General features: G+C 43.8%; 217 protein-coding genes, 1 tRNA gene, 1 pseudogene, 1 riboswitch and 1 other annotated feature (2 of these 221 running past the window's edge). Of the genes and pseudogenes, 159 read left to right on the top strand and 60 right to left on the bottom strand.

The window, feature by feature from the left end; genetic code table 11:
- The 4 genes from NST40_RS11820 to NST40_RS11835 form a co-directional block, all read left to right on the top strand.
- A protein-coding gene (locus NST40_RS11820; RefSeq protein ID WP_342410896.1) for a beta-L-arabinofuranosidase domain-containing protein crosses the window boundary here: on the top strand, positions 1-428 show its end. Its footprint begins 1,540 nt before the window's first position; only the last 428 of its 1,968 coding nucleotides appear in the window; its start codon lies off the left edge, out of view; the stop codon is at positions 426-428.
- A 91-nt stretch (positions 429-519) separates the two neighbouring features.
- Entirely contained in the window at positions 520-1,089 is a 570-nt protein-coding gene (locus NST40_RS11825; protein WP_342410704.1) for an HIT family protein, read from the top strand.
- Positions 1,090-1,107: 18 nt separating this feature from the next.
- A complete protein-coding gene (locus NST40_RS11830) occupies positions 1,108-1,743 on the top strand; it encodes a pyridoxamine 5'-phosphate oxidase family protein (RefSeq protein WP_342410705.1) in 636 nt (211 codons plus the stop codon).
- Between the two features lie 104 nt (positions 1,744-1,847).
- Positions 1,848-2,156 (top strand): hypothetical protein, encoded by a 309-nt coding sequence (locus NST40_RS11835; RefSeq protein WP_076130570.1) that lies wholly within the window; start codon positions 1,848-1,850, stop codon positions 2,154-2,156.
- A gap of 96 nt (positions 2,157-2,252) precedes the next feature.
- Here NST40_RS11835 and NST40_RS11840 read toward each other — a convergent pair whose 3' ends face one another.
- Together NST40_RS11840 and NST40_RS11845 are read right to left on the bottom strand one after the other, a co-directional pair.
- Entirely contained in the window at positions 2,253-4,688 is a 2,436-nt protein-coding gene (locus tag NST40_RS11840) for a glycosyl transferase (protein WP_036685988.1), read from the bottom strand.
- A 175-nt stretch (positions 4,689-4,863) separates the two neighbouring features.
- Positions 4,864-5,919 (bottom strand): LacI family DNA-binding transcriptional regulator, encoded by a 1,056-nt coding sequence (locus tag NST40_RS11845; protein WP_076220152.1) that lies wholly within the window; start codon positions 5,917-5,919, stop codon positions 4,864-4,866.
- Between the two features lie 288 nt (positions 5,920-6,207).
- On the opposite strand from NST40_RS11845, the gene NST40_RS11850 reads away from it, so the two are divergent.
- Positions 6,208-7,230 carry an ABC transporter substrate-binding protein gene (locus NST40_RS11850; protein ID WP_342410708.1) on the top strand — a complete coding sequence of 341 codons (1,023 nt, stop codon included), beginning with the start codon at positions 6,208-6,210 and terminating at the stop codon, positions 7,228-7,230.
- Between the two features lie 121 nt (positions 7,231-7,351).
- The gene (locus NST40_RS11855; RefSeq protein ID WP_076277986.1) at positions 7,352-8,947 is read left to right on the top strand and encodes a helix-turn-helix domain-containing protein; all 1,596 of its coding nucleotides are present in this window, start codon (positions 7,352-7,354) and stop codon (positions 8,945-8,947) included.
- Position 8,948: 1 nt separating this feature from the next.
- Here the strand turns inward: NST40_RS11855 and NST40_RS11860 are convergent, their stop codons facing one another.
- The gene (locus tag NST40_RS11860; protein WP_076130567.1) at positions 8,949-9,140 is read right to left on the bottom strand and encodes a DUF6199 family natural product biosynthesis protein; all 192 of its coding nucleotides are present in this window, start codon (positions 9,138-9,140) and stop codon (positions 8,949-8,951) included.
- A gap of 256 nt (positions 9,141-9,396) precedes the next feature.
- Here NST40_RS11860 and NST40_RS11865 point away from each other — a divergent pair, with 256 nt between their 5' ends.
- Together NST40_RS11865 and NST40_RS11870 are read left to right on the top strand one after the other, a co-directional pair.
- Complete coding sequence (locus tag NST40_RS11865) at positions 9,397-10,293, top strand: SDR family oxidoreductase (RefSeq protein ID WP_076277985.1); 897 nt, start codon at positions 9,397-9,399, stop codon at positions 10,291-10,293.
- 259 nt (positions 10,294-10,552) lie between these two features.
- On the top strand, positions 10,553-10,873 hold the full coding sequence (locus NST40_RS11870) for a hypothetical protein (RefSeq protein ID WP_342410711.1): 321 nt from the start codon (positions 10,553-10,555) through the stop codon (positions 10,871-10,873).
- On the opposite strand, the gene NST40_RS11875 is transcribed toward NST40_RS11870, so the two are convergent.
- The gene (locus tag NST40_RS11875) at positions 10,863-11,540 is read right to left on the bottom strand and encodes a DUF1796 family putative cysteine peptidase (RefSeq protein ID WP_342410712.1); all 678 of its coding nucleotides are present in this window, start codon (positions 11,538-11,540) and stop codon (positions 10,863-10,865) included. The genes NST40_RS11870 and NST40_RS11875 overlap by 11 nt on opposite strands.
- Before the next feature lie 132 nt (positions 11,541-11,672).
- Positions 11,673-11,921, bottom strand: a complete 249-nt coding sequence (locus NST40_RS11880; protein ID WP_076136059.1) for a hypothetical protein — start codon at positions 11,919-11,921, stop codon at positions 11,673-11,675.
- Between the two features lie 118 nt (positions 11,922-12,039).
- On the opposite strand from NST40_RS11880, the gene NST40_RS11885 reads away from it, so the two are divergent.
- Complete coding sequence (locus tag NST40_RS11885; protein WP_342410713.1) at positions 12,040-12,681, top strand: phosphoribulokinase; 642 nt, start codon at positions 12,040-12,042, stop codon at positions 12,679-12,681.
- Between the two features lie 12 nt (positions 12,682-12,693).
- Entirely contained in the window at positions 12,694-13,119 is a 426-nt protein-coding gene (locus NST40_RS11890) for a GNAT family N-acetyltransferase (protein WP_076219632.1), read from the top strand.
- 118 nt (positions 13,120-13,237) lie between these two features.
- On the opposite strand, the gene NST40_RS11895 is transcribed toward NST40_RS11890, so the two are convergent.
- Positions 13,238-15,874, bottom strand: coding sequence for an Ig-like domain-containing protein (locus NST40_RS11895; RefSeq protein WP_179087055.1), 2,637 nt, complete (start codon positions 15,872-15,874; stop codon positions 13,238-13,240).
- Positions 15,875-16,047: 173 nt separating this feature from the next.
- Between NST40_RS11895 and NST40_RS11900 the strand changes: the two genes are divergently transcribed.
- From NST40_RS11900 to NST40_RS11915, 4 genes are all read left to right on the top strand, one after another.
- A complete protein-coding gene (locus NST40_RS11900) occupies positions 16,048-16,839 on the top strand; it encodes an AraC family transcriptional regulator (RefSeq protein ID WP_342410715.1) in 792 nt (263 codons plus the stop codon).
- 5 nt (positions 16,840-16,844) lie between these two features.
- Positions 16,845-17,435, top strand: coding sequence for a DJ-1/PfpI family protein (locus NST40_RS11905; protein ID WP_076277995.1), 591 nt, complete (start codon positions 16,845-16,847; stop codon positions 17,433-17,435).
- Between the two features lie 79 nt (positions 17,436-17,514).
- Positions 17,515-17,790, top strand: coding sequence for a hypothetical protein (locus NST40_RS11910; RefSeq protein WP_076219631.1), 276 nt, complete (start codon positions 17,515-17,517; stop codon positions 17,788-17,790).
- A gap of 53 nt (positions 17,791-17,843) precedes the next feature.
- Positions 17,844-18,278 carry a hypothetical protein gene (locus NST40_RS11915; protein WP_081387675.1) on the top strand — a complete coding sequence of 145 codons (435 nt, stop codon included), beginning with the start codon at positions 17,844-17,846 and terminating at the stop codon, positions 18,276-18,278.
- Between the two features lie 33 nt (positions 18,279-18,311).
- On the opposite strand, the gene NST40_RS11920 is transcribed toward NST40_RS11915, so the two are convergent.
- The gene (locus NST40_RS11920; protein WP_081387674.1) at positions 18,312-19,271 is read right to left on the bottom strand and encodes a hypothetical protein; all 960 of its coding nucleotides are present in this window, start codon (positions 19,269-19,271) and stop codon (positions 18,312-18,314) included.
- Between the two features lie 134 nt (positions 19,272-19,405).
- Here NST40_RS11920 and NST40_RS11925 point away from each other — a divergent pair, with 134 nt between their 5' ends.
- The 4 genes from NST40_RS11925 to NST40_RS11940 all read left to right on the top strand — a co-directional run bounded on the left by NST40_RS11925 (position 19,406) and on the right by NST40_RS11940 (position 20,900).
- Positions 19,406-19,645, top strand: coding sequence for a hypothetical protein (locus NST40_RS11925; protein WP_076189823.1), 240 nt, complete (start codon positions 19,406-19,408; stop codon positions 19,643-19,645).
- Between the two features lie 417 nt (positions 19,646-20,062).
- Entirely contained in the window at positions 20,063-20,260 is a 198-nt protein-coding gene (locus tag NST40_RS11930; RefSeq protein ID WP_305953709.1) for a hypothetical protein, read from the top strand.
- Positions 20,223-20,561 carry a hypothetical protein gene (locus tag NST40_RS11935; RefSeq protein ID WP_179087054.1) on the top strand — a complete coding sequence of 113 codons (339 nt, stop codon included), beginning with the start codon at positions 20,223-20,225 and terminating at the stop codon, positions 20,559-20,561. The genes NST40_RS11930 and NST40_RS11935 overlap by 38 nt, the downstream gene beginning before the upstream one ends.
- 12 nt (positions 20,562-20,573) lie before the next feature.
- Positions 20,574-20,900 carry a YolD-like family protein gene (locus tag NST40_RS11940; RefSeq protein WP_076279830.1) on the top strand — a complete coding sequence of 109 codons (327 nt, stop codon included), beginning with the start codon at positions 20,574-20,576 and terminating at the stop codon, positions 20,898-20,900.
- A 162-nt stretch (positions 20,901-21,062) separates the two neighbouring features.
- Here NST40_RS11940 and NST40_RS11945 read toward each other — a convergent pair whose 3' ends face one another.
- The 6 genes from NST40_RS11945 to NST40_RS11970 all read right to left on the bottom strand — a co-directional run bounded on the left by NST40_RS11945 (position 21,063) and on the right by NST40_RS11970 (position 28,352).
- Positions 21,063-21,890 (bottom strand): hypothetical protein, encoded by an 828-nt coding sequence (locus tag NST40_RS11945; RefSeq protein WP_076189826.1) that lies wholly within the window; start codon positions 21,888-21,890, stop codon positions 21,063-21,065.
- Positions 21,891-23,717: 1,827 nt separating this feature from the next.
- On the bottom strand, positions 23,718-24,248 hold the full coding sequence (locus tag NST40_RS11950; RefSeq protein WP_076219398.1) for a GNAT family protein: 531 nt from the start codon (positions 24,246-24,248) through the stop codon (positions 23,718-23,720).
- Between the two features lie 192 nt (positions 24,249-24,440).
- Positions 24,441-24,692 (bottom strand): DUF3951 domain-containing protein, encoded by a 252-nt coding sequence (locus tag NST40_RS11955; RefSeq protein ID WP_076219399.1) that lies wholly within the window; start codon positions 24,690-24,692, stop codon positions 24,441-24,443.
- Between the two features lie 1,756 nt (positions 24,693-26,448).
- Positions 26,449-26,520: transfer RNA gene (locus NST40_RS11960), tRNA-Val, on the bottom strand.
- A 152-nt stretch (positions 26,521-26,672) separates the two neighbouring features.
- The gene (locus NST40_RS11965; RefSeq protein ID WP_036686108.1) at positions 26,673-26,975 is read right to left on the bottom strand and encodes a hypothetical protein; all 303 of its coding nucleotides are present in this window, start codon (positions 26,973-26,975) and stop codon (positions 26,673-26,675) included.
- A gap of 162 nt (positions 26,976-27,137) precedes the next feature.
- Positions 27,138-28,352, bottom strand: coding sequence for a copper amine oxidase N-terminal domain-containing protein (locus NST40_RS11970; RefSeq protein ID WP_342410718.1), 1,215 nt, complete (start codon positions 28,350-28,352; stop codon positions 27,138-27,140).
- Between the two features lie 202 nt (positions 28,353-28,554).
- Here NST40_RS11970 and NST40_RS11975 point away from each other — a divergent pair, with 202 nt between their 5' ends.
- From NST40_RS11975 to NST40_RS11990, 4 genes are all read left to right on the top strand, one after another.
- Complete coding sequence (locus NST40_RS11975; protein ID WP_342410897.1) at positions 28,555-29,628, top strand: site-2 protease family protein; 1,074 nt, start codon at positions 28,555-28,557, stop codon at positions 29,626-29,628.
- A gap of 99 nt (positions 29,629-29,727) precedes the next feature.
- On the top strand, positions 29,728-29,940 hold the full coding sequence (locus NST40_RS11980; protein ID WP_076129113.1) for a hypothetical protein: 213 nt from the start codon (positions 29,728-29,730) through the stop codon (positions 29,938-29,940).
- A 107-nt stretch (positions 29,941-30,047) separates the two neighbouring features.
- Positions 30,048-30,491, top strand: a complete 444-nt coding sequence (locus NST40_RS11985) for a GNAT family N-acetyltransferase (protein ID WP_076136093.1) — start codon at positions 30,048-30,050, stop codon at positions 30,489-30,491.
- A gap of 85 nt (positions 30,492-30,576) precedes the next feature.
- The gene (locus NST40_RS11990) at positions 30,577-30,816 is read left to right on the top strand and encodes a DUF3892 domain-containing protein (protein ID WP_036686113.1); all 240 of its coding nucleotides are present in this window, start codon (positions 30,577-30,579) and stop codon (positions 30,814-30,816) included.
- Between the two features lie 62 nt (positions 30,817-30,878).
- Here NST40_RS11990 and NST40_RS11995 read toward each other — a convergent pair whose 3' ends face one another.
- The gene (locus tag NST40_RS11995) at positions 30,879-31,616 is read right to left on the bottom strand and encodes an MBL fold metallo-hydrolase (RefSeq protein WP_341002208.1); all 738 of its coding nucleotides are present in this window, start codon (positions 31,614-31,616) and stop codon (positions 30,879-30,881) included.
- A gap of 164 nt (positions 31,617-31,780) precedes the next feature.
- On the opposite strand from NST40_RS11995, the gene NST40_RS12000 reads away from it, so the two are divergent.
- Positions 31,781-32,335: a copper amine oxidase gene (locus NST40_RS12000; protein WP_036686116.1), complete on the top strand. Its 555-nt coding sequence runs from the start codon at positions 31,781-31,783 to the stop codon at positions 32,333-32,335.
- Between the two features lie 80 nt (positions 32,336-32,415).
- Positions 32,416-32,727 carry a DUF1292 domain-containing protein gene (locus tag NST40_RS12005; protein WP_036686118.1) on the top strand — a complete coding sequence of 104 codons (312 nt, stop codon included), beginning with the start codon at positions 32,416-32,418 and terminating at the stop codon, positions 32,725-32,727.
- A 130-nt stretch (positions 32,728-32,857) separates the two neighbouring features.
- Here NST40_RS12005 and NST40_RS12010 read toward each other — a convergent pair whose 3' ends face one another.
- Positions 32,858-34,333: an aminotransferase class I/II-fold pyridoxal phosphate-dependent enzyme gene (locus tag NST40_RS12010; protein ID WP_036686120.1), complete on the bottom strand. Its 1,476-nt coding sequence runs from the start codon at positions 34,331-34,333 to the stop codon at positions 32,858-32,860.
- A gap of 97 nt (positions 34,334-34,430) precedes the next feature.
- On the opposite strand from NST40_RS12010, the gene NST40_RS12015 reads away from it, so the two are divergent.
- The 4 genes from NST40_RS12015 (at position 34,431) to NST40_RS12030 (ending at position 39,062) form a co-directional block, all read left to right on the top strand.
- Positions 34,431-35,720, top strand: coding sequence for an MFS transporter (locus NST40_RS12015; RefSeq protein WP_076129116.1), 1,290 nt, complete (start codon positions 34,431-34,433; stop codon positions 35,718-35,720).
- A 377-nt stretch (positions 35,721-36,097) separates the two neighbouring features.
- Complete coding sequence (locus tag NST40_RS12020; protein WP_036686566.1) at positions 36,098-36,694, top strand: hypothetical protein; 597 nt, start codon at positions 36,098-36,100, stop codon at positions 36,692-36,694.
- A gap of 259 nt (positions 36,695-36,953) precedes the next feature.
- Positions 36,954-38,369 (top strand): NADP-dependent phosphogluconate dehydrogenase, encoded by a 1,416-nt coding sequence (gndA, locus tag NST40_RS12025; RefSeq protein ID WP_038570246.1) that lies wholly within the window; start codon positions 36,954-36,956, stop codon positions 38,367-38,369.
- Between the two features lie 144 nt (positions 38,370-38,513).
- A complete protein-coding gene (locus NST40_RS12030) occupies positions 38,514-39,062 on the top strand; it encodes a shikimate kinase (RefSeq protein WP_235219530.1) in 549 nt (182 codons plus the stop codon).
- 4 nt (positions 39,063-39,066) lie between these two features.
- Here the strand turns inward: NST40_RS12030 and NST40_RS12035 are convergent, their stop codons facing one another.
- Positions 39,067-39,372 (bottom strand): rhodanese-like domain-containing protein, encoded by a 306-nt coding sequence (locus tag NST40_RS12035; protein ID WP_036686126.1) that lies wholly within the window; start codon positions 39,370-39,372, stop codon positions 39,067-39,069.
- 110 nt (positions 39,373-39,482) lie between these two features.
- Here NST40_RS12035 and aroA point away from each other — a divergent pair, with 110 nt between their 5' ends.
- The 7 genes from aroA (at position 39,483) to NST40_RS12070 (ending at position 49,087) form a co-directional block, all read left to right on the top strand.
- A complete protein-coding gene (gene aroA / locus NST40_RS12040; protein WP_342410719.1) occupies positions 39,483-40,775 on the top strand; it encodes a 3-phosphoshikimate 1-carboxyvinyltransferase in 1,293 nt (430 codons plus the stop codon).
- A gap of 75 nt (positions 40,776-40,850) precedes the next feature.
- On the top strand, positions 40,851-41,285 hold the full coding sequence (locus tag NST40_RS12045) for a CoA-binding protein (RefSeq protein WP_076104783.1): 435 nt from the start codon (positions 40,851-40,853) through the stop codon (positions 41,283-41,285).
- Between the two features lie 567 nt (positions 41,286-41,852).
- Positions 41,853-42,521: a hypothetical protein gene (locus NST40_RS12050; RefSeq protein WP_076277974.1), complete on the top strand. Its 669-nt coding sequence runs from the start codon at positions 41,853-41,855 to the stop codon at positions 42,519-42,521.
- A 782-nt stretch (positions 42,522-43,303) separates the two neighbouring features.
- Positions 43,304-45,190 (top strand): glucose PTS transporter subunit IIA, encoded by a 1,887-nt coding sequence (locus NST40_RS12055; RefSeq protein ID WP_036686132.1) that lies wholly within the window; start codon positions 43,304-43,306, stop codon positions 45,188-45,190.
- The gene (ptsP, locus tag NST40_RS12060) at positions 45,187-46,956 is read left to right on the top strand and encodes a phosphoenolpyruvate--protein phosphotransferase (RefSeq protein WP_342410720.1); all 1,770 of its coding nucleotides are present in this window, start codon (positions 45,187-45,189) and stop codon (positions 46,954-46,956) included. Before NST40_RS12055 ends, ptsP begins: the two co-directional genes overlap by 4 nt.
- 180 nt (positions 46,957-47,136) lie before the next feature.
- Positions 47,137-47,667 carry a sigma-70 family RNA polymerase sigma factor gene (locus tag NST40_RS12065; RefSeq protein WP_094902125.1) on the top strand — a complete coding sequence of 177 codons (531 nt, stop codon included), beginning with the start codon at positions 47,137-47,139 and terminating at the stop codon, positions 47,665-47,667.
- Positions 47,660-49,087 carry a DUF4179 domain-containing protein gene (locus tag NST40_RS12070; protein ID WP_076275868.1) on the top strand — a complete coding sequence of 476 codons (1,428 nt, stop codon included), beginning with the start codon at positions 47,660-47,662 and terminating at the stop codon, positions 49,085-49,087. The genes NST40_RS12065 and NST40_RS12070 overlap by 8 nt, the downstream gene beginning before the upstream one ends.
- A gap of 93 nt (positions 49,088-49,180) precedes the next feature.
- Here the strand turns inward: NST40_RS12070 and NST40_RS12075 are convergent, their stop codons facing one another.
- Positions 49,181-49,705: a type 1 glutamine amidotransferase domain-containing protein gene (locus tag NST40_RS12075; RefSeq protein ID WP_038570273.1), complete on the bottom strand. Its 525-nt coding sequence runs from the start codon at positions 49,703-49,705 to the stop codon at positions 49,181-49,183.
- Between the two features lie 209 nt (positions 49,706-49,914).
- On the opposite strand from NST40_RS12075, the gene NST40_RS12080 reads away from it, so the two are divergent.
- From NST40_RS12080 to NST40_RS12090, 3 genes are all read left to right on the top strand, one after another.
- A complete protein-coding gene (locus tag NST40_RS12080) occupies positions 49,915-50,379 on the top strand; it encodes a hypothetical protein (protein WP_076220597.1) in 465 nt (154 codons plus the stop codon).
- A 252-nt stretch (positions 50,380-50,631) separates the two neighbouring features.
- Positions 50,632-51,642 (top strand): catabolite control protein A, encoded by a 1,011-nt coding sequence (gene ccpA / locus NST40_RS12085; RefSeq protein WP_036686140.1) that lies wholly within the window; start codon positions 50,632-50,634, stop codon positions 51,640-51,642.
- 92 nt (positions 51,643-51,734) lie between these two features.
- A complete protein-coding gene (locus tag NST40_RS12090; RefSeq protein WP_076275866.1) occupies positions 51,735-52,430 on the top strand; it encodes a 5'-methylthioadenosine/adenosylhomocysteine nucleosidase in 696 nt (231 codons plus the stop codon).
- 3 nt (positions 52,431-52,433) lie between these two features.
- Here NST40_RS12090 and NST40_RS12095 read toward each other — a convergent pair whose 3' ends face one another.
- Positions 52,434-53,066, bottom strand: coding sequence for a GNAT family N-acetyltransferase (locus NST40_RS12095; protein WP_076189864.1), 633 nt, complete (start codon positions 53,064-53,066; stop codon positions 52,434-52,436).
- A gap of 159 nt (positions 53,067-53,225) precedes the next feature.
- On the opposite strand from NST40_RS12095, the gene acsA reads away from it, so the two are divergent.
- Complete coding sequence (gene acsA / locus NST40_RS12100) at positions 53,226-54,950, top strand: acetate--CoA ligase (protein WP_076129125.1); 1,725 nt, start codon at positions 53,226-53,228, stop codon at positions 54,948-54,950.
- Between the two features lie 83 nt (positions 54,951-55,033).
- Here the strand turns inward: acsA and NST40_RS12105 are convergent, their stop codons facing one another.
- Positions 55,034-57,949, bottom strand: a complete 2,916-nt coding sequence (locus tag NST40_RS12105; protein WP_076189866.1) for a transglycosylase domain-containing protein — start codon at positions 57,947-57,949, stop codon at positions 55,034-55,036.
- 244 nt (positions 57,950-58,193) lie between these two features.
- Positions 58,194-58,793 carry a 30S ribosomal protein S4 gene (gene rpsD, locus NST40_RS12110; protein ID WP_036686147.1) on the bottom strand — a complete coding sequence of 200 codons (600 nt, stop codon included), beginning with the start codon at positions 58,791-58,793 and terminating at the stop codon, positions 58,194-58,196.
- 401 nt (positions 58,794-59,194) lie between these two features.
- On the opposite strand from rpsD, the gene NST40_RS12115 reads away from it, so the two are divergent.
- The 6 genes from NST40_RS12115 (at position 59,195) to NST40_RS12140 (ending at position 64,948) form a co-directional block, all read left to right on the top strand.
- Positions 59,195-61,162 carry a sensor domain-containing diguanylate cyclase gene (locus tag NST40_RS12115; RefSeq protein ID WP_076275865.1) on the top strand — a complete coding sequence of 656 codons (1,968 nt, stop codon included), beginning with the start codon at positions 59,195-59,197 and terminating at the stop codon, positions 61,160-61,162.
- A gap of 639 nt (positions 61,163-61,801) precedes the next feature.
- Positions 61,802-61,954 carry a hypothetical protein gene (locus tag NST40_RS12120; protein WP_179086972.1) on the top strand — a complete coding sequence of 51 codons (153 nt, stop codon included), beginning with the start codon at positions 61,802-61,804 and terminating at the stop codon, positions 61,952-61,954.
- 104 nt (positions 61,955-62,058) lie between these two features.
- Positions 62,059-62,886, top strand: coding sequence for a hypothetical protein (locus NST40_RS12125; protein WP_076275864.1), 828 nt, complete (start codon positions 62,059-62,061; stop codon positions 62,884-62,886).
- Positions 62,887-62,981: 95 nt separating this feature from the next.
- Positions 62,982-64,097, top strand: coding sequence for an aminopeptidase (locus NST40_RS12130; RefSeq protein WP_036686152.1), 1,116 nt, complete (start codon positions 62,982-62,984; stop codon positions 64,095-64,097).
- Between the two features lie 106 nt (positions 64,098-64,203).
- Complete coding sequence (locus NST40_RS12135; protein WP_036686154.1) at positions 64,204-64,449, top strand: HPr family phosphocarrier protein; 246 nt, start codon at positions 64,204-64,206, stop codon at positions 64,447-64,449.
- 202 nt (positions 64,450-64,651) lie between these two features.
- A complete protein-coding gene (locus NST40_RS12140; RefSeq protein WP_036686156.1) occupies positions 64,652-64,948 on the top strand; it encodes a YlaN family protein in 297 nt (98 codons plus the stop codon).
- A gap of 87 nt (positions 64,949-65,035) precedes the next feature.
- Here the strand turns inward: NST40_RS12140 and cax are convergent, their stop codons facing one another.
- On the bottom strand, positions 65,036-66,106 hold the full coding sequence (gene cax, locus NST40_RS12145; protein WP_036686157.1) for a calcium/proton exchanger: 1,071 nt from the start codon (positions 66,104-66,106) through the stop codon (positions 65,036-65,038).
- 153 nt (positions 66,107-66,259) lie between these two features.
- Here cax and NST40_RS12150 point away from each other — a divergent pair, with 153 nt between their 5' ends.
- Positions 66,260-66,625, top strand: coding sequence for an Asp23/Gls24 family envelope stress response protein (locus NST40_RS12150; RefSeq protein WP_019911482.1), 366 nt, complete (start codon positions 66,260-66,262; stop codon positions 66,623-66,625).
- An 88-nt stretch (positions 66,626-66,713) separates the two neighbouring features.
- On the opposite strand, the gene ftsW is transcribed toward NST40_RS12150, so the two are convergent.
- A complete protein-coding gene (gene ftsW, locus NST40_RS12155; protein WP_081387374.1) occupies positions 66,714-67,955 on the bottom strand; it encodes a putative lipid II flippase FtsW in 1,242 nt (413 codons plus the stop codon).
- Positions 67,952-68,299 (bottom strand): YugN family protein, encoded by a 348-nt coding sequence (locus NST40_RS12160; protein WP_036686159.1) that lies wholly within the window; start codon positions 68,297-68,299, stop codon positions 67,952-67,954. Before NST40_RS12160 ends, ftsW begins: the two co-directional genes overlap by 4 nt.
- Before the next feature lie 239 nt (positions 68,300-68,538).
- On the opposite strand from NST40_RS12160, the gene NST40_RS12165 reads away from it, so the two are divergent.
- The 10 genes and pseudogenes from NST40_RS12165 to NST40_RS12210 all read left to right on the top strand — a co-directional run bounded on the left by NST40_RS12165 (position 68,539) and on the right by NST40_RS12210 (position 77,829).
- Positions 68,539-69,720, top strand: coding sequence for a M20 family metallopeptidase (locus NST40_RS12165; RefSeq protein WP_076275863.1), 1,182 nt, complete (start codon positions 68,539-68,541; stop codon positions 69,718-69,720).
- A gap of 63 nt (positions 69,721-69,783) precedes the next feature.
- Entirely contained in the window at positions 69,784-70,215 is a 432-nt protein-coding gene (locus NST40_RS12170; protein WP_076129131.1) for a CBS domain-containing protein, read from the top strand.
- 119 nt (positions 70,216-70,334) lie between these two features.
- Positions 70,335-72,047: a DNA repair helicase XPB gene (locus tag NST40_RS12175; RefSeq protein ID WP_076189871.1), complete on the top strand. Its 1,713-nt coding sequence runs from the start codon at positions 70,335-70,337 to the stop codon at positions 72,045-72,047.
- On the top strand, positions 72,044-73,969 hold the full coding sequence (locus NST40_RS12180) for a helicase-associated domain-containing protein (RefSeq protein ID WP_076275862.1): 1,926 nt from the start codon (positions 72,044-72,046) through the stop codon (positions 73,967-73,969). The genes NST40_RS12175 and NST40_RS12180 overlap by 4 nt, the downstream gene beginning before the upstream one ends.
- A 20-nt stretch (positions 73,970-73,989) precedes the next feature.
- Positions 73,990-74,427 carry a YlbF family regulator gene (locus tag NST40_RS12185; RefSeq protein WP_076129134.1) on the top strand — a complete coding sequence of 146 codons (438 nt, stop codon included), beginning with the start codon at positions 73,990-73,992 and terminating at the stop codon, positions 74,425-74,427.
- Between the two features lie 40 nt (positions 74,428-74,467).
- Positions 74,468-74,731 carry a YlbG family protein gene (locus NST40_RS12190; RefSeq protein ID WP_036686170.1) on the top strand — a complete coding sequence of 88 codons (264 nt, stop codon included), beginning with the start codon at positions 74,468-74,470 and terminating at the stop codon, positions 74,729-74,731.
- A 164-nt stretch (positions 74,732-74,895) separates the two neighbouring features.
- The gene (locus tag NST40_RS12195; RefSeq protein ID WP_076129159.1) at positions 74,896-75,333 is read left to right on the top strand and encodes a hypothetical protein; all 438 of its coding nucleotides are present in this window, start codon (positions 74,896-74,898) and stop codon (positions 75,331-75,333) included.
- A gap of 160 nt (positions 75,334-75,493) precedes the next feature.
- Positions 75,494-76,393 carry a selenium metabolism-associated LysR family transcriptional regulator gene (locus tag NST40_RS12200; protein WP_076129135.1) on the top strand — a complete coding sequence of 300 codons (900 nt, stop codon included), beginning with the start codon at positions 75,494-75,496 and terminating at the stop codon, positions 76,391-76,393.
- Positions 76,394-76,416: 23 nt separating this feature from the next.
- Positions 76,417-76,869: pseudogene (locus tag NST40_RS12205) on the top strand (GNAT family N-acetyltransferase); the annotation flags it as partial.
- Positions 76,870-76,941: 72 nt separating this feature from the next.
- A complete protein-coding gene (locus tag NST40_RS12210) occupies positions 76,942-77,829 on the top strand; it encodes a PHP domain-containing protein (RefSeq protein ID WP_341088786.1) in 888 nt (295 codons plus the stop codon).
- Between the two features lie 87 nt (positions 77,830-77,916).
- On the opposite strand, the gene NST40_RS12215 is transcribed toward NST40_RS12210, so the two are convergent.
- The gene (locus NST40_RS12215) at positions 77,917-79,806 is read right to left on the bottom strand and encodes an NFACT RNA binding domain-containing protein (RefSeq protein WP_076219511.1); all 1,890 of its coding nucleotides are present in this window, start codon (positions 79,804-79,806) and stop codon (positions 77,917-77,919) included.
- 291 nt (positions 79,807-80,097) lie between these two features.
- On the opposite strand from NST40_RS12215, the gene NST40_RS12220 reads away from it, so the two are divergent.
- The 5 genes from NST40_RS12220 (at position 80,098) to NST40_RS12240 (ending at position 88,023) form a co-directional block, all read left to right on the top strand.
- Complete coding sequence (locus NST40_RS12220; protein ID WP_076280363.1) at positions 80,098-82,914, top strand: calcium-translocating P-type ATPase, SERCA-type; 2,817 nt, start codon at positions 80,098-80,100, stop codon at positions 82,912-82,914.
- Between the two features lie 137 nt (positions 82,915-83,051).
- Entirely contained in the window at positions 83,052-83,888 is an 837-nt protein-coding gene (dapF, locus tag NST40_RS12225) for a diaminopimelate epimerase (RefSeq protein ID WP_076129138.1), read from the top strand.
- A 146-nt stretch (positions 83,889-84,034) separates the two neighbouring features.
- Complete coding sequence (locus NST40_RS12230; RefSeq protein ID WP_342410723.1) at positions 84,035-85,696, top strand: spore germination protein; 1,662 nt, start codon at positions 84,035-84,037, stop codon at positions 85,694-85,696.
- Positions 85,614-86,900, top strand: coding sequence for a Ger(x)C family spore germination protein (locus NST40_RS12235; protein WP_081387372.1), 1,287 nt, complete (start codon positions 85,614-85,616; stop codon positions 86,898-86,900). Before NST40_RS12230 ends, NST40_RS12235 begins: the two co-directional genes overlap by 83 nt.
- 22 nt (positions 86,901-86,922) lie before the next feature.
- Positions 86,923-88,023 carry a GerAB/ArcD/ProY family transporter gene (locus NST40_RS12240; protein WP_076129140.1) on the top strand — a complete coding sequence of 367 codons (1,101 nt, stop codon included), beginning with the start codon at positions 86,923-86,925 and terminating at the stop codon, positions 88,021-88,023.
- Here NST40_RS12240 and NST40_RS12245 read toward each other — a convergent pair.
- Complete coding sequence (locus NST40_RS12245; protein WP_076275858.1) at positions 87,996-88,253, bottom strand: hypothetical protein; 258 nt, start codon at positions 88,251-88,253, stop codon at positions 87,996-87,998. The genes NST40_RS12240 and NST40_RS12245 overlap by 28 nt on opposite strands.
- 185 nt (positions 88,254-88,438) lie before the next feature.
- Here NST40_RS12245 and NST40_RS12250 point away from each other — a divergent pair, with 185 nt between their 5' ends.
- From NST40_RS12250 to spoVM, 16 genes are all read left to right on the top strand, one after another.
- Entirely contained in the window at positions 88,439-90,307 is a 1,869-nt protein-coding gene (locus NST40_RS12250; RefSeq protein WP_076217707.1) for a bifunctional homocysteine S-methyltransferase/methylenetetrahydrofolate reductase, read from the top strand.
- 38 nt (positions 90,308-90,345) lie between these two features.
- On the top strand, positions 90,346-91,239 hold the full coding sequence (locus tag NST40_RS12255) for a YicC/YloC family endoribonuclease (protein ID WP_076217708.1): 894 nt from the start codon (positions 90,346-90,348) through the stop codon (positions 91,237-91,239).
- A 48-nt stretch (positions 91,240-91,287) separates the two neighbouring features.
- Positions 91,288-91,548 carry a DUF370 domain-containing protein gene (locus NST40_RS12260; protein ID WP_006209218.1) on the top strand — a complete coding sequence of 87 codons (261 nt, stop codon included), beginning with the start codon at positions 91,288-91,290 and terminating at the stop codon, positions 91,546-91,548.
- 19 nt (positions 91,549-91,567) lie between these two features.
- A complete protein-coding gene (gene gmk, locus NST40_RS12265) occupies positions 91,568-92,137 on the top strand; it encodes a guanylate kinase (RefSeq protein WP_076129144.1) in 570 nt (189 codons plus the stop codon).
- Positions 92,138-92,188: 51 nt separating this feature from the next.
- The gene (rpoZ, locus tag NST40_RS12270) at positions 92,189-92,389 is read left to right on the top strand and encodes a DNA-directed RNA polymerase subunit omega (protein WP_036686188.1); all 201 of its coding nucleotides are present in this window, start codon (positions 92,189-92,191) and stop codon (positions 92,387-92,389) included.
- Between the two features lie 216 nt (positions 92,390-92,605).
- Entirely contained in the window at positions 92,606-93,841 is a 1,236-nt protein-coding gene (gene coaBC, locus NST40_RS12275; RefSeq protein ID WP_076183392.1) for a bifunctional phosphopantothenoylcysteine decarboxylase/phosphopantothenate--cysteine ligase CoaBC, read from the top strand.
- Positions 93,841-96,372: a primosomal protein N' gene (gene priA / locus NST40_RS12280; protein ID WP_076275857.1), complete on the top strand. Its 2,532-nt coding sequence runs from the start codon at positions 93,841-93,843 to the stop codon at positions 96,370-96,372. The genes coaBC and priA overlap by 1 nt, the downstream gene beginning before the upstream one ends.
- A gap of 85 nt (positions 96,373-96,457) precedes the next feature.
- Positions 96,458-96,937, top strand: a complete 480-nt coding sequence (gene def, locus NST40_RS12285; RefSeq protein WP_036686193.1) for a peptide deformylase — start codon at positions 96,458-96,460, stop codon at positions 96,935-96,937.
- A 5-nt stretch (positions 96,938-96,942) separates the two neighbouring features.
- A complete protein-coding gene (gene fmt, locus NST40_RS12290) occupies positions 96,943-97,878 on the top strand; it encodes a methionyl-tRNA formyltransferase (RefSeq protein ID WP_076275856.1) in 936 nt (311 codons plus the stop codon).
- Positions 97,879-98,015: 137 nt separating this feature from the next.
- On the top strand, positions 98,016-99,347 hold the full coding sequence (rsmB, locus tag NST40_RS12295; RefSeq protein ID WP_256718911.1) for a 16S rRNA (cytosine(967)-C(5))-methyltransferase RsmB: 1,332 nt from the start codon (positions 98,016-98,018) through the stop codon (positions 99,345-99,347).
- Between the two features lie 151 nt (positions 99,348-99,498).
- A complete protein-coding gene (rlmN, locus tag NST40_RS12300) occupies positions 99,499-100,539 on the top strand; it encodes a 23S rRNA (adenine(2503)-C(2))-methyltransferase RlmN (RefSeq protein WP_036686196.1) in 1,041 nt (346 codons plus the stop codon).
- Between the two features lie 6 nt (positions 100,540-100,545).
- Positions 100,546-101,319 carry a Stp1/IreP family PP2C-type Ser/Thr phosphatase gene (locus NST40_RS12305; protein ID WP_076129149.1) on the top strand — a complete coding sequence of 258 codons (774 nt, stop codon included), beginning with the start codon at positions 100,546-100,548 and terminating at the stop codon, positions 101,317-101,319.
- Positions 101,319-103,565, top strand: coding sequence for a Stk1 family PASTA domain-containing Ser/Thr kinase (pknB, locus tag NST40_RS12310; RefSeq protein ID WP_076129150.1), 2,247 nt, complete (start codon positions 101,319-101,321; stop codon positions 103,563-103,565). The genes NST40_RS12305 and pknB overlap by 1 nt, the downstream gene beginning before the upstream one ends.
- 96 nt (positions 103,566-103,661) lie before the next feature.
- Positions 103,662-104,567, top strand: coding sequence for a ribosome small subunit-dependent GTPase A (gene rsgA / locus NST40_RS12315; RefSeq protein WP_076275854.1), 906 nt, complete (start codon positions 103,662-103,664; stop codon positions 104,565-104,567).
- A gap of 4 nt (positions 104,568-104,571) precedes the next feature.
- The gene (gene rpe / locus NST40_RS12320; RefSeq protein WP_076275853.1) at positions 104,572-105,237 is read left to right on the top strand and encodes a ribulose-phosphate 3-epimerase; all 666 of its coding nucleotides are present in this window, start codon (positions 104,572-104,574) and stop codon (positions 105,235-105,237) included.
- A 177-nt stretch (positions 105,238-105,414) separates the two neighbouring features.
- The gene (gene spoVM / locus NST40_RS12325) at positions 105,415-105,495 is read left to right on the top strand and encodes a stage V sporulation protein SpoVM (RefSeq protein WP_020431362.1); all 81 of its coding nucleotides are present in this window, start codon (positions 105,415-105,417) and stop codon (positions 105,493-105,495) included.
- 102 nt (positions 105,496-105,597) lie between these two features.
- Here the strand turns inward: spoVM and rpmB are convergent, their stop codons facing one another.
- Entirely contained in the window at positions 105,598-105,786 is a 189-nt protein-coding gene (gene rpmB / locus NST40_RS12330) for a 50S ribosomal protein L28 (protein ID WP_036686205.1), read from the bottom strand.
- Between the two features lie 190 nt (positions 105,787-105,976).
- Here rpmB and NST40_RS12335 point away from each other — a divergent pair, with 190 nt between their 5' ends.
- The 4 genes from NST40_RS12335 to NST40_RS12350 all read left to right on the top strand — a co-directional run bounded on the left by NST40_RS12335 (position 105,977) and on the right by NST40_RS12350 (position 111,123).
- The gene (locus tag NST40_RS12335; RefSeq protein ID WP_076179560.1) at positions 105,977-107,761 is read left to right on the top strand and encodes a DAK2 domain-containing protein; all 1,785 of its coding nucleotides are present in this window, start codon (positions 105,977-105,979) and stop codon (positions 107,759-107,761) included.
- An 83-nt stretch (positions 107,762-107,844) separates the two neighbouring features.
- Positions 107,845-108,708: a DegV family protein gene (locus tag NST40_RS12340; protein ID WP_076179559.1), complete on the top strand. Its 864-nt coding sequence runs from the start codon at positions 107,845-107,847 to the stop codon at positions 108,706-108,708.
- Positions 108,709-108,717: 9 nt separating this feature from the next.
- Positions 108,718-110,769, top strand: coding sequence for an ATP-dependent DNA helicase RecG (gene recG / locus NST40_RS12345; RefSeq protein WP_076179558.1), 2,052 nt, complete (start codon positions 108,718-108,720; stop codon positions 110,767-110,769).
- A gap of 66 nt (positions 110,770-110,835) precedes the next feature.
- A complete protein-coding gene (locus tag NST40_RS12350; protein WP_036686212.1) occupies positions 110,836-111,123 on the top strand; it encodes a stage VI sporulation protein F in 288 nt (95 codons plus the stop codon).
- 1,420 nt (positions 111,124-112,543) lie between these two features.
- On the opposite strand, the gene NST40_RS12355 is transcribed toward NST40_RS12350, so the two are convergent.
- Positions 112,544-113,404: a YitT family protein gene (locus NST40_RS12355; protein ID WP_076275851.1), complete on the bottom strand. Its 861-nt coding sequence runs from the start codon at positions 113,402-113,404 to the stop codon at positions 112,544-112,546.
- Between the two features lie 985 nt (positions 113,405-114,389).
- On the bottom strand, positions 114,390-114,752 hold the full coding sequence (locus NST40_RS12360) for a hypothetical protein (RefSeq protein ID WP_342410728.1): 363 nt from the start codon (positions 114,750-114,752) through the stop codon (positions 114,390-114,392).
- A gap of 185 nt (positions 114,753-114,937) precedes the next feature.
- Between NST40_RS12360 and NST40_RS12365 the strand changes: the two genes are divergently transcribed.
- Together NST40_RS12365 and NST40_RS12370 are read left to right on the top strand one after the other, a co-directional pair.
- On the top strand, positions 114,938-115,351 hold the full coding sequence (locus NST40_RS12365; RefSeq protein ID WP_235219531.1) for a DUF2500 domain-containing protein: 414 nt from the start codon (positions 114,938-114,940) through the stop codon (positions 115,349-115,351).
- Between the two features lie 126 nt (positions 115,352-115,477).
- The gene (locus NST40_RS12370) at positions 115,478-118,174 is read left to right on the top strand and encodes a calcium-translocating P-type ATPase, SERCA-type (protein ID WP_342410898.1); all 2,697 of its coding nucleotides are present in this window, start codon (positions 115,478-115,480) and stop codon (positions 118,172-118,174) included.
- Positions 118,175-118,264: 90 nt separating this feature from the next.
- Here the strand turns inward: NST40_RS12370 and NST40_RS12375 are convergent, their stop codons facing one another.
- On the bottom strand, positions 118,265-119,200 hold the full coding sequence (locus NST40_RS12375) for an NlpC/P60 family protein (RefSeq protein ID WP_076125886.1): 936 nt from the start codon (positions 119,198-119,200) through the stop codon (positions 118,265-118,267).
- 324 nt (positions 119,201-119,524) lie between these two features.
- On the opposite strand from NST40_RS12375, the gene NST40_RS12380 reads away from it, so the two are divergent.
- The 12 genes from NST40_RS12380 (at position 119,525) to NST40_RS12435 (ending at position 133,331) form a co-directional block, all read left to right on the top strand.
- Complete coding sequence (locus NST40_RS12380; RefSeq protein ID WP_342410729.1) at positions 119,525-120,595, top strand: ABC transporter substrate-binding protein; 1,071 nt, start codon at positions 119,525-119,527, stop codon at positions 120,593-120,595.
- Positions 120,596-120,657: 62 nt separating this feature from the next.
- Positions 120,658-121,581 (top strand): ABC transporter permease, encoded by a 924-nt coding sequence (locus tag NST40_RS12385; RefSeq protein WP_036686219.1) that lies wholly within the window; start codon positions 120,658-120,660, stop codon positions 121,579-121,581.
- Positions 121,574-122,368 (top strand): ABC transporter ATP-binding protein, encoded by a 795-nt coding sequence (locus NST40_RS12390; protein WP_076125889.1) that lies wholly within the window; start codon positions 121,574-121,576, stop codon positions 122,366-122,368. Before NST40_RS12385 ends, NST40_RS12390 begins: the two co-directional genes overlap by 8 nt.
- Before the next feature lie 223 nt (positions 122,369-122,591).
- Positions 122,592-124,358 carry a sensor histidine kinase gene (locus tag NST40_RS12395; protein ID WP_342410730.1) on the top strand — a complete coding sequence of 589 codons (1,767 nt, stop codon included), beginning with the start codon at positions 122,592-122,594 and terminating at the stop codon, positions 124,356-124,358.
- The gene (locus NST40_RS12400) at positions 124,351-125,919 is read left to right on the top strand and encodes a response regulator (RefSeq protein ID WP_341002227.1); all 1,569 of its coding nucleotides are present in this window, start codon (positions 124,351-124,353) and stop codon (positions 125,917-125,919) included. The genes NST40_RS12395 and NST40_RS12400 overlap by 8 nt, the downstream gene beginning before the upstream one ends.
- Before the next feature lie 121 nt (positions 125,920-126,040).
- The gene (locus NST40_RS12405) at positions 126,041-127,378 is read left to right on the top strand and encodes an extracellular solute-binding protein (RefSeq protein ID WP_036686225.1); all 1,338 of its coding nucleotides are present in this window, start codon (positions 126,041-126,043) and stop codon (positions 127,376-127,378) included.
- Between the two features lie 143 nt (positions 127,379-127,521).
- Positions 127,522-128,442 (top strand): sugar ABC transporter permease, encoded by a 921-nt coding sequence (locus NST40_RS12410; protein WP_076105030.1) that lies wholly within the window; start codon positions 127,522-127,524, stop codon positions 128,440-128,442.
- 3 nt (positions 128,443-128,445) lie between these two features.
- Positions 128,446-129,285, top strand: coding sequence for a carbohydrate ABC transporter permease (locus tag NST40_RS12415; RefSeq protein ID WP_038570347.1), 840 nt, complete (start codon positions 128,446-128,448; stop codon positions 129,283-129,285).
- A gap of 57 nt (positions 129,286-129,342) precedes the next feature.
- Positions 129,343-130,455: a rhamnogalacturonan acetylesterase gene (locus NST40_RS12420; RefSeq protein ID WP_076217717.1), complete on the top strand. Its 1,113-nt coding sequence runs from the start codon at positions 129,343-129,345 to the stop codon at positions 130,453-130,455.
- A gap of 112 nt (positions 130,456-130,567) precedes the next feature.
- Complete coding sequence (locus tag NST40_RS12425) at positions 130,568-131,359, top strand: SDR family NAD(P)-dependent oxidoreductase (RefSeq protein WP_076105002.1); 792 nt, start codon at positions 130,568-130,570, stop codon at positions 131,357-131,359.
- 181 nt (positions 131,360-131,540) lie between these two features.
- A complete protein-coding gene (locus NST40_RS12430; protein ID WP_036686231.1) occupies positions 131,541-132,257 on the top strand; it encodes an MgtC/SapB family protein in 717 nt (238 codons plus the stop codon).
- 84 nt (positions 132,258-132,341) lie between these two features.
- Positions 132,342-133,331, top strand: a complete 990-nt coding sequence (locus NST40_RS12435; protein WP_076275846.1) for an aldose 1-epimerase — start codon at positions 132,342-132,344, stop codon at positions 133,329-133,331.
- Positions 133,332-133,410: 79 nt separating this feature from the next.
- Here the strand turns inward: NST40_RS12435 and thrS are convergent, their stop codons facing one another.
- Positions 133,411-135,324, bottom strand: coding sequence for a threonine--tRNA ligase (gene thrS / locus NST40_RS12440; protein ID WP_076125897.1), 1,914 nt, complete (start codon positions 135,322-135,324; stop codon positions 133,411-133,413).
- A gap of 473 nt (positions 135,325-135,797) precedes the next feature.
- Here thrS and NST40_RS12445 point away from each other — a divergent pair, with 473 nt between their 5' ends.
- Both NST40_RS12445 and NST40_RS12450 read left to right on the top strand, forming a co-directional pair.
- Positions 135,798-136,466 carry a TraX family protein gene (locus NST40_RS12445; RefSeq protein WP_076275845.1) on the top strand — a complete coding sequence of 223 codons (669 nt, stop codon included), beginning with the start codon at positions 135,798-135,800 and terminating at the stop codon, positions 136,464-136,466.
- Positions 136,467-136,558: 92 nt separating this feature from the next.
- On the top strand, positions 136,559-138,076 hold the full coding sequence (locus NST40_RS12450) for a copper amine oxidase N-terminal domain-containing protein (protein ID WP_076125900.1): 1,518 nt from the start codon (positions 136,559-136,561) through the stop codon (positions 138,074-138,076).
- Positions 138,077-138,173: 97 nt separating this feature from the next.
- Here the strand turns inward: NST40_RS12450 and NST40_RS12455 are convergent, their stop codons facing one another.
- Positions 138,174-139,571 carry a metallophosphoesterase gene (locus NST40_RS12455; RefSeq protein ID WP_076189892.1) on the bottom strand — a complete coding sequence of 466 codons (1,398 nt, stop codon included), beginning with the start codon at positions 139,569-139,571 and terminating at the stop codon, positions 138,174-138,176.
- Positions 139,572-139,843: 272 nt separating this feature from the next.
- Here NST40_RS12455 and NST40_RS12460 point away from each other — a divergent pair, with 272 nt between their 5' ends.
- Together NST40_RS12460 and NST40_RS12465 are read left to right on the top strand one after the other, a co-directional pair.
- Complete coding sequence (locus NST40_RS12460) at positions 139,844-140,443, top strand: nitroreductase family protein (protein ID WP_076125903.1); 600 nt, start codon at positions 139,844-139,846, stop codon at positions 140,441-140,443.
- 71 nt (positions 140,444-140,514) lie between these two features.
- A complete protein-coding gene (locus NST40_RS12465; RefSeq protein ID WP_036686240.1) occupies positions 140,515-140,709 on the top strand; it encodes a hypothetical protein in 195 nt (64 codons plus the stop codon).
- 82 nt (positions 140,710-140,791) lie between these two features.
- Here NST40_RS12465 and NST40_RS12470 read toward each other — a convergent pair whose 3' ends face one another.
- Together NST40_RS12470 and NST40_RS12475 are read right to left on the bottom strand one after the other, a co-directional pair.
- A complete protein-coding gene (locus NST40_RS12470; protein WP_076217721.1) occupies positions 140,792-141,949 on the bottom strand; it encodes a peptidylprolyl isomerase in 1,158 nt (385 codons plus the stop codon).
- 185 nt (positions 141,950-142,134) lie between these two features.
- Positions 142,135-142,470 carry a hypothetical protein gene (locus NST40_RS12475; protein WP_036686243.1) on the bottom strand — a complete coding sequence of 112 codons (336 nt, stop codon included), beginning with the start codon at positions 142,468-142,470 and terminating at the stop codon, positions 142,135-142,137.
- A gap of 207 nt (positions 142,471-142,677) precedes the next feature.
- On the opposite strand from NST40_RS12475, the gene NST40_RS12480 reads away from it, so the two are divergent.
- Positions 142,678-143,784, top strand: coding sequence for a lactonase family protein (locus tag NST40_RS12480; RefSeq protein ID WP_076217722.1), 1,107 nt, complete (start codon positions 142,678-142,680; stop codon positions 143,782-143,784).
- Positions 143,785-143,921: 137 nt separating this feature from the next.
- Here the strand turns inward: NST40_RS12480 and hfq are convergent, their stop codons facing one another.
- Positions 143,922-144,143: an RNA chaperone Hfq gene (gene hfq / locus NST40_RS12485; protein ID WP_036686247.1), complete on the bottom strand. Its 222-nt coding sequence runs from the start codon at positions 144,141-144,143 to the stop codon at positions 143,922-143,924.
- Between the two features lie 111 nt (positions 144,144-144,254).
- Between hfq and NST40_RS12490 the strand changes: the two genes are divergently transcribed.
- Positions 144,255-144,896, top strand: a complete 642-nt coding sequence (locus NST40_RS12490) for a phosphatase PAP2 family protein (RefSeq protein WP_076125909.1) — start codon at positions 144,255-144,257, stop codon at positions 144,894-144,896.
- Between the two features lie 68 nt (positions 144,897-144,964).
- Here NST40_RS12490 and NST40_RS12495 read toward each other — a convergent pair whose 3' ends face one another.
- On the bottom strand, positions 144,965-145,468 hold the full coding sequence (locus NST40_RS12495) for a hypothetical protein (protein WP_076217723.1): 504 nt from the start codon (positions 145,466-145,468) through the stop codon (positions 144,965-144,967).
- A 184-nt stretch (positions 145,469-145,652) separates the two neighbouring features.
- Here NST40_RS12495 and NST40_RS12500 point away from each other — a divergent pair, with 184 nt between their 5' ends.
- From NST40_RS12500 to NST40_RS12510, 3 genes are all read left to right on the top strand, one after another.
- The gene (locus tag NST40_RS12500; RefSeq protein WP_076125912.1) at positions 145,653-146,696 is read left to right on the top strand and encodes an aromatic acid exporter family protein; all 1,044 of its coding nucleotides are present in this window, start codon (positions 145,653-145,655) and stop codon (positions 146,694-146,696) included.
- Positions 146,697-146,915: 219 nt separating this feature from the next.
- A complete protein-coding gene (gene helD / locus NST40_RS12505) occupies positions 146,916-149,267 on the top strand; it encodes an RNA polymerase recycling motor HelD (RefSeq protein WP_342410731.1) in 2,352 nt (783 codons plus the stop codon).
- A gap of 132 nt (positions 149,268-149,399) precedes the next feature.
- Positions 149,400-150,713, top strand: a complete 1,314-nt coding sequence (locus NST40_RS12510) for an MFS transporter (protein WP_081387369.1) — start codon at positions 149,400-149,402, stop codon at positions 150,711-150,713.
- A gap of 56 nt (positions 150,714-150,769) precedes the next feature.
- Here NST40_RS12510 and fsa read toward each other — a convergent pair whose 3' ends face one another.
- Positions 150,770-151,417, bottom strand: coding sequence for a fructose-6-phosphate aldolase (gene fsa / locus NST40_RS12515; RefSeq protein WP_036686257.1), 648 nt, complete (start codon positions 151,415-151,417; stop codon positions 150,770-150,772).
- A gap of 231 nt (positions 151,418-151,648) precedes the next feature.
- Between fsa and NST40_RS12520 the strand changes: the two genes are divergently transcribed.
- Positions 151,649-152,104, top strand: a complete 456-nt coding sequence (locus NST40_RS12520) for a hypothetical protein (RefSeq protein ID WP_076217724.1) — start codon at positions 151,649-151,651, stop codon at positions 152,102-152,104.
- Between the two features lie 149 nt (positions 152,105-152,253).
- On the opposite strand, the gene NST40_RS12525 is transcribed toward NST40_RS12520, so the two are convergent.
- Positions 152,254-152,451 carry a hypothetical protein gene (locus tag NST40_RS12525; RefSeq protein WP_076183447.1) on the bottom strand — a complete coding sequence of 66 codons (198 nt, stop codon included), beginning with the start codon at positions 152,449-152,451 and terminating at the stop codon, positions 152,254-152,256.
- 81 nt (positions 152,452-152,532) lie between these two features.
- Between NST40_RS12525 and rpiA the strand changes: the two genes are divergently transcribed.
- From rpiA to NST40_RS12550, 5 genes are all read left to right on the top strand, one after another.
- Positions 152,533-153,213 carry a ribose-5-phosphate isomerase RpiA gene (gene rpiA, locus NST40_RS12530; protein ID WP_342410899.1) on the top strand — a complete coding sequence of 227 codons (681 nt, stop codon included), beginning with the start codon at positions 152,533-152,535 and terminating at the stop codon, positions 153,211-153,213.
- The gene (locus NST40_RS12535) at positions 153,210-153,686 is read left to right on the top strand and encodes a VanZ family protein (RefSeq protein ID WP_081387368.1); all 477 of its coding nucleotides are present in this window, start codon (positions 153,210-153,212) and stop codon (positions 153,684-153,686) included. Before rpiA ends, NST40_RS12535 begins: the two co-directional genes overlap by 4 nt.
- A 3-nt stretch (positions 153,687-153,689) precedes the next feature.
- A complete protein-coding gene (locus tag NST40_RS12540) occupies positions 153,690-154,130 on the top strand; it encodes a GNAT family N-acetyltransferase (RefSeq protein WP_076125920.1) in 441 nt (146 codons plus the stop codon).
- 171 nt (positions 154,131-154,301) lie between these two features.
- Positions 154,302-154,757 (top strand): MarR family transcriptional regulator, encoded by a 456-nt coding sequence (locus NST40_RS12545; RefSeq protein WP_038570382.1) that lies wholly within the window; start codon positions 154,302-154,304, stop codon positions 154,755-154,757.
- Positions 154,754-157,915 (top strand): MMPL family transporter, encoded by a 3,162-nt coding sequence (locus tag NST40_RS12550; RefSeq protein ID WP_342410732.1) that lies wholly within the window; start codon positions 154,754-154,756, stop codon positions 157,913-157,915. Before NST40_RS12545 ends, NST40_RS12550 begins: the two co-directional genes overlap by 4 nt.
- Before the next feature lie 85 nt (positions 157,916-158,000).
- On the opposite strand, the gene NST40_RS12555 is transcribed toward NST40_RS12550, so the two are convergent.
- Positions 158,001-158,672 carry a tetratricopeptide repeat protein gene (locus NST40_RS12555; RefSeq protein ID WP_076183453.1) on the bottom strand — a complete coding sequence of 224 codons (672 nt, stop codon included), beginning with the start codon at positions 158,670-158,672 and terminating at the stop codon, positions 158,001-158,003.
- Positions 158,673-158,866: 194 nt separating this feature from the next.
- On the opposite strand from NST40_RS12555, the gene NST40_RS12560 reads away from it, so the two are divergent.
- The 4 genes from NST40_RS12560 (at position 158,867) to NST40_RS12575 (ending at position 162,453) form a co-directional block, all read left to right on the top strand.
- On the top strand, positions 158,867-160,426 hold the full coding sequence (locus tag NST40_RS12560) for a hypothetical protein (RefSeq protein WP_076275840.1): 1,560 nt from the start codon (positions 158,867-158,869) through the stop codon (positions 160,424-160,426).
- Positions 160,427-160,515: 89 nt separating this feature from the next.
- Positions 160,516-161,109 carry a TIGR00730 family Rossman fold protein gene (locus NST40_RS12565; RefSeq protein WP_076125930.1) on the top strand — a complete coding sequence of 198 codons (594 nt, stop codon included), beginning with the start codon at positions 160,516-160,518 and terminating at the stop codon, positions 161,107-161,109.
- 144 nt (positions 161,110-161,253) lie between these two features.
- Complete coding sequence (locus NST40_RS12570) at positions 161,254-162,147, top strand: polysaccharide deacetylase family protein (protein ID WP_341002238.1); 894 nt, start codon at positions 161,254-161,256, stop codon at positions 162,145-162,147.
- A 144-nt stretch (positions 162,148-162,291) separates the two neighbouring features.
- Positions 162,292-162,453, top strand: coding sequence for a hypothetical protein (locus NST40_RS12575; protein ID WP_172628809.1), 162 nt, complete (start codon positions 162,292-162,294; stop codon positions 162,451-162,453).
- A gap of 78 nt (positions 162,454-162,531) precedes the next feature.
- Here NST40_RS12575 and NST40_RS12580 read toward each other — a convergent pair whose 3' ends face one another.
- Positions 162,532-162,744, bottom strand: coding sequence for a hypothetical protein (locus NST40_RS12580; RefSeq protein WP_076125931.1), 213 nt, complete (start codon positions 162,742-162,744; stop codon positions 162,532-162,534).
- Between the two features lie 270 nt (positions 162,745-163,014).
- Between NST40_RS12580 and NST40_RS12585 the strand changes: the two genes are divergently transcribed.
- The 14 genes from NST40_RS12585 to NST40_RS12650 all read left to right on the top strand — a co-directional run bounded on the left by NST40_RS12585 (position 163,015) and on the right by NST40_RS12650 (position 178,702).
- Positions 163,015-164,373 carry an extracellular solute-binding protein gene (locus NST40_RS12585; protein ID WP_076125933.1) on the top strand — a complete coding sequence of 453 codons (1,359 nt, stop codon included), beginning with the start codon at positions 163,015-163,017 and terminating at the stop codon, positions 164,371-164,373.
- A gap of 103 nt (positions 164,374-164,476) precedes the next feature.
- Positions 164,477-165,430 (top strand): sugar ABC transporter permease, encoded by a 954-nt coding sequence (locus tag NST40_RS12590; protein ID WP_036686279.1) that lies wholly within the window; start codon positions 164,477-164,479, stop codon positions 165,428-165,430.
- Positions 165,427-166,290 carry a carbohydrate ABC transporter permease gene (locus NST40_RS12595; RefSeq protein ID WP_038570403.1) on the top strand — a complete coding sequence of 288 codons (864 nt, stop codon included), beginning with the start codon at positions 165,427-165,429 and terminating at the stop codon, positions 166,288-166,290. The genes NST40_RS12590 and NST40_RS12595 overlap by 4 nt, the downstream gene beginning before the upstream one ends.
- Positions 166,291-166,373: 83 nt before the next feature.
- Positions 166,374-168,098, top strand: a complete 1,725-nt coding sequence (locus NST40_RS12600) for a sensor histidine kinase (RefSeq protein WP_342410733.1) — start codon at positions 166,374-166,376, stop codon at positions 168,096-168,098.
- Positions 168,099-168,160: 62 nt separating this feature from the next.
- Positions 168,161-169,480, top strand: coding sequence for an extracellular solute-binding protein (locus NST40_RS12605; RefSeq protein WP_076218212.1), 1,320 nt, complete (start codon positions 168,161-168,163; stop codon positions 169,478-169,480).
- A gap of 17 nt (positions 169,481-169,497) precedes the next feature.
- Complete coding sequence (locus NST40_RS12610) at positions 169,498-171,096, top strand: response regulator (RefSeq protein ID WP_076306336.1); 1,599 nt, start codon at positions 169,498-169,500, stop codon at positions 171,094-171,096.
- A 14-nt stretch (positions 171,097-171,110) separates the two neighbouring features.
- Positions 171,111-172,307: a hypothetical protein gene (locus NST40_RS12615; RefSeq protein ID WP_342410734.1), complete on the top strand. Its 1,197-nt coding sequence runs from the start codon at positions 171,111-171,113 to the stop codon at positions 172,305-172,307.
- Between the two features lie 143 nt (positions 172,308-172,450).
- On the top strand, positions 172,451-173,515 hold the full coding sequence (locus tag NST40_RS12620) for a fatty acid desaturase (protein WP_076189903.1): 1,065 nt from the start codon (positions 172,451-172,453) through the stop codon (positions 173,513-173,515).
- A 158-nt stretch (positions 173,516-173,673) separates the two neighbouring features.
- Positions 173,674-174,810: a sensor histidine kinase gene (locus tag NST40_RS12625; RefSeq protein ID WP_076179017.1), complete on the top strand. Its 1,137-nt coding sequence runs from the start codon at positions 173,674-173,676 to the stop codon at positions 174,808-174,810.
- On the top strand, positions 174,810-175,412 hold the full coding sequence (locus NST40_RS12630) for a response regulator transcription factor (protein ID WP_036686291.1): 603 nt from the start codon (positions 174,810-174,812) through the stop codon (positions 175,410-175,412). The genes NST40_RS12625 and NST40_RS12630 overlap by 1 nt, the downstream gene beginning before the upstream one ends.
- Positions 175,413-175,990: 578 nt before the next feature.
- Positions 175,991-177,076: an aspartate-semialdehyde dehydrogenase gene (asd, locus tag NST40_RS12635; RefSeq protein ID WP_341002241.1), complete on the top strand. Its 1,086-nt coding sequence runs from the start codon at positions 175,991-175,993 to the stop codon at positions 177,074-177,076.
- 121 nt (positions 177,077-177,197) lie between these two features.
- Positions 177,198-177,596 carry a hypothetical protein gene (locus tag NST40_RS12640; RefSeq protein WP_342410735.1) on the top strand — a complete coding sequence of 133 codons (399 nt, stop codon included), beginning with the start codon at positions 177,198-177,200 and terminating at the stop codon, positions 177,594-177,596.
- 116 nt (positions 177,597-177,712) lie between these two features.
- Positions 177,713-177,895, top strand: coding sequence for a DUF3934 family protein (locus NST40_RS12645; RefSeq protein ID WP_342410900.1), 183 nt, complete (start codon positions 177,713-177,715; stop codon positions 177,893-177,895).
- A 114-nt stretch (positions 177,896-178,009) separates the two neighbouring features.
- Positions 178,010-178,702: a pseudouridine synthase gene (locus NST40_RS12650; RefSeq protein ID WP_076218199.1), complete on the top strand. Its 693-nt coding sequence runs from the start codon at positions 178,010-178,012 to the stop codon at positions 178,700-178,702.
- On the opposite strand, the gene thiE is transcribed toward NST40_RS12650, so the two are convergent.
- The 7 genes from thiE to NST40_RS12685 are packed head-to-tail and all read right to left on the bottom strand — an operon-like array spanning position 178,683 to position 183,505.
- Entirely contained in the window at positions 178,683-179,348 is a 666-nt protein-coding gene (gene thiE / locus NST40_RS12655; protein ID WP_341002244.1) for a thiamine phosphate synthase, read from the bottom strand. The genes NST40_RS12650 and thiE overlap by 20 nt on opposite strands.
- The gene (gene thiD / locus NST40_RS12660) at positions 179,329-180,159 is read right to left on the bottom strand and encodes a bifunctional hydroxymethylpyrimidine kinase/phosphomethylpyrimidine kinase (protein ID WP_341002245.1); all 831 of its coding nucleotides are present in this window, start codon (positions 180,157-180,159) and stop codon (positions 179,329-179,331) included. The genes thiE and thiD overlap by 20 nt, the downstream gene beginning before the upstream one ends.
- A 24-nt stretch (positions 180,160-180,183) precedes the next feature.
- Positions 180,184-180,978 carry a hydroxyethylthiazole kinase gene (gene thiM / locus NST40_RS12665; protein ID WP_076125949.1) on the bottom strand — a complete coding sequence of 265 codons (795 nt, stop codon included), beginning with the start codon at positions 180,976-180,978 and terminating at the stop codon, positions 180,184-180,186.
- 41 nt (positions 180,979-181,019) lie between these two features.
- Positions 181,020-182,057, bottom strand: a complete 1,038-nt coding sequence (locus NST40_RS12670) for an ABC transporter substrate-binding protein (protein ID WP_342410736.1) — start codon at positions 182,055-182,057, stop codon at positions 181,020-181,022.
- A complete protein-coding gene (locus NST40_RS12675; RefSeq protein ID WP_342410737.1) occupies positions 182,054-182,830 on the bottom strand; it encodes an ABC transporter permease in 777 nt (258 codons plus the stop codon). Before NST40_RS12675 ends, NST40_RS12670 begins: the two co-directional genes overlap by 4 nt.
- On the bottom strand, positions 182,811-183,050 hold the full coding sequence (locus NST40_RS12680; protein WP_342410738.1) for a hypothetical protein: 240 nt from the start codon (positions 183,048-183,050) through the stop codon (positions 182,811-182,813). Before NST40_RS12680 ends, NST40_RS12675 begins: the two co-directional genes overlap by 20 nt.
- Positions 183,023-183,505 (bottom strand): ATP-binding cassette domain-containing protein, encoded by a 483-nt coding sequence (locus NST40_RS12685; RefSeq protein WP_342410739.1) that lies wholly within the window; start codon positions 183,503-183,505, stop codon positions 183,023-183,025. The genes NST40_RS12680 and NST40_RS12685 overlap by 28 nt, the downstream gene beginning before the upstream one ends.
- 198 nt (positions 183,506-183,703) lie before the next feature.
- A riboswitch (TPP riboswitch) is annotated at positions 183,704-183,807 on the bottom strand.
- A gap of 222 nt (positions 183,808-184,029) precedes the next feature.
- Between NST40_RS12685 and NST40_RS12690 the strand changes: the two genes are divergently transcribed.
- The 3 genes from NST40_RS12690 to NST40_RS12700 are packed head-to-tail and all read left to right on the top strand — an operon-like array spanning position 184,030 to position 186,354.
- A complete protein-coding gene (locus NST40_RS12690; RefSeq protein ID WP_076183478.1) occupies positions 184,030-184,866 on the top strand; it encodes an amino acid ABC transporter substrate-binding protein in 837 nt (278 codons plus the stop codon).
- Positions 184,867-184,919: 53 nt separating this feature from the next.
- The gene (locus NST40_RS12695) at positions 184,920-185,588 is read left to right on the top strand and encodes an amino acid ABC transporter permease (protein WP_036686309.1); all 669 of its coding nucleotides are present in this window, start codon (positions 184,920-184,922) and stop codon (positions 185,586-185,588) included.
- 13 nt (positions 185,589-185,601) lie between these two features.
- A complete protein-coding gene (locus tag NST40_RS12700; protein ID WP_076189904.1) occupies positions 185,602-186,354 on the top strand; it encodes an amino acid ABC transporter ATP-binding protein in 753 nt (250 codons plus the stop codon).
- Positions 186,355-186,449: 95 nt separating this feature from the next.
- Here NST40_RS12700 and NST40_RS12705 read toward each other — a convergent pair whose 3' ends face one another.
- Positions 186,450-187,106, bottom strand: a complete 657-nt coding sequence (locus NST40_RS12705) for an S-layer homology domain-containing protein (RefSeq protein ID WP_076135539.1) — start codon at positions 187,104-187,106, stop codon at positions 186,450-186,452.
- A 318-nt stretch (positions 187,107-187,424) separates the two neighbouring features.
- Here NST40_RS12705 and NST40_RS12710 point away from each other — a divergent pair, with 318 nt between their 5' ends.
- Positions 187,425-187,904 carry a transcriptional repressor gene (locus NST40_RS12710; protein WP_036686314.1) on the top strand — a complete coding sequence of 160 codons (480 nt, stop codon included), beginning with the start codon at positions 187,425-187,427 and terminating at the stop codon, positions 187,902-187,904.
- Between the two features lie 73 nt (positions 187,905-187,977).
- Here NST40_RS12710 and NST40_RS12715 read toward each other — a convergent pair whose 3' ends face one another.
- Entirely contained in the window at positions 187,978-188,658 is a 681-nt protein-coding gene (locus NST40_RS12715; protein WP_036686316.1) for a TIGR00266 family protein, read from the bottom strand.
- A gap of 162 nt (positions 188,659-188,820) precedes the next feature.
- Here NST40_RS12715 and NST40_RS12720 point away from each other — a divergent pair, with 162 nt between their 5' ends.
- Together NST40_RS12720 and NST40_RS12725 are read left to right on the top strand one after the other, a co-directional pair.
- Positions 188,821-189,027: a hypothetical protein gene (locus NST40_RS12720; RefSeq protein ID WP_076125962.1), complete on the top strand. Its 207-nt coding sequence runs from the start codon at positions 188,821-188,823 to the stop codon at positions 189,025-189,027.
- A gap of 61 nt (positions 189,028-189,088) precedes the next feature.
- Positions 189,089-189,820 carry a class I SAM-dependent methyltransferase gene (locus NST40_RS12725; RefSeq protein WP_076218191.1) on the top strand — a complete coding sequence of 244 codons (732 nt, stop codon included), beginning with the start codon at positions 189,089-189,091 and terminating at the stop codon, positions 189,818-189,820.
- Between the two features lie 105 nt (positions 189,821-189,925).
- On the opposite strand, the gene NST40_RS12730 is transcribed toward NST40_RS12725, so the two are convergent.
- Positions 189,926-190,744: an AraC family transcriptional regulator gene (locus NST40_RS12730; protein WP_076135544.1), complete on the bottom strand. Its 819-nt coding sequence runs from the start codon at positions 190,742-190,744 to the stop codon at positions 189,926-189,928.
- A gap of 277 nt (positions 190,745-191,021) precedes the next feature.
- On the opposite strand from NST40_RS12730, the gene NST40_RS12735 reads away from it, so the two are divergent.
- From NST40_RS12735 to NST40_RS12760, 6 genes are all read left to right on the top strand, one after another.
- On the top strand, positions 191,022-191,789 hold the full coding sequence (locus NST40_RS12735; RefSeq protein ID WP_076202612.1) for a sugar phosphate isomerase/epimerase: 768 nt from the start codon (positions 191,022-191,024) through the stop codon (positions 191,787-191,789).
- Positions 191,782-192,879 (top strand): Gfo/Idh/MocA family oxidoreductase, encoded by a 1,098-nt coding sequence (locus NST40_RS12740; RefSeq protein WP_036686323.1) that lies wholly within the window; start codon positions 191,782-191,784, stop codon positions 192,877-192,879. Before NST40_RS12735 ends, NST40_RS12740 begins: the two co-directional genes overlap by 8 nt.
- 22 nt (positions 192,880-192,901) lie before the next feature.
- Complete coding sequence (locus tag NST40_RS12745) at positions 192,902-193,972, top strand: Gfo/Idh/MocA family oxidoreductase (protein WP_076125969.1); 1,071 nt, start codon at positions 192,902-192,904, stop codon at positions 193,970-193,972.
- Positions 193,973-194,006: 34 nt separating this feature from the next.
- Positions 194,007-194,975, top strand: coding sequence for a sugar phosphate isomerase/epimerase (locus tag NST40_RS12750; RefSeq protein WP_076101695.1), 969 nt, complete (start codon positions 194,007-194,009; stop codon positions 194,973-194,975).
- Positions 194,963-195,952 (top strand): aminoglycoside phosphotransferase family protein, encoded by a 990-nt coding sequence (locus NST40_RS12755; protein WP_341002252.1) that lies wholly within the window; start codon positions 194,963-194,965, stop codon positions 195,950-195,952. The genes NST40_RS12750 and NST40_RS12755 overlap by 13 nt, the downstream gene beginning before the upstream one ends.
- A gap of 72 nt (positions 195,953-196,024) precedes the next feature.
- On the top strand, positions 196,025-196,282 hold the full coding sequence (locus NST40_RS12760; protein WP_076125970.1) for a DUF2164 domain-containing protein: 258 nt from the start codon (positions 196,025-196,027) through the stop codon (positions 196,280-196,282).
- A gap of 18 nt (positions 196,283-196,300) precedes the next feature.
- Here NST40_RS12760 and fabV read toward each other — a convergent pair whose 3' ends face one another.
- Positions 196,301-197,491 (bottom strand): enoyl-ACP reductase FabV, encoded by a 1,191-nt coding sequence (fabV, locus tag NST40_RS12765; protein WP_342410740.1) that lies wholly within the window; start codon positions 197,489-197,491, stop codon positions 196,301-196,303.
- Positions 197,492-197,671: 180 nt separating this feature from the next.
- Here fabV and NST40_RS12770 point away from each other — a divergent pair, with 180 nt between their 5' ends.
- The 4 genes from NST40_RS12770 (at position 197,672) to NST40_RS12785 (ending at position 202,104) form a co-directional block, all read left to right on the top strand.
- Positions 197,672-198,634, top strand: a complete 963-nt coding sequence (locus NST40_RS12770) for an aminoglycoside phosphotransferase family protein (protein WP_342410741.1) — start codon at positions 197,672-197,674, stop codon at positions 198,632-198,634.
- A gap of 67 nt (positions 198,635-198,701) precedes the next feature.
- Positions 198,702-199,241, top strand: coding sequence for an HXXEE domain-containing protein (locus NST40_RS12775; RefSeq protein WP_342410742.1), 540 nt, complete (start codon positions 198,702-198,704; stop codon positions 199,239-199,241).
- A gap of 139 nt (positions 199,242-199,380) precedes the next feature.
- Positions 199,381-200,448, top strand: coding sequence for an ABC transporter ATP-binding protein (locus tag NST40_RS12780; RefSeq protein WP_076135552.1), 1,068 nt, complete (start codon positions 199,381-199,383; stop codon positions 200,446-200,448).
- A 189-nt stretch (positions 200,449-200,637) separates the two neighbouring features.
- Positions 200,638-202,104 (top strand): family 43 glycosylhydrolase, encoded by a 1,467-nt coding sequence (locus NST40_RS12785; protein WP_339248424.1) that lies wholly within the window; start codon positions 200,638-200,640, stop codon positions 202,102-202,104.
- A gap of 84 nt (positions 202,105-202,188) precedes the next feature.
- Here the strand turns inward: NST40_RS12785 and fabF are convergent, their stop codons facing one another.
- Positions 202,189-203,427, bottom strand: a complete 1,239-nt coding sequence (gene fabF, locus NST40_RS12790) for a beta-ketoacyl-ACP synthase II (RefSeq protein ID WP_339248426.1) — start codon at positions 203,425-203,427, stop codon at positions 202,189-202,191.
- A gap of 127 nt (positions 203,428-203,554) precedes the next feature.
- On the opposite strand from fabF, the gene NST40_RS12795 reads away from it, so the two are divergent.
- Complete coding sequence (locus NST40_RS12795; RefSeq protein ID WP_076125982.1) at positions 203,555-204,415, top strand: helix-turn-helix transcriptional regulator; 861 nt, start codon at positions 203,555-203,557, stop codon at positions 204,413-204,415.
- A gap of 60 nt (positions 204,416-204,475) precedes the next feature.
- Here NST40_RS12795 and NST40_RS12800 read toward each other — a convergent pair whose 3' ends face one another.
- A complete protein-coding gene (locus NST40_RS12800) occupies positions 204,476-204,763 on the bottom strand; it encodes a hypothetical protein (RefSeq protein WP_076125983.1) in 288 nt (95 codons plus the stop codon).
- Positions 204,764-204,925: 162 nt separating this feature from the next.
- Positions 204,926-206,071: an MFS transporter gene (locus NST40_RS12805; RefSeq protein ID WP_076219161.1), complete on the bottom strand. Its 1,146-nt coding sequence runs from the start codon at positions 206,069-206,071 to the stop codon at positions 204,926-204,928.
- A gap of 191 nt (positions 206,072-206,262) precedes the next feature.
- Between NST40_RS12805 and NST40_RS12810 the strand changes: the two genes are divergently transcribed.
- The gene (locus NST40_RS12810) at positions 206,263-207,027 is read left to right on the top strand and encodes an exodeoxyribonuclease III (RefSeq protein WP_076219164.1); all 765 of its coding nucleotides are present in this window, start codon (positions 206,263-206,265) and stop codon (positions 207,025-207,027) included.
- Positions 207,028-207,094: 67 nt separating this feature from the next.
- Here the strand turns inward: NST40_RS12810 and NST40_RS12815 are convergent, their stop codons facing one another.
- Positions 207,095-208,534: a serine hydrolase gene (locus tag NST40_RS12815; protein WP_339248430.1), complete on the bottom strand. Its 1,440-nt coding sequence runs from the start codon at positions 208,532-208,534 to the stop codon at positions 207,095-207,097.
- Between the two features lie 87 nt (positions 208,535-208,621).
- The gene (locus tag NST40_RS12820; protein ID WP_339248431.1) at positions 208,622-209,758 is read right to left on the bottom strand and encodes a VanZ family protein; all 1,137 of its coding nucleotides are present in this window, start codon (positions 209,756-209,758) and stop codon (positions 208,622-208,624) included.
- 152 nt (positions 209,759-209,910) lie between these two features.
- Here NST40_RS12820 and NST40_RS12825 point away from each other — a divergent pair, with 152 nt between their 5' ends.
- The 3 genes from NST40_RS12825 to NST40_RS12835 all read left to right on the top strand — a co-directional run bounded on the left by NST40_RS12825 (position 209,911) and on the right by NST40_RS12835 (position 212,157).
- Positions 209,911-210,258, top strand: coding sequence for a hypothetical protein (locus NST40_RS12825; protein WP_076125990.1), 348 nt, complete (start codon positions 209,911-209,913; stop codon positions 210,256-210,258).
- Between the two features lie 103 nt (positions 210,259-210,361).
- Positions 210,362-210,820, top strand: coding sequence for a hypothetical protein (locus NST40_RS12830; protein ID WP_340975817.1), 459 nt, complete (start codon positions 210,362-210,364; stop codon positions 210,818-210,820).
- Positions 210,821-210,924: 104 nt separating this feature from the next.
- Entirely contained in the window at positions 210,925-212,157 is a 1,233-nt protein-coding gene (locus NST40_RS12835; protein WP_076189916.1) for an aminopeptidase, read from the top strand.
- A 100-nt stretch (positions 212,158-212,257) separates the two neighbouring features.
- Here the strand turns inward: NST40_RS12835 and trpS are convergent, their stop codons facing one another.
- Positions 212,258-213,220 (bottom strand): tryptophan--tRNA ligase, encoded by a 963-nt coding sequence (gene trpS / locus NST40_RS12840; RefSeq protein WP_342410743.1) that lies wholly within the window; start codon positions 213,218-213,220, stop codon positions 212,258-212,260.
- A gap of 102 nt (positions 213,221-213,322) precedes the next feature.
- Positions 213,323-213,605 (bottom strand) — a binding site (T-box leader).
- Positions 213,606-213,802: 197 nt separating this feature from the next.
- Between trpS and NST40_RS12845 the strand changes: the two genes are divergently transcribed.
- Positions 213,803-214,228 (top strand): hypothetical protein, encoded by a 426-nt coding sequence (locus NST40_RS12845; protein ID WP_036686349.1) that lies wholly within the window; start codon positions 213,803-213,805, stop codon positions 214,226-214,228.
- A gap of 150 nt (positions 214,229-214,378) precedes the next feature.
- Here the strand turns inward: NST40_RS12845 and NST40_RS12850 are convergent, their stop codons facing one another.
- Positions 214,379-214,762 carry a winged helix-turn-helix transcriptional regulator gene (locus tag NST40_RS12850; RefSeq protein WP_076125996.1) on the bottom strand — a complete coding sequence of 128 codons (384 nt, stop codon included), beginning with the start codon at positions 214,760-214,762 and terminating at the stop codon, positions 214,379-214,381.
- A gap of 225 nt (positions 214,763-214,987) precedes the next feature.
- Between NST40_RS12850 and NST40_RS12855 the strand changes: the two genes are divergently transcribed.
- On the top strand, positions 214,988-215,524 hold the full coding sequence (locus NST40_RS12855) for a sigma-70 family RNA polymerase sigma factor (protein ID WP_076219154.1): 537 nt from the start codon (positions 214,988-214,990) through the stop codon (positions 215,522-215,524).
- Entirely contained in the window at positions 215,517-216,638 is a 1,122-nt protein-coding gene (locus NST40_RS12860) for a DUF4179 domain-containing protein (protein WP_076219153.1), read from the top strand. Before NST40_RS12855 ends, NST40_RS12860 begins: the two co-directional genes overlap by 8 nt.
- A gap of 1,265 nt (positions 216,639-217,903) precedes the next feature.
- Here NST40_RS12860 and NST40_RS12865 read toward each other — a convergent pair.
- Positions 217,904-220,072, bottom strand: a complete 2,169-nt coding sequence (locus NST40_RS12865) for a pectate lyase (RefSeq protein WP_342410744.1) — start codon at positions 220,070-220,072, stop codon at positions 217,904-217,906.
- A gap of 167 nt (positions 220,073-220,239) precedes the next feature.
- Between NST40_RS12865 and NST40_RS12870 the strand changes: the two genes are divergently transcribed.
- Positions 220,240-221,811, top strand: a complete 1,572-nt coding sequence (locus NST40_RS12870; RefSeq protein WP_342410745.1) for an ABC-F family ATP-binding cassette domain-containing protein — start codon at positions 220,240-220,242, stop codon at positions 221,809-221,811.
- A 2-nt stretch (positions 221,812-221,813) separates the two neighbouring features.
- Here NST40_RS12870 and NST40_RS12875 read toward each other — a convergent pair whose 3' ends face one another.
- Together NST40_RS12875 and NST40_RS12880 are read right to left on the bottom strand one after the other, a co-directional pair.
- Positions 221,814-223,619 carry a sensor histidine kinase gene (locus NST40_RS12875; RefSeq protein ID WP_076275825.1) on the bottom strand — a complete coding sequence of 602 codons (1,806 nt, stop codon included), beginning with the start codon at positions 223,617-223,619 and terminating at the stop codon, positions 221,814-221,816.
- A 5-nt stretch (positions 223,620-223,624) separates the two neighbouring features.
- Complete coding sequence (locus tag NST40_RS12880; protein WP_076275824.1) at positions 223,625-225,253, bottom strand: response regulator; 1,629 nt, start codon at positions 225,251-225,253, stop codon at positions 223,625-223,627.
- A gap of 262 nt (positions 225,254-225,515) precedes the next feature.
- On the opposite strand from NST40_RS12880, the gene NST40_RS12885 reads away from it, so the two are divergent.
- The 6 genes from NST40_RS12885 to NST40_RS12910 all read left to right on the top strand — a co-directional run.
- Positions 225,516-226,907 (top strand): extracellular solute-binding protein, encoded by a 1,392-nt coding sequence (locus tag NST40_RS12885; RefSeq protein ID WP_342410746.1) that lies wholly within the window; start codon positions 225,516-225,518, stop codon positions 226,905-226,907.
- Positions 226,908-227,036: 129 nt separating this feature from the next.
- Positions 227,037-227,885, top strand: a complete 849-nt coding sequence (locus NST40_RS12890) for a sugar ABC transporter permease (RefSeq protein ID WP_052097471.1) — start codon at positions 227,037-227,039, stop codon at positions 227,883-227,885.
- A 12-nt stretch (positions 227,886-227,897) separates the two neighbouring features.
- Positions 227,898-228,785 (top strand): carbohydrate ABC transporter permease, encoded by an 888-nt coding sequence (locus tag NST40_RS12895; RefSeq protein ID WP_051491452.1) that lies wholly within the window; start codon positions 227,898-227,900, stop codon positions 228,783-228,785.
- A gap of 58 nt (positions 228,786-228,843) precedes the next feature.
- On the top strand, positions 228,844-229,761 hold the full coding sequence (locus tag NST40_RS12900) for a dihydrodipicolinate synthase family protein (RefSeq protein ID WP_342410747.1): 918 nt from the start codon (positions 228,844-228,846) through the stop codon (positions 229,759-229,761).
- Between the two features lie 8 nt (positions 229,762-229,769).
- The gene (locus NST40_RS12905) at positions 229,770-230,456 is read left to right on the top strand and encodes an N-acetylmannosamine-6-phosphate 2-epimerase (protein ID WP_038570497.1); all 687 of its coding nucleotides are present in this window, start codon (positions 229,770-229,772) and stop codon (positions 230,454-230,456) included.
- A 16-nt stretch (positions 230,457-230,472) separates the two neighbouring features.
- Positions 230,473-230,686, top strand: partial view of an ROK family protein gene (locus NST40_RS12910; RefSeq protein ID WP_342410748.1) — the 5' portion only. 770 nt of this gene lie beyond the right edge of the window; only the first 214 of its 984 coding nucleotides appear in the window; it begins with the start codon at positions 230,473-230,475; the stop codon falls past the right edge of the window.

Raw genomic sequence — 230,686 nt, forward strand, 5'->3', positions numbered from 1 at the left:
TCGAGCAGGGATACCTCGTTATCCGGAGACTGTGGAGAGCAGGAGATGTAATCGAAGTGCATGACCCTATGGAGGCACATCGTATCTACGCACATCCAAGTTTGCGTGCTGATGCTCAAAAAGTAACGATTCAGCGTGGACCTCTTGTGTATTGTCTTGAAAGTATCGATAATGGTGAGCCGTTAAGCTCGATTTCCTTAAAAGAAGGCAGTGAACTTACTGCGGCTTTTGATGAGACATTGCTCGGCGGCGCTGTTGTTGTCGAGGCAGAGGGGCTACGTGTAGATAAAGAGGGCTGGAGTGGTGAGCTTTACAGCAGAGTCAAAGCACCAGTTCAAACCGTAAAGGTTAAGGCGGTTCCGTATTACTTATGGGGAAATCGTGGCAGTGGTGAAATGAAGGTATGGATTCCGGAAGCCAGCGTTTAAGTTATAGGTAGACATAGAGCTCGGGAATGGCTGTAGTTTATCAACATTTACCGATGAGGACAGCTGTAATTTACAGTCTGTCCTTTTCTTTTTGCAAAAAGGAGAACACACGCGAAATGGCGAAATTAGAAGAAACATAGAAATATTCTTAAATCCTATAACAATGGAGGCGGGCTATATTTATAATCATGCTCCAGAGGGTTATACTTGTCCCTTTTGTTTGTTGGTTTCGGGCATTGAAAATGAAGATGTGCGTTCTAAGCAAGCGGATATTATTTATCAAGATCATTACATAACGGCTTTTATTGCTTCTCATTGGTATCCGAATAATGAAGGGCATGTTCTAATCATCCCTAATCAGCATATCGAGAATATTTACACATTGAAGGTTGAGATCTCAAACCGGATACATGAGCTGGAAATTGAAATTGCTAAAGGTCTTAAAGAAGTTTATAAATGTGATGGCGTTTCTTCTAGACAACATAATGAGCCGGATGGCAGCCAAGATGTATGGCATTATCATTTACATGTGTTTCCAAGATATCATGGGGATAATCTGTATGGTACTTTTGGGAAGTTATCGGATGAATCAACAAGAAAAAATTTCGCCCAATTATTAAGCGGATATTTGAGCAAAAATAAGAACATTGGGGCTTATTAAGTTGAGAGAGGGAGAAGTATGAAGTCAAACTTTTTCGAAAAAGTTATAGAGTCAGAAGAAGAGCTAAGGTCTTTATTTGGGTACCCAAGCGAATTGGTTAACAACAAAACCATAACTGTTATAGATCATCATTGCCGTGATTATATCTCAAAATCCCCAATGCTTTTTATGGCTACAAGCGGTTCGTCCGGTGCTTGCGATGTCTCTCCGCGCGGGGACTCAGAAGGTTTTGTTCACGTGTTGGATGATAAACATTTAGTGATCCCTGAACGCCCTGGGAATAGACGGTTTGATTCTTTGCGGAATATACTTGAGAACCCAAAAGTCGGTTTGATATTCATCATCCCCGGACTTGAAGAAACATTAAGAATAAATGGGCACGCGAGTATAGTTAAGGATGAAGATATATTGAAACCTATGGAAGCGCATGGTAAAGTCCCGATCATTGGAATTGGCGTGGAAGTAGAAGAATGTTATATGCATTGTGCAAAAGCCTTTAAGCGGTCACATTTGTGGGATGACGAACATTGGCTTGCGAAAGAAATCTTGCCTAATCCATCAAAAATACTGGCGCAGCATGCCCGTAAACTTGGAGTTACTCCAGAGGATATCTCAAAATCACTAAAAGAAAGCTATGAAAAACGGCTATATTAACATTTTCGACTTAGAAATGGAATGGGATTTGCCCTTCATTGTATGCTATATTTGATCTGGATAAGGCAACTGATCATTTTACAGATAATAATGGAGGCATCACAATGAGTAAACGTTATCGGATGACAAGAGCAATGCAGAATGCTGGAGATTCAGCAACAACCCTATCTTTAGAAGAGTGTAAGCAATATTTCGCATCCAAACCTGATTTCACCTATACATCAGTTTTTACAGTAACAGGTGCCACTACCATGTCCATTGAGGGAGATTTCTTTATGTGGAGCTATGGTGATACAACAATCCCATTTAGACATTATCAGGGCGATATTTATGTTTCTGGCGCCAATGAAGCCGTGATTCCTAGAATGCTTGAGGTTGCGAGTGATTTAAGAGCAGATATTGTGGAAGGGTAAAAAAAAGATGCCCCCTGAATCCTTCAGGGGGCATCTACTGTTAATTTTAGATCCGCTCAACCGTTCGTTTGAACGATTGAGCGGATTTTTTTTGTATTAACCCAGTTCTACAACTACTTGGTGTACAGCGCCGTCTCCAACAGGAGTGATGATGTTACCTTCTACAGCTGCGCCATCCAAGGTAAGACTAGCTACACCTTTGGATACATGGTTCGGGTTCTTGATTTGAATCACATAAGTATCTCCACGGAAGACACGGGTGATTTCAAAGCTGTCCCACTCTGTAGGAATACAAGGATCGATCTTCAGACCATTGAAGTCCGCTTGAATACCAAGGATAGATTGTGTAATCGCTACATAGTTCCAAGCCGCAGTACCAGTTAACCAGGAGTTTTTAGCTTCCCCGTGGCGAACGGCATCTTTACCTGCGATCATTTGCGAGTATACATAAGGTTCAGTACGGTGAATTTCGCTGATGTCCTCCAAGTAGGCAGGAGCAATTTTAGCGTAAATTTCAAACGCTCTGTCACCATGTCCAAGTACAGTTTCAGCGATCATGATCCAAGGGTTATTGTGGCAGAAAATACCAGCATTTTCTTTGTAGCCCGGAGGGTACGTAGAAATTTCACCCAGGTTCAGATAGTACTTGGAATATGGTGGCTGTTGCAATACGATACCGTATTTAGTATCCAAATGCTCTTGCACGGAAGTCAGAGCTTTTTCAGCTTGACCATCTTCCACACCGATACCGGCCATAACACAGATACCTTGTGGTTCGATGAAGATTTTACCTTCTTCGTTTTCTTTGGAACCGATCTTGTCGCCATAGTGGTCATAAGCGCGCAGGAACCAGTCACCATCGAAACCGTGAGTCAGTGTGATTTCACGCATATTGTCAATCTTAGCTTCTGCATCCGTAGCTACATCATTAAGTCCGCGCATCCGGCAGATTTCTGCATAGTCCGGTCCAACGAAGACGAACAGACCCGCGATAAATACGGATTCCGCTACGCGGCCTTCGATGTTGGCAGTAGTCTGGAAAGATTCGCCCGGCTCTGTAGAGAAGCAGTTCAGGTTCAAGCAGTCATTCCAGTCTGCACGGCCGATCAGCGGCAAGCCGTGAGGTCCGAGATTGTTAGTTACATGCTCGAAGGAGCGTTTCAAGTGCTCAAACAGAGTAGCTGTGTTATCCGGATTGCTGTCAAAAGGAACCTGCTCATCAAGAATCGATGTGTCGCCTGTTTCTTTGATGTAAGCAGCTGTGCCAAGGATCAACCAAAGCGGGTCATCATTAAAGCCGGTACCGACTTCATTGTTACCTTTTTTGGTGAGCGGCTGGTATTGGTGATAGGCACTGCCGTCTTCAAATTGTGTAGCGGCGATATCGAGAATACGTTCTTTAGCACGTTCAGGAATTTGGTGTACAAATCCGAGCAAGTCTTGGTTTGAATCGCGGAAGCCCATACCACGGCCAATACCGGATTCAAAGTAAGAAGCGGAACGGGACATGTTGAAGGTAACCATACATTGATATGGATTCCAGATGTTAACCATACGGTTCAACTTGTCGTCGCCACTTTGGATTTGATATTTGGACAACAGGTTATCCCAGTGTGCAGCCAGTGCAGCCAAAGCGGCGTCCACTTGAGCGTCTGTAGCAAATTGCTCGATCATAGCCTCTGCTGGTTTTTTGTTGATAACGTTCAGAGATTCCCATTTGTCTTCTTCTGGGTTTTCAATGTAACCAAGGACAAAGATGAAGCTTTGCTCTTCGCCCGGCTCCAGAGTAATGTTCAGGGCGTGCGATCCGATAGGGGACCAGCCGCTGGCAACGGAGTTAGTTGGTTCACCTGCAGCAACAGCTTGCGGGCTTTCCAGACCATTGTACATCCCTACGAAAGCTTCGCGGTCAGTATCGAAACCGGCGATTTCTTTGTTAACAGAGTAGAAAGCGTAGTGGTTTCTGCGCTCACGGTATTCTGTTTTGTGATAGATAACGGAACCCTTCACTTCAACCTCACCAGTGCTGAGATTACGTTGGAAGTTAGTCATATCATCTTGTGCATTCCAAAGACAGAACTCTGCAAAAGAGAACAGCTTAACGGATTTCTTCGCGGAACCCGTGTTTTTCACTACAAGACGATGTACTTCAGCGTTATGACCCATAGGTACAAAAGCAAGCTGGTTTACAGAGATACCGTTGCGTTCACCAGTAATGGAGGTGTAGCCAAGACCGTGACGGCATTCGTAGAAGTCCAGATCACGTTTTACTGGCATCCAGCCTGGAGTCCAGAAATCACCATCATCATAAAGATAGTAGTAACGGCCGCCAGCATCCATTGGGATATTGTTGTAACGGTAACGGGTCAATCTTCTGAGACGAGCGTCTCTATAGAAGGTATAGCCACCAGCAGTATTAGAAATAAGTCCGAAAAATTGTTCATTACCAAGGTAGTTAATCCAAGGGTAAGGTGTTTTTGGTGTGTTAATTACATACTCTTTACGAGTGTCGTCAAAGGTACCGAATTTCATGTGAGAAAGTCTCCTTTCGATTGTGAACGCGCGTTTATAGGTTTCAGGAAAAATTCCCTCGAGGGAAGGGATTCTTTCCGTTGTTTCTAAAAGATAGTATTAGGCAGTGATTTCGAGAACCGATGATAGCAGCTTCACAGAAAATATGTATTCTTCAGTGAAGGATGAATCTGTGCTACTTCTTCGGCGGTTGACAGGAATCTCTCTCCACTAAACGAGCTGGAAAGCTGATCGTGCTGAAAGTCGGCTGCTGCGAATCACACAGCTCGATTACTTTTTCCACTGCAGCCTTGGACATTTCATAAATCGGCAAGCGTACAGAGGTCAGCTTAGGCTGAATACGGGATGCCAGCTGAATGTCATCGAAACCCGCAATGGAGATATCCTCAGGGACAATGATTCCATGTTCGGAGAACGCTTCCATCGCTGAAATAGCCATGTCATCGTTGGAAGAGAAAAAGGCAGTCGGCAAAGGTTCATCAGAAGCAAGCAGCTTCTTGACCTCTTCATAAGCCGTCTCTTTCAGAAAATCACCCTTTAGGATAAACTTCTCATTCATAGGCAGACCATGTTTTTTCAGCGTGTCCTCATAGGCCGTGTAACGTTCTCGACCAGAGTACGTATTCATTTGCCCACAGATAATGCCGATCTCTTGATGGCCTAAGGAGATTAAATGTTCAATCACTTCTGTGGTGCCCTCGTAATCTTTGGAATTCACAATGGCCAAATGATTGCGGTCAAGATGCTCCGACATAATCTCTGAGATATCATAATCAATCAGTACTAGCGGAGAATCGAGTCCCACCATTTCGCGGACGATATTAATATCCTTCTGAGTGCCGACAATTATACCACCGTCAATCCGTTTTTGCAGAAAAGCTTGTTTTACCTTCAGAAAATCGTCTGGAGAGTATACCGTATGAATCAGAACGTAACATCCGCGGGCATTCGACGTGTCGACTACGGCATCGACGAATGGTGCAAAGTAATTGTTCTGATAAATTCGGGTAGTGTTCTCTTTCTCGTTCATACTGATGGCGAACAATCCGATGGTATCGGTTTTCTTACCGGCCAGAGCCCGTGCAAAGCTGTTCGGTTCGTACTGATGTTGCTCAATCACCCGCAGCACTTTGGCCCGGGTTTCTTCAGGAACATTGGAATAGTTGTTGATCACGCGGGATACCGTACTTCGGGAAACCCCGGCCAACTTAGCAATATCTTCGCTGCGCATGTTTCCCCTCTTTTCATAAACGCGCGTTTATGAGTTTATTGTAAGCGAAAGCATCGTATAAATCAATCGTAAAAAAAGAAATTTTGCGATCAAATTAATAAAGGATGACATATTTTTAATAGAAGAAGAATCCTACCGAATAATGATAGAGCAGAACAACTAGAAATAGTTTGTATAAGTTTTTTGCGGAGAAAGTGCATTGAAAGCTATGAAAGTCATGCTACTATTGTGATAAAGGTTATTGAGAATGATAATCAATGACAATAAAGCATAGGAGTGAAGGGATCAATGGCAAGATGGGGTCAGAAGTTTTTATGGGCAGCGGTACTTATAATGGCAATAACTGCGCTGGCAGCATGCGGAGCGAATAACAATACTGCGAAAGAAAACGTTGCTAAGACAGAGAATGCAGAGGAATCTACCTCAGCGAGCACTAGCACACCAACTGAAGGAAATGGAAATGCGGCAGAAGAGGGTGAAACTCGGACGATTGCCGGGGAATTCGGGGATGTTGAAATTCCAGTTAAACCGCAACGGGTAGCCGGAATCTATGTTGAAGATTATTTGAAGGCATTGGGCATTACCCCGGTGGTGCAGTGGTATCATCCAAGCTGGGGTAAACAGGATTATTTAAATCTTGATGTACCAGAATTTGATATTACCGGTAGTATGGAAGTGTTGCTGGAAAAAGACCCTGACTTGATTATTGTGGATGGAGGTGCGGATGCGGCAAAATATGAACAATATTCCAAGATAGCACCAACCTATCGTTTACCTGAGGCGGTGTTGCAAGACTCAAGACAAGTGCTTACGGCTATTGCTGATGCACTCGGTATTCCGGAGAAGGCGGAATCTGTCCTTGCAGAGTATGATCAGAAAGTGGCAGAGGGGAAAGCTAAGCTGCAACAGGCTCTGGGTCAGGAAAAAGTAGCAGTGATCCGGCTTAACGTAGCGGATAAAACCTTTGCTCTATTCGGTGTTAAAAACCGTTTCACCGGTGTGATTTATTCTCAATTTGGCCTGACACCTGTGCCTATGGCGGCAGAAATGACCGAATATCAATCTATTATCTCCGAAGAGCTTATCCCTCAGCTCGAAGCGGATCATATCATTGTGTTCCCTGACAACGGGGGCTGGGATACTGAAGGGAATCAGGAAGCGACTCAAATCCTTGATGGCCCGTTGTGGAAGAGCCTGCCGGCGGTGAAGAACGGGAATGTTTATAGAATGGAACGTTCCCACTGGCAGACTGGTGCCATCACAGCCAATTCGATGAAGCTTGATGACTTGCTGAAAGCTATGGTGAAATAAAACGGCAGCCGTCGTAAGGAACAGCATAAAGAAGGTCTATCAGCATAGTTGATAGACCTTCTTTTTTATTCTAAACTATAGTAAAGTGAATGAAAATGGTTCTCAATTGGAGGGCGCTAGAATGGCAGAAGATTTACAAGACAGCAATAAAAAGAGGCTATTCTATAGCTTGATTAACATAGAAGCCCAATCCTTATCGGTGAACGGACAGACCTTAGTGTTTCAAAATCATACCCTGATCATTGTATCGGAAGGACAGGGATGGTTAGAAGCCGAGGAGAAGCGTTTTCCACTGGAAAAAGGTGTCGGGTTCTTGTTCGAACCGGGGTTAATAAGCAAAATCAATGCCGAGGAGCGAGGACTTAGCTTTTATAGGCTTACTTTTGAAGTCATCGAAACGGGGGGAAGCAGGCAGAGTGGAATGGAAAAGGGGACTAAAGAAGGAATTCTCCGGTCCGGTCCGCTAAGCTGCAGACCATTTTCGCAATGTGCATTACTGCTGGAGGCTATCTATCATAGTCGCAGAAGTACGGAAGAGATTGAATGGTTCGCAGGCCATACCCGCTTTCAAGAGTTACTGCTGCTGATCATGCGGGCAAATTCCTCTGTCATCCAGATGAAAGGAGCCCATGAGGCGGTACAGCGTTCCATCCGCTATATGCAGGAACACTATAATCACGCCATAACCGTCGATCAATTAGCTGAAGTGGCAGGCATTACACGTGCACGCTACACACAGATTTTTAAAGAAGTGACAGGGCGGATTCCCTTAGAGCATTTGAACGGACTTCGTATTGAAAGGGCGCAGCAGCAGTTGCTGCTTACGAATGACCGTATGCATGATATCGCGTTATCCGTAGGGTATAGCAATGAGTATTATTTTAACCGGCGTTTCAAAAGATCTGTGGGCGTTACGCCCGGCCAATACAGAAGCTTCCATCAGGAAGGGCTGCGGGTGTTCGCTCCTTTTCTGGAAGACTATCTGCTGGCTCTGGATATTACACCGGTGGCGCAATATTCTCACGCTCAGTGGGGGAAGCAAGAGTACCTGTCCCTCCTCGATGTGCCTGCGGTGGATATTTCGACTGGCGATTGGCAGGAGCTCTCCCAGTACATGCCCGAACTGATCCTGCTGGATGATGGCTTTCAGCGTTGGCACCTGGATGAGTGCAGCCAAATTGCTCCGTTGTTCAAGCTGCCTTTTCATCAAGAGGATTGGCGGGCCACGTTATTTTCCGCAGCAGCCGTCTTTGGCAGAACGGATCGTGTCCAGGAAGTGATCGGCAATTATGAGCATCGGGCGCAGCAAGCTAGACGAGTGCTAAACCGTTCAGTCCAAGGGCAGACTGTAGCATGCCTAAGAATATCTTCCTACGGAATCAATCTCTATGGATGCGGGCAATTGGGGTATACAGGTAGCGTACTCCATGAGGATTTAGGTTTGCAGCCCCATGAATTGGTTCCGAAGTTGACCCGTGGACAGAAGCGGGTGAGCCTAACAAGAGAAGAGCTTGCGAGCCTCACTGCAGATCATTTGTTCATTACCTTTGATCGACAGGAAGGAGAAGGACGGGAGCTGTTGGATACACCGCTTTGGCGCAATCTGCCCGCTGTTCGTAATCGCTGTGTATATGAGGTGGATTTTATGGCCTGGATGAATTATGGGGTATTGTCACATCAGCGCAAAATTGAAGATGTGTTAAGAGCGTTAGGGTAAGTCAGAAACTAGTCCAGATAAAAAAGAGGATAATAAGTGCCACTATACTGCTGATGCGAGTCATTAATAAATAGGCATCACTGGGTTCTACATCACCTTTCATCATCCAGCCATAGCGCATGTACCATCCCAAATGAGGAAAGAAGATATTAAGCAATGCTAACAGTACAAAGAGGAATATAAAAAAGCCCATGATTTATCACTCCTTTATCTAATGTATACGCCAGACTATACGGAGCGTTCCCTAACTAATAAGTGAGCTTCCATATATTTATTTTTAGGCGGGGGATACCCTAGCCACCTTGACAGGTGGTTGGGGTATTTTTGCGGCACTATTCAAGGCTGTGTTATTGAAGGTGAATGTTTAGAGGCGTGCTTGTTGTGTTTACATAACAAAGAGTTCGGAAAATATAAAAATGTATTTCTAAAAATAAAGGAGGAATTGATCGATGTCTAACCAATATACGATGCAAGATCCTACCACTCAGTACACTAAGGCTGGACCGGAATTTCAGCAGCAACAAGAGGAGCCGGGTCTGCAGAAGAAAATGAATCCAGTACCCGATACAGGAGAAGATACCTATAAAGGAACTGGGCGTCTGACCGGACGTAAAGCGTTAGTTACGGGAGCCGACAGCGGTATAGGCCGTGCTGTTGCTATTGCTTTTGCTCGCGAGGGGGCAGATATTGTTCTATCTTATATGCCCGAGGAAGAGGAAGATGCAAAGCAGGTGGTCAAGCTAGTGCAGGAAGCGGGTCGTACTGCAATCGCCATTCCAGGCGATCTGAAGGATGAGGCATACTGCGAACAACTCGTCGATACTGCGGTTAAAGAGCTAGGTGGAATTGATATTTTAGCCAATATCGCGGGCAAACAGCAATTCGTTCCAGACATCGCTGATCTCACTACGAAGCATTTTGACGACACATTTAAGACGAACGTGTATGCTATGTTCTGGCTGTGCAAAGCTGCGGTGAAGCATATGCAACCGGGCAGCACCATTATTAACACTTCTTCTATTCAAGCTTATAATCCCTCACCGATCCTTTTGGACTACGCGACCACCAAGGCTGCTATTAATACATTCAGTAAGTCTCTCGCTCAGCAAGTAGCTGATAAGGGGATTCGCGTCAATGTAGTAGCACCTGGTCCCGTATGGACACCTCTTCAAGTTGTGGGTGGGCAACCGGAGGAAGTGCTGAAGGAGTTCGGGTCGAGCACACCACTAGGTCGTCCGGGACAGCCTGCGGAGATGGCTCCGGCATATGTATTCCTGGCTAGCCAGGAATCTAGCTATATCAGTGGCGAAACACTGAATGCGAACGGCGGAACTCCAACTCCATAAACCGCTCAGCGGAATGTTGATATTATAAATACAGCGAAGCATCCAAAAGTACCCTGCTAATTTTAGCTGTGGGGTGCTTTTGTTTTTATATATAGAAAGGAGTATTATAGAATTCGAGACTTTTTCTCCCATTATTTTCATGGAAAACGATCTATTACTGATCAAGATTGTCGAATACATAGTTTTCCTGCGATTACCCAAGAAATAATTTGAACGGCTCTGAGTTTTAGGGGAGACCACAGAAAGAATTAGGAGATGTATGATGCGAAAAAAGAAACTAGCATTCCTCACCATTTGCTGTGTCTTATTCATGGTGTGTTTTCAATCGGGATCTGTCCTTGCGGATAAAGGAAACGGAACAGTAGTAGATAGTGGAACCAAGGAAAGGCTGATGGAGAAGTATGATCTTGTAGAGCCTGAACCCGCAAATCCAGCAGCGCATGGGAGTCAATACGATTTTGGAATTAGTAACCCTATTGCTTTATTGGTCAGCATCAGTAGGCTGTATTTGTATCCATATGTTTTTGCAGCAGAGGAAATAATTAATCATATGATCGATCAAAGCGAAATTAGTTATTAGTTACGTGTATGTCTTTCAAAATATAATCCCAGCTATCATAATCGTTCATATCCTCAGGAACTTCTAACACACAAATATCATTAATGTTCCAATTTAATTCTTGTACCGAGGTTGATTCACGAACGGGAATAAGAATAAGAATAATAAATTCGTTCGGTTTTAATAAATTAGACAAAATTGACTGTAGCTCTACAGCCTGTTCATATGAGGCGGACCATCTAATGAATAAAGTTTTTTTACTGTGGATTAACTTGTCCCAAAATCTATTAATTCGTAATTCCAGCTTCGCTTTATACGAAGGATAGGTTATAGACCAGTGTTTACCTTGGTGGATTGGAAAATCATGAACTGAGATAATGTTATATAAAGTATCCTGAATAAAATAGGATTTCACTAGTGCATTTTTATTCCCATTAGGATAGACTGGTAATCCATCCTCCAGAAAAAAATGTGTTTCATCAAGAATTTGCAGATTTATTAATTCCATGAAATTTTGAAATCTATTCTTATAAAGTCTATTTACATCAGCCAATGAATAAGAAACCATCCAGTCGAGCGGCATGGAGAATTTCCTCAAGCTATTTCTTTGCAGATTTATAGCAGGAGCACAAGACATCCCTAAGCTTACTATTAAATCATAGCTTTTTTTCACAGCTTGTAATTTCATGGACTCACCCATTTTCAATCAGATTCAGTTTCTAATAAATTATATACACCATTTTCTAGGGTTGATTGGACTTTAAGTGCAATGAGATACACAGGAAAAAGAGAGCAGCAATGTCACTGCCCCCTAAATCTATTAGTTACGTTGTAACAAAATATATCCACTAATGCTTGAAGTTTTTTTACGAAAGACCACTTTAAAACCAACATCGTTGTCTAATAAGCAAGCCAAAGCGGTGTTAAGCAATCCGTTGGGTCTCAAGCTAGGTCTGCACGGCACGGCATTTCCAATAACACGGGCGGCAATAATCCTACGTGCTGATCCAGCAACCAAAGGATTTCTGCTCCAACTGATCAATACTAAATCTGGCTGACGAGTAGCCATGGAAGATCTACCCCTTTCTATTAAGTTTCTTTATATAAAATGCACCATTGATTTTAATGTGCTAAACCATAGCGGAGTAAGGAATACATAGGATCGAGTAGGGAGAGGGGCGAATAATATGGACAAGGTGTTACATAAGATAGCTAATTTGATTAGCGGTGAGGCTAATAGAATCATCATTGGGATTTCGGGTCATGGTGCATCTGGAAAAACAACGTTTGCTAATAATCTTTTAAAGCTTTTGCAGCAGGATGATGTGAATTATATTAATACAGACCCCTATATTGTTGAATCTAGTCTTAGAAAATACACTTCTATCGACTATGAATATAAGAATGTACATTATCACGATAAAGTGACAGCTTGTCATCCTGCTGCTCATCATATATTTGCTTTAGAGAGAGACATTCATATGTTGAGGGATGGGTTGGATTTTTACACAATTGGCACGGACTATACAAAAAGTATGTTCATATCTTCACAAAAGAAGGTAAATATTGTAGAAGGCATGAGTGTTGCCTTTACTGATCCGAATTTGTATGATCTGAAAATCTACTTATACACGGATGGAGAAACCGAGTTGATGAGAAGGAGTATACGTGATGTTTCTGAAAGAGGAACAGATATTAATTATTTAAGAAAATCCCATGAACAGCGCAGGATGCAATATGAGTTGTTTATGCATTCTTATCATCATAAATTTGATATCGTTTTAAAAAATTCCAATGAAGAGTTTGTTCTTGAAAAGGGAACGTTGTAGAGGGGGAAGAGAATGCTTCCAAATGTTAGGCTAGCAACGATATGTGACGCGGATGTTTTGTCTAGATTAAATCATGAGTTCAATGGTGGAGTAAAACGTCCTGTGCCAGAGATCATCAAGTGTTTGAACAGCAATAATGAAGTGGTGGCCGTGGCTACTTTAAGGGATGAAGTAGTTGGTTTTGGCTGTGCTCAAAGTCTGAAATCATTTTGTTATAATGAAGCATATGGTGAAATTACTGAAATGTATGTAAAAGAGTCAGCTCGTAGAAATGGTGTCGCTACTGCACTAATTTCTTTTCTGGAAAGTCAGCTTTATTCTCGTGGAGTCAAAACAGTTAAGATTTTAACAGGAGAAGATAATCGTGTAGCCATTAAAGCGTATGAATTGAGCGGGTATGTTAAGGATGATGAAGTAATGTTAAAGAAAAAACTTTAAAGCCATAGTGAACAGTGAATCAGGCAATTTATTGTGCTGGTCCAATTGGATAGCAATAAAAGGACGGAAGCCGCTTTACTGGCTTCCGTCTTTTTGGAACTGTGGAGATGAACAGACGCTATTTATTTATCGCTGAGTCACCTATTGGAGTGAATGTATTCTCCACAGTAAGGTTAGAGAACTTAGCATAGTTCAGTTGCTCAATCTTATTGGCGACATCATTGCTGTCAACGGCGAATCCGACATATACCGAACCCTCCATAACAATAGTTCGCTCGCCAATTAGCTTCCAGTCTTTTTCGTCCGTTGATCCGTAAGCATAGAAAACATCTCCCTTACGGCCAAGCTTGAGCCAATACCCTTGCTCCACACCATTAATTTTAAATGGAATATCTGAAACAAGTTGAATGCCAGCTTTTTCAGCAGCAGATACGCTGTCTAAAGTTTCAGTTAATTCATCAAATCCTCCGCCCTTAATATTTCTGCCCGTCAGATAAGATGACCAGCTGGTCTCTTTGGACAACTTCACATAGGAGATACCAAGGGCCGCCGCGGCACTGTCTTTATTCAAGTCATCGCGGATCATTAGCCCGGTGAAGGCATGGTTGTCAACGGCCCCGATTTCTTCGAGCTTCGCGGTAAATTCCATATCTCCGTTCATTTCTTTATACACGAAGTGGAAGTCATCTTTGGCTGCATTGTTTGCTTCTGATCGTTCTGTGCCACCTTCACTTTTTCCAAGCTTTCCGTTGCCTTTAACGGTAAGCACATCATTTGTCATACTTCCGGAACCCTTAATGTTCGGATCACCGATATCTGCTGTAGTCCAACCCTTTCCAGCCAGGGAAGAGGTAGCAGCATTGATGTGGATGTTAGTGGCTGTGGTCTGCGTCTCATTTCCTTGGGTATCGGTCACTCTTGCAGAAATATAGTAGGAAGCATCCGTTAAATTCTTGAGGGTATATGTGTATGTGTTGCCTTTTTTGGCTGCTTCTCCAAGATATTTAGAACCATTATATACAGCAACTTTTTTTATTTTGTTTCCGGATTTAGGGGAAGCATTAATTTTAACTTCGACCTCTTTCCCGGTAACAAATTGTGCATTGTTTTCTGGCGCTAAAAGCTTAGCATCAGGGTTTTCGGCGACGTGTTTCATATCAACCAGGCCGTTAATATAAAGCTCAAGCCAGGTGTAACCATTTTTAGTAACCGTTTTGTATGCATCCTTGCTGCCCCAGATTTTATTTTTCTTTTCCCACTTGTCGTCTATTCCGTTTTTATTAGTGTCAAATTGCTTATCATATTGAGCCTCAATGACGCCAAAGTCTGAAATGTAACCCCCGACTTCATGTTCAGTGTTGATATATCTTCCCGAGTTCTGCTCGACTTCTGCCACAATTCTTGCATCGATAGCATCGCGACGTGGATAGGTAGCTCCCGCTTGTTGCAGAATGCTTTTTAATAGTGATTCATTCGCTAGCTTTACGCCGGACTTAACATAATTATCAAATGCTTTATTGGTAATACCATGGTTAACTCCAGTACTATCCGCGGACAGATATGGTGTGGCTGCAAGGGTCGTCTTTTGTTCACCACTCTGTACGCCAGAAAATTTCACATAATCTGAAGAATCATTCAGTAAGCCTGTGAGCTTACCGTTAATTCTGTTTCCAGTAATATAGAAACCGCCCAGCTTGGTAGCTTCACCGGCATCAATCACTCGGTTAGTTACATTATCTCTTGTACCTGGGCCGGCAATTTCGATATTGTTCATAAAGTTAGTAAAAGTAAAACCTCCGCCATAAGTGCCGTTAAAGCCCCAATTGTAAATTACATTGTTCGAGAACTGAACAACCGCCACATGATCAGCATCTGCAGCACCTGCGTAACCGCCGCCTAGTCTTGGATTTCGCGAGGTATGGTTCGCATACAGATTGTGATGGAATGTTGTTTTGTCTCCGCCTGAAATACCGCCGTAGCCATGTCTTCCTTTGGAATGCCCGGATAGAGTCAGACTTTCGGAAATAATGGACCACTGGATCGTGCCATTTTCGCCTCTATATAAAGATAGAGTTTCATCTGTGTTCCAACTGAAGGAACAATGGTCAATGAGGAAGTAGTTGTTGTCTCTCCCCCAAAGCGCATCCATTGAATCACTGCCATTATACACATTAGTGGCACCCGGACGGAAAGCGGTGTACCGAATAATGATATTCTCTGAATTGCTGATATTGGTATCCCAACCTGCAATGGTAATTCCGTTGCCTGGAGCGGTTTGCCCAGCGATGGTCAGGTTTTTAATATTATTGAGACTTAACGTGCTCTTCAGTTCAATCGTTCCGGAAACATGAAAAACAATGGTACGACCCTCTTTAGGCGTAGATAAAATCCCGTAGCGAAGGGACCCTGCAATCGGTTTGTCTTTTACAGCGTAATCTTCAAGGGTAGTTACGATGTATACATCGCCCCCTCGACCACCGCTTGTATAGGCGCCGCCACCTTCCGCGCCAGGAAAAGCAAGAATAGAGGCACCCGCAAAACTTTTGTCTCCGTCTGCCTGCCCTGAAGCTGCAAGTGTGTGACCTCCTAAAAATGAAAACGCTACCGAAAAACTCAATAAGACACCTATAACCTTACCTGATTTTTTACTCTTCCATTTCATCTTTTTGACGTATAACATGGATACAGTCTTATCGCTGAATGCTGTTCCTGTTATACTTCCTCCTCTCAGTGAAATGATACTGGTCTGCGACAAGCAGCTTACTGGTAATACTTTAAAACTTTTAGGGCGTATTTACCTGCCAAAAAAATCTTTTTTTGTGCCAACTATTGCTCTTTGGTTCTTGCGTAAACGAACAAATTCATATTATGTTCTTAGTATTACAGTAGCTATAGTGCTTGGCATTCCATGACGATAGGGAGAAAAACATGAATATTAAATATCAGCATCGTGACCAGGCGTTTCACTCCTTTATTTCTACCAATAACACTTATCCTCTTCATCTACACAAAAATGTAGAGATAACAATGGTTTTGTCCGGCAAAATCAATATCAACATCAATGGAAAAGAGTATGATTTGTCTGAAGGAGACATAGCGATTATTTTTTCCAATCAACCTCACAGCTACAAAACTCTACAGAAAAGCCAGATCCTGCTGTTCTTTTTTGACGCTACTTTTCCGGGGGATTTTGCAGGGGATTTGCTTAATCATGTTCCGGATAACCCTATAGTTTCGAAACAAAAGGTGCTTCAAGAGCTGTTGGCAACCTTGTATAAACTATATAAAGAACAATGTGACGTTCGTCTGCTCAAGGCTTATACCTCTGTAGTATTAGGGCATGCGCTGCCGTTACTGCTAATGAAAAAAGTAGACTACAAAAAAGAAATGGATCTCGTACCCAAAATCCTAGCATACATCGACATGCATTTTTTAGATCACATAAATCTGGATACGCTTTCAAGAGAGCTTGGCATTAGTAAATTTATCATTTCCCGAATCTTTTCTGAGCAGTTTCACATTTCATTTCGTGATTACATCAATGGCCAACGGGTAGCCTTTGCTCATATGCTGCTGTTATCCACTACCCATCCGGTCACGGATATCGCGTTTGATTCCGGATTCAACAGTTTGCGTTCTTTCTATCGTGTTTTTAAAAATGAATACGGGATCACCCCCAATGAATTTCGCCGAAAAGTATCGAAGGAGTGTGTAGAATGAAAATGATGAAGATGGCTTATATTCTATTTGATGGGATGACTACGTTAGATTTTGTTGGTTTTTACGATGCGGTTACCCGGATGGGAGTTCTAAAAGCTATAGAAAATGTATCGTGGGATTTTTGTTCCAACAAGGAAGAAGTCACGGATGATCGAGGATTGACGATGAAAATAAACCAGGTTTCCCCTGATCTTTCAGCCTATGATTTGATATTTATCCCTGGAGGGTTATCGACTCGACAACTTAGATTCGATACTAATTTTATAACATGGATTCAGACTGCCCGAGAGGTTGAATACAAGGTGTCAGTGTGTACAGGAGCTTTGATTTTGGGAGCTGCCGGTTTCTTAAATCAGAAGAAGGCGACTACCAATCCTTCTGCATATGAACTATTAGCACCTTATTGTTCCGAAGTAGTTAAGGAACGGTTCGTAAGGGATGGAAATGTTTTTACTGGGGGAGGAGTAGCAGCTTCGATTGATCTGGGTTTATATTTCATAGAATCGCTTACTAATGAAAATGTAGTTCAAGAAGTTCAAGAGAAGATGGATTACCCATATTACAAGACAATTAACCCTTCCAAAGGGAAATCATAACTATAATATATGGGAATTAATGATATAATATCCAAAGTGAAATAATTAAGGCGATAAATAGAGGTGTAAGGTAATAGATATGAACTATCGTAAAGTATTCTCACTACTTCCCATGATCATTTTTTTGTTTATTATATGGTACTTTTTGATGGCAGGGACTTCAGCTGTTGTTAATGTAGTGTCAGTAAATAAAAGAGAAATAGTAATACAAAATATGAGCGGTGATCAAAATACAGTCACAATCCCAAAAGGAATATATAAGTTAATAGATGTAAATGAGGAGTACTTTATTTCATATAATAGTAGAATAGGGCAAAAGCCATTCTTAACCTCAATAGAACCAAGTGCGAAATGATGATTTGAAAAATCGGCTGTAAGTATAAAAAGCATAAAGATGGTGGGATTGTTTTGCATGCAGTTAAGCCTATAATGTTATGGTTTATTTCGACGATTTTATTCACCCTGGCAGCCTTTGGATTGGAGCTTTGGGAAGGAACTAAAATAAGTACAACAGAATATTACGGTTTTCAAAACATTGGGTTTGCTTTTATTTTTCTGGTGTTCCTCTTTTCAGTTCTTCTTTACCCGGTTATACTGCTTCCTTTATCATGGGTTATTCGAAAGATAGTTAATCCTTTAGTAAACCGCATAATGATATTCTTATTGAGTGGTATTGCGGGATATGGTTTCTTTTACGAGGTGTACGATGAACGCTTTATACGGGAATACCATTTGAATAGTAGTACAGCTATTATTTTTTTCGGTATTGCTGGTTTCATCTATGCTCTGGTGGATTACTATTTTGAGTCGCAAGCCATTAAAGCCGAACAAAATCCCTGCTAACCGTGGCGGCCGGCAGGGACGTTATTTTTTAATCTAAGTATTAGGTAATTTGTTAACCTCGTCAGTAAAGGCTTCCAAGTACTGGGTGAATAATCCTGTATCTATTTTGGTGGTTGCATCATTTGCAATAGGAGGCGTATCTTGGATTTGTTTGTACATGCGATCCATCTCACCCGTGAGCTTAGCCCAGATGCTTTTAATTGAATCATATTTTGCATCAAGGTTGCTGATATAACTATCGTATTCCATTTTTTGAATCATAGCTTTTCCTAATTGCTCGATTGTAAAATCTATATCTATTGTTTCACCCGTAGAGCCAGTTCCTGAACCTGCATACCAGCTGATATCAACAAATCCATCATTCCAAATATCTGAAACGACAAAATTACTGATTTCTTTAAGCATCGCTTCAGGAAACTGTTCAGTTGTACCTGCATTACCTGAATCTGAAGTATTAATTACAGGTTCCTTGAAGAGTTTTCTCACTTCGTTAAATGCATCCTTATCTTTGTCATTAGACGAATACCCCCAACCAACTTTGTCATCTTTAATAAAAATGATAAGTTCGCTATTGGAGGAAGACTTCTCACCTTGGATAAGCACGAGTTTATCTTTTCCGCCATCTTTGTCCGTATAATCAGCTGTTTCAATTACTGTAGGGTTCTTAAGTTTATTATTCTCGGGTGTCTCAGTAGATTCAGCCATTTGGAAAATGGGTTGTACATCTGGAAGTATATTTTCGGATACGAATTTCTTTTTCGCTTCGATATCTGAACCATTGAGGAAAATCTCCACATAGTTGAGAGCCAGTTTCTCGGAAGCTGTAAGTTTCTTTTTTGGCTCAGGAGTGGGCTCTGAAGGGCTGGCTGTTGCTTCGGACGGTATAACTCCTGTAGACGTTGTATTTTTTTTCTCTGAATTTGTTGTGGAACTACCACATCCTGAAAGGATTACAATAGTTGCCACGATACATAAAAAAGCTTTTTTGTTCAATTTTATATCCCCCTAAATCTGCTAATAATTGCTAATTAATTCTACCAGATATAGGAATAGTAATCTATGAATTATAATTTATGGCGGAACCAATATATTAGATTAGCGTGTTTTATTTGTCGGAGGTGAGCATTTTGCTGAAAGTACTAAGAGTGTGCGGTATTTTATTCAGTGCAGCAACAATCATCCTGGGAATCACATTTTTCCGCGGCCAGGATCAAGTGATAGTGTCTTGGACTATGCTGGGGATGTGCGGAGCTTTAATATTTAATGGAGCGGCATTGTATTTGAAAACGAAAGATAAAATGGCTGTGCTATCCTCGATTGTTGGGATTGTATTGTTAATAGTCTCGCTTACTCAGTTTCCTTTTTGAAAATTAAAACAACCTCGTCAACCTTAATGGGTCGGCGGGGTGTTTTTACGTTTTCTACTTTATACTTATTTCTTTTTCTTCTTTGTGGGTCCGATCTGGCGTCTTACCTTATCGTTCTCATCTACCTCAATAATATAAATCTCCTTCACTGTACCGGAGAGTGTAAACCATTCACGCATAGCTTCAGCCTCAGTCATCGGTCCTAATATTCGTTTCCCCCTATAACATATAAAAAACACTCATACTCCTTAGTTTGTTTGCGGAAATGCAATAAATGCTTATAGAACAAATTATAAACTTGGGCGATGACTTTGTATGTAATAATTCATGCCTGGCGGGATATTTTTACATTGATTAACGAACGTACGTTTGGTTATAATACAAACAAACGTTCTTATCCTTGGAAGGTGAGTAATTATGCAAATAAGTATGGGTCAAACCATTGAAATAGTGTACCAAGATAAATCAGGTAAGATATCTCAACGTAAAATTGATGTGAAAGGGATTCGTGGGGGATATATTCGCGCAACTTGCTTATCAACCGGAGCACCGCGCGTATTTCTGGAGGCTAATATTCTTGCTTGGCAGCCTGTGCAAAAGAAGCGCTATGCTTAGTGACACCGCCCGAAAGCTACTAATGATCATGCGCCACTCTGCCGTGCATCATGCTCATATGCCAACTCTACAGGAGTTAGAGATCAAGAGTGGACGGACACCAGATAAGATCATTAGTGGGCTTAGGGAATTAGTTAACGAAAAATATATAGAATGGACCCCACACACTCCACCCGAGAGCGCCCGAATTATTGAAGGCTGGGAAAGGATTGACCCTAGGTTTAAAAAGAGAAAGTCAGAGCCACAAGAGCTCCAGTGGGGGATAGATGGTAGTAAAACGAATTACTGGACGGATTATTAGGAGGGAAGCTTCATGATGAAAAAATTAGAGAACGTATGGGAGTGTAGCAGAATGATATTGCCCGAACATAAAAACCGGATTATAGATGACAATAATGAGCAGGAACGTCGTGAAAAACCCACTCTAGATCTACAGGAGATAGAGCGCTTTGAAATATTGTTATATCGTTCGATGGAAGAGCACAGCCCGATTACACTCACTCTGTTTGATCCCATGGAGAATATATTAAAACGAGGTATTGTGATGAAACTGGATAAACAACAGGGAATTAAACTCCGCTGGTCGGAGGAGGAGTGGGATTGGTTCAAGATGGAGGATGTTATTGCAATAACTACATAATGCACTTCATAAAAAACAGGTTAGGAGCAATCTCCTAACCCGCGCTGTACTTCTGATATTAATGTTCTGCTCCGTGGAATAAGACCACTGGTGAGGTACTTGGCAGTGCTGGCGCAATGCTGACGATAGTGAGGACCAACAATAAAGAGACGGCAAACTTTTTCATAGAGACTCAACCCTTTCTTTGAAATTTATTATTTTCTCTTCAAAATCTTTAATCTGAGTAGCATCAGCACATGAACGTAATGATTCGAAGTATACTACTGCTTGTTTAAAGATTTTATCAGAGTTTGTGACCTCTGCAGAATCTAATAATTTCATGCTATATTTGATAGCTGTATTATAATCTTGAATTTTTGTTTTATATCTGATCATATTAATAAAAAAAGTTTCTTGGTAGGAATTTATTATAATTTCATCAGCAGCGGTATCCTCAAATTTTGAAATACTATTAGAGAAAAGTTCTAAATGAGATTCAATGTTTAAATTGAAATTAGTAGCTGTCTTTAACAAAGTTATCAGTCCCGGTAGAACTTCTTTAGTGTTGGATAAAAGGAAAGAAACATAACGATCTATGAATTGAATATTTCCGGAAAGCACTTCTACTTCTAAGAGATTTGGCTCTGATATGTACTTATAATAGGCTACCTCATTTAATCCTTCAGCATCTAATCCCTTGAACCAACTCAAATCACTGTAAGCTTTAATGTAAGTTCGAGCTTTATCATAATTTTCGATTTCTTTGTGGGCTAGTCCCAACATAAGTAAGCTGTATCCATAATAATAAATTAAAGGTCGTTGGTGTTTTAGCTCCAGTTCATTATTGTGTGTGTAATTATTATAAATTTGAGTTATTCGGTTGAAAAAGGTATCTGCTAGTTTTAGAAGATTGGGCCAGCTTTCAAAAGAATATATCATTTTAAGAACTTTTACGGCTGGATCAAGATCTAGAAGATTTATATCTAAATCTAAATCGATATTTCCATCCAACGGCCTCACCTGCCTTTATTTTACATAATATACCTGTATTATACAATGTAATCAATAGATGGTCAATTAAGTGCTCCATATAAAAAATAGATGATTAATAGGGACCAATAAAGTAAATCTATCCATTATTGCGTCATGATGTGTGCCTGGGTAAGCTTTGGCCTGATGGCACTGTATTAGCTGAAAGTCCTTACTTCACGATCTCAGATGAGCTTGATTCGACTGTATTGTAATAATCGCGTTTATCAAATACTACCATTTTAAGGATTGTGTTACATATGTTTTATTTCATAAGAGGAGTCGCAACCAGCATGAGCCAAAAAAGCAAAAACCTTGTACTCGTTGCGGATTCGACGATGAATTTATAACAGATTATCTGGAAGGAGGAACAAGGAACAAGGAAGGTTAATGATATATTTTGTGGAAACTGAACAGCCCCAAGTAATCCAGTGAATTGATGAACAATACGAAGATAAAACGTATTTGAAATATATGTTGAGGAGCTCTTGGACCTTCATGAAATTCGATTTCGTCAACAAAACCTGATTTTTTAGTAAAGGTTCAAAGAAGGTTTGTTTCTCTTGTAGACACAGAGGACAATTTTGTTAATATGGGGAAAACTATTTTTCGCAAAGTCAGGTAATAGCTTAAGCGGCATGATAAAGAAATAAAAATTATTCAAAAGGTGAGCCGCAGAAAAGCGACTCTTTTTGTTTTGCAGTCAGCCATTTGTAACGAAGGTTGTAATTAAACTATTCGAGGTGAACGGCTTCCAAACAGCAAACCTACCAGGAGCCATATAGAAGACGTACTTTACTTGCCCACATTGCAAGCATGAGTACGTGGCTTTTTATACAGATCGGAAGTAAGGGAGTTACAAGCAAAGATCAGACGAGTGCAGACTAAGCTTCAGAACCGAAGAGTTGATCAGGCTACAACGTTGAAGCAAGTCAAAGATATTCAAGCACAGATCAAGGCAGGCATGGATAGGCGAGATTGGAAATAGAGAAATGCATGAATTATTTCACCTATAACTCATCGGATCTAGCGAAGTTCATTTATTCAGGCGAGAAGTTTGAAGAATGAAAAAGACACTGGATTGTGAGGGTTAACCACCCTCTAAGTAGCAGAATAGCGAAACATATAGTTTAGCCCATAGAAATAAAGGATCAATAGAGCTACCGATCCAACAAACATCCAGATAATCACCTTTGTTCTACGATTCATTAAATCACCTCGATGTAATTTCCTGAATTATACCATAGGGGGTCATATCCAGTATGAGACAAAAAAGGGATACGGTGCGAATTTACCTTTTGGTGTCCACCGGAATCAATTAGCCACGTGGGACCCGAGTACCTGAAAGACAGGCTTCCTAATATTAAAATTGATCGTCATATCGCTTTTATCAAAAAAAACACTACGGTCTTGAAGTAGCACGGTGGGGAAGGCTGAGGAAGGGAGCGAAAAGGCATGACACAGACAAACATTTGCCCCCGAGAGGGGGCAGAGGCGGCTAAGCTCGATCCGGAATCGGCTGTGCCGAGATTTTTTGTGAATATCTTTTCGGTAAAGAGGTGTTAATTTACTGGTTTCAAAAAAAGAGGCTAGGAGAGTCTGTCTAGCCTTCTACGTTTGGAAGATGTGATAACAGTTGCTCTACTTAATACACAGTACGAAGATACAGATCATTAAATGAGTAGGAGTAACCCTCCTCTCCCAAAGGCTATGACGAAGTAGACGCAAACTATTCATTTAGTTGAGCAACGTGAAAATATAGTAAATAAAAAGCCTACACCATAAAAATGTAGGCCCACTCATTAAAAGTTACTCTGTTACTAATTTTGAGAAAATGCTTAAATCAATAAACTTTCCTTTGGACTTTTCGCACTTTCTCATTGTTCCTTCGAATGTATAGTTTAACTTTTGCAAAACTCTTATGGAATTATTGTTTTCGGGTTCGACTTTTGCTTCTATCCTGTTGAAATTTAAAGTATTGAACGCATAATCCATCAGAGATTGAATGGCCTCAGGAGCATATCCCTTGCCCCAATAATCTTTACCAATATCATATCCAATCTCTGCTTTAGCATTTGAAGAATCTATAGAATTATAACCGCAGGAACCAATTATGCGATTTGATTCTAACTCAATTACGGAATAACGAATAGCTTTGTTTTCCAAAGACAGGTTATTAAGAATTTTAATCATTTCTACTGCTTGGCTTTCCTCAGTGAAACTATTGATATTCATAAACTTTGTAACCTCTGGATCAGACCAAATGTTAAACAAACTAGCAGAGTCAGATAATTTCATTTTTCGTAATATTAGTCTTTCGGTTTGTATTTCTGTAATCAATATATTACCTCCATTATCTATTTATTTTGGGGTTAAGATATCGATATCTGCGCATAGTTCAGTCCCTTCAATATTTAATTCAACACTATTATAACGTAAGAGTTTTTTTATGTCACAGTACGAAGATACAGATCATTCAAGGAGTAGGAGTGTCCCTCCAAAGGTCATGACGAAGTAGCAGCCTATTGTGCATCAGGGAAGAGAAGGTCGTCGTTTTGATAATGAAATAATGTTTTTGTCCTTATCATCACCATGGTCTGCATTTTCTTCTATCTCTTTTTTCTCATCGTGAAACTCAACAGGAGATTGGGCCGTGATGTAGTCAAATGGAGTGTAATTATTATTTGGTAATTTTCTTGTAAGGATTACCTTTACAATGATGATTCCTAATGAAAGATAGAAAATCGCGCCTATTCCAGCCAACATGAACAGTACTAATCTCATTGTTAACACCGCCTTTGTTTGATTTTATAATCAAATGTTAATATTTACAAGATTCAGGCCGCTGCGTACTATTCATTCGACTGAGATTTGATGCACAGTAGGAATATACAGTGACAAAGAGGGTTAAAAGCTCTCCTCTCTTATAGAATCTGATGATCGGGGGTTTGCCCTAAAAGAACCGACAAGTACGATCGGTGGGAATATAGTAGCTACAGCATGGTGAGCGACGATAAGTGTCCTTGCTGCGGGGGAAGAGTGATTCATCGCATTTGGAACGAAGAATTGGATTGTGTAAAAACAGATGATAGATGTCTCTCCTCCGAATATCAACGTAACTGGTCATATGGGCACACCTTCACTTCTAGTTGGCAGATGGGACGGAGGATACCCGTATAGCACATCTAATTCAGAGGTCGAGGAGATAGAATAGGAATTCTCTCGGCAGGTCAGGTTAGTACGAACCCGCCGTAAGGATCAGAGACACGCAAGTATTTCCGCAGATTAGCATGGAGAGAACGCGCCAATAATCGGACATAGCCAATAAGGAGAGATAAACGAAATGGAAAAATAACCAAAGTTCAAGAAATCAGGACTGAAACCGGAAGACAAATTAATCATGCATACATGATACGAAGCTTGGAAGGAAGTAAACAAGGATAAGGTATGGACGGTGAAATCGGAACCGTGGGACTTGCATCAGAGGTAGTGTTGCTGGAAGGTTTTTAATGGCGGGTTTGCGACTGAATATCTGAAGAAGGCAGAGGGTTAACCACCCTCTCCTATATAAAGGAGAGGACAAATAACCAGTATGTATAGAAAGAACAATTACGCAAACAAGTTGCTCAGCGTCAGGGGTTGTACAAATGCAGATATTATAATCGGGGGATGCCGGGTGACCTCAAACGATTGATGACGAGATAAATTAAACCCAACCAAGGGAGGAAAATTGTCAGTATGACAGCAATAACAATCTTCCATATTTCGGATTTCTTTTTCCACATAACTCTAGCAACAAAAATTGGAACAAGTATACGTAGTGCATATATTCCAATACCAATGAGTATATATTCCATTTCAAATTCTCCTTATGTATTATTTATTCTCTTTTTACTATCGGTTGGAAAATAAATCATTATTAACATCGCTTCAATTTATTTGAAAATACAATGAAGAAATGAGGCAAAACCATGAAATCGATAACCATCATGCAACCGTGGGCAACACTTATAGCATTAGGGGAAAAGATATATGGAACGTGTAGCTAGTCCACAAAGCACCGCTATATATGTTGCTTCAATTATCGCACTAGCTGCAGTCGTTATTTTTTTATAAAATCCAAATTTGAGAGGAGCAATTATGAATAAAAATTCAAATAGCAGCACACTTCAATAAGCAAACTAAGGAATCTAAAAAGGAACTTGTATAGTTCCACGTTAAAGGCGATGACGAGATCAGTGGAAGTTAAGGTGGTTGAATAAACACATAAGACTACTTCTAATTATCCCTCTGTACTCACAGCGAAGGAAATCCAACAAATACTTGGTAAGGTGAACTTCAAACCTATGAACTATTAAACTCGGGTCAATTTCATATCGTGCGGGTCGGAAAGACGATAAAAGTATCCAAGGATGTATTTCTAAAACGGTTACAGGGGGTAAAAAAAGTGGTGCCGATAATGGCACCACTTTGCTTTTTCTTACAACCTATAAATCTCTGAACAAAAGAAAAAGCCTTATATAATAAGGCTTTTTCAGTATAGGACGGATGGGGTTCGAACCCATGACCCCTACCCTGTCAAGATAGTGCTCTCCCGCTGAGCTACCGTCCTGCGACGAAATTTATAATACCATACGATAGAGTAGGATGGCAATTCTTTTTTATAATCAATATAGATGTAGAGTTGTATTTACTTCTTAATTTTCTCCGATTAAGTAGTTAAATAGCTAGAAAGGGGATGACCGTTCATCCCCCTGCACCGAGTCAGATAAAAAACGGGAGTAGAAATAGACTGCTTATTCCGAAAAAAGGGATACGGCGTGGATAGAAGCGGCGTCTTGGGTAAAAGCCGGGCTGGAACCCGAATTGTCTATAGTTCGACTGCTCGGCAGGCATTCCGTTCATACGATCGACCATTTCATTGCTGGGAACCGCAAGGGTGATATAGTTCTGATCCACGTGAGCGATGAAGCCGTCAAAGGATTGACCATCAGTCGTTACTATACCTACATATTTATTCATGCAATTCCAAGCGACCTGTTGATGAAAATTTGTATTTGATTCCATGGATATCCTCCTCGAATGTTTCAATCCTGATAACAGTCTATGGTCCTTAGCCTACAACGTTCACGGCGTTTGCCTATATGTAGGAAGGTTAATTTTCAGGGATAATCACTGAGGAGGATTCGATTAGTTCTTTAATCAATACACATGCTTGTGCTGTACTTTCTAATCAACATTATTCTTGGAGTTATTGGAATGAGCTTCAATGGAGTAGATAACTTCTTTTTTGCCAGTAAGCGGAGAGTCATTTATAAAATACAATTTGTCACCGCTCCGTTTTACGAATTTCAAAGTATCTCCTTTAAAAGGAACATCGTTATTTTCCGCATATTCCTGATCCTTTGCTGTGAGTAGCTCCTTATACAAAAGGGTTCGCTCGCCTGTTTGGCGGTCGATTAAGGTTAGCAATCCATTCTGATTTCCACGAAGCAGTATGATTTCTTTATCAATGCTTTCTACATAGTAAGCATCTTCCTCGCCACCCAGCTTTACAAGATCAAGAGTATCTATTACATTGCCTGTGCCGTCTTGGATGAAACGTAAGGTATTACCATCATGCAAGATGAGGTTGCCATCATAAGGTTTGAAATCCGCATCTCCTCTGAACTGGTAAGCGAATGTGGCCTTGCGTAGTAATGCACCATTTTTGAATATGAGTGTGATTTCGCGTGTATTAATATGAGGCTCTCCATAGGAATCAATAATCTTAATGACTAGCAGACCCCCCGCCGTTTTCTCGATCTTCATTCCTGCCCAGTCAAAGTTTGTTTGGAGTGAAGTGAGTTTTATCACCGTATCCTTGCCTTGTGAGACATATAAATCACCATTAGCTTTGACCAGCATATAGGTACGCCCTCCAAAGGATTCTGTGAAAACATTGTAGGTCTTCAGATCATCTGCTAAAAGTGTGTTCGTTGTGGAGTCCAGACGGAGATGGCTGCCTTCGAAAGCCTTAACGATAAAACGGGCCGGCACATATATCCCATCTTCTTTGGATTTAAAAGGTATTCCTCCTAGATCTACCGCTTTCCCGTCAAGCACGCCAGTTTGACTCCCGATTCGAACAGCAAAACTTTTAGTCCAGCCTTTGAACAGAGCACGTTTGCCGGATTTATCCCATTCCATTTTTAAGCCAGCTTGTTCAGCGATCCCCCGAACATCTACGTAGATTACACCATTTTTGAGCAGCGCAGGTCCGCCTATGTTTCCACCAGGAATGCCAAATTGGTAGTATACTTGCGAAGTATTAGCAGAGGAAGCTTGGGCGAGCGCAGAGGACTCCGATACAGTTAATGAAGAGCTTGCTGACATGGTGGCAGGGAGTAAAAGTGTTGAGAGCATTAAGACGGATAACCAAGCTTTGGAGTGAAAAGAGAGCATATTAACCAACCCTTTCTTTATCTGGCAGTAAAATTTATCCATGATAGTTGGTTTGACGCTGAAACGTTTCTAAAAGTTGCGTCGTATACTTTCCGAAGGGCTCACTGTAGAAATATCCTTAATGCTTCTATGATAAGATAGATGGAACTGTACAGTAGTTTCTTAAAATTGAAAGATAAAGGAGCTTGTGATCTTGCCGCAAATGCAAAATGAGCAGAAAAAGAATACTTCTACTCCGCTGAAATGGTTGGGGGGCGGAGCCGCCATGCTCCTGTTAAAAGGAAAGGCGATTTTGTCTCTGCTGAAAATAGGTAAAATTGCCGGGCCGTTAATTTCCATGATGGTTTCGATAGGGGCATATGCTTTGATTTATCCGTGGGGGTTTGCTATAGGTATTGTCCTGCTTTTGCTTGTTCATGAATTGGGACATGTTATAGCCGCTAAGCGGATCGGGTTACCCGTCAGCGCTCCGTTATTTATTCCTTTTTTAGGCGCGTTAATTACTATGAAAAAACATCCGCTGGATGCGAAGACAGAAGCGTATGTTGCTTTTGGCGGACCGATTCTGGGTACTATTGGGGCTACTGCTGTGTTTGGAGCGGCATATTATATGGATAGTCCACTTCTTTATTCCCTGGCTTATATAGGCTTATTGCTTAATTTGATTAACCTGCTGCCAATCCATCCGCTAGACGGTGGACGTATTGCTACCGCAGTTACGCGCTGGCTGTGGCTTGTGGGTCTGGTGGGTGGCTTAGCTATAATCGTTTACTTGCGTTCGATTTTGTTCTTTATCATCTGGGCAATGTTTGCTTACGATCTGTATAATAAATATGTGAAAAAACGTAACAACAACCGGCCGCAGTCTGTGACTAAGGGGTTCTTAATTCCCGTGGAGCCCTTGCGAGAGGCGGGTTACATGATTCCAGGAGCTGAGCATCGCCGGGATTTACCTTTTACTACCTACAGTGATCTAGAGAGACAGCAGTATGTTGTGGTCAGATGGGACCAGCTGAATTATTATGGCAAAGCTACACTGCCACAGCAATGTATTATTGAAAAGGTAAGAATTTCGCAGCTGGAGCAAGTAACGTTAGAGAATGGTCTTCATTTAAAAATGCAATGTGACATCAGCTGTACCGTGTACGAAAATGATAAGTATTACGATGTGCCAGCCAGTACACGCTGGAAATATGGAATAGCTTATTTTGTTTTAGCAGGCTTTTTGGTTGGGATGATGTATTTAGTCCATTTGGTTGGAAACGTCAATCTCTAAGAGGGAAACTGGAATGAGCAGCTCCTATTGTTTATAAAGCTCCTGAATCGTCAAAGCTGTAGTGAGTATAAATGCAGCTGCGATGAAAGGAGCTTTTTTATGTCTAAAATTGTGAAATGGGAAGTCGGCGTTTGCCTATTGTTACTGCTGGGTGTAGTGGGGTGTTCTACGGCGAAACCCGCAAAAGTTATCGAAATCAATGAGATGACCAATCTGGATGGCAAATCTAAAAGTCAGTATCCTCCGTTGTCACCTGTGATGCAAGACGTATATAACCGTTCAATCCCTGAAGAAGTATATTCTGTGGATTAGTCTACTGAGAGGTTACGGATTCCATGTGTAGGCTTTTCTTTCTAGTCATTATTTTATATAATAGACAACTATCGTTGGCTACATAGAGAGAGGAGTTTGCAACTAACATGGCGGCAGAAATCTTACGGGTAACTACAGAGGAACAGCTTCAGATGGGGCTGGATATCCGTACTAAAGTATTTGTTGAGGAACAAAAGGTACCGGCCGAGGAAGAAATTGACGAATATGATGCCATCAGTCCGAATGCGCACCATATTCTGATTATAGATGAAGGGATACCTGTAGCAACGGGTAGATTGATCTATTACAAAGCAGGTACTGCTAAAATGCAGCGCATCGCCGTATTGAAAGACTATCGGGTCAAAGGATACGGACGTGTCTTGTTACTGGCGATGGAAGAGCTTGCTCGGGAGCTTGGACTGGAAGCTTCAATTCTAGATGCTCAGTGTCAGGCAGAGAATTTCTATAAGAAACTCGGCTATGAAGTTATTTCTACAGAACCATTTTATGATGCAGGTATATTACATGTACGGATGCAAAAAATGCTTTAAAGATGGCGCACATAATTATTGGACGCTCTACGCAAGCTAGGATGTGCCGAATGATGGCAAATCCAAGTGCAAGGGGCGAGCTAAAGTGCCAAATAACGAACGTGAATCTTTCGTAGCTGTTCAAAAAAATGGGGATGGCGATTTAACAAGCTTCCAGACCTCTACAGGACGTGTGCTGGCGTATGACCAAGCCCTGCAAGAAGTACAGGCCGGAAATATTGCCGGAGTGAACGCTTTTAAAGGTAAGGATGGAGAAACTTATATTCGCGGAGATGCGGATGGAGATCCAACTAACAATCTGGATAATTTGCCGACATTTTCATAGTTCTACATGAAAAGCCGTACATACGTCTACAGACGTTTATGTACGGCTTTTTTTTGTAAAGATCAGAGTTTATAGTTCACATGCTGCTCTAAAAATTCCATCTCTCCTGTAAGTCCGACGAAATCTGGTTGTTCATCGCTATAATGCATGAGCTTGATCCGCTCGCGAACATCTTTAGGCAGAGACATCAGCTCTTCCAGCGTGGTGTGAACAACGCCTGTTCCACTTAGTTGGCAGTCATGCAGGATGATCCGGATCCCGCGCTCCCGCACAAGGCTAATCAGTAGATCCGGCTGAAAGGTCATGTCCGCACTATAAAAAATCTCGTTGTTTATTAGAAGGGAATAACTGTTTTTCCCGGGAATATGCGGTGTTTGTATGATCTCTAATGAAAGAGTAGGAGAGAGCTTGTAGATATTTTCAGGCTGCATGGGCTTAACATCGAAGATATCAGATAAGGAAGACACAGCATCTTCTTGGTATAGACCTCCCTTTAACGTATTGTTCCATAAGGGCTCTATAAGTGTCTCGGGAAGAAGTAAGGTCATTTTTTTACCGTGCACATGCTTTAAGGTTAGTGCAAGCTCTTCCAGCCCTCCAACATGATCCGCATGAATATGTGTAATGAGCGTAGCATTTACGTCACTGAAGGATTTTTCAAGTCTATGCATGGCAAGCGGGGCTGTTATCCCGCAATCAATCAGCAGGGTGTAATTTTCATCTAGCAGCAAGCCATTGTTGTTAAAATATTTTTTCGCAAAAGCATTGCCTGTTCCTAGCATTTGTAGGCTTAGACTCATAAGAAAGAACCCTCCTGAAATCGGTTATAGCTAATGTTTCTACTTCGAATAAGACCATAATATCATTTTTCGCAAGATCAATGAAATATTTACCTGAAATCAGCGCAACTTGCTGAAACAAAGTAAGTATATATTAACAGCATGAATTATCTGGAGGGTCTCAAATGAATAGATGGAAAAAAATCACTTTGTGCGTGTTTGCTTTTTCCTTAATGGGTGGCTCATTATTATTCGCCGATTCCGTTAATCAGAAAATTAGAGTATGGAGCAACGGAAAAGAAATTGTAGACGGCGGTTATCTAATTGATGGAAAAACGTACATTCCTGCTAGAGAAACAGGCGGGGTTGTTACTTGGGACGGTTCTGGGAAAGTTACGATCCTTAAACCTAATGTCCATATTGTACTTTTTAAAGGGGATACGGTTTTTGGCAATGTCAATGTAGGCAAGCTGAAAATAAAGATATTAACTCAGGTAGATAGTCTGACCGAAGAGATTTCAGCAGTGAAAGTGGCCATGACAGATCCGTCTGGAAACGTTAAGGATATTCAGTCACAGGTGCTTGAAGGCTCGCAGAAGGATAATTTCTGGTTTCCAACCTCGGAGTTTACTTATGATTTTAAAGAAGCGGGCAAATACCGGGTAGGCTTCTATATTAAGCCCTCCAAAAATGCCGATTACGTACTTGTGTCGGAGAAGGTAATAACAGCGTTAAATTAGGTGTTCTAAATTGACCTGAACTAATCTAACGTGGTACGATACCAGATGTAGGATAATACAATTCAAAGTGAGGTATTACAATGAGCGATCACAAACATGAGCATGGTGAAGCATGCGGTTGCGGGCATGATCACGACCATGAGCACGAGGAGTTTGTGCTGACCTTGACGAACGAGCAGGGCGAAGATGTGGAAATGGTGCTTGTAGAAACGTTCGACATAGGCGAGAAATTATATGCTCTGTTGTTAGAGCGCGAGAATCCAGAAGCAGACGGCATTATTCTGCGTATGGAAGAAGAAGACGAAGAAATGGTATTGTATAATATCGAAGATGAAGAAGAATGGAAAGCTGTTGAAGAAGCTTACAACAATCTGCTTGCTCAGCAAGAATAGATTCTAGCGACTAAACTTAAGCTGTTCTATGTGAATGGAACAGTTGATGCTTATATACAGAAACCCGATACTCATTATGGTATCGGGTTTTTGTATAAATGATTTAAGTTTTTAAGGAAAAAGATAGATCTTAGGATATAGGATCGGCTTCAACAATCACCTTAACATTAGTGATGCTGCGGTCCTCAGGCCCTTTAACCGGCAGGCCGATTTCGACGTGGTCGATAATGTAGTCGATATTATCCTGAGTAATGACTTCGCCAGGGAGGAGAATCGGTATCCCCGGTGGATATACATAGATAAACTCTGCAATGATGTACCCAGCAGATTCGCGGAACGGAACTAACTGAGTGTCAGCATAAAAAGCATCTCTTGGAATTAAAGCAAGCTGCGGGATTTCTGGAACCTGAACCTTCAGTTCATAGATTTCACCCTTGCTATAATGGATAGCGGATAGCACCCGTAAAGCAGCTAATAATTTATCTACTGATTCTTGAGTATCACCTGGGGTAATAAGGCAAAGAATATTATACATGTCACTCAGTTCAACTTCGATGTTGTATTTCTCACGCAGCCAGTTTTCGGTTTCGTAACCAGTGATCCCTAAATGGCGAACGTGAATGTTAAGTTTGGTTGGATCTAGATCGAAAGTTGCTTCTGTTCCAAGTATTTCTTTACCAAAGCTGTACAAGCCTTCGATAGTGTTAATGGTCTCGCGTGCGTAGTTGGACAATTGGATGGTTCTTTCCGCCATTTCATGTCCGTTCAGCGCGAGATTGCGTCTAGATGTATCGAGAGACGCTAATAAAATATATGAGGTTGATGTTGTAGTCAGCATGCTCATAATGGTCTGCACCCGTTGTGGGTTAATCAGCCCAGTCTTCGCATTTAGATTCAGTACCGAGCTTTGCGTCATGGAACCACCAAGCTTATGCACACTAGTGGCAGCTATGTCCGCACCGGCCTGCATGGCCGATACCGGCAGATCCTCATGAAAATGAATCAGTACTCCATGTGCCTCGTCCACCAGAACGGGTACCCCGTAACGGTGAGCCAGGTCGACAATCGAACGCAGGTCGGCACATACGCCGAAGTACGTTGGATTGATAACTAGAACTCCTTTAGCGTCTGGATGACGCTTTAACGCTCGTTCCAGCGCACTGGTGGTTATGCCGTGATCTATCCCGAGATTCTCATCCTGTACAGGCGAGACGAACACAGGCTTGGCTCCGGAGAAGATAATGGCCGACATTACGGATTTATGAATGTTACGCGGCACAATTATTTTTTCACCCGGTGAGCAGACAGAGAGGATCATCGTCATGATGGCATTGCTCGTGCCCTGTACGCTAAAATACGTATAGTCGGCGCCGAAAGCCTTCGCAGCCAGCTTTTGAGCCTCCTGGATTACGCCAGTTGGCTGATGTAGATCATCAAGCGGTGCGATGTTGATTAGATCTATGGATAGAGCGTTATCGCCGATAAACTCACGGAATTCGGCATCGGTTCCTAGCCCCTTCTTATGCCCGGGAATATGAAATTGAACTGGATTGCCGGCGGCATGCTTTTTTAGAGCTGTGAAGAGGGGAGTACGGTGTTGATTCATTTAATGCTGTCACAACCTTTCGCGAATAGTTAATTTTTAAGGCAAGCATCAGTATAACAAAACAATCTTCAGAATACTAGGATTTGGATGTGATAGAATGTCCACGAAAGCTGAACAACGGATGAATATTAGTTTAGCATCACCATTTATTATTGAGATGTGGGTAATTATTTTTTTAGTTGAATTTGTTAAAGGTTCGCTGCTTGTTGCTTTATTGCCAGTGTATATGGAGAATATACTGGGGCTGTCGGTGACAGTAGTGGGATTCGCTTTTGCCCTACAGTATTTGGGGGACAACGTCTTCCGCAGCCCTTCAGGCTGGGTTATGGAGCGCATAGGGTTCCGCTGGACGATGACAAGTGCATTGCTGCTGATTCTAGTAGCCATTGGTTTGATCATCTATGCCAAAACGGCCGTTGCGTTATCCATCGCCTGTCTCATTCTTGGGATCGGGACCTCACCGCTTTGGCCATGTGTGATGACCGGGATTACCGAGCTGGCCGGATCAACCAAAAGCGGCAGCAGTGGTGCGGCCATGGGCGCTGTTGAGATGGCTTCTCTCGCAGGAACAGGAATCGGTCCAATTGTTGTGAATTTTTTAATGGATCAGGGTGGACAAAGCTATCACGTAGCTTTTCTAGTCTTGTTAGGTTGTGCTGCCGCTGTAGTTGTAGTAGCCCTTTTCTTACCTAAACGAATCTCTTCTAGCGGGTCTCATGCTGTCGTGAGGGACATGCATGGACTTGGTGGAGCAATGGAGCGTAAAAAGCTTAGTCCGTTAGAAAGTATAAAAAGAACGCTGCATCAGGTGAGAACTACGCTGAAAGTCAGCAGATGGCTGTACCCGGCGTTGTTCCTACAGGCCTTCGCCATTGGCTTGATGACACCTGTAGTTACCTTGTTCGCACGTACAGAGCTGCATGTTAGTCCCAATCAATTCAGTTTGCTCCTCATTGCAGGGGGAGGGATTACAGTTCTTGCACTTATTCCCGCAGGTAAGCTGGTGGACCGTATAGGGACAACGGTGTTTCTGAATATAGGTTTTTTGTTAGCTGCCTTTTCGCTGGCCTTTTTCTCTCAGGTTCGCTGGCTGCCACTTGCCTTTATCGCGGTGGCACTGGTCGGTATAAGCTACGCGCTTATCCTCCCGGCATGGAATGCCTTTCTGGCTAAGCAAGTACCTAAGGGAGAACGAGGGACGGTCTGGGGGCTGTTCCTGACACTCCAAGGCTCAGGAATGGTAGCGGGGCCAGTATTATCAGGTAGATTATGGGATCATGTAGGACATGGTGTCCCATTCCTGGCAAGTGCTATTGTAATGCTGATGCTCTTCGGGCTGCATCTGCTTATCGTGCATAGAACGAAACAGAAATTTAAGACTAGCTGAGGAAAAAAAGCCGCTGATAACCGGAGAATGATCCGGTATATCAGCGGCTTTTTAGAAAATTAGAAGGACATACGATATAACAGAAGTAAGTTTCGAAGGTCTTCTGTATGACACTGTGCAGCTGAAGGACTAGAACGTTTATGCTCCAAAAGGACTAAAAGGCATTAAAATTCTCGATCAGCGTTTGGAGAAAGGCTGTTGCGGGTAAAAATAGTCAATAAACCAAGTTACCGCTACATAAACTGAAGTATAAAATAAGATTAAGACGAACGCAAAAAGGAAGTTAACTCAAGAAGAGGTCCGGCAGCCATGATTACTCTGGAATTGAACTAATGAAGGTTGGCTTTACAGATGTGAAGCTGTTAGGGGGGAGTGCCGTGAACAAAAACGACGAGGTGGAATATTGTAACCTGGAACTGCGGTTCGACAGACAGCATATCCAGGACCTGATCAAGGATTTGATTCAAGAAGGTTATTCCCTATATTGGAGCGAGAATGAACAGGTCTTTGTGATTTCGGTCCGTACGGGTCGTAAGTTAGTGAAATTGCGGTTTCAAAGGATTAAAGACGGCTATAAGCTTGTGGGCGATTATATGATCCGTGATGCTCGCTTGTCAGAGTGGATGGAGAAATTAATTGGGGATATGCGCGGGCATGCAATCGTTAAACGTTTCCGGGATCGGCAGATTATTATTGAAAATATTTTGTTTGGCGAAGTGATTCGCCTAGTTGAAATTTCTGGTTATCAGCAGCGCGTGTTATATCAGAAGGGACCTATGCTCACAGATGAGGAGCTGACAAGACTCTTTTATTCTATTGAAGGGGAAGAACGGGTTCGCCAGCGGAGAATTGAAGTAGATGAACAGTTGGATCGGTTAAATGATGCCCTAAAGGCTGGAGATACGGTTCGCGCGGACAAATGTCGAGCTGAGCTTGCCTTTTTGACCAAGGAATTGTTTATGTTAGAATGGTAAGCAAGTGCCGCAAATGTTCTTTCAAGGCACCCCGTTCATCGGGGTGTCTTATATTTGTATTGGAACTTGCATACAGGGGTTCACTTCTGACGTTAAAAACGTTAAAATAGTCATTGTGATCATTTCTTAGACTGAATTTGTCAATGAAATTGATCTCTATTCGCAGGGCAGGCTTTGCTGTCTCTGATAAAGGGTGGTATTCTTATACTGCGAGAAATGGATTTCACAAAAATATAGGGTGCAAAGGGTGGAGGACCAGATGGCAAAACAACAAATCGGCGTTATTGGCTTGGCGGTAATGGGCAAGAATTTGGCTCTAAATATCGAAAGCAAAGGTTTTTCCGTATCCGTATTCAACCGCTCCCCGGAGAAGACACATGATCTTCTTGCTGAAGCGGAAGGTAAAAACCTCGTAGGCACATTTTCCGTTGAGGAATTTGTAGCTTCGCTGGAAACACCGCGCAAAATTCTGATCATGGTTCAAGCTGGTAAAGCTACTGATGCTACCATCGAGCAACTGCTGCCGCATCTTGATCAAGGCGACATCATTATCGACGGAGGGAATGCTTACTTCCCTGATACAGTTCGTCGTAGTAAAGAGCTGGAAGAAAAGGGTTTCCGCTTTATCGGTACTGGAGTTTCCGGTGGTGAAGAAGGTGCTCTTAAAGGTCCTTCGATTATGCCAGGTGGTCAAGAAAGTGCGTATAAACTTGTAGAGCCTATCCTAACGGCAATCTCAGCCAAAGTTGACGGAGAGCCTTGCTGTACATATATCGGACCTGACGGTGCAGGACACTATGTTAAAATGGTGCACAACGGTATCGAATATGGTGATATGCAATTGATCTGTGAAGCTTATCAGTTGTTGAAAGATGTTCTAGGTCTGGATGCAAAAGAACTTCACAATATTTTCAAAGAGTGGAACAGCGGCGAGCTCGACAGCTACCTGATCGAGATCACTACTGATATCTTTGCTCAATACGACGAAGAAACCGGCAAACCTATGGTTGACGTTATCCTTGATTCCGCTGGCCAAAAGGGTACTGGTAAATGGACAAGCCAAAGCTCACTTGATCTTGGTGTACCTCTGTCCATGATTACCGAATCCGTATTCTCCCGCTTCCTGTCTGCTATGAAGGATGAGCGCGTAGAAGCAAGCAAAGTGCTTAACGGACCAGAAGCAACAACATTTGAAGGTGACAAAGCCGAATTCATCGAGAACGTGCGTAAAGCATTGTTCGCGAGCAAAATCGTATCCTACGCGCAAGGTTTCGCTCAACTTCGCGTAGCTTCCGACGAATATGGTTGGGATCTGAAATATGGCGAGCTGGCTAAAATCTGGCGCGGCGGCTGCATTATCCGTTCCCGTTTCCTGCAAAATATCACAGATGCTTATGAGAACAATGCAGAGCTTAAGAACCTGCTTCTTGATCCTTTCTTCAAGAATGTTATGGACAATTACCAATCTGCATGGCGTAAAGTCATTGCTTCTGCGGTAACTTTGGGTGTTCCAGTTCCTGGATTCTCCAGCGCATTGGCTTACTATGACAGCTACCGTACAGAACGTTTGCCTGCTAACTTGCTTCAGGCTCAACGTGATTACTTTGGCGCTCACACCTTCAAACGTGTGGACAAAGAAGGCGTCTTCCACCACAACTGGATGGCAGCGGAATAATCTAATTGACGGTATGACAAGCGGCCCGGACGGCTTCACCAGAAATGGGGAGCCTTTCGGGTCTTTTTTTACTGGAAGAAGCGGATTGTCTAATGTTTTGACCCTGTGTTATGATATGACAAATATCGCGGTTGGAGGATAGTCATGGCTGGGGATACAGAAGAACTAAAAACGATGAGTCAGGAAGATAAGAACAAAAACATTATTTTAGTAGGGATGATGGCGACTGGTAAGTCAACCGTTGGTGCTATTTTGGCTGAGGAGCTGGGCTATGAGCTGGTTGATTTGGATCATGTCATTATTGAGACTGAAGGCAGAAGCATTGCAGAAATCTTCGCAGAAGATGGTGAGGAATACTTTCGAAGCGTAGAAACTGCGGTTCTAAAGCAAATGCTAGAGTCTGAGAATAAATTAATATCCACGGGTGGAGGCGCGGTATTGGCGCCGGGAAATACAGCCTTAATGCTGAGTAAAGGGCATGTAGTTGCGCTAACGGCAACTGAGGAAGAGATTATTGCACGTGTTAGCGGGGATGAGAATCGTCCGCTGCTCGCCGGCAATGCAGAAGAACGGGTCAGACGAATCATGGAAGATCGCCAGGATGCATACCTATTCGCGCATTACACGGTCGATACAACGGGACTGACTGCGGCAGAAGTGTCGCAACATATTTTAATGCATTACCGCGGTTGAGCTTTTAAGAGAGTGTCTCATTCCATTCAATCATACCGCCGCTAAGGTTCGCAGCGTTATAACCAAATTGCTGTAGATATTCGCAGACACGTTGGCTGCGGGCACCGGAACGGCAAATGAAGATCACTTTGGCATCGCTTGGAATATCTTCAGTACGGTGCGGAATTTCTCCCATAGGGATATGTTGTGCACCGGGAATCATCCCAAAGGCCACCTCTTCGTCTTCGCGAACATCGATGAGTACAAGGTCTTCACCTGTCTCTATACACTGCCGTAATTCTTGCGGTGTGATTTGTGGTACATTATGCATGGGTTTGACCTCTTTTCATCAGAAGAATGGTTTAATGATAACACAAGAACAGAATACCCTGTCAAACGAGCATTACATACCCACTACATCTACTAAGGAGAGTTTATATTATGGACGTTATTGTTAGGCCAACGCCATCTCTGCAAGGAGAATTTGGAGCCCTCTCTTCCAAAAACTATACGACACGTTATCTGCTGGTTGCGGCATTGTCTGAAGGAGTAAGTACGATTTATCATCCTGCACATAGTGAGGATAGCGACGCGATCCGCCGCTGCATAGCAGATTTGGGTGCTGTGCTTACAGAAGATGAGGAAAAGATTGTGATTCAAGGCTTCGGACGTCACCCAAAAGACGTTAAAGAACTTAATGTAGGAAATGCCGGAGCAGTACTGCGTTTTCTTATGGCTGTGGCCGCGTTAAGTCCTGAGGTTACTTTTGTAAATACGTATCCAGACTCATTGGGCAAACGTCCGCATGACGACTTGATTGTGTCGTTGGAACAGCTAGGTGTTCAGGTGGAGCATAATGAAGGGAAACTGCCGATCACGATCCGTGGGGGTAAATCGGTTGGAGGCAGAATTACTGTCTCTGGTGCAGTAAGCTCCCAGTTCTTAAGTGCTCTACTGTTTCTGACACCATTGCTTGAAGAAGATAGTGAAATTATTGTCCTCGATGATTTGAAATCGAAGGTTGTCGTGGGCCAGACCTTGGAAGTGTTGGAGCAGGCAGGTATTGTGGTGCACGCCGCGGATGATTACATGTCCTTTAAAGTTCCAGGTCGTCAAGCTTATGCAGCTAAATCATATACTGTTCAAGGTGACTACCCAGGCTCTGCGGCAATCCTTGCGGCGGCTGCCGTTACAAAGTCGGATGTGAAAATTCACCGTCTTGCAGAACAAAGTAAACAAGGTGAAAGAGCCATTGTTGATGTACTGCGGATGATGGAAGTTCCTCTTACACATGAAGAGGGTACAGTACATGTCCAAGGGAACGGTATCCTAAAAGCTGTTGAATTCGATGGAGATGCTGCAACAGATGCGGTACTGGCCATGGTGGCTGCTGCAGTATTTGCAGAAGGTACCTCCCGATTCTACAATGTTGAGAATTTGCGCTATAAGGAATGTGATCGCATTACCGATTACTTGGCAGAGTTAACCCGTGCCGGAGCCAAGGTAGAAGAACGCCGCGATGAGATTATTGTTCACGGCATGCCCGAAGGTGTCGAAGGCGGAGTCACCATTAATGCGCATTATGATCACCGCGTAATTATGGCACTATCCGTAGTAGGCTTGCGTGCGCGTCAACCTCTTTTGATTAAGGATGCACATCATGTGGCAAAATCTTATCCGCAATATTTTGATCACTTGCGTGCGCTTGGTGCGAATGTGGAGTGGGTACAATAGGAATAAGGGAGCTAGCGTATCTAGCTACAGTTAAACAAGGATCATTAAGTGTAACTATGGAAAGGGGCACTACTTATGAGCTTTGAGAATCCAAGTCGGGAGCAGATCGGAGATATTCTTGCTTCCGCAGGTAACATTGCTGTTGTTGGCTTATCAGACAAAACAGATCGTACCTCTTATATGGTCGCGGGCGCCATGCAAAGCCGGGGATATCGGATCATTCCCGTTAACCCAACGGTGGACGGAGAAATCCTGGGAGAAAAGTGTTATCACACTTTAGCAGAAATTCCAGAGCCAGTGGACATCGTCAATGTATTCCGTCGAAGCGAACACTGCGCAAAGGTCGCGCAGGAGGCAGCTGACATTGGCGCACGTGTGCTGTGGCTCCAGCAGGGTATAGTTAGCGCGGAAGCCGCTGAAATCGCCGCTGAGCACGGTATGATCGCCATTATGGACCGCTGCATCAAGGTCGAAGAAGCGATCACAATGCATGGGCGTAGCCGGCAGTAGGTTCAGTTATATAACTGTTAAACTAAACACTGAGTTAAATGTGTAGTGATTATAGTTAGCGTTGACCAACGGACGTAACAAGGAACTGACGAAGAACGAACTAGCTGGCGAAGAACGAACTAACTGGTGAAGAACGAACTAGCTGGTGAAGAATGAACAAACTGGTGAAGAACGAACTAGCTGGTGAAGAACGAACGGGCTGGCGAAGAACGGACTAACTGGTGAAGAACGGACTAGCTGGTGAAGAACGGATAACTGGTGAAGAATGAGCAAGCTGGTGAAGAACGAACGGGCTGGCGAAGAACGGATAACTGGTGAAGAACGAACTAGCTGGTGAAGAACGAGCAAAAGTGGAATAAACTAACTAGGTTTAAATTTATGATGCTGTGGCTAATGAAAACTTAGATGATGAAGTTTAGCCGAAATAAGTGGTATTGTGTAACGTAGGTGCGATTTCTAATGTAAAACGCCTGTTGAGCTAGTTATAATGAAATTAGACGAAGAACGTCCTTTAACCGCTTTTGCGGTGAAGGGCGTTTTTTTATTTTGTAGGGGAGGCTATAGGTTATGGAGTTTGAAGAAGCACATGGTTTGTTCATCGACCAGCATATGAAATCAAGAACAGGTGAAAGAAGGGGCAGGCTGGTTAGGGGACATAATTTTGCGGAAAAGCTGTTTTTGCAGAATATATGGTGGCCTATGTTTGAGTCCCTAGACGATTTGCATCCAGAATACGAAGTATATGACTGGAATCGCAAATCACAATTTCTGGACTTTGCTTATCTTCCACAGACGGGCAGCAGCTTTGGGATCGAGTGTGATGGATATCAAAGCCATGTGAAAGATATGGACCGTGAGAAATTCAACTATTCAGTAAATAGGGACACTTTTTTGACTGGGATGGGCTGGAGGATGATTCATTTTTCTTTTGATGATATCCAGCAACGTCCCGAGGTCTGCCGGATGTTGTTGCAACTGGTGCTGGCGCCTTACTTGGCGCGTAAATCTGCTAGCGTAGCTATTTTGTCTGAGGAAAAAGAGGTTCTGCGTTTCGCTTGGCGTCTCGGTAGACCGGTTCGTCCAAAGGATGTGGCCACGCATTTCTGCATTAATTTCCGTACGGCGCGTCGATTGCTGCAATCATTAAGTGAGAAGGGGTTGCTGAAGCCGGTTAATCAGGGAGAAAGAATTCGGTATTATGAGGTGAAGGCTCTCAGACCAGATCAAATGTGGTAAGAGGATCTTTAGAGGCTGCGCAAGGGAATAATTGCACTTTATACAACTAAATCGCCGAAATAGCCATCTAAATGCGAAATAGTTGCACTTTGTACACTTAAAACGCCTCAAAGATTAGATGAAGTGGAAAATCACTAAAAATAGTTGTATAAAGTGCAGTTAAAAAGGTGCTCAGAGTAACGTCGATAGGAGTAGTTGCACAAAGTGCACTTAAACTCAGGTGGAATTCCTAACTGTGAGTTTAGGGTGTTGGAGATAGTTAATGGGGGGAGAAAAGTTCGCTGTTATGAATCGAATGCTCTGAGATCAGTTCAGACCAAATCAAATCAAATCATATCAGACCAAATCATACCTGATCTGATCAGGTATGCTAGGGAATCTATACGGTAGCTGCGCAAGGGAATAATTGCACTTTATACAACTAAATTGCCGAAATAGCTATCTAAATGCGAAATAGTTGCACTTTGTACACTTAAAACGCCTCAAAGATTAGATGAAGTGGAAAATAATTAAAAATAGTTGTATGAAGTGCAGTTAAAAAGGTGCTCAGAGTAACGTCGATATAAATAGTTGCACAAAGTACACTTAAACTCGATTCTGACTCTGTAGTATCGATAGCCTCACGTAAATACCAGCCGTTCTATGGATACTAATGAATAAATGTTTAGTGGAATGTGAGAATATTTGTTTTAAAAATGTAACGTGATGATCTCATGAGTTTCTTTTGACAAAAATCCCCGCAGCGCTTACCATTCAATATAGAAAGAAAGGAGAGGGTAGCCTTGAATTGGCTCGGATCATTGCAGCAATTGGGCAGAGCCATAATGCTTCCTACCATGGTACTGCCGGCGGCAGCCATTTTGCTTAGTTTGGGCAGCTTACCTTGGTCTGCATGGGGACTTTCTTCGGTGTCTGAAGTGGCTACTTACGCGGGGCAGGCAATATTTTATTATATGCCTTATTTGTTCGCTGTAGGTGTAGCATGGGGGTTATCCAATCAAGCCGGAACAGCGGGTCTGGCAGCGCTGGCTGGGATGTTCACTTACGACCGAATTGTCACCCAAATGGGAGACGGGCTTGTACAACCTGCAACACTAATCGGAATTTTGCTGGGGATCGTTGCCGGTGTCGCGCAAAACCGGTTTAAAAATATTAAGCTTCCAGAGGCGATCCAGTTTTTTGGAGGGTCGCGTTTTGTTTTGCTGTTCATGGGCTTGTTTTCTGCCGGGTTCGCATGGGTAATGTTAGGAATATCTCCGCTGCTGCAGATAGGGCTTGATAATCTTTTTCAGGGAATATTGCAGACGGGCGGGTTTGGCGTTTTTATCTATGGGGTCCTATATAGGGTTCTGACCGCTTTTGGACTACATCATATTCTTAATAATGTGTTTTGGTTTCAATTTGGGAATTTTACGACTCCTGATGGCAGTGCTGTGGTTCAGGGGGATTTGCCGCGTTTTTTTGCAGGTGATCCTACGGCGGGGATTTTTATGGCGGGGTTGTTTCCGATTATGATGTTTGCGCTGCCTGCCATTGCTTTTGCAATTATTCAGGAAGCGCGCGAGGATTTGAAGCCCAAGATTAAAAAGACTTTTGTGCGGGCGGCGTTGGTTTGTTTTCTGACCGGGGTTTCGGAGCAGATCGAATTTGCATTTTTATTTGCTTCTCCGTATTTGTTCGCGGTACATACTGTAATGTCCGGTCTCGCTATGGTGCTGACCTACATGCTGGGAATCCATCACGGGTTCTCCTATTCGGCTGGAGCCATCGATTTCTTCTTGAACATGCATTTGTCACAGAGGGCTTGGCTGCTGATTCCGATTGGTATCGGCTACGGGATTGTATACTATAATTTATTTCGCTGGGCGATTCGCCGTTTTCAGATCCCGACACCGGGGCGTGAAGAAGGTTCAGAGCTTGGGGATTGGGCCGGCAATATCCCTTATCAGGCACCGCTGATCTTAGAGGCGCTTGGAGGCAAGGAGAATATTGTACAAGTGCAGTCCTGTATCACCCGTCTGCGGCTTACCGTTCATAATGACCGATATATAGATACTGGAGCGCTTAAAGGTTTAGGTTCTGCTGGGATTATCAAGCTAGGCGGCGGAAATGTCCAGGTAGTATTTGGCACGTATTCAGAACTGATCCGCGAGGAGATTAATAAGCTTATGCTTCGTGATTTACCGCAGGTGCTGTTCAGTTCGCCAATGCAGGGTAGAATGATGCCCATTGAGGAAGTGCCTGATCACATTTTTGCAGCTAAGCTAGTGGGGGATGGGGTTGCATTTTTGCCGGAAAAAGGGGAACTTACTTCACCCGTATTCGGGAAAGTTATGCACGTCTATCCTACAATGCATGCCGTGGGTATTTCGACGCCGGAAGGGTTGGAGGTACTCATGCATATAGGGATCGACACTTCACAGCTCAAGGGACCCTTTGAGGCGGTTGTAAAAGAAGGCGACAGCGTGGAGCCAGGTCAATTGCTTGTTAAATTCGACCTCGCTTATTTGCGTGAACATGCGGCCTCATTGGCTACACCGATGGTGATCACGAATCCTGATCGAGTCAAATCATGGAGCTATGCTCCATTTAAAAATGTTAAAAAGGGGCAATCATCAGTAATGTCCGTAGTCTTACACGAAAGTAACGTTGGAGGGATTGAAGGATGATACAAGGCATAGGCGCAGCAGCAGGTGTAGCTATCGGGAAGGCCTTTGTCTTGCCGAACTGGGAATGGAGCTTACCGGATACACAAGTGAACCCAGTGGATCTAGCTAAGGAGTTTGAGCGTTTATACGAAGGTATCCGTACCTCTAAGGACGAGATTGAATTCATCAAAAAAGAGTTCAGAGAAGTGGTAGGTCCGGAGGAATCGAGTATTTTTGATGCTCATCTGGCGATCTTAGATGATCCTGTGTTCATGAGTGAAATCCGCGGGATCATTGAGCGCCAGTACAAGGCGGCAGAAGTAGCTGTGAAAGAAGCGATTGATCATTTTGTAGCGATGTTTGATCTGCTAGACGATGAGTACATGAAGGAGCGGGCGGTGGATATCAAGGATGTCGGAAACCGTCTTTTAAAACATCTTTTAGGCGCTCCAGAGGTTACGTTACCATCGGATACACAGCCATATATTCTTGTTGCGAAGGAGTTGTCTCCTTCCCAGCTAGCTCACTTGAATCCAACTTATGTTCTAGGTATTGTCACCATGATGGGCGGTAAAACCTCACATTCCTCCATTATGGCTCGTGCGCTAGGCATTCCTCTTGTAGCAGGCTTGGAGAATAATCTGTCTAATCCTATTCAGACCGGGGACATGCTTGTGATCGACGGTGATACCGGATCTGTACAAATCCATCCAGATGAACTTACGATAAATGAATACGTAGCGATTCGGGATAAACAGCATAAAAAGAAAGAGCAACTGGAACTGCTCGCCACCGTGGAGGCTGTTACCAAGGATGGTGTGAACCTGCGACTTGCCGGCAATATCAGTTCAGTTAAAGAACTCAACATATCGCTTAAGTATGGAGCTGAAGGCGTAGGCCTGTTCCGCACGGAGTTTCTTTATATGGACCGCAGATCTTTTCCAACTGAGGATGAACAATTTGAAGTGTATAAACAGGTTGTCGAGAAGGTGGGCAATAACACTGTAGTGATTCGTACGCTGGATATTGGCGGGGACAAGCAGTTGGATTATATCCAGCTGCCTGAAGAGCAGAATCCTTTCCTTGGTTACCGGGCGATTCGCATCAGCTTGGACCGATTAGATATGTTCAAAACTCAGCTAAGTGCCATTCTGCGGGCAAGTGCATACGGGAATGTAAAGTTGATGTTTCCAATGATTTCTTCCGTAGAGGAAGTGCAGGCGGCAAAAGTTGTTTTAGAAGAAGTGAAAGCTGAGCTGGAGCAACGAGATATCCCTTTTAACCGGAATCTTCCTGTGGGTATTATGATTGAAGTTCCAGCGGCGGTTATGATTGCTGATTTACTGGCTGAGGAAGTTGACTTTTTCAGTATCGGCACTAATGATTTGGTTCAATATGTGTTAGCGGTAGACCGTATGAATGAACAAATTGCTCATATGTATCATCCGTACCATCCAGCGGTTCTGCGAATGATCCGTATGACGGTAGAAGCGGCACGTAATGCCAAGATTGATATCAGTGTATGTGGTGAAATGGCGGCGGATGAGCGTTCTTTGCCTCTTTGGCTGGAGCTTGGAATTAGAGAACTCAGCATGTCGCCGCAGGCGCTGCTGAAGGTTAAACACCGCACACTGAACACACTGGCCAAGGATGCCAAAAGAATCGCCAAAGCGTGTTTCCACCATCGTACAAGCTCAGAGACGGAAGAAATGTTAACTGCGTTTGCCCAAAAAAGTGGTCTTACACTTGGATCAAGCGGGGAACTACAGGAGAAAGCCTCATCCTAAAGTTACTGTAACTTTTATTCATTTCATATCAAGGTTCGGCATTCTTGCCGAGCCTTTTTCTTTATTTAAGCCATACTTTTTAAAAAAACAAAACCGTTTGCCCTGCGGCGCAGTCAATACATAGAGAGAGTTACACAGAACCGATTTAAGAATAAAGGCAAGGGGGGAGGCAGGCCGAAAATGGATCACATTATAAATGACGAAATGGAAATGGCTGCTACGGATGAAGAGCTGTTTTATGAGCAAGTGGCTGGACAGAAAAGAAAACTTTATAGCATTGCCTACAGCTATTTGCGAAATGAAGCGGATTCGCTGGAGGTTTTGCAGGAGGCAACCTGCCGCGCATGGATTAAACGAAAAAGCTTAAAAGATGCGGAGCGTTTCGCTCCTTGGTTAACACGAATTTTGATTAATTGCTGTAATGATGAGCTGAAACGCCGAAAGAGGAATACAGTCGCAGAAGCTGCTCGAAGTGATGAGGGGATCATGGAGATGAAAAGTGACCGCAGACTGGACATGGAACAAGCGCTGGATGGAGTGAAACCCAAATATCGCCAAGTGCTGGTGCTCAAATATTACAAGGATATGACCCTTGCCGAGATTGCAGAGGTGCTGGATAAACCCGAGGGCACAGTGAAGACATGGCTGAATAAAGGATTAAAACAACTGCGTGACAAAATGAAGCGGAAGGGGGAGCTATTTTATGGCTGAGTCTGAAGAGAAGCTGCTTAAAGATTATTTTCAGAAAATCGATGCGGAGGCAGAAGAAATTCTGGATGTAAAACTGGACACCGCGATCCGCAAGGGGATGCAGCAAGGGAACCGTTCACGTTTGCCTTTTAGAAAAAAGTACGCTGTTGTTGTATTGGTAGTCTTGGCATTCGCCTTACTTATAATTTTGCCTTGGGCAAATCAGATGATAAATCCCGTACGTGCGCAATTACCTCCAAAAAGCTGGGGTCAGCTTGAAGTGTTTAGACCCGTTATTGCTAATAATCTGACGATTAAATCAGCACTTGATGCGGGGATGATGAAGGAGGTAAATATCTCTTCTCCTGAGGTGGACGGGATAACATGGACTGTTAATGGAATCATTGCAGACCGAAGAGGCATTGTGGTGCTTTATACAATCCAGAACAATACGGATCAGAAGATGCAATTCATGGGGTTGTCTTTGAAAAAAGCGCCAGAGGATAAATTTTCAATGAGTGGCTATAGTGGCGTTAGTAACTCCGTGAGTGAGGAGGATGGTTCTCCTGGTACGACTTATATGTTTCAACAAATTGTGTGGGATAAATACCAAGATGAGTTGCTGGAGAAGTTGAATGTTACATTATCGGTTTTTCCAGCAACAATTGAACATATTATCATGAACAGTGATATCAAAAAATTAAGCGTCACCATTCCTATGGATACTGATAAAGATTATTTTGAAGGAGAGTTCGTTGATCTGAAGGATAGTTTGGCTGTTTCTGGACAGAAGATCAAAGTGAATAATGTTTATATGGGGCCTACTGGGATTTATACGCAAGAATCTTATGACGGCGATAATAAAATGAAGATTTTTAGAACACTTTCGCCTAAGTTAATTATGGGAAAAGGGAAGGATCAAGAGACCTTAAATGGGTTGGGTAGTGTTTCATTAACAAATGGCGGCCCACAGACAAATATCTACCATAACGATAATATGAGACCCGATGATCCAATCAAGCTTGAAATTGAGGGGATTTCAGCACTGGATAAATCTAAGGTGGAGTTAGTGATTAACACGGAAACACAGCAGATTTTAAAGGCACCGGATAGCTACCTCACAATTTCTAAACGGACCGCGGACGAAGAGCAGGGAATTATAGTATTGGACTTATTGATTCCCAAAAAAGTTGAGGAGTTGCATGAAGCAACCGGTTTTGGGATAGACGATAATTTTGTGGATAGCGCTGGAAGCGGACATTGGCTTGTACATGATTCTGAGGGTTATTCTAGATATAGAGAATACCGTGAGGACGCTAAGGGAACTACAATAACTTATTTTCTCAACGTAGGCAAAGAAAAGCTGCCTCAACCTTTGACTTTTAGGTTTACAAATTATCCAAATATGATCATGGAGACGGATTCTGTGCGGATTAGATAACCATCTGGATTTTAAAGCCTCAAATCAAAAGCCCTGTTCCTCAAATTGTGAGAAACAGGGCTTTTTTGATTTTAAACTATATACCTACTGTTTTTATTCCCCAGCGAGTGCATCGCAAAAGGCTTTCCCGTATGGCGGAAGATCTGGCGGGCGGCGAGCGGAGATGATATGTCCATCCGTAACTACAGCCTCATCCTTCCAGATGGCTCCGGCATTCTCCATGTCATCACGGATGCCTGGCGTGGAGGTGACGGTTACACCTTCCAGAATTTTAGCAGAAATTAATACCCAGCCTGCATGGCAGATCTGCCCAATCGGTTTTTTAGCCGCATTAAAATCCTGTACAAGCTTTAGAACGGCACTGTATCTACGGATTTTATCAGGAGCCCAGCCGCCTGGAACCAAAATCCCATCATAATCTGCGGCATTAAGCTCGTCCCAGGAGTATTCTGCTTTAGCTGGTACGCCATATTTACCGATGTACGTCTTATTTTTTTCCAGACCTGCCAAATGAACCTCGGCACCTTCTTCTCTCACCCGATACACGGGATACCAGAGCTCCAAATCTTCAAATTCATCGTCTACGAGTGCTATGACCTTTTTACCGGCTAGTCTCATTTAGTTAAGCTCCTTTCGATTCCCATGATTCTTTCATTATTCTATCAAATTTAAAATATGAAGTCATCTTTAGGGATGTAAATTATAGACAAATTGCCAATTTAATCATTATATGCAATAAAGGAGGGTTTTAATCGAGTAGAGTCGAATATAGAAGTTGAAAAAGTCAAACTTTGTGCTTTATTAATTTTGTGCAAGAGGTGTAGAAGATGTATAAAGATAATTTGATGGAGAAGTTGTGCAGTTGTGGTGGCCTCATGAACTTACATATGCATTCTTTGATTTTTAATACGAAGATGAAGATTACCCATGTTCCTGTCTATACCTGCCCGGAATGCGCTAGTTATGAACCTTTGCAGTTTATTAAAGCAGATCTAGGCAAATTAGTAAAAGAACTCAGTGGAGATGATCCGGGAAAAGATTTTTTGTTTACGGAGAGAAATGAATTGGCCAGTGTATTAAAAGAATCCTTGTCAGAAACTATAATAGGGGGAATATCAGAACTAGAGACGATAATCCGAGAGAGGATTCAGAGCCGAGTCGATATGCTTCTCGATATTTATCGTTTAGCTGAGAAGCTGTCAGACCAGTATTGGATGGAAGAAACTAGTCGAAGATTGTCTCAATTAACCTTCCAAATGGCTGAAAATGAAGATTATAAAAAAATTGTGTGAAAATAATGAAAATTTTTCACGGAATGTTGGATTTTTCACTCACTTTTTGTTACGATAGATAGAAGTTACATTATTGATGCTCTTGGACAGGTTAACCAGCACTGGTCACAATTTTAATCCAGGGTGACGTTTTCAGCCTTGAAAGAAATTTTGAAAGGAAAATGAAGCGTTATCATTGCACAAATGTACAAAGTGTCGTATCATATTTTTAATTAGTCGAACGATAAAATTTATCGCAATGGAGAGAGTAATTTGACGGTAACCATTTACGATGTAGCTCGAGAAGCAGGCGTATCTATGGCTACGGTATCACGGGTTGTGAATAATAACCCTAACGTGAAACCGCAGACCCGGAAGAAAGTTTTTGAAGCGATTGAACGTTTGGGATATCGTCCCAATGCCGTGGCAAGAGGTCTTGCCAGTAAGAAAACGACAACCGTTGGGGTTGTCATCCCTGATATTTCAAACTCGATTTTTGCAGAAATTGCACGCGGGATTGAAGATATCGCGAACATGTATCATTACAATATCATATTGTGTAACGCGGATAAGCGTAAAGAGAAAGAAATTCGTGTCATTAATACCCTTTTGGAGAAACAGGTCGATGGTCTGCTCTTCATGGGGGGTACAGTAACTGACGAACATATTCAAGCTTTCCAGACTTCTGCAGTTCCGATTGTTCTATGTGCTACACGGGATGAGAAGGGAACTTATCCTTCCGTTGACATCGATCATGAAACCGCTGCTTTTGATGCTGTGAACACATTGATTCGACACGGTCATCGTGAGATCGCTATGATCAGTGGCACACTGCAGGATCCTGCAAATGGATATGCACGTTTCCATGGTTACAAGAAAGCATTGGAACAGGCAGGAATCGAGTACCAAGAGGATTTGGTACGCATCGGTAACTACCGCTATGAATCTGGTGTAGAAGCAATGAAGTATTTCCTTGGACTCAAGAAGAAACCAACCGCTATTTTTGCGGCAACGGATGAAATGGCTATTGGTGCCATTCACAGTATTCAAGATGAAGGTCTGAAGGTACCGGATGATTTCTCCATCATTAGTGTGGATAATATTCGTATGGCTTCGATGGTTCGTCCTTTGCTGACAACCGTAGCTCAGCCTATGTACGATTTGGGCGCAGTTGCGATGAGACTTTTGACCAAGCTTATGAAGAAAGAAACCGTTGAGAATCCGCGGGTTATCCTGCCTCATGAAACGATTCTCCGCTTGTCGGTTAATCATCTGAATAAGTAATTTAAGAACTGAACAGTTATTCCGTAAAAAGCTCCTTATGGAGCTTTTTATGTTTTTATTTGCTAAATAAATCTTCAAAGGAGGTATTTATTGTGAGTGAAATCATCGGATTAATCGGAGCGATGGATGAAGAAATCAAGCTGCTTCTAGAGGGTATGGAGGACAAGCGGACAAAAGTTAAAGCAGGTATACAATATTACATAGGAAACATATTAGGAAAATCCGTAGTGCTCTGTAAATCTGGCGTGGGTAAAGTAAATGCAGCAGTTACGACTCAGATTCTAATTGATAATTTTGGCGTATCCCGTGTGCTGTTTACTGGGGTTGCTGGAGCAGTACATGCTGAATTGAATATTGGAGATATTGTTATATCGTCTACATGTGTACAACATGACATGGATGCTACGGGGCTTGGGTTCGCAAGAGGCGAAATTCCTTATCAGGAGACTTCCGTCTTCCAGGCAGACCCTGCGCTAGTGCAGCTTGCTGAGAAGGCATGCAATGAGCTAGGTCAAAAGTACTTGATAGGCAAGGTGTTATCTGGTGATCAATTCATTTCTAATGCGGAGATTGTAGCTGAATTAAGAGAGCAAATGGATGGAGCTTGTGTGGAAATGGAAGGGGCGGCGGTTGCCCAAGTCTGTCATATGAACGCCACGCCCTTTGTCATCATTCGCTCCATGTCAGATAAGTCTGATGGATCAGCTGAGGTGAATTTCAGGGAATTTACAGTACAATCTTCACAACGCTCGCATTCCATATTAGAATTTATGCTGCAGCATATTTAATGATCAATACATAAAGCGTTGTCTAAAACGTACTCTGTCAAAGGTCTCCTGGGAGGACATGGGCACCTCTTGTCCAATGCGAACCATTAGGCAGTTAGCGGGATGTGAGCAAATTTCTGGATCATCCGTAGCATACCAAACCATATTTACGGTCTTCATCAGCCGTTCCATCATCTGGCGATAGGCCCATACGTCCAGCCCACTGCCTTTTAAATCCCAGTGCCAGTAATACTCTGTTGTAAAAACAATACAATTCTCCAATTGCTCCCGCTCAAAAGCAGTAGAAACCAGCAGCCGGCCTAGTCCGGCCCCTCTATAATCATTACTCACCTCTATCGCTCCAAGTTCAATAAGATCCTCCATACCACCCTGTGACCATAACTCCATTTCATCTGGATAATGGAAGGTCACATAGCCTACTATAACGTCATTCTCTACTGCGGTAATTACACGGCCCTCTGGCAAGCTGGCGATCTCTACGAGCGCCTCTTGCTGCTCTAAGGGCCTGCGGAAAGCATCAAGGTCCTGATGCATATGCAGGACTTCAAGGTCCTCGGGAGATCGGGGTCCGCTCACAGTTATCGTTCTACCCATATAGGAGAGAGTATGGGAAATAGGGATTTTGCGATGCTCCATGAAAGTGCTCCTTTCAGATCAAAAAAATGGTATGTAAACGCTTGCTATGGTATACTAATTCAGACATAAAAAATTCACATTCATTGCATTGACATCATTATTTAAAACATGAGTCTTACCCTTAAAGCTTAAATCAAACGAGTGAGGGAGGCAAGAGTGATGGGTCAAGTCCATAGCGAAATTTTGCCGGGTCGTGTGCAGAGCTCCAATATGTCTGATTATGCGGAGGCAGTAGCCAATTTTGAGTGGGAGGATGTTGAACGTAATTTCTCATGGTATGAAACCGGCAAGGTTAATATGGCCTATGAAGCCGTTGATCGCCATGTGGATGAAGGGCGGGGAGCGGCAACGGCCCTACTCTACAGTGACACTGTACGGGAAGAATCCTATACATTTGCCGATCTGCAGGAGCGGTCGAACCGGTTCGGAAATGTATTGCGTAAATATGGCATCGGTAAAGGAGATAGGGTATTTATTTTTATGCCTCGCCAACCGGAACTGTATTTCAGTCTGCTAGGTATTCTCAAAATCGGAGCCATAGCAGGGCCCTTATTCGAAGCCTTTATGGAAACAGCGGTTAAGGATCGTTTGGAGGATAGTGGGGCTGTTGCGCTGGTAACTACGCCAGAATTGCTGCATCGGGTCAAGCGAGAAGAGCTTCCTGAGCTGCGTCATATTTTTCTAGTAGGTGGAGCAACTGATATTGAGCAAGGAAACTTAGGATTCGCAGAAGAGATGGCTAACGTTTCTGCTGATCTTAATTTAGAATGGCTTGATTTGGACGATGGCCTTATTATGCATTATACTTCTGGTTCTACAGGTAAGCCCAAAGGCGTTTATCATGTGCATAGAGCAATGATTCAACATTATTATACAGGTAGAGTAGTGCTAGATCTACGTCAAGACGATATATACTGGTGTACGGCAGATCCTGGCTGGGTGACCGGAACTTCATACGGCATATTTGCCCCTTGGTTAAACGGGGTGACCAATGTAGTCAGAGGCGGCCGCTTTAGTCCTCAGGATTGGTATAAGACAATCGAACGGAATAAGGTATCTGTATGGTACAGCGCACCTACAGCTTTTCGTATGTTAATGGGTGCAGGGGAGCACTCTTTACAGGGGATTGATTTAAGCAGTTTGCGTCATGTTCTATCGGTTGGTGAACCGTTAAATCCGGAAGTAGTACGTTGGGGAGATAAATTTTACAATCAGCGTATTCATGATACTTGGTGGATGACTGAAACAGGGGCACAATTGATTTGTAATTATCCGTCAATGGATATCAAACCAGGCTCGATGGGCCGTCCGTTACCGGGGATTGAAGCAGCGATTCTGGATGACCGGGGTAATGTTCTCCCGCCTTTTTCTATGGGGAATCTTGCGATAAAAACTCCATGGCCATCCATGATGAAAACGATCTGGAACAATCAGACGAAGTATGAGGAATATTTCCGGATTCCTGGCTGGTACATTTCTGGCGATTCAGCTTATATGGATGACGAAGGATACTTCTGGTTTCAGGGACGAATTGATGATGTCATCAACTCTTCTGGTGAGCGTATTGGTCCATTTGAAGTGGAGAGCAAATTAGTGGAGCATCCGGCAGTGGCAGAAGCGGGTGTAATCGGCAAACCGGATCTTGTGCGGGGGGAGATTATTAAGGCTTTTATCTCGCTTAGAGAAGGTTATACTCCAACTGCTGCCTTGAAAGAGGAGATCGCCGCTTTTGTCAAAGCGGGTCTGTCTGCACATGCTGCCCCGCGGGAAATCGAGTTTAAGGATAAACTTCCGAAGACACGATCAGGTAAAATCATGCGGCGTGTACTGAAGGCATGGGAGCTGCATCTACCGACAGGAGATCTATCCACGATTGAGGATTAGAATGAATTGTAAAAAAACACCGTTCCCGGATGAATTCATGGGAACGGTGTTTTGCTGTGTAAAATTATTTAATGATCTTTGGGTTAACGTGTCCCTGCATTATTACCTGCTGTGGTATTATTACTGCCTCCAGTACTGTTACCTCCGCCGGCTGGTGTTTCCGTCGGTAGTAGCGGGAGAATGTTACCTGGATCCTCAATAACGTCTCCTGGTGTCGTCTCAGGCTCTGTAGGCGCCTCTGTACCAGGTTGTTGATCAGGTGTAGGAGTTGCTTCGGGTGTTGGTGTAATCCCTCCAGCAACGCTGCCAGAAGCCGTCTCATTACCTGCAACATCCACGGCTGTTACATAAAAGGTTGCATTAGCACTTGCAGGTGTACCCGGTGTGAATACCTTGTTCTCATCTGCCATGAGTATAGATTGCTTCTGGAAAGAACCTCCGTTTAATGAACGATATAAGCGGTATCCCACAACATCTGCCGAGCTGCTAGCGGAGAAGCTGATGACCGCTTTACCAGTGCTATAAGAGACGTTAACATTTCCGGGAGCAGCAGGGGAAGCCCCATCGTCCACACGTGGATCAACTTCTGTTGGGAAATCCGTCTTGGCATCGGCTGGCATATAATACTCCAGTGATTTATGATCCTTCATCTTAGGGAAGGCAGCCAGGAGTTCTTTGACTAGTTCCTGTATCGGCTTCTCGCGTTTAACGACGATTTTTTCCTTTAGGAACTCCTCTGGAGTGCCTTCCAACGGGATATAATTGACGCCTTTGTAAGTAATATACTTGGCTTTGGAAATCCCGTCGTCGCTCTCTTTTGGCACATATTTTGTATTAAATATATCCGTTGTGAATTTATCAGTCAGGGATGTTGGCAGTTTGCCGCTATATGCGGAAACTGTCTTTTTGATAATTCCCTCAGGTTGTGCAAATTTGTCTGTGACGAATAGTTCCGGCTGCTTATCAATGACAGCATTCAACACTTTTGCCCATAATGTTTGGGCTTGACGTTTTTGTGTATCTCCCGTAAGGGTGTTGATTTGCTCTTTGTAGCCGACCCACATTCCAAGTGTGACATCAGGAGTGTAGCCCATAAACCATACGTCTCCATAATTCTGGGTAGATCCAGTCTTACCGACAATCGGAATTTCTTTAGAGTGTTTGTATTCTCTTTTTACGGTGCTGGCTGTACCCTCTGTAATTACAGTTCGCAGCATATCTGTCATTAGGTAAGCTGTTTGCTTAGAGAATACTTGCTCAGGATTAACCTTGTGCTGATAGATAATTTTGCCCTCTGAATTGACAATTTTCTCAATCATGTAGGCATCATTAAAAGCTCCTTGGTTACCGATAGCGGAATAGGCATTGGTTAACTCTTCTACGGATACTCCGTATTTCAGACCGCCTATAACCCCGGTCTGCGCGCTGTAATCATCATCTGTGAGGGTGGTGATCCCCAGCTTTTTAGTAAAGGCCCAAGATTTCTCTATTCCGACCTTTTCATTAAACAGCTTAAGCGCAGGCAAGTTGAGCGATTTGTTAAGTGCGTAACGGGCAGTGACCAGACCTTGATAGCGATTGTTGGCATTCTTAGGAATGTGGAATCCTTTTCCGCCATCTTTTAGAATAATTGGCGCGTCATCCACAATCCCGGCAGGCTGAATCAGCCCTGCATCTAAGGCTGGTAAATAAGCGGAAATTGGCTTCATAGTCGATCCGGGCTGACGGATCATTTGGGTAGCATAATTCATCTGCTCAATATTGAAGTCGCGACCCTCAATCATGCCGAGAATGGCTCCGCTTTTGTTGTCGATTAACATGCCAGCCGTTTGTTCCATACCTTTGGTTTTGCTGTCTTTAGTAAAATTATTGCTGTCTTCTGAGACACTATGCATTGCATTGTAAACTTTTTTATCAATGGTTGTGTAGACTCGATAACCGCCGGTCATGAGCTGCTGTCTTGCTTCCTCAAGTAACACGGCATTGTCAGTAGTGCTATTGGCATCCGTTGTGCCATTTTTCTCTTCATTCAATGATAGAAGGATCTCGGATGCTTTACGCTCAGTCTCCATCATCAGATATGGATAGGTAGCATAGGCTTTTTTGGTGTGCGGCGCCAGAGAACTCTTGATATCAAATTGAAGGGCTTCATCATATTGAGAGGTAGTAATCTTATTCTCTTCAAGCATACGACGAAGTACAAGATGTTGACGGTCCATAGCTCTGTTGAAAGCTTTTTCGTTGAATTCACCTATGCCATTAAATGCAGAATAAGTGGAAGGGAGCTGCGGAAGACCAGCCAAATAAGCTGCTTGAGCCACGTTCAATTTGTCCAGATCGTCTAGACCGAATATTCCCTTGGCTGCTGCTTTAATTCCGAATACATTGTAGCCATTCGAGCCATTGCCGAAAGGAACCTTATTCAGATAAGCCGTTAATATTTCTTGCTTGGTCAAGAAGCGTTCCAATCTAAGAGAAAGTAGAATTTCTTTTACTTTGCGATCTTCTGTCCGATCCAGATTCAGGAATACACGTCTTGCGAGCTGCTGGGTGAGTGTACTGCCTCCGGTCTGAACGGATTCATTGAGAAGCTTTTGTTTGACGGCACGTAAGGTGCCTTTGAAATCCACGCCATTATGCTCATTAAAATTATTGTCCTCTATAGCGAGAACTGCATCGATAATAAGCTGGGGGATATCGTTGAATTCAATGAGCCTTCGGTCTTCTTCTGTCCGAAGCTGGCCGATCGGTGCGCCGTCTCGGAAATAAGCGAATCCGGTGATCGCATTTTGACTGACCTGCTGCTGAATCATTTCTTCGGAGCGAACAGGTTCATCCTTCACAATGGAAGCGACATAGCCTGCTACAGCACCACCGGCAAATAGAACGCCTATTATTCCAAGAATAAACATCCACTTAACTACAGAACCGAACCTGCTTAGGGCGGATCTGCGGGGTGAAGGCTTCTTAGCGTTTTTTTTCTTGTTCTCTTGAGCCATCGACGATAATTCCTCCTTTTAACGGAATTATTATAGCATAAATTGGCGTTTTTGAATGCGCTTCTACCTGATTCTCATGGTCTTAAGATTCGACTTTTGTGCAAAAATTATAAATAAAGTAATTTAGGGTATGATTTGCGGAAGCATAACCTTTTACAAACGGCATGGAATTTAGGATATTGACATAACAAAAAGCCCCCGGATTAATCCGGAGGCTTTGGTCATACCCGCTAAAAGCGAGATATTAACGGTTGTAGAACTCGACGATTTGTTTCTCATCGATATCCTGGGAAAGCTCGGAACGTTCTGGCAAACGAATATATTTACCTTCGAAAGATCCTTCAGCATATTCCAGGTAAGCTGGAAGGTGGTTACGGTTAGCAAGAGCTTCTTTAATGGAAGCCATGCCTTGGCTCTTCTCGCGAAGACCGATAACGTCGCCCAAGCTTACACGGTAAGAAGCGATGTCGACTTTTTTGCCGTTTACAGTTACGTGTCCGTGGGATACCAACTGACGTGCTCCAGCACGGGAGTTAGCAAATCCAAGACGGTAAACTAGGTTGTCCAAGCGGCTTTCAAGCAAGAACATGAAGTTTTCGCCCGCAAGACCTGGAAGTTTTTGTGCTTTAGCGAAGAGAGTACGGAATTGTTTCTCTCCCAAGCCGTACATGTGACGCAGTTTTTGTTTTTCCAAAAGCTGCATTCCGTAGTTACTTACTTTTCTGCGTTGGTTAGCGCCGTGTTGTCCTGGTGGGAAAGGGCGTTTCAGGTCTTTGCCTGTACCGCTAAGGGAAATGCCCAGACGGCGGCTGAGTTTGAATTTAGGTCCGGTGTAACGTGCCATGTTATAGTAGACTCCTTTATATTTGAAATTTCAGGTTAGGGCTCTATTTGCGCCGCATTTCGTATCCGTGATTAGCATTAATGGCTTCCACACTACCAGGGAAGTTCAGCCGCTGCCCTGGCAGTAACGAAATGCGTGAGGGTGACACAACGTTACGCCCAAGTAAGACTTGTTACAGTCTTGTTCAACAATAAATATTATATGAAAGTAGCATATAAAGTCAAGCGCATATTAAAAGAGTTTTTGTCATTCTTTGTCGTTAGTTCTTTGGTCCTAAAAAAAATCCCGGAAATAAGGAAAATATAATGCAATACACAAAGAAAGGGAGTAAAATATAGTTAATTAGATGTTAATTGGGAAGGTTTTTTTTTCTTAAATGAGAAGCAAAGGGGATCTTCGTTATGTCAGAACAGAAAGCATACGCTTCTCAAGACAGTCGTATGCTGATACAGGACAAATTGCACACTAGTAGAGATTCCGAAGATCCCACCGCCTGGCTTAGGGAAACGGAAATAGTGTCCCATGACTTCCCATATTTGGCCAATCTGATTGCAGACAGCTTCGAGGAATGGATCGATGGGCTAGAGGCTCTACCATTCGCTAAATCATGGGATTGGTGTGTGCTGAATTTTGAAGGCAGATATTTTGCTAATATTGCCGATCAGCAAGAACGATGGAGGCACCAATGGGAGCAAGCGGCTGCAGCTAGTTTACTTTCTGGCGCAACCTCATCTGTTCAACTTACGGTGCAGGGTCAGGATATGAGCTTTTTTACTATACCGCTCATCACTCGCGTTGACAAAGAAATTTTTGCCTTCCTGGGCTGTGCTATGCCGACACAACAATATTTAATGGGTGGACGAGATACTGCTGAGGCTATATCTTTGCAGTACCGGACCATATTCTATCATAAGTTTGAACATATTTTTGTAACTGATCTTGCGAGTGTTCATCAACATGCTGAACGTGAGAGCAATCGCCGCTCCTTGTTATTTCAGATCGTTCAGCGGATGCATGACAATATTGATGTGAACGCTGTGCTTACGGAGGTTATAGATAGCATTTCTGCAATGTACCCTGGTGCTAGGCTTGAGCTGTTTATGTCGCAAGATCACCGCAGCACTCATCCGCAGGTCAAACCTTTACCGTTTCAGATGTCCAGTGATGATGTCTGCGCTAGAGCATTTAAAGACGGCCGTGTTGCTCTGAACACCAACACTGAAGATCAACACATTGTAGAGATTGGTCTTCCGCTAGGCGGGAAGCAAGGGGTTTATGGCGTATTCCACATGGTGATGGATAACTCGATCTTTATGGATGTAGATTTACGGTTTCTCTCGATGGTGGCGGATACCGCAGGTACTGCTTTTGAGAATGCCAAGCTGTATGAACGCTCCAATCAGCTCATTCGTGAGCTGCGTATGAGTAACGAACTTACACAACGGCTGAATCAGAGCTTGCGTTTAGGGGATATTTTTCAATTTGCGTTTGAAGAGCTGTTGGAGATGTTTGGTGCAGACTACTGCTGTATTTTACATATGAACGAAGAAAAGGGCGGGCTAGAGGTTATTGCTTGCAATCATTCCTCCTTGCAAAATGAAATTTTAGAAGTAGGACAAGGTTTAGGCGGGAAGGTCTATACTACTGGGGAATCATTAATCATGTCTAACTACATAGATAATCCTAATACTACTTCTCGTTTAATGAATGCTACCGGGTCGCAGTCGCTGATTGCCACACCTTTAAGTGTAGGTGGTGAAGTGCGTGGTGCCATCATGTTGGCGCATCGCGATGCCCATTATTTCTCTTATGACAATTACAGATTGCTTCAGGCGATGGCGGGGCATATTGGACTAGCTGTAGGGAATGCAAGGCTGCATGCCGAAGTTAGACGTCTAGCGAACAGAGATAGCCTAACTGGACTTTATGCTCGTCATTATCTGGACGAAGAAATAAAGGAACGGCAGTCTACAGATTTTTGCGGTTGCTTAATTGTTGTGGATATCGATCAGTTCAAGATGGTGAATGATACCTATGGTCATCAAAAGGGCGACAAGATCTTAAAAGAGGTCAGTGAAATTGTGAAGTCCTCCATCCGTCAAGGGGATATTGCTGCGAGGTGGGGTGGAGAAGAACTGTCGGTCTATTTACCATTAATGGGAGTAGAACAGGCAGTAAATGTGGCTGAACGTATTCGTAAGCGAGTGATGAATGAAACCGAACCTAATGTAACAGTGTCCTGCGGTATAGCAGAATGGAGCTGGATGGACGAACGTGTAAGTGTCGAATCCCTGTTCTATCGAGCGGATATGGCACTGTATAAAGCTAAGAACAATGGGCGTAACCAGGTGATCGTTGACACTAAATAGAATGGCAGCGGTGTGAAGGGATTGCCTCATAAGTAAAAAAAGATAGCAGAGCAGCGGTTCTCCCGTATTTGGAGAGTCGCTGCTTTTTGTTTTGGCAGATCGCTGGCTGCTTCGACTGTGTATCCATCATGCTGCGAGGCTTGCGGACTCAGAAGACGCTATTGGCGTGTATTTTGCCTTTGGGGCATGTTTTCGGACACCAGAGACGCTATAGCTTGGAAAAAGACTCATTTTGTGCGTTTTTAAGGTCAATAGCTGTGCTGGAGTCCGTTGGTATGGGAAATATCGGGAAATGCTGCGTTAAGGGTCAGCTGTGTCCGTTAGAGACAACGGTGCGGCGACTGTAACGGCAATATTCGCGCATCGGCACGTGACTAGCAGTTCTCCCGTAATAAGGAGTTGCTGGTCATTGTTTTGATAGTTGGCTCGCTGCTTCGACTGTGTATCATACATGCCGCTGCGATGCATTCGGACCCAGATGACGTTATTAGCATGATTTTAGCTTTTTAAGTGAGGTTTCGGACACCAGAGACGCTATTGCTTAGTATGAGGGGCATATCGGGCGCATTTCGGGTCAATAGCTGCAATGGAGTCCGTTGGCATACGAAATACCGCAAAATACTGTAATTAAGGTCAGCTGTGTCCGAAAGCTTCAACGGCGCTGCGACTGGCAGCGGTAACTTCGTGAGTCTGAAGGTGGTATGTACTGACATTCAGAAGCAAGCGACGAACGCGCATAAGTTAGAGCAATGTATGGAAACCGATTACAGCAACGTATTTGCATCTGTATAAGGCGCGCAGGAAGGGAGAACCCTATAGTGGGCTGTAAAGTAAAATACTCCAAGAAAGGCCTGATGACCGTGAGAAAGTCATTATTACTGAAGGGGTTAGTTCTTATGATTTTTACCTTGTCCTGCGTGTTCAACAGCGGTTGCAGCGTTATTAGAGATAAACCAGCCAAGGAAGATCTGAGTTTGGTGTTAGCGGGTATAACGGGCAGCGATGGGGTTACTTTTAAAGGGTCAACCATGCTTACAAAAGGTGGAAAGACCGTTCCGGAATCCATGATATTTTACGAAGGCACAGTACAGGACCATAAGAAGGTCAATCTGTATACACTGCTTCCTGATAAATCCTCAGCCACAAAAAAATCAGCAAATAGCGCTAAAGATTTAAAAAGCAGCATCACTTCTATGAAAGCTTTCCATAGTCAGCTAGAGAAAAAAGAGGGGGAATGGGTAGCGTTGACCACTGAAGGTTCCTCTGAGGACGGAAATCCGCTTGCTTTGCTTAATCCGTTGAAACAGCTGGAGGAGCTGCAATCCATGGAGGCTAATGTGACTGAAGATGCGGGTGCAGGCAGAGGGACAAATGTGCTGCGGATCGAGCTGACGCCTGCTGAGGCCAGAAAGCAGCTGACTGCTGAATTGGAAAAAGAGATGCAAGACCTTCGACCTGAAACACCAGATTCTGCTGGAAAAATAACAAAGAACGACCAGGCGGTTACGCAAGCTTTGGTGGAGCTATGGGAGAAGAAAAATAATGAATTACAGCAAAAGCTGAAACAAGCTAATGTTGAGACTGTCTACCATTTAACCGTTGATACAAAACATAATCTGCCGAGAAAGCTCACCTTAAATCGTAAGGTTACCTATTCGGAGGCGGGAAATGAATCTGATAATGAAACTTATGTATCACAGGTGAATTTTTCAGGCTTTCGTTGATTTTCACATTATCCCACAGGTCTTGCGCTCCATACAGGGCGTGCTACAATAGAAAAGCTTGCTTATTTTTTAGACAGAGGAAGGAAGAATACACAATGAAAGATCCCAGAATTCAAAAGCTGGCAGCTAACCTAGTCGGTTATTCTGTAAATGTCCAGCCAGGCGAGAACGTGCTCGTCGAAATGATTGGCAATGAAAGAGATTTAATCAAAGCTGTTGTAGAGGAAATCGGCAAGGCCGGTGGTCATGCTTTTGTACAATTAACAGATCGTACAGTCCTGCGCAGCATGCTTAAATACGCAACTCGTGAGAGTCTTCAGACATGGGCTGAAATTGACTTGAACCGGATGAAGCAAATGGATTGTTATATCGGGATTCGTGCAGGTGAGAATGTGAACGATCTGTCCGATGTTCCTGAAGAAAATATGAAATTGTATAACTCGTTGTACTCTCATCCAGTGCATAGCGAACAACGTGTGAAGCATACGAAGTGGGTAGTACTGCGTTATCCGAATGCGAGCATGGCTCAGCTTGCGAATATTAGCACTGAAGCGTTTGAGGACTTTTATTTCGAAGTGTGTAATTTGGATTACGCCAAGATGGACAAGGCTCAGGATGCTTTAGCTGATCTCATGCGCAGAACGGATAAGGTACATATTTTGAGTGCTGGAACAGATCTTAAGTTCTCGATTAAAGGAATCGGTGCAGAGAAATGCTCCGGGCAAAAAAATATTCCGGATGGCGAGGTTTACAGCGCCCCAGTTCGCGATTCTGTAAATGGAACGATCAGCTATAATGCACCGTCAGTATATAATGGAGTGACCTTTGAAAATATCAAATTCAAATTCGAGAATGGAAAAATTGTTGAAGCCACCAGCAATGACTCCGCTCGTTTGAACGAAATTTTGAATTCAGATGACGGCGCGCGTCATATTGGCGAATTCGCTATTGGTTTTAACCCTTACATTCTTCACCCGATGAATGATATTCTTTTTGACGAAAAAATCGCAGGCAGCCTGCACTTTACGCCAGGACAAGCATATGATGTTACAGATAACGGTAACCGCTCCTCCATTCACTGGGATCTTGTGTTGATCCAACGTCCCGATTATGGCGGCGGTGAAATTTATTTTGACGATGTATTGATCCGTAAGGATGGAATTTTTGTGTTGCCGGAACTCGAAGGTCTGAATCCTGAAAACTTGAAATAAAATGTAATAACAAGAAAACTCCTTGCACAAGTAAGCGGATTCAATGTATCATAAGAAATGATAACAAAAGACTAAAGTTTTATAATCAAGTTGCGGAGGGATTTCTATGTCCAGTAACAATGCGGCAATTGTCGATATTGCCCAAACGGCAGGCCAGTTCAACTCTTCAATCGTTCTTCAAGCGGACAACAAGTACATTGATGTTAAAAGTATCCTTGGTTTGTTCACTACTTTGGTATCCAGCCAAAGCTATGAGCTTCATGTTCATGGGGCAGATGCTGAAGAAGCTAAGAAGGCAATGACTGAAGTGTTTGCAAAACACGGTTTGAAATTCACAGTTGTTGCTGAGTAATAGTCGTGCTAAAAACGTCCTACCGGTTTTCGGTGGGGCGTTTTTTCTAGAAGTAGATACGAAACTTGATAGGATAACGCAGCAGGTTCTTTTAAATATATGGTTAGTATAAACTGAATTGTTGTATTGATACCGGATTTCGTCTAATATTAAGTAAAATAGTAAAAGCAGCTTAACTTTTGGACATGGGGGGGATAGAGGCATGACTTCATCGGAATTACAGGAACAGTATAATCTTAAAGCAATCAATCTTCTACAAGAAGATGCCGATAAAATTCAGCAACTTATAGAAGTGCAGATGGAGAATCTGGCAACACGCTACTGCCCTCTCTATGAGGAAGTGCTGGATACCCAGATGTACGGTTTCTCCAGAGAAGTGGATTTTGCGGTTAGAGCAGGTTTGGTCCCAGAGATTACTGGTAAGATGGTACTAAGTAAGCTGGAGCGTAACTTAGCAGTACTCTACGAGGCTTTGAACAACAAAGCGAAGGAAGAATAAATATCGGTTTCTTAAGTATTTATAGAAGCGCACATGAGGACGAATCGCTCATGTGCGCTTTTTGTTGTGAACAATGGTTAATAATGATTATACGAGATAGAAGGAGACTCCTAAAATCAGGTAGACCGTTAATAACAAGAGACCCTCATACCAGTTAGTTGAGCCGTCCTGAGTAATTGATTTGGCAATAAAGACGGCTACACCGATGGCGACAATTTCGATGGTCGTAAAAACTATGTCCATTGTATCACCCATGAAATAACTGGCGAAGATTAGGACAGGTGCTACGAACAGGGCGATTTGCAGACTGCTTCCAACCGCAATTTCTACTGCCGCACCGATTTTGTTCTTCATGGCCAGCATAATGGCTGCACTATGCTCTGCGGCATTACCGATGATGGCTACGAGGAACGCACCTACAAACAGCTCGCTGAATCCGAAACGCTCTGTCAAAGTCTCTAACGTTCCTACCAGCCACTCACTCACGAAGGCTACCATTACAGTGGCAAGCACGAGATAAAGGATGGATTTGTTTTTGGACCAAGCAGGGGCATGTTCATGAGCTAATTCTTCTTTACCCTCTTCTGTAACGTCCTCTAGATGTTTCTTATGCGTGATCATGGAGAAGATTAGCCAAGCTATGTACGAAGCGATGAGCAGCCCGGCAACGATTAAACTGAGCACATCGGTATCCTTCTCCGTAATAGAGTGGGTGGTAAAGAACATAGCGGGAACAAATAAGGCAATGACGGCAACGATCATCAGGGAGCCATTCATTCCGGCAAGGGTTACGTTGAAGTTCTGAACTTTGAACTTCATCCCGCCGGCGAAAATACTCAATCCTAGAACAAGCAACAGGTTGCCGATAATAGAACCGGTAAGACTGGCTTTGACCATGTCGAACAATCCTTCCTTAACCAGGAAGAAGGCAATGATTAGCTCAGCAGCATTGCCGAAGGTGGCGTTTAGGAAGCCGCCCAGTCGTTGTCCGGCATAATGAGCTACACTTTCAGTGGCCCGGCCGAGAAAACCAGCCACAAACACCACAGCGATTGCTGATAGAATGAACTGCAGGGTATGATCCCAATCGGCATAATGGCCGATCGCACTAAGGATAAAGGCGATACCCATCAGTGATGGTGAAATCCATTTTTTCAATGTGAAGGCACTCCTATCTATGTATTTAGATTGAATTCATAATCAATATACCCAAATTGTTCCTAGGTGTAAACGAGAAAGCGATAAAGTGATTTGCTTTTTAGCCTGTTTTGGAATTACAATAATTGATAATGAGTGTAGGGGGGATATGGCATGGCAGAACAACTTCAACTGGAAATGGGAAATATACGAATTTCAAATGACGTCGTCTCAAAAATTGCCGGTTTGGCTGCCTTGGAGACTCCGGGAATTGCAGCCATGTCTGGTGGCCTGTCAGAAGGCTGGGCGAAACGTCTAAGCGGTAAGAACGTTCAGAAGGGCGTTACCGTTGAAGTAGGACAGCTGGAAGCAGCAGTAGATCTACGAATTATCGTTCTCTATGAAACACCGATCCACGAAGTGTGCCGGATGCTTCAGCAGAACGTACGTGAAGCTGTGGAGAGCATGACTGGACTTCATATTGTTGAGGTAAATGTCAAAGTTGAAGGCGTAGCTTTCAAGAATGATGAAATCTCTTAAAAAACTTGTACACAAAAAAGCAGTCCAAGGTTAATTCCCTGGGCTGCTTTTTTATGTGTAAATTCCCTAACCTCCGGCTTTATAAAGCTTACCGGGAACGAACCTGTCTAACCGTTGTTACAGATTTCGTTACTTCCTCTTTGGCAGGAAGGTTGGTTTCTCTTGAGATGCTTAGCATAATTCCCATGCACAGCATGCTGACAAGGAGTGAAGAGCCCCCGTAGCTGATAAACGGCAAGGTAACGCCGGTAAGAGGGATTGTATTGGTTACACCGCCGATATTGACAAAGGCCTGAATGGCTATGAGGCCCATAATCCCAATTCCGACGAGCGTACCAAAGGGATCCTTACACCTTAAAGCGATTAGAATACCTCGCCAGATAAAATACAGATATAACATCAAAAATATGGAGGTCCCAAGAAAGCCGAACTCTTCACCAATTACGGGGAAGATAAAGTCCGTATAAGGGTATTTTAGATAGTCCAGCTTTTGAATGCTTTTGCCGAAGCCGGAACCACTTACTCCACCTTGGCCAAGAGCGGTTAAGGATTGAATAATGTTATAACCATCACCCTCAGCAACCTGATAAGGATCTAAAAAGGCAACGATACGACCTTTTCTATAATCCTGAGTGTCAGTGGCTTTATCGGATGGAGATAAGGAATCAATCGCTGCTTTGGCGCCTATAACTAGTCCTACACCCAGCACTAGCAGTGCTATAGAGCCCAGAATATGCTTCATGCTGGCACCACCGGCATAAATAACAAGTCCGCTGGTAGCTACGAGAATAAGGCAAGAACCTAAATCCGGCTGCATCATTATAAGTCCGGCAACAATACCCACGATGACCATTACAGGGATATATCCTGTACGGAAATCTCTAAACCGTTCACCTTTTTTGGTGATAAGTGCTGAGATATACAGGATAATCGATATTTTGGCTAATTCGGTGGGTTGAATTCCAAGTGTTCCGATACTAAGCCAGCTCTTGGCACCATTAATTTTTTCAGAGAAGGCTACCACGAGCAGAAGTATAACGGTGATGATAAAAATAGGTACATACCACTTCTTAAACTTACTGTAGTGAATGTTCATAGCTATAAACATAACAATGGTTCCGAGTACGATCCAGATCACTTGGCGTTTAATGAAAAATAGAGGGTCATTACCGAACTTCGGGCTTGCTAAGGTTAAGCTTGAGCTAGCACTGAAGACCATGACTAGACCGAAACCCACAAGTAGTAGTGTTAAGATAAGTAGTTGGAAATCGGGTGTTCCTCTTTTGGGCAGGCTGACATTTTGTTTCGTCGTTCCCTTTCTGTTACTCAAGCCTCTAACAGCTGCTTTAATTCAAGAATCCGCTTAGCAGCAGTGTCCAATACTGGTTTTGGCACCGGAGATTCATATTCCAGGCCATGAGGGAAGGTTGCTTTTCCTAAGTATACGGCTTCAATTGCAAGTACGGCATCAGACTTCTCTAGCTTTCCCTCGACAGCGCGAGTGTTAATGCGTAGGAAGTATTCGCCACCATCCTGTGGGTCTTCAATTTTGCAGTCGTAAGTGGCACGATAGTATTCCCATTGCCAGCGGATGAAGCCAGCTTTTGTGGCACTCTCGTCCAGATAGAGAAGATCACTCTTCAATCCTACGAGGCCCGTGTTCTCAAAAATCATAGCACGCATATCCCCCTTATGAAGTATAATGATGAATTTCTGATCCGATTGCTGATGTTCTACCTCATGATAGTATGTTTCTAAAGGTTGTGCAAGAGTAGGCAGTGCCTAACAATACCCAGTTTTTTGCGTTTCTGCTACAATAAAAGAATTATAGTCGTTCGCGGCTGGAACAAAGTGAACAGGACTGCTATCGCTTGCTATGGATGCGGGTTTATCGAGAAGGGGATGGAGAACTTATGAAGAGCTTAGCGGTTGATTCGCTCATGCCGGAGATCGTGGAATGGAGACGCCATTTGCATCGTCATCCGGAGTTGTCTTTTCATGAAAAGGAAACGTCAGCATTTATAGCAGATAAGTTAGCCAAATTCGGAATTGAAGTCAGAAGAAGCGGGACAGGGTATGGTGTGCTTGGCATACTACGGGGAAAGCGGCCGGGGAAAACCGTTGTTCTTCGCGCGGATATGGACGCCCTACCTATTAAAGAGGAGAACAAGAAGGATTACGTTTCGCAAAATGAAGGGGTAATGCATGCCTGTGGACATGATGGCCACACTTCCATACTGCTCGGTGTAGCCTCTTACTACAGCAGCCGGCTTGAGGAGCTGGAAGGGGAGCTGCGTTTTCTTTTTCAGCCCGCAGAGGAAGTATGCCCAGGAGGGGCGCAGGGGATGATTGCCGAAGGCATGTTAGAAGGAGCGGATGCGGTGTATGGTCTGCATCTGTGGACTCCATTGCCTATGGGAACTGTTGGGAGTGCTCCGGGACCGTTGATGGCGTCTGCGGACGAGTTTTTTATAGATATCATTGGCAAAGGCGGACACGGCGGCATGCCGAACCGTACCATTGATAGCATCGTGGCGGGAGCGGCGCTGGTGACCCAGCTGCAGAGCATTGTAAGCCGCTCTGTGAACCCGCTGGAGCCCGCTGTACTCAGTGTAGGAACCATTCAAGGGGGATTCGCCCAGAATGTCATTGCCGAGCAATGCCGGATCACAGGGACAGTGCGGGCATTCGACGAGGAGACACGGCATTTGATACGCCAGCGAATCGAAGAAATGACCGTTTCTATTGCCAGCGCTTACGGGGCAGAAGCTAAGATAGATTACGTTATGGGATATCCTCCCCTCGTAAATCACGATGGTGAAGTGCAGCGGTTTTTCGAGGTGGCCCCAGCGGCTTTAGGAGAATCTGTTGAAGTGATTCGGATGGAAAAGCTGATGCCAGCTGAGGATTTTGCCTATTATGTTAAGGAGATTCCAGGCTGCTTTATGTTTGTGGGTGCCGGAAATCCGGATAAAGAGGCTGACTATCCACATCATCATAGCAAATTTGATTTTGACGAAGATGCCATGCTGCACGGAATGAAGCTGCTCATTGCTATGGCGAATTCCTGTATGCGTGAGGACACAATCGTATAATTTCGTTTCATAGAGGAGAACCTATTCCCATAACATGGAGACCATGATTAGGAGGGTTCATTCTTGAAGACAGTGAAAGAGGTTATGACGAAGGAGCCTGCAACGGTTACGCTGCAAGATAATGTGTATGAAGTTGCCGTGAAAATGCGAGATTATGACACTGGATTTATACCTGTTGTTGATAATGAAGAACATAAGACACTGCTCGGTGTAATTACTGACCGCGATCTCGTGATTAGAGGTTATGCGGCTAAACACCCTGGTTCAACCTCAGTGGAAACTGTAATGAGTAAAGAGATTCAGGCCGTCTCGGAGAATACTTCAGTAGATGAGGCTGCAGAGTTAATGGCTGGCTGGCAAATTCGCAGGCTGGCGGTGACACGTGACCAGAAGCTGGTGGGCGTAGTGTCGATTGGAGATCTGGCTGTGCGCGACATTTTTGCGGATGAAGCTGGTGAAGCCCTCCATGATATTTCGCAGCAGCACTTACATTAAATAGTCAGATAGGGAAGCTCATGACCGTTATGCGGGGATGGGCTTTTTCCTGTTATATGAAAATAAACAAAATTACATAGCGCAAGCTTAAATCACTTGAACACTAGGGAGGAAAAGCTATGAATGGATCAGGAGCTTGCATCGTACGCAGGGACCGGACAATTTTACTGGAATGTGCTCATCCGGATTTTGAGGTGGCAAGGAAAAAGCTAGGGACCTTCGCGGAGCTGATAAAAAGTCCTCCTGCTTACCATACCTACCGAATTACCCCTTTATCTCTTTGGAATGCAGCTGCGCTTAATTATACTGCTGAGGAGATTATCACTAGCCTGCATCACCTTGCACGCTGGGGTGTTCCCACAGGATTGGAGGAGGAAATTGAAACTCTTTTGTCCAGATATGGAAAGCTGACTCTTCATGGCCAAGAGACTCAGAATGAGGTCGTTATGTTAAGAACGGATGCTCCTGAGCTTTTGAATGAGTTGAGTGATGTACAAGGTCTAAAAGCGTTGGGTCTACTGAGAATAAATCCTCTGGAATGCTCGTGCCCTGCGGAGAATAGAGGGCTTTTGAAACAAGAGCTGATGAGATTGGGGTATCCAGTTCTCGACTACGCCGGATATCATGAAGGGCAAGCGCTTAGCTTGACCTGGAAGGAGAATCTCGATACCTGCAAGGCTGATTCGGCAAACGATTCATTTGGCTTACGTGAATATCAGCAGGAGGCCGTTCAGCTGTTTCAAGGGACAGAAGGACAAGGGGGAAGCGGTGTGGTGGTGCTGCCTTGTGGCGCAGGGAAGACAATTGTAGGAGTAGCAGTACTTGAAAGTCTCCAATGTGAAACCCTGATTTTAACTTCAAATACAACGTCCGTAAGGCAATGGATGGATGAATTGCTGGAGCGAACAGATTTGGCTGGAGAGGCAGTAGGTGAATATTCGGGTGAAAAAAGAGAAGTGCGGCCAGTTACCATTGCCACCTATCAAATATTAACGCATCGTTCGTCCAAAGACGGTCCGTTTCTCCATATGAAGCTGTTTAACGAACGCAATTGGGGCTTGATTATATATGATGAGGTTCACCTGCTTCCAGCGCCTGTATTTCGGGCTACAGCAGACATTCAGGCTACACGTCGACTGGGGCTTACAGCCACTTTGGTTAGAGAAGACGGGAAGGAAGGGGATGTGTTCTCTTTAATCGGACCGAAACGCTACGATTTGCCTTGGAAGGAGCTGGAGCAGCAGGGCTGGATCGCTGAAGTGGAATGTGTAGAGATCATTGTGCCGATGAATCCGGAGCTTAAACAAGAATATATGTACGCGGCGGCAAAAGAAAAATTTCGTATGGCTTCCTGCAATCCTGCCAAAGCTGAAATTGTAGCCAAGCTTCTAAAGGTCCATACAGGTTCTTCGGTGCTGGTTATTGGACAATATCTCGACCAGTTAAGTGAACTGGCTGACAGGATCGGGGCGCCTTTAATTACCGGCAAAACGAAGCAGCGTGAAAGAGACGAGCTATATGCGGCTTTTAACGAGGGAGATATACAGGTACTGGTGGTGTCAAAAGTAGCGAATTTCGCGGTGAATTTACCTGACGCGTCAATTGCTATTGAAGTCTCGGGAGCTTATGGATCACGGCAGGAGGAAGCCCAGCGACTAGGTCGAATCCTCCGCCCCAAAGCGGGGGAGAATAAAGCCTATTTCTATACACTGGTATCTGAAGATAGCCGGGAACAGGATTTCGCTTTGCGCCGCCGGATGTTTTTGACTGAGCAGGGCTATGAATATGTCGTTAAAAAGATGCCGAGTGGAGAGGAGCGAACCATCCATTGAACCAGCTGTCAACAGAAGCATTAGAGGTCTTAAAGCGATTATGTGCAGCTTATGCTGCCCAGCCGTTTGAGGAAGGGAAGGAAGAACGATTGCGCCCTGTGGCGCTTTGTCGTGCTGAGCAAAAGCTTGCAATGAACGAATTGCGCCGCGAGGGGCTGTTAACTGCAAGGCATAAAATATTAGGCGAAAAGCTGTACCAGATTCCTGTTGATCAGCTGCCGGCAATTGAACAAGAATTTTTCCCGTATCAGCCGCAATTCATTGCCGGGCATTTAGTGAGTCTTACCATGGAAGCAGGAGCCGGACTGGCGATAGATTTGTTTCGGGCTTTGCTGTTCACCGCTTGGGAAGGGTTGCCGCTGACAGCCAAGGGGATTATTCATAAAAAGCATCTAAACCGCTTAGCGGCGCAGCTTTCTTTTGGGGAGGAGCATTTGCAAGGGCTCTCCGTAGGTTCTCTTTTAGAGGAACAGAAAACACTTTCTGTCATAGCGACGGTGGATATTCTGCTGTGTCTTGGACTTATTCGTAGGCAGAGTGCCGGATACACGCTTGATCTGGAGCTGTTGGATCGTTGGCTGCAGCTTCCTGAAGCGACGATGAGTGACATTCTTTATGGGATTGTAATTAATCGCTCTGGAAGCGTGGGCCCAGCCGATCAACATTTTCGTTATATAATTTCTAATGCAGATTTTATCCCCGGGAAATGGATAATGCTGCCCGCACTATTAGACTGGATGATGGCTTCTAATCTCACAGGTAACGTTGCCCGTAATGAGCTTGAGAAGTCAAGCTTGAACTGGTTACGTTGTTTAACAGGCTTTGGCTGGTGTGAACTGGGAGAAACCGCTGAGGGCATGTTGTGTTTTCGCTGGACCGCTGCTAAGCCAATGCTATCTGCTGAGAGGGGATCATTCGCTGCTGTTGGGTCTGGAGATACACAGGAACAGTTTATTGTGCAGCCGGATTTCGAGGTACTGGTTCCACCGGAGGTCCCCTTTTCTGTACGATGGACACTGGCTGGCTGCGCTGAGCTCCAGCAAAGTGATACGATATGGAGCTTCCGGCTGACGAAAGAGAGGTTGGAACTTTCAGCTGAGCGTGGAATGTCACCGAATGACATCATCTCCTGGATAAGCGAGCATGCTCTGGGCGGGCTTCCTTCGGTGGTTCAAATGTCCCTTGAGCAATGGGCAAAAAGCATTGGCCGTACTTCACTATCGCAAGTAATTCTCTTGACCTGTCAGACGGAAGCCGATGGAGCTGCTATCGCAGCTCACCCGCGTTTACAGGAGAATCTTGAACGTATCGGTCCTTTACATTTCATAGTGGACCCGGAATATATGGAACAGATACGAAAAGAACTGTACTCCGCGGGGCTAGCGCCTTCCAGAATCATTGGAGGACAAGGGGAGGATCCAAACGTAGGGTGGAGTTGGTTTCCTCATGAAACAGGAAACCCCGAGGCAACGTATGTTCTTCCAGAGCTGAATGTAGAACTAGGATTGCTGTCCAAAGGGAATCCTTTTCTTAACCTGCCGGTTATTGCTCCTGAACAAGAGGAGGAGATTCTCTTCGGTGGAGAAAATGTACCGCAGATCTGGAGCAAAGAATGGCGGCATTATCATAGCTCGACTGCACAAAAGGTGATGGAGCAAGGGTTAAGATGGGGAGTCAAAGTGCGTTTTGCACTAAAAGATCAGATGTTAGATTTTATCCCTTCCCGCATAAGCGGAAATCCATGGAGAGTTTCCGGACAGCTGCTCTATCACGATGGTGAAACGGTTGAAGATATAGAGCTCACTCCGGAAGACTGGAAGGAAATGAAGTTAGTTATTCCCAAAGGACGAAGAAATTCCTCTTCTGCTCAAGCGAGTGATTATGGTATGATAGAAAAGTCTACTGAATCGGTAGATCATTAACGAAGAAAAGAGCTGAGTTCATGAGCGTAGCTGAAATAAATACGGTCGATATGGCTGAAGTGCTGACATACGCCTATGAATTAGGCGATATGATTAATCAATCCGCCGAGGTGTCGGATTACTTATACTGGAAAGGACGGGTTGATACGAACCCCGAAATTCAGGCCATGGTCAAACGACTTCAGACTAAGAAGGAGTTGTTTGAAGAAACACAGCGATTCGGACATTTCCACCCGAATTATCATTCAGCAAAGGATGAGGTTTCGGCAGTAGAAGCGGAACTGGAGCGGTTCGAAGAAGTTGTTCGTTTCAAGCTGGCAGAGAAGACCCTTGACGACATTCTGCATTCCATGTCGGAAGCGATTGCTTTTTCAGTATCCGATAGCATTAAAGTACCAAGTAATGATCCTTCCCCTAAAGGTGGATGCGGCAGCGGGGGAAAATGCTCCTGCGGATAAGCTTCCCTTAGGATTTAGAGAGAGAAAGGCGGTTTAGCTTATGTTTGCGGAACGGACAGGATACATCATTTGGGTAAGTGACGTTAAAGCGGCACGTAACCTTGAGAAATACGGAACATTACATTATGTTTCTCGGAAAATGCATTATGCAGTTATGTATGTAAATGCAGAACGGGCTGAGGAAGTTATGAAGAATGTCCGCAGACTCTCCTATGTGCGAAAGATTGAAAGATCTTATCGTAACGAAATTAAGACAGAGTATACTAGTAATGGACCGGACAAGTCCCGTAATTACAGTATGTGATTCCAGGAGATAAACAGGCGCTTAAACAGCGCCTGTTTTTTTTATGCTTATTTACAAAAAAACGCCATTACTCTCGACGGTAGAAACTTGTACAACTTTCGGCAATGAGGTAAGATGACAACATTAAGTGCATACTAAGACCCTTATGGTGGAGTGTGATGATGATGCGCAACAAGGGGACGGATTGGCCCAGCACTTATGAGCCCTTCCACATCATGCTGAACGATTACAGGGTCGCCGATATCGTTATAACCAATCATGCGAAGAGCCGTTATATGGATCGCATCAGCAATGGTGCAAGCAATGCCGAAGAGGTCGCTGCATGGATGTGGCAGTGCCTAATGCAGAATCGGATCAAGCCCTTTTCAAGCAGTGATTATAACGCATATTTAATTGACGATGACTCTGTAGTAATCGCTGAGTTTACGGAATTGACAGGTGAGAGAGATCTCTCAGGCCAGCCATTATATTCTATGATCATCGTTTCGTTTCTTGGGAGAATCTCGGAGATGCCACAGTTGAGAGATTTAAAAACCTATTTTTCACTGCTGCGTAATTCTCACCGCACAAAGCTGTCGAAGAAGAAACGAAGACGCAAATAGTCTATAAAGAAACGGGCAAGAGGCATGCGGCGAGTCTGCATGTCCTTTTTAAAAATATAAGAATTTATATACTGCACGATTATAATATTCTTAAGCTTTTACGAGAAACGATTGTCGTCTTTAAAGGACGTTCTTTTTGTAATATAAGGAGTTGCGAAGCATGAACTTTCATCAGCTGCATATTTTTTATACGGTCTCCGAGCGGGGAAGCTTCTCGGCGGCGGCGCAGACTTTACATATGACTCAACCAGCTGTGACCATGCAGGTACAGGCACTGGAGGATTATTTTGGCACCAAATTGTTTAACCGTTCCACCAAAAAAATCGTACTCTCCGAAGCAGGGCACACCCTGATGCCATACGCGCTGCGCAGTATTCAGCTGATGCGTGAGACGGATCAAGCGATGTCAGCATTCACACATATGCTGGAGGGGCGGCTGCAGCTTGGGGCGAGTCTTACGATAGGAGAATACGTGCTGCCACGGCTGTTAGGCCCTTTCGGAAAGCAATATCCTAACATTTCTATTATGATGAAAGTGATGAACACCTCGCAAATTATGGAGGAAATCCTCAAGCATCAACTGAATTTTGGTTTAATTGAAGCCCCGGTCACACATCCGGACATGGAGATCGAGCCCGTGATGGGAGATGAGCTGAAGTTGATCGTGCCACATGATCATCCACTTGCGGAGCAGCAAGAGGTTACCTTGGAGCAAGTGCTTCAGCATCCTTTTGTATTGCGTGAGCAGGGCTCAGGAACGCGGCGTGTGATGGAGGAGCAGCTGTTCTCCAAGGGACTTGATCCGGGAACTATGAAGATCGTGATGGAGCTTGGAAGTACGGGAGCTGTGAAATCAGCGGTGGAAGCAGGTCTTGGCATAACGATCATATCGACCTCTTCGGTTAAGCATGAAGTTGCGCTGGGACTGTTGAAAATTGTGAATATCTCCGATGCCTCTTTTAAAAGACAATTCTACGCCATTCATCTAAAATCAACACTGCTGCCAATTTCTGCAGTAACCTTCCTGACTTATTTGCGTGAGCATTCGAATCAAATCTGATAGTTAAAGCGGGGGATATTACAATGTCAATTGTTCTACGTGGAGAAAAGCTAGTATTGCGCGATATTACAGAGGCTGATTTTCAGAAGCTTTATTATCACTATCATGAAGCTGAAGACCGTGAACACTTGAAATGGGATGGTCCCTATAAATCTTTGACACATCAAAGATTCGAAAAGTTTACCGAGGACTACATAGGTCATTTGGCGTTAGTTGAGACGGAAACCCCGCGTAACCTGTTGATCATAGAAATAGACGGCAAGGTAAAGGGCAAAGTAGGGCGCTACTGGATATCGCAAGAAACCAACTGGATGGAGATTGGTATAGTAATCTTTGATTCTAGTTATTGGTCAGGTGGTTACGGTACGGAAGCGTTTAAGATGTGGATAGATTATTTATTTAATTCTCTTGATACAGTCCGTCTTGGAATAGGCACCTGGTCAGGGAATAAAAGAATGATCGGGTTGGCAGCGAAATGTGGCATGGTGGAGGAAGCTCGCGTCCGTAAAGCACGAATCGTGCGAGGAGAATACTATGATGCCATAAAAATGGGGATTCTGCGGGAAGAGTGGGAGAATGCAGGTAACCTATCTGCTAAGGATGTATGTGACCTCCATACCCATACTCAAGCCTCTGACGGCATGCAGCCGCCAGCGGAGAATGTACGGCTTGCTAAGGAGAAGGGGCTAAGCGCTGTTGCCATTACGGATCATGATACAGTAGCTGGCGTGAAGGAAGCCTGTGAAGCAGGAGAGAAGTACGGAATAACCGTTGTGCCTGGTGTAGAGATCAGTACGCGTGCTGGTGGCAAAGACATTCATGTGCTGGGCTATTATGTTGATCCTGAGAATGAACAATTTCTCTCACGTTTGGAAGGGCTAAGAGATACCCGGGCACTTAGGAATGAAGCGATAATTACCAAGCTGCAAGACCTTGGGATTGCGATTACCTTGGAACAGGTTATAGCGGGGATCGGGCGGGAATTGAAGCCTGACGAAAGCATCGGCCGGCCACATATTGCCGACGAGCTGGTTCGGCTTGGGGCAGCTACCGATATGAGAGATGCCTTCAACAAGTATTTGGCCGAGGATGCAGCAGCCTATGTGTCACCTCCCAGAATCACACCGGAGGAAGCTTGCGAGTGGATCATTGAGGCAGGAGGGTCTCCAGTATTAGCCCACCCGGGCTTGTACGGGGATGACCTTCTGGTGCGAGATATTCTGGAGCAAGGCGCTTTTAAAGGGATTGAGGTCTATCACTCTGATCATGGACCTGCGGAAGAAGAACGTTATCAAGTTATGGCTGAGGATTATAATCTGTTAATAACCGGAGGTTCTGACTTTCATGGTGCCCGTCAAGGCGTAATTTTTCACGGGGATATCGGCAGTGTTACGGTTTCTACAGAAGTACTGAAGTTTTTAAACAAGAAGGCATGAAATTAGTCGATTTGCGGAGCGAATTATAAAAACCTCCACCCTTAGATGTTCAACATCTGCAGCTGGAGGTTTCTTTATATCTAGTAGTTAGCTTCTCAAAGTATTTGGAAGACTCTTAATTCTTTCCTCATTAGGTGTGACGAACAGTGTCTTTTGATGATCATAGATTACAAATCCCGGCTTGGAACCGCTTGGCTTACGTACATAGCGGATCAATGTACAGTCCACAGGCACACTGCTGGACTGTTTGGCTTGGCTGAAATAAGCGGCAAGTTGAGCGGCTTCTTCTAGCGTTGCATCTCCAAATTGCTCACTTCGGATGACCACGTGTGATCCGGGGATGTCCTTGGTATGCAGCCAAGTATCATTCGGAGAAGCCAGCCGATTGGTGACGTATTCGTTCTGCAAATTATTTTTGCCGACATAAATATCGATTCCTTCCGAAGAGGTGAAGACCTGTAATGTGGGTCTGGTGGCCTTTTTCTTCTTTTTACCCTTTTTGCTCCGGTCACGCAGATAACCTTGGCTTACAAGCTCGTCGCGGATCTCCTCAATGTCGTTGAGGGAAGCGTGGGCAAGTTGCTGCAGCAGACTCTCCATATACAAAATTTCCTCATGCGTCTTCAAAAGCTGTTCATTAATAACAAGCAGGCTGTTTTTATATTTGTTGTATTTTTTGAAATAACGTTGTGCATTGTCCGAAGGATTTAATAACGGATCGAGCGGAACCACCATTTCCGCCTGATTTTCATCATAATAATTGACCAAGGAGGCTTCTTTATCCCCTTTGGATACCGCGTGTAATGAAGCGAAAAGCAACTCACCCCAAATGCGGTAACGATCAGCATCCTGAGCTTCGTCGAGATCCTTCTGCAAATTAGCGAGTTTTTTAACGTTTTTGCTCCGTTCATTGCTGAGGAAACGGATCAAATCACTCACCCGTTGCTTTACAGTATCGCGCTCGGCTTTATCCCCGTAATAATCCTCCATACATTCACTGATGGAGTTGTAATGTTTCGCACTCTCACCCAGAAGTGTTAAGGGGATCGCAGAAAAAATCATTTTACCTTTTGCGTTTGCACCTGCAACAGGAGAAAACTCGTTATCGCATACGGGTCCCATTACGGAATGGAAGGCAACCCATAATTTTGTTGGAAACGCTGCTTCGGTTTCTGTAACTTCGCCTTTATCCAAGGTGTTTCTCAGACGAAGAGCAATTTCACCAGCAATCAGCGGGCTCATTCCGCTGAAAGCATGTACCATCCAGCCTACCGGGTCAGCTGAGGGAGATGGACCGCCAGAGCCGTCAGGTTTTTGCTCTACTGCTTCTTTTGTGATCAGATTAGCAAGCTCTCCCTCAATGATTTCTTCTGGCTCAGCTTCCTCCTCAACATCCTCTATCAGCGCAGCTTCTTCAGCAGCCGAGATTAAATTGAGAAATTGCTCCTGGCCGATTTCCAAAGGGTTCAGCTTATGCTGCTGAGGCGGCTCTGTGTAGGCGATGCCGGGCATCACAATCCGATAGCTGCTAATCGATGGAGTTACATGATGAATGCCGTCTATGATCGTTCCAGAGCTGAGATCAGTAAGAATGATGTTACTGTGCCGACCCATCAGCTCTATGATGATCTTTTTGGCAAATACGTCACCAAGCTCATCTCTAGTCTTGACGTTTATGTGAATAATTCGTTCCATGCCTACCTGCGTAATGCTTTCAATGGTCCCTCCCTCACAATGCTTCCGCATAAGCATGCAGAACATGGGGGCTTCCGAAGGATTAATGCTGTTTCTTTCGGTAAAATGCACCCGAGGATACGTAGGATTAGCAGAGAGCAGCAGCTTGCCGCCGCCACCTGCGCCGCGCAGGTTAAAAATTAAATCGTGATTGTTCGGTTGATATATTTTTCCTATACGTGCACCTATGAATGATTGCAATTCGTGCACGATAGCTTTGGTAACAATGCCGTCTAATGCCATGATAAAGCTCTCCTGTCGCCGTGAAATGAATTTCTTAAATATAAGAAAGTAAAAGTTTCACACAATACTTTATGTCTTATATTTCTCGTTCAAACGCCTACCTGTCCTTATAAGGACGCCAAAGACGTTTATGCTTACCTCTCTATGATGCCATACTTTAGGACATTCGCGCAAAAGGGGAATTGGATAGGGGTGATATTATTGGACGACCTTGAATACATTTGTCATGAACAGGTGGAAAAGCTGTGCGCCGCCGGAAGTAAAGAAACGACCGGGAGGGAAAGAAAAGTCATGGAACAAAACAGTTGGCACCGTCTCGGTGCAGAAGAGCTGCAGAAAATGTTCAATGTCCAGCCAAGGACGGGCCTCAGTGATGAGGAAGCCGCGGAGAGACGAAAGGAGAACGGGTACAACGAGCTGTCGGAAGGAAAGACAGTATCTCCGTTTACCCTGCTGTTGAACCAGTTCAAGGATTTCATGGTGCTTGTGCTCATGGGTGCAACGCTTGTATCCGGGTTGCTAGGCGAATACTTGGATGCCATCACGATCATCGCGATTATCCTACTGAATGGAGCGCTTGGATTTGTTCAGGAGTTTCGCGCCGAACGTTCGCTCAGAGCTTTAAAGCAGCTCTCCGCACCTTCTGCGAAAGTGCTACGTGGAGGGAATAGCGAGATTATCCCAGCCAAGCTGTTGGTGCCAGGCGATATTGTCTTGCTGGAGAGTGGTGATCGGATTCCTGCTGATGTACGTTGGTTGGAATGCAGTGCTCTATATGTGGAAGAATCCGCACTTACTGGGGAATCATTGCCTGTCTCGAAGCATTCGGAAGCGATCCGTGCAGAAGAGATTCCGCTTGGTGATCAGAAGAATTTAGGCTTCATGGGCACTATGGTAACCAGAGGAACAGGGAGAGCTGTTGTAATCCGTACCGGTATGAATACGGAAATGGGTAAGATAGCAGATCTAATCCAAAATACGGATTCTCAGGAAACACCTTTGCAGCACCGGCTTGAGCAACTAGGAAAGATTCTGATCTACGTATCTCTGGGATTGACAATTGTAGTTGTGGCAGCAGGTATTCTGCATGGACAGCCTGCCACCTCCATGTTCTTGGCTGGTGTGAGCTTGGCAGTTGCCGCGATTCCGGAAGGGCTCCCCGCTATTGTAACTATTGCGCTTGCGCTAGGTGTGCAGCGGATGATCAAACGTAAAGCTATCGTTCGTAAATTGCCGTCAGTGGAAACGCTGGGCTGTGCCTCGGTAATCTGTTCAGACAAGACAGGAACTTTAACGCAGAATAAAATGACGGTGACCCGATTATGGACGGGTGGACGTGGTCTTGAGGTAACAGGCGAAGGGTATGCTCCAAATGGACAGGTTCTGGAGAAAGGTAAAGCAGTGGATCTAAAACATGATCAAAGCTTACGGCGGATGTTGCAGGTCGGCGCATTATGCAGCAACGCGGAAATCATCGAGACCTTCCAGTCTGAAGTGCGAGGCAAACGCAAAGGGAAGGATAAGGATGCTATTCTTGAAAAGTCTGCAGACAACACTTCCGTTTGGGAACTGAAGGGCGACCCGACTGAAGGAGCACTCGTGGCACTGTCAGGAAAGATGGGTCTGACCGCTCAGACGCTTGCTGTAACCTACACTCGTGAACAGGAATTTCCGTTTGATTCTGAACGGAAGCTGATGTCTGTGATCGTAGGCCATCCTGGAGGACGGATGGTATGTACAAAAGGTGCGCCCGATGTACTGCTCAATCGCTGCTCATACATGCTTTGGGAGGGCGGTGTTGTGCCTTGTACACCGACTTTGCGGCAAAAGGTGCTTGATGCCAATGAGCAGATGGCTTCTGGAGCCCTTCGTGTGCTAGGTATGGCTTACCGGGATATGCGTCCAAATGAACATGTGAATAGTGAAAAGGATGCGGAGAATCAATTAGTCTTTATTGGTTTGGCTGGAATGATTGATCCGCCACGTCGTGAAGTCCGCGATGCCATCAGCGTCACACGCCGGGCCGGGATTAAGACGGTTATGATTACCGGTGACCATGGAACAACTGCCGAGGCTATTGCTCACCAGCTGGGAATTCTGCAGCGTGGTGGAACGGTGCTGACAGGTGCTCAGTTAACCCGGATGGATGATGATGAGCTGGATAAGGTATCGGACAATGTGTATGTATTCGCCCGCGTATCTCCAGAGCATAAGCTTCGGATCGTTAAATCGCTACAACGTCATGGTCACGTAGTGGCTATGACCGGAGATGGAGTGAATGACGCTCCAGCCATTAAGGCTGCGGATATCGGAATAGCCATGGGTATCACAGGCACAGATGTGACCAAGGAAGCATCATCACTTGTTCTCGGAGATGATAACTTCTCTACGATCGTTGCTGCCATCGAAGAAGGCAGAAACATCTATGAGAATATTCGTAAATTCATTCGTTATTTGTTGGCATCCAATGTAGGAGAAATTCTGACAATGTTCTTTGCCATGATGCTCGCTCTGCCATTGCCACTCGTTCCCATTCAAATCCTTTGGGTCAATCTGGTGACAGACGGACTGCCAGCGATGGCCCTTGGCGTGGATCAGCCCGAGAAGGATTTGATGGAGCATAAACCGCGTGGTGCGAAAGAGAATATTTTTGCCCGCCGCTTAGGCTGGAAAATTATAAGCCGTGGACTCTTAATTGGTTTATGTACGCTAGGGGCATTTTGGCTAACTTTACGTATAGCACCAGACAATCCTGCACAATTGATTCGGGCACAGTCGGTGGCTTTTGCGACACTCGTTATGGCACAGTTGATCCACGTCTTCGATTGCCGCAGCTCGCGCTCAGTGTTCCACCGCAATCCGTTCCAGAATAAGTATCTAGTGCTTGCCGTATTGTCATCAGTCTTACTGATGCTGGCCGTAATGTACGTGCCTGTGCTCCAGCCTGTCTTCAAAACAGTGCCGCTCAATTTCCGCGAATGGTGTCTGGTGTTTGTAACAGCGGGGATCCCAACCTTCTTGATGGGTGCCGGCAGTGTTTGGGGCGGCAAACGTAATCGGGGGCGCAGCGGCAGTACGATGATAAAAAGTACAAAAATTTCAGCATAAAGTCAATACTAATGCTCCATTCCTAAAGGTATACTTGTTGCAGTTAACCGCTCATATGCTTGCGAAATGCTAAATTACACAGAACCTTAAGCTTAAGCGAATGCTAACATAACATAACCTTTAGGAGTGGACTTTTAATGGAATTTACAAAAATGCACGGCCTCGGTAATGACTTCATCGTTGTTTTCGGTGAGCAAGAGCTGCCAAGTAATGCAGCGGAGCTTGCTGTAACCCTATGCAACCGGTTCTTTGGAATCGGTGCTGACGGATTGGTATATATCCTTCCTTCTGAGCGTGGCGATTTCATGATGCGTATTATGAATTCTGATGGTTCGGAGGCGGAGCAGTGCGGAAATGCTATTCGCTGTGTCTCTAAATATGTATATGACCACGGACTGGTAAGCTCAGAGCAGATTGTAATAGAAACGATTGGTGCCGGAGAACAAAAGGTTACATTAAACGTGAAAGACGGTGTTGTGGAGACTGTAACCGTAGATATGGGCGAACCTGTATTGTCCGGTCTGCAAATTCCAGTATCTATTGATGCAGAGCCAGTGCTCTCTCAGCCGATTGAAGCGGACGGAACCGAATTTACGTTCACAGCGGTATCCATGGGAAATCCTCATTGCGTGATTTACGTAGAAGATGCAGTGAATTTTGATCTTGCCACATGGGGACCTAAGCTTGAGGTACATCCTTTGTTCCCGAGAAAAGTAAACGTTGAATTCGCAACGGTACTGGATCGGGGGAGAGTGGATATGCGTGTCTGGGAACGTGGGGCAGGACCTACGCTTGCCTGTGGCACTGGAGCTTGTGCAACCCTTGTCTCCTCTGTGCTGAACGATCTTACAGACCGGGCAGCTTGGATTAGTCTAAAGGGCGGCGATCTCTATATTGAATGGAATGAAGAGGATAATCATGTGTATATGACTGGACCTGCTGAGGTCGTATTCACGGGCAGTGTAGCAATATAAAAAATAACAAAAAAGGCAGTCCAAGAGCGCATTCTTGGACTGCCTTTTTTGTGTTTCTAACCTGATGTGACTTTAAGTAGCCGAATAATGGAAGGAGTAACCGAGAATAATACTACAATGTTTATGAAAAAAAGGAGGGGAGCTTGTTGAACATCAACGGGTTAACTAAAAGAAATAAATCCGGTAAGGGACAGCAAGCAGACCCGGCGGGTTCAGGTTCTGGAGCCAGATTAACCATTCATCTGGAGCAGACACTAAACAATATCATTACCGAGCTGGGAGATAGTCCGGATCTTAGAATCCGCCAGGTAAAGCTTGGTGAGCAATCCTTTGTTGAGGCTGCTGCGGTACATCTTAATGGTCTAGCTAAGACAGAAACCGTTAATCAATTTGTAATGGGTTCATTGCTCTCTATTACGGATGAGATGCTCAAGGAAAGTAATACTGCAGCAAATAATCTGAATGACCTCATCTTAAACCGTGCCCTGGAAATAGGTGAAGCGCAGCTGCAGGAGGATTGGAACGAGGTGCTGCTCGGAATTCTTTCTGGGAAGACACTGATTATCATTGAAGGTTATGACAGTGGCATCATGTGTGAGACTGAAGGAGGGGAAGCTCGTTCTGTCACTGAACCCTCGACTCAGCTAGTTGTGCGTGGTCCAAAGGATAGCTTTGTTGAATCTTTGGCTACGAATGTCTCATTAATACGCAGAAGAATAAGATCACCCAAACTAAGGCTCGAGCATGTGAAGATCGGGTCGGTAACTCAGACCGATGTGGCTTTAATGTACATCAAGGATACTGCGGACGAGAAGCTGGTTGAAGAAGCTAGAAAACGGCTGCAACAGATTAATGTAGATGCCATCATGGAATCCGGTTATATCGAAGAGCTGATTCAGGATAAGACCTTTACCCCTTTTCCAACGATCAATAACAGCGAGCGGCCAGACGTGGCTGCAACGAATCTGTTAGAAGGGAGGGTAGTGATTGTCGTTGATGGCACCCCTTTTGTATTGATTTTGCCTGCGGTTTTCACTCTTTTTTTTCAGTCAGCTTCGGATTATGCGCAAAGGTTCGATATTGCTATTCTGATGCGAATTATTCGGTATATCAGTTTTATCGTGCTTATTCTAGGGCCTTCCGTGTATATAGCTTTGACGACGTTTCATTATGAGATGATCCCTACGACTTTGCTGATCAACCTGTTATCGCAACGAGAAAATGTGCCTTTCCCCGCTTTTGTCGAAGCTATTCTAATGGAAGGTGCGTTTGAGATCATCCGGGAAGCGGGAGTAAGAATGCCGCGTGCAGTTGGGCAGACCGTATCTGTAGTAGGTGCTCTGATTCTTGGTCAGGCCGTGGTAGAGGCTGGAATTATTACGCCCGTTATGGTGATTGTGGTCGCGTTGACCGGGATTGCGAGCTTTGCCATTCCAGCGTATAACATGGCGATTGCGGGCAGAATTATCCGCTTTGGTTTTTTGATATTGGCCGGTATGTTTGGTTTTTACGGGATTACATTGGGTTTAATCGTACTGGTTGCACATATGAACAGTCTGCGGACTTTTGGCGTTCCTTATTTGTCTCCAATCGTGCCTTTGTCATCTAGAGGTCAGAAGGATGCCGTCTTAAGGTTGCCTTTGTGGGCGCTTGGCACAGCAGAACCAGCTCCTGCTACTGCGCAGCAAGGGAACATTTCAGAAGGGAAGGAGATCACAACCGGACATGAACAGAACCTATCTCCAAAAATTCTTGATAAGACTAAAGGGACACAGTCGCATAAGAAAGAAAAGCAAGATTCTGAGTAAATGCAATTTTTTCTTAGCAGGACTTTTACCTTGCGTATTGATCTGTCTTAGTCTCACAGGTTGCTGGGATAGTGTGGAATTAAACAGAAGAGCCATCGTTTCGGGTGTGTCCATAGATAGAGGACCTACAGAAGAAGAGAAATACGTAGTATCCTTTCAGGTTATCGTTGCTGACGAAATCTCTGGGAAGAACGCTAGAGGGACTTCACCTGTTTCGGTATATAAAGGTAGCGGCCGCTCTATGTTTGAAGCATTAGCCAATGCCTCGCGTCAGACTGCACGTTTTTTGTCTTTAGGACATATTCGGGTAGTCATCATTTCCGAGAAGTTCGCGCAAGAAGGCATCAAGGATATCATGGATGTGCTGGAAAGGGAAAGTGAAACCCGGCTGACAAGTCTGATTTTTATTTCCAAGGGACAGCCTGCTAGTGAATGTATGACGACTATGACCGTGTTCGGAAGAATTCCATCCAACGATTTGGTGGAAAAGCTGCAGACGACCTCCAAGCAATTCGGATATAACTATCGGATGGAAGTGGATGATATTATCCGGGGGATACAGGTTCCTGGTGGGGGGCCAGTGATCAATGGCGTGCTAGTGACTGGAGATTTGGAGCAGAGGGAAAGTAATGATAATTTAAAAAAAATAAGACCGGAGGCCATAATAAAAGTTACGGGTCTTGCAGCTTTTAAAGAAGACAAGCTTAAAGGGTGGCTGCAAGGGGAGGAGGCGATCGGTACCGTTCTGCTTAAGAATAAAATCTCTCAGATGCCGGTACTGGTCTCGATAGGTGAGAATGATTATATATCGTTTAATGTGTATTTATCACAGGTACATATCCACGCTGATGCGAAAGACATAGAGCATCCTATCTTCACGATTAACGTCACTCAGCAGGCTGGATTAAAAGAATCGCCCAATGGCTTGGATCTAACAGATCCAACGGTGTTAAATAATCTTTCGAAGCTTTTGGAAAAGAATATTAAAGAACAGATTTGCGCTGCCATAACAACTGCCCGTTCGTTAAAAAGTGATTATCTAGGTTTTGGTGAAGCAGCAGAAAGAGCTAATCCACGTGGCTGGAAACAAGTAAAAGATCATTGGGATCGTATATTTGAAACCTGCCAGATTAATATCAATACGGATGCTGTGATCAGGCATACGGATATGCGGAGTGATTCCTTTCAGTCCAAGTATAAGTAATGACGATAAAGGAGGAGCAGCTATGGGAAAAATAAAAATAGGACTACTCCAATTTTTCACGTTGACTTTGTTGTTTGAACTTGGAACAGCACTGGTAGTGAATCTTGGGATGGAGTCTGGTAAAGATGCGTGGATATCCATACTGCTCGGAAATTTGATCGGTTTGATTATTTTTTCGGGGTACACTTATTTATACAGAAAGTTTCCGGATCTCCCCTTAACGGCATATACCCGCAAGCTGCTGGGAAGATCCTTAGGTACGGTGATTTCCGTTCTCTACATTATCCTTTTTCTCAATTTAGCGGGTCGTGATTTACGGGATGGCAGTTCCATGCTGGTTATGGCTACTATGCACCGCACACCGTTGTTTATCATATCTACATTGATGATCTTATCTTCTGCGTATGTTTTGCATAAAGGAGTAGAGGTGTTATCCCGAACTTCATTGGTATTCGCAACTCTCGTAATGCTGATAGGTATATTTTGCTCGATCATGCTGATGTTATCGGGCTCCATTAATTTGAATCGATTGCTTCCTGTTTTTGAGAATGGGTTCCAGCCTGTGATCGAATCTGTCATTCGCCAGAACTATATGTTCCCTTTTGGTGAAATGATTTGTTTTACCATGCTAATGCCCTATCTGAACAATGTTAAAAAAGGTCCTTGGGTCATCGGAGCAGGGATATTTGTTTCAGGTTTGCTCTTAAGTCTGACCATGATGCTGAATATCTCCGTGCTGGGCACAGATATTGTGAAACGTTCACCCCTCCCTCTGATGCCCACGATTAGCAAGATTTCAATCTCTGATTTTATTCAACGTGTGGATATTCTAGTAGTTATGGTGCTGATTATCGGCGTTTTTTTCAAAATGTCAGTGTTTTTTGCGGCGGCACTTATAGGGATTTCCGAATTGTTCAAAATTCCTTACCGGAGAATGGTCTATCCCTGTGCTCTGATCATTCTGTTCAGCTCGATGTTGAACGCGCGGAGCTTTACTGAACATATTAATGAGGGCGGGAGATTGTTATATACGATTTTCCCCTTCTTTATGGTGTTGATCCCTGTAATTCTTGTCATTGTTGCGGCGATAAGAAGTCATCTTTCCCCGCCACGTTCTGGTTGATGTCCTGTTTTCCAGTAGTAGATATCGGGGATGAACAAGCAGAGCAGCAAAATAAAAGCCGTTGCTTTCTCAGAGGCGGTATAGAATAGATAATTAAGGATATAGCCGACGTTACCCAGCCCATAGCCATACAGCCAATCTAGCAAATAAATATACAATAAACAGAGAATGGCTAGCAGTAAAGTTACAGCGTATTTTCGGATCAGAAACTTTCTTGTTTTTTTCTTCAAAGTATTCTCTCCTTTATGGAAATATCAGCATTAACGTTAGTATGAAGCTTTTTATAGATGAACATGCATGGTGGATATTTTGGTCTAAATGCATTTCTTTTGGAAAGCTTATCATCCATACCGATTTATGTTACATTAGTATGAAACTAAAGTTAGAAACTAATGTGGCAGGGGAGGATCTTGTTGTGAAGCCGGATTTACGTTCCGCATGGGGAAATAAAGTATTAGTCGGAGACGGAGCGATGGGCACCTACTTATATCAGAAGGGTTTCCCGGTCGGCATTTCCTATGAAGAATTGAATTTGACCTCTCCGGGAGTAATCGAAGATGTTCACCGCAGCTATATTGAGGCAGGGGCAGTGCTGCTGGAGAGCAACACCTTCTCGGCGAACTATGACAGGCTCTCTAAATATGGTCTAGAATCTAAGGTTGAGGAAATCAATCGAGCAGGGGTTAGAATCGCTCGCCGGGCTGCTGGAGATCATGGGTATGTATTAGGAGCTGTAGGATCTATTCGCGCGGGCAAACGTGCGAATCTCTCTTCCACAGAGCTGAAAAAATATTTTACACAGCAGATTGCTGCATTGTTAGATGAGGACGTAGATGGCATTATGCTGGAAACCTTCTACGATGTTGAGGAACTGCATTTAGCTCTAAGAACGCTCCGCAAGATCAGCTCGCTTCCTGTAGTTTGCCAATTAGCTGTCGATGAAACAGCACGCACATTAGATGGATTAACTTTGCCGGAAGCTTTCCGTATCCTGGAAAGCGATGGCGCTGATGTTATCGGATTTAACTGTAACACAGGCCCGAACGGAATGAAGCGGGCGCTCAAAGCTGTACAAGGGAGCCTGGTTTTGCCAGTTTCTGTGTATCCAAATGCGGGTGTAGCGGATTATGTAGACGGAGAATACCGGTACGGGGCTTCTCCAGAATATTTTGGGCAAATGGCGCAGACTTTTGCGGAGATGGGCTGCCGGATAATCGGTGGTTGCTGTGGTACAACTCCGCAGCATATCGCAGAAATCTCGACTGCACTGAAGAATTATGTACCGCAACCGCTTCCTAAACCGTTGCCACCTACTGTGGAGCGTGTATCGCTGCAAGATAATTTTGGCGATGAAGATAGAGAGGGTAGAGAGCCGAACCTGGTTGATCTGGTAAAGGAACGACATACGGTTATTGTTGAGCTTGATCCACCTCGTGAATTGGATATCGCAAAGTTTATGCAGGGTGCAGAAGCGCTAAGAAGAGCAGGCGCGGATGCGTTGACACTCGCCGACAATTCTCTGGCTGTTACACGGATGAGCAATATGGCGTTGGGGCATTTAGTGCTCGCTAAAACCGGACTTCGTCCGCTAGTGCATATTGCTTGCCGGGATCGTAATTTGATTGGTACTCAATCCCATTTGATGGGTTTTGATGCGCTTGGAATTGATCATGTGCTGGCCGTAACAGGTGATCCTGCGAAATTTGGAGATCTTCCCGGCTCAAGCTCGGTTTATGATTTAACTTCTTTTGAGATAATTAGAATGATCAAGCAGCTGAATGACGGGATTTCCTTCTCAGGTAAACCTTTGAAACAGAAAGCGAATTTTGTAATCGGAGCTGCGTTTAACCCGAATGTTAAACATTTGGATAAGGCAGTGCAACGTCTGGAGAAGAAAATCGCCTCTGGTGCCGACTATATTATGACTCAGCCTGTCTATGATCAGGAACTTATCGTGAAGATAGCTGAGGCAACAGCACATCTGGAAATCCCTGTATTCATTGGGGTTATGCCACTGGCAAGCGGTCGAAATGCAGAGTTTCTACATAATGAGGTTCCCGGTATTCAGCTTACGGACGATGTCCGCAACCGCATGAAGGGACTTGAAGGGGAAGCTGGAAGAGCAGAAGGTGTCGCTATCGCTAAGGAACTGTTAGATGTTGCTACTGCCCATTTTAATGGGATCTATCTGATGACTCCGTTCATGTTCTACGATATGAGCGCACAGCTAATGGAGTATGTGTGGGAGAAATCAGGACGCAAATTGTCCCCCTTGTTTCGCTAGTAATAATCAATTACAATAGTGTAATGGATGTGATTCCGTTGTCATTTAGCATGACCGGATACGGTCAATCGTCCCTGCAATTCGGCGGCTACAAGATTATGTTCGAAGTGAAATCGGTGAATCACCGGTACTGCGAAGTTGTACTGCGGATGCCCCGGGATTGGACGGGTTATGAGGATGTGTTGAGAAGAAAGGTTCAACAGCACATCAAACGGGGAAGAATAGATGTTACCATCAATAGAGAGCACGATGAGTCGACTGTTAGACCGGTTCTGAATCACTCTGCTGTAATGACCTATCTAAAGGCAGCAGAGCAGCTTAAGAATGAATATGGTTTGAGTGGTGAGTTGACTTTACGTGATATACTTTCTATACCCGGTATTATGGACAGCAAAGACGAGGCTGCGGGTGCCGTGTCTGCGACATTAGAAGACTACTCCGAAGTATTGGAGGCGGGACTTGAGCAGTGTTTGCAGTCTCTGTTGGAGATGCGCGCCCGTGAAGGCAGTTATCTAGCCGCAGATATTGAACAGCGCCTGAACCATCTTGAGAACATGCATGCTGAAATGGTTGAACTTGCACCTGTCGTAATCATTGAATATCGAGAGAAACTTCGACATCGATTAAATGAACTAAATGATGGGACGTTCGCTTTTGATGAGCATAAATTTGGGATGGAGATCGCTATTTTTGCAGATCGCTGTAATATTGATGAAGAGTTGACCCGGTTGTATAGTCATTTCGAGCAATGCAGAGCCCTCCTGAAGGGGAAAGGACCGGTAGGACGCAAACTGGATTTTCTCATTCAGGAGATGAACCGTGAGACGAATACAATCGGATCGAAATGCAATCATCTAACTCTCGTGGGTCTTGTGCTAGATATGAAAGCAGAACTGGAGAAGATTCGAGAACAAGCTGCGAACATAGAGTAATCGGGAATAGGTAATAGCATAGAACTTTATGGGGGGAACTACCGGAACATGGCAATCAAACTTATTAACATTGGCTTTGGAAATATTGTGTCTGCCAACCGCATTATTTCTATCGTCAGTCCGGAATCTGCACCAATCAAACGTATTATCCAGGAGGCACGTGATCGGCATATGTTGATCGACGCCACCTATGGCCGACGGACTCGTGCCGTAATCATTACAGATAGTGATCATGTCATCCTATCGGCTGTACAGCCGGAGACTGTGGCGCATCGCTTATCCAGTAAAGATGACGACAACGACGAATAACAACTAAATGGAGTGTATTATGTCAAAAGGATTGCTCATCATATTATCCGGACCTTCCGGCGTAGGTAAAGGTACTGTTTGTACAGCACTACGTCCGAAGATGCCCGAACTTGTCTACTCAGTTTCTGCTACTACTCGCAGTCCGCGTGCGGGTGAGGAAGATGGCGTCAACTATTTTTTCAAAAGCAAAGATGAATTTATGGCAATGATCGAAGCCGATCAATTGCTTGAATACGCGGAGTACGTAGGTAATTATTACGGTACTCCACGTGATTTTGTGGAGAGAACTCTCAATAGCGGCAAAGACATTATTCTCGAAATTGAGGTTCAAGGCGCTCTCAAAGTTAAAGAGAAATTTCCTGAAGGTATTTTTGTGTTCCTTCTTCCTCCATCCATGGACGAGTTGAAGGACCGCATTCGCGGACGGGGTACTGAGCATCCAGATGTGATCGATCACCGCATGACTGTAGCGGAGGATGAGATCAACTTAATGCAGCATTATGATTATGCTGTTGTGAATGATGAGATTGATCTGGCTTGTAAGAGAATAGAAAGCATTATTATCGCCGAACATTGTAAAGTCAGATAATTTATGCTGAAGGTCAAATGTATTAACAGTAAACTATGAAGAGGTGTCCCAGTGCTATATCCATCCATTGATGAAATGATGACTAAGGTTGACAGTAAGTATTCGCTCGTTGTCGCTGCTGCACGTCGTGCTAGACAATTGCGTGAGGGTGGCAAGACAGATGTGAAGAATCCTAGATCGCATAAATTTGTTGGTGTTGCTCTTGAGGAAATTTACGAAGATCGCATTACTCTAACCCGCGGTGAAGAGTAGTCTCAAGCATAAGTAATAATGACCTATTGTAGAAACGGATGCCGCCTATTTGTTTTGAGGCGCTGCCGTTTCTTCTTGGGTTATGGAGCATTTACGGGTCTTAAATTTATGATGAAAGCCCAGAACCGGGCTCTTTATGACAACCGGAAGGTTGTTATTTTTTTCTCGTCGTAAAGATAGCCATTCGTTGTAAGAGTAGGGAACAGGGGGGAGATCATGTTGAAGAGCTTGAAGGGGAAGACTATTTTACTTGGAATCACAGGAGGAATTGCTGCTTATAAAGCGGCGTCCTTGACCAGTAAGCTTGTCCAAAAAGGTGCCGAGGTCCATGTCATTATGACAGCTTCGGCGAAGCAGTTCATTACAGAATTAACTCTACAGTCACTATCGAAGCAACGAGTATACAGCGATACATTCCAGGAGAGAGATCCATCCTCCATTTCACATATTGATCTGGCAGATGCTGCGGATCTTGTGCTGGTAGCACCCGCGACCGCAAATATGATTGCCAAAATGGCGCACGGGATCGCCGATGATATGTTATCTACAACGCTGCTAGCTACTACGGCTCCTATTATGGTTGCACCAGCTATGAATGTTCATATGTATCAGCATCCAGCTGTACTTAATAATTTGAATATTCTCGCTAGTCGGGGCATTCAATTTATTGAGCCTGGTGAAGGACTGCTGGCATGTGGATACGTTGGCAAAGGTCGGCTAGAAGAGCCAGAGGCTATTGTGAGTGTGGTTGAGAATTTTTTTGCACATCAAGCAAGCGTCGCATCCAAACCTCTTGTGGGTAAAAAAATCGTCATCACAGCGGGTGGAACGGTAGAACGCATTGATCCAGTACGTTATATCTCCAATGATTCATCAGGTAAAATGGGCTTCGCATTAGCACGTGCTGCGCGCGCAATGGGAGCTGAGGTAACGTTGATTGCTGCGCGTACAGATGAGGCTCCTCCACAGGATCCAGAGATTTCAGTCATTCGTGTTCAATCTGCACAGGAAATGTATGAAGCAGTTACCGCACAGTGGGACAGCTGCGACATTATGATCAAGGCGGCGGCTGTTTCGGATTACCGTCCGAAGCATAGTGAGCCTTCTAAGATTAAAAAAAGCGGAGAGACGATGACACTTGAGCTTGTGAAGACAACGGATATTCTGGAAACACTCGGTAAGAACAAAAACAAGCAGTTTTTGGTTGGCTTTGCTGCGGAAACGGGCAATACGGAATTTTATGCTAAGGACAAGCTGGTCCGCAAAAACTGCGATCTCATCGTTGCTAACAATGTAGCGGCTGCAGGAGCCGGATTTGGAGCGGATACGAATATCGTTTCGATATATGATGTGAATGGATTGGTGCTTGAATTGCCACAATTGTCGAAGGATGAGGTTGCTCGTCGTTTGCTGACGCTCGTGGCAGAGCGAATTACTGGAGCTTCATTATAATGGATATCGCCAAGGTCATTGTGGATGTGCCTGTACGCAGCACTGACCGGCCATTTGATTATAGTATTCCAGAATCCCTGAAATTATGGATTGAAGTGGGCAGTCGGGTAGCCGTTCCGTTTGGGCACCGGACAGTCCAAGGTTTTGTAGTTTCTTTAGAATCAGGCGAGACCCTAGTGAATCCTAGCCTGAAGCCAATCCAAGAAGTGTTGGATCTGCTCCCGCCTTTATCTCCTGAATTAGTTGAGCTTGCGGACTGGATGAGTAAAAGATATGCCTGTAGACGAATTTCAGCACTGCAGGCGATGTTGCCCACCGCTCTAAAAGGGAAGGCAGAACGGCTGATTTCACTTGGAGATGTGCAGGAAGAGACAGCATTTCCAGAGGATGAATTGTTCCCAATGTTTGCGGACACAGGGGATGAGGAACGGCTAATCACAGAATTTATTGGACGTAGTGGCGAAGTTTCCATGAAGCAGCTTACTCGTGCATTTCCTGAGGCTGCTGAGACGGTGAAGTTCATGCTGCGGCGTGGAGTACTTATAGAGAGTCAATCCATTAAGGATAAAATGGGCAAGAAAAAGCTCAAGGCAGTCGATCTGGCGATAGGTGTCACTGCTGCCCGTGAGGCTTTGAACAAATTTCCGAAAAAATCAGCACGCCAGAAGGAAGTTCTGAGCTTTTTAGTTGATATGGAAGCTACACTCCCCATGGCCCTTAAAGAAGTTTTGTCTGCACTCCAAGTAACGGCAAGTACTGTAAAGGCCTTGGAGGAAAAAGGATTTATCGAGATCAGTGAAATTGAAGTCTATCGCGATCCTTATCAAGGGCGAGATTTTAAACCTACCGCACCTCTACCGCTCACAGCGGAACAAGAGGTCGTATATACAAGGATTTCTCGAACCGTAGAAGAGCAGCTTCACGAAGTATTTCTGCTTCATGGCGTTACGGGTAGTGGTAAGACAGAGATCTATTTGCAGTGTATTAAACGTTGTTTAGATCAGGGTAGACAGGCTGTTGTTCTTGTTCCAGAGATTGCTTTAACGCCACAAATGGTGGAGCGGTTTAAGGGACGGTTCGGCAGCGGGGTCGCGGTTATGCATAGCCGGCTGTCTGTTGGTGAGCGATACGATGAGTGGCGTAAAATCCGTGAAGGAAAGGCCACAGTCGCTGTAGGCGCAAGATCGGCCGTGTTTGCTCCTTTCTCCAACTTAGGGCTGATTATTATGGATGAAGAACATGAGACCTCTTATAAACAGGAGGAGAATCCGAAATATCATGCCCGTGATGCTGCTATTCGTAGAGCAGAGCAGTGTGGGGCAGCTGTGATTCTTGGATCTGCCACGCCTTCGCTGGAAAGCTATCATGCTGCAAGATCGCAGAGTGATATTCATTTTTCACCGGTACTGCTGGAGATGCCTACCCGTGCGCTTGGAAATGAACTTCCAAAGGTGAATGTAGTAGACATGCGGGAAGAGCTTAAAGAAGGCAACCGTTCGATGTTCAGCCGAAAGCTTCATTCAGCACTGGAAGAGAGGCTGGAACGCGGAGAACAGACGGTGCTGCTGCTTAATCGTAGAGGTTTCTCAACCTTTGTCATGTGTCGTAGCTGTGGTTACGTAGCCGGTTGTCCGGAATGTGATATCTCACTAACATATCATAGCCGTAGTGACAATTTGCGTTGTCATTATTGTGGCCATGCTGAACCAGCACCTAAGCTTTGTCCGGAGTGTGGGAGTGAGCATATCCGGTTTTTCGGAACGGGTACACAGCGGGTGGAAGAAGAGCTTGGCAAGCTGTTCCCAGGCATACGAGTGATTCGTATGGATGTGGACACAACAACAGAAAAAGGCTCACATGAGAAGCTGCTGAACCAATTCCGGGACAAAAAAGCGGATGTTCTCCTGGGGACTCAGATGGTAGCAAAGGGACTGGATTTTCCAGATGTCACTCTTGTTGGTGTAATCACAGCAGATTCAGCGTTGAACCTGCCCGATTTTCGCGCAGCAGAGAAGACATTCCAATTGCTTACACAAGTTGCAGGCAGAGCAGGCCGGCATCAGCTTCCAGGCGAAGTGGTCGTTCAGTCCTATACGCCAGAGCATTATTCCATTATTCATGCCAGCGGACATGACTATCTCTCTTTTGTACGTGAAGAGCTGAAGCATCGTAGAGGCCTCCATTATCCGCCGTATTGCAGACTCATCCTGGTCACATTGTCTCATGAACAGCTGCCGCTTCTACTGCGGATGGCAGAGAATTATGCTCTGAATCTTCAAGGAAAAGCCAGACAGCTAAGATGGTATGGAAGTCTCGATAAGCTAACCAGTGATGTGTTAGATCTGTTGGGTCCTGTGGCTTCACCTATCCCTCGATTAAAGGGTAGATATAGATTCCAGTGTATGATAAAATGGCGCGGCGCCATCGATGTAATTGGACTTGTCCGCCAAGTGGCTGAAGAGTTAGAGGATTCTGTACGGGATACTGGTCTTCAGATCAGCATTGATGTGGATCCGCAGATGTTGATGTAAATCCGTATCATGTTACAATGTAAAAAAAGAGCTTTATAAATTGACTTTAAATATAGAAATGTTCAGAACGGGAAGGTGTTTTGTAATGGCTATACGTTTGATCGTTAAGGAACCGGATGAAGTATTGCACAAAAAAGCTAAAGAAGTAGCTGTAGTTACTCCTAATGTTAAAAAATTGCTGGATGATATGGCACATACGATGTATGACGCTGAAGGAGTAGGGCTGGCGGCACCCCAAGTCGGAATTTTGAAACGTCTAATTGTGGTGGATGCGGATGAAGAGCATGGATTGATCAAAATGATTAACCCTGAAATCATCAGCATGGAAGGTGAACAGCTAGGGCCAGAAGGATGTCTTAGTATTCCTGGCTTGAATGGTGATGTACGCCGTGCGGAGACTGTAACTGTACGTGGCCTTAACCGTGAGGGAAAAGAGATTACGATAACCGGCAGTGGTTTACTTGCCCGGGCTTTTCAGCATGAGATTGACCATTTGAATGGAGTTCTGTTTACAGATATCGCTGAAAAAGTGTACGAGATGACTGCTAACGAGACTGAGGAGTGAGGAATATGAAGATTGTTTTCATGGGAACTCCAGCCTTTGCGGTGCCAAGCTTGCAAATGCTGGTAGATGAAGGCTATGAAGTTGTAGCTGTCATCACCCAACCGGATCGTCCGCAGGGGAGAAAAAAGATCTTGGCTCCTTCACCAGTTAAGGAAGCCGCATTAGCTCTCGGATTACCTGTGCTTCAGCCTGAACGCATGCGTCGTCCTGAGGCAGTCGCTGAGCTGGCTGCATATGAGCCGGATTTGATCGTCACGGCTGCTTATGGTCAAATTTTGCCTAAAGCTGTGTTGGACTTACCGCGGAATGGTTGTGTGAATGTACACGGTTCGTTGCTTCCTAAATATCGGGGAGGTGCTCCGATTCAGCGTAGTATCATCAATGGTGAGAAAGTGACCGGCGTTACTTTGATGTATATGGCGGAAGGGCTGGATACCGGTGACATGATCTCTCGTGTCGAAGTGGCTATTGAGGCTGAAGATACCTCTGGAACTCTTTTTGAGAAGCTAAGCCTAGCGGGACGAGATCTGTTAAAGTCTGAAATGCCAAGTTTAGTGAGTGGAAAAGTTCAAGCTGTTCAGCAAGACGATAGTGAGGCAACTTATGCTCCTAACCTTAATCGCGAGGATGAACGTTTGGATTGGAACGCGAGCTCGCGTGATAACTATAATCGAATTCGTGGATTAGTTCCTTTTTCCGGCGCATTTACGCTCTGGAATGGTGAGACCTTTAAAGCTTGGGCTTCTAAACTGCCTGAAGAGCAGAAAGCAAGCGATAGTGCTCCAGGAACGGTGCTTTCTGTAACCGAGCAAGGTGTCGAAGTGAAAACAGGTGACGGAAGTCTGCTGCTGACAACGGTTCAACCTGCTGGCAAAAAAGCAATGAGTGCGGCCGATTTTAGCCGTGGTGCTGTTATGAAGCCAGGGACGGTGTTAGGTTGAGCGGCGGTGGAAATGGTGTTGGCCGATCAGCTGTAAATCCTAACGGTGGTAAGAGACAGGGGAACAATTCCAAAGCAGTTGGCAACAACGGCAGAGCTGGCAATAAGGGTAAGGTTGCCCCTGCTTCTGCCCGGGAAATCGCGCTTGATATAATGGTTAAAGTTGAGCAGCAAGGTGCATATAGCAATTTGCTGCTCAACAGCAGTCTACAGAAGGCGACACTTAGCAAAGAAGATGCCGGACTGGTCACAGAACTGGTTTATGGCTCTATTTCGCGGATGAACACCTTGGATTATGTGCTTGAAGGATTTGTTAGTAAAGGGATAGCTAAACTACAGCCATGGGTCCGTAATTTACTGCGGTTAAGTTTATATCAAATTATGTATCTGGATCGTATACCGTCCCATGCAGCTGTTAATGAGGCTGTTAATATAGCGAAGAAAAAAGGCCACCAGGGAATCTCAGGGATGGTTAACGGTGTGCTGCGCAGTGTGTTGCGCGCTGGTGATCTACCGGTTCTGCCTGAGGGGCTGAGTCAAGCGCAGCGGATATCGATATTATACTCACATCCGTTGTGGTTAGTGGAACGTTGGATTACCGAGTACGGTGTCGACACGGCGGAAGCGATTTGTGCATCTAATAATGAGCCGCCTGCGGTCAGTGTACGTGCGAATACAACGATGATCAGTCGTGAAGCTCTGCTGAACCAGATGATTGAACAAGGTCTGCAAGCTTCAGCATCTGAGGTTAGTCCCTATGGCATTGTTGTGAAAGGCGGCGGAAACCTGGCGCTCACCTCCTGGTATCGTGATGGATATCTCTCCGTTCAGGATGAGAGTTCTATGCTTGTAGCTGAAGCGGTAGCTCCGGAGCCTGGGATGAGGGTACTTGACTGCTGCGCTGCTCCTGGGGGCAAAACAGCACATATGGGCGAGCTCATGAAAGATGAAGGATCAATTTACGCTAATGATCTGCATTTGCATAAAGCGAAATTGATCTCAGATCAAGCAGAACGTTTAGGTCTTGATTGCGTATCTACAGGCAGTGCAGATGCGCTGGAGCTGGAGCACACTTTAGAGCATCAATCCTTTGATAGAATTCTTCTCGACGCACCTTGCTCTGGACTCGGCGTAATTCGCCGTAAGCCAGACCTCAAATGGCGTAAGCAGCCGGAAGATGTGGCTAGCGTAGCGTCATTGCAACGGGAATTGCTGCAGTCGGTCTCTAAACTGTTGAAACCGGGTGGCATTCTGGTATATAGTACCTGTACTACTGAACAAGCGGAAAATAGTGAAGTAGTAGCTGACTTTTTGAAGCAGAATCCTGACTTCACCGCTGTAACTTTTGCCTCCACATTATGGGACAGGCTGGAGGGTACTGCGCTGGCTGAGGGTGAGGGAATTCAGCTGCTGCCTCATCATTATGGGAGCGACGGGTTCTATATTTCCAAGCTGCAGAGAGTCTTGTAACATAGCAAATTTTCTGACAATTGTAGTATCCTCCGCCCGCCGGGCTACCGTACGGCGGGCGTTTTCTTTTACCGTCTCTGAAATTTGTGTTAAAATAGGAAGAATGAGAAATAATACGCATATCCTTATGAAAGAACAGGTGTAGATAATAATGAAACCTTTAATATATGATTTTTCCTTAGAAGAGTTACAACAGTGGGCGAAAGACAATGGTGAGCCTGCTTTTCGTGGTGGACAAATTTTTGATTGGCTGTATGTAAAACGTGTGAATGACTTCGAAGCAATGAGCAATTTGTCCAAAGGGCTTCGCCAGAAGCTGAATGAACAATTCTCTATTGCAGCGCTAACAGAAATTACTAAAATGGAATCTAAAGATGGAACTGTAAAATTCCTGTTTGGATTGCATGACGATCATGCTATCGAAACAGTTATCATGAAACATAATTATGGCAATAGCGTTTGTGTAACAACCCAAGTAGGATGCCGAATCGGCTGTACTTTCTGTGCTTCCACACTCGGTGGATTAAAACGGGATTTGACAGCGGGAGAAATTGTAGCTCAGGTTGTCCGTTCCCAACAAATCCTTGATGCGCGCGGCGAACGTGTCAGCAGCATTGTTATCATGGGTACTGGTGAGCCGTTTGAGAACTATGATGCAACAATGAGATTCCTGCGTCTTATGATTCATGAGAAGGGCCTAAATATCGGACAACGGCATATTACTGTTTCCACCAGCGGTATTGTACCGAGCATTTATAAATTTGCAGAAGAAGATACCCAGATTAATTTGGCGATTTCGATTCATGCGCCTAACGACGCCTTGCGTTCAAAGCTAATGCCTGTTAACCGCCGTTTTCCGTTTGATGATGTAATTGAATCATTGCGTTATTATCAAGCTAAGACGGGACGACGTGTCAGCTTTGAATATGCCTTGATCGGCGGGGTAAATGACCAACCGGAGCATGCTGAGGAATTGGCCGGGGTGCTTAAGAGCATGCTGTGCCACGTCAATTTGATTCCGGTAAACCATGTGCCTGAGCGAAAATATGTACGTACTTCACGCAATGATATCTTTGAGTTTCAACGTATTTTGGCTGATAACGGGGTGAATGTTACTATTCGCCGTGAGCAAGGCCATGATATCGCGGCCGCATGCGGACAGCTGCGTGCCAAACATATGGAGTTGGGGTGAGGATATTTGATCAGAACAGTTCATGCCAGCGATATTGGCCGAGTACGCTCTGTCAATGAGGATTCGGTCTGGATCGGCGCGACGCGCCACGGTTATACACTCGGTATTATTGCCGATGGGATGGGTGGACATCAGGCTGGTGAAACCGCAAGCAGGCTCGCTTTGGAGACAATGAGGAATAACCTGGACGGGTTAGAGCCTGAACTTCAAGACGAAGCTCTGCGTGATGCGTTGTCAGCTGCTATTTTGGAAGCTAACAGCACTGTGTTCAGGGAGGCTTCCGGTGACGATAAGTATCATAATATGGGTACTACTGTCGTTGCTGTTCTTTTGAATGGATCAAACGGATATATTGGCCATATCGGAGACAGCAGAGCCTATTTAATAAAAGACAGTGCGGCAGTTCAACTAACCGAGGATCATACGCTAGTCAATGAGCTGTTCAAGAACGGTCAGATCAGTGTGGAGGAATTGGATAATCATCCGCGTCGTAATGTGCTGACGAGGGCGCTTGGAACAGATGCTGAGGTTGAGGTTGATATGGCGCCTATAGCTCTGTTACCAGGGGAAATTTTGCTTCTATGCAGCGATGGTTTAAGCAACTTTGTCACAAATGAGCATTTAGGCAAAGTAGCAGGTATACATGAGATATCGTTAGAGGAAAGAGCGGACCGTTTACTTCAGCTGGCACTGCTCGCCGGCGGTGGCGATAATATTAGCGTCGCTTTGTTAGAACATCATGGAGAGGCCGCTGTGCCCGAAACAAAGGAGTGGGATTGATGATCGGTCACGAATTGGGCGGCCGTTACCAAGTCATCGAACGGATCGGCGGAGGTGGAATGGCGCTCGTCTATAGAGCACATGACATTCTTTTAAACCGAAATGTCGCCATCAAAGTATTGCGCAATCAGTTTGTACATGACGAGGAATTTATTCGCCGTTTTAGGCGTGAGGCGCAGTCTGCCGCATCTTTGTCTCATCCGAATGTCGTCAGCATATACGATGTAGGACAAGAAGACGAAATTCATTACATTGTCATGGAGTATATTGAGGGTCAGAATCTTAATGAAATTATAAAAGAACGAGCGCCATTGCAGGTTGATGAATCCGTACGGATCGCTTCACAAATCTGTGATGCCCTAGATCATGCGCATCAGAATCAAATTATTCATCGTGATATAAAACCACATAATATCCTGATCGGACGCAATGGACGGGTGAAAGTAACCGATTTTGGGATTGCCCGCGCAGTTACGTCAACAACCATTACACAGACCGGTTCTGTGGTTGGTTCAGTACATTATTTCTCGCCAGAGCATGCCAAAGGTGTCTCTACAGGAGAAAAGTCTGACTTGTATTCATTAGGTATTGTACTTTATCAAATGCTTACTGGAAGCCTGCCCTTTTTGGGAGAGAGTCCGATTAGTGTAGCTTTAAAACATCTGCAAGAAGAGTTTGAAGAGCCAAAACTTCTGAATCCACTCATTCCGCAAAGCGTTGAGAATGTAATTCTGAGATCAATGCGTAAAAACCCGGAGGAGCGGTACGACTCTGCCAAAGAAATGTTACAGGATTTGGAAACATGCTTATTGCCGGAGCGCCGCAGTGAGGCGAAGATTCTGTTCAACGATGAAGAAGACGAGGATCGTACGCGGGTTATCCCGGCGATAAAACCGATTCAAAGAAGCAATGGTAATCGTAATCATCGTGAGGAACGGATGGTTCGTGATGAAGATGATGAACCGGTGCCTTCAAGTAAAGGTAAAAAACAATGGGCAAAACCCACATTATGGATTGGGCTTACCTTACTGTTGCTGTTGGCTATGGCCAGTCTCGTATGGTACGTTAAATCACAGCTAGTTGTTCCTGAGGTTTCCGTTCCTTATGTAGTAGGTAAACAGATAGAACAAGCACAAACTGAGCTTGAGGATTTGGGGCTTGAGGTTGCTGATCCTATTCTGTATGACTACAGTCCGAATTTTGAAGAGAATGTGGTCATTAAGCAGAGTAGGGAAAAGGATGCCAAAGTGAAAAAAGGAGCGTCCCTTATACTCACTGTGAATACGGCTAAGCCATTACCCAAGATGCCAGACGTAGTTAACAAGAGCTTTGATGATGCGGTTAAAGCATTGATGGCGCTGGGTGTAGCCCAGGACAGGATTGATAATAAACCTCTCTATGACGAAAATACAGATGAAGGTCTCATTGTAAAATCTGACCCTGCATTAAATGCTGAATTCGATCCTGAGACGGTTCAAATCACCCTTTACGTAAGTAAAGGAGAAGAAAGTGTACTGTTGCCAGATCTCATCGGTAAGACGGAGAGTGAGGCAAAGGCGCTGCTTGAAGGTGCCAAGCTTGTTCTTGGAGAAGTGAAGAAAGAATCCAGCTTCAGCATTGAAGAAGGTAAAGTAACAAAGACTTGGGCATTTGATAAAGGGACAGGTACTTCTGTTCCACCTGGAACAGCGATTACGATTTACTTAAGTACAGGTTATCCACCTGAAGCCCTGAATTATACCTTTAATGTGCCAGTCGCTCCTGCTCAGGATGGGAAAAAGAGCAAGATTCGTATCGAATTCGTGGATGCGCGCAATAATGGAGAGAAACAGGATTGGGGAACACGTACCATTGGAAAAAGCCAAGTGTTATCTGTGAATCTAGTATTGGCTCCTAATAAAGATGGTTCAGTTATTGTTACCCGTGACGGTGTACTTTTGGACACTTATGTCATTCCTTATATCGATGCGAAGAACGGAACCGTTCAGGAGCCTGAGCCACCAGTTATAGCAACACCACAGCCAACTCCAACACCTTCTGCTGAACCTACGCCTACAATTGAACCTACGATTGAACCGGAGATCTTGCCGGGTTCAGGTTCAGAGAATGACGGAGGGAATAACGGGGCGGTGAATCAGACAGGGTTCGTAAACAATAGTTCTATAAATAGTGAATCGACTAATAATGGCAATAATAAGCACAACAATAAAGGCAAGGATAAATCTAAAGATAAAAACAACAACTAAACAGGGTTTAACCTGAACGGTTGGCGTAGCGAAATGACCCGGGGATATCAGACTTGGGTCATTTTCGCAAAATCAGGAGAGGAAGGCTCACTATGTATGCCTGAAGGAATAATTGTTAAGGCGTTAAGCGGTTATTATTATGTGAAACCGCTCCGCGAAGGATTAATTGCGACTGAAGAGCATTCTGTTCAATGCAGAGGCCGAGGAATTCTCAAGAAAAAAGGGATCGCTCCGCTAGTTGGAGATCGGGTTATTTATATCCTTACTGAGCATGGAGAAGGAATGGTGGATGAACTTCTACCTAGAGAATCTGAACTGATTCGTCCACCTGTAGCGAATGTTAAGCTCGCAGTGCTTTTATTCTCCGTTCGGGAGCCCGATATGAACCTGAATCTGTTGGACAAGTTTCTAGTTCATATTGAGCATTCGGGTCTGGAACCCCTAATTGTTCTGACTAAACAGGATTTGGCGGATGATGATGGTGAAGCTACCCGTTATGTTAAAGAACTTTATGAGGATATCGGATATGAAGTGATGGTCACAAGTTCACTTACTGGTGCCGGAAGCGATGAGCTAAGACAAAGGCTTACTGGAGGCATCAGCGTATTTGCGGGTCAATCCGGGGTTGGTAAGTCCACCTTATTGAATCGTATTGTTCCAGGGCTTAAACTGGAGACTGGAGAGATCAGTTTACGATTGGGACGTGGTCGTCATACGACCCGTCATGTGGAGCTGATGGATATTGGTGGTGGAGGTTTTGTTGCAGATACCCCAGGTTTTAGTCAGCTTGATTTCTTGGAGCTTGGTGTAGAAGAGCTGTCCACTTGTTTTCGTGAATTTGCTCAATACTCATCCGATTGTAAGTTCCGGGGCTGCAGTCATCAGCATGAACCAGGCTGCCGTGTAATAGAGGCTTGGAAAGCAGGGAAAATTGCGGATAGTCGCTATGATCATTACAAACTGTTTTTTAATGAAATGAAAGATAAAAAGCGGAGGTACTAACATCATGATACGAATAGCACCATCTTTATTGTCGGCGGATTTCGCGCGTTTAGGTCCAGAAGTTGCAGAGGCGGAAGCCAGTGGTGGAGATTGGATACATGTGGATGTAATGGACGGTCATTTTGTGCCGAATATCACGTTGGGTCCACCTATTGTAAAAGCTGTATCGTTACATACCAAGCTGCCACTTGATGTTCACTTGATGATTGAGTCACCAGAACGTTATATTCCTGATTTTGCTGCAGCTGGTGCAAGTGTGATCACCGTTCACGCTGAGGCATGCGTTCATTTGCATCGTGTGGTTCATCAGATCAAGGAACTGGGGCTGAAGGCAAGTGTAGCAATTAATCCGGGTACTCCGGCATTAGCGGTGCGTGAGGTGCTGGAGGATGTGGATATGATTCTGGTGATGACCGTTAATCCAGGCTTTGGTGGTCAAGCATTCATTCCTAACACTTTGCGCAAAATCACTCAAATTCGAGAATGGGCGAATGAAGTGAATCCAGATTTATTGATCGAAGTAGATGGTGGAGTATCGGAAGATACAGCACCATTGGTTGTGGCAGCTGGAGCCGATGTTTTGGTAGCGGGGAATGCAGTTTTTGGCCGGAGTGATCGTGCTGCGGCGATCCGAGGAATTCGAGAAGCAGCCGAATCAGCACTGCGTTAAAAAATAGGCGATTGAGACTAGAGGTATAGGCCAAGTCCTCGGTGCATAAATATGGTTACATGAGCAGAAATCTCATGTAGCCTTTTTTTGTTTTGGCAGGGAGGACTGCAGTTCGTTTCCGTTATTGACAAGAGGAAAGTCTCCTGCGTACGGCATGAATTGATGGGAGGGTAAATCATGAAATTTTACACGTTTAAGCTGCCAAGGTTTTTGGGAGGTTTTGTTAAAGCAATATTGAACACATTTCAGAAGAGTTAAGCCTCTAACAGAAAAGAAAACATGAAAAAAAGCACCTTACAAATGTAAAGGGTGCTTTTTGCTTCATATAAGTTATCGTTCGGTCTTAAAAATTGCTAAAGACTAAACGCGTTCAACTTTTCCGGCTTTCAAAGCACGGGTGCTGACGTACACGCGTTTTGGTTTACCGTTCACGAGGATACGGACCTTCTGAACGTTAACTCCCCAAGAACGACGGTTGCGGTTATTAGCGTGAGACACGTGGTTGCCGCTGCTCGGTTTCTTGCCTGTTACTGCACATTTGCGGGACATAGATTACACCTCCTTATTCCTAACACCTGCATAAACAATACTTATCTATAATATCACAGCAAATTTTGCTACGTCAACCGATTCAAAAACATTTATTTCTTTTAATACTTATAGTACAATGTAAATTAGTGCATTATGTCCTGTTAATCATAGAATGATTAGGCATGAAGTTAGGAAGGGGAATTCTCAATTGAGTAAGCGTTCTATAAACGGAACAGATTTTACCGCTATGGTATTGGCTGGAGCGGATAAGCTGCAACAGCATGCAGAACACGTCAATTCCCTAAATGTTTTTCCGGTCCCAGACGGAGATACCGGTACAAACATGAATTTGACGATGACCGCAGGTGCGAATGAATTAAAGAAAAATAACACCACTTCTGTGGGCCAATGTGCAGGTGTACTCTCCAAGGGCTTATTAATGGGAGCTCGCGGGAATTCCGGCGTTATTTTGTCCCAGTTATTCAGAGGGTTTAGCAGGTATGCGGCTCAACATGATGAGCTTAATACACAGCAGTTCGCTGCTGCGCTGCAAACCGGAGTGGACGCTGCGTATAAAGCAGTTGTAAAGCCTGTAGAGGGAACTATTCTTACTGTAGCTAAAGAGGCTGCAAGACATGCTGTTTATTATGCCCGCCGTACTACTGACGTTGTGGAGCTGATGACAGAGGTATTAGCCAAAGCAAAAGAAGCCTTAGCTTATACGCCTGAGCAATTACCTGTATTGAAGCAAGTCGGTGTTGTAGATTCTGGCGGTCAAGGTTTGGTCTACATTTATGAAGGGTTTCACCAGCATCTGACGAACGGAAGTACCGGTCTGTCTGAATCTGTGCAAGGACAAACCCACACACCCGTTGCACCAGCGCCTAAACCCGTGTTAACGAAACCTGAAAATGAACTGTTTTCTGTACAGTCTTCTGCGCAGTCACAGTTATCTACTGAAGATATAGAATTTCTATATGATATGGAGTTTTTCATTAATCGCCAGTTAGGCGCTAACGTGAGAACTAATTTTGATGAGGAAGCTTTTAGGAAAGCGTTGTCAGTTAATGGCGATTCCATTATTGTAATTTCGGATGATGAGACGATTAAAGTGCATGTGCATTCTAAGGCTCCAGGTGAAGTGATGAACTTGGCTCTTCTTTATGGGGAGATCACGCAGATTCATATTCTTAATATGCGAGAGCAGCATCGTGACCTGCTGACTGCGGGTATGGATATTGCACCAATGCCTGATGTATTCGCTGATATGCCGAATGAGAAGAGTGCAGTGCAAATGTCTCCTGCTGAGCCACCAGCTGATGATTTGGCACCTTACGGCTTCATTGCGGTATCTTCTGGCGCAGGTATTGCTGATATTTTCAAAAGCCTTGGAGTGGACGTAGTCCTAGCTGGTGGTCAAACAATGAATCCTAGCACGGAGGATTTCGTGAACGCGATTTCTTCTATATCTGCGAAGCATGTTTATATTTTGCCGAATAACTCGAACATTGTTCTTGCCGCTCAACAAGCTAAAGATCTTCTAGAAGGCGAACGTGAGATTACGGTGATTCCAAGTAAAAGTATTCCACAGGGAATAGCAGCAGCTTTTGCGTTCCAAGAGGAAGATGCTGTGGAGACTAATTCTGAGAATATGCTGGAAGCAATCTCTCATGTGAAGTCCGGACAAGTAACGAACGCTGTGCGTGATACAAGCTTTGATGAGCTGGAGATTAAGTCGGGCCAATTTATTGGGATTTCTAATTCCAAAATTGTTGCTGCGGCAGATGATCTTTTGGCTGCAAGTCAGGCGCTGTTATCCAACATGCTGGAGAATGGCGACGAAATCGTCACGATCCTTATTGGCGCAGAAACAGAATCCGAGGCTACTGATTCTTTGAGTGAGTGGCTGGAAGAGACTTATCCGAATGTGGAAGTTGAGATTCATGAGGGTGGCCAACCCCTGTATTATTATCTGTTCTCTGTAGAGCCATAGATAGGAATTAATGGTTCTATAACAATGGAGTAGAAATTTGTTATTGCGTAGTTGGCAAAATTATAGCTTGGGGGAGAAAATCCATGAATCGTACCATTATCGTCACCGACAGCACTTCAGATATCCCGCCAGCAATGGCGGAAACGTACGGAATTGAGGTAGTACCGTTGACCTTAATGTTCGGCGAAGAGGCTTTTAGGGACAATCTGGATATGACTCCGGAGCAGTTCTATGAGCGTCTTCCCCGTACCTCACAGCTGCCGACTACTTCTCAACCCTCACCGGTTGAATATATGAATGTGTACCGCAGTATTCTGGAGCGTAACCCGGGCTGTTCTATCCTTTCCTTTCATATTTCTTCTGGACTGAGCGGGACTTATCAATCTGCATTGCTGGCTAAATCGATGCTGGAGGAAGAGGGAGAAGGAATCACTGTTGTGGATTCTCTCTCCGCTTCTTATGGTTTTGGATTTATGGTAGTGGAAGCTGCCAGAATGTCTGCTGAGGGCAAAGGACCTGAAGAGATACTTGAGGCTGTAGAAAGCCTACGTCAAACGCGTAAGCTTTACTTCTTAGTAGATACACTTGAATATTTACAAAAAGGCGGGAGAATTGGGAAAGCCTCCGCTATTCTGGGGACACTTCTGAATATTAAGCCGATCCTGTCCATTGATGCAGAAGGAATTATTTATGCGGTGGAGAAAGTTAGAGGCCGTAAGAAGGCTGTCGCCCGTATGATTGAACTGTTCAAGCGGGATCTGCAGGGTGTAAACAAAATCAATGTGGCCGTGGGTCATACGGCTGAACCGGCTTCCGGCGAGGAGTTCCTGAATGAGCTTGCAGGACACTTCACCTTGGAAGAAAAAGTGCTGACGAACGTCGGCCCTGTCGTGGGCAGCCATGTCGGTAACGGTACATTAGCTGTGTTCATTTGGCCTGCAAAATGAGGGATAAATATGACACTGGCATTAAATCAAATTGAAGTAAAAAACATAACTGGCGTGAGTGCTCAAAAGCAAAGCGAGCTTCACGCCTTTGGCGTCTTTACAGTAAAGGATTTATTAGAGTATTATCCGTTCCGCTACGAGGATTATCGGCCCCGCTCGCTTAGCGAGACTAAACACGGGGATAAAGTGACCGTTGAGGCAAAAGTGATCGGTATCCCTGTGCTGCAGCGCTTTGGCGGCAAGTCTCGTCTTAGCTGTAAGATGGTTGCAGAGCCCTGGATGTTCACAGCAACCTGGTTTAACCGCCATTACGTAAGAGAGCAACTCACTGTGGGACGGGAAATTGTGCTGACCGGAAAATGGGATCAGAAGCGCAATCAGATTACAGTGACTGATTATGAATTTCCGGATCGTGGTGAAGGGAAGACGGGAACACTGCAGCCAGTCTATTCAGTAGGTGGTAAGATCACGCAATCCTGGATCAGGAAGGTTATTAATCAGGGACTTCAGCAGTATGGGGATCTGATTCCAGAAATTTTACCGCATTCTATTATGAGGGAATATGAGTTCATGCCGCGTAAACGGGCCATTGCCACAATTCATAGGCCTGAGGACACTCGTGAAGGGCAGCAGGGGCGCCGTAGGATGGTATATGAGGAACTATTCCTGTTCCAGTTGAAGATGCAAGCGTTCAGGGTTCTGAACCGCGGGCGGATGGATGGGGTAGTCCACACAGTGGATAACGCGACGGTACGCCAGTTCGTACGCAGTCTGCCCTTTGAGCTTACAGATGCGCAGAAACGTGTAGAGCTGGAGATTTTACATGATCTGCGTTCACCATATTGCATGAATCGTCTGCTGCAAGGAGATGTTGGCTCGGGTAAAACAGTGCTTGCGGCAGTGGCGCTTTTTGCTACGGTAAGATCTGGTTTTCAGGGCGCACTTATGGTGCCTACAGAGATTTTAGCAGAGCAGCATATGCGTTCACTTACCAGAATGTTTGAGCCGTTTGGGATTACTGTAGGACTCCTGACGGGCAGTGTGACTGGCCGAAAACGTAAAGAATTATTGGCCTCGTTGCAAATGGGGATGCTTGATATCGTGGTAGGAACACATGCTTTGATTCAGGAGGATGTATTTTTCCGTGATCTGGGACTTGTAGTAACTGACGAGCAGCATCGTTTTGGTGTGAATCAGCGTGGTGTATTGCGGCGTAAAGGATATAATCCGGATGTACTGACGATGACGGCGACGCCTATTCCTCGTACGCTAGCCATCTCTGTTTTTGGCGATATGGATGTATCCACTTTATCTGAGAGGCCGAAAGGCCGGGTGCCAATAACTAGCTACTGGGTAAAGCATGATCTTATGGATCGTGTGCTGAATCTGATTAAGCGTGAAATTGATCTCGGTCGTCAAGCTTATCTGATCTGTCCGCTTATTGAAGAGTCAGAGAAGCTGGATGTGCAGAATGCTATTGATTTGCATATTCAGATGAGCCAAGCTTTCCCTAGCTATAAAGTTGGGCTTTTACATGGTAAAATGACTCCCGCTGAAAAAGATGAAGTGATGCGGGCGTTTTATAACAATGAGCTGCAGCTGCTTGTGTCCACTACGGTGGTGGAGGTGGGTGTAGACGTTCCTAATGCTACATTGATGATCATTATGGATGCGGATCGTTTTGGCCTGTCACAGCTGCACCAGCTGCGTGGACGGGTAGGAAGAGGGCAGCATGCCTCTTTTTGTGTGTTGGTAGCTGATCCAAAATCTGAAATCGGACGTGAGCGAATGACTGCCATGACCGATACGGATGACGGATTTGAGATTTCCCGAAGGGATTTGGAGCTGCGTGGTCCGGGGGACTTTTTTGGGACAAAGCAGAGTGGATTACCGGAGTTTCGGCTGGCAGATATGACGGCTGACTTTGAAATTCTCGAGCAGGCGCGGGATGATGTTGCTGAGCTGCTTAAGGATGAAGCCTTTTGGACATCACCTGAATATGCATCTCTTCGGCATTATTTACAGAGTGAACAGATCTTCCAAGGAGAATTAATTGACTAACTAGGCACATGTAGCACCGAAGGCTCATATACTGTGAAAGATTGGATATGACGGGAGGTGCTACACTTGGGTTATCAACAATTCGGAATTAGCCCTCAGTTGGTGGATCGCATCAAGCTGAAGATGAAAAACTCGACTGTGAAGGATCGTATCAAAAGTATGATTGAGGGCATCTCGAAACAGGAGCTGCAGGATCCTGCGGTTGTTCGCAGATTGGTACGAAAAGCGTCAGGTGTATTGAACGAGAAATTGACCTCGACACAGGAAGAACAAATTGTGAAGTTTATCATCGCGCAAAAAATCGATCCGAACAACACCTTTCATTTGATCCGCTTGTGGGGAATGTTCCGTTAAGTAGCGTATTAAATGAAAAGTAGGGGTTGTCCATAGATGTTTTTTTCATCGTATGTGACAGTCTGCAAGCAGCGATCCTCCTATTACTGGAGGATCGCTGCTTTGCGTTTTTGGCCGTAGTTACGGCAAGCTGCAATACGTTTCTATTCTGGACAAACCGATGCCACCGAATCGTGGTCATTCGTCGTCCGATCCCGCCGAATGATGTTCATCCATCGTTTGATGCCACCGAATCATGGTCAACCTTCGTCAGATGCCACTGAATCATAGTCAACAGTTGTCCAATACCGTAGAAATATGATCATTCGCTATCCAATTCCCGCCGAATTATATCTATCCTACGTCTAATACCAGCGAATCATAGTCATCCGCCGTCCGATACCCCGAATCACATTCACCCGCCGTCCGATGCCGTCGAATCATGTTCATCTGCCGTGGGGTACCGCTGAATCATGATCATCCGCTGCGGCTTTCGGACTCCAATGACGTTATTCGCAAATATATCGCCTTTGGAGCAAGGTTTCGGACTCCAGTGCAGTTATTCATAAGAAATAGGCTCATAGTTGGCGTTTTTTGTGCCAATAGGGGCTATGGGGTCCGATAGCATCTGAAATTCAGGATAATTCCGCGTATAAGGTCCGCTGTGTCCGATGCCACCGAATCATGATCATCCGCTGTGGCATTCGGACTCCAATGACGTTATTTGCAAATATATCGCCTTTGGAGCAAGGTTTCGGACCCCAGTGCAGTTATTCATAAGAAATAAGCTCATAGTTGGCGTTTTTTGTGCCAATAGGAGCTATGGGGTCCGATAGCATCCAAAATTCAGGGTAATTTCGCGTATAAGGTCTCCTGTGTCCGATGCCACCGAATTCCATTCATCTGCCGTGAGGTATCGCTGAATGATGTTAATCCATCGTCCGATGCTACCGAATCATGATCATCTGCTGTCCGTTACCACCGAATCTTGTTCATCCACCGTCCGATCCCGCCGAATCATGATCATCCGCTGCGGCTTTCGGACTCCAATGACGTTATTCGCAAATATATCGCCATTGGAGCAAGGTTTCGGACCCCAGTGCAGTTATTCATATGAATTAGACTCATAGTTGGCGTTTTTGGTGCCAATAGGGGCTATGGGGTCCGATAGCATCCAAAATTCAGGATTATTTCGCGTATAAGGTCTCCTAAGTCCGATAGCTGCCTCAATCGCGCAAACATGTTAGATTAAGCGAAGTTTGAGGCCTCACACAAGGAGTTTGAGGCTTCGATCAAGAAGTTTTGGGTCACAAACAAAAAATTGGGATCTTCGCTCAAGAAATTAGGTCTCGCGCAGAAAAATTGGTTGCGATCAAAGGCTAAATTCAAAAAGAAGGGAGCGTTCCAGCCATTTTCATGGCTTAAGGGCGCTCCCTTCTTTTTATTCGTGTAAGCGTGTTTGTCTATGATCTTTAGTGGCTGATCTAAACACAATTTGGCTCTCTGAATCACACTGTAGAACGAGTGCCCGAAGATGCTCTTCTTCCATTCTGTTCGTCAGACAAAACAACGTGCTAACCTCTCCATCTTGCCCTGAACCTTCAGCAATCGCAGCTTCTCGGTTTAGGGAGCTTGCGATTGCTTGCTGAATGTCCAAACATCGGCTGCTGGTAATCCAAGCAGTGCGGGAGTGGGATAATCCCCGTAGTGAGATACGAACACCTTCGAAAGCCAGCAGGTAGGCAATGATAGAATACATTGCTTGCTCCCAACCGAACAATGTACCTGCAAAAAGCAGAATTGCACAGTTCAGGATCATAATAACGACTTCCGTTGACTTTGGAGGTCCGCCGCTCAGCAGAGAATACCCCTGGTCACTGGCTTGTTTATTTACACCGCCGAATCTCACAGATATTCCAATACCTACTCCAAGACAGATGCCTCCTGCCATTGCCGCAGGTAAAGGATCGCTAATCACAGCAGGAAAACGATGCAGCGCAAGAGACGCGATGGTTAGGCAGGTTAATCCCAAAACAGTGTAAAGAGCAAAGCGGAGATTTACTTGTTTTCGCGACATAAATATAAAGGGCAGGTTGAATAGAAATAGAAACAATCCAAGCTGCATTTCAGTAGTATGAGCGAATAATGCGGATAAACCTGTAATCCCGCCGACAACAAGGCCATGTGGCATTAAAAATAATTCCAATCCTACAGCAGCAAGCAATGCGCCGGCAATGACTGTGAAAACTCGGAAGGTAGAGCTTCTTTGTAGCTGTTGACGTTGATTTATTTTGTTCTGCATAGTTTTTCCTCCTTCAACAGGGGAAACGACCTTACTTATTTTCAGTGGCTATGGCAGATTCTTTGGATATTCGTGCATCATGTCGTTTCTCAAAGTTGAATACTTTATCCGTTATTTTACAAATCTATTTAGATTCCTTCGTCAGACAATGTCCAAGGACAACAAGGATCAGCACGTAAATGTCTGCGAATGGCTGCAAATGGTTGCAAATCTCTGCGAAAGGCTGAAAATGGCCGCAAATAGCTGCAAATAGCTGTAAAGGGCCGCGAATGTCTGCGAATGTCTGCGAATGTCTGCGAATGTCTGCGAATGTCTGCGAATGTCTGCGAATGTCTGCGAATGGCTGCGAATGGCTGCAAATGGCTGCAAATAGTGAAGACTAGCCAGCACTCCGCTTTCTTTACCCAAATTGGCTAAAACAATTTAAAGTTTATCCCGTGAGGCTATAGGCATCCAATGATAGATGAAGCATGAAGGCTGTGACCAGCGCAGCGTCCGGCCAGTAAGCCTGCAACGAAGTTGCGCCAATCAGTATAACGATAACTGCTGCAAGGGAGTACCAGAGCGCCTCACCGCCTAAGGTGGGTGGATGTACCTCAGTCTCAAGCTGAAGAAGAAGATGGCACCTAAGAAATAACGAAATAGGATCACGAGCTTTTCAATTCGTCTCACATGTTCGGTTTCAGCGAGGACAAGTCCACTAGTAGTGCGCCAATAACTTCTGTCTGCTAGATGAGTGCTCTCGGAGAATCCGGCAATCAAGAATACTGCTGCGAATATTACTAATGTAAAAGCGCTCCGGAACGGATATCCAGAACATGGTTCAGCCAAGATACTTGCTTTCTTCCAGTGGATGATGAGCAATGCGAGAATGTATAGCCACCGGGAAATCCGCATCTCTATAATTCATGAACCTAAGATTTTTATCAATTGAAGTTCTAAATTCCCTTCAGTCGACATTCATTTAGGGCAGAGGTGAACTTCGTTAGTGGAGTAAAATTAGAAAATGAGACGTGAATTTTAACAGGTACAGCCGCAGTCGAAGCAGGAATTTATAAATCACTGGACGGAACAGTAAAGAAAGTACAGGGAGTATTGCAATTACCGCAAGTGACTTCGCTCCCCACTGTTCAGTTATTTTGATGGCTCCTACCTGAGGGGTTATTTGAGGTGCAATCCTTACGGGAGGTGTAAACTTTCGCTCGTAGCGTTCAATTTCGGATGACGTTGATTCTTGCTCCGTAGTGAATAATCCTCCAGACCAGGCAGGTGGAAAAGAGAACATCATTCCCAGAATTAGGACGATACGAAGAAACCAATGTAGTGATAAATGCGCTATATATTGCACCGAAATTAACACCTCCCAACTGTATGTAGTATAAAAAGCATACCATACCTTTTCCTTTGAATCCAAATTGTTTTGTGAAAAAAATTCATATATAAATGATGAAAACATGAAACCGAACGGGAAAAATGACGTATTTCGCTGCATAGATAACTTTTATTATCTTGTTTCAGTCAGGAGGGATAAATTTGAGCGAATGGCAGGATTTTAACGGTTTTGATGAGCGCAGCTTTTTCGGAAGTTTCATTCATGAGATGCCACTGTTTTTTAAATTATTTGCTTTGCTTTTTCTTGGCTTTTTCGTTTTTATAATTGTTAAATCAGTGAGAATCTGGATGTCCAATAACGCAAGTCCCTTGATAAAAGCAAACTGCACAGCGGTCACCAAACGAACCGAGGTGTGGGGGGGATCCGGTGAATCGAGAGCAAATACTAGTTATTACGTTACGTTTGAGTTTGCCGATGGCTCTCGATTGGAGTTGCAGGTAAGAGATCAGGATTTTGGCCTGATTGTAGAAGGTGACCGAGGCGAACTCCTGTATCAAGGGACTAGGTTTAAAAGCTTCAATCGCGATTTGAAGAAAGAACATCTAAATTTCTAAAAAAGTACATACCATTCAAGAATCACCATGCCTGTTTTGGGTAAAACTCATATGAGAGGTTTTACCAGATCTCAATTCTGGAAGGAGGCTATGGTCTTGAATTCAAATAATTCACAATCGCAAGGGCTGGTACCCTTCCATACACTGAGCGAGGAAGAAGTGCTGAATAGGCTGGAAACTCGGAAAGAGGGTTTATCTTCCGATGAAGCGGCTAAACTTCTGGAGCGATATGGGAAGAATGTACTGCAAGAAGCGAAGACTAAATCGCTATTAGAAAAGTTTATCGAACAATTTAAAAATGTAATGATCTTTATTTTGCTAGTAGCAGCTGTATTGTCAGGAGTTTTGGGGGAATGGACGGATACGATTATTATTTTGCTTGTAGTCATTCTGAACGCGGTGCTTGGAGTTATTCAGGAAAATAAGGCGGAGCAGGCACTCGATGCGCTTAAAAGCATGTCCTCTCCGCATGCCAGAGTAAGACGTTCCGGTCAGGTTACTGAGATAAAAAGTGAAGACCTCGTTCCCGGGGATATCGTATTACTGGAAGCCGGAAATGTAGTTCCGGCGGATATAAGACTTTTGGAAGCCGCATCGTTAAAGACGGAGGAAGCCGCGCTTACAGGAGAATCATTGCCATCAGAAAAGCGGGCCGGTGTGCTTGAAGGCAGCGACATTGTAATCGGTGACCGCACCAATATGGCTTATATGAGCAGCAGTGTTACTTATGGCCGGGCGGTTGGTGTCGTTACAACAACAGGAATGCAGACGGAGGTCGGTAGAATTGCCGGTTATATCTCGGAGGAAGATAATGATGTAACACCGCTGCAAAAAAAGCTGGATGAACTAGGGAAATATTTCACCTTTATTATTCTTGGCGTTTGCGTGATTATCTTTGCCGTTGGGATCTTCGAGGGAAGAGAGCTAATGGATATGCTACTTACCTCGATCTCACTTGCGGTAGCGGCTATCCCGGAAGGGCTGCCAGCAATTGTTACGATCATTCTCGCGCTTGGTGTGCAGCGAATGGCGGGACGAAAAGCGATCATTCGCAAGCTTCCTGCCGTGGAGACACTCGGAAGTACAGAGATTATATGCTCTGATAAGACAGGTACTTTAACATTAAATAAAATGACTGTCGAAAAAGTACATGTCAACGGAAAGACCACTGATTCCAGTGCAGGACTTGAAGGGATTCCTGGTGGTGAGTTATTGCTTCAAGCTATGACGCTTTGTAATGACTCCAGCATTGACGAAGGAAAGACTCCTAGTGAAACTGAAGCAAAAGCTGGAAACAAGGATCCCCAAACCAAGAGCGGAAAAGCAATCATCGGCGATCCGACGGAGACCGCGTTAGTCGATTATGCGCTTAGTATAGGTACTGACAAAAGGGAGCTTGAAAAGAAATATCCACGTAAAAATGAGCTGCCTTTTGACTCTGATCGCAAGCTGATGACAACGATTCATGAGGTAGAAGATGGTCGATATCGTGTGCTGATAAAGGGTGCACCTGATGTACTTTTGTCCAAATGCAGCCATATTTATGTGGATGGAGAAATTGTACCTCTACAAGACGAACATAAGCGGAATATCATGGAGAGTAATAAAATGCTCGCAAATGACGCACTTCGAGTGTTGGCGTTTGCTTTCCGAGATGAGGAGCAGCTGCCGACCGATCTCTCACCAGATACCACGGAGATAGAGTTAGTATTTATTGGTTTGGTTGGTATGATAGACCCGCCGCGTGAGGAAGTACGGGATGCGGTAGCCATCTGCCGTAAAGCGGGAATAAGACCTGTAATGATTACAGGGGATCATCGTGATACAGCAGCGGCTATTGCCAAAAGATTAGGGATTATTGAAGATGAATCAGGTGTATTAACGGGCAGTGAGCTGGATAAATTCAGCGAAGAGGAATTTGCGGAGAAGGTTACCGATTATTCGGTTTATGCACGCGTCTCTCCTGAACACAAGGTGCGTATCGTTAAGGCTTGGCGGCAAAAAGGAAAAATTGTGGCGATGACCGGAGATGGTGTAAATGATGCTCCTGCACTTAAATCATCCGACATCGGTGTGGGCATGGGGATAACTGGAACGGATGTTGCCAAGGGTGTATCAGATATGGTGCTTGCCGACGATAACTTTACGACTATAGTTGTTGCCGTTGAAGAAGGACGGAAAGTTTACAGCAATATCCGCAAAGCAATCCAGTTCCTTCTCTCCGCTAACCTTGGGGAAGTGCTGACATTATTTATTGCCACTATGATTGGTTGGCGTATTCTAGAGCCGATCCATATCCTGTGGATTAATCTCGTTACGGATACTTTACCTGCACTTGCCCTCGGGCTTGAGAAAGCCGGTGAGGATGTAATGGCGAAGAAGCCGCGTAAAGCAAGCAGTAGCATTTTTGCTGGCGGCGTAGGGATCGGGATTATATATCAAGGGATTATAGAAGCGGCACTTACGTTATTCGTGTACCAATGGGCGCATACGCATTACAATGAAGGTATTGCGGTTACAATGGCCTTTGCCACATTAGGATTACTGCAAATTGCCCATGCTTTTAACGTGAGATCCAATAAAAAATCGCTATTCCAGATTGGTTGGTTCAGCAATCGGTATATGTTATGGGCGTCGCTGATCTCTATACTAATGCTTGTGCTTGTGATCATCATCCCGGGCTTAAACGACTGGTTTGGTGTCTCACATTTAAGTGGATTACAGTGGGGAATAGTATGTGCAGCAGCCGTAGCAATTATTGTCATAGTAGAACTTGTAAAGCTGTTTGTCCGGATAAGCGGAAGGGGCAAGAGCTGGGATTAAGAATTTGGTTAAGAGTTGTAGTCAAAAAGCCTGAATCCCTTCAATAGGGATTCAGGCTTTTTGAATGATTTCTTTTAAAGTATGGGAAGCTTATAAAACACGTTGCATGTGGAGGATTACATTACTCCAATAACCTGAGTCGAGGTCACTGATCTGAACTCCGGGTTCACCCCAAGTGTGGATAAACTTTCCGTCTCCAATGTAAATACCGACATGACCAGGTATAGCATCACTTTCAAATCGGCCGGGAACGGTAAAAAAGATAAGATCCCCTACATCCAGTTCGCTTCGACTTACACGAGTACCTAAATTATCTTGATCTTTAGCTAAACGAGGTAAGCTGACACCGAATTTTTTGAAAACATGCCTTGTAAAAGAAGAGCAATCAAATTTTTTGGTTTCTTCATAAGATCCAGCGCCAAAGTCGTAGGGTACACCTAAGAAATTTTTGGCAAAAGCGACTAACTCCTTTTTATCCGCTTCAGAAATACTTTGAATGCGTAAAGATTTAGATTCACTCGTGGATTCGACCGTCGATAATTTTTCGATAGTCTTACGTTCGGACGGTGTAGCAATGTTTATCTCACCCGACTGGGGATTCCAGCCTACTTCTGTTTGCAGAAATTTGGACAAGGCTAAAGGGGTGATATAGATTTGCCCTTCTTGCCGTCTAGGGGCTTGTGGCAGTGTGATTTTTTCCCCAAGTGAGAATACCTGTGGTGAGCCAGGACGCAGCATATACATAACATCGCTATAACCGATTTTAGTGTATCCATCACTAGAACCATCATCTTTCATCCGATATCCGAGCGAAGTAACCGCAGGCTTAAGTGGAATCCAATACTTTCCCTGAGCGTCGGTAATTGCAGATTGTTCATAATAACTGGAGGCATTTGTTCCATCAGGAGTTAGCGCGTTAACCTTAGGTTTTTGCGATTGAGATGAATAACCGCAGGATGAACTCGTTAAAGCGACAGCAAGCAATACAGTAGCGGTGGTTAGTAGTCTTTTGTGATTATTAGCCATTTAACACGCTCCATCTTCAAACTGTAAATTCAGTTTGTGCAGGGCGATTTTTTTTATGTAAAAGAAACGAAGGCAATCGCTGTAAGAGACAACCAAGCATTACCTGTTTTGATGTCATATATTCTTCAGAATTTGAAATCTATGGAAATATGATAAGTGATTGACGGATAAACAACCTCCATATAATATAGGTTTAATAGATTTCTATCATTAATGTGAGGTACGTGTAAGCTTATGCTTTAATGCTTTTATGGATAAAAGTGATAATGCTGAGTCGCTCACCTTGATGTATGCGTTAATAAACTAATGAAATGGGGTACTTTGATGAAAAAGAGAAACATTTTGGCGGGATTAAGCTTATGCTTCATGCTCGTAGCAGCTGGTTGTGGTAACAATAACACTGCGGGAAACGCAGGAAATGCAGCGAATTCCGGTAATTCCCCTACGAATGCAGGAGCAGCAGATTCAAAAACGTACAAAATTGCGATCTCGCAATATGTGGAGCACCCCTCACTCGATGCTACACGTGAAGGAATTCTCGCTGCTTTGAAGGATGCAGGAATCGTTAAAGGTGAGAACCTGAAGGTTGACCTTGAGAATGCTCAGGCTGATCAAGCGAATAACTTGTCCATTGCTCAAAAGATTGCCGCTGACTCTAATGATTTGGTATTGGCAATTGCAACGCCTTCCGCTCAATCAATTGTTCAAGCACTCAGCAAAGCAAGTAAGGATACACCGATTTTATTCGCAGCAGTAACTGACCCACTCGACGCGAAGATTGTCACGGATCTGGAGCATCCAGGTGGCAATGTATCAGGGGTATCGGACACCAATCCCGAAGCGATTAACAGATTAATGCAATTTATAGCTACCCAATTTCCTAACGTGAAAAAGCTGGGCATCGTTATTAATGAAGGTGAACCAAATGCAGTAATTATGGCTGAGATTGCTAAAAAAGAGTTGGATAAACATGGAATCGAGCTAGTGAAGGCTGCCATCACGAATACCTCTGAAGTCAAACAAGCTGCAGAATCACTTGTGGGTCGTGTAGATGCATTCTACATTACTTTGGATAACACAGTCGTAAGTGCAGTGGATACCATTATTCAAACAGCTAATGACAAGAAAATTCCCTTCTTCTCCAGTGACCGTGATACGGTTGAAAAGGGAGCTTTCGCCACCGTTGGTTTTAAATATTTCGATCATGGCTATCAAGTGGGTCAAATGGCCGTGGATATTTTGAAAAATGGTAAAAAGCCAGCTGATATGAAAGTAACCATGCAAGAAAAACTCGATCTCATTCTTAACCTGAAATCTGCAGCAGCGCAAGGCATAGAAGTGACTGATGCAATGAAGGCAGAAGTTGCCGATCAAGCTAACAATATTATTCAATAAGCCATTATATAGGGGGCGATTTCGTGAGAACGCCCCTTTCCGCTCGAAGGAGGAAGTCATCTATGTTAAATTCGATGCTCGGGGCCGTTGAAATGGGACTGCTTTACGCATTTATGGCTTTAGGTGTATACATTACCTTTCGTATTCTTGATTTCCCTGATTTGACTGTAGATGGGAGCTTTACCACTGGTGGTGCCATTGCCGCTGTTATGATTACTAACGGTTATGCACCATGGCTTGCTACCCTGGCCGCTATTGCTGGTGGAATGCTGGCAGGAATGTGTACGGGCCTATTACATACGAAAGGCAAGATTAATGGACTGTTATCCGGGATTTTGATGATGATTGCACTCTATTCCATTAATCTGCGGATATTTGGTGGCAAACCGAACTGGTCTTTAATGGGCGACACTACCTTGTTCACTTCCATTGATCCTCTGCTCGTACTGCCGTTTGTAGTTATTTTTGTGAAAATAGTAATGGATTTATTCCTGCGTACAGATCTTGGACTTGCGCTGCGGGCTACCGGAGATAATGCAAGAATGATCCGTAGTCTGGGTGTGAACACGGATAATACCACTATTCTTGGCGTCAGTTTGTCCAATGGAATGGTGGCGCTCTCGGGGGCGCTAATCACTCAGTATTCTACTTTTGCGGATTCCTCTATGGGTATTGGGATGATTGTAATCGGGTTAGCTTCGGTGATCATCGGTGAAGCCATATTCGGTGCTAAAAATGTATTTCGGGCCACATTGGCTGTTGTGCTCGGATCCATAGTTTACCGGATCGTAGTTGCACTTGCCTTGCGGGTACCGTGGCTGAAAGCTTCGGATCTTAAGCTGATCACAGCAATTATCGTTATTTTCGCTCTTGTATTCCCGTCGATTCAGCGTTTCCTGAAGCAGAAGAATATGGCGCGGAGGCGTTCCGTTGAATTAGCTGAGCAGGCGCTAAGCAGCAAGAGAGGAGGCACCATCGATGCTTAAACTGGAGAACGTATCTAAGCTGTTCAATCCCGGAACACCCGATGAGAAAATAGCGCTGCTCGGCATTGACTTGGAGCTTCTTCCCGGTGATTTTGTCACCATCATTGGAAGTAATGGAGCTGGTAAATCTACGTTGATGAACATTATTTCCGGTGTCATGAAGCCGGATCTGGGTACAGCCAGCATTGAGGGAAATTCAATCAGCCATTTGGCGGAATTTCAACGGAGTCGTTGGATTGGCCGTGTCTTTCAGGACCCAATGGCGGGTACGGCTCCACATATGACGATTGAAGAAAATTTAGCTATGGCTTATAAAAGAGGCAAAAGCAGAGGGTTAACCTTTGGCGTAAATAAAGCTAAAAGAGCTTTGTTTCGCAATGAGCTAAGCCGTCTGGGGATTGGGCTGGAGGATCGCCTGCGGGCAAAAGTAGGGTTGTTGTCAGGGGGAGAGAGACAAGCGCTAAGTCTGCTAATGGCGACCTTTACTCAACCGCAAATTTTACTTTTAGATGAACATACAGCAGCCCTTGACCCTTCTCGTGCGGAGCTGATTACTAAACTGACAGAGTCCATTGTCCGTGAGATGAAGTTAACCACCCTAATGGTTACTCATAACATGGAACAGGCCATTCGTCTTGGCAATCGTCTGATCATGATGGATAAGGGCCGTATTATTTTGGATATCGATGAGGAACGTAAAAAAGATCTTACTGTAGAACGGCTGCTCGGAGAATTCGAGACAATCAGCGGACATAAATTGGCAGATGACCGAATGATGCTTGGCTAGTCAGTTGTAGGTGTGAAGGTAGCTCAATATAAGGGCTTGAAGTGAAGTCTGATTCTGGATTTCATTTCGAGTCCTTTTTTACATAGGAATTTTTTCGCCGAGCCATTATACTATCCTTATCTTTCAGTTCACGTAAATTTACCCAAATGGAACATTATGGTTTATAATGGAATTATAGTGATAATAAATAAAAATTATCATATTTAGGGAGCGGAGAATGCAGATGATTTGGAAAAATGTTAGCGCTTACAGAAGTTCGGGCATTTTCAACAAAATGATACTGATTATTTCCTTTTTACTTCTACTTTCCTTTTTATTCTCTTTGACCGTTTTACAATATGTGTATCGTATCTATGACAAGCAAATTTATGAAAAGGCCTCTGAGGTACTGGGGATGTCCTCCATTAGCATCGAAAATGCCCTAAGAGAATTGGATCAGCTTTCTTTTACAGTGGTGTCTGATGAGCAAATTCAAGAATGCCTGCGCCAATTGCAGAATGATCCACAGCCTTATGAAAGACAAGTTCTACATAACAAGATCATAAACAGGCTGGTTGCTTTTGCAGGGGCAGAGAAATACGTTTATTCCATGATGCTGATGGATACGAGTGGCGGAGTAATGACTGCGGGCAATCGTGAAGGGGTATCACAGGATCTGCAGGATCAGTTAAAGCCGTTAGCTGCGGAAGCTAGCGGGAGTATAGTGTGGTATCCGCAAGGAAACAGAAATTCACTTTTGGCGGTTCGGCAGATTAAATCTTATACAGGGTCAACGTTTACGCTGGATGATCTGGGAACACTCGTGATCCGTATTCGGATCGATCTAATCATTGCGGATAGTACGAGCGATACTGATCAATTAATCGCAGTTGATGCCACGACGGGACAGGCAATCTATCCTGAAGCACCGATTCTTTTGCCAGATGAGCTTAAAGAAGAGACAGAACGTCCGGAGCTATATCGCACGGCCAAATATCAAGAAGGTACTTATTTTATAACCAAGACGAAATCATCTTATATAGATTGGATCTACATCAATGCCACTCCATTTAATGAGATGTTCAAACATATTACTTTTGTCAAAAAGCTGGTCGTCATCATATTCGCACTAATCTTATTAATTGGTCTCCTTTTAGGCTACAGGCTTGCTCGCAGTATTGTACGTCCGATCTCTAAGCTGACCAAAAAAATGAAGCAAATCGAGAAGGGCGATCTGGACAATCTGGAGGAACAGTCATTAGGTGTGGTTTCACAGACTGCGCAGGACGAGGTTAGTCAGCTAAACCGGACTTTTAAAATGATGATCCGCAGGATCAGAGAGCTTATTGATGAGAACTATGCGAAGCAGCTGATTATTAGAGAGACAGAGCTAAAAGCTTTGCAGGCCCAGATTAATCCGCATTTTTTGTACAATACACTGGAATCGATCAACTGGTTAGCCAAAATGAACAAACAAGCCAAAATCTCAGAAATGGTAGAAGCGCTCGGTTACTTGTTCCGCAGCTCTATTGGTCTAAAGGATCCGCTGATTACACTTGAAAAAGAGATCACTATCGTGCGCAATTATGTCATTATCCAGAAAACACGGTTTGATGAGAGGCTTGATTTCCGGATGGATGTATCTGAACATCTGCATGACGCTTTGATTCCGAAGCTGACCTTGCAGCCTTTAATCGAAAATGCTATCCGCTATGCACTAGAGCCTAATATTGAACCGTGTACCATTTCTATAACAGTTAGTGAAGATGAGCAGGGGCTCGATATCAGAGTCAGTGATAATGGACCGGGAATGAGCGCTGAATTTATCAAAGATTTGCAGATGGGAAGAGTTAAGACCCGTGGAGAAGGCATCGGCTTAGCTAATATCGCGGAACGGATTCAAATCGTCTTCGGTCCTGAATGGGGCACTTCCATAGAAAGTGAACCGGGTCAAGGAACAACTATACATGTGCGTATACCTTACTTAAAAGGAGTGCTAGAGAATGTATAAACTGCTGCTGGTGGATGATGAACGCTTGATTCTGGAAGGGATATCGCAGGTTGTGGACTGGGGACGAGCGGGAACAGAGCTTGTAGGCACGGCGTGGAACGGGATTGAGGCTTTGGTGAAAATAGAGGAGCTTAACCCTGAAATAGTGATTACGGATATTTCTATGCCTGGTTTAGATGGTTTGGGACTGGTGCAAAAATGCAGTGAACGATTTCCAGACGTGAAATTCGTTATGCTGACTGGTTATAAGGATTTTGATTATGCTTGTATTGCTATGCAGAACGGGGTTAAACATTATCTTTTAAAGCCGTGCAATGAGAATCAGATCCATGATGCACTGGTTGAGCTGGTAGCGGAGCTCGATGAACAGAAGAGCCGGGGCGAATTCGTAAATAGCATGAAACAACGTCTTCAGAAGGTATTGCCCCATGTGAAAGAACAATTTTTGAAGGAATGGATCTCTAACAAAACTTATGGAAGTCAGGATCTAGAGTACTATCAGGAATTATTCGGCATTGAACTCAATGACAAAACGGTACGCTTGCTCCTGTTCCGGCTGGAAGGTTCTTACGAATATGAGCAATTGTTCGCTCTGCAAAATATTGCCCAGGACGTACTTCAGGAAACACTCCTGAGTGCGACGATAGGCGGTCATTTATTAATATTACTGGAAGACGAAGGAAATACGGTGCAGAATAGCCCCTTGCTTAAACGTATCGCTGAAGTAAGAGAGGTCTTCTGCAAGTTTTATAAAATGGATGTGACAATCGCGATTAGTGATGCTGACCTTATGATTCATTCCCGGAGATTGTATCGTCAGACCTTGCAGTGCCTGAACCATCGTTTTTATTTGGAGGCGGGCGGTTTGATTACCGGGAGTGATATCCCAAGTGATGAGCTAAGTGGAAGAAATGATATCGAGCTAGATGAAGAGCATATTTGTCTACTAATCAAGTCAGGTGACCAAAATACGGTAGAGCTGGAATTGGAACGATTATTCAACTTGCTCGCGGATGAACGGTTAGATATTAACGTGACGCGTTCATATGTTTTACAGTTATATTCCGCTATGATTCGTTTAGCAGTCCCTGATGAAAGAAATAGCTTCACATCGGGCTTGGCGGAGCTTGCCGAAATTAGAACCTTGGGAGGTTTAAAAGCATACGTCAAAGAGGCAGCGGTTCGCTTAACAGCGATGTATGACCGACATTTTAGTTCCCGGCAATCGCTGATTGTAGACAAAATGTTCAAAATTATCGCAGAGGATTACAAGAATGCAGAGCTGTCGCTTAGCTCGGTCGCTGCTGAAATGTTATATATGAATCCCGACTATCTAGGCAAAATATTCAAGAAAATTACCGGAGAGAAATTCTCGAATTACGTAACCAATTACCGGATTGCTAAAGCATCGGAGCATATTTTGAGAAGTGGGGATGTAAGAGTATTTGAGCTGGCTGAAATGTTCGGCTTCGGTGGAAATGCACAATATTTCAGCCAGGTATTTAAAAAAGTAACCGGCCAGACCCCTACAGATTTCATGAAACCCCCTCAAGCGAACTGATTATTGAACAAACAAGACGGTTTTTTGTATTCAATAATCACGGAATATTTGAGAAAATTTAACCAATGAAAGCGCTACCTAAAGGGATCAGAGCCTTTACACTATCATAGGAAAAGGGGACATGAAATTGAAAAAGAGATTCGCTTTACTAGCCGTACCATTATTGCTGTCGTCGATGTTAGCTGGTTGCGGTGGAGGTAACAACAATAACAATGCTGCTGCTACGGATTCCGCTACAAATACTCCTTCGGAGACGAAACCTGCGGCCACGACCTCAGCAGAACCAGTAACCCTGCGTATCGCATGGTGGGGTGGAGATACAAGACATTCTTATACACAACAAGTTATTGATATGTATGAAGCCAAATATCCGAATGTAACCATTGAGCCTGAATATGCATCCTTTGATGATTACTGGAAAAAGCTTGCTCCGCAAGCTGCTGCAAATAGACTTCCTGATATCGTTCAAATGGATATTTCCTATATTAATCAATATGGATCTAACGGACAGCTTGAAGATTTGAAACCTTATTTGAACTCTCAGATTCAAGTCGGCGATGTGAATGAGAACGTGCTGAGTACTGGAGTGATCGGTGAGAAGCAATACGGAATTCCGTTAGGGGTTAACGTACTTGGTTTTCAATATGATCCAGAATTGCTGAAAAAGGCAGGTGTTGATTCTATCCCAGAGAACTGGACTTGGGATCAATACAAGGAAATCGCCGCGAAAGCTAAGTCGGCTGGACTGTATATGGACGGTTCCATGGCAGCAGACGTGTTCTTCAACTATTATCTGCGTACAAAAGGGCTGGCACTCTATAACAATGATGGTTCCGCACTTGGCTATGAGGACGATGCGTTGTTCACTGACTTTTTCGGAATGTTGTCTGGTTTGATTAAAGATGGAGCGGTCCCATCACAAGACAAACTGAGCCAAAATAAAGGGGTTATTGAAGAGTCGGATATTGTTAAAGGGACAGGTATCGGTGTATGGCAATGGTCGAACCAATACGTTGCTTTGCAAATCGCTGTAAATCGTCCTATGGAGCTGGCACAAATGCCTGGTCCAGATATGGATAAAGGGCTTTACATGCAGCCAAGTATGTACTGGTCAATTACTTCTAACTCTAAAGTGAAGGAAGAAGCAGCGAAGTTCGTTGATTTCTGGATTAATGATGTGGAAGCTAACAACCTGATCAAAGGCGAACGCGGAGTACCGATTTCAAGCAAAATCAAAGAATCTGTAGCTACACAATTAACTGATTCCGGTAAGCAAGTATTTAAGTTTGTTGCTGACATGGAGCCTACTACTTCACCTATGAGTCCACCGGTAGGTTCCCCAGAGGTTGTAGCCCTGCTTACAGACCTTGCTGAACAAATGAACTTCGGAAAAATCGACCCAGCAGCAGCAGCAGCACAGTTCCGAAAAGAAGCGAACTCTATTCTCTCCAGCCGTTAATCGTAGGGTAACAGATAACTATACTGCGTCTCACATGGGAAACGGCATGCCATTTCGCTAGGCGGCATCCCGTTTCCCATATTATTCACATAAAAAGGAGTTGGAGACCCTTGGCATTAACGAATCCCCTACCTTCGAATCCATTGGCTGTTAAGAAAAAGAACCTCACCGGCCGGCGGTTACGAAGCAACCTTACAGGATATGCCTTCATCAGTCCGTTCGTCATTGGCTTCCTTTGCTTCACACTGATCCCGATGATCATTTCGCTGTATCTTTCTTTTACCAAATACAATTTATTCGCTCCACCTAAGTGGATTGGATTTGATAATTACATCAAAATGTTCTCAAATGACCCGAAATATTTGCATTCACTAAAGGTAACGCTGCTTTACGTATTTATCGGTGTGCCTTTACGTCTAACCTTCGCATTATTTGTGGCCATGATTCTAAATACGAAATCACGTATGGTAGGAGCCTATCGGACAACTTATTATTTACCTTCTATTATAGGGGGTAGTGTGGCGGTCTCCATCATGTGGCGTAATATTTTTAGTGATACTGGAATTATTAACGGCATGCTTGGCTTTTTCGGAATTGGACCGGTAAGTTGGTTTGGCAATCCGAACGCTGCGCTTATCATGTTGATAACTCTATCTGTGTGGCAGTTTGGCTCATCCATGTTGATCTTTCTGGCAGGTCTTAAAAATATTCCTGGTGAAATGTATGAGGCAGCTAGTGTAGATGGAGCCGGATTCTTCAGAAAGTTCTTCAAGATTACTATGCCACTCTTAAGTTCAGTGATTCTGTTTAATCTAGTTATGCAGACGATCAGCGCATTCATGACCTTTGTTCCAGCTTATATTATCTCTAAAGGTGAAGGCGGACCTATGGACGGCACTATGTTGTATTCTCTCTATTTATTCCGTCAGGCCTTTATGTTTAATAATATGGGTTATGCTTCGGCTATGGCTTGGGTAATGTTGTTGCTTGTCGGCATCATGACCGGAATCTTGTTCAAGACATCCAAATCGTGGGTCTTCTACGAGTCGGAAGGAGGAAAATAATCCATGGCGAAAATTAAACTGAAATGGCCGCTTTATCACATCCTTATAGGTGGCCTCGCTATCGTTATGCTGTATCCGATTCTGTGGATGATCATGAGTTCTTTTAAAGAGAGCCGGCTTGTGTTTGTTACAGCGCAGCACCTTATACCTGATCCATGGGAATGGGGGAACTATGCTAAAGGCTGGGAAGGTATTGCAGGTTACTCCTTTGGTGTCTTCATCAAGAACTCTTTTGTAATTGTTATTGTCGCAACACTGGGCGCAGTCATTTCATCTTCACTGGTTGCCTTTGGTTTTGCCCGCAATAAATTTGTAGGCCATGGCTTATGGTTCGGAATCATGATGATGACCCTGATGCTTCCTTCCGATGTGGTGCTCGTCCCTCAATACATTATCTATGCCAAATTGGAATGGCTCGACAGTATCAAACCGATCGTTGTTCCACAGTTCTTCGGTGTCCCGTTTTTCATTTTCCTAATGCTGCAGTTTATTCGGACCATACCTGTTGAACTTGATGAAGCGGCTACCATCGATGGTTGTGGGAAATTTGGACTTTATTTCAGAATTATACTTCCACTCATTCGTCCTTCTATGGCTACTGCGGCGATCTTCTCCTTCTATTGGCGCTGGGAAGACCTGCTTGGACCGGTATTGTACTTGAACTCACCTTCTAAATATACAGTTTCGATGGGGCTGAAAATGTTCCTGGACAGTGAGTCCGTATCCAACTGGGGTCCAATGTTCGCCATGTCTGTTCTAAGTTTGGCACCAGTCATGATTATCTTCTTTATCTTCCAAAAGCAGATTGTAGAAGGAATCAGCACCAGTGGTTTGAAAGGTTGATTTCAGCAAACGAATATAAATGTTTTAAATCTCTAATTAAGAAAGGTGCGGCTGAATTTGGATAGCTATCGTTTTGATTTTGGGATTAAGGAAGCTGAGCCTGGCTACACCAAAATTCGGCCGGACACATCTTATTCTAAGGAAATAGGGTATGGTTTCACTTCTGATTCCTCCGTCTTTGGTCGTTTCAGAGGGGGAACAGATATACTGCGAAGCGATTGCTGCATCCCACAGAAAGCAGTTTTTCTTCTGGATCTCCCGAATGGGATCTACCGTGTTACGCTGCTGTTGGGTGATGCTCTGGCAGATACCAGCACATTTATCAAAGCTGGAGAAGGCAAGTTCGTATTGGACACGCTAAATGTGCCTGCGGGCCAATATTTGCGCGAATCCTTTGCAATTAGGGTTAAGGATGGGCAGCTAAAGCTATCGTTCTCGGGTGCGGCACCGCGTATTAACGCCTTGGACATTCAGATGGACAATGAAGCGCTAGTCTTATTTCTGGCGGGAGATTCCACGGTGACCGATCAAGGGGAAGAAGGTTACCCCTATGCGGGGTGGGGCCAACTGCTGCCACGCTGCTTCAAAGCCGGAATAGCTGTAGATAACCGAGCACTTTCTGGACGCAGTTCCAAGAGTTTTATTGAGGAAGGGCATTTGGAGGGCATTGCCGCAGATATCAGACCTAGAGATTATCTGTTCCTCCAGTTTGGACATAATGATTCCAAAACTGATGATTTAAGACATACCGAGCCCTTTACTACATATAAAGAACATTTGCTCCGGTTGATTACAGTCGCCCGAGAAGCGGGGGCCTATCCGGTTCTTGTGAGCTCTGTACATCGGCGAAGATTTGATAGTGAAGAAGCAATTGTAGACACGCATGGAGATTATTTAATCGCCATGCGGGAACTCGCAGATACCGAGCAGGTTCCACTGATTGATTTAGCCGAGAAGAGCCGCAAGCTCTTTGAAGCTTATGGCTCAGAGGGCTCAAAAGATTTATTCATGTGGAGCTATCCAGGAGAATTTATTGCGCATCCAGGTGGGGTGCAGGATAATACACATTTTCAGATTTTAGGGGCTCGTCTTCTAGCTGAGCTTATAGTGGAAGGGATCCGGGAAGTTGGATTAAACGATCTCATCATTCATCTTCGTCAGGGAGAATAATAATCCTAAAGGAAAAGTAAATATCTGTCGGTTCAACTTCTGTATGCAAGGTTAAGGTTAAGGAAAGAACTTAACTGGAAGACTTGCATGATAAGAAGGAGGATATCACGATATGGCAGATAAAAAGCTTGTAGGTAAGGTTGCAGTTGTAACCGGAGGCGGCTCAGGAATTGGCCGGGCAACCGTGCTTGAGTTCGCACGTAACGGAGCCAAAGTTGTATTATTGGACAGAACTGTAGAGAACGCTGAAAAGGTTAGACAGCAAGTGGAGAAAGAGGGCGGAGAAGCCCTAGTTATCGAATGTGATGTTGCTGAACCACCACAAGTGGAAGCGGCGATAAATAAGGCGGCCGCGAAATGGGGTCGTCTTGATGTTGTTTTTGCCAACGCAGGGATTAATGGGGCGATGACGCCTATTGAAACGATGGATATTGAAGCTTGGGATCAGACCATTCATATTAACCTGCGTGGAACCTTCGCGACTGTTAAATATGCGATACCGCATCTAAAAGAAAGCGGAGGCAGCATCCTGATCAACAGCTCCATTAACGGAAATCGTGTATTTTCTAATGTTGGTTTTTCTGCTTACAGTACGACAAAGGCAGGACAGGTTGCTTTTATGAAAATGGCGGCACTGGAACTGGCTCAATTTCAAATCCGCGTAAATGCGATCTGTCCTGGGGCTATAAAGACCAATATAGATGACAACACTTTTCCATCAGAGGATCTGAAAGAAGTGAAAATCCCAGTAGAATTTCCTGAGGGAGATCAACCGTTGGAAGAAGGTCCGGGGCGACCTGATCAAGTAGCGAAGCTGGCGCTGTTTCTGGCGTCTGAAGATTCAGATCATATTACGGGGACGGAAATTTATTGTGACGGTGCAGAGTCGCTTCTGCATGGTTAGTTTTTCAACATAATCTTGGCCTCTCATAACGGATTCCATCCTCGTCGCTATGCCGGACCACACGGGTCGAAAGAGCATATGCGCTGAGGATGGTTATGCCGTTTTTTGTTGTAAAATAAAGCTAATCATTATCTCCAATTTCCGTTATAATGGAGTATCTCTGGAGAAAGGAGATTGCGATATGGATTTTCAATTGGAATCATTAATGAAGTTACTAGTGGCCATGCTGTTCGGGCTGTTCATCGGGATTGACCGACAGATCAAGCAGAAACCGCTGGGGATACGGACCAGTATGGTCATAAGCATTGCGAGCTGTCTTGTCACAGTGGTGTCTATCCATGCCTTTGATAAGTTCGCAGGACCAGAGCATCCCAACATGGACCCAATGCGGCTTGCGGCTCAGATTGTCAGCGGGATTGGTTTTTTGGGTGCGGGTGTTATTCTGCGTAGAGGCGGAGATGCCATTTCGGGCCTTACTTCGGCAGCACTCATCTGGACAGCTTCTGGAATTGGTATAGCTGTGGGTGCGGGATTCTATATTGAGGCAGCATATGCGGTTATTCTGCTGATGTTTGCTGTGAATTTAGTTCCTCATTTAATCCGTTCGCTAGGACCAGAAGTACTGAATAAACATGAAGTTTCAGTGAGGATCATTATGGAAGCTAATTTTGTGCTTACAGAAGTGATCCAAAAAATCGAGCGGCCTCAGGTCAGCTCGCAGCGTAGTACTAGAGGTCCATCCCGAGCGATTCGAAGAATGAAAATTAAAGATTTGGAAGATGGCAGACAAATGATCGATATGGTGATCTCAGCACCGGATCGGGATTACGCAACAGAAATCTATTACGATGTGAAGAAAATTGAACATGTAATGAGCGTAGAAGTGGAGCAATTGTAAAAAGAGCATGTCACCTCATGACTAGATGTGGTAATCTATCAAGTGGAGACAATTATCAGACACTGGAAGGGAGAACAATATATTATGTCAATCACAGCGTATGAAGGACAATATGAAGGAGAAGCAGCTATCTGGTTGAAAGCCGGTCGTTATGAGGCAGCTATTCTGCCAGGCATTGGCGGCAACCTGATCTGTTTCCGTGATACCGAAAACGGATATCGCTTCCTGCATGAGCCTGGAGCTGAAGAAATGGAAGCCTTCAAGGCAAGTCCGGGGATTCACGGAATTCCTGTATTATTTCCTCCAAATCGTTATGAGGATGGTAAATTTCCATGGAATGGTCAAACTTATCAATTCCCAGTAAATGAAGTTGCAACGGGCAACCATTTACACGGATTTTTACATACTGCAGCTTGGGAAGTCGAAGAATATGGCAGCGGTAAGACTGAAAGCTTCGTAACCGTATTCATCAAGGTGGATGAGAATCATCCTTCTTATCAGTATTTGCCACATAAGTATACGATCAAATTGCGTTATACCCTCGGCGAAGGAGGATTATCTCAACAGGTGTTGGTGCACAATGATGGAGAAGATGTGATGCCTTGCTTGCTGGCATTCCACACTGCCATTAACGCACCTTTCGCACCAGGAAGCACGGCACAAGATTACCGCGTAAAAGCTACTATTGGCGAGCGATGGGAGCTCAACGACCGCATGCTGCCAACAGGCAAATTCCAGGCGTTGGAGCCAGGAGAAGTTCAGCTTCGTGAAGAAGGTGTGAATCCATATTTTGCATCGATGGACAATCACTACACGGCTGTACCTCAGAACGGACGCAACCGGATGGAGCTTACCGATAGCAAAGCTGGAGTAACCTTGGTGTACGATGTAGGGACTTCGTACAAACAATGGATGATCTGGAATAATGGTGCTACAGAACAGTTCTTCTGCCCTGAACCACAAATTAACTTGGTAAATGCGCCAATGGTAGATCTTCCTGCTGATGAAATCGGCTTGTTCAGCCTGAAACCAGGCGAATATTGGGAAGAAAGCAGCCGCCTGTACGTAAAATAGAGTTCAGTTGACATGAATAGGTTATAAAGAAGGGGCTGTCTCAAACGTAGTTTCTCTACGATTAGACAGCCCCTTAAATTTATCTTTTACTAATAATCTCTTCATTAATCTGTTCAATGATGTCTTGGATACTCTTCGAACCAAGATCACCTTCACCACGTTTTCTTACAGAGACAGTGTCGGAATTTTTTTCGTTCTCTCCAAGTACGAGCATGTAAGGTGCTTTTTCAAGCTGAGCTTCACGAATTTTGTAGCCTAACTTCTCATTTCGGATATCTACTTCGACACGAATGCCAGCCTTCTCCATGTGATGCTTCACTTGCAGTGCATAGTCAACATAGTTCTCAGAGACTGGCAATAACTTCGCATGAACAGGTGCGAGCCACAGTGGGAAAGCTCCAGCGAAATGTTCAGTAATAATCCCCATAAAACGATCGATCGACCCATAAACAGCGCGATGGATTACGACCGGGCGATGTTTAAGATTATCTTCCCCGATGTAAGTAAGATCGAATTTCTCTGGCATTTGCCAATCTAGTTGGATTGTTCCACATTGCCAGCTTCGTTTTAGCGCATCTAAGATATGGAAATCAATCTTAGGTCCATAGAACGCGCCATCCCCTTCATTCACACGATATTCGATCCCGAGATTGTCTAATACATTTTGTAAAGATTGTTCAGCCTGATCCCATAATTCTTCAGATCCCATATAATCTGCCGGCCGAGTAGATAATTCAATCTTATACTCAAAGCCGAACACTTGATAAATATGGTCAATCAGTGAGATTACCCGTCTTATTTCATCCTCAATTTGCTCTGGCAAAACGAAGAGGTGAGCATCATCCTGGCAGAAAGTGCGGACTCTCATCATCCCGTTCAGTGCTCCGGAATATTCATGGCGATGCACTTGACCGAATTCCGAGATACGGATAGGCAGTTCCCGGTAGGAATGCAGATTATTTTTGAAAATTAGCATATGCCCAGGGCAGTTCATCGGCTTAAGGGCAAATTTTGTTTCATCTACATCTGTGAAATACATATTGTCCTTGTAGTGATCCCAGTGTCCTGACTGCTCCCAAAGCCGATTGTTCATCATCAGCGGTGTGCGAACTTCATCGTAATCTCTCTGTCTTTGTAATTCCCGGGCAAAGTTCTCAAGCTCTGTACGGATTGTCATTCCCTTGGGAAGATAGAAGGGCATGCCTGGCGCTTCTTCAGAGAACATGAACAACTCAAGTTCTTTGCCGAGCTTACGGTGGTCACGTTTTTTAGCTTCTTCAAGAAACAGTAAATGTTCCTCTAACTGCGCTTTTTTAGGAAAGGCAGTTCCATAAATACGTTGCAGCATTTTGTTATTGGAATCTCCACGCCAGTAGGCACCCGCTACATTCAACAGCTTAAAGGCTTTGACCAAGCCAGTAGAGGGAAGATGTGGCCCACGGCAAAGATCGGAGAATTCACCTTGATCATAAATAGTTAATACTGTGTCTTCCGGCAGATCATGAATAAGCTCCAGCTTTAAAGGCTCATTTAGCTCTTCAAAAAGTTTAATGGCCTCTGCGCGGCTCACCACACGGCGGACAATCTGGTGATTCTCTTGGATGATTTTCGCCATTTCTTGTTCGATTGCAGCAAGATCATCAGTGGATAGAGGTTTCTCAATATCAATGTCATAGTAGAAGCCGTCTTCGATAACAGGACCTATGCCTAGCTGGACAGCTTTATCTCCATATATACGTTTTATGGCCTGCGCCATGATATGTGCAGTACTGTGTCTATAAACCTCAAGACCGTCTTTGCTATCCAACGTAACAATATCGAGCCGGCAATCATGTTCGATCGCTTGGTTTAGATCAACAGATTTTCCATCAATTTTTCCAGCTACAGCATTTTTTTTCAGACTGGTACTTATGGCACCTGCTGCTTCTTTAATCGTTGTTCCTTGCAGTACCTCTCTAATTGTTCCATCTTGCAGTGTTACCTTGATCTTCATGATTTTAGCCTCCATTTCTCAAATATTGTTAGTTGTGAACGCAAAAAAACGCATCTCTCCCAGAAAGGGACGAGTGCGTTCAGCTCGTGGTTCCACCCTAATTCGACCTGTCATATAGACAGGACCTCATTGGTATCCGATATCGGGGATAAATCGGTGCCGCATACTACCGAAAAAACAAAGTTCTACGGATTCAGCGCCACGGCTACAAAGGGGTAACTTCACAACCGGTAACTGGAGAAGCTTGCAGCCTGGACTTCTCTCTCTGGACAGTTCGTGTAGGAAATCATGTCTTTGATCATTGCCATATTCTGTTGCTAGTTAATATTACTCAATAGTATTCGATAAAGTCAAGGGGGGAGGTGCACAGAAATCGGATGATCGTTTCTACGCGGTCTTCATTTGCTTATTGGTAAAGGAAATGAGGATGGACTTGGCGAATTTATATTTCAACATGCTTAAGGGGGATTGTAATGCAGATTATTGCCATGCTGACGATGCTAATCGACCATATTGGCTATATCTTTTTCCCGGAGAATCTTGCTTGGAGATATGTAGGGAGAATAGCTTTTCCGATTTATTGTTATGGGCTTGTGCAGGGACATATCCATACTTCATCCAGACCTAAATATTTATTTCGGTTGCTCTTGATTGCGATTATTGCCCAGATTCCCTATAATCTAGCGCTAAATTCTGGTGGCTGGAACGTGGTGTTTACGTTATTGCTGTCAGCAATCGTACTGGTAATTTTGGACAAGCTGCCTTCACTATGGCTTGGTATACCTGTGGTAATTACTGTTATAGTGTTAATGGATTATTACCCTATAGATTATAATGCGTACGGTTTGCTCTTAGTATTGATTTTTCGTTATACGAAATCGTACTGGCTTGTTGGAGCCCATCTGGCACTGAATCTTTTCTATATGTTTTATAATTATTGGGTTGTACAGATGCTCAGTATTTTACCTACCTTGCTGATTGCTTTTACGCCTTTAATTTGGGATCGCTTGGAGCGGCACCGGGTTCCGCGCTGGATGTGGTGGTCATTTTATCCTGCACATTTACTGATGTTGGCGATAGTTAAGGCTGTAATTTACAAGGATTGGGCTCAGATCGAATGGCGAAGTTTGTTGAATATCTAAACATTTTACAATAAAAGGAACTTTGATTTACAAAACTTACCTTAGCTGAGATAATGGATTGATTTCACAAAATAAGATGAAGGAGACATGCTATGAGTAGAGTTAAAGCGAAATTGAAGTGGTTTTTGCCTTTTGTCGCACTGATGCTAGTTCTTGCCGGCTGTCAGTCGGTAGGGGGGTTCGATGTTAATAAGGCGTTGATTGGGGATGTTGATGTTAAATCATCAGAATCCAGTATGACTTTTTCCATGAATGCTGAGCCCATAGAGGGAATTAGCGCGGAAGATAAGGAAATGGTTGATCTTATTAATTCTTTTTCCTTGAATATTAGTAAAGCTAAGTTACAAGATAATGGGAGTTTATCGGCCCAAGGAACTGTTGGTTATAAACAATTGAATATTCCATTCACCTTGTTTATGGACAAACAAACACTTGCTTTTACAGTTGAAGGAGCAAAACAACCGTTCTACTTCCCTGTACAAGGATACGATGAAATCTTAGGTGAAGTAGGATTGGATACGGCAAAAGCTGAAGATGTCAGTAAGCTGTTGACGAAATTCGTTGTTAAGAATCTTCCAAATCCTGGCGTAATCAACATTACACCGGTTAGTGATGCTGTGTATGGTGAGCAGTTGAACATGACGAAGCTGCATGCAGAAGTGACTGGTGATGAGCTTCCTGCATTGTTAAAAGGCTTCCTGAAGTCTGTTTCCAAAGACACAGAAGGTTTTACTGAATTGGTGGGTGGTCTTTACGACTATCTGTACCCTGTGATCAAAGCTATGGATGAAGACGGTTCTGGCGATATTTTCAATCTGGGATTCGGAGATATTCCACTGGATGATAAAGAAGCTGTCGTAACTGTATTGCATGATGCTGCCAAATTGGCTGTTGATGCATTGCTGCTAGTATATGACAATCAAGTGGACAGTCTTTACAAATCAACTCCTGAGATGAAGACCGTGTTGAGTAAGGATACGAAGTTATCTGTTGATATTTTCGTTGATAGTGCTCTGCATGTGCGTAAACAGAATGTTGATCTGAAAGTGGCTCTTCCGGGTACCGAGGATTTCCCATTGAAGAGCCTCTCGCTTAAAGCTTCCAGTCAGATTTGGAACATTGGCGGTGCTGTAACCGCTGATCCAATCAGCACTGAAGGTGCACTTGATATTTCTTCCGGACTTACACCTGGAGAGACTTTGAGAAACTTTGCCCCAGATTCTGATGTATATCGTATATTGAAGGATGATCTGGGCATTACGAAGAGAACCATTGTTATCGAACCTGATGACGAATATTATTACCCGATTGTAGACAAGAACACTACTTATATCCCACTGCGTTATTTGGCAGAAGATTTAGATGCTACTGTAGAATGGGATACGGCCAATCGTGCAATTAACGTTACTGATGGTGTGTACGGAGATAAACTGGTATTCAAAATCGGTTCTTCCGAAGCCTTGATTAACGGCACGGCTGTAAAGCTTGCCCAACCTGTATTTGTTGACGAGTATGGCGATGCATATGTATCCTTGCGTCTGCTTGCTGAAGCGCTTCATGCTACTGTGTCGGTAGATGAAGATGGTTGGATTACTATTGTACGGAAATAGTTGTATCTTAACGATTAATTAACACAATAAACCCAGCTTCCATCTGACGCATAAATGCGGGTGGAGGCTGGGTTTTTCATATGAATACATAATCCAGTTATTGCTTCGTTAATACCACCTCTAAAGCTATATTACTAAGCTCTTTATCCTCTGTCATACTTTGGATGTATCCACCTAAGAAACCTTCTTGTAGGCCTTCCCAAAGCTTGTAGCCTGGCATCGCTTTAATATCTTCTGAGGAGCTGCCGGCTGTCCCCGCGAAATATCTTACATTTAGCTTGGCCATTACCTCTGCCATCGATGCCTTTTCAGACTGCGTAAAGGAACTCTCCTTTAAACCATCCATAGCTTTGTTATAAGAGTTTGTAGCAAAAGTATCCTCAGCATAGGTCTTGAAGTTTAAAAGATTCTGATCTGTATTGCCATTAGCTTTAGCCCATCCCTCTACATTTAAGGGCGTTGCTTCATAATTGACGGTTCTGCTCAGGGGATCGAAGGTCATCGCTCCGTATTGATGTGGATAGACAGCCATTGCACTTGTTGCGATATCATAAATTGGCGTTTCTTCCGAAGAAGTTACCGGGTCTACCCGGATGTCCTGCATATGGATATGGCCTGACAAGACTAAATTAAGTTCATTTTCACGAAGTACCTTTATTGTTTCCTGACTGTTGTTAAGCTTAAAGCCTGAAACAGACATAGAGGTGTGGCTTAGTAGATTGTGGTGCATAACCGTGAGAACAGAAGCATGCTCCTTGGCAGCCAGTTTAACAGAATTATCTATCCATGATAGGGTAGAGGCGGTCAGGCGTCCGTCCGTTTGGGGGAAACCGTATTTCTGATTGTTATGATATTGGCTGCTGTCAATCATAAGGAGCCATAAATTTGGCGCTGCCTTAACGATGTAACTTAGTGATTCTTTATCACGTGATACAGCTTCTTTGTAACCGAAATCCTCATACATCTTGGTAAAGTCTTTGTCTGTAATGGAATCCGTAACAAGCTGCTTATCCCCGCTGAAGGATCTGGCCCAAGGATTAAATAAATCGTGGTTGCCTGGAATGACATAAACAGAGGTTCCTTGTGCTTCGATTCGCTTTAATTTTTGGGTTAGCTCCTGATGGCTGCTGCGTTCTCCGTTATTTGTTAAATCTCCACTCAGGATGAGAAAATCAGGCTTCTGCTGCTCAGCGTCATAAACCAAGGTTTCAAGGATTTCATCACTGTAAGGCAGCATTTTTCCATCACCGCCAGTTACATATTTTTGAAAAGCTGTACCGCCATCCTGTAGCTTCTTATCTAAGAAGTGAGTGTCCGTTGCCACCCAGAAAGTGAGGGGGTGAAGATCATTCGGATCTTGTGCTGTTGAGGTTAAATTAGACGAATTTGTGTCTTTACAGCTAGTTAGAGCCAAGCTCATTGAAAGGAGCAGCAATAATGAGATTAAGGCTGATTTTCTATGCCGAACAAGGGCTTTCTCGCTTGGGAATTTCATGAGCATAACCTTCCTTCTATACATTTGCTGCACTATTGTAGCGCATTTTAGCTCGTGGTGTATATCGGAAAAGGAAGAGGGCAGTTTCTAGCCCGCCTGAAGTGATTAATGATTAATAGATCAGGTGCATAATTAAGCCCATAAATGCGACAATAAGAGTTGGCAACGAATATACCCGACAAAATAAGTTGTGAATAACTGTTGTGTTTTCAGAAAAAAGGTGCTAAGATATACAAAAGTAAGTTACTAAAATTAATGGAGGTAGTTATTTTATGTCTAACAATTTCTTTGAAGCAGTAAAAGGAAGACGTTCCATATATGCCCTTAGTAAAGAATCTACGATTTCGGATGCACAAATTGTAGAAATCGTTGAACAAGCGGTGCTACATAGCCCAACTTCTTTCAACTCCCAAAGCTCAAGAGCCGTTGTTCTTCTTGGAGAACAACACGATAAACTATGGGATATCACTACAGAAACATTGCGTAAAATCGTTCCTGCCGAACAATTTGAAGGAACAGCGCAAAAATTAGCGTCTTTCAAAGCAGGTTACGGTTCCGTACTATTCTTCGAAGATCAAACGGTAGTGAAGAGCCTGCAAGAGAACTTCGCTCTATATGCTGAGAACTTCCCAATTTGGGCTAACCAATCCTCTGGTATTCTGCAATTTGTAGTATGGACAGCACTTTCTGAAGCAGGTGTAGGTGCATCCTTGCAGCACTATAATCCACTGATTGATGATGAAGTAAAAGAAGCATGGGGCATCCCGCAAGAATGGAAATTGATTGCTCAATTGCCATTTGGTAAAACAGTTACTCCTGCTGGTGAGAAACAATTCCAACCGATTGAAGATCGTGTTAAAGTCTTTAAATAAGTGAAATAAGCGTTTGAAACCTCCTTAACCAGGCTAAGTATGTATATAGACTGGTTAAGGAGGTTTTTGGTATGCCATGGAACAAAGAGGATTATCCAGAATCATTGAAGAACTTCACAGCACCTGTTCGCAATAAGGCAATCGATATTGCGAATGCGCTCCTCGAAGATGGTTATGAGGAGGGGCGGGCGATTTCAATTGCCACAGCGCAGGCGAAAGAGTGGGGGGAGAACCACGATAAACAAATCCGTAAAAAAGGTCATTAAGGCTTAATCAAAGGCCTGAACATAGATATAAAAAAACAGGACAGCGTTTATTAACGCTTGTCCTGCTTTTTGACGGGCACAATTATTTAGTGGATTCATTTCCTGCTGCTGCGCTTGCAGTTGGCTCAGCTGTTGCAGCTGCATCTTCTTTAGCGTCAGTAAGTGTGTTCGTGATTTTTGCTTTTTCAGTTGTTTCTGACATCCAAGTGGAGGACAGAGCGGAAACCTTTTGCGAAACTAGTGTTTTACGAATTTCATCTTTCTTTTCTTCCAGTGTATAGTCTTTAGCATCTTTATGGTCGGTTACTTTAATGATGTGATAACCATAATCGGATTTGACAGCATCACTGGTTTCACCAACTTTTAGCTTAAAGGCTACATCAGAGAATTCAGCTACCATATCGCCACGTTTGAAGAAGTCTAGATCTCCGCCATTATCCTTGGAACCCGTATCAGAGGATTTTTCCTTGGCAAGAGTAGCGAAATCTGCGCCTTCTTTCAGTTGTTTCAGAATTGCATCTGCTTCTTCTTTAGTCTCAACGAGAATGTGGGAAGCGCGAACTTGTTCTTCTTCACTGAAAGTAGCTTTATTTGTGTCATAGTATTCTTTGATTTCATCATCCGTTACAGTGACTTGTGGCTCAAGGATTTTACGCAGCTTTACTTGCAGCGGCATTTGCTTTTTCAAGTCGTCTACAGTCATTGAGCTTTGGGACAAAGCAGCATTAAAGGCAGCTTCTCCGCCGAATTGTGCTTTAAGATCTTCAAGTTCAGTGTTGATGTCTTCATCTGTAACAGTTACGTTAGCTTTTTTAGCCTCTTGATCAACAAGCTCAGTTGTAATCATAGATTGCAGCGTGCTTTCTCCGCCTGCTTCGATCAATTTATCATAAAGTTGTTCTTTTGTGATTTTTGTTCCGTTTACTGTTGCAACAGCTTTTTTGCTGTCGTCTTTTTGGACGACCAGAACAATGATTAGTGCTGCAGCTAATACGATAGAGGCAATCATCCAAGCTTTATTGCTTCTAGGAGCAGTCGGAGGTGTAGGTGGCGTAGCGTTGTTCGCACCGACTTTGTTCATGACTGGAATACTGTCTGCTTTTGTTGTATTCACAGGTTCCTCAGCAGCAACTTGCGCTACTTCAACCTCTTCATTGATAATCTCGGAAGTGTTCAATTCTTCTTCCATGGTACCGTTGTTTTCTAAGTTCTCATTTCCATTCAGATCTTTTTTGTCCATTATTAGTAATGACTCCCTTCAATATAGGTGTTGCTTGTCTATTTACAACTTTAACAGAAATCCTAATCCTAAACCTTAAGAAAGTATAAAAAAAGGCAGGATCTTTTTAAGTTTCTATTAATAAAAAGCAAAAAGCCGGAAATGGCATCAGTAACATGCCCTTCCGGCTAATGGGAATAAGATGTCTACTTCAGTCCTTTCAGAAGATGACGAATGCTTTCTTGTTTTCGTCTTGGGACACGTACGTTTTTAGCATACAGGCCCATTTCACCGAAATAAATGCAGTCATCTGCGATAGAGCTGATCTTGTTCAGGTTGACATAACAGCCACCGTACACATGATAATAACTTGAATTGGACAACAATCGATTTAATTGCTCGGCAGTCATTCTCTTTTTTATGTTATAGTTTCTGCCGTGAAAAATGACCAAATCATGGTCCCCGACCTTAAAGAACAGAATGTCTGTTTCCACCTCGAAGTCCTCGTACACATTTCTGGCTTCCAGCAGGATGCTACTCATTCATGTTCCCCCTTTATACGGAATAAAAGACTAATGTTAGCGCTTTCATTATATCACAACAGTTAATCGTTGGAAAGACCCATTTTTGAATTGTTTCGTACATTTCTAACTTTATCGTTTGTAATTAACGTTTAAAAATTGTAGATTATATAGATGATCACATCTAATGAGTGTGAAGTAGCAATACTTTTGAGGAGGAATATAGAGATGAATGAGCAGAATAAGTTATTGCTGTTTACAGGTTCTTATGCAAGTGCCGCGGAAAGCGGAGTGCAGGTGTTTGAATTCGATGGAGCTGCAGGTGGTACGCTAAAGCTGCTGGATTCGGTGCAGGGCTTAACTAATCCTACCTTTGTTAATGTAGATACCGCTGAAAAACGTCTATATGCTATAGGAGAAAAACCGAATGGTGAGGGTGGAAAAGAAGGCGAGGTTGTTACCTTTGCCATTGATCCAAAAGACGGGAAATTGAGTGAACTGAAACGCATTCCCTCCATGCCTGCTTCTGGCAACCGTCAAACAACCACCTGCCATATCAATAGAGATTTGAATGATGAATACGTTGTTGTATGTAGTTATCATGGTGGAAGCGTTGGTTTGATCAAATTAAATGAAGAGAAAGCTGCGGATCAATTAGTTGATGTGGCCGTACATTCAGGTCATGGCCAGCATCCTGAACGGCAGGACCGCCCTCATCCCCATTCCGCTATTTTTAGTCCGGACGGGCAGTATGTGTTTGTATCTGATCTTGGGCTTGATTTAATTCGTGCCTATAGAATCAATAGAGAAACCAATAAGCTAGAAGTGCATGGTGATACGGCGCTGCATCCAGGAGCGGGACCACGCCACTTCACTTTTCATCCAGACGGAAAGTCTGCTTATGTAATTAACGAGGTGGATTCCACCATTACATCGTTTACATATGACAGTGCCGCAGGCACTCTGCACACTGTAGATACAGTGCCGACGCTGCCTGATGATTTTAACGAAGAGAATACTTGCGCTGAAATCGCCATTTCCAAGGACGGAAAATATCTGTACGCTTCAAACCGTGGGGCTGATAATATCGCTGTGTATGCTGTGGATAATGCATCTGCTAAGCTTACACATCTGGAATATGTATCTACTCGTGGGGGACATCCACGTCACTTCGCATTGACACCAGATGGAGCTTATCTTATCGTGGCAAATCGTGATGCGAATAACCTGGTTGTATTTTCAATAGAAGCGGCAAGTGGCCGACTCGAATTTACTGGAAATACAGCTGAAGTATCCAAACCGGTATGTGTGAAGCCCGTAAATGTTCCTGTATAAAGTTACTCCATTTGAAGAGTGAATCAGTGATCTTGGGAAATGCTAAAGGGAACACCGGATATAAAGTCCGGTGTTCCCTTTTTTTTGAAAATAAAAGTCTGTGATTATCTGGTTGATGTGGTGAATGAGGGAGTAGACTATTTGAGCGAAACGGGCTTAAGAGGTACAATAGTGGATACTGCAGATTTGAATAGTACATTTTGCCTGCCATCACCTTGACCTTGTAAAGTGATTGTGAAAGCATCGTACGAAGTTACGAGCCCTTGCATTTTCACACCATTCGTCGTAAAAATCGTCACAGGCACCTTTGTGGAAATGAACTGGTTCAACAATCGTTCTTGCAATTTTAAACTCTCCACTTTGGCAGCACTCCATCTTCTGTGAATTTTTTTCTCTCAATAATTATAACATGGGTTAGTCCCTCACTGGAAATGAGATCAACAGTCACCTGAATAGACATGGAGGTATTTATGCTTTATTATCAGAACTGGTCTAGAGCTTTTCGCTTTTTTTTAGGGTTTGCTGCTTGTTTCGCCGTTATAGCTGTCCTTGTAAGTATGAATAAGGTATCAACCTTTGATAACTATATTATTGATGGGGTACAATCAGCGGAATCACCGGGGTTGACCTCATTCGCCAAAGGTTTATCTCTGATTGGTTCCTCTAAGATCGCTATTGGCCTATCTATCGTTACCATGGCACTGCTCTATTTTTTGCTGAAACACCGATTTGAATTAATCTTGTTCCTGTGGGTTGGATTAGGCTCACAGCTCTTGAATACAATAATGAAGTTATGTTTTCACAGAGAACGTCCGAATTTACATCGCATTGTTGAAGAGATTGGTTATAGTTTTCCGAGCGGGCACTCAATGGCAGCATTCTCTTTGTACGGCGTTATTGCCTTTTTATTGTGGCGTCATCTGCGGCGGAGGCATGAACGGGTCTTATTAATAATGTTCGCCGTATTCATGACCGTGGGGATTGGCTGGAGCCGTATCTATCTGGGTGTTCATTACCCGAGTGACGTAATTGGGGGATATATGGCTAGTGGCGCTTGGCTGATGTTGTCCATTTGTTTATTTCAAATCTACAAGAGCTCGCGTAAGAAGTAGGATAGATACAAAAACGGATATCTTTCATAACGCATGAAGATATCCGTCTTTATGTGTAAGAGGATTGTTTAAGGAGTCGTCACATGTTGTTCAGATGTTTTGCGATCCTGGAATTGCCCCATTTTGCTTATTCTTTGCTTCAGCATCGCAGGAAGTCCTGCTTTAAGCTTTTGGGCTTCGTCTTTTGTCAGACGTCCTTCGGTGATGGCTTGATCCAGCCGTTGGTTTGCCGATTCGCAGAGCTTCTGAATATATTGATCTTCCGTCCAGCCTTTTTTCTCAAGAGCAAGCTGCGGGAGCGTTTTGCCTGCTTTCAGGCTATTGATTAGCTCTGTACGATCCATTTCCAGCAGTTTAGCCGTTTCAAAAATAATGAAATGTCCACCAGCCCTAACCTTTCCGTCTTTTCCTGGATGGTGACCGTGACCTTTCTCTGAAGGATGGGCACCAGGTGCGGTGGCTGTAGGGGTTACATTCTCAGCAGAAGCACTTCCGATTGGCGCAAGGGCTGGAGACAGGCTGAGAAAAATAACGGTCGTGAAAGTCATTAATCTTTTGATATTGTTATTCATTCACTCACCTCGTATGTTATGTGATAGGCACTACTCGAATTAGTATTCCCTGAAAGCTGAAAGAAACATGAGTGAGAGCTTAAAGGTTCTTAAAATTCATCAACTCCAGGCTGGGGTAATTAGAAGTACGAGGGTTCGCTGATGTTCATATTGTAGCGTGGGCTAATTTTTAGGAGGGATAGGTTTGGCTTTAGGAGCTCGCATATTTAAAACAGGTTTGGCCGTTACGCTAGCCCTGTATTTAGCTGTAATGCTTCAATTTCCTTCTGCCGTGGGTGCAGGGATTGCGGCGATTTTCGCTATGCAGCCCTCTATTTATCGCTCTTGGCGTTATTTTCTTGACCAGCTCACGACTAGTACAATGGGGGCCGTTCTGGCTTTACTCGGAGGGATGCTGTTATCCAACAGCCCAATAGCAGTCGGTTTGGTCTGTATTCTAGTCATTATGATCAGTATGAAAATCAACCGGGCGGATACGATAAGTCTTACGTTAGTTACTGTAATAACAGTGATGGAGGCTTCGGGTGAATGGCAATTCGCACTTAATCGTTTTTTATTAACTTTGACAGGTATTGTTTCTGCATTTCTAATCAATATTATTGTCGTTCCTCCAAAACCTCGTAAGCAATACATTAAGCAAATTGAGAATGTTTTTTCAAGCCTCTCTTTATTGCTGAGAACAGCGGTTTCTCATGAGATGAAGGAAAGTGTATTTCGTGATGAAAAAAATGCTTTGCATTCATCCATAAAATCGTTGGCTGATAAGTATGCATTGTTTGAGGAGGAGCAGAAGCAGTTAAAACGGGCCAAGTATAGCCAGACAAGACAAATGGTTGTGTATAAGAACCTGTTAGCTTCTTTGCAAAAAGGTTACGATGTTCTCGAGGCCGTAGATCGGCATTATTTCCAGGCGGATCGGACCGAACATACAGATGCTCTATTTGATAATCATTTGGAACATTTAATCAAATATCATCAGCACATCTTACTTAAGTTTGAAGACAAATTAAAGCCCAATGCCAATGAATCCGAACCCTTGGGAGAAGACAATGATGAATTCCTGAATACCGCGATTTTGGGGTATAATGCAGAGAAAATAGGTCAGCTGCGTTTATATGTTGTGGCTGCTGCAATTTATGATTACGGATATCAATTGGAGCGCTTAGATAAAGTGGCCGATCAGATGAATCGTATAGCGGAGGATAAAGAATCTGTGCATGAAGCCTAAACATAACCTTGTGAAGAGCAACATATAAGCTTTGTAACAGCAAAAAATCCGGTTCCACAGGGACCGGATCATCTATTTAAGAGAATACTTGAAATCTCAAACTGAAATTGCTAAAATGATAAGATATCGAATAAGTATGCATTTAAAAACATAAATATGCAAATTTATCATATCATGATTCAAATGGAATGTCAACCTTCCAAAAGGGGATGAAATGTAGTGGATAACAATAAAAGTCAGTGGAAAGAGGAACAGGAACGGGTTGACGGAGTAATCAAGCTTTTGTCCGCCCATATTCGCAATTTATCAGAGGAGCTTGGACTTCATCGCAGTGATGTAGTGGATATGCGGAAAGACTTCTGGGAAGAGGTAACCGTAAACTTCAGTAGCCCGGATGATTTGGGAGAAACCTCAACAAGTCTTCGCCAACAGTCCCAAATCCTAAATGAACGGGAACGTCATCATTTGCAATCAAGCAAGGCGCTGAAAAAATATAAAAAGCTGGTTGTCTCTCCTTACTTTGGCCGAATTGATTTCACAGAGGAACCAAAGGGCGGGCTGGAAAAGATTTATCTAGGGATTGGATCCTTGATGGAGGATGATGGCACCTTTTTGATCTATGACTGGCGTGCGCCTATCTCCAGTCTGTATTATGACGGAGCCCCAGGTCCTGCAGCTTATGAAACACCTGGAGGATTAGTCTCCGGAACAATGAATCTTAAACGCCAGTTTGTTATTGCTGACGGTGTAATTGAAGTTATGTTTGACACTGGGGTTACGATCGGGGATGAGCTGCTGCAGCAGGTGCTAAGTCATAGCGCTGACGATCGAATGAAAAGTATTGTTGCTACAATTCAAAAAGAGCAAAATGCGATAATCCGCAACGACAAAAGCCGGATGCTAGTTGTGCAAGGAGCAGCGGGAAGCGGAAAAACCTCTGCTGCATTGCAGCGGGTAGCTTATCTTCTATATAAATACCGTGAAGTATTATCAGCAGATCAAATGCTGCTGTTCTCACCGAATCCGCTGTTTAACAGCTATGTATCTACAGTGCTCCCGGAGCTAGGCGAAGAAAATATGCATCAAACAACGTTTCAAATGTATTTAGAACATCGTCTTGGACATGAATTCCTGCTGGAAGATGTCTTTAGTCAGACCGAAAGTTTACTTAATGCTCCTGAGGGTCCTGAGGTTGCTATACGCAGAGAAGGCATTGCCTATAAATCGTCCGTCCCTTTCCTTGATGTGATTCGGCGGTATGCTACGTTGTTGGAGCAGGAGGGTATGCTTTTTAAACCTTTAATGTTTCAAGGGAAAGCAGTGGTCAGTAAAGAAGAAATGGAACGCCAGTTCTACGCGTACGATCCTGCCATAAAGCTTGCAAATCGTGTGGATTTGATGATCCGCTGGCTGCTAAAGAAAATTGCAGATTTTACTCATGAGGAAAGAAATGCGAAGTGGGTCGAAGATCAGATCGAGCTGCTGGATTCCAGCGATTATCACCGTGCATATCAGATGTTGCGTCGGAAGAAGAAAGCTTCGCAGGATAGCTTTGACGATTTTGATACGGAAAAAGAAGTGTTATCTCGTTATGTAGTCAGCCAGCGGCTCAAACCCCTGCGGGGTTGGACTAAACGGGGGCGTTTTGTGGACGTTAAGGGCTTGTACAGCACGTTATTTACAGATCGCGAGCTTATGGTGCGCCTCAATGGAGATTATCCTTTACCAGAGGTGTGGGATGATATCTGTGAGCAGACATTGGAATCCATTGGAGTGAACGAGCTTGCTTATGAGGATGCTACGCCATTCCTTTATCTGAAGGAGTTAAGCCAAGGCTTCCGGACCAACACACTGATCCGTCATGTGATTGTAGATGAGGTACAAGACTATTCTCCATTCCAATTAGAGTTCATGCGGCGTTTATTTCCAAGAGCAAAAATGACCGTGTTAGGCGACCTGAACCAGGCCATTTATGCGCAAGGTGAGGTACTGGGGGATTTGTCTAGTCTCGTAAGTATATATGGTGAAGAGAACACAGAAGTGATCTCGTTAACCCAAAGCTACCGTTCAACTTATGAGATCGTGGAGTTTACGCGGTCAATGATCCCTGGAGGAGAACGAATCGTACCTTTTAATCGGCGGGGAGAAGAACCCCAGATAAGTGTGGTATCCAGCGAGAAGGAGCTTCTGAATGCTGTGGAACAGGATATCCGCAAGCTGCATTCTGAGGGATATCATTATGTGGCGGTCATCTGCAAAACAGCGGAGGAAAGCGCAAGGGTTCATGCTGAACTGAATCGTAGCCTGCCGGTGAGACTTGTTACAAAGGAAACACCGAATTTTCAGAAGGGGACACTGGTTCTGCCTGCTTATTTAGCCAAAGGCGTGGAGTTTGATGCGGTCGTCATCTATGATGGCTCGGCTGAACAATATGGCAGAGAAAGTGAACGCAAATTGTTTTATACGGCGTGCACTCGGGCTATGCACTTGCTGCACATTTTTAGTCTGGGTGAACCTAGCCATTTTATACCGTCCGCTAATGTGGCATCTTTAAGCGCCGGGTCGCTGTAAGCATAGATTTCTTCATTTTAAGATCGTCCTTTTCGCAGCAGCGGAGGGACGGTCTTTTTGTTTTCATGAATAAAGAAGGGCGAACAAACCACAATAAAGAATGTTGTACACAATGACAAAGGTGGTCAGTTCATGAAGGAAAGAAAATGGGATCTGCTTGCCTTAGCATCAATCCCACTAATAATGACCCTCGGTAACTCCATGCTGCTGCCTATTCTGCCGCAGATCTCCAAAGAACTCGGCATTAGCGCTTTTCAAGTCAGTATGCTGATTACCGTGTATGGATTGATGGCAATTGTAATGATCCCTATTGCAGGTTATCTGTCAGACCGTTTTGGGCGAAAGAAGGTTATTCTTCCGAGTTTAATCATTGCCGCAATTGGCGGTGCTGTCTGCGTGGTGGCTGCTTGGTTTATGAAGGGGGTTAGCGCTTATTGGGTGATCTTAGCGGGGCGTCTGTTGCAAGGAATTGGTGCAGCGGGTGCTTTTCCAATTGTAATCCCCTTTGTAGGCGATTTGTTCAAGGAAGAAGAAGATGTGAGCAAAAGTCTGGGAATCATTGAGACCTCCAATACGTTCGGTAAAGTACTCAGTCCAATTCTTGGTGCCTATCTTGGGATCTGGCTCTGGTTTGCTCCTTTTATTGCAATTCCCATTCTATGTCTAATTTCATTTTTGTTAGTCTTATTTCTGGTCCGAAAACCCGAAGCAAAGGATGAACCTGAGAAACAGGAACTTCGGGCGTTTTTATCTGGAATTGTGAGCGTTTTACGTAAAAAGGGACGTTGGTTGTACGCTATTTTTGCCATAGGCGGCATCTGTATGTTTGTGACCTTTGGTGTCCAATTCTATTTATCAGAAATGCTGGAAACTAAATATAAAATGCACGGAGCGACGAAGGGGTTTGTGCTGGCGATACCGCTTGCCCTCTTATGTCTGTCCTCCTATGGAACAGGAAAGATCATTGGTCAGAATAAAACGCTAATGAAATGGCTGGGCTTTGGGGGCATGGTGTTACTGACTGCGGCGATGATTTGTGCGGGATTCAACAAAGGCATTTATTTTTTAGTAGGGTTTATGGGTTTAGGCTGTGTTGGAATCGGAATTGTACTTCCCTGTATGGATGCTTTAATCACGGAGGGGATTGAGAAGGAGAACAGCGGCACAATCACCGCTCTTTATAGTAGTATGAGGTTTATAGGGGTAGCGTTGGGGCCACCGGTGGTATCGTTGCTGCTAAGCAGTGGGCATTGGGTCTTGTTTGCGTTGATGGCTACAGTAGGGGCAATTGGTGGATTGCTGACCTTGTTTGCAGTAACTCCGAGTAAGGGGGAAAAGGGGGAGCCAGGCGTTAAAGACAAAGAGAAGATAATTCCTCCGATCTGGCCGAAACGTGTTCGCCAAACCTCCTCAATGTCTCTGGATGGAAAAAAGGGCTATCCCTAAGCTGCGTAGCCGCAGCTTGTGGGATAGCCCTCTTGATAAAAGAATAAAAGATATTCTTAGGCTTGTGGAACGGATTCCCAATCCTTCAAGAAACGTTCAATACCGTTATCTGTCAGCGGGTGCTTCCAAAGGGTTGGCAGAAGTGAACCTGGGATTGTAGCGATGTGTGCACCAGCAATAGCTGCTTGCTCAACATGAGCAATGTTGCGGATACTTGCTGCAATGATCTCGGATTTCAAGTTGTAGTTAGTCAGGATAGTTTTCAGATCCTTGATCAGCTTCATTCCGTCAACACCGATATCATCCAGACGACCTACGAAAGGAGAGATATAAGTTGCGCCTGCTTTAGCAGCCATCAAACCTTGAGCCGCGGAAAATACTAGTGTAACGTTAGTTTTGATGCCTTTTTTAGTAAGCTCATAACAAGCTTCCAAGCCATCTTCAGTCATAGGGAGTTTAATTACAACGTTTGGAGCCCATTCAGCAATTTCGTATGCTTCTTTAAGCATTTCTTCTGCTGTAAGTCCGATTACTTCTGCGCTTACAGGTCCTGGAACGATTGCAACGATTTCTTTGATAACATCCTTGAACAATCTTCCTTCTTTAGCGATCAGCGAAGGGTTAGTCGTTACGCCATCCACTAGTCCTAGGCGAGTAATACGTTTGATTTCTTCAATGTTTCCGGTATCCAAGAAAAACTTCATTTTAAATTTCCTCCCTTGATTTCCATATGGATTGACAAGCAACATTCATATTTACATTATGAGACATGCAAATCAAAGTTTCAACTGTTATTTTGAATATTTCAAAATAACTTTATAGAATCAGTATTACCTGTATGCGCTGAATTTCAGATAATATAAGATTGGCTTAGGCCTCCCTCCATGATAATATATAACCGGAATTGTTATTTTGGAGTGGGAGGTGGGGATGGGATGATGTATGCGATATTGGTGATTTTACTTGTGCTTGTGCTGGCAGCAGCGGGATTCCTTGCCTACCAAAACAGCAAGTTGGTGTCTAATCAGAAGAAACTCGGTACTTCATCAAGTGATCCTTCCCTTATGTATTCTATCTTTGACCAATCTTGTGCAGCTGGTGTTGAAGAACCTGAGGCCATTCCGTTATTTCAATACACTGTATTTGCGCGGTCGAATGGAGCGGTTGTAGTGAACAAGCCTGTAGCTATGATTATTTTGTGCAGAGTTGCAGCGGGAAAAGGGGATTACTTATTGGCTGATGTCGAGCGTAATATGCTTGACAAGATTAGTAGGCCAATGCCTTTGGATGCGTATTCTGAGCATAAAGCCTACTTACACAGGACGGCTAATCACACAGAAAAAGAGATGATTCTCAATCTAGAGGATGCAGTGAATTTACAATATACATAGAGTAGGGTGAAAGATATTGATTTTTTGCTCTGCGCAAAGCATAATACAAATTTGGATATAAAAAAAGAATCAAACAGCCGGAAGCAATAGCGTTTTATGTAAACACAGCTACCGGAATTGTTTGGTAAAATAATGGATGGCAGTCAGCCTTAGGCATGATATCTCCCTACGGGTGCATTAAGCACCCATTCCAGCATCATGACCATATCTTCAACTCTAGTGAGCTGAGCTTGTAGGTTATCTTGCTGTGGGCTGTTCTCTGTTAATGAAGCTAATCTTGATTCCAGAGATCTGCGCTGCAGTGTCAATTCGTTGATTTTAGATTGAATTTGGTTTTCGGTTCTCATCCGGAATCCTCCTGAACAATAGGTGATTTCAACATCATCATAGATCATTATAACGGATAACATGGGGGTAATAAAATGAGTATCAATGTTAAACAATTAGCCGCGGAAAAAGCAGTGGAATTTGTAAAAGATGGCATGAAGATCGGCCTTGGCACTGGATCTACAGCCTATTGGGCGATCAACAAGCTTGGTGAGCGCGTCAGTGAAGGTCTGAAAATTACCGCTGTAGCAACCTCCCGTGCTTCCGAAGAACAGGCGCGTGAACTTGGGATTCCAATCGTAGCTTTTGGAGATATTGATAGTCTGGACCTGACCATTGACGGAGCGGACGAGCTGGATAGTAGTCTACAGCTTATTAAAGGTGGCGGTGGCGCGCTGCTTCGGGAGAAGATTGTTGCGAGTAACAGTACTCGTATGATCGTTATTGCTGATGAGAGTAAAGTGGTAAACACACTTGGCAAATTCCCGCTGCCTGTGGAAATTGTTCCTTTTGCATGGGAATGGACTGTGGCTGAACTTGCCAAGCTGGGTTGCAATCCTGAATTGCGTCGTAGCGGAGAAGAGCTGTACAAGACAGATAACGGCAATTACATCGCAGACTGCCGGTTCGAAGTCATTGAGTCCGCACCGAAGCTGGCACTGACCATCCAAAGTATTCCAGGAGTTGTGGAACACGGCTTATTTGTTGGAATTGCAGCAATGGCTATTGTGGGTAAAAAAGATGGAAGCATTGAAATTATAGAAGTTAAACCGGGCAATTGATCATTCGTAGATCTGGAGAATCTAGCAGTTTACGAAAGCTGAGAGCATTGACACGGATAGGGCTGACTCTGTATAGTGCTACTGTTATCTATTGGATGTTCATCGGTTTTGGGCGTGAGATCCATACAGGTGGCCCGCTTCAGTACAATTTGATTCCATTACGTACGGTGTCACTTTATTTCGACATGAATAACGGGGTATCGCTGATCAGCCGGTTTGTGAATCTGCTTGGAAATGTTGTTGTGTTTATTCCAATTGGTATACTAATTCCACTTGCAAAGACACGGCCAATTTCTTGGAAAAGAATCTCTTTATATGCTGTTCCTTGCATCCTGCTTTTGGAGTCTCTGCAAATGCTGCTGCATGTCGGAAGCTTTGATATTGATGATCTATTGTTAAACATGTTAGGGATATGGACAGGTTACTGTATGTTTCGAATCGGGTACAGAAGCAACAGAGAAGGAGGAATGTGAACAATGTTGGTAGATCTTAAATCCCTTATTGGTTCGCCTGAGGTGAACGAGCTGTTGACGTATGCGGTCATTGATGACCCCAACGCGTTGGAGCAGACATCGTCTGAGTACAGCGAACAAGCCGGGCTGCAGTTATATGGCTGGGAAGAAGAAGAACTCCTGCTTGGTCTTGTAGGCTTCGAAGAAACCGAAGACGGTTCTTTGGACATTCGGCATATTGCCGTCTTGCCAGAGAATAGAGGGAAAGGTTATGCACGGGGGATGATTCTGGAGCTGCTCGCTACTCGTCAGCCGCGTTATCTGGTAGCTGAGACTGAGGATGAAATCGCCGCAGATTTTTATCGTAGTCTAGGGTTCATGGTGTACAGCTTAGGAGAGAATGAAGCCGGAATTGAAATGTTAAGATGTGTATACGAAGTTGAAGAGACCGAGGATGAGGACTAAAAAGTCTTTGAAGGTCATAAAATGGCAGGTCGAGAGGAATCTCGGCCTGTTTTTTTTGCGTTTTGCCTTTAAATGCCCGAAAAAAAGCCAATTGACTTTTATAAAAGCAGGTATTATAGTTTGACAATGAAACTGTTCGATAGTTGAACTATATTTTGGAGGTAGGAAGCTTTGGATAACGAAGTGCAACATTGGATCAATCGCTACATGGATGCTTATTTGATTGTGACAAGACAAGTAGCAGCAAGAATTAAAGATAGTATTGCTGCGGAGACAACGAATGATCAGTATCAAATTCTTCGGTTGATTAATGCTCAGGAACAATGTACGTCTACATATCTTGCTGAATCTTTTTGCGTGGGTAAAAGCTCCATTACTGCAATCATTAACAGATTGGTGCAAGCGGGTATAATCGAGCGAACTCGTGACGAGAATGATCGCCGCCAGGTGTATTTGTCGATGTCTGAGCACGGAAAAAAAGTTTTTGAAGCAGCGGAGACGCAGGTACATGAAGTGATTTCCCCGTATTTGTTTCATTTTGAAGAGAAGGATATTGAAATGTTCGTCATGATGTTCGAGAAGCTGGCGAATTTAATTCAGAATGATGATGGAGGGAAGAATCCATGAAGACGATTCTAAAAGCAAGATGGGCGGTTATCGCAATCTGGCTCGCTGTGGCCGTAGTTTTGGTCATGACGGCCCCATCGTTCTCTGATCTTGTACGTGAGAAGGGGCAGGTTACTGTACCTGATGGCTATTCCTCATCTAGAGCAGCAGAGATCTTAAAGGAAGCGGCGAATGACAAGGGCGGAGAGACACTTCATCAGGTAGCTCTTGTATTCAATAATCCAGAGGGAATCGGAGCCGATGATACAGCTAGTATACAGCAGGGTGTTGAGAAGTTGGCTGCGAATAAGGAGACGCTGCAGATCGATTCCATCACCGATCCTTTTTCACAAAGTGAGCTTAAGGATACGTTGATTGCCAAGGATGGCAAGACGATAATGGTGGCGTTGTCTATCAAAGGCGGAGGAGAGTCTGTCACCGCACTTCCTGATAAAGTGGATGAATTACTCACAGATGTTAAGGCGGATCATTATTTAACCAGTGAGGGTTTGATTACTGAGGATATGATTGCTAGCTCGGAAGCCGGGCTTAAGAAATCGGAATATATTACGGTAGTCTTTATTTTACTTATCCTGTTCGTGGTATTCCGTTCGTTCGTGGCACCGTTTGTTCCGCTACTGACGGTAGGACTCAGCTATATTGTTTCTCAGTCCGTTGTGGCTTTTTTAGTGGACCGTTATGATTTTCCATTATCTACATTTACTCAAATCTTTATGGTTGCGGTCATGTTCGGGATTGGTACGGATTATTGTATCCTGTTAATCAGTCGTTTTAAAGAAGAAATGATGACAGCAGAAGATACCAAAAGTGCTATTATTGCAACCTACCGTAAGGCTGGGGGAACGGTGTTCTATTCCGGACTTGCGGTATTCGTAGGTTTTGTAGCGATTGGATTATCCAAATTCATTCTGTATCGCTCGGCGGTAGCCGTTGCCGTGGGGATTGCGGTTATGCTGCTGGCGCTTGTAACCATTGTTCCATTCTTCATGGCGGTACTTGGCAAAAAGCTCTTCTGGCCTTCACGCGGGAAGCTGGAGCACAGTGAGAGCCGTATTTGGGGAGCAGCAGGTTCTTTTTCCTTAAAAAGACCATGGGCCGCGCTGCTAATTGTTGCAGTAATCGTAGCTCCGTTCCTTGTTACCTATAGCGGAAAGCTGTCCTTCAACAGCTTGGAGGAAATTGGCTCAGAATATGCCTCGGTAAAAGGATTTAACATCATTTCGGATAGCTTCGGGCCGGGTGAATCCATGCCTGGCAAGATCGTAATCAAAAATGATGATCGGATGGATACTTCAGAATATCTTGGACTTGCAGAAAAAATCAGCCGCGAGCTGGAAAAAGTGGACAGCGTAAAATCGGTGCGCAGCATGTCTCGTCCAACCGGAGAGCTGATCAGTGATTTCTTAATCCCGAATCAGGTGGGGACTTTATCTGACGGTCTGGATCAGACCAGTGAGGGACTGACCAAGATTCAAACGGGATTGTCTGAAGCTAGTAAACAGCTGAGTGAAAATGCACCTAAGCTTACAGAGGCTGCTCAAGGCAGCGCTAAGCTGACGGAAGGCACAGCAGAACTGAAAGATGGAATCGTCGCGTTAGGCGATGGGCTGGCACGTATTGAGAGCGGAATAAAAAGCGGCTCAGCTGGTGCAGGAGAGATCAAAGCAGGACTTCAACAGGCAGCTGCTAGTGCCAAGCAGCTTGCGGATGCCAATACGAAGCTGCTGGAGGGATATAAAAAAATCGGCAGCGGTTTAACTGCGCTGGATCAAGGGCTTGGGCAGCTTCCGGAGCAGCTGCAAGGTGTGGCAGAAGCGTTGAAGGGACTGGATGGTTCTTTTAATGGTCTTGAGAGCAGTTATCCGGAAATTCTGCAGGATGTTAATTATCTGACCATTAAAGGCACCGTAACGCACAGTGGTACTGGGGCAGCACAGCTGGCAGCGGGTCTTGGGCAGATCTCAGAGCAGCTTAAAGGAGCAGCAGCAGGCTTAAATGAGGCGAATGCTGGCTATGCCAAAGCTTCGGCTGGGCAAACTGCACTCGCACAAGGTTTAGCTAAGCTTGTTGCGGGCATCGGTCAGCTGCAATCTGGGCTGGAGCAGGCCGCAGCAGGTCAAGGACAGATCGTAGATAAAATTCCATCCATTACTAGTGGCCTAGATCAATTGCAAGGTGGACAGCAGCAGCTTGCGGATGGATTTGGTCAATTAACAGGGCAGATAGGAGCCTTAACTACTGGATTAAGCGACAGTGCAAACGGCTTGAAACAAATTACCAGTGGGCTGGGCTCTGCACAAGATTATTTGAATCAGATTCAAGCGGCTAAGGATGATGAGCTGAGTGGATTCTTTGTACCGGCTGAGGCTCTTGAAGCTGAAGGCATAGAGCAGGTATTTAATACCTACTTGTCTGACGACCGTAAGGTAATGACGCTGGATGTAGTATTCACTGAGAATCCATATAGTTCAGAAGCTATTGACAGTGTTGATGATATTCAAGCAGCAGTAGATCGTGCAGTGAAAGGTACGAAGCTGGAAAATGCAGAGTCTGCAATCAGCGGGGTTACAAGCAGCCAGAACGATTTGCGTAATATTTCCAACGAAGACTACACACGTACAGTAATCTTGATGCTGGGTGGGATCTTCATTATCTTGGTGTTGCTGCTTCGTTCAATCGTAATGCCGATTTACCTTATTATTTCTCTTTTGATTACTTATTTTTCAGCATTGGGTGTTACAGAGGCTATATTCGTTCACCTTCTGCACTTTGAAGGGATTACCTGGACAACGCCATTCTTCAGCTTTGTTATGCTGATTGCACTTGGAGTAGATTATAGTATTTTCTTAATGGCCCGCTTTAACGAATATAAAACTTGGGATGTGCGGGAAGCGATCCTGCATGCTATGCGAAATATGGGAACAGTCATTCTTTCGGCGGTAGTTATTTTGGGCGGTACCTTCGCTTCGATGTACCCTTCAGGCGTATTGTCGATGATGCAGATTGCAACAGTGGTGCTTGTAGGATTGGCCTTGTATGCACTAATCTTCTTGCCGTTTTTTGTTCCTGTTATGGTACGGATCTTCGGCCGTGGGAACTGGTGGCCATTTGCGGTCAAACAAAGTGGAGAACCCACTAAACAAGATGTAAACATGTAATCACTCTACACAGCAAAAAACCTCTAGTGTTTGCCTAAATAAATAGGCGGCTAGAGGTTTTTTTGTGAAAATATAAGTACAAAGTTTATTTCATTTTGGCAAAAAAGCTACGTAACGCCCAGCCGCGTTCTTGCCGTTTTTTATATTTGGGTAGCGAACGGTAGATGGCGGTGGATTCGTCGAAAGCACGTTTAGCATCCTCAGTTCTGCCCAATGCTTTGTACATGGAGCCGGCTAAATAATAGGCTTCACTAGAGGAAGACTGAATCTCTTGAAATTGAGTAACGTAATGCAACGCTTTATCGTGATCTGTATGGCGGAAGGTTTCCGCTAACCGAAGATATGGCTGACCATATTGGGCTTTTCGGTTAATTTCTAGACCTCGAAGCATCTGATCTTCGCCTTCTTCCAAAGCGCCCAGCTTAAGATTCACATGACCCAGCTCCACCCAATATTCGGCAGATTGTTCGTAACGGTCTTCGATCTGTAGCAGGATATCCTTGGCTTCCTTGTATTTTTTACGTTCTGACAGATTCCGGGCTAAATCAAATTTAGCAGAAACATCATTTGGATTCAAAGATACTGTTGTGCGCAGCTTGGAGATTTGCCGCACCCGTTTGAAGGGCTTTGTAATACTAGGGAAAATTCCCACGTATCGCCGATCTAAGAAATACAAGATAACAAGCAGGATGAATAAAGCCAGAAAAGGGTTGCCCACTAATCTGAAAAGCATCATAATACCTATAAATTTAAGCATGATTTCCCTCCATGATCATTTGGTTCCGGTATTGCGGTTGAATAAGAGCAGATCTAAGGCAGCGTAATTATATCATAATTCAAACCAATCTGAATCCCGGGATTTAAGATAAACTACAACTTTTGTCAGCTTTATAGCGTCTTAGTGTAATAGAAATAATAATTACAATAATATCATAAGAAGGGAAAATCAAGATGCACTTATTTTCAAGGAAGCTAAGGCTGTTTAGTTTGTTGGTTTGTTCAAGTCTGGTGACTGCATTGTCAGTCCCTCAAGTTATAAGTGCAGCTCCATCACCTGGGAAGTTGGGTGGGATTAAGGAGATTGTTGCTTCGCCTGGTTTTTGGGGTGGAAGCTCTTTTGCGGTGGGAACTGACGGAAATGTTTGGTCCTGGGGGAGTAATGTTTTTGGTCAATTTGCTAATGGTACCGCCGGGCCTGAGGGGTGGACGATTACTCCCCATAAAATAGCTGGGCTTGAACATACGAAACAGCTGGCGATCGGCGAAGCGTACTATGTAGCGCTTAACGAAGATGGTACGGTTAAAGCTTGGGGAGATTATCGGGATAAGAGTGTAGCAGAAGCTGGCAATGGGGCAAGTGCTAAACAACACAAGGTTCTGCTTCCTCAAGGGATCTCAGGAATGAGTGATGTGGTTAGTATATCGTCAGGATTGCATAGTGCATTAGCTTTGAGAAACGATGGAAGTCTACTCCAGTGGAATCCTCCAGAAGCTTCAGATGTGGGCTATACAGAGCTGCCTGCTGCCACTAAGGTACAGGGTTTGAGCGAAGTGAAGTGGATCGGAAGCAGTATTTATCATGCCGCCATTCGAACTAACGGTACCCTGTGGATTTGGAGTGCTATCCCGCAAACAGAGAACACGAATGTGATGAAGAAACCGACCCCAGTTAAGGATTTATACCATGTAAAGTCCGTCTCTATGAGCGATCGCAGTATACTGGCTTTAACCGAGAGCGGGAGCGTCTGGGGAACAATTGACAGCAATAATTATAACGAAGTCACGATGAGCAAGATGCCAGGTCTTACGGATATTGTATCTGTCCAGACGAAAAACGGGTTCAATCTTGTTGGCAATAAAAAAGGAGAATACTGGGTATGGAAAGCTGGTACCTCACTACAAGGTCTGCAAAAGATTACAACCGTAAAAACGATCTCAAAACTTACGCTGGATTTAGACAACTTTGCAGCTGTTAAAAAAGATGGCACCGTGTGGACTTGGAGTACCCAACCATCAACCGACAACCGTTTAGTTTTTACGCAGCCTAAGTTAATAAAAGGATTGAGTGATCCTGTTTCTTTTGCCATGGGTGAGAATAGTAAGTATGCAGTCCTGAAGGATGGAACAGCTGTGGCTTGGGGAACAAATAGGTTTGGTCAACTCGGAATTAGCGCGGTTGATTCACGTCCTTTTACTATATCTCCTATTTTAAAGCCTGTTACTGTAATTGTAGATGGTCAAAAAATGGATTCCGCACAGTCTGCTATTTTTATGGATGGAAGTGTAAAAGTACCGATTAGGGATGTAGCAGAAAGTCTGGGATATACCCTGTCTTTGGAGGGGGAACTGACGTTGACGAAAGCTGGGAAGAAAATTTCATTACCGTCAGCAGAATCCATTAAAGTAAGCTACACTTCTCTAGTGCCAGCAGCGGCTTTGGCCAAAGCTACAGGTCTATTTGCGGAGTGGAATAGTACGCTGTACCAATTAACATTACAAACAAAAAGATGACTTACATTTAACACATATATTAATATTCTGAGGTACAATAAGTGAATTAATCTCAATTTCACCATAATAACCAGTCTGGAGTGATAGGAATGGCTTTTACAATATGTGTGTTTGCCGGATCGAATCCAGGTCTTAACTCTGAATATACGGAAATGGCTAGGGAATTAGGTTATCATATAGCGGCACAAGGCTGTAGGTTGGTCTATGGAGGTTCGCGGAATGGCCTTATGGGACAGGTTGCGGACGGGGTACTCGCTAATGGTGGCGAAGCTGTAGGAATTATGCCAGTGGATCTTTTTCAAGATGAAATCAGACACTCCGGATTGACGAATCTGATTGAGGTCTCTAGTATGCATGAACGTAAGGCGGTAATGAGCGGTATGGCGGATGCTTTTATTGCTTTGCCGGGAGGTCTTGGAACCTTCGATGAGCTATTTGAAATTCTGTGCTGGATGCAGATTGGTATTCATCAGAAGCCTATAGGGCTGCTGAATGTTCGAGGTTATTTTAATCCACTGCAAGCCCTGATCTCCCATAGTGTGGCTGAAGGTTTTGCACCAAAAACTGCACTTCAAATGCTGCATATGAACTCAGAACCCGAATATCTGCTTGAACTGATGAGAGGGCGAGTGGATCATAATAATGATGAGAAGGGGAAAGCAAGGTTCCCGTCTCAGCGCTAGATTCAAGGTTTCCACTGCTCTAAGGTGCGAATAATTGGTTTTGGTTTAGCACGCTATTCAAAATAAGGACGCAAACACTTCACGGTGTCTACGTTCTTATTTTTTTTCTTTTTGTAAAATCATTTAGTAATAGGGGGAAGGCTTATGATTCGAAAATTAGGCTTTGCGGCTGACGACCGTCTGTTAATAATTAATGCTGACGATTTCGGAATAACTAAAGGAACTAATGAAGCTATTGTTAACTTATTTGAAGGAAAAGCTATAACATCCACATCTATTATGATGCCTTGCCCAGACTCAAATGACGCTATAAAGATAATTAATTGGAAAGGAATAAAGAATATTGGAATTCATCTAACGCTAACGAGTGGCGAGAAATATCCGTATCAACCAGTATTCAAAGAAAAAATCTTGAGTAGCTTAATTACGGGGGAAGGGTATTTTCATCAAGATGCCACTCTTCTGGAAAGAAACGCTGCTGATGACGAGATTAGATTAGAGTTAGAATCGCAAATCCAAAGTGCAATCGTACAAGACATTGATCCAACTCATCTGGATAGTCATGGGGGGAGTATCATGGGGTTATACACTGGGCGAGATTTTATAGAAATAATATTTGATTTGTGTGAAAAGTACCGCCTGCCCTTTAATTTACCTATTAGGATATTAGAACAACCCTTTTTTAATAATGATCAGTTGAAATTGTTTCAAAAAAGAATTTCTTCAGCAAAAGAAAGGGGGATTTTATTAATCGATGATATAATTTCTCTTCCTTACTGTTTTTACCCTGCTGCGGAATATAGCAAAATGAAAATGAGATTAACTGAATTGTTAAAGAATTTAAAACCTGGAATAACACAGTTAACTATACATCCATCTAAAATAACAGATCAATTAATAGCAATAACGAAATGTTATACAGAAAGAGAATTGGAATATCGTCTTTTAAATGATATTGAAATTAAGGAATTGATTATTAATGAGGAGATTAAACTTATTTCGTGGAAAGACATACGTGATTTACAAAGATGTATTTAGCATATTGTAAAGGGTGCACTTTTTCATTTTTTAATATGAATCTGATAAAACTGTTTAAACTTTGGCGAAGCTGGGTAAATAAGCCGTAAGTAACCAAGCAGAAATGCAAATTTCAGTAACATCACGGAAGGAGGTTGAAATCCAATGAATGTGATCGTACATAATCTTATGGCTTACAATCATCAGTTTTTTAGACCTCAGCCCGTGGTCAATCCCAAGCAAGGAAAAGCAGACAAGAAGAGAATGAGTTTCCAGGAAGTTCTGAATGAGAAAATGAAAGCGTACAGCACCTACAACAAAAATTAAAGATGAAAGCTATACCCTATGTCTGTTAAAGAAAGCCGGAACGCGATGATCCTAGAGATCATTGCATTCCGGCTTTCTTTAGGGTCTAACCTCAAAAAATTCGCAGCTCTTGCGTGAGTAGTAAGTCAGATCACTAACTCTAGATTGAATAACAACATCGAAATCAGTGAAGCGGACAACGGTTGCTCCTGAATTTACTAAATGATCGTCCTGAAATACACGAACAGGTAATTTGCGGTCAACGGCTTCTTGGAAATCGCTGTCGCTTAGCAGCGGGCGGTTAATGGGCATGGGAAATAACTCCTTTGATCATGTAATGAAGTAAGAAATAAAAATAGTATACCTGCGGAAGCACAAGAAATCCAATTTAAGATGAAGTACACGTATTCTGTGAGGAACATATTTGGACGAAATTTTATACTCCCTCCTTAGACATAACATAGATATGAATGGTTTCGTAATTATTTCCACCATAAATCGGAAGTTTACCTCCTCAAAAAAAGAATTTAAACCCTGTACACTAATTCTTGTAAGAGAAACCTTTGAAAGGGGTACAGGGGAATGAATAAAGTAAAACACTTGGCGCTATCGTTAGTCGCTATCATGCTCGTAGGTTCACTGGCAGCATGCGGAGGCAACAACGCCGAGAACAACAACACATCAAACAAAAATGCAGGTAACAACGCAGCAAGCACAAGTGAACCTACTAAGGATGAGGGAACAGAACCGGCTGAGAAAATCGAACTTTCTTTCTGGACACTGGGCAACGTGAACTACGAGGATTTAGCGAAGGAGTACACTAAGGAACATCCAAACATTACGATCAAAGTGCAAAATACCGGTGACCAAACCGCTCACCATAATAATTTGACCACTGCTTTGTCGGCTGGATCGGGTGCGCCTGATATTTTCCAACTTGAAATCGGTTTCATGGAACGTTTCATCAACGCTCAGGACAAGTTCTATAACCTGAATGATCTGGGTGCCAAAGATATTCAAGCCAACTATCTGGATTGGAAATGGAAACAAGCTTCTTCCGTAGATGGCAGCTTCCAGCTAGGTCTTCCAACAGATATCGGTCCAACGGTTGTATATTACCGCACAGATTTGGCTGAAGAAGCTGGGCTGCCAAGTGATTCAGAAGGATTCGGCGCTGCTATTGATACTTGGGATAAGTTCGCAGCTGTTGCCAAAGCTTTTAAAGATAAAACAGGCAAACCATTTGTAGACCTTACGGATCTTACCTTTAATGCTTTGCGTGACCAATCTGCTGATGAAATCTATTTCAGCAAAGCTGATGGCAGCTTTATCGGAGATACCAATCCGCAAGTCAAAAAAGCTTATGATTTCACGGTTAAAGGTATTCAAGAAGGCTGGATCAGCAATGTTATGCTCTGGTCTCCTGAATGGGGTCAAGGCATGAACGACGGTTCATTTGCAGTAGTTATGGGACCAGCTTGGATGGCGGGAAATGTTAAGAGTAATGCTCCAGACTCCTCTGGCAAATGGAAAATTGCTCAGCTCCCTGAAGGTGCTGGTAACTGGGGTGGCTCGTTCCTGACGCTGCCAAAAGAAGGCAAACACTCGAAAGAAGCTTATGACTTTATCGCATGGATGGATAACAAGGAAAACCAACTGGAATCTTTCAAAACCAAAGGCCTTATGCCTTCCATTCCTGCCCTGTATGAAGATCCTGCATTCGTAGATTTCAAAGATGATTTCTTCGGTGGACAACAAACCGCTGTAGAATTCGGTAAAGCAGCAAACCGGGTAAAACCTGTATACTACGGTCCGCTTCATGACCAAACCGATACTTTCTTCAAAAACGCCTTGAAAAATGTGTTGGAGAAAAAAGCAGATCCGACCAAAGAATGGAACGAAGCAGTAAAACAAGCGAAAACATTGGCTGAACGCAGCTAAGATTTCAAGCTTATGAAATTCAATTTCTAGAAGGTCCGGATTCATAGAGTGAAACATTCTCTGTGAATTCGGATTTACACGTTAGATTACCTGGAGGTGTGACATGGCACAACCTGTTATTTCAAGTCCGCATGCCGAGAGCAAGCGCCGCTTTTTAACTGAACAAAGAAGGAGCCGCATCACTGCTTACACGTTTATTTCGCCCTTTTTTATTCTGTTCTCGATATTTGGACTATATCCGATCTTTTTCACGATCTATCTCTCGTTCTTTAAATGGGATGCCCTGAATCCTATGAAATTTGTAGGGTGGAAAAACTATGATCTGGTCACAAGTGATCCGACCTTTTGGATTTCTTTTAGCAACACGTTAATTATGGGGCTTATGGGTACTGTTCCACAGATATTACTAGCTCTATTGATTGCTGTTTTGTTGAATTCGGCGATGACTCGCTTTAAGAAGACGTTCCGGGTTTTATTTTTTATGCCTAATATTACGTCTATCGTTGCGGTTACGCTCGTGTTCAGTACACTGTTTGGCAACAACGGAATGATCAACTGGATACTAAACGGCCTGGGACTGGATAGTATGGCCTTCAACTCTGGCTGGTGGGGCGTTAAAATCGCCATTTCTACGATGGTAATGTGGCGCTGGACGGGATATAATGCCATTATTTTTCTATCAGGCTTGCAAAGTATCCCTACGGATCTATATGAAGCGGCACGTATTGACGGTGCGAACAGAAGACAACAGCTAACCTTTATAACGTTACCGCTATTGAAGCCATTCATTGTATTTGTTACCTTGCTTTCAACTATAGGTGCCTTGCAGCTGTTCACTGAGCCTTATGTATTTTTGGGCCAAGCGGGAACTGGATCTACACGTCAGGAAGGAATCACTATGGTTACTTATTTGTATAGCGAAGCATTCCGCAACGGATTTTTTGGTACGGCAGCAGCTACGGCAGTCTTGCTGTTCCTGGTCACGATTATTTTCTCTGTCCTCAATATGCTGGTCTCAAATCGCATGGGTGGAGATACGGGAGGGGGTAAAGCGTGAGTACGCTGCGTGTATTTAAAAAAGATCCGGATGATCTAGGGATCATCGGCAAGTTAGGATTTTATCTGCTGCTGATTGTTGGTGCGCTCGTGTCCATCTTTCCTTTTTATTGGATGTTTGTAGTTGGCACTAATGACAGAGGCGCAGTATTCCATGTGCCACCTTTGCTTACGGTTGGAGACCAGTTTTTTGAGAATTTCCAGCGGGTACTGGACAAAACAGACTTCTTTCAAGCCTTGGGCAACTCTTTATTTGTCTCATCTATGGTTACAATATCAGTCGTGTTTTTCTGTACACTGGCAGGTTATGCCTTTGCCAAATATGAATTTCCGTTTAAAAATTTTCTGTTCTACTTTGTAATTGCTACATTATTTGTGCCACAGCAGCTTGGTGTATTACCTACTTACGTAATTATGGCCAAGCTCCACTGGATAGACTCTTTCAAGGCACTTATTGTTCCGGCGATGGTTAATGCCTTCGGGATCTTCTGGATGCGGCAGTATATCACTACAGCTGTACATACGGAATTGATTGAAGCAGGTCGGATCGATGGCGGCGGACATTTCCGGATCTTCTGGAACATCGCTATTCCGGTCATTACTCCAGCTATGGCTACACTAGGTATACTGAATTTTATGACCGTTTGGAATGACTTCTTCTGGCCTTTAGTGGTACTGAAGAATCAAGAGCATTTCACAATTCAAATTGCGCTCCAGCAGCTGTTCTCCAATCGCGATGGTCTAGACTACGGAATGATCATGTCAGCAACATTTACGGCAACCTTGCCACTGCTGATTGTATTCCTGTTATTTAGCCGCTGGGTGATTGCTGGACTTACTTCAGGAGCTATTAAGAGCTGATCTTACTTTTTGATCTTTACAGGGAATAGGCGGTTTTGTGAAGAATACTAGAGGACAGAGACAGCAGGGGGAAGGGGAATATCATGAAACTCCGCCGTAAAATCTTGTTCGCTATTATTCTTCTCGTCTTTATTCCGGTTATTCTGATGGGGATCGTCACTTACGTTAATTTTTCTAATGCAATGGAGAAAAAATCAAGCAACTTCTACTGGATTTCACTGCTTGAAACGGATCGAAAGCTTAAATTCGCGCTTAGTGAAATCACCTCGATCACGAATTCAAAAATTACGCAGCCGGTTGTTCAGCAATCACTGAAGCAGAAGAACTTTGTAATCACTTATGATCGAAAGCAGGAGCTTAGCAGTTATCTCATTGATCATCCAATGATTACTTCATTTAGTTTTTATAGTAAAGATCGTTTAATTTATCAATACAATGCATCGATGTCTTTTGAGGACTTGAAGAGACAAAGCTGGTTTGACGCGATGGAAGGCGCCGAAGGGCGGCCTGTGTGGTCAGGACCGGGAGAAAATGGCTCGGAGATCTCCGGCAATCCGGTACTTGTACAAGCAAGAGTAATCAAAGATTCATATTCTCTCGAAGATATCGGATATCTGGTTGTTAATGTAAAACCTGATTTATTGGATCAGATTTTCTGGGAAGCAGCAACCCTCAAGAAGGGGGATATTTTGCTGGTCAACAAGCTAGGAAATATCGTTTTTAATAAATCCGGTGAACATATTGGACAACGCACAGATTTCCCCTTTTTACAAAATGATTATGCTAAGGAACATGACTATTACATCGACAACTATCAGGGGGAAAAATCACTCATAACCTTCCTACCTTCTCATAATGCAGCCTGGTATTTAGTAGCCATTACACCTATGAATCTCATCTCGTCAGAATCTGTATCCATCCGGAATATTGCGATTATTTTAAGTACAGTTTCGCTGTTATCCGCCATTTTGTTCGACCGCTATTTCGTACGGAGGCTCGTTCATAGTATTAATAGTGCGGTTAACGGGATGAAGCGGGTGAAGCAGGGGATATTTACGCCGATCACTACACCCTATCGTGCTGATGATGAAAGTGATTTGCTGATTGATGGCTTTAATCGGATGAGCACGCAGATCAATGAGCTGCTTGTGCAGGTGGAGACTGAGCAGGGACGTAAGAAGGAAGCAGAAATGCAAGCGCTAATGGCGCAGATTAACCCTCATTTTATTTATAATTCACTCGAATCGATTAATTCGATGGCAGTGCTGCAAGGCAATAAAGATATTAGCAAAATGGTCATCTCACTCGGCAAGCTGCTGCGAATCAGCATCAGTCAGAATCAGGAGCTGATTCCGCTGCATATGGAGTTCGAGCATGTCCGTCATTATTTGGATATCCAGAAGTTTCGTTTTGAAGATAAATTCTCTTATGTTATAGATCTTTCGGATGGTCTTAGGACGTTCATGACACAAAAGCTGATCGTTCAGCCGATTGTTGAGAATGCGCTGTATCATGCGATTGAGCAGATGGAGGACCCAGGGATCATTGAGATTACGGCCTATGAAATGGGCATGGATATGATCATTATCGTAAAAGATAACGGACCCGGCTTTGACCTTGCCAACATGATGAGTCTTTGGGATAACGAGGGAATTGCTCAGAAGAAATACAGTGATAGCGGCGTGGGGCTTAAAAATGTGCATGAACGCTTGAATATTCGATTCGGCAGTCCATACGGCATACTAGTGTGTTCATCCCCCGGCTTTGGTTCAACCATCCGAATCCGAATACCAAAAATACTGCCGTAATCGACCATACGAAAAGAAAGGGGGAGAATGTTATCAAAAAATGGTTATTGAAATGGGGCTGGATGTGGTTATATCTAGTGCTGATTTCGGGTGCGGTTTTATTTATAACTTTAGGAAAGCAAGAACCCATTGAAGATGATTCACCAGAGAAAATCACATTAACTTTCCGTCATTTCTGGATTAAAGAGCATGATCGGCCACTGTTGACTATTTATGAAGATATCGTGGACAAATACCAGTTAGAGCATCCAAATGTGAAAGTTAACTTTGAAGGTGTGGATCAGACGTTGCACCGTGATCAAAAGCTGAAGAACGAGATGGTTACTGGCACCCCGCCAGATATGTTTGTTTTGTTCGGTGGAGCGGAAATTGAGCCCTATGTGCGCTCTAAGCGTCTGATTGATCTGACGGATTTCGTCCGGGAGAATGCGCTAACCAATCAATTCAAGGATCTGGATCTCTGGACCTTTGACAACCATATTTATGGCTTGCCCATTGAAGGGAATGCTGAACCTTTATATTTTAATAAAACCATATTCGAAAAGCTCGGTTTGAAGCCGCCAGAAACGCTGCAAGAGCTTGATGCTGCCATACTAAAGCTGAAGTCGGCAGGATATATTCCATTTGCACTTGGCAACGAGGATCGTTGGCCCGCAGGAATTTTTGCACATTATTTAATGGATCGTTATGCCGGCGCCGACTTGATCGAGAAGCTGATCACTGGTGAAGATCAAGACAGCTTTCAGAATGAGGCGTATTTAAAGGCTTTTCAGCACTTGGAGCAATGGATCAAAGAAGGTGCCTTCAGTACGAAATCGAATGCGTTATCCACAGAAAATGCGGTGGGACTATTTACGAGCGGCAAGGCTGCGATGTATCTGAACGGAAACTGGGATATCAATTTATTTGCCGGAACAGCAGCTCCTACGGATTTTCAAAATGAGGTAGGTGTTATTCCGTTTCCCACATTGAAGAAGGGGGAACAACCTTCGATTGCCGGCGGTTATACATTTGGCATCGGTCTTTCCTCCGAACTAAGCGGAGCGAAGCGGGAGGCTGCACTCGATCTCATGAAAGCTTTTTACACCCAGGAGGTTCAGACTCGGATTGTATATGAAGGGTTGAGAATTCCGTCCATGCGCATCGCCTTTGATCCTGAGAAGACAGGACCCGTATTCGCGCAAGTTATGAATATGATGGAAGTTAACCGCAAGAGCTTTGTCCCTTATGATAATGTATTGTCACCAGAAGTGAAAAAAACGTTCCTGAGTGTTATAGAACAGATGATTAACGGAGAAATGTCTGCTGAGCAAGCGTTAAAGCAAGTGCAGGCATCCTCCATTCAATATTGGAATTTGATCCAAAGCTCAAGTGTACAATGATCCTGGAGGTGCAGGGAATGGATGAGTTACAAGAGAAATATAAAGTAATAATCGTGGATGATGAGCCGATTATTCTTCGTAGCTTAAAAGCAGCCATTCCATGGAATGATCTTCAGATGGAGATTGTGGGAGAGGCCCGAAATGGAGAATTAGCTCTCCGCTTGATAGAAGACACTTCACCACATATCGTGATTAGTGATATTCGCATGCCCGTAATTGACGGGATTACGTTGATGAAGGAAGTATTGTCTAAAAACCCGAAGCTGGTGTTTATTTTTATAAGCGGGTACGGAGAGTTCGAATATGCAAGAGAAGCATTACGTCAAGGTGCTTTTGATTATTTATTGAAGCCGATCGATCATGATGAACTGGTTGAAATGCTAAACCGCGCCAGAACTAAGCTGGATGAACAGAAGCAAAATGATCAGCTGATTCATTCTGTCCAGATGCTGTCACTGCTTGCACGTGAACGTCTGTTTGCAGAAATCACTTTGGGAAATGCAAGGCCGCTTGAGCATCTGAAATGGCTGGAGAACAGTGAACTGGAGAGCGGATATTTCATGGCTGTTGTCCAGTTAGATGACTACACCACACTGAGCAGTCAATGGAGTGTAGAAGAAAAACGGCTATGGCTGTTTGCAATCCGCAATATTGTGGAAGAATGGTCACTGGAGCATGGCGTGCTGACGGTTTTCCCGTTTCATAATGGAGAGTGGATACTACTGTTCCCTGGATCTTTAAGCGCCAGCAGGAGAGAACTTGGTGAACATTTGATAGCGGGAATCAAGAGATACTCCAAGCAGTCTTGTTCCGTAGGCATCAGCCGCACCACACAAGGCATTGATCAATTAAGTACGGTTTACCCTCTGGCCGCGAAGGCCTTATATCAACGGTTCTATTCGGGTCTTGCCGGGGTCTTTATTGATGAAGAGATATCGTTCCCAAGCAGTAAAGAGGTGAAATACCCAAAAGAGCTGGAAACCGCGCTGATAGAAAGTATACGTACCTTAAATAGAGACCGGATGTGGTCTTTATTTGATAAGCTTGCTTTATTTATTGAGTCACAAGCTGTTCCTAAGGATATGGCTGAACGTCTTCTTGTTGAACTGATTGTTGTTTTGTATAGAAATTATGAGTATTTGAATATAAATTCAGATTGGTCCTTGCATGGATTACTTAGCAAGATGCACAATCTCGGCACTTTAAATGAAGTGATCTCTGCTCTGAAAGAAGAGTTTGGTGTGCGATTGGAGCAAGGGAACAAGCCTGTGAACCGCGAGGATACGCGTAGCGCCATCGAGAAAGCGAAACGTTATATTGAGAGTAATTACCATAAAGATTTAAGTATTGAGGAAGTAGCGGAGCTGGCTGATCTCAGCATCAGTCATTTCTGCACTTTATATAAGCAAATAACGGGATATACCTTTTTGGAGTATGTTACACACTGCCGGATGGAGAGGGCAAAGTATATTTTGCAGAGCAGCAACGTAAAAGTGTATCAGATAGCTCCTCTTGTCGGTTATCAGGACCCGCGTTATTTTACACAGGTTTTTAAAAAGGCTAGTGGTCAAACACCAACAGAATACCGAGAAGAGCATACTAAGCAGAGCCATTAACGAGGAGGTAAGGGATGGAATTTCATTTGGAGATGATTGTTAAGTGTTTAACGAACCACAAGCTGCAGAAATATTGGAAAGGGTTCGAGGCTGTTTCTTTCGCATTTTATAATAAGGATAACGTGTATCTGTACAATCATCCCAAATTCAAAACGGTAGGATATCATCCACATTTGCTTCCTTGGAGTAATGAATTCTCAGGAGATACCATCATCTTATATGAGGATCACCCTACAGCCATCGTTAATCTGGAATTACATGAAGAATTAGAAGACTTGTACGCCATTTGTGTACACGAATTATTTCACGGTTATCAATTCCTGATGGGAGATGAACGTTATGCAGATGAATTATTGATGATTACCTACCCTTTATCCCTCGAAAATATGGAATTGCGGATTCAAGAAAGACATCATTTATATCTTAGTGTAATGGCAGCTACTATTGAAGAGCGTAATCACGCAATGTACAGATTTATTGCCATCCGTCAACAAAGAGAACAACTGCTTGGGGAGTACGTGCTAAATGAATATCTTATCGAAACGCTGGAAGGACCCGCTTGGTATGTTGAATTAAATGCCTATGCCGAAAAATCCACCCTACCTAATGAGGAAGTATTGCACAAATTCAGTTCGTATTTAATAGATGAACTTGAATCTTCGGCTAATATCAGAAGAAGCTGCTACGGTTCTGGTCTGTTTATATGTTTGCTGCTGGATGAGCTTCGCTCCGATTGGAAAGAAGAGTTTATGAAGTCGGAGTTAAGTTTATATGCGTTTTTTAAGCAATTTGTGGATCAAGTCATCATTCCCTTCGAGGAGATATCCATCAGCAAAGAAACGGAAGATATTATGCAATCGGTCAAAACAATCAGGGAGAAGGAATTCATTGATTTTATCAGCCTTGATGGGTACCACCTGTATATTGAAGGAGATATAAAATCTACGGGTTTTAATCCTATGGGTATTATTGGTGGAGATGAGAAATGCATTCATAAGAATAATTTACGAATCCAAATCAATGATGCGGAGTATTTTCTGGAAAAGCCAGTGATTAGCTACTATACAGCTGACCTTCGAAATATTAATAAACTGCACCTCGTACTAGATGAACCTCCAACTTTTAATAAAGATTCGTTAATCCTTAATGGAATTGGTGAGATCAAAGGTCAATACGAAGTGAAGGAAGATGGATGTTGGCTGCAATGCTAACGTAATTTAAATGAGAAGGAGAGTATGACATTTGTCATACTCTCTACTTGATGTTTATGACTTATAGGATGACACTTCATCACCTATACTTAGAGTAGATGAAAAGATCCTTAGCCGGACACATCAAGGAGGAAACGATATAGATGACTACAAAACAGACATCACAGCTCTCCAGCCTTAAAAAGAGTGTAGCCCCTTACGAGAAAAATGACCGCAACGCAAGTATAAGACAGCTCATCAATACTTTAGGACCACTTGTGCTGTTATGGGGCGGAGCTTATTTCTCTTTATCCGTTTCCTATTGGCTCACCCTTCTGTTAGCTATTCCTGCAGCAGGATTTGTAATTCGAACTTTTATTATTTTTCATGATTGCACACATGGATCGTTTTTTAAGAATCGTAAAGCGAATGATATTATCGGAACGATCACAGGTGTACTGACACTGGTTCCTTATCGGCAGTGGAAACATAGTCATTCCATTCACCACGCCAGCTCCAGTAATCTCGATAAAAGAGGGATCGGCGATATTTGGATTATGACGGTCGAGGAATACGCAGCGGCTTCCTTCTGGAAACGTCTATATTACCGGATTTACCGCAATCCCATCGTGATGTTTGGTCTTGGACCGATTGCTGTATTTATGATTCAGTATCGTTTCAATGTTAAAGGTGCTAGACGCAAAGAGCGGATGAATACCTATTTGACGAATATTTCAATCGCAGCGCTTTATGCCTTACTGATATGGGCGATTGGCTGGCAGGCATTTCTTATGGTGCAGCTGCCTGTAGCATTTGTATCAGGGTTTCTCGGCATATGGTTGTTCTACGTCCAACATCAGTTTGAAGACTCTTATTTCGAGAATGAATCTGAATGGAGTTATGTGATGGCCGCGGTTGAAGGTAGCTCATATTATAAGCTGCCGAAGGTGCTGCAATGGATTACGGGCAACATCGGCTTCCACCATGTGCATCATTTAAGTCCAAAGGTGCCAAACTATAATTTGGAAAAAGCGCATAACGCGACGCCACCGCTACAAAAAGCAACAACAATTACGATTGGTACCAGCCTGAAGGCCCTTAATTTCCGTCTTTGGGATGAGGAAAATAAACGATTCATTAGCTTCAAAGAGATGAAGTCCATATTAAATAAACCGAAAACTGCAGGCGAGGTCCTGCAAGTTCATAAGCCCAGACTCCAGGGAGAATAATAGCTACATTGTAATCAAATAGCACAAAATGGAAGGTTAGAGCCGGAGAACTCATTCGCGCTCTAATCTTTTTTCTATTTATCGTTGTGGTTCACCGGATTTTTACCGGATTTATGCTAGAATAAGGTGAGTGGCATATGGCAAAAAGGAGAGCGAACATGCAGAAGTGGCATCATATTTTTCATAAAAGTACAGGTCTTAGCCCTTATGTATGGGTCGTATTTTATATTCTACCGTTTTATTTCATCTTTCGGTCCTCTTCTCCCTACCAGGTAGTTTCGGGAATCTTGATGATCGCTGTGTTTTTTGTTTGTTATGTGCTTTCTTTTGTCTCCAAGGGTTGGTTAGTTTATTTTTGGACGAGCGTGCAGATACTGGTCTCTATAACGATGACGTTGTTGTTTGGATATATGTATTTTGCGCTTTTTTTAGCCTTTTTTATTGGGAATATCCAGAATCGAGTAGGGTTCTTCACCCTGTACTCCATTCATTTGCTGACTACGATTATTACGATCAATTATGAGCTGCTGTCGCGTAATCCCGTATTTATCAGCCAGCTTCCCTTTGTTCTTGTCAGTATGATTGCAGTTATCCTGCTGCCAATCAGTACCTATAACCGCAATAATCAAGGGAAGCTGCAAGACCAATTGGAGGATGCTAATAAGCGTATCTCAGAATTGGTTAAGCTCGAGGAACGCCAGCGGATTTCACGTGATCTTCACGATACATTAGGTCAGAAGCTTTCGTTAATTGGTCTGAAAAGTGATTTGGCAGGAAAGCTTATCGACAGTAATCCGACGCAAGCCAAAGCCGAGATCAATGATGTACGCCAGACGGCAAGAAGTGCACTGAAAGAGGTCCGGGAGATGATTACGCGAATGCGCGGCATTCGGCTTGAGGACGAACTCGTTCATATTCAGCAGTTTCTTGCGGCTGCGGAGATTGACTATGTTTTGCAAGGCAATCCTAAACTGTCTAATACTTCATTGATTACGGAGAATGTGCTCAGCATGTGTATTAAGGAAGCTGTCACAAATGTTGTGAAGCATAGTAATGCACAATCTTGCGCAATTATCATTGAACCCACACGCACAGATCTCATCATTAAAGTGAAAGATGATGGAACTGGCATCCCGGGCAATGATCTTTATTTTAAAGGACATGGGCTGCAAGGTATGCGGGAACGTCTTGAATTTGTAAATGGCTGTATGGATATCGTGCGAGATGAGGGTACTACGATAGTGATTAAGGTCCCAAATGCATTTAAGCATCCGGAACAGGAGGTAACCGTATAATGATTAAGATTGTAATCGCTGAGGATCAGCGAATGCTCCTTGGAGCGCTGGCATCTTTGTTGGATTTAGAAGAGGATATGAAGGTCGTGGGCCGGGCAAGCAACGGAGAAGAAGCTGTAGCGATGGTTCAGCAGCATAAGCCGGATATCTGTATTATGGATATTGAGATGCCAGCGATGAGTGGTCTCGACGCTGCGGAAGCGCTGAAGAATAGCGGCTGCAAAACGATGATATTAACCACCTTTGCCCGTGCGGGATATTTCGAACGTGCGCTCAAGGCGGGAGTTCATGCTTATCTGCTGAAAGACAGTCCTAGCGAAGAACTGGCACTTTCGATACGTAATGTGATGGCAGGCCGACGCATGTATGCACCGGAGCTAATGGATGAAGCCTACAGCGGTGAAGTAAATCCTCTGACTCAGCGGGAGAAGGAAGTGCTTGGACTCATTGCCGACGGTAAAAATACAAAAGAGATCGCCAGCCAGTTGTACATTACCACGGGAACAGTCCGGAATTACATCTCAGTTATTCTAGATAAGCTGGATGTAGGTAACCGCATCGAGGCGATCACTCGATTTAAGGAAAAAGGTTGGTTTAAGTGAGCGGGGGTAAGAAACGATTAGTTGGCTGAAGCAGCTTGTAAACGCGAATAGCTGAACGCTGAACGCTGAGCGCTGAACGCTGAACGCTGAACGCTGAACGCTGAACGCTGAACGCTAATCGCTGATCGCTGAACGCTGAACGCTAATCGCTGAACGCTAATCGCTGATCGCTGATCGCTAATCGCAGATCGCTAATCGCAGATTCCTGATTTATACTCACCAATCGCAAATAGATGTATTTCCTGCAACTATATGCTATAAAATGCTCTGCAGATGCGATTTAGTTGCATTTCTTACATCTAAAAGTTCGCTTAGAGGGCATTTCCATTATTTTTCGGGGAAATAGTTGTAGAGAATGCAGTTAAAGAGTTGTCTAAGCAGAAAATATACTTATAATTGTACAGAGTGCAGCTATTCCCTTCATTAGTATTAGTGAAATTCAATATAATCCGCTAAAAATAAAATTTTTAATGTTATTTTGATGTTAACACTCGCCAAATGTTCCCGCGCCGTATATCATTAATTATCGGCCTATTATCCACAATAGGACAGTTAATCAAAAGGAAGTGTATTTTCTGATGTCAAGAAAGCTAAGAGCCGGCATAGTTGGCGGCACAGGTATGGTAGGACAACGTTTTATTGCCCTTCTAGAGAATCATCCTTGGTTTGAAGTAACTGCGATTGCTGCCAGTGCTAGATCTGCTGGAAAAACGTATGAAGAATCGGCCAAGGGCAGATGGAAGTTATCTACTCCAATGCCTGAGAACGTAAAGAATATTATGGTCCAAGATGCTTCTAAGGTAGAAGAAGTTGCTGCGGACGTGGATTTGATTTTTTGTGCTGTAGACATGAAAAAAGATGAGATTAAAGCGCTCGAAGAGGCTTATGCTCGCACCGGAACGCCAGTAATCTCCAATAACTCAGCGCATCGCTGGACGCCTGATGTGCCTATGGTCATTCCTGAGATTAATCCGGAGCATCTTGAGGTTATTGCACAGCAAAGAAAACGTCTGGGAACAGAGACAGGTTTCATTGCGGTTAAACCTAACTGCTCCATTCAAAGTTATGTGCCTGCACTTCATGCGCTCAAAGACTTTAATCCTTCTAAAGTGGTGGTCACCACCTACCAAGCGATTTCTGGTGCAGGAAAGACTTTTGCTGATTGGCCAGAAATGCTGGACAACGTGATTCCTTATATCGGTGGCGAAGAAGAGAAAAGCGAGCAAGAGCCTTTGCGGATCTGGGGAAGTGTTCAAGAAGAGGGTATCGTAAAGAGTGAAGCGCCAACGATTACTTCGCAGTGTATACGTGTGCCTGTAGCGGATGGACATATGGCTGCTGTATTTGTTTCTTTTGAGAAAAAACCGTCCAAAGAAGAGATTCTGAATCTCTGGAAGAGCTTTAAAGGACGTCCTCAGGTGCTTGAACTGCCTAGCGCACCTAAACAGTTCATTACCTATTTTGAAGAGGACAATCGTCCACAGACCAAGCTGGATCGTGATATCGAGAACGGAATGGGCGTATCGACGGGCAGACTTCGGGAAGATGCCCTCTATGATTACAAATTCGTAGGTCTCTCCCATAACACCCTGCGCGGAGCGGCTGGCGGTGCTGTGTTGATTGCTGAGCTTCTGAAAGCAGAAGGTTATATTCAACCGAAATAAGTCCATGCATGAGCTGCAAAGCTGATGTGAATAGACACCTCATCAAAGCTTAGTCTTTGGTGGGGTGTTTTTATTTTAATTTTGAATTTGGTAAAATAAGCTATGGAAGGAGAGGATACCATTGAATAAATATTTATTAGCTTTTATATGGTTACCATTAATCCTGTTTACAAGCGGTTGTACATCGTCAGCTCAAGAGCAACAAGAGTATGGAGTGTCCTCTATAAATGCCGAAATTCCTATTCCGAAGAATGCCAAAGAAATCGAAGTGACAACAACTTCAAGTAACCCCAATATAAAAATAGGTGTAAAGTACGAATTGGATAATATAGGGGGAGAACAAGGTCTTTATCGACCTGACCACTACTTTAATAAATTAAACGATGCTGGATGGATAGAGCTGGAGGACAAGCGGTTAGGACATGTGCAATTTTTTGAAAAAAAGGACACCGTCATCGCCATCGAAATACATCAGGATACCTTTGATATTCATGAAATGAATAAAGATGCTAAATTCTAAACAGTGGCTAGTTAGATGAAGCATTTGTTATTACTTAAACAGAAAGGTTGAGAGTGTGGTAAGATAGGTAAAGTGTATAAACTATACGAATTCTGAATGACTGACGGAGTGATATGATGGGTGCAAAAAGTAAAGGTGGCGGCACAGGCAGAGGTACGGGGAGTAAAGGCTGGACACGCTGGAACAAAACAGCAAAACCAGTTAAACCTGCTAAAAGTGATCCAACGACGGGTCCAGGTGCTAAAGGTGCAAGTGGAAGCAAGGGCAGTAACGTGAAAAAAAGCGGAAACACCAAATAGCTCCCTTAAACTGGGTTATTCCTGAAGGTTAACATCTGATTTTGATCGTTAAAATCAGGTGTTTTTTTATGACTAGAGGTAAGGTAAGTATATAGAATGAAAGTAGGATCAGCAGTGAGAATCGATAAATATATAAGCGAAACAGGCTTTTGTTCCAGAAGGGAAACCAAACGATTAATTGCAGCAGGTCGAATCGCTGTAAACGGTATTGTCTGTGAGGCGAACATTCTTATAGAGCCAGAGGATATCGTATGGATCGATGGGGAGCCGATAACAAGCAGTAAAGGGGAGCCAGTGTATCTCGCTTTGAATAAGCCGATAGGCATTACCTGTACAGCAGCCCCACATGTGGCTGGGAACATTATTGATTTTGTAGGGTATCCTTCACGGATCTTTGCGATTGGCAGATTAGACAAAAACTCGGAAGGACTCATTTTGTTAACCAACGATGGAGAGATTGTAAATAAAATGATGCGTTCCGAGAATGGGCATGAAAAAGAATATGTAGTTCATGTAGACAAACCGGTTACGTCAGAATTCTTACAAGAGATGTCTAGCGGCGTGAACATTCTTGGAGTCACAACGAAACCTTGTGAGGTCTATCGGATCACAGAATGTCAGTTTAGAATTATCCTAACTCAAGGTCTTAATCTGCAAATACGCAGAATGTGCAAGGAGTTAGGATATAGAGTACTAAAGCTGGAGCGCATAAGAATTATGAATATTACATTAGACGGCTTGGAGCTGGGACAATGGCGGCATTTAAGCAGTGAAGAGCTGTATGAGCTTATGTCCCGCTTAAACTGACTTTGTCAACAAAGCCTCTGGCAGTTGTGGTAATATCTTCAGCTCCGGCAATCGCTGAGATAACAGAAATCCCATCCGCACCAGCTGTTAATACTGGTGCAACATTTTGCAGCGTGATTCCCCCAATGCCAACCAATGGGATGGTAATGCCTTTATTTCTTAGTTCTTCAATCATCGCAGTGCCTTGAACAGCTTTGGCATCCTCCTTGGATGACGTAGGATAAATGGGACCCACGCCCAGATAGTCGGCTCCATCGGCAATCGCCTGCTGAGCTTCAGCGAAGGAGTGAGCGGATACACCAATGATTTTATTCTCTCCAAGTAGCTGGCGGATCGCCAATGCAGGTGTATCCTCCTGTCCTACATGAATTCCGTCCGCATCAAGTGCGATCGCTAAATCAATGTCGTCATTCACGATAAAGGGCACGCCATTGGTATGACAGATCTTTTGAAGTCGTCTGCCAAGATTAAGTCGTGCCTCATCGCTTAAGGACCCGGTACCCTTCTCACGGAATTGAAACATGGTTATGCCTCCAGCAACCGCTGCCTGCAGCACCTTAACAGGAGCTTTACGGCAATTTACGCTGCCCATAATGAAATAGACTTTTAATAGATCTCGCAGATGTTCACTGTTCATTCGTTGCATTGTTTATCCCTCGCAGTCTGTTCTGATAAGCAAAATGATTGGTTGGTCCATGCCCAGCCCCTATGCCCAGCTCGTCCTCAATCGCCGCTTGTATAAATGCTTTGGCAGTTTGAATGGCCTCAGCTACGGATTTGCCTTTGGCTAGCTCGGCGGTAACTGCTGCTGAATAGGTGCAGCCTGTACCATGCGTATGTCTGGTCTGAATCCGGCTACTCTCCAATAAGGTATATTCGTGACCATCATATAGAAGATCGGTTACGGCTGTGGTTGAAGTATCATGTCCCCCTTTTAGCACTACATATTTGGAGCCCATGCCATGAATGATTTTGGCTGCTTTTTTGCGTTCTTCTATGGTGGAGATCGTCATCTTTGTGATCATTTCGGCTTCGGGAATATTGGGTGTCGTCACCAATGCTAAGGGCAGCAGATGGCTGATTAAGGATTGAACCGCCACCTGCAGCAGCAGTGTGGACCCTCCTTTAGCGACCATCACAGGATCAATTACAAGATTAGACCAGCCGTAATACTTAATTTTATCTGCCACAATGCGGATGATGTCGCTGTTAAATAACATCCCGGTCTTTACGGCATCTGGTTGCAGGTCAAGTCCTATAGAATCAAGCTGCTGATTTATAGCTTCCAGAGTCACTGGATAAACCCCTTGGACACCCAGCGTATTCTGCGCTGTCACAGCTGTGAGGACGGACATGCCATAGACAGAAAGCTCTTGAAAGGTTTTTAGATCGGCCTGAATGCCAGCACCACCGCCGCTATCGGAGCCGGCAATGGTTAGAGCTTTGGATATAATCATCGAATTCACTCCTTTTGAGGGTCATTAACTGAGCTGTTTGATACTAGATCTTTCTAGGAAGACTTCTGGCGTGACCCATGTCAGTTGATTTAGAAACTCAACCTGAAAGCTTCCCGGTCCTCGACCAGTTGTTAGTTCAGCGGCGATTTCAGCGGCTACTCCATAGAAGGAGAGGGCTTCCACTGCGGCCTCCAACGAGGCACCTCCACTTACCGCGAGAAATGCACCCACAACAGCACTGAGCAAGCAGCCAGTTCCTGTAACCTTCGTGAGAATAGGGTGACCGTTGCTGGCAATATAAGTGTTTTTTCCATTCGTGATCACATCGTCTTTTCCAGTTATGATGACCACACAGCTTAACTTCCTCGCAGCAGCTTCAGCCAAAAGGACTACATCGCCTTCACCTTCGCCAGCATCCACCCCTTTAATGGACCAACTCTCCCCAATCACATTAGCGACTTCAGCCACATTCCCCCGCAGTGCGGTGATTTGCATCTCATTCACTAGCTTTTGAGTGACAGCGGTCCGATAAGAAGTTGCGCCTGCACCTACCGGGTCAAGCACTAGGGGAACCCCGTGTTTATTAGCGGATTTACCAGCGAGCAACATAGATTGAATGGCGTAGTCATTGAGTGTGCCTATATTTAGAACTACAGCAGACGACATAGCGGCGATGTCGATCACTTCTTCGTGGGCATCCGCCATAAAGGGAGAGGCACCCAGTGCCAACAGACCGTTGGCTGAGAAATTGGCTACTACAATATTAGTGATGTTGTGGATCAACGGGTTGGATTCCCGTACTTTGGCTAAGTAACTCATCATAATTCCTCCTCAAGCTTGTATGAATAACCAACTAAACGTTACAGATTGATAAAAGCTTCTTGTGCTTTAATATCTTCTGGTAGAAGATCGTTGGTGGATAACCACTGCTGAACCTTTTCCCAAGATGTCGGGTCTTGATAACCAAAAGTTTGATCGCCAGCATTCATCAGTGGCAGTAGAATCTCAAGACTTTTTTTCTCAATCTCCTTGTCGAGCGGTGAAGTTGCATCTTCATGTGCAATCAGTAAATCCAGGGCTTGTTCAGGATTCTGCTCCACAAATTCCTGTCCTTTTGTTATGGCATTTAGAAATTTTTTAAAGTAGGCTTCAGAATTTTGCAATCCTTGTTCGCTGGCCACCAGCACAAGCTCATAATAGTCAGGGACTCCGTAATCCGTTGGATTAAGCGAGGTGACCGGATGTCCCTCTTTTTCAAGGATCAGTTGTTCATGGTTGATGAACCCGCCCATTATTGCGTCCACTTGTCCTGTAGAGATCGCAGGGATAAGGTCAAAACCTACATCAATCAGCTTGGCGGATGAAGGATTGCCTCCATCACTCTGGATCATTGTCCGAATCATCGCTTCATAGAGCGGAATAGAGGAATAGCCGATTTGTTTTCCTGCGAGCTCTTTGGGACTATGAATACTGCCTGCCTGAGGAACCATCAGATGATTCAGTGGATGCCGCACGATAGCTGCAATCGAACGTACAGGAATTTTCTCGCCGCGTGCCATAAGCACCTGTGGCTGATAGCTGAGCGCTAGATCAATTTGATTTGCTGCTACAAGCTTTAGGGCGTCATTGCTGTCCGCAGGCATTTTGATCTCGACATCCAAACCTTCCTCTTGGAAAAAACCTTGCTGTTGCGCAGCGTATAGAAAGGAATGAACGGCATTGGGATACCAATCAAGCATAATCGTCAGCTTGTGTGACTGCTTATTTTCGGAATTGGAGGAACCGGTTTGGGAGTTGTTATTTAGCTTGTCTGCCTTCCCGCAGCTGCTTAAGAGCAAAAGTGTGCATACTAGAAATACAGAAATAAGTCCTCGTTGTGGTGATTTTAAATGATTCATTGGTTAGATCCTCTTTTCTTTAAAAATAATTGTTCGAGTAAAGCTATCGCCAGAAAAAGCACAACACCAAGCGCGGACAGCAGAAATACAGCCGCGAACATTTCATCGCTCTGCATATTTCCGGCCGTTCTGCGGCTGAAGTAACCGAGTCCTTTACTGCCGCCGAGCCATTCCCCGATAGTAGCTCCGATGACGCAGTATACAATGGATAGCTTTAAGCCAGAGAAAAAAGCAGGCAACGCCAGTGGAATTTGGGTTTTGACAAGCAGCTGCCAGCGGTTTGCACCAAATGTTAATAATAAGTCCTTGTAAGTCTGGCCACTTGTACGAAGTCCATCATATGTACTCACTACGACTGGAAAAAAAGCCGTTAAAAACACCACAGCCACTTTGCTCCACAGCGAATATCCGAACCACATAATAAAAATGGGGGATAGCGCAATTAATGGGACCGTCTGGCTAATGATAAGGAAGGGATAGATGGCCTTTTCTACGGGGCGAAACAGGAACATTCCAATGCCCAGCAATACACCACAAACCACAGAAAGGACAAAACCTACCAGTATCTCCTGCAACGTCGCTAATAAATGTTGTCCGAATAACAATTGCCTGTGCTCGATCAATGCGATGCCAATAGATGAAGGTGCAGGGAGAATAAAGGCTGGAATCAAGTGAAGGCGAACAGCTGACTCCCAGATTACAAGAATGAGCAGTACCAGAAGAAGGAAGGGAGCATAGTTGTCTAGATGTTTTTTAAAAGGTATAGGTTGCATGCAATCTTCGCTCCAACTCTGCCCGTAGTGCTATAAACCGGGGTTCATAGTTCATCTTATAATGTCTTGGTTTTGGTAGATCGACAATGATCTCCTGTAATTCGCTGTGCGCACCGCCAGATAATAAATAAATCCGGTCACTGAGCAATAGTGCTTCTTCCAGATCATGAGTGATGAGCATAATCGTCTGATTCAGTTCACCCCATAACTCCACAGCCAACGGTGTATCTCACGTTTGGTCATGGCATCGAGAGCGCCAAAGGGCTCATCCAGCAGCATAAGACCACTTCCGCCTCCAGCCACTAAGGTGCGCAGAAATGCTACTCGCTGTTTCATACCTCCCGAAAGTTCATGGGGATAAGCCTTCTCTACATCTGTTAAGCCGAAGCGGGCCAACATTTCCCGAATCTGAGTGATCGTTTTCTGTTTACTAAATCTGGGCTTGATCTCCCAGGGCAAAAGGCAGTTGTCGAGCACTGTTCTCCAAGGCAGCAATAAATCCTGCTGAGGCATATAAGCGATCTGACCTAAACGACTAGCGGTTGAGGGGAGCGTAGGGAGTTTTATTTTTCCATGAGTAGGTTCGAGTAAACCGGCAACCGTTTTGAAAAATGTGCTTTTCCCGCATCCGCTAGCACCTACTACGGAGACGAATTCCCCTTGCCTGATATCCATGGATAGATTTGCGAATACAGGGGGTTGTTCAGTTTCCGGAAAAGAGTAGGTTAGGCCTTGCATAGATAAAATGGTCGTGATGATCTAACCTCCTAATATTTTTGTGGAGCGTCTAAACAAATAAAGACCCATCCATTTCCAGAGGAAATGAATGGGTCAAAAAGTTCATTCTGCATAATAACACTTAACATGCTTGATGAAAATTCTGCTCCACTTCCCTCCGCTGGTATGATCCAGATCAGGTTCCAAGGGTCCGGAGCTTGAAGCTCCGTCTCAGTCGGCCGACTCCCCTAGTGAAATAACAGGTCCATATTAATTTGTTTATAAATATACCATATCTTTCTGAGAAGTAAAGAGAGAAAGAAGTGAAGGATTAATCCAAGATTGGGTAAGATATAAGTAGAAATCTAGTTAATATTACAATTCCGATGTATATTATCGGAAAAAAGTATTGACGATCATGTGATGGCAGTGTACTATTCAATTTACCGGAAAAAAACTGGATAGAGAGAGGGGATTTAATAATGAAAAAATGGAGTCTAACTATTATATTGGCGTTAACCGTGGTTCTTGTAGCGGCTTGCGGCAATAATTCGAATACCAATACGGCTGCTGAACCAACAGCTGGAACGAATGGTGGAGCAGCATCTTCAGCGCAAAACAGTTTGGAGGCTGTGAAGGCCAGCGGCAAATTGCGGATAGGTACAGAAGGGACTTATGCACCTTTTACTTATCATGACACTGCGGGGAAATTGACGGGTTTTGACGTGGAAATTGCCGAAGAAGTAGCCAAACGTTTAGGTGTTGAAGCTGAATTTTTTGAAACTCAGTGGGATGGTATTTTTGCTGGGATGGATGCGAAACGGTTTGATGTCATTTTTAATGAAGTTTCCATTAACGAAGATCGCAAAGTGAAATATGATTTCTCTGAACCCTATATTGTATCCAAGGCAGTATTGATCGTGAGCGAAAACAATGAGGATATTAAGACCTTTGCTGATCTAAAGGGTAAAAAAGCCGGACAATCCCTGACCAGTAACTTATCCGACATCGCTCGTGAGAACGGTGCTGAAATCGTAGCTACGGACGGTTTCAATCAAGCGATGGATCTGCTGACTTCGGGACGTATTGATGCAACTGTGAATGATGGCTTGTCTTATCTGGATCTGAAAAAACAAAAACCAGATGCAAAAATTAAAGTGGTTGATGAGATTCCTGAAGGCTCACAAAGTGCTGCGGTATTCCTGAAAGGCAATGATGAGCTGGTGAATGCGGTCAGTGATGCGATTAAAGAGATGAAAAGTGATGGAACGTACTTGAAAATTTCCGAGAAATACTTTGGAGCTGACGTTTCGAAATAATACAAGGCTAGCAAGGCTAATTAAGCCTAGAAGCTAAAAAGGATGTCTGAATAATGGATGACCGCAAAATACAAATTTTCTTAGATACACTGCTACCCCTGCTTAAAGCCGGGGTGGCTTTTACCATTCCGTTGGCGCTACTTTCCTTTGTGCTTGGATTGATTTTGGCGATCCTAACCGCGTTGGCACGTCTTTCACCGTGGGTAATTCCGAAGCTAATCGCCCGTTTTTATGTATGGGTCATTCGGGGAACCCCGTTGTTAGTGCAGCTATTTATTATATTTTATGGTTTGCCGGCTGTTGGTATTGTACTCGACCCTTTCATTGCCGCCACCATTGGATTTACCCTTAGCGTAGGGGCTTATTCATCGGAAATCGTACGCGCTGCTATCCTGTCGATACATAAAGGCCAGTGGGAAGCTGCCTTCTCAGTCGGGATGACTCGCGGGCAGGCTCTGCGCCGCGTAATTCTGCCACAAGCTGCACGCGTTTCTGTACCGCCGTTATCCAATTCTTTTATTAGCTTGGTCAAAGATACATCGCTTGCAGCGATCATCACCTATACGGAGATGTTTAGAACTGCTCAGCAGGTAGCCTCTACCACTTATGAGCCTCTGCTGGTATACTCCGAAGCAGGATTGTTTTATTTAGTGTTCTGTTCTGTGCTGTCGGCGCTGCAAAATTACTTGGAGAAACGACTCGATCGTTACTCTGCGACCTAAAGGAGAGATACTTGTGATTGAAATCATTAATTTGCATAAATCCTTCGGCGCACTCCAAGTGTTAAAGGGTATTGATCTGAAAATGGAGCATGGAAAGGTACTTGTCATTATTGGGCCATCCGGCTCCGGAAAAACTACACTGCTGCGCTGTTTTAATCTGTTGGAAATCCCGGATCAAGGCAGCCTGTCACTCGGGGATATCACCATCAATTTTACAGATCATAAGAAAATTCCTCAGAATTCCGTATTGGCTCTTCGGCAGAAAACAGGGATGGTCTTTCAATCGTATAATTTATTTCCGCATATGACTGCGCTAGGCAATGTGATGGAGGGACAGGTAACTGTCTTGAAACGAACCAAGGAAGAAGCGCGTAAGCGGGGCCTTCAACTGCTGGCTAAGGTGGGTTTGGCTGATAAAGCTGATAACTATCCACATCAGCTGTCAGGTGGACAGCAGCAGAGAGTGGCCATCGCCCGGGCTATGGCAGTAGATCCAGAAGTGCTGTTGTTTGATGAGCCCACTTCGGCGCTCGACCCCGAGCTGGTAGGGGAAGTGCTTAAGGTCATCAAACAATTAGCAGCAGAAGGTATGACTATGGTGATTGTGACCCACGAGATGAAATTTGCCGCCGATGTAGCGGACCGGATCATTTTGATGGATGGCGGTCATATCTTAGAGCAAGGAACGCCGCAAGAAGTGCTGGAGCATCCGAAGAATCCCCGTGCTCTGCAATTTCTGAATAGACTGAATGGTGAAGAAGAGTAGAAAGACAATATATATGAAAAAGCAGCTCGGGAATCATCCGGAGCTGCTTTTTCGTGTGTAGATTATTCAAATGAGAAGAGTAACTGAAATTTGGCTTATACTCCAGTTTTCAGGAACTCCAAAGCGTTGTAGAGCATAATCGCAGCTTCGGCACGGGTGAGTTCGCTTTTTGGATTAAACTTTCCGTTAGCGTCTAGAGTATTGATCTTGTATTTCAGGGAGCGCTGAATACTGCCTTGATATGCAGGGGTCAGTGACGCTTCATCAGCGATATCTACTGGAACGATATTGATCATCGGCAGATTACCTACGCCTTCGATCGCTTGCACTAGATAGTTAGTGAATTGCTCTTTGGTCATAATTAGGCTAGGATCAATGTCTTTTGGTAGCTTAACTTGATTGTAATAAGCATTGATAAAGGCTTCAGCGTACCAGGCTTTGTCTTTTACTTTTGTGAACAAGCCGCTGGCAACAGGAGCTTTGTTAAAGTCAATGGCTGCGAGGCTGAGCTGGAGACCGCCGGAGATAAACTGAATCCCTTGGGCTGTAGTTACCTTAGAGCCAGGGAGAAATTGAGATTCGCTGACACCTTTAATTAACCCTTGATTTTTTAAAGAAATGATTTTTTCTTTGCCGTTTATGTTATCAATATCCTTAAAGGTGTTCCCAGCTGCAAACATCTGACCACCCAAAGAAAAGGAGAAAATGGCTACGGTTGTGATCGCTGCTAGTGTGCTCTTTTTCATGTTCATGTCTTTTCACCTCGTTGTATGGATAGGCTCCTTAGCCTTTGTCACTCCTTTAACGTTGTAAATTATGGAAAGGTTGCGGTCTAATCTGTATTATTTCACGAAAAAGTAGATTTTAATAGAAATATAGGCCAGATTGGGGTGTAGTACTTTGGATAAGTGGCATGAAATGATATAATGATGTCAGGCTCTTTTCATTCGTGGTTAATTTTGTTATGATTATATCGTAACGATTACTATTTATGGTTTGTCTTAACTGCATAAATAGGAGCGTCTCAGAGGGTACGGATGTTAAATCGTTCCGGGAAGGTAGGAGACCAAATGGATCAAATATCAAATATCAGTCAATTGTTTGCGGCGCAAAAATATAAATTAACGCCTCAGCGTGAAGCTATAGTGAACGTTCTGCTCGACAATGAGAAGGATCATTTAAGCGTAGAAGAAGTATATATGCTTGTTAAGAACAGCTATCCACATCTGGGCCTGGCAACGGTATACCGTACACTTGAGCTTTTATGTGAGCTACACATTGTAGAGAAGATGAACTTCGGAGACGGAGTTGCCCGTTACGATTTGCGCGGGAACGATCATTCGCATATGCATCATCATTTGATATGCAGCGTATGCGGTCGGTTGGAGGAAATTAAGGACGACTGGCTTGTGGAGCTGGAGAGAAGAGTGGAACGTGAATATGGCTTTAACGTCACGGATCACCGCCTTGATTTCAAGGGTACTTATGGAACATGTAAACGTACTGGCTGCAAAAAAGCAAAAGCAGAAGCAGATAAAGCAGTCTCGTAAGATTGCTTTGTAACCTAAAGACACAGGCTTTCTCTAAGCCTGTGTCTTTTTTGATTACTGCGTTCTAGGAAGTCTAGCTTCGAGTAGGTACAAAGGATTTGATCCACGTTCCGAAACTGCCAGGGTTACGGCTCTGAACGAGAATTACACCTTCTCCACGGAAGCGGCAGACAAGTGCTTCACCACTGGTTATGCTGTTAAGCCAGCCAGAGGCTGCCTTTTCCACCTTGTAGTCCATATAGTCTGGCCATGCTACGAGGTGTCCGTTATCGATAATCATTTCTTCACCAGGTCCTAAATTTATTGCATGGATAGCACCGAAGGAAGACAGGAACACCGTTCCTCTGCCACTGATTTCTACAATGAAGAAGCCTTCACCGGAGAAGAGCCCTCTGGTTAAATTCTGCATTTTGGTATTTACTTGAATGCCTTCAGTTCCGGCGAGAAATCCGTCTTTTTGAACTAACAGTTTATACGATCCGTCTAATTCTATCGCCTGAATATCGCCGAGTGAGCCAGGCGACAGCAATACCTCACTTTGACCACGGGTCGCTCTAAGTTCTTGAAAGAAGAATTTCTCACCGCTCAGCATTCTCCCGAGACCGCGCATTAAACCACCATCCACGGTTCCTTTTAATTCTACGTTAGGTGACATCGCGACCATTGCGCCCATTTCAGCCTTTACGCTTTCACCGGGATTTAGTTGGACCTTTAACATAGCAAAAGCACCTTCATACAAAACCTGGTAATTCATCCTTTAAACCTCCGCATCTATTTAGATAAGATAGAATACTAGCTTTGCTCTAAGTGTAACGGAATTCTTGCTTCGCTCATAGTCTGGAATATGTTAAAATGAAGTTGTCTTATAGATGTAAGATCAATAATCATTCACCCATGAATAGGAGAGTGGTGTCACATGGCACGAACCAAGACACAAAAAGCCTTGCGTAAGGCAGAACGCTCCGGAGCCTGGTGCGCAGCACAGAGTCGTAGATTGAATAGTGATTATGGAGCCATTTCACAGCATGTACGATTAACACCAAGCAAGCAGGAACAATTGAATAAGAATAGATATAAGGGGCAGATCTTCCAAGATGATGCTCCTTTTTTATTGGCTATTTGATAAGAGAACATCGCTCAGCGTATAGTAATTGAAGAAATAATATATAGGAGATGTATCCCTGATGAAACAAAATAAATATGACGATTCGAATTTCTTCTCCGCCTACCAGCAAATGCCCCGTTCTATTGGAGGGCTTGCAGCAGCAGGAGAATGGCATGTATTAAAGGCGCTTCTTCCAGACTTACATAATAAAAGTGTGCTTGATCTGGGCTGCGGCTTTGGCTGGCATTGCCTATATGCCCGTGAGCAGCAGGCGAGTTCAGTTATAGGTGTGGATATCTCTGAAAAAATGCTGCAACAGGCGCGTGAAAAAACGAACGATCCTGCTATAACTTATATCCAGCTGCCGATTGAGGACATTGATTTTGCGAGCGAGCAATTTGATGTGGTTCTCAGTTCATTGGCTTTCCACTATATTGAATCTTTTGCAGCCATCTGCCGAAAGGTGCATTCGTTTCTTAAGCCTGGCGGGAGTTTTATTTTTTCAGTGGAGCATCCAATCTTTACTTCACGTGAAGAGCAAGACTGGTATGCCGATGAGCAAGGAAACCGCCTGCATTGGCCCGTAGATCATTATCAATCAGAAGGACTTCGTGAAACTAAATTCTTAACAGAAAATGTGATTAAATACCATCGCACGATTTCCACCTATTTCAATGACCTGATTGAAGCTGGCTTTACTATTAAAGCGGTTAAAGAACCAAAGCCTTCAGCAGAAATGAGTAATGATCCATGGATGAAGGATGAGGAGCGTAGACCGATGTTCCTGATCATTTCGGCTGTAAAAGAATAATCTCATGCTCACGAGTTATGTTCGAATATAGAAGCAGGGGTTGTCCTAAAAGTAGCTTTTTCTACTAAGGGACAACCCTTTTGCAATGAAACGGGTTTACTTCATTTACACCTGTTCTCTGCTGTGCACACGATATTCTCTTGGTGACATCCCGAAACGACTTCGGAAGACCCGGTGAAAATAGGTGTAGTTCGCAAAACCACAAGTTTCTGCTACTTGCTCCAGCGGCATGGGACTGAAGGTTATCCGTTCTCTGGCCATTTCCAGTCGGACATCGTTTACATATTTAATAATACTGGTCCCAAAGGCTTCCTTAAATAAATGAACGGCCCGCGAGACGGATATACCCACAAAACCTGCTACATCTTCCAATAGAAAGGGTAGGGTTGCGTGCTCCTCAACATATTGCTTCATTCGGTATGCCAGATAACCTTTTGGAGTAATTGCTGGCTGGTCTGTAATTAGCCGGTCGATTTCCATACATAGAATTTGCAGATAGCAGGCAGATATTTCTGGAGAGAAGTCGGAAAGTCGACGGTGCTCCAGAATCAATTGGCGAAACAAGCCAAGAAAATTCTCACTAAGCGGCACACTTAGACGAGTGGGTCTTTGTGAACGTTGCCACCATTCATCAATCCATGTTCCTCCGCAAAAGATATGATAATCTCCGCTTTCAATTCGTGGCTTGCCTACAGGGTACTCTTCTTTATCTATGATCAAATAGTAAGGATCATTTGGAGCGAATAACATAATATCCCCGCTTTCCACAGGTGACATTACACCATCGATCAATGCACGGCTTCTTCCTTCTGTTTGCAGACGTATAAGAAAGTTCTGGTTCCCTTGACTTTGAGACATATGAAAAGGCTTGCGATGAAAAGAAAATCCGGCTGATAATACGTGACAGGTAGCAGAATGAGTCATAGGTCCTCCTGAGTGTATTGAAATGATAAGCAGATTGTTCATGTTTTAATCATATTATTCATTTTAATATATACGCTTTCATATTACTATGTAGCTAAGCAATAAAGAAAGAAATCGACCATCAACGCTAGAAACAGTCGGTATTAGCTGTGCTTACAAGAATGACAGTTTAAGGAAACTGATGTGAATCAGATTAGTCAATTCTGTTACAGCATTATTGTTCAAGTGATTGTCACTACAGAAAGCCAACTTTAAATCCAATTGGAGTGATTCGAAAATGCTGAAGATAGGCCTGCAATTGTATACGCTCAGAGAAGAACTGGAACAGGATTTTGAAGGGACACTGCGTAAAGTAGCAGCCCTTGGTTATAAAGGTGTAGAGTTTTTCCATTACTTCGGCCGTAGCGCAGCAGAAGTCAAACAATTGCTTGATGAACTTGGACTAGTAGCGCTGGGCGCACACCGTCCCTATGACGCGTTGTTGAATGATACAGAGGCAGAGATCGCGTACAACCTGGAGATTGGAAATCATAATCTAATTGTGCCGTATCTGTCAGAAGAACAACGTAACTATGAAGAAGTTGCTGCGAATCTGAAGATTATTGGAGAAAAGTGCAAGGCGCGTGGAGCGGTTCTTTTGTACCATAATCATGACTTTGAGTTAACTGATCGATATGGTGACCGTACAGCGTTTGACGGTTTGTTTGAAGAGGTGCCGGCTGATTTGCTGCAAGTTGAAATGGATACATGCTGGGTACATCACGCAGGTTATGATGCCGTAGAATATATCAATAAATACGCTGGCCGGTTGCCAATCATCCATCTTAAAGATTTGAAGAAACATGAGGATGGTTCACCGGAAACGGTTGTTCTAGGCGAAGGAGAAGTAAACCTTACAGCAATTCTTGATGCGGCTGTACAGGCAAAGGTAGAGTGGGCGGTAGTGGAGCAGGATTATTGCAGCCGTTCACCATTAGGAAGTGTAGAAGATAGTTTGAAATGGGTAAAAGCATACGCTAATCAAGGGGGAAATGTTCATGTCTAAAAAGTTGAGAATTGCTATTGTCGGTTGCGGTGGAATTGCTAACGGAAAACATATGCCAAGTTTGTCACGTCAAGCAGATGCTGAAATGGTAGCCTTTTGTGATATCGTCGAAGAACGTGCACAGGAAGCAGCAAAAACCTATGGTGCTGAAGGCGCGGCTGTATATACAGATTATCAAGAGCTTTTGAAAGCCGGAGGATTCGATATCGTGCATGTATGTACACCGAATGACAGTCACTCCGTGATCACAATCGCAGCATTGGAAGCTGGCAATCATGTAATGTGTGAGAAGCCAATGGCGAAGACTACAGCTCAAGCACAGGAAATGTTAGAGGCTGCCAAACGTACAGGCATGAAATTGTCTGTAGCTTATCAGAACCGTTATCGTGCGGATAGTGAATATCTTAAAGACGTTTGTGAAAACGGTGAGCTTGGTGAGATCTATTATGCAAAAGCGATTGCCGTTCGTCGTCGTGCGGTTCCTACATGGGGCGTATTCCTGGATGAAGAAAAGCAAGGCGGCGGTCCACTGATCGATATCGGTACGCATGCGCTTGATCTAACATTATGGATGATGGACAATTATAAACCGCGTAGTGTTATGGGCTCGACTTTCCATAAGCTTGGTAACCGTAAAAACGGCGGGAATGCCTTTGGTCCATGGGACCCTGAACAATTTAAAGTAGAAGATTCAGCATTTGGATTTATTACCATGGAAAATGGTGCTACAATTGTACTGGAATCAAGCTGGGCTCTTAATGTATCTGAATTTGGAGAAGCGAAGACGCTCCTAGCAGGTACAGAGGGTGGTGCAGATATGAAGGACGGGTTACGCTTAAATGGTGACCGTGGTGGCCGTCTATACGAGACTAAAATTGACTTGTCCGCAGGGGGAGTAGCTTTCTTTAACGGAGGACAAGAGAGTGAATCCGATCGTGAAGCTCGCTTGTGGCTTGAAGCAGTTCGGGAAGATAAAGAACCAGTAGTTAAACCTGAACAAGCCCTTGTCGTTACCCAAATTTTGGAGGCTATTTACGAATCTTCCCGTACAGGTCGTGCTGTGTATTTTGACGGAACATCAGATAACTAAACGAGAAGCAGGTGTGAAGTTCATGAGTTCAAACAGACATTCTGTAGTCATTGTTGGTTTTGGAGGAATGGGAAGTTATCACGCAGGATTGATAAAAGAGACCTCTACCTTAATCGTAGTTGGAACGTACGATGTGCTTGAAGCACGTCGTACCAATTCCAACGACGCTGGCTACAAGGCGTACCAAAGTTATGAAGAAGTATTGGCAGATTCTTCGGTCGAAATTATTCTAATTGCCACACCGAACGATGTGCACAAAGAAATTGCGATTCGTGCATTACAAGCTGGCAAACATGTCATTTGTGAGAAGCCAGTTGCTCTATCTAAGGTTGAATTTCAAGAAATACTGGCGGCGGCTGATCAAGCTGGACGTGTGTTTATGGTGCATCAGAACAGACGTTGGGATGAAGATTTTTTAACCATCAAAAAAATGTACGACGAGGAGACGATTGGGTCCCTATTCCAGATCGAATCCCGTGTGCACGGAGCGAACGGAATTCCTGGTGACTGGCGTCATGTTAAGGCACAAGGCGGAGGGATGCTACTGGATTGGGGCGTTCACTTATTGGACCAGCTATTATTCATGATTGATAGCAAAATCACCAGTGTGAGCAGTAGTCTAAGCTTTATTTTAGGAAACGATGTCGATGACGGTTTTGAAGCTATTCTGCAATTTGAGAATGGAATTAAAGCGATCGTAGAGGTTGGGACGACTAACTTTATTACTTTGCCAAGATGGTATGTGAAGGGTATCGAAGGCACTGGAATTATTGAAGACTGGTCTTTAACTGGAAGATTGGTGACCAGAAATAACGCAGGTGAAAAAATCGAACCGAAGCCGATTCGTGCAGGTGTAGGACTAACTAAAACTATGGCACCTCCATCGGAGGGGGCGACGATCACTGAGGAATTACCTCAGCCGTCGGAGTTAAGCTCTAGCTTTTATGATAATTTCGCTGCTGTCATTGAGGGTACTGCAGAACCTATCGTTAAGAACGCTGAGGTTATGCGGGTACAGAATTTGATTGAAGTTATTTTTGAAGCTGCTGAGAGTAATCAAGTGGTGAAGAATTTTGATATCTACGATAAATAATAAGTAAACTATTTCCAAGAGGAGGTGGCCTACAATGAAACTTGGAGTATTTATGGTCTTGTTTGGAGGTCGTAAGCTGGAGGATGCTCTTGATTACGTAGTATCCAAAGGGCTAAAGGCGGTAGAAATCGGTACGGGAGGCAATCCTGGCAACAGCCACTGCGACCCTAAAATGCTGCTGGAGAATGAAACAGCCTTACAAGAATTCAAACATGCCGTGGAATCTCGCGGACTTACAATCAGTGCTTTGAGCTGCCACGGTAACCCATTGCACCCGCAAAAAGAACTTGCTCAAAAGGATCATGAGGATTTCGTAAACTCGGTCAAATTGGCGCAGAAGCTAGGGGTTCCGGTTGTGAATACCTTCTCTGGATGTCCTGGAGATCATGAGGGTGCTAAATATCCGAACTGGCCTGTAGCTCCATGGCCCAATGATTATCAAGAAATTCTGGACTGGCAATGGGAGAACAAGGTTATTCCTTATTGGAAAGAATGGGGTGCCTTTGCCGCTCAGCATGATGTAAAGGTAGGTCTTGAGCTGCATGGAGGATTCTCAGTACACACACCAGGTACTCTGCTGCGGCTGAGAGAAGCAGCAGGTGAAGTGATCGGTGCGAACCTTGATCCGAGTCACATGTGGTGGCAAGGAATTGATCCTGTGCAAGCGATTCATATTTTGGGACGCCAAGGTGCAATCCATCACTTCCATGCGAAGGATACCGTTATTGATCCTGTGAATGTCAATATGCACGGATTAACTGATATGCAGTCGTATACCAAGATGCTTGACCGTGCTTGGCAGTTCCGTTCTGTCGGTTTTGGACATGATCTTAAGACTTGGGCTGACATTATTAGTGCACTTCGTTTGGTTGGGTATGACTATGTGGTTAGTATTGAGCATGAAGATGGGCTGATGTCTATTGAAGAAGGTTTCTCCAAAGCTGTAAGTAACCTTCAACAAGTATTGATTGAGGAGCCACTGACAGAAATGTGGTGGGTTTAAACGAAATGGAGAGCTTCACGAAAGTTAAATTAAATGATGAACAGCTGGATATTTTGGTGAAAGCGGTTTTCGGTTCAGAAACTGCGGTTAACCTTAGTTCAGAACTTACGGGAGGCTTTTTTAATACAGCCTATGATTTGGAACTCAGCACTGGGAAATCTGTCATTCTAAAGGTTGCCCCTGCTGTAGAGACAGATACGTTAAGTTACGAGAAGAACATTATGCGAACTGAAGTGGAAGCTCTCCGTATGGTTGCAGATAAGGGTGTTGTGCCCGTGCCTGCCGTCTACCATTATGATGAAAGTCTGCTGCTTATTCCTATTCCGTATTTCTTTATGGAGAAGGTGGAGGGCCAGCCCTACAGTGATGTAAAGGAGAGTCTTTCACTTCCGGAGAGAGACGCTATCGAAACTGAGCTGGGGCGTTACAATCGCATAATCAATGAGATACGCGGAGAACGTTTTGGCATTTTTGGAAGGGATTCAGAGGAGCCAAGAGCCTCGTGGAGAGAGACCTTTTCATGCCTGATGGAAAGTGTACTTGCTGATGCCAAGAGGCTGAATGCACAGCTCCCTGCGTCCAGTGAAGAGATAATGCAGGAGGTTTCCAAGTATCTCCCTGCATTAGATGCCGTAACCGAGCCACGACTGGTGCATTGGGATTTATGGAATGGGAATGTATTTGTGAAGGATGGAGTCATCGTATCACTGATTGACTGGGAGAGAGCCCTGTGGGGCGATGTGCTGATGGAGTATTATTTTAGGCATTTTGAGAATTCTGCCGGTTTCTATAAGGGGTACGGAACAACCTACGACAGTCCGAACGAGATTCAGCGGAAGAAGATTTATGATCTTTATCTTGATCTTATTCTTACTATCGAATGTTATTCACGCAAATATGCAGACGAAGGTTATGTCCGTTGGACGCATGATAACTTGACTGAGGGTTGGAACCGTTTTAAAAGCAGCAGTGAATGAAGGTTATAGGTGTGAAAAATGACGTGCGAAAGCACGTCATTTTCCTGTATCTAATTAGATTGGAGGATTACCATGCAGCCGTTAAAAATACCGAGAGAACATAAGCTTCAGATTACAGCTAGTATTCAAGAATATTTTGATACAGAGCTGTCCAGTGAAATTGGGCAATTAGCCAGCGAGAACCTTCTCGATTTTATGCTCAAAGAACTTTCGCCTTATATTTACAATCAAGCGTTGGCAGATGCACGAAAAATGATTGAGCAAAAGATGATTTCTCTGGAAGAGGAAATATATGCTCTCGAACAACCCTTATCCTCAGGCAGAAGATAATCCAAAACACGATTAATTTTAGCGCAGATTTATAACAGTTACGTCTGGATCAGTATCAGCTTCGTAATCTACACCTTCAGTCTCGAATCCAAATAGCTGGAAGAATTCCTGTTTATAGCTATGCAGATCCGTTAGGTCGTAGATATTGTCTGAAGTAAGCTGGTCCCAGATTTCTATAACTTCTTGCTGGACTGCCGGAGACAATTCCCAATCATCTATACGGATACGCCCTTCTTCATCCACAGGAGTTCCTTTCGCTGCGTAGAGATGTTCAGCAAACAACCGATAGGTTTGCTCAATACAACCTTCATGAAGACCGTGCTCTTTCATGACTTTGTAAAGGGCGGAAATATAGAGGGGCACGACAGGAATCGCCGAGCTGGACTGTGTGACAAGACCTTTTGTGACCGCTACATAAGCTCTACCGTGAGTAACAGCTAACGCTTCGTTAAGTGTTCTTGCCGTAGCTTCGAGATGGTCTTTAGCAAGTCCAATCGTTCCCTGGCGATATACGGCTTGAGTAAGCTCTGATCCGATATACGAATAAGCAATAGTGGTTGCGTGATCAGCTAATACTCCGGCTTGCTGGAGTGCTTCTATCCATAGCTGCCAATCATCACCGCCCATCACCCGTTCGGTATCATGAACTTCCTTATCGGTCGCAGGTTCGATGGAGATTTGAGTGACTTCACCCGTATGAAAATTTACAGTTTTGTTGGTAAAGATGTCGCCAATAGGTTTGAGAACAGAGTTATATACTTCGCCTGTCTCCGGGTCTGTACGGCGCCCAGAAGCAACACTGTAGATGACCAAATCGACTTGTCCTAATTCGCTGCGGATCAGCTGAATCGTTCTTTCTTTGGTCTCTTTGGAGTAAGCATCTCCGGTAACGCTGTAGGATTGCAGGCCTGCAGACTCCGCAAGTTGTTCGAAGGCGGCGGAATTGTACCACCCAGCAGAGGCTGTACGGGCTCCATTGCTGCTGCTCGGCCGATATACGCCTACTGTGCTGGCTCCAGCCCCAAATGCGGCTGTAACCCGTGAGGCGAGGCCGTAGCCTGTGGATGCGCCAATGACAAGCACCTTCCGGGGTCCTTTGATCGCGGGTTGTGCCTTAATATACTCAATTTGCCGCTCGACTTGACGAGCGCATCCTTGCGGATGTGCGGTTGTACATATAAAGCCACGTGTTCTAGGTTTTATGATCATAATAATAGTTTCCTCTCTTTCATGAAAAGCAGCTAATGATACGTGTTATTTCTAATTTTAACAATTTTCATTCCAATGGAGAAGGATTGTTTATCTTTCTTGGATCAAATACAATGAATCCCGGGCTTTTATGAGGTTGGATTTTTGCATTTTTACTTAACTCTGTATGGTGGTGAAGTCTTGGAAAGTCAGACTAAAACAAAATTGACGGTTGAGCAGCAGGACATCCTGGTGGGTGCTGCTTTTGGAAGCCATGTGAAAATCATTCAAAGTACGGAATTGACGGGAGGTTATTTCAACGCAGCTTATGACCTCCTATTGTCAGATGGCAGAGCTACGATCCTTAAAATATCGCCATCCGATGAGACAGACACGCTAAGTTACGAGCACGATATCATGGCTACAGAGGTTGCGGCAATGCAGCTAATGAAGTCTAAAGGAACGGTACCTGTGCCTGAGGTATACGCTTATGATAACAGCAGAAATTTAATATCTAGTGACTTTTTTTTCATGGAGAAAATAATCGGCCAGCCCTATAATGAAATTAAGGAAGAGCTTAGTCCGCAGCAAAGAAGTTGTATTGAGGAAGAATTAGGTCGTTATAGCCGGATTATCAATGAGATTCAAGGGGATCATTTCGGATTATTTAATGTATCCTCGAAGATAAAGGGGACTTCTTGGCGGGAAACCTTTCAAAATTTGATTGGCAACCTCCTTGATGATGCTCGGCGCTTAGAGGCAAAGATGCCCATTCCTATAGAAAAGATTGAGGCGGAGATCAACAGCCGTATACATGTGATGGATGTGGTCACTGAGCCACGTTTAGTTCACTGGGATCTATGGGATGGGAATGTGTTTGTGCGAGAGGGAAGCATTGTTGCCTTAATCGATTGGGAACGGGCGTTATGGGGCGATCACCTTATGGAATATTATTTTCGCTATATTGAGGATTCTGAGCATTTCTGTAGAGGTTATGGGGACAGCTTTGATAGCCCTAATGAATGTGCACGCAAAAAGCTCTACGACTTATATATCGATTTAATTTATTTCATTGAGTGTTATTCGCGTAAATACGATAGCCAAGGCCATTTCCAGTGGGCACAGGATAATCTGCTGGAAGGTTGGGAACGTTTCATAGGTTAGGACATTTTCAGCAAGATTACAACATAAGAAGGTAAGGAGGCTGAGCAGGAGAAGGGAGAGGATTCTCATGTTTGAGTGGCTAAGTGTACATATAGATATCGTAAGTTTGCTGTGGCTGTTGCCGATCCTATTTATGTTTCATGATTTTGAAGAAATATTAACGATTGAAGCATGGGGGGCAAAGTATAGAACCAGGTTAGAGGACGCAATTCCTTCGTTTATGCGCAAGACGTATCATTCGATGTTACAAATGACTACACGTAATTTTGCAATGGACGTATTATTCGTGTATATTTTTATAGTGACGGTAACTTGTATTGCAGTATTCTTTTCTAATTACTTATTGTACTTGGCAGTGCTTGCGGTATTTTTCTTACATGTATTTACTCATCTAGGACAGACGATATATTTAAAGATATATACACCAGGGGTAGTTACAGCAGTACCTGTAGTTCTTCCCTATTCTCTTTATGCGTATTATCGACTATTGAATGACAACTTGGTATCCCTTGGAGATATCGGATGGTCTCTGCTGTTAGTTCTTTTGCTGCTTCCGCCAATATTGTGGTTGTTAGTGAAGAATAGAACTCGCATTAAACAGAACTAGTACATAAGGCTGCTGCTGGCCATATCTTTTTCAGAAAAATCTTGACTAGAACCCTTAGAACTAGATAAAATAATACTTATTGCTTACAACTTGGTGAGAATCATTATCATAATTGACGAGGAAATGAGAGGGTGACAAGATGGAGCGCCTTTTAGAGGTAAAAGATCTAGCGATATCATTCAAAACACACGGTGGAGAAGTACAAGCGATCCGTGGTGTTAGCTTCCATGTAGATAAAGGTGAAACTCTAGCGATAGTTGGGGAATCCGGTTCCGGTAAAAGTGTAACTTCACAAGCGGTAATGAAGCTAGTCCCAACGCCGCCAGGAGAATATAAACGTGGACAAATTTTATTTGATGGACAAGATTTGATCGGTAAGACTGAGAAGCAAATGCAGAAGATTCGTGGTAAAGAGATCGGTATGATTTTTCAGGATCCGATGACTTCCTTGAACCCGATGATGAAGGTCGGCAGACAAATTACTGAAGTACTGCACAAACATGAGAAAATCTCCAAAGAAGCTGCCAATAAACGTGGGGTTGAACTGCTTACGCTAGTAGGTATTCCTTCACCAGAGCGCCGCTTCAATCAATATCCGCATGAGTTCAGTGGCGGTATGCGTCAACGTGTCGTTATCGCAATGGCACTTGCAGCAAACCCTAAGCTTCTGATTGCGGATGAGCCAACTACAGCGCTCGACGTTACCATTCAGGCACAGATTCTTGACCTGATGAAGGAATTGCAGAAGAAGATTGATACGGCGATTATTTTTATCACCCATGATCTTGGTGTTGTAGCAAGAATGGCGGATCGTGTAGCGGTAATGTATGCCGGACAAATTGTTGAAATGGGAACTGCAGAAGAGATCTTCTACGATCCAAGACATCCTTACACTTGGGGATTGCTTGCATCCATGCCAAGTTTAGAGAGCAAAGGTTCTTTGCTTACCGCTATTCCTGGTACCCCTCCAGATTTGATCAAACCGCCTAAGGGTGATGCCTTCGCACTTCGCAGCACCTATGCTATGCAAATCGATATGGAGAAAGAGCCTCCAATGTATAAGGTTTCGGATACCCATATGGTGAAGTCTTGGTTAATGCATCCGATGGCACCTAAGGTGGAACCGCCAACAGTCGTTAAGAATAGACAACGTATACTTAAGAACGCTTATCCAGAGCCAGTTTTAGTGCAAGAAGGCGCTAAGTAAGCAACTTGTTTTAACTAAATAATAAGAGGAAACGCTAGGCCATTTAGTTGGCTTAGCGTTTTTTTTATTTTCTACAATGTTCACTATTATTTAAATAAATATGAATTAATACGAACTTAATTAAATAAAAGGGTTGACTATTTATCGTTTTCATCTCAAAATGAAAAGGCATACATAGGGGGTATAACGATGAAGAAGATAATTATTACTACTTTACTTAGTGTTTCATTATTAGCTGTAACCGCATGTAACAACGACACGGCTAATTCTGGCAACACAAACAGCGGACCTGAGCCTGTTCAGCCTGTCTTCAAGAATGTTTCTGTACATGATCCTTCCATTATTTTGGCTGATAATAAGTACTATGTGTTTGGCTCGCATTTGGCTTCTGCTAAATCCGACGACCTGATGTCCTGGACTCAATTGTCCTCTGGAGTTGTTGATGGAAACGTACTCATCCCGAATGTCAAAGAGGAATTAAAAGAGGCCTTAACCTGGGGAAAGACGGACACTTTATGGGCACCGGATGTCATTCAATTGGCGGATGGTAAATATTATATGTATTACAACGCGTGTAAAGGTGATTCCCCATTATCAGCACTTGGTATAGCCGTGTCAGACCATATTGAAGGACCTTATAAGAACAAAGGGATCTTCTTAAAGTCAGGTATGGTGGGTGTAGGCGATGACGGAGAAACTTATGATGCCACACAAAAGCCGAATGTTGTAGATCCGGATGTGTTCTTTGATAAAGAAGGCAGATTGTGGATGGTGTATGGTTCTTATTCCGGTGGTATTTTTATTATGGAACTGGATACAAGCACAGGATTCCCACTGCCAGATCAAGGTTATGGCAAAAAGCTTCTAGGCGCAAATCATGCGCGGATAGAAGCTCCCTATATGCTGTACAGTCCTGAGACGGATTACTACTACCTGTTCCTATCCTACGGGGGGCTGGCTGCTGATGGCGGATATAACATCCGTGTAGCTCGCTCGAAGACACCTGATGGACCTTTTGAAGATTCTGAGGGCCAGGATATGATCGATTCACAGGGCACAGCTGGCGTATTGTTTGATGATCCTGCTTATGCTCCTTACGGAGTTAAACTCATGGGGAATTTCGAATTCCTGAATAATGACGATGAGCTCCCAGTAAGTGGGGAAGGATATGTATCACCAGGACATAACTCCGCATTTTACGATGAAGAGACTGGCAAGTATTATTTGATCTTCCATACAAGGTTCCCGAATCGTGGTGAAAAACATGAGGTTAGAGTACACCAGATGTTCATGAACGCTGATGGCTGGCCGGTGGTCGCACCACACCGTTATGGTGGCGAGAGCATTGATAAATATACGAAAGAGCAAATCGCAGGCGAATACAAATATGTGAATCATAATAAAGAAATTACGGCAGATATCGTGCAATCGGAGCTAATTCAATTGACGAAGAGTGGTAAAATCAAAGGCGCAGTAAAGGGCAAGTGGAAGCTTATCGACGATCATACTGCAGAGTTAACGATAGGTGGTTCTACTTATAAGGGTGTGTTCCTGAAAGAGTGGAATGAAGCTACAGCCAGTAATGTTATGACGTTCACCGCGGTTTCTAATGAAGGGATCTCTATCTGGGGAAGTCATGTATCACCTTCGGAATAAGATAGTTTAAAAGGATTAACAGCAGAAGGGGTTTCAACTAGTCATGTGTAATGGCTAAGTTGAAACCCCTTTTATAATGTAGGATTAGTCTACGAACTTTCGGATCACAATAACAGCATTATGGCCGCCGAAGCCAAATGAATTGGAGATGCCTATTTCGAGATTAGCTTTTCGTGCATTGTTAGGTACGTAATCTAAATCACAGATGGAATCAGGCGTGTCCTGATTGATGGTAGGAGGAATGATTCCTTCTTGGATACTCTTAACTAAGGCAATGGCTTCTAAGCCGCCAGCGGCCCCTAAAGCATGTCCAGTCATGGACTTATTAGCGGTTACGGGGATGTGGTAGGCATGCTCGTCAAATAATTTTTTAATCGCTAGGGTTTCAGAATGGTCTCCTACTACTGTACTTGTCGCATGCGCACTGATTACATCTACGTTGTGGGGCTGGAGATTAGCTTCATTTAGCGCTAACTTCATAGCTTGATAGGCACCAATCCCCTCTGGATGAGTGGCAACCATATGATAAGCATCAGAGCTAGCACCATACCCGATCACTTCGCCGTGAATCTTGGCGTTTCTACGTTGAGCGTGGGAGAGTGACTCAAGAATGACTATGCCGCCACCTTCACCGATTACAAAGCCATCCCGTCCTCCATCGAAAGGGCGGCTCGCTTTAGCAGGCTCTTCATTTCGTGTAGATAAAGAGGTGGCATTCCCGAAGCTGGCCAACGAGATTTCAGTAATAGCAGCTTCAGAACCCCCGGCTATAACAATGTCCGCACCGCCATAACGAATTAAACGGAAGGCCTCACCAATCGCAGTATTTCCAATAGAACAAGCTGTTACTGGAGACATGGTCGGGCCGAGAGCTCCAAATTTAATGCTGATCATCGCCGCAGCCATATTGGAGATCATCATGGGAATTAAGGTAGGGCTGACTCGATCAGGTCCACGCTCTTTCAGGACCGTACCTTGATCCATCAAGGTCTGAATTCCTCCAACACCAGATCCTACATAAACGCCAAGTCTCTCCTTGTCAATCTTATCAAGCTGGAGGCCAGAATGTTTCCAAGCCTCTTCAGTAGCTGCGAGGGCAAACTGACTGAATCTGTCCATTCGCCGTGCCTCTTTACGCCCAAATCTGCCTTCTGCATCGAAATCACGTACTTCGCCGGCAATTCTCGTCTTAAAACCTGTTGTATCAAATGAAGTGATCGGGGATATACCCGATTCACCAGAAATTAGCCGATCCCAAAATTGCCCGATTGTATTTCCAAGTGGTGAGATTAAGCCCATGCCTGTAATCACTACGCGTTCCATAATGAACCTCCTCAGCTAGTGTATACTAGTATTTTTCCACTTTATTTATCCTATTACAAGTTATCGTTTATCCTAGTATAATTTGTACTATACTAAAGGAACAGAAATCCCAAAGTGGAGGTAGCTTATGGCTAATCAAACAAGATTACAAGCATTATCTGATTTTTTGAAAGCACGTCGTGCGGCAATTTCACCAAGCTCTGTAGGCTTGCCAGAAGGCACACGCAGAAGAACGCCAGGACTCCGCAGGGAAGAGGTTGCACAGCTTGCAGGGGTAAGCAGTACCTGGTATACGTGGCTTGAACAAGGCAGAGATATAAAAGTCTCGTCCTCTGTTTTGGACTGTATTGCCACTGCACTTAGGCTGACTAAAGATGAGCGGAAGTATCTCTTTGCACTGGCTTTAGAAACTGGAACCGGAACCACACCCTATCCGCAAGATGAATCTTCCGTAATTAGTCCTTCGCTGCAGAAAATTTTACAGGAACTTAAATATTGTCCTACGATAATTTCTGATAGACGTTGCGGAATCGTCGGTTGGAATGAAGCTGCCGCCCATGTTTTTCTTGATTTCTCAAAGCTGCCCATCGAAGAGCGGAATATGATCCGATTGTTATTTGTTCGTAAGGAGTTTAGGCGCTTAGCAGTGAATTGGGAACAATTCGTCAGCGGTTATCTTTCTATCTTCAGAGCGTATTACGGACAGTATGTAGAGGATCATTGGTATGATGAATTTATAGAGGAATTGAAAGAATTGCATCCGGCTTTTAATGAGATGTGGGAGCAAAGTCGGGTTAGTTCGGCCCCGGATGTGTTACTAGAATTCAGACATGCCAAGGCGGGAAAAATGTTATTTCATCTAACCTCTTTGCAGGTTCATGGCAGTGCAGATTTACGCTGCAGCATCTATACTCCTGCGGGAGATTCGAATACTGAAACCAAGCTGAAGCAGCTTATGGAGCAGCACACAATAGAAGGATTAAGCTAGATGCACATAGAGAAGCATCCCTAGCTGAACTTCCAGCTAGAGATGCTTAATGTTACACTATTAGAAATCTGATGTTGAAATTTCAATAGTTCCGAATGTGGTGCCAGCAGGAGTGCTTAAGAGTGCAGCTACCAAAAGGGCATGAACTGCAAGCGTAAGGCTATTGAATGCTGGAATCGTGTATGTGATAACTGGAGCATTTACACGAGTGATTACTAAATCTACTGGGAAGTTGGAGTTATTGTTCACAGTAACAGCAGCGTTAATTCCACCTGCAAGGTTTTCATAATAAGATTTACCAATGACAGGGGCTAAATTGAAATATTGAAGCGGTAATACGATGGCCATAGTAACGACCTCCTTTTCGTTTGATAGAATATTCTATGTTGAAAATCTATTAATGCTAGAGCGAATGCCATGGTGAATTAGCACTTTTTAATAGAAAAAACCGGGGATGTCCAATAGCCACTTAGAAAGCGGCTGGGACATCCCCGGTTTGTTTTCGTACGCTTATTCCGTTTTATTACGATAAATCAGATACAGTATCAATCCGAATAGCATGCCGACAAACGACATTGCGGATATCGTTAAGTAAAGAGCTTTACCCCCAAAGGCATCATATAATGCCCCACCAGCATAAGAAGCCAGGATACCTGATACACCGAAGAACAATAGTGCAAGGACGGTTTGCCCTGTAGCACGCCATTCCTCGGGTACAATGCTGTAGAGGTATTGAATAGCAGCCGAGTAGAACACAGGGAAGGTAAGAATTTGCAGAATCTGCAAATACGCTAACAAGTGTGGATCAATGATCCAAGCTGAAATCAAGAAACGAAGGAAATAGAAGGCTCCGGAAATCGATATGATAATCAGTTCTTTTCCTTTTCGCAACCACCAGAAGCTTAATGCAAAGACAATGATTTCACTTATTGCCGCGAGGAAAAATGATTGGCCTACCAGTTGAGGACTGCCACCAAGCTCACGAATATAAACTCCAATAAATGTATCGTTCATTCGTGCGGGTACAGAGCTAATAAATATGAGCACCAGAAACATCAATGTCTTTTTGTTGCCAAAAAAGTGCTTGAGGCTATCCAGCGTGACCGGCTTACCTGTGACGGGGGCATCTGGCATGTTCCAGCTTACTATAAAGCTTATAAGGCAAATGGCAACAAACAGAAGAGCTATTCCATGAGAGCCGAAAAAACCAAGCACATAGCCAGTAATCAGAGCCATTACACCATAACCTAGCGCACCATATGTACGGATAGAACCATAGCTAATTCCAGCCGCCTCAGAGACTCGGAAATTCAAGCTTTCTGTCAGCGGATCAATGGGCATCAAGAAGAAATACAGCAGCATAGCAAAAAGAATGAGAACAACGTAACTGCTGGAATCGAACAAAAAGTATCCGGTTACCGCTGAGCATAACAGCAGAGCTAACAGCACTTTGCGGATGGTCTTTGTTTTATCACTGATCATCCCCCATAAAGGCTGGGCAACGATGGTAACAAAACCACCAGTTCCAATAATGAAGCCGATTTGCGATGGGCTTAGCCCTTGTTCACTTAGATAGACTGGCAGAAAGGGAATAAACATGGCTAGCAGAGCAAAATACAAAAAGTTAAACCCTCGTAAAAGATTTGGTGCATTCATAAGTTTTTTTACCTCACGTGTTAGAAAATTTGTATAGAGTCAATTTTGCTATTGTATCATGGATAATAAATGATTAGGATATAAATCTATTCGCGGAACTGCTCAAGATGACCCTAACCCTCTATAAATTTCTGGCCGTAATATGATAAACTGGTTACTATCAAAGCAAAATGCAAGGAGAAACGTTAATGATAAAGTTGGTATCATGGAATGTGAATGGTCTTCGGGCCTGTGTTAAAAAAGGGTTTGATGATTATTTTAAGGAAGTAGAAGCAGATATTTTCTGTGTACAGGAGACGAAGCTGCAAGAAGGGCAGATTGTTCTGGAACAGGGTGAAGAATACTATCAATATTGGAATTATGCAGTGAAAAAAGGGTATTCAGGCACAGCTATATTCACCAAAATCAAGCCGATCTCTGTGAGATACGGAATGGAAGAGGATGATGAAGCGGAAGGCCGGATTATTACGCTGGAGTTCGAACATTTTTATCTAGTGAATGTGTATACACCAAATGCCAAACGAGATCTGGCTAGATTGGATTACAGAATGGAATGGGAGGACCGCTTCCGCAATTACCTTCTGGAACTGGACAAGCTAAAACCAGTCGTTGTATGCGGCGATATGAACGTAGCCCATCAGGATATTGATATCAAAAATGCTAAAGCTAACCGCGGAAACTCTGGCTTTACCGATGAAGAAAGAGGAAAAATGAGTACGCTGCTGGAGTCCGGCTTCATAGATACCTTTAGATATTTTCATCCAGAGCTTGAAGGCGTTTATTCATGGTGGTCTTATATGCCGAAGGTGAGAGAACGGAATGTAGGCTGGCGGATTGATTATTTCCTAGCTTCTTCTAGACTTGCACCTAATCTGCTGGATGCCCAAATCGATTGCCACATTATGGGGAGCGATCATTGCCCGGTCATCCTCAAGCTTGCTGATTTCACAGATTAGAATCGAATATTTAAAAGGCCGCTAAGTCTCTTTAAAGGACGAAGCGGTCTTTTGTATTCATTAAGAATTATAGTCTGCCAATGATCTCAGGGAATTCAGTCGGTCCCATATTCACATTAAACTTTTGTTTAAGAATTAGCTGATTCTCTAGTAAGATTATTTCAAGAGTTATGCAGAAAGGCATTTCAATAAACAATAAAGTAAGCTGTAGCTGATCATCAGCAACCCAAGTAAAGCTGGACATGATTCGGTTCAAGGAAGCATCAATGACCTGTGCGAAGCTTTCGAGCCATTCCCCTCGACCAAGACAGATCACAGAATCCTCTCCAGTCTTAAATTGTAAAGTAACTGCAGCTTCGTTGTTATTGAAAGAGATAGAGAAGGTGTCCAAGGCAAATTGGTTGTCATCGAGCTTATAGGTTAAGCCGTTTATTCGTTCTTCTTGTGATGAAGAGGGCTGCAGTTGTGGCGGATGGATAGATAAATTCTTTAATTGTTCAACCAAGTGGGCAGAAGCAGCCGGCTCTAATGGCAAGGGAGCTGGCTTCATCGCGGGAAGCAGATGTTCCCACACAGCATTCAACATTCCTTGTATACTGTCTGATGCAGCAGTAGTAATAATTACGGCATCTTGCTCCGGAAGCACAACACAGAGTTGACCGAAGGCGCCATCTGCCCGGTAGCCACCGTGCTGGCATTGCCAGAACTGATACCCATATCCCATTGCCCAGTCATGATCACCTTCGCCATTGGAAATATGTTTGGAAGTAGCCTCATTAATCCACTTTTCAGGCAGTACCCGTTGATTATTCCAGATTCCTTTTTGTAAGTATAGCTGGCCGAATTTAGCGATATCCTCGGTTGCAATGTTTAAGCCAAAACCCCCTGTGTTAATTCCACGTGGACAAGACTCCCACGTAGCACCGTGAATGCCCAGAGGAACGAAGAGGCGCGGTTCTAAATATTCTAGCAGTGTTTGGCCAGTAACCCGTTGAAGGATCGCGGCCAGCATGTAAGTAGCACCGGTATTATATAGGAAATGTGTACCCGGTTGTTTCTCGACGGGGACGGAGAAGAAAGCTTTCACCCAATTCCCGTCGCTACTTTTGCGAAGGGTGTCCATAGTATCCACGACATGCCCGGTACCCATCATCAATAGATGTCTGATTGTCATATTGGATAGATTCTCCGTGATAGTCGAAGGAGCCTCTTCAGGGAAAAAGGAGAGGACAGAATCATCGAGGGTGACAAGTTTCTCAGTAACAGCAAACCCGATTGCGGTTGAGGTGAAGCTTTTGCTAAGGGAAAATAACATATGCGGAAGAACGGACCTGTAAGGAGCCCACCAGCCTTCAGAGACCACATAACCATGTCGTAATAGCATAAAGCTGTGCAGGCCTAAATTTTGTTCTTCTACTGCACTAATAAAGCAGGATATTGCGGTTGATGAAATCCCCTGTTCTTCTGGAAGACTTCTAGATAACTGCAAGCTGCTTGTAGTTTCCATACGCTCATCTCCTAAATTTTGAGAATGCTCACCTCCTAATTCTATAATAATTTCCAATGTAAAAATACCATTTAAATAATAACTAGTTTAGCTTTCTACAGGGCTGTTGCTGGATACATCAGATTGGAGCCGTTTCTCTGGCCAAGAAATAACATGAGAAGTTCGACTTAGTTTCTCATACATTAGCTGAGTTTCTTTTTTGAATATACTAATGACTAAATGAATAAAGAAAGCCAAGTCTAGCAATAGAACAAACAGATGAATAAGCATATTCCATACGGAGGAAAGATGCCCTAGAAGGGCGGAATCAAGCAAAAGAGCGTGAATCCCAAGCAGTACCCAATATAGCAGGCCATATCTGATCATCAGAGCCCAGAAAAAAGCAAGATTCCCGCTGCTCTTCACCCGAATCCGCACCATCCATTTCCCTAAGGTCCGTCCGCCCGTGAGAGCCGGAACAAGCATGAAGTAAATACCAGTTACAATCCAGAAGGCAGCTTTTATATCGAATCCGAAGAGTACCCCAAACCCGATGCTCCACACCATACTATCGATTAGAAAAGCTATTCCTCTGCGGGTATAGGAGACTCTTTTGGCAGCGCGGTCAATGTTTGTATCCAGTTGTTCTATACGTGGCAATAGCCCGGAGATCCAAATGGAAATTCGAAATCCAAAAATCCCTCCGATTGTGTTGGTAATGAGATCATCGACATCAAAAAGACGGTAAGGATGATCGAAGAAACCATAAATTCCTGTAATCTGCGTGATCTCAAAGGACAAGGAAAAGGCAAAGGATAGTAGAATGCACACGACCCAGCGTGTACGAAAATAATAGCCCAAAAACATTCCAAACGGTACGGTCAATGCAACGTTAAAAATGACCTGTAAAAATGCAGGCTCACGCAGTAATGACCAGTAGGTCGAGATTTGTTCAGGGATGATTGACGATCCATCCACAATATCCTGAATAAACTGAAGGGGAATGAATTGGACGATACTCCCAGAAGGTGCAGCATTGTGCCGGGAGGATGGAAAAGGAAGCAAGACAAGAAAATAAGCGTTCATCAGATAGAGCAGCAGCAGATATAGGATTAAAGCTCTAAGCTTATGTATATAGCCATGTCTGCGGTATTGTACGATAAGAAAAGGTAGTGTGAAGACCAGCGCTGCTATTGGAAACATCATGAACGCATACGAAATTGGAAAAAAGTACGAATGAAACATAAGTCACCTGCCGTGGAATTGTTTTTATAAGAAAATTGACTCTACTTGGAAATAAGCTATCCCCGGCTCATTATAAGTTTTTATGATAGGGAACTCAACTAATTTATCGAACGTTTCCGGCATACATATGTCTATGAAGGAGCGTGAAGTGGATGGAGAAAAAGGTTCAGCAGTATTATCGGCTCAAGCAAAAACAAAAGGATATTGAAAAAGAATTGGCCGAGCTTCGTCAGGATATTTTAAATTATTGTAGTCAGCAGGAAACTAACGAGACTGAAATTGGCAGCTATAAAGTGAAGCTGGTCGTGCAAAACCGCAAAGAATATGATGATGCAAAGTTATATGAGACCTTATCAGACCCCGAAGTGTGGCGTTTGCTCTCCAAATCAGATCCGGCAAAGGTGGCAAGCTTGACCAAGTTGAATGTAATTTCAGAGGATAAAATCATGCATACTTATGCTTTGAAGACAGTGACACTGTTACAGGTGGATAAAAAATAGGGATTGAAGTGAGCGGTTCCTCGCGGGAGCCGCTTTATTTGGCTCATAACTGTCCAAATTAAGGAAATATGTTACAGTATTAGGGTGGAAGGGAGGTTGAATAGTGAAAAAAATAATCATCGCAGGCGTCATGGGCTTAACGATTTTACTTTTTTTCTTCTTTATTTTGCGGCATAATAATCAATCACTTGAGGTAAAACCGGATGTTATGTTCCCAACAGCGGAATACAGGGTGACTGATAGTAGTGCTCCAGGATTACCTATGCTTATAACTGCTGAAGGGGCGGATGTTATTAAGATACAGGCTACATCCGGCAATTTATTGTTATGGACTCCCCCTGACTACAAGGTGCATAACAAAGGTCTTGAGCTGAAAATCAAATCTGGAGATCAAATTTATTGGAGTCCAATGGATGGGGGGAATAAGCAAATAGATGAACCTCAGGATACCAAGATCACAGTGATTGCTTACCATAATGATAAGCAGATCGGAACGTCCAATGTAGAGATTCATAAGAATGATCTAGGTGTCTATACAGGTGAAATACCTGAAGTGAAGTAGCTGAGAATCTAAATCGAATCGCAACTATCCTCGTTTTGCGTTAAAATAAGAAGTGAAGCTGACCGAGTCCTTATAGCAACCCTAGAGATGGAGGAAGAGAATTCATGAAAGATTTTGAAGTAATGCTGGAGAAATATGCGAACCTAGTTGTAAAAGTAGGAGTAAATGTACAGCCTGGACAAGTCCTTATGGTACATGCACCGATAGAAACCGCAGAACTTACTCGCTTGATTGTAGCGAAAGCCTATGAAGCGGGAGCTAAATATGTAATTGTTGACTGGGACGATGAAGCAACTACACGGATCCGTTATGAAAAAGCCCCAGAGGATTCTTTCGATTACTATCCACAGTGGCAGGCTGAGATGATGGAGAAATTCGCGGAAGAGAATGGTGCCATCTTACATATTAAAGTACCTGATCCTGAACTGTTTAATGGCATTGATTCTTCTAAGGTATCTAGAGCAGTCAAAGCAGCGGCTGTTGCTCGCAAGAACTACTCCAAATATACTCGGAACAGCAAAATCAGCTGGTCTCTGGTCAAAGCGCCAACACGTGCTTGGGCGAACAAGGTTTTTGCCGATCTTCCTGAAGAAGAGCGGGTAGAGGCGATGTGGGAAGCTGTATTCCAGATGAACCGTGTGGGCAGCAATGATCCGGTAGCTGCTTGGAGAGAGCATATTGGTCAGTTGAAAGAAAGTCAGGACAGAATGAACGCTAAACGTTATAAAAGCTTGCATTACCGTGCTCCGGGAACGGATCTGCATGTAGAGCTTCCGGAAGGCCATTTATGGCGCGGGGGTGGCGGTGAGAATGATAAAGGCGTATATTTTGTAGCTAATATGCCAACGGAAGAGATTTATTCCATGCCCCATCGTACTGGCGTTAATGGCACAGTTAGAAGCACGCTCCCTCTTAATTTGAATGGACGGTTAGTTGAAGGACTTTCATTCACTTTTGAAAAAGGGAAAGTCGTAGCTTATGAAGCTGAATCCGGACGCGAACATTTAACCTCACTGCTGGCAACGGATGAAGGTGCATCTTATCTAGGAGAAGTAGCCTTAGTGCAGCATGATTCTCCAATCTCTCGCTTGAACCGTATTTTTTACAATACAGGGATTGATGAGAATGCCTCCTGCCATTTCGCGCTAGGAAGTGCTTATCCTGTAAATATTGAAGGCGGCACAAAGCTTACGAACGAAGAGCTTGTGGCTAGAGGAGCTAATGTCAGCTTAACTCATGTCGATTTTATGATCGGTTCAGCAGAGCTGGATATTGACGGAGAGCTGGCGGACGGCACGATTGAACCCGTATTCCGTAAGGGAAATTGGGTGTTGTAAGGAGAAGAAAAAAGCCGGATCTCTTCCAATGAGATTCCGGCTTTTTTTGAGTGCCTATATTGGTCATTTTTAGATTGAAAAATAGTTAAGACTCATAGCCTCACGTACTTCGGCCATTGTTTCTTGAGCAATGCTGCGGGCATGCTGTGTTCCAGAGATTAAGATTTCCTGCACAAGCTTGCTTAGTAGCATAATAGGAACGACGCTCTCGCATCGGTTCTATAAGCTGATCTAGAGCTGTCGAAATCAACTGTTTGCAAGCAGAACAACCCATGGTACCCCGCTCACAGCCTTCACGAATTTCGGTTACCCCCGCTGAGCGAAAAGCACCATGATAAGCAAAAATAGGACAGATATCTGGATGTCCAGGATCATTTTTATGCACACGCGCTGGATCGGTTGTGGCTTTTCGTATCTTAAAGATAATCTCTTCCTTAGTGGAGTCCAGCTCGATGGCATTGCCAAGGCTTTTACTCATTTTAGCGTTGCCATCCGTACCCACAAGCCTCGGCGTCTCACTGATCAGCGCTTTGGGTTCCACCAGTATCGGGCTGTACAGCTCGTTGAATCTGCGGACGATTTTGCGGGTTAATTCCAGATGAGGGAGTTGGTCTTCCCCTACAGGAATGATCGTTGCTTTACAAAATGTTATGTCAGCAGTCTGACTAACTGGATAACCAAGAAAACCGTAATACAATTCATCTAAGCTCGAATTTTTCGATTCGGCTTTAATCGTGGGATTATGCCGTGAAGAATTCACAGTAACAAACATAGAGAACAAGAGGGTCAGCTCTGCGATTTCAGGGATCATCGATTGAATAAATATAGTTGTTTTCTCCGGATTTATACCCGCAGATAAATAGTCCAGTGTGATCTCATGCAGATGTTGACCCAGCAGCTGTGGACGATCAAAATGGGTCGTTAGGGCTTGAATATCCGCTAAAAACACAAAAGTTTCATATTGCTCCTGAAGGGCTACTCGGGTCTGCAAGCTGCCGGCGTAATGGCCAAGGTGAAGCTTTCCAGTCACTCGATCTCCAGTTAAGACACGTTCGTTCATCATATAAATTCCTCCTGTTATTTAGCATTTGGTTACACTCGAGTCGCCACCACCAGCCATCATCCATGGCCATCACCTCCTTTAAATGACAAAAAAACCTCATCCAATAAGGACGAAGTTGTCGTGGTACCACCTTAAATGATCGTGTCACCTTACGATTCTTGGCTTTCGATCTTCTCTTACCTGTACGGAGAGGTTGAATTTATTCTCGATACAGGTCCCTTGATAACGGCGGGAACCCCGGTTTTCCCTACTGCATCCATTAAGATAGTTCGGAAAAACAACTATAAAGGCCATTCGAGCATACGCTGGTCACCGGTTCGCACCTACCACCGGCTCTCTGAAGACCATGTTCGTCTGTCTACTTACCCTTTGTCATCGTTGTTCATGATATGTGAATTATTGTAATTCTGAACAGGGGTGTTGTCAATGAGTAGAAATCGTATGGTGATTGACGAGGTATCTAGGTTTATATGATCTAGCAAAGTATACCTTAAATGTATATAATCATCAGGAATTAAGTCCAATCTATCATTGCGGATTCACAATATACTACTCTATAACCTTGAAATGGAGTGATGATAAATGGCGACAATAATAAGTTATGGGTCACAGGCAAAAATCCCTTTAGATCCGTTTACTACTGCTATAACGGTTGCAGGGATTCCTGGAGCTGGAGCGGGTCTAGCCACAGCACAAGTAAATATTAGTCCGGCTAATCCGGCTTCTTTCTCCAGTAGAGTCGAGTTAAATGGTAGTTTTAGTCTTACTGCACTTGCTAATAGCCAATTTCTTGTTATCATCCGACGAGCTGGAGTCGATATTTATAGATCCTTTTATCGTTTTACTACAATTACTGATATTCAATTAAGTGCTCAGTGGGTCGATGGTGCTTATATTGGAGTCCACAACTATGAATTGGTAATTCAGAATGATAGCAACTTGCCTATCAATCTATTTGGACCCATATCATTCACAGCAACTGCTATTGGAGGAGAGGGCGTAATTTAAGTTATGTCTCTGTGCGCCATTTAAGGGACGGGTGAATCAATGCTTTGGACAGTTGAATCGATCTGATTCAGCTGTCCTTTTTTCGTGGGTGTATAATTGAAGTACAACTCTCACAGCATAAATCTCCAACCATTTCCTTCATATAGCGGTTTATTTATTTAAGATGTTATCCTCTAAAACAGCGTATTTATCGCCGTATTGTTTAATGATATGTTGTTCTCCCCAATTACATAATGCAGTCAAAATATCGCTTAAACTATCCCCATATTCACTAAGCTCGTATTCTACTTTTGGTGGAACCTGATTATAAACAATTCGGTTGATGATTCCATCTGCCTCAAGCTCGCGTAGCTGCTGGGTTAACATTTTTTGAGTAATGCCGGGCATCAACTGTTTTAACTCGGAGGTGCGTTTTTTGCCATGAGTTAAATGACATAGAATTACGCATTTCCATTTCCCTCCGATGACCTCTAGTGTGGCTTCAACAGAAATATTGTATTTTTTCTTGACAGTTGTTGTAGATGTTGTTGTCATGATAACCTCCAAGGTATGGGTACTTTTTAGTACCTATGGCACTTTTGAGTGCGTACTATTGATTATGTCCAATATAACTCATCATAACATTTTTCGTTCAATTTTTATAGAATGCTATAATTTAGAGAGCTTTGGGCGAAAAAAAGTTAAGTGAAATAAAAACCGTTTCTATACCTCCCCCGTCTTAATCTATGAAAGGTTGAAGAGAGGAGGCTAAGGAAGGATATGACGATGACTAATGCAGAAATGAAAAAAGTAACGATTATTGATACTCGGAGCGAGACAGATTTTTACGATTCGATATTGGTACATAGAGAACAACTATACAGTATTGCTTATAGTTACTTGCGGAACCGAAACGATGCGCTGGAAGCGATGCAGGAAATGACTTGCCGGGCCTGGATTAAAAGAAAAACTTTAAAGGACCCCAAAGCATTCAAATCATGGATTATTCGCATTCTAATTTATGTCTGCATAGATGAACAAAGACGAAGAAAACGTTCCATGCCGCTGGTAGATGAAAGAATAGGAGAACAGGTCACACACATTGGCCATCATCGGATGGAAATGCTGTGGGCACTCGAGCAGGTTAAGCCCAAGTATCGCCATGTGCTGCTGCTAAAATACTACAATGATATGACCTTGACTGAGATCGCTAACATTATGAATAAACCCGAGGGGACGGTTAAGACTTGGCAGCATAAGGGGCTCAAGCAGTTGCGAACCATCATAAAGAATCGGGGTGAATGGAACAATGAGTAGTCAAGAGGAGCTTGCCATGTTAAGCGATGCCGGACGTATCCCACAAGAACAAAAAATAGAGAATGCAGCCGCTCAGATCTATGCGATCCAAGCAGGTTTGGAATTAGGCAAGAAACGTGGCAGAAGGTTAATATTCACAAAAAGTGCGATGTCTGTGCTGGCGGCTGCAGTGATGATAGCGGGCTTGCTGTTCTTCAATCCAACCCAGCTGTTGCCACAGCAAGGGACTTCGAGTGTTGAAACGTTTGATTGGGGCGTATTGGAGCCTTTTAAAACATTGGCTGCAGCTGATATTGATGCTCTTACACTAGAGTCTGCAATACGGAATGATTATGTACAAATCGTTAATAAGAGTGCTGAATCAAATGGATATAAAATTACTCTAAATGCTGTACTTGCTGATGAAAATAAAATCATGCTGCTGTATACAGGGACAACAAGTGATGGTCAGGAAGTGTACAGTGTAAATAGTGTGAAGCTGACAGATGCTGAAACTGGACGAGACGTAATGGAGGAGAATGGGAATAGAGGCGGAATGGGAGCACACGCAGAGGGAACCATATATACTTGGCTCGGCAAAACTGTATTTTCACTGGACCGAAATAAACCAAGGCCAACAGACGTAGTAGCGGATTTTCAGATTGCCTCTGTAGACCCGGGAATGTTAAGTAAACCGAAAACAGGAACGGTTTTATCCGACATGCGGTATTCTGATCGTTTAAAAGTGAACTTCTCTATTGATCCTAAGTTTTGGGAGCTGAAGACGGAGACATTAGTTGTTGACCACCCTTTCATAATTGATGGACAGGAAGTAAAACTAGCCGAAGTCGAGCTTTCTCCGTTAAGCATAGCCCTCAAATTTACGATAAATGAGGAATTGAAAACGGATTGGATCGTCCGAAATGAACTGTTTCAAAAGCTCCCCTATGAATTAACAGCGCAGGTTGGGAAGCACGACATTAAAATTAATCCGAATTCTGGTAGTGGATCTGATGATGGATTTATAAGTTACTTCAGCAGTAATGTGTTGGATCACCCGAAGTCACTGCGACTGAAACTTAATGCGGGGGCAGATCGAGAGAAAGAAGAGTATATTGATATTCTGAAAAAATGAGCGGTAAGCGATTTTAGTGAATATGTGTTGGGAGTTGTAATATAGAAAAAGGCCGCTGGTTGCGGCCTTTTTGTTATTGTTGGGACATTATACTAACTTTTCGAGTTACCTTTTAACACCAAACACGCCACTTGTTAAATGAGAACAAACTCCTGATGCTCCTATCGGGACTGTATGTGCTTAATGCTCCTCAGGGGGGCTATAGGCGCTTAATGTTCCTCAGGCACCTCATGTTTCTCACGCTTCTCACGCTTCACAGGCTTCTCATGTTTCTCAAGCGCTTAGCACTCCTAACGGACTGTATTGCAGCTATTTTGGCTTTTTTGACCATTTTGCTGAGTTTTCGGACTGTATAGCTCTTATTGGTCTAAATCCACACCAAAATTGAGCATATTGGGTTGAATAGCTGCATCTGAGTCCGATAGCACTGCGAAATGCCCGGATTCTTCGAAATAAGGGCTCCTGAGTCCGAACCATCTGGCCTCGTAAATATTGCACTGTAAACTGTAAAATCGTCGTCTGACCTCGCTAATACTGCACTGTAAACGGTAAAATCACCGCCTAAGCGTCTGAGCAATTTCGAAGGTACAAAAGTGGCGCTAATCTGGCGTAATATGGCGCTAGTAGCACTAATATGTCGCTAATTTGGAGCAAAGGTGGCGCTAATGTGGCAACTAAGTTAATAACGCTCCTCACGTTTCTCATGTTCCTCATGTTCCTCACGCTCTTAGCACTCCTAACGGACTGTATTGCAGCTATTTTGGCTTTTTGGACCATTTTGCTGAGTTTTCGGACTGTATAGCTCTTATTGGTCTAAATCCACACCCAAAATGAGCATATTGGGATGAATAGCTGCATCTGAGTCCGATAGCACTGCGAAATGCCCGGATTCTTCGAAATAAGGGCTGCTGAGTCCGAACCATCTGGCCTCGTAAATACTGCACTATAAACTGTAAAATCGTCGTCTGGCCTCGTAAATACTGCACTATAAACTGTAAAATCGTCGTCTGGCCTCGTAAATACTGCACTGTAAATTAAAATCGTCGTCTGACCTCGTAAATATTACACTCTAAACTGTAAAATCACTGTCTGAGCGTCTGAGCAATTTCGGCGGTACAAAAGTGGTGCTAATGTGGCGTTAATATGGCGCTAGTAGCACTAATATGTCGCTAATTTGGTGCAAAGGTGGCGCTAGTGTGACAACTAAGTTAGTAACTTTTCTCGTTGTTGTAATGGGATATGTGTTCAGTAATTAGTTAGTCGAGTTAGTTGCTATAATTTGTTTTCAACCATTCCTCGTTTGACCAGGACAATTTGCCTGCCCCTGAGCCGTCAACAGCGGTAAGTCTGGATTTTAGACTAGCTGGGTCATCTGAAGTGTAGCTGTAAGGTAGTGTTGTGAATCCGTTCCATGCAAATGCTTTAACGGCAGCGGGTGCAGGGGAGAGAGGGCTGTTCTTTGCTGTACTGTCTCCTCTGAATGTTGCTCCATCAAGTGAATAGATCGTATCTAAAGCTGCGATTGCACCCGTATATTTGCTATTATTTGCATCCGCTTGATTGTTGCGAAGAGGATAGACTACATCAATGATTACAGAACTTTCAAGTAATACAGCTCCTCCTTCTGTCGAGATGGCTCCGTTACTTGTAACCCCGAAATGATACCCCTTGCTTGAGATCGCTTTTTCCATAGCGGAGGTTAGACGTTTTTTAGCCAATCTGGTATCTTCGTTGTCCATTACAATGTTATAGGCATGCGCATTACCACTACGAAGGCGGGGCATGCGGTCTTGTATATCTTTATAGTAGTTGTGATGGAGCGTCACCGAAAGAAGCGCATTATCAGCTGCAAATTCTGTTGCGCCTATTAAATGGCCCTTTTTTTGACTAGCGGCAATCGCAATAATGTCGTCTTTACTTAGGCCAACTGAGCTGCTTCTTAAATAAGCGTACATGGGATAGGCAGCCTTGTCGGCTTCCATTGCATTAATTTGCTGAGTGACCCAGCTGTTTGCGTTTCTATCATCCCCTAAGAAGGATGACCATGAAATGGTGACGCCGTTGCTGCCTTTTTTAACATCGACAACTCCGTCATAAGATTTATTGAAGGTGCAGTGGTCGATCCATACGTTGTTGCTGTTTTCAATGGTGATGTAGTCCCAGTCGTTTTTATCGTAATTTCCTTTGGTTGCTTCATCCCATTCCCACAGCTCATCAAATTCAAGGTTGCGGATGATGACGTTAGAGCTTCTTTTAAAGGTAAAAGCGGCATGTTTAATGGTTGCACCCTTAGCAGAGAAAATGGTCAAACCGTCGAAGTTGTCTATAGTCACTTTGCTGACACCAGTCTCTATTAATACGGGATGTGTTAAAGCATTGTTATGAGCGCTAAATGGGGAGATCTTTGCTGCATCAGAAATTTCAATCCATCCCAGATCCAAGTCGTTCATAATTTCAATAACCTTTATTTTGGATCCTTTTCTCAGTGCAGTGGCAAGATCTTCTGCGGTATATACCTTTTTATAGAGTGGACTGGTTTCTTGGATATTTCCACCACCTGTTGTTCCTATGGCAAACCCAGCCAAATCATATTCACTAACCTGAACCGGTGTAGGTGTTGGTGAAGCAGTCGGTATCGGCGTAGCAGTAGGTGTCGGTGAAGCAGTAGGCGTTGGTGAAGAAGTCGGTATCGGTGTAACAGTCGGAGTCGGTGAAGCAGTCGGTGTCGGTGTAACCGTCGGTGTCGGCGTAGCAGTTGGCGTTGGTGAAGCAGTCGGAGTCGGTATTGCAGTAGGTGTTGGTGTCGGTGTAGTGCCAATGGTGTCAGAAACGGTCACATTGTCGAACATCGTAATTGTCTTAAAGGTAACGAGCCCTGCTGCACCTTTTTTTAATTTGGAATCGGAAGCTGAGAGCTCCAGCGTATCATTTACATACATGTTGATGGTATTTCCGCTCATTTCGAGTTTTACATTATACCAAACTCCTGTATGCAGAGCGTAAGGTTTGCTGGTCAAAGTTGTAGTAGATCCAGAAACCTTCTTTCTAATTTCCAGCATGCCATCATTATTATTATTATACAAAGAAGCTGCATAAAAATTATTTCCATCTATGTATCTGCCCGCAACATAAGTTCTGTTTGAGCCATTAAAATCAACTGCTTTTACATCCGCTTCCACAGTGTAATCGCTCCAGGCTGGATCACCTGCAGAAGTACGTCCTTCTTTTGTGGCAGACTGGTAATATACGCTGTTACCTTCGTCCTCAACAATAGTCCAATTCCCACTAGTGGATGTCCATAGATTATCGCCCTCTTCAAAGCGGTCTTGGAAGAAGGTAGAAGCACTTGCCGGATACACAATAAAAAGAGAAAAGAGCAGGGTAATGCACATAATAACACTAGCATTTTTCTTGAATGATTTTAGCAAACTCATTGTAATCCTCCTTATGTATTTATAAATTTATATTAATATAAATACATATATCGGAAATAAATATAAGTAATAATATGATTATAAAGTCCTTTTTTTAATTAGTGCTATAATAGCTTTTTGGGTATTCAACGATGAATTCTGATCTATACGAACTAGGAGTGATAGACTTGAGCGTAATCCGAATGGAGAACGTAACTAAGAAATATGAGAATACATTGATCTTTCGAGATATTTATTTTCGTGTGAGCAAGGGTGAACGTATTGGCTTAATCGGACGAAATGGAGCAGGTAAATCTACTGTTTTTAAGCTAATCATGGGAAAAGAGGAGCCAACGGCAGGAAAAGTAGAGTTAGATCCCAATGTGAAGATCAGCTACTTCTCTCAATTTTCGGAGCTTTCCGGGTCTTTGTCTGTACAACAAGAGTTAGAACTTTGCTTCGAAGAGGTAGCACGCATTGAACAGGAGCTTAACCAAATAGGAGAACAGCTTGGGCAGGTGTCGGATGATGTCCAGATGAATGCACTTTTAGAGCGCCAAGCTGAGCTTTTTGAACAAATGGAGCATTTGGATGGCTGGAATGTATCTGTGGAAATCAATACGGTGCTGACTAAATTAGGATTCGATGAGAGATCGCGGCATCAACCTGTAGAGGAGTTATCCGGAGGCTGGAGGAACCGCGCGGCACTGGCTAAAGTCTTAATTGAAGCGCCCGATGTTGTATTGCTCGATGAGCCTACTAATTTTTTGGATATGGAAGGGATCGTATGGTTGGAGCAGTGGCTGCACCGTTTCAATGGGGCGATGCTTCTGGTTTCTCATGATCGGCAATTTATTGACAGAGTGGTCACGCGGACGATAGAAATCGAGAACTATCATTTTCAGGAATATGAAGGCAATTATACGGATTACGTTCGTAAAAAGAAGATGCGTAAAAAAGTGCTCGATCGGCAATTTGAGTGGGAAGAAGAACTTCTCATTATGGAGTCCGAGGCCATTGAAAACCGTGGTAGTAAGAAGTCTTCTAAGGACCGTCTATCCCGTAAGCTAACGGATATGAAAAAACGAGTGGAACCTCATCCAGTTAACGTATTAATCACTGATATTTATAGTAATTTACGTTTTCCTGACAAGCTGGGGGAAGTGAGGCGGATTGGACAAATTTATGATGGCCGCTCCATTTTCCAGAACATTAGCTTCGATATTCAAAAGGAAGACCGGATAGCTATCGTGGGTCCGAACGGCAGCGGAAAATCGACACTAATCAAAGTACTGACTGGACAAGAAGCACCGGAATCGGGGGAAGTGACTTGGGAACGCGGGGTCGGTTATGCGCACTTTAATCAGATGTGGGATGAGCTGGATCATAAAGATACCGTCAGCCATGCCGTAAATGTTTATGGACTGGGACTGGACGCACCGCGGAAAAAGGTGAATAAATTTCTAGCGATGCTGCAATTCTCGGAAATGGATCTGAGTAAAACGATTGGCAGCCTTTCAGGCGGACAGCAGGCCAGAGTGGCTTTAGCGAAATGCCTTCTCTCCGGAGCTGCTGTCATTATTTTAGATGAGCCCACTAACCATTTGGATTTAACCAGTATTCAGGTGATGGAGCAGGCGTTGATTCATTTTCCTGGCGCTGTAGTAACAGTTAGTCATGATCGGTTTTTTATTGATAAAATAGCGACGAAAATGCTTACCTTTGATCCTGAATTAGGCATTACTGAGCAAAATGTCTAGGATTACGCGGGAAGTCGGATGATCACTGTCGTTCCTTCACCTACGTGACTGGAAATTTCAATTCCATATTTTTCGCCAAAATGAAATTGAATGCGATCATGAACATTTTTAATGCCAATATGTTCTTCATCTAAGGTATCTGAGGGTTGAGAGAGACGGAAACGCAGCTGCTTAAGTTTCTCTTCCTCGATGCCAATGCCGTTATCTTTAACGATAATCAGCATATCCTCCCCCGATATCACCGAGGATACCTCAAGCAGACCTGGTTCACTGCGGCTTTCTAGGCCGTGTACGATAGCATTCTCTACGATGGGCTGCAAGGAGAAGTGCATGACCTTAACGATTTCGCATTGCGGATCTAGCTGCTCCATGTACTGTAATTTATCCCCAAAACGCAACTGCTGAATCTTCACATATAGCCGGACATGCTCAAGTTCTTCGCGCAGGGTAACGGTGATTTTCCCAGTCTGGATATGAATCCGAAACAATCTGCCCACGATCCCCACCATCTCGCCAATCTCTCTTTGTCCATTGATGATGGCTTTCATTTGAATAGATTCAAGGACATTTGCCAGGAAATGCGGATTGATTTGGCTTTTGAGCGCACCATACTGGGCTACTTTTTGTTGAGCCTTGGCCATCGAAGATCGCTCAATATAGTTTTGCAAATCTTTAACCATCTTACGAATTCCATTATATAGAACCCCAAATTCATCTTGACGATTACTGTACAAATCCACATCGAAATTCCCCATCCCCACCAGCTTCACCTTCCGGCTTAACAGAATAATAGGTTTGGTTACGCGTTCCGAGAGGATATACATAAATAAGAGTGCAGTGACAAGCGATAAGAGCGCCAAGGTTAAAATGATTTTGCCAAGAAAAGAAGCCTGCTTAGTCATCTCTTTTTCATCAATATATTGAATGACCTTCCAGTTGGAGTAAGGAGAAGTAACAAAATTAATGTACGAATCCTTGTCATCAAAAGTACCATATAAGCTCCCGGCGTCATTGTTCATAAAAGTGTTAAGCGCCTGTTTGTCGATAGGGACTGGCTCTAAAGGACTCGTCTCCAATGAATCTGAGCTGTAAACGTTGCCCCCCTTATCGTCTAAAATAATAAATTTCCGCTTGCTATTCTCGGACAGCTTTAAGATTTCCCGTAATGAATCCAGCCGGATATCGATTAACATGACACCTAAGGGCTGCTTGCTTCCTTTTTTATTAATGACTCTGGCGATGGAGATGACGGATTGTTTGGAATTGGTGCGATAGAAGGGGAGATGACTTCCAAACAGGATTACGCCCCCCTTTTTTTGCTGCGTCTGTAAATACCAATCCTCTTGGGTGTAGTCCTTCACATCATAATCCGCACGATTGAAATTGGCGGAGTAGAATACACGTGACCCCGCGAAAATCTGCACACTGTCGACATTTTTAATCGTCATTTCAATCCCGCTGATGAACTGTTCAATCGTGTTTCCATACTGAATACTTAGATCATTCCCGATATTATCTTTGTTGATAGTCCAATGCTCGAGAGCGGTTTGTAATTGACTATCTACTTGGGCATTAAGGGTCCCTTTTTCAATACTTTGCAGATACTGGTCGATGTTGAAAGAAAGATTATTAAGGATGAGATTAGAGCTGCTTTGATATTCATTTTTGACGGCTTGATTTGAAAAAATATAGATAATCGCGGATATAATCAGCAAAGGAATGGTAATGGTCAGGATCATCAGCACAAAAATCTGCCGATTAACATGCCGCATCCGATAGCGTTTTTTTGGCTGGTTTATTTGCATCATTTTGCTTACCACCCCGATTGTTTTCTATAGTCTGATGGGGTCATGTTGGTGAAGTGCCGGAACGTTTTAACGAAATGCTTATAGCTCTTGTAACCACACATTGTGCAGACATCGGTCACTAGAATTTCCGGTTTTTTTAAGCATTCCTGCGCGTATTCCATACGGATTTCGGTTACAAATCGCATATAGTTCTTATCGAGTTTTCTTTTGAACAGACGGCTTAAATAAGAAGGGTTATAGAAGAAGCGATCCGCTACCATTTGTAGAGTAATATCTTGATCAATATTAGCTCTAATGAAGGATTTAATATGTTCAAAGATAATCACATCCTGCTGATGGTTATCCGTCAGACCTTCGGTATATATGTTCCCCAGATGAACCATCCAATTCCCCAGCCACTCGAACATGACCTCAAGGGAGTGAAAATCCTCAACAAAAGTAAGGTTTAATAGTTTATCGCTGTACACACCATCCCTATGAATGTGGTTTTTATTAGCGAAGCGGATAATGACACTTATGATTTCTTGTACATATGCAAGCCATAGATCAGGTGAAGGGCCATCTGCTTTATGCAAAATATCTTGTGCCAATCGTTGCATTAATTGTAGAATCTCTTGTTTATTGGCATTTTCGATGCAGGAGATTATTCGTTTCTTATCGTTGTCATCTAGTTGAATAAGCATTGGTTTAGTAGCTGTGGCGCCTGCCTTTATAGAAGAGATATGGAATATATTCCGTTCATTCTGATAGAAGCGTTGATATAACAGCTTTTCAGACTCGTGAAGTAATGAAGTGATTTGAGACAGTTCGTTCGTCACTGTACCTATGGCAAGATAAAGGGCAAGATGATGTTCTAACGTAAGCTTGTTCAAATACTGATCGAGTTCAGGAAGTACTTGGGTCTCAAAAGGGACAATGCTCGTTGCAGTCTGTGATCCCATGACTATTAGCCCGTATAGTTTGGATTTAGCAGCATAGGTAAAAATAGATCGTGGCAGACTTGCCGGGAGATAGGCCTCCGTTGCAAGATGTATGAACTTAGTCGCCTGTTCTCGCATCCACCTTGTGGATGGTGAAGGTGTTTCTCTGATAGGGAAACCTGCCAAAACAAAAGGGAGATACAGATAATGTTTACTTTTAAAATTACATAATTCAGCGATCAAATTAGTGTCAATTGCAGGTTGTTCTTCTTCGAGTAGTAGCTTTATAAGTTGTGAGCCTTCCAGAGTAGAACGTTTCCTTTGTTCTTGTTGTTTAAGTTGCAGCTTGTTCATGCATTCTTGAATCACGGTTAGGCTTTCTTCATATTCCAGAGGTTTGAGCAAAAAAGCATGCACACTCCCAAGTTTGATGGCTCGTTGAGCGTATTCGAAATCATTAAATCCTGTCAAAATAATAAACAAAGTATCAGGAAGGAATTGGCGAAGCTCTTCTATCATCTGAAGACCATCCATTTCGGGCATGCGAATATCAGTGATCACTAAATCTGGCTGCTCACGTAGTGCGGTAGCGACGCCTTCTTTTCCATTCTCCGCTTCAACAATACTCTGAACACCAAGCTCCTGCCACGAAAAGTAATGTTTTAATCCCGTCCGTATTAACGGTTCATCCTCTACAATCATAAGCTTGTACATGAAATCCCTCCGGAAGACTAGATTTATAGTGGATTTTTCAACAACGATATCATCAAATGTAAGTTATAAGCTAAAAATTAAAATAATTATAGGTGAAATATGTAATGTATTATAACATTGAAGAGGGGCTGAAAGAAGGTATAGGTCAGAATACGACCCTAAATGTAAAAGGAGTGGGATTCTCCTGAATTTATAATTGATTTATGATTAGCGCAAGGAATGAGAAAGCATTCTATTCCACAAAAATAATAGGGGGTAGCACATGAGAGCAATGAAAAAAGGGCTAATGAGCATTGTTGGTGTCGCACTTTTAGGTACACAGTTAGTTGCATGCGGAAATACGAATACAGCGAATTCCGCCAATGAACCAAGTAATAATACTGATAAGAGTGAGCCCGCGGCCACTGAGACTGCTGCTAAACCAGTAGAAATAACATGGTGGAATTTTCCGAGCTTTCAAGCTTTAGATGGTGAAGTTGGCAAATATGAGAAGGAAATCATTGCAGCTTTTAATGAGAAGAATCCGGAAATTAAAGTCAACCTTGAGATGATCACCTTTGAAGGCGGCCCTGAAAAACTGAATGTGGCAATTGCTTCGAATACCGCACCTGATGTAATTTATGATGCTCCTGGACGGATTATTGACTGGGGTAAAAAGGACTTATTAGCACCTCTTAATGATATGGTGACCGATGAAGTGAAAAATGATATTTCGGAAGCCTTTTGGAAACAGTCTAGTGTTGGCGAAGAGATCTTTATGTATCCGATCAATACAGCTCCTTTTATGATGGCGGTAAACAAGACTGTTTTTGAGAAGATTGGCGCGCTAGATTTGCTTCCTCTGGATAAGGAAGACCGAACTTGGACGTTTGAAGAATATAAGAAAGCGCTGGAAGCTGTTAAAGAAAAAGCACCTGATGTTATTCCTACCGGATTCTTCGCGAAGAGCCAGGCTGGAGATCAAGGAACTCGTGCATATCTTGCTAACTTAGGTGTATCCAGATTTCTAAATGAAGATAATTCCGCAGTCGCGATCAATACTGATAATGCTGCGAAAGCGTTGGATTGGATCGTTCAAGCTACAAAAGATAAACTTAGCGTTTCTGGTGCGGCTTCCCTTGCGGCTGCTGACGTGAACGACTTATTTTTACAAGGGAAATTAGCCTTTACACTCAACTATTCTGCAGTACTTAAAGCTCAGAACGTATCTAAAAAAATGGTTGAATTCGAAGATGTTCTGCTTCCATTCCCAACTTTAGATGGATCGGAACCTAAGCTTGAACCTTACCTCGGCGGTATGGCTGTATTCAATAATGGTGATGAAGCTAAGATTGCAGCTTCTAAGAAGCTGATTGATTTTATTGCTAATGATCCTGTATGGGGGAAGAAAAACTTGATTCAAACAGGTGGTTTGTCTGTTCGTAATTCGATTACAGGCCTCTATGATGATGCAGAGTACAAATACGCTGAGTATGCTCGTAAATTCACAACAGATGCACCTACCATTGCCGATGGATATGCTGATATTCGTACTTTATGGTTCCCTGAATTACAACGTGCTTTAACTGGAGGAGCAACCGGTAAAGAAGCTTTGGACAGCTTTGCTGCAAAAGCAAACGAAGCGATTACGAAAGCAAAGGCTGCAATGAAATAAAAAAAGTGAATGGTGTCCAAAAGAATAGAGTGCGGGAAGCACTCTTTTCTTTTTAAATCATCGAAGAAATGGGGAAGGACTGTGGGGACAACGGTTCGCAAAATAAAAGGTTATGTGATTCGCGACTGGATGATGAGTTATCTCTTTTTAGTGCCGGCATTTGGGTTTTTCCTGCTTTTTGTAGCTTATCCGATGGTGAAAGGGGTCTATATTAGTTTCTTTGATTACTCCTTGAGAGATTTCAGCTTTATTGGCCTCGATAATTATATCTCCTTAATAAAAGATGATAACTTCAGGAAGTCGATGGGAAATACATTATTGCTTGTACTCATCACCGTACCCATCGTTATTATTTTCTCGTTATTTATCTCTATGAATATTTATAAGAAAAAAGAGTTTGCCAGATCGTTTTTCCGCGGAGTGTTCTATTTGCCGGCTGTATCCTCGGTCGTAAGCATCACAGTCGTTTGGGGCTGGATCTATCATCCGAACTATGGGATTCTAAATTATTTGACCAGCTTTTTGGGAATGGAGCCTATATCCTGGTTAGGAGATACGAGGACTGCACTGCTTGCTATTATCGTGGTTCTGATAACGACCTCTGTAGGGCAGCCGATCATTTTATATGTGGCATCTATTGGGAACATTCCTACTTCTTACATAGAAGCAGCTGAGATTGATCGAGCGACGCCTTGGCAGATTTTCAGGAAAATATTATGGCCAATGCTAATGCCAACGAACTTATATATTATCGTGATTACCACGATCAACACCTTTCAATGTTTTGCACTAATTCAGTTGCTCACCTCGGGTGGACCTGTGTATAGCACATCGACTGTTATGTATGGCGTTTACGAACAAGCCTTTATGCTCGGTCATTTTGGATATGCCTCGGCGATGGGTGTCATCCTTGCGATTGTGATCGGGATCATTTCTATCATTCAATTCAAATACTTTGGCAGTGATGTTGAGTATTAAGGAGGGGACATCATGAATTCTACGAATCCGTTAGAACTGAGAGCACCTATTGGCCAATCTAAGAAAGTAAGCAAATGGAAAAAAGAATTGACGATTCCAAAAATATTAGCGACCATCCTGTTGATTCTAGCAACGTTGTTTTTTATCTTCCCTTTTTATTGGGTGGTTTCAGGGGCATTTAAGCTTCAGACTGTGGCAACAACGATCCCCCCGGAATGGTTTCCGGCTAAGCCGACTCTGCAAAACTGGACCGAGTTATTTAAGAATCCCGTTGAGCGCTGGATGTTTAACAGTTTCATCATTGCTTTTTGTGAAATGGCAGCGATTTGTATCGTTTCTTCCTGTGCTGGATATGTGCTTGCCAAAAAGTCTTTTCCTGGCCGAGGGATTATCTTTACGATGTTTGTTGCCGCTATGGCATTGCCTAAGCAAGTTATTCTTGTCCCGCTGTTTACGATGCTTGCAGATTTTGGGTGGGTCAACACGTATAAAGGGCTTATTTTACCGGCGATTGGCTGGCCATTTGGAGTCTTCCTAATGAAGCAGTTCGCGCAGACGATTCCAGGAGAATTAATTGAAGCAGCCAAAATAGATGGCAGCTCTGAGATTCGTTTGTTCGGAACCATCATTTTACCTTTGTTAAAGCCTGCAATAGGGGCACTGGCAATCTTTACTTTCATCACTTCTTGGAATGATTATTTCAGTCAGCTGATCATGACCAGATCGACTTCAATGATGACATTACCACTTGGGGTAGCGACTCTTCGGGGTGAATTCACAACAAACTATGGATTGCTTATGGCGGGTGCTGCGTTAGCCTCTATTCCTATGATTGCAATTTTTCTAATGTTCCAAAAAGCCTTTACCCAAGGGATTACTATGGGGGCTGTAAAAGGATAACTGTTCCTATAACAACGAAAATTAATAGTAATGAATTAAACGATGGAGGCTGTAATTTATGAAATCATATGATCTTGAATCCTTTAAAGGCATTATTATTGCTATGTACTCCAGTTATGATGCTGAGAGGGAAATCGATAAAGAAGCAGCCCGAAAATTAGCTCGTCATTATGCTTCTACGGGAGTAAAAGGTCTTTATGTTGGCGGAAGCTCTGGCGAAGGTATGCTGCAATCTGTAGAAGAACGCAAACAAATGCTCGAGGCAGTTATAGCAGAGGTTGGAAAAGAGCTTACAATCATTGCTCACGTGGGTGCCCCATCTACAAGAGACAGTGTTGAACTAGCTATCCATGCTGAGAAAGTTGGCGCACATGCCGTATCGGCTGTTCCAGCGATCTATTATCGTCTGTCACCGGACAGTGTTGAAAGTCATTGGCAGGCGATTATTGATAGTACGGCGCTTCCATTTATTATCTATCACATCCCGCAAACTACAGGCTTTCAATTATCGAAAAGCTTGCTGATTAAGATGGCAGCTCAGGATAAAGTAATCGGGGTGAAAATTTCGGCGGAGAGCACGTTTGAGCTTCAGCAATTTAAAGCCGCAGGCGGGAAGAATTTTCTAGTCTTAAATGGACCAGATGAGCAGTATTTGGCGGGCCGCAGTATTGGGGCAGATGGCGGGATTGGTGGAACTTATGGGGTGATGCCCGAGTTATTCCTAAAAGTGGAACAATGTTATGTGCAAGGAGAGATGGCTGAGGCGCAGAAATGGCAGTTTATCATCAATGATCTCATTGTTGAATTGCTATCCTTTCCTTCATTATATGGTGCGTGTAAAGCGATCCTTAGTGTGCGCGGATTTGAAACAGGTCAGCCAAGAATGCCGCTTTTACCGATTAAGGATTCCGATCAGGAGCGGGTGGAAGCTCTGAACAATAGAATATTAGATTATATTCTTGAAGCGAAGGGATAGGGTTAATAATGACTCGAATAAGTGATATCTTTCCGGTGAAAGGTCTGATTGTTTCCTGTCAGGCACTTGAGCATGAGCCGCTTCATGGTGGGGATACAATGGCTAAAATGGCAAGAGCAGCGGTTCAATCAGGAGCTATAGGAATCCGGACAAATGGTGTTCCAGATATTGTAGCTATCAAAAAAGAAGTAAATGTACCGGTCATTGGACTTATTAAACGGGATATTCCCGGATCAGCCATATTTATAACACCAACCTTAGATGAAGTGAAGGCGATTGTTTCTGCAAAAGCAGAGATTGTTGCGCTTGATGTAACGAATCGGGAAGAACGCTTAGAGTCAGTAAAGCCATTAATAGAATATGCACATCTGAGAGGTGTGCTGGTTATGGCGGATATTTCGACATTTGAGGAAGGGCTTGCCGCTGAGAAATTAGGTGTGGATTTCATCGGTACCACGCTTTCAGGCTACACCCCATACAGTACACAGCAGGAAGGACCGGACCTTGTCTTAATTCAACAATTAAGCAAATTAGTGAACATTCCTGTTGTTGCGGAAGGACGGATATGGACACCGGAAGACGCAGCAAAAGCTAAGAATGCGGGGGCATCCTATGTTGTTGTAGGAAGTGCAATTACTAGGCCACAATTGATCACTTCGAGATATGTTAAGGCCGTGAGCAATTTCAATGACTGACGGAGGTGAGTCCGCGATGGAAGGGTATGATCCTCATATAGAATATGCGATCGGAGTAGATATTGGCGGCACGAAAATTAATGCCGGACTCGTCTCTTCACAAGGGGACGTTTTACATACTGTAAGCCTAAGCACATTGGCTGGACAGACGAAAACAATGGATCGTATTATACTAGCAATTCGGACATTAATGGATGAAATAACAGCACAACAAGCGGGAATTCAGCTCC

Origin of the sequence: Paenibacillus sp. FSL R10-2778 (assembly GCF_038593035.1) — a bacterium.
GTDB lineage: Bacteria > Bacillota > Bacilli > Paenibacillales > Paenibacillaceae > Paenibacillus_AQ > Paenibacillus_AQ odorifer.

Coding starts and splice junctions, on each gene's coding strand:
- NST40_RS12600 (WP_342410733.1), top strand. CDS start 166,374: ATGAAACTCCGCCGTAAAATCTTGTTCGCTATTATTCTTCTCGTCTTT.
- NST40_RS12390 (WP_076125889.1), top strand. CDS start 121,574: ATGCTTAAACTGGAGAACGTATCTAAGCTGTTCAATCCCGGAACACCC.
- NST40_RS11900 (WP_342410715.1), top strand. CDS start 16,048: ATGAATATTAAATATCAGCATCGTGACCAGGCGTTTCACTCCTTTATT.
- NST40_RS12480 (WP_076217722.1), top strand. CDS start 142,678: ATGAATGAGCAGAATAAGTTATTGCTGTTTACAGGTTCTTATGCAAGT.
- NST40_RS11965 (WP_036686108.1), bottom strand. CDS start 26,975: ATGGAATCAAATACAAATTTTCATCAACAGGTCGCTTGGAATTGCATG.
- NST40_RS11930 (WP_305953709.1), top strand. CDS start 20,063: ATGCAAATAAGTATGGGTCAAACCATTGAAATAGTGTACCAAGATAAA.
- NST40_RS11830 (WP_342410705.1), top strand. CDS start 1,108: ATGAAGTCAAACTTTTTCGAAAAAGTTATAGAGTCAGAAGAAGAGCTA.
- NST40_RS12400 (WP_341002227.1), top strand. CDS start 124,351: ATGTATAAACTGCTGCTGGTGGATGATGAACGCTTGATTCTGGAAGGG.
- NST40_RS12745 (WP_076125969.1), top strand. CDS start 192,902: ATGAGTTCAAACAGACATTCTGTAGTCATTGTTGGTTTTGGAGGAATG.
- NST40_RS12725 (WP_076218191.1), top strand. CDS start 189,089: ATGAAACAAAATAAATATGACGATTCGAATTTCTTCTCCGCCTACCAG.
- NST40_RS12760 (WP_076125970.1), top strand. CDS start 196,025: ATGCAGCCGTTAAAAATACCGAGAGAACATAAGCTTCAGATTACAGCT.
- NST40_RS12540 (WP_076125920.1), top strand. CDS start 153,690: ATGTTGGTAGATCTTAAATCCCTTATTGGTTCGCCTGAGGTGAACGAG.
- NST40_RS12165 (WP_076275863.1), top strand. CDS start 68,539: ATGAAGAGCTTAGCGGTTGATTCGCTCATGCCGGAGATCGTGGAATGG.
- NST40_RS12130 (WP_036686152.1), top strand. CDS start 62,982: ATGAAAGATCCCAGAATTCAAAAGCTGGCAGCTAACCTAGTCGGTTAT.
- NST40_RS11970 (WP_342410718.1), bottom strand. CDS start 28,352: ATGCTCTCTTTTCACTCCAAAGCTTGGTTATCCGTCTTAATGCTCTCA.
- fabV (WP_342410740.1), bottom strand. CDS start 197,491: ATGATCATAAAACCTAGAACACGTGGCTTTATATGTACAACCGCACAT.
- NST40_RS11980 (WP_076129113.1), top strand. CDS start 29,728: ATGTCTAAAATTGTGAAATGGGAAGTCGGCGTTTGCCTATTGTTACTG.
- rpsD (WP_036686147.1), bottom strand. CDS start 58,793: ATGGCACGTTACACCGGACCTAAATTCAAACTCAGCCGCCGTCTGGGC.
- NST40_RS12445 (WP_076275845.1), top strand. CDS start 135,798: ATGCAGATTATTGCCATGCTGACGATGCTAATCGACCATATTGGCTAT.
- NST40_RS11955 (WP_076219399.1), bottom strand. CDS start 24,692: ATGAGATTAGTACTGTTCATGTTGGCTGGAATAGGCGCGATTTTCTAT.
- NST40_RS11840 (WP_036685988.1), bottom strand. CDS start 4,688: ATGAAATTCGGTACCTTTGACGACACTCGTAAAGAGTATGTAATTAAC.
- NST40_RS12705 (WP_076135539.1), bottom strand. CDS start 187,106: ATGAACATGAAAAAGAGCACACTAGCAGCGATCACAACCGTAGCCATT.
- NST40_RS12775 (WP_342410742.1), top strand. CDS start 198,702: ATGTTTGAGTGGCTAAGTGTACATATAGATATCGTAAGTTTGCTGTGG.
- NST40_RS12095 (WP_076189864.1), bottom strand. CDS start 53,066: ATGGAGCATCGCAAAATCCCTATTTCCCATACTCTCTCCTATATGGGT.
- NST40_RS12560 (WP_076275840.1), top strand. CDS start 158,867: ATGCACTTATTTTCAAGGAAGCTAAGGCTGTTTAGTTTGTTGGTTTGT.
- NST40_RS12895 (WP_051491452.1), top strand. CDS start 227,898: ATGAATTCTACGAATCCGTTAGAACTGAGAGCACCTATTGGCCAATCT.
- rpmB (WP_036686205.1), bottom strand. CDS start 105,786: ATGTCCCGCAAATGTGCAGTAACAGGCAAGAAACCGAGCAGCGGCAAC.
- NST40_RS12430 (WP_036686231.1), top strand. CDS start 131,541: ATGGATTTTCAATTGGAATCATTAATGAAGTTACTAGTGGCCATGCTG.
- rpe (WP_076275853.1), top strand. CDS start 104,572: ATGATACGAATAGCACCATCTTTATTGTCGGCGGATTTCGCGCGTTTA.
- NST40_RS12885 (WP_342410746.1), top strand. CDS start 225,516: ATGAGAGCAATGAAAAAAGGGCTAATGAGCATTGTTGGTGTCGCACTT.
- NST40_RS11870 (WP_342410711.1), top strand. CDS start 10,553: ATGATGCGAAAAAAGAAACTAGCATTCCTCACCATTTGCTGTGTCTTA.
- NST40_RS12030 (WP_235219530.1), top strand. CDS start 38,514: ATGGCTGGGGATACAGAAGAACTAAAAACGATGAGTCAGGAAGATAAG.
- NST40_RS12880 (WP_076275824.1), bottom strand. CDS start 225,253: ATGTACAAGCTTATGATTGTAGAGGATGAACCGTTAATACGGACGGGA.
- NST40_RS12620 (WP_076189903.1), top strand. CDS start 172,451: ATGACTACAAAACAGACATCACAGCTCTCCAGCCTTAAAAAGAGTGTA.
- NST40_RS12405 (WP_036686225.1), top strand. CDS start 126,041: ATGAAATTGAAAAAGAGATTCGCTTTACTAGCCGTACCATTATTGCTG.
- NST40_RS12450 (WP_076125900.1), top strand. CDS start 136,559: ATGAGTAGAGTTAAAGCGAAATTGAAGTGGTTTTTGCCTTTTGTCGCA.
- NST40_RS11875 (WP_342410712.1), bottom strand. CDS start 11,540: ATGAAATTACAAGCTGTGAAAAAAAGCTATGATTTAATAGTAAGCTTA.
- NST40_RS12735 (WP_076202612.1), top strand. CDS start 191,022: ATGCTGAAGATAGGCCTGCAATTGTATACGCTCAGAGAAGAACTGGAA.
- NST40_RS12715 (WP_036686316.1), bottom strand. CDS start 188,658: ATGAATTACCAGGTTTTGTATGAAGGTGCTTTTGCTATGTTAAAGGTC.
- NST40_RS12805 (WP_076219161.1), bottom strand. CDS start 206,071: ATGAATGCACCAAATCTTTTACGAGGGTTTAACTTTTTGTATTTTGCT.
- gndA (WP_038570246.1), top strand. CDS start 36,954: ATGGCAAAACAACAAATCGGCGTTATTGGCTTGGCGGTAATGGGCAAG.
- NST40_RS12780 (WP_076135552.1), top strand. CDS start 199,381: ATGGAGCGCCTTTTAGAGGTAAAAGATCTAGCGATATCATTCAAAACA.
- NST40_RS12575 (WP_172628809.1), top strand. CDS start 162,292: ATGAATGTGATCGTACATAATCTTATGGCTTACAATCATCAGTTTTTT.
- NST40_RS12385 (WP_036686219.1), top strand. CDS start 120,658: ATGTTAAATTCGATGCTCGGGGCCGTTGAAATGGGACTGCTTTACGCA.
- NST40_RS12005 (WP_036686118.1), top strand. CDS start 32,416: ATGAGCGATCACAAACATGAGCATGGTGAAGCATGCGGTTGCGGGCAT.
- rsgA (WP_076275854.1), top strand. CDS start 103,662: ATGCCTGAAGGAATAATTGTTAAGGCGTTAAGCGGTTATTATTATGTG.
- NST40_RS12375 (WP_076125886.1), bottom strand. CDS start 119,200: ATGGCTAATAATCACAAAAGACTACTAACCACCGCTACTGTATTGCTT.
- NST40_RS11885 (WP_342410713.1), top strand. CDS start 12,040: ATGGACAAGGTGTTACATAAGATAGCTAATTTGATTAGCGGTGAGGCT.
- NST40_RS12140 (WP_036686156.1), top strand. CDS start 64,652: ATGACTTCATCGGAATTACAGGAACAGTATAATCTTAAAGCAATCAAT.
- ptsP (WP_342410720.1), top strand. CDS start 45,187: ATGATACAAGGCATAGGCGCAGCAGCAGGTGTAGCTATCGGGAAGGCC.
- NST40_RS12615 (WP_342410734.1), top strand. CDS start 171,111: ATGGAATTTCATTTGGAGATGATTGTTAAGTGTTTAACGAACCACAAG.
- def (WP_036686193.1), top strand. CDS start 96,458: ATGGCTATACGTTTGATCGTTAAGGAACCGGATGAAGTATTGCACAAA.
- NST40_RS11855 (WP_076277986.1), top strand. CDS start 7,352: ATGGCAGAAGATTTACAAGACAGCAATAAAAAGAGGCTATTCTATAGC.
- NST40_RS12175 (WP_076189871.1), top strand. CDS start 70,335: ATGAATGGATCAGGAGCTTGCATCGTACGCAGGGACCGGACAATTTTA.
- NST40_RS11995 (WP_341002208.1), bottom strand. CDS start 31,616: ATGAGTCTAAGCCTACAAATGCTAGGAACAGGCAATGCTTTTGCGAAA.
- NST40_RS12900 (WP_342410747.1), top strand. CDS start 228,844: ATGAAATCATATGATCTTGAATCCTTTAAAGGCATTATTATTGCTATG.
- NST40_RS12675 (WP_342410737.1), bottom strand. CDS start 182,830: ATGCAACCTATACCTTTTAAAAAACATCTAGACAACTATGCTCCCTTC.
- fabF (WP_339248426.1), bottom strand. CDS start 203,427: ATGGAACGCGTAGTGATTACAGGCATGGGCTTAATCTCACCACTTGGA.
- NST40_RS12185 (WP_076129134.1), top strand. CDS start 73,990: ATGAGCGTAGCTGAAATAAATACGGTCGATATGGCTGAAGTGCTGACA.
- NST40_RS12235 (WP_081387372.1), top strand. CDS start 85,614: ATGAACAGAACCTATCTCCAAAAATTCTTGATAAGACTAAAGGGACAC.
- aroA (WP_342410719.1), top strand. CDS start 39,483: ATGGACGTTATTGTTAGGCCAACGCCATCTCTGCAAGGAGAATTTGGA.
- NST40_RS12590 (WP_036686279.1), top strand. CDS start 164,477: ATGGCACAACCTGTTATTTCAAGTCCGCATGCCGAGAGCAAGCGCCGC.
- NST40_RS12670 (WP_342410736.1), bottom strand. CDS start 182,057: ATGAATCATTTAAAATCACCACAACGAGGACTTATTTCTGTATTTCTA.
- NST40_RS12455 (WP_076189892.1), bottom strand. CDS start 139,571: ATGAAATTCCCAAGCGAGAAAGCCCTTGTTCGGCATAGAAAATCAGCC.
- asd (WP_341002241.1), top strand. CDS start 175,991: ATGTCAAGAAAGCTAAGAGCCGGCATAGTTGGCGGCACAGGTATGGTA.
- NST40_RS12695 (WP_036686309.1), top strand. CDS start 184,920: ATGGATGACCGCAAAATACAAATTTTCTTAGATACACTGCTACCCCTG.
- NST40_RS12150 (WP_019911482.1), top strand. CDS start 66,260: ATGGCAGAACAACTTCAACTGGAAATGGGAAATATACGAATTTCAAAT.
- NST40_RS12520 (WP_076217724.1), top strand. CDS start 151,649: ATGATGTATGCGATATTGGTGATTTTACTTGTGCTTGTGCTGGCAGCA.
- NST40_RS11975 (WP_342410897.1), top strand. CDS start 28,555: ATGCAAAATGAGCAGAAAAAGAATACTTCTACTCCGCTGAAATGGTTG.
- NST40_RS12465 (WP_036686240.1), top strand. CDS start 140,515: ATGCCATGGAACAAAGAGGATTATCCAGAATCATTGAAGAACTTCACA.
- NST40_RS12525 (WP_076183447.1), bottom strand. CDS start 152,451: ATGAGAACCGAAAACCAAATTCAATCTAAAATCAACGAATTGACACTG.
- NST40_RS12115 (WP_076275865.1), top strand. CDS start 59,195: ATGTCAGAACAGAAAGCATACGCTTCTCAAGACAGTCGTATGCTGATA.
- NST40_RS12125 (WP_076275864.1), top strand. CDS start 62,059: ATGATTTTTACCTTGTCCTGCGTGTTCAACAGCGGTTGCAGCGTTATT.
- NST40_RS12340 (WP_076179559.1), top strand. CDS start 107,845: ATGAATCGTACCATTATCGTCACCGACAGCACTTCAGATATCCCGCCA.
- NST40_RS12105 (WP_076189866.1), bottom strand. CDS start 57,949: ATGGCTCAAGAGAACAAGAAAAAAAACGCTAAGAAGCCTTCACCCCGC.
- NST40_RS12625 (WP_076179017.1), top strand. CDS start 173,674: ATGCAGAAGTGGCATCATATTTTTCATAAAAGTACAGGTCTTAGCCCT.
- NST40_RS12015 (WP_076129116.1), top strand. CDS start 34,431: ATGTCCACGAAAGCTGAACAACGGATGAATATTAGTTTAGCATCACCA.
- NST40_RS12555 (WP_076183453.1), bottom strand. CDS start 158,672: ATGCTTAAATTTATAGGTATTATGATGCTTTTCAGATTAGTGGGCAAC.
- NST40_RS12585 (WP_076125933.1), top strand. CDS start 163,015: ATGAATAAAGTAAAACACTTGGCGCTATCGTTAGTCGCTATCATGCTC.
- dapF (WP_076129138.1), top strand. CDS start 83,052: ATGGAATTTACAAAAATGCACGGCCTCGGTAATGACTTCATCGTTGTT.
- NST40_RS12490 (WP_076125909.1), top strand. CDS start 144,255: ATGCTTTATTATCAGAACTGGTCTAGAGCTTTTCGCTTTTTTTTAGGG.
- NST40_RS12855 (WP_076219154.1), top strand. CDS start 214,988: ATGACGATGACTAATGCAGAAATGAAAAAAGTAACGATTATTGATACT.
- NST40_RS12740 (WP_036686323.1), top strand. CDS start 191,782: ATGTCTAAAAAGTTGAGAATTGCTATTGTCGGTTGCGGTGGAATTGCT.
- NST40_RS12610 (WP_076306336.1), top strand. CDS start 169,498: ATGGATGAGTTACAAGAGAAATATAAAGTAATAATCGTGGATGATGAG.
- spoVM (WP_020431362.1), top strand. CDS start 105,415: ATGAAATTTTACACGTTTAAGCTGCCAAGGTTTTTGGGAGGTTTTGTT.
- NST40_RS12795 (WP_076125982.1), top strand. CDS start 203,555: ATGGCTAATCAAACAAGATTACAAGCATTATCTGATTTTTTGAAAGCA.
- NST40_RS12425 (WP_076105002.1), top strand. CDS start 130,568: ATGGCAGATAAAAAGCTTGTAGGTAAGGTTGCAGTTGTAACCGGAGGC.
- NST40_RS12565 (WP_076125930.1), top strand. CDS start 160,516: ATGGCTTTTACAATATGTGTGTTTGCCGGATCGAATCCAGGTCTTAAC.
- thiM (WP_076125949.1), bottom strand. CDS start 180,978: ATGAGTTACTTAGCCAAAGTACGGGAATCCAACCCGTTGATCCACAAC.
- NST40_RS12550 (WP_342410732.1), top strand. CDS start 154,754: ATGAAGACGATTCTAAAAGCAAGATGGGCGGTTATCGCAATCTGGCTC.
- NST40_RS12135 (WP_036686154.1), top strand. CDS start 64,204: ATGTCCAGTAACAATGCGGCAATTGTCGATATTGCCCAAACGGCAGGC.
- NST40_RS12730 (WP_076135544.1), bottom strand. CDS start 190,744: ATGACTCATTCTGCTACCTGTCACGTATTATCAGCCGGATTTTCTTTT.
- NST40_RS12845 (WP_036686349.1), top strand. CDS start 213,803: ATGGCGACAATAATAAGTTATGGGTCACAGGCAAAAATCCCTTTAGAT.
- NST40_RS11865 (WP_076277985.1), top strand. CDS start 9,397: ATGTCTAACCAATATACGATGCAAGATCCTACCACTCAGTACACTAAG.
- NST40_RS12850 (WP_076125996.1), bottom strand. CDS start 214,762: ATGACAACAACATCTACAACAACTGTCAAGAAAAAATACAATATTTCT.
- NST40_RS12820 (WP_339248431.1), bottom strand. CDS start 209,758: ATGTTTCATTCGTACTTTTTTCCAATTTCGTATGCGTTCATGATGTTT.
- fmt (WP_076275856.1), top strand. CDS start 96,943: ATGAAGATTGTTTTCATGGGAACTCCAGCCTTTGCGGTGCCAAGCTTG.
- NST40_RS12200 (WP_076129135.1), top strand. CDS start 75,494: ATGAACTTTCATCAGCTGCATATTTTTTATACGGTCTCCGAGCGGGGA.
- NST40_RS12470 (WP_076217721.1), bottom strand. CDS start 141,949: ATGGACAAAAAAGATCTGAATGGAAATGAGAACTTAGAAAACAACGGT.
- NST40_RS12645 (WP_342410900.1), top strand. CDS start 177,713: ATGGGTGCAAAAAGTAAAGGTGGCGGCACAGGCAGAGGTACGGGGAGT.
- gmk (WP_076129144.1), top strand. CDS start 91,568: ATGTCAAAAGGATTGCTCATCATATTATCCGGACCTTCCGGCGTAGGT.
- NST40_RS12215 (WP_076219511.1), bottom strand. CDS start 79,806: ATGGCATTAGACGGCATTGTTACCAAAGCTATCGTGCACGAATTGCAA.
- NST40_RS12460 (WP_076125903.1), top strand. CDS start 139,844: ATGTCTAACAATTTCTTTGAAGCAGTAAAAGGAAGACGTTCCATATAT.
- NST40_RS12875 (WP_076275825.1), bottom strand. CDS start 223,619: ATGATGCAAATAAACCAGCCAAAAAAACGCTATCGGATGCGGCATGTT.
- NST40_RS12065 (WP_094902125.1), top strand. CDS start 47,137: ATGGATCACATTATAAATGACGAAATGGAAATGGCTGCTACGGATGAA.
- NST40_RS12415 (WP_038570347.1), top strand. CDS start 128,446: ATGGCGAAAATTAAACTGAAATGGCCGCTTTATCACATCCTTATAGGT.
- NST40_RS12690 (WP_076183478.1), top strand. CDS start 184,030: ATGAAAAAATGGAGTCTAACTATTATATTGGCGTTAACCGTGGTTCTT.
- NST40_RS12070 (WP_076275868.1), top strand. CDS start 47,660: ATGGCTGAGTCTGAAGAGAAGCTGCTTAAAGATTATTTTCAGAAAATC.
- NST40_RS12605 (WP_076218212.1), top strand. CDS start 168,161: ATGTGGTTATATCTAGTGCTGATTTCGGGTGCGGTTTTATTTATAACT.
- NST40_RS11845 (WP_076220152.1), bottom strand. CDS start 5,919: ATGCGCAGCGAAGATATTGCTAAGTTGGCCGGGGTTTCCCGAAGTACG.
- NST40_RS12195 (WP_076129159.1), top strand. CDS start 74,896: ATGCGCAACAAGGGGACGGATTGGCCCAGCACTTATGAGCCCTTCCAC.
- thiD (WP_341002245.1), bottom strand. CDS start 180,159: ATGATTATATCCAAAGCTCTAACCATTGCCGGCTCCGATAGCGGCGGT.
- NST40_RS12860 (WP_076219153.1), top strand. CDS start 215,517: ATGAGTAGTCAAGAGGAGCTTGCCATGTTAAGCGATGCCGGACGTATC.
- thiE (WP_341002244.1), bottom strand. CDS start 179,348: ATGCAACGAATGAACAGTGAACATCTGCGAGATCTATTAAAAGTCTAT.
- NST40_RS12825 (WP_076125990.1), top strand. CDS start 209,911: ATGGAGAAAAAGGTTCAGCAGTATTATCGGCTCAAGCAAAAACAAAAG.
- NST40_RS12890 (WP_052097471.1), top strand. CDS start 227,037: ATGATGAGTTATCTCTTTTTAGTGCCGGCATTTGGGTTTTTCCTGCTT.
- fsa (WP_036686257.1), bottom strand. CDS start 151,417: ATGAAGTTTTTCTTGGATACCGGAAACATTGAAGAAATCAAACGTATT.
- NST40_RS12475 (WP_036686243.1), bottom strand. CDS start 142,470: ATGAGTAGCATCCTGCTGGAAGCCAGAAATGTGTACGAGGACTTCGAG.
- NST40_RS12570 (WP_341002238.1), top strand. CDS start 161,254: ATGATTCGAAAATTAGGCTTTGCGGCTGACGACCGTCTGTTAATAATT.
- NST40_RS12750 (WP_076101695.1), top strand. CDS start 194,007: ATGAAACTTGGAGTATTTATGGTCTTGTTTGGAGGTCGTAAGCTGGAG.
- NST40_RS12685 (WP_342410739.1), bottom strand. CDS start 183,505: ATGGATATCAGGCAAGGGGAATTCGTCTCCGTAGTAGGTGCTAGCGGA.
- NST40_RS12035 (WP_036686126.1), bottom strand. CDS start 39,372: ATGCATAATGTACCACAAATCACACCGCAAGAATTACGGCAGTGTATA.
- NST40_RS12710 (WP_036686314.1), top strand. CDS start 187,425: ATGGATCAAATATCAAATATCAGTCAATTGTTTGCGGCGCAAAAATAT.
- recG (WP_076179558.1), top strand. CDS start 108,718: ATGACACTGGCATTAAATCAAATTGAAGTAAAAAACATAACTGGCGTG.
- NST40_RS12190 (WP_036686170.1), top strand. CDS start 74,468: ATGTTTGCGGAACGGACAGGATACATCATTTGGGTAAGTGACGTTAAA.
- NST40_RS11910 (WP_076219631.1), top strand. CDS start 17,515: ATGAACTATCGTAAAGTATTCTCACTACTTCCCATGATCATTTTTTTG.
- pknB (WP_076129150.1), top strand. CDS start 101,319: ATGATCGGTCACGAATTGGGCGGCCGTTACCAAGTCATCGAACGGATC.
- NST40_RS12815 (WP_339248430.1), bottom strand. CDS start 208,534: ATGGAAACTACAAGCAGCTTGCAGTTATCTAGAAGTCTTCCAGAAGAA.
- NST40_RS12010 (WP_036686120.1), bottom strand. CDS start 34,333: ATGAATCAACACCGTACTCCCCTCTTCACAGCTCTAAAAAAGCATGCC.
- NST40_RS12800 (WP_076125983.1), bottom strand. CDS start 204,763: ATGGCCATCGTATTACCGCTTCAATATTTCAATTTAGCCCCTGTCATT.
- NST40_RS12260 (WP_006209218.1), top strand. CDS start 91,288: ATGGCAATCAAACTTATTAACATTGGCTTTGGAAATATTGTGTCTGCC.
- NST40_RS12160 (WP_036686159.1), bottom strand. CDS start 68,299: ATGATTTTTGAGAACACGGGCCTCGTAGGATTGAAGAGTGATCTTCTC.
- NST40_RS12080 (WP_076220597.1), top strand. CDS start 49,915: ATGTATAAAGATAATTTGATGGAGAAGTTGTGCAGTTGTGGTGGCCTC.
- NST40_RS11880 (WP_076136059.1), bottom strand. CDS start 11,921: ATGGCTACTCGTCAGCCAGATTTAGTATTGATCAGTTGGAGCAGAAAT.
- NST40_RS12050 (WP_076277974.1), top strand. CDS start 41,853: ATGGAGTTTGAAGAAGCACATGGTTTGTTCATCGACCAGCATATGAAA.
- NST40_RS12240 (WP_076129140.1), top strand. CDS start 86,923: ATGGGAAAAATAAAAATAGGACTACTCCAATTTTTCACGTTGACTTTG.
- NST40_RS12045 (WP_076104783.1), top strand. CDS start 40,851: ATGAGCTTTGAGAATCCAAGTCGGGAGCAGATCGGAGATATTCTTGCT.
- thrS (WP_076125897.1), bottom strand. CDS start 135,324: ATGAAGATCAAGGTAACACTGCAAGATGGAACAATTAGAGAGGTACTG.
- trpS (WP_342410743.1), bottom strand. CDS start 213,220: ATGATGAACGAACGTGTCTTAACTGGAGATCGAGTGACTGGAAAGCTT.
- NST40_RS11835 (WP_076130570.1), top strand. CDS start 1,848: ATGAGTAAACGTTATCGGATGACAAGAGCAATGCAGAATGCTGGAGAT.
- NST40_RS12630 (WP_036686291.1), top strand. CDS start 174,810: ATGATTAAGATTGTAATCGCTGAGGATCAGCGAATGCTCCTTGGAGCG.
- NST40_RS12865 (WP_342410744.1), bottom strand. CDS start 220,072: ATGAGTTTGCTAAAATCATTCAAGAAAAATGCTAGTGTTATTATGTGC.
- NST40_RS11905 (WP_076277995.1), top strand. CDS start 16,845: ATGAAGATGGCTTATATTCTATTTGATGGGATGACTACGTTAGATTTT.
- NST40_RS12395 (WP_342410730.1), top strand. CDS start 122,592: ATGATTTGGAAAAATGTTAGCGCTTACAGAAGTTCGGGCATTTTCAAC.
- NST40_RS11890 (WP_076219632.1), top strand. CDS start 12,694: ATGCTTCCAAATGTTAGGCTAGCAACGATATGTGACGCGGATGTTTTG.
- NST40_RS11860 (WP_076130567.1), bottom strand. CDS start 9,140: ATGGGCTTTTTTATATTCCTCTTTGTACTGTTAGCATTGCTTAATATC.
- NST40_RS12210 (WP_341088786.1), top strand. CDS start 76,942: ATGGGGATTCTGCGGGAAGAGTGGGAGAATGCAGGTAACCTATCTGCT.
- NST40_RS12220 (WP_076280363.1), top strand. CDS start 80,098: ATGGAACAAAACAGTTGGCACCGTCTCGGTGCAGAAGAGCTGCAGAAA.
- NST40_RS12785 (WP_339248424.1), top strand. CDS start 200,638: ATGAAGAAGATAATTATTACTACTTTACTTAGTGTTTCATTATTAGCT.
- NST40_RS12075 (WP_038570273.1), bottom strand. CDS start 49,705: ATGAGACTAGCCGGTAAAAAGGTCATAGCACTCGTAGACGATGAATTT.
- NST40_RS11985 (WP_076136093.1), top strand. CDS start 30,048: ATGGCGGCAGAAATCTTACGGGTAACTACAGAGGAACAGCTTCAGATG.
- coaBC (WP_076183392.1), top strand. CDS start 92,606: ATGTTGAAGAGCTTGAAGGGGAAGACTATTTTACTTGGAATCACAGGA.
- acsA (WP_076129125.1), top strand. CDS start 53,226: ATGGGTCAAGTCCATAGCGAAATTTTGCCGGGTCGTGTGCAGAGCTCC.
- NST40_RS12000 (WP_036686116.1), top strand. CDS start 31,781: ATGAATAGATGGAAAAAAATCACTTTGTGCGTGTTTGCTTTTTCCTTA.
- NST40_RS12720 (WP_076125962.1), top strand. CDS start 188,821: ATGGCACGAACCAAGACACAAAAAGCCTTGCGTAAGGCAGAACGCTCC.
- NST40_RS12435 (WP_076275846.1), top strand. CDS start 132,342: ATGTCAATCACAGCGTATGAAGGACAATATGAAGGAGAAGCAGCTATC.
- NST40_RS12355 (WP_076275851.1), bottom strand. CDS start 113,404: ATGCAGAACAAAATAAATCAACGTCAACAGCTACAAAGAAGCTCTACC.
- NST40_RS11850 (WP_342410708.1), top strand. CDS start 6,208: ATGGCAAGATGGGGTCAGAAGTTTTTATGGGCAGCGGTACTTATAATG.
- NST40_RS11940 (WP_076279830.1), top strand. CDS start 20,574: ATGATGAAAAAATTAGAGAACGTATGGGAGTGTAGCAGAATGATATTG.
- rlmN (WP_036686196.1), top strand. CDS start 99,499: ATGAAACCTTTAATATATGATTTTTCCTTAGAAGAGTTACAACAGTGG.
- NST40_RS12510 (WP_081387369.1), top strand. CDS start 149,400: ATGAAGGAAAGAAAATGGGATCTGCTTGCCTTAGCATCAATCCCACTA.
- NST40_RS12380 (WP_342410729.1), top strand. CDS start 119,525: ATGAAAAAGAGAAACATTTTGGCGGGATTAAGCTTATGCTTCATGCTC.
- priA (WP_076275857.1), top strand. CDS start 93,841: ATGGATATCGCCAAGGTCATTGTGGATGTGCCTGTACGCAGCACTGAC.
- NST40_RS12905 (WP_038570497.1), top strand. CDS start 229,770: ATGACTCGAATAAGTGATATCTTTCCGGTGAAAGGTCTGATTGTTTCC.
- NST40_RS12495 (WP_076217723.1), bottom strand. CDS start 145,468: ATGAATAACAATATCAAAAGATTAATGACTTTCACGACCGTTATTTTT.
- NST40_RS12835 (WP_076189916.1), top strand. CDS start 210,925: ATGAAAGATTTTGAAGTAATGCTGGAGAAATATGCGAACCTAGTTGTA.
- NST40_RS12580 (WP_076125931.1), bottom strand. CDS start 162,744: ATGCCCATTAACCGCCCGCTGCTAAGCGACAGCGATTTCCAAGAAGCC.